Genomic DNA, 230,686 nt, shown 5'->3' with positions numbered 1-230,686 from the left:
GAAACGTGATGCTGACGCGCCGTGAGAAAACGCGCCGCCATGAGCGGTGTATCCAGTACAAAGATACCAAACCATTGAAAAGGCTGACTTCTGCATAAAAGAAAAGCATAATCACGTCATGCCAGGTCAGATCCCGATGATAATCTACGGTTAAGTGAGCCAGGTCGGTGATCATGTAAGGCGCATTGGGGAAGAACGATAACCACACAGTCGTGAGCACAATCAGCGTAAATGGAATGCTGCCAAAGCGTTTGGTGAAATTATCTGCCAGAAAGGCCACGATCAGCGGAATCCAGCTTAAAAACAAATTCCAGTCCATCGAGAAATCGACGGGGGAATTAAAGAAAATGCGGATAAGGTGAAAAAATACGGCAACCAGGCTTAATAGCAAAAGCAGCAAAAGCGAGAACAAACCCTCCATTGATATAATGGGTGGATCTGAGACGCTGAACTTATGGTTCCTTATCCAATCTATGAAACGGTCCAATAGTACAGTATTTAAGTTTATTCATGACGACTTAAAAAGTAAGCAAATGAAAAGCAAAAAAGGCAAATCGTACTTATATCAATGCTATCGTTTAAACAAAAGTTGATATAATCATATTCCTTCGTACTTCCGCTGCGTCATATTCGACAAACTCTGACAGGCTATGCCTGGGTGGGATTATTTGTTTCTTTCTTAGGTTTACGTCTTTTGGGTCTTGTTGATGACTTGTGAGCTGGCTTGACAGCTGCTGAGCCCGGCTTTCGGCCGCCGGCTGCCCTGAAACGCCGCGGCTCAAATAGTGGAGCATCTCCAAGTCCAAGGTCCTGCGTGATCGACCGCTTCTCAAGTTCTTTTTCGAAAAGCCTTTCGATTTTTAAAACATACTTCTGGTCCTGCTCATTGATGAATGTGATAGCCGTGCCTTTTGATTCGGCACGCGCCGTCCGGCCAATACGGTGAACATAATCTTCCGGATCACGCGGAACGTCGTAGTTCACTACATGGCTTAGATTATCAATGTCAATTCCTCGTGACAGCACATCTGTTGCCACCAGAACGGGGAACTGTCTGTTCTTGAATTCCCTCAAAACTATTTCGCGGTCGGCCTGCTCGGAGTCAGATGAAATTCCCCTTGCAGCAAGGCCGAGCTTTCTCAATGCACGTACAATCGGCTCCACAGTGGATTTGCGCGAGGTAAAAAGCACCATACTGGTATTTTCGACCTGGCTTAATAAATGCAGCAGCAACGGTAATTTTTGTTCATCCTTTGCCATGTAAAACTGCTGATCAATGCGATCAACCGGCCTTGAAACCGCAAGCCTGATTTCCTCTGGATTTTGTAAAATGCGTTTTGCAAGCTCACCAATTTTAGGGGGCATTGTTGCCGAAAACATGAGCGTCTGTCTCTTAGCAGGCAAAAAGCTCATGATCTTTAAAATATCGCTGAGAAAACCCATGTCCAGCATCCTGTCGGCCTCATCCAGCACAAGATGCTTTACGTTTCCAAAAGTCACGTAGCCCAGCTGCAAATGGGCAATTAGCCTGCCCGGGGTTGCAATGATAATGTCTGCACCCTGGGTTAATGCTTTTTTCTGCTGGTCCCATTCCGGCCCCTTGTTACCACCATAAACGGCAATGCTGGTTGCGCCGACAAAGTATCCCAAACCCTGGATTTGCTGATCGATCTGCACGGCGAGCTCACGCGTTGGTACAAGGATCAATGCGCCTGTATGCTCCTTTGTTTCGTGAGCGACTTTATCTAAAATAGGGATCAGGTAGGCAGCCGTTTTTCCCGTTCCTGTCTGTGCGCAGGCCAGAAGATCTTTACCGCTAAGAATGAAAGGAATTGCTTGCTCCTGAATAGGTGTCGCCTGCTGGTAGTTCATGGAATCCACGGCGTTGAGCACGTCTTCGTGGAGTTCAAATTCATTGAAATTCAAAATTCAGCTTGTAAGGTCCATAGACTTAAACGACTACGGAAATGTTAAAAAAGGGCTGACTTCAATATTTCCCAGTCAGCAAACCGCTTGATTTGAACAAATATAAAAAATATCCGGCTTAAAATGAAAACAAAGGCCAAGATACACGCGGCAACCTTGCTGCTTTATGCGTCCTGGCCCTTGCTGCATGCATTTATATTACAAATCAACATCCACCAGATTAAGCCCTTCCTCGGTACTATATAATCTGGACTTAGTGATGAAACGAATGCCCATCGGAATTTCCAATGAGAAGCTCGATCCCCTGCCCGGCGTTACATCAATGGTAAGCTGCGTATGCTGCCAGTATTCAAACTGGTCCCGGCTCATGTAAAATTCGCAGCCGGCAATTTCACCCAACAGCACATCGCTATCGGATGTACGGAACTCGCCTTTTGGAAAACACATGGGCTGAGAACCATCGCAGCACCCTCCGCTTTGGTGAAACATTAAGTCCCCGTTTTCCGCTCTAAGCTTTTCGACGATCTTAATAGCTTCGTCTGTAATGAGCACTCTGCTGGTTTTCATAAGTGTTATTTTCAAAAGAAGCCCAACTTGTTCTTATCATAGGAGATAAGCATATTTTTGGTCTGGCGGTAATAGCCCAGCATCATTTTATGATTTTCCCTTCCAAAACCCGATTTTTTATAGCCTCCGAATGGCGCATGAGCCGGATAAGCATGATAATTATTAACCCAAACGCGTCCTGCCTGAATGGCCCGTGGAACCTGGTAAATCTCGTGCGCATCACGTGTCCATACGCCCGCACCCAGCCCATATAACGTATCATTTGCGATCGAAATAGCTTCCTCGGTCGTCTTGAATGTGGTTACACACACGACCGGACCGAAGATTTCTTCCTGGAAGACCCGCATTTTATTATGACCCTTGAAAATTGTAGGCTTAATGTAGTAACCACCCGAAATGCCGTTTTCAAATGTTTGCGCATCGCCGCCGGCAAGCACTTCGGCGCCTTCTTCTTTGCCTATCTTCAAATAAGAAAGTATTTTTTCGTACTGATCATTGGAAGCCTGCGCCCCCATCATGGTGGTGCTGTCGAGTGGATGGCCCATTTTGATTGCATTTGTCCGCTCAATGACACGCGTCATGAATTTGTCATAAATACTTTCGTGCACCAAAATACGTGATGGACATGTGCAGACTTCACCTTGATTGAGTGCAAATAGCACTGCACCTTCGATTGCTTTATCGAAGAACGCATCATCCTCGTCCGCCACAGAGGGGAAGAAAATGTTTGGCGATTTGCCGCCAAGTTCCATGGTAACCGGAATCAGATTATCGGATGCATATTGCATAATGAGCCTGCCAGTAGTAGTTTCCCCGGTAAAGGCAACTTTCGCAACGCGAGGGGACGATGCCAGAGGCTTTCCAGCTTCCACACCAAAACCTGAAACAATATTTAAAACACCAGCAGGCAGAATGTCCCCGATCAGCTCCATAAGTATCATGATTGAAGTCGGCGTTTGCTCTGCCGGCTTCACTACCACGCAGCATCCGGCAGCAAGCGCAGGGGCAATTTTCCAGGTGGCCATCAGCAGCGGGAAGTTCCAGGGAATTATTTGCGCTACAACGCCCAGCGGCTCATGTAAATTGATACAAACCGTATTTTCGTCATGCTCGGAAACACTGCCCTCTTCTGCCCGGATCACGCCGGCAAAATACCGGAAATGGTCCACGCATAGTGGTAGATCGGCCGCGCGCGTTTCGCGGATTGCCTTACCATTGTCGATGGTTTCAACAATAGCCAGGTAATCAAGATTATCTTCAATGACCTGGGCAATCTTCAAAAGCAGGTTGCTGCGCTGACTGGCTGCTGTCTTGCTCCATGAAGGAAATGCATGATGAGCGGCATCCAGAGCCAGTTCAATATCCTCCTTGGTAGAGCGTGCAGCCTTGGTAAAAACCTGACCGTCGATGGGCGAAACGTTTTCAAAATACTCGCCTTTTACCGGCTCTACGAATTTACCATTGATGTAGTTCCCGTATTTTTCCTTGAATTCCGGCCTTTTCGCAAGCGTCTCGCTTGCATAAGACTCAGATTGAGTTCGCGGGTTGTCTGTGGTCGTATCCATAGTTTAAATCTTGATTTAAATTAATTTATAAATACAAACCTAGCGCATAAGGCCGTTCTTGATTGGTACGATCGTTTCAGATTTTAGGATAAATATCTCATTTTATCAAAAAAGAATTATATTTATCAATGTGCAATAGGCAACCTTAATACAGGCAGATCAACATTATGGCAGCGGGATACAAACTTAATGCAGTGGCACTTTCTCCGGAAAAATCACTTAAAACCCTGGTCGAAAACAGAAGGGCTTTTACGCTGGAAAACTGCGAACTGAATCTCTTTGAAACACTGGAAGCATCACAGCTCGTACCATTGACTTTTTCGGATTTTGTGATTACCAGCATGCTCAGAGGCAAGAAAGTGATGCATTTGTTTGAAGAACCCGGTTTTGATTATCTGCCGGGAGAAACTGTGCTGGTGCCTGCTCATGTAACAATGAAGATCGATTTTCCGGAAGCGAATAAAGCTAACCCCACCCAATGCATTGCGCTCGCACTGGATCAGAACAAGATCAACCAGATCGTCGATAGATTAAATGAGACTTATCCCCGGGAAGGCAGGCAGGCATACTGGAATCTGCATCACAGTCAGTATCATTTTCTAAACAATGTCGAGCTGGCCCAGACACTTAACAAACTGATCCACATTTGCTCGGGATCGTCTTTGGGAAAAGACGTTCTGGCTGATCTGACCCTGCAAGAACTGGTCGTCCACATCATTCAGACGCAAAACCTGGCAGCGACCGATGGCGCAGCTTTCACCCGGGAGGACAGTCCGCTAGCATTTGTGATCAACTATATACGCACGCATATCAATGAGAACATCAAGGTGGAGGAGCTTAGCGACAGGGCTTGTATGAGCCGCGCATCGTTTTACAGGGCATTCAAGCGGGAATACAGCCTTAGTCCGCTTGATTTTATTTTAAGGGAGAAGATCAAAAAAGCGAAGCATCTGTTGCTGGACACCAGGGCAAGTGTGACAGATATTTGTTATCAACTCGGTTTTTCGGACCTTAATTATTTCGGAAGGCAATTCAGAAAATCAGAGGGCATCTCGCCCAGCCAGTACCGCGGCGTAAGCGGCAGGGAAGGTTAGCCATTACTTGACCTTCAACCTGTTGATCATCATAATGGCCCGGTCAACGCGCACCTGAACGGATTTTGCACCCGCAACATAATAAATAATGCCCCGCTGGCGGCTTGGTAATGATTCATGGAAAAGGCGTTTGCCTTCCTCATCCATTTCTAACAGTTCATACAACTCTTCGGGCATATCCCGACCGAATTCACTTTCGTCTTTCCGTATTTCGGCGTGTAGTTTTTGCCCAAGTACAAACTTGCCTTCCTGCCTAAGCGGCGTGCCTATATTAATGTAAAATCCACCACCACCTTTGGGCCGAATCGCGCATTGGAAATCAACCTTATCATTCAAAAGGCACCTCACCCGCGCAGGCTTGCGACCCTGAACAAACTGCATGGCAACTTCGTCAGGTACGATCATATAAAATTCGCCTCCCTTTCCTGGGAGGCGATCCAATGTTGATTCGAAACGGACAACATCTTCCATGTTGCGAATGTAATTTCTAAAAGATCTTATTCCGTTAAAGGGCGAACCATAATGTCCTTATATAGCACCACACTTTTAGGATCGTGTGCCTGCAATGCAAATGTGCCGGCTTTCAGGAATTTGTTTTTCATATCACCCTCTCTTTTGTCCACATCCGACTCTTCATAGTCGACAACGACTTTATCATTGATCTTAATGGTGATGTGCTTTCCTTCAACTTTGATGTATTCTGTATACCATTCGTTGTCCTTTACGTAGGTTTCTTTCACATCGACTACATTATACAAGCTTCCTGTGCGCTTGTAATCTGTATGTGACTGATTTACCTGCACCTCATAACCCTGCGAAGGCCATCCATCTTCCTGATAGGCAGTATGGATGAAAATTCCGGAGTTCGCGCCAGGTTTGGTCATTACCGTCGCTTTGAACTCGAAGTTTTTGAACATGTGATTTTTCACCGGACCATCATAAAACAAATGAGCCCTCGGCCCTGCTACCTGAATGTTACCATCCACTATAGTAAATGAGGAAGCATTTGCTCCGATTTTCCAGCCATCAAAATTTTTTCCGTTAAAGAGTGATATCCAGCCATCCTGCGCCACGGCAGAAATTTGTAATCCAGCGCCCAAGAAAAGCGCCATACATAATGTAACCAATGTTCTTTTCATAAAAAAGCAAGACGCGTTTTGTATTTCAGTGATGTGAACTGTTTATTATTTAAATCAGATTTGGGCGAAAACTACTCTTTAAGCTTGATTAAATAGCCCGCACCGAAAGCATTGCGAGAGAACCTTGTTACCTTTGCCGGCGCTAATAAATGCCATGAATAACCCCTACATTTCTCTTCTCGCGACTGCCTGGCGCTACGCGCGGCAGCAGCGAAAACGCTATGTGCTTGTTTACGCGATGTTTATCATGGCAAATCTGGTGCTTGCGGCCAATCCCCTACTTTACGGCTGGTTTGTCGAGTCTATTCAAAAGGACCCGTCAAATGTCCTTGACAATGTGTGGCTGTATGCGGGAGGTTACGTTCTGTTGAGCATTGGCGAGTGGGCATTTCACGGCCCTGCCAGGATTATGGAGCGCAAACTAGCATTTGATATGAGCAAAAATTTCCTGGATGAGATGTACCACCAGGCACTGCATTTGCCCATCCGATGGCATCAGGATCATCACAGCGGCGCCACCATCAACCGGATCCGTAAGGCCTATGAAGCACTCCGTGACTTTTTCCAGAACGGCTTTATGTTTCTGCACGCCTTTGCAAAATTCATATTTTCTTTTGTTGCCATCGTCTGGTTTTCGCCGATTTTCGGGGCGATTGGCGTATTGATCGGAATAATTAATATCTGGGTAATATTCAAGTTTGATAAACCATTTATAAAGGCACTGGAAGAGACCAATGAAAAGGAACATATTGTTTCTTCCACACTTTTTGACAGTCTTTCCAACATCATCACCGTCATCACCCTGCGCCTTGAAAAGCGAATGAAAATCAGTTTGATCTCCAAAGTCGATGATGCGTTTCCGCCGTTTCTGAGATCAATTACAATCAACGAATGGAAGTGGTTTGTAGCCAGTATGTTTATTGTCCTTATCTATGTGGTGGTTACCATTGGATATGTTTATCAAAATTACATTCCCGGGCAAGTGTTCCTGGTGGGTGGCCTGGTTACGCTTTTGAGTTATGTCAATCAGTTTACCAGTGTGTTTCAGGACATTGCATGGCAATACACCGAAATCATTCGGTATAACACGGAAGTGCAGACAGCCCGCCTGATTTCAGAAACTTATAAGAAACAGCATCGCCCGGATGCAGCCGAAAGCCTACCCGATCATTGGCAAGAGATCCAAATCCGGGATCTTAATTTCTCGCATGGCGAGGTTTATGACCGTGGAAACCAAGCACACAGCTTGCATGGACTCAACATTCGCATCAAAAAAGGCCAGCGAATTGCATTTATCGGCGAAAGTGGCAGTGGAAAAAGCACGCTACTCGCATTGCTGAGAGGTTTGTATGAAGCTGAGAAAGGCGTCAATGTGCTGGTTGACGGCAAGCAACCGGCTGACATGCAGACATTAGCGGCTCAAATCACTTTATTTCCTCAAGATCCCGAAATCTTTGAAAATACTATCGCCTATAATATCACGCTCGGACTGCCCTTTGAGGAAGCAGAGATTATGCAGGTCTGCAAAACGGCCCATTTTACAGATGTGATTGCCAAACTGCCCAAAGGGTTGGATTCAAACATTCAGGAAAAAGGCGTCAACCTGTCCGGCGGACAAAAACAGCGGCTGGCATTGGCAAGAGGCATTTTGGCAGCCCGAACCAGCGAAATCATCCTGCTCGATGAGCCCACCAGCAGCGTAGATCCCAAAACAGAATCGCAGATTTACGACAGAATGTTCCAGGAATTCAGGGACAAAGCTGTTATATCGACATTGCATCGACTGCACCTACTGACTAAGTTTGACTACGTTTATATTTTAAGGGACGGGCACTTGGTGGATGAGGGGACATTTGCGGAACTGCGGGTTAGGAGCGCCGTTTTTCAGGATTTGTGGCGGCATCAGGAGGCGATGGCGGGGCAGTGAAGCGCATAACTTTTTGTAATGAACTAACATTAATATAAATATTTTAAGATAAAGCCTTTATCTTTGAGTCAAATTAGGAAGTCTTTTTAAGCTACTCAACATATTTAATGCATGCACGCTCGTATCCTGTTATTAATCTGTTTGCTCACAGGGATAGTATTGTCTGAAACCAAGGGAAGCCCGTATCAAGAATCCACTGGCACTACCGGCCCTTCCAGCGCTGACACCCTGGACGCTTATTCCGATAAACCTATCAGGCTTGGCCTGGCCGCGATGGCCTCAGTTACATCCAATAAGCAAGTGCCGTTCTGGATGCGTTCCAACCAATTTGGCAGTGTTCCACTTGATGGACCTTCCCTTTCTCTAATAGGCAACATTGGTCATAACTACTCACTAAACAGGAAAAACAAGCTTACAGACTGGGGGTTTTATGTAGAACCCCGATTGAATATCGGCAGAAATTCAGAGCTGATCCTTATTGAAGGATATGCGAAAGGAAGATTAGGCATTTTCCAATTGAAAGCAGGTCGCAGCCGCGAGATCATGGGGCTTGTTGATTCTACTCTCTCGTCCGGAGCCTTCTCTGTTTCGGGCAACAGCCTGGGAATTCCCAAAGTGGAGATCTCTATTCCTGAATTTTGGGATTTGCCATTTTTGAAAGGAATTTTGGCGGTGAAGGGGAACTTTGCGCATGGGTGGCTTGGGAATACCGAAGTAAGGAACGGAGCAAGATTCAGCACGGTTAACTCCTACTTTCATCAAAAATCTGCCTATGCCCGTCTTGGGACGGAAAACTGGCCTTTTAGAATTTATGGTGGCTTTAATCACCAGGTTTTCTGGGGAAATGAAAAAGAAATGAATCCGACGCTTTTTAAGCTTTCCGTGCTGGAAACCTATAAGCGGGTGATCTTCGGTCAAAGTTATGGTGGAGATGACATAGGCCTTCCCCGTTCGAAAGTCGGCAACCATCTTGGTTCTATTGACCAGGCAATTGAGTTTGACGCCGGCGCACTTCGGATCATGGCTTATCACCAGTTCTTTTTCGAGGTTGGAGGCTTGTACCATTTGAACAATGTAAAGGATGGCATTTTTGGACTGAGTATTGCGAATAAGAACTTCGACAAGTCGACCACCGGCTTTCGCTTGAAAAAAATCTTGTTTGAGTATGTGGCCACCAAAAGCCAGGGAGGTGAGGCAGATGCAAAGATTACCCCATCAGGCGATGAAGATTATTACAACAACTATATCTACGTAAAAGGTTGGAGCTATCGCGGAGAAAACATTGGTAACCCGTTGATTACAAGCAGGACTTACAGTCGAAGCGACCTGCCGATGGCCAATGAATTTTACATAAATAACCGGATAACCGCGTTTCACACTGCGACAGAACTTGCCGTTTCGAGTTGGAGCGTAATCCTTAGACTGAATTATTCCCTCAACTACGGAACTTACGGAACCAGTCCGTTGGGCCATTCATTAAATGATATCCGTATTCCATCCAAACCACCTTATTTCCAGGAAGAAAAACAATTCTCTTCCATCATTGAGGCGAGTCGCAGAATGAAATATAATACCATGCTGAATGTGGGCTTTGCGTTGGACGAGGGTTCTCTTCTTTATAATTCAACCGGCGCCTGGATAAAACTGTCCAAATCGTGGTAGTTGCAGACTAGTTCCAAGAGCACGTTAATTAATATAAAATCAACTAAAACATTTTCAATATCCGGTGAAAGCTTACGCAGATTATTATCGTAAGTATTGAACCGAAAAATATTATGCTGAATTGGCTATTTGATAAGAAAAAATCTAAAACCATAAGTCTGGAATCCATAGGCATCGATATACACTCTCATGTGCTTCCAGGAATAGACGATGGTGTGCAAACGATCGAAGAAGCGGTAGATATGGTTTCTAAAATGCAGTTGCTTGGGTATTCCAGGATTGTGACAACGCCCCACGTCATGTGGGATTGCTATAAGAACACCCCAGAAATAATCCGTGAAAAACTGCAGGAAGTAAGACAAGCCAGTCGTGATGCAGGGCTGACTATTCAAATTGACGCCGCAGCGGAATATTTCATTGATGAACATTTCAATGAAATGATTGCTCAGGGTCGCGAGCTGTTAACATTGCCCGGGAATCGGCTGCTGGTGGAGTTACCCTATTCAACACCTTTGTTGAACACGACTGAAAATCTGTTTGCCATTGTTCAGAAAGGCTATCAGCCTGTTCTTGCTCACCCCGAAAGATATACTTATTTCTATTCGGACCCCAGCATCTACAAAAAACTAGTGGATCAAGGCTGCGAATTGCAAGTAAACGTCCTCTCACTTAGTGGTTACTACGGAGAAAATATCCTGAAAATGGCTGAATGGTTGCTAAAAAATAATTTAATCACATTTTTAGGCACTGACGCTCACAAAATCCAGCATTTGGATATGATTCAGAAAAGTAACAAAAACAACTGGATATTAAGTTATCCGTTTCAAAACGAAAAACTTATAAATATTTGATGACCGTAATTGAATTTATTCTATATTTGTGATAGAATTTCATAAAGTCTGTAGTTGTACATTACCAAGAACAAACTTTATTACCTTCGGTCACAATGCTTTTCCACTTCATTTTTGATAAGCGTTTCCCTTTGACTAAAAATTACCCTATTTACTTGAAGACGCATAGAACAAGTTGAATAACAATCATTTACATTAAAAATATATTTTACTCATCGCGTATTTATGAAATTGGATCTTACGTATTTAACAAGATTTTGCTGTTTATTGATTGTCGCCGGCATGGCGATGATGGGAGGAATGACTTCTTGCGTCTCCCCAAAAACGATTGTATATTTCCAAGGAGACTCTTCGCGCTACTCTTCTCAAGAAATTACCCAAAAATATATTCCTAAACTTCAATCGAGCGATATCCTTTCCATTATCGTGGGAAGTTTGAATGCCGAGGCTAATGAAGTTTTTAATACGCCTAACTTATTTACCACTTCAAGTACTAACTATTCAAACATTGGCGGCTCAAGATTGCAGCCGCTGGGTTATTTGGTAGATATGGAAGGAGACATTGAAATTCCTCTTATCGGTAAAATGAGGGTTTCCGGACTAACAACTTCTCAGGCAGCAGACTCCATCCGGATTCGCCTGCAAAACTACCTGAAAGAGCCTTCTGTCATTGTACGTAACCTGAACTTCAAAATATCCGTACTGGGCGAAGTAAAGCTTCCCGCGGTCTACGTAATTCCTGACGAAAAAATCACACTTCCCGAAGTGCTAAGTCTTGCAGGTGATTTGACCATATACGGGAACCGTGCCAATGTAATGATCATCAGAGAAGAAAACGGCAAGCGCGAATACGCACGGATTGACCTTACCTCAAGAGATATATTCAGCTCTCCCTACTATTATCTCCATAAAAACGATGTGATCTATGTTGAACCGGTGAAGGCGCGTATGCTGGATACGGACAGCAGGATCAGGACAGTGCCATTGCTCGTAACTATTGTAGGAGGGATAAGCACGCTTGGTATCCTTATACTGAATTTGACCAATTAATTGTTAACCTAGTGAACCAAGAAATCATACTCAACTCATGGAAGATCTGAATTCGAATCGTAAAGGCTTTGAGGAGAACGAGCCGAGCTTTAACCTTAATGAATACATTAGGAGACTGATAAGATATTGGTACATGTTCCCAATCTTTCTGTTTCTTTTCCTGACTGCCGCTTTCTTTTATCTGCAAATCTCCCAGCCTGTTTACAGCACAAAAACAAGCATCCTGATCAAGGAGGAAAAAAGCCTTGGCGGCTCGCAGGGGGACATTCTGACGGAAATGAGTTCGCAGTTCGGCGGAAACAAGACTGTTGAGAATGAAATGGAGATTTTTAAGTCACAGACCCTCATTGAACAGGTAGTTAAAGAGTTGGGCCTGGATGTGACGTATACAACCAAGGATGGTTTGAGAACCGTCGACTTATATAGTAAGACACCAGTTAAAATCAAGCCGGAAGTTATTACAGAATTCGCATACGAAGAGCCAATGACCATTCACATGGTTGATAGCGCGCACTTCAGGTTTAATGACGAAGAGCAGCTATTTACTTTTAACCAAAGGTTTAATAACAGCTGGGGAGCTTTCATTGTAACCAAGGGGCAGGATTCTGAATTCAAGGACATCACAATTAATTTTACGGATGTTAAGAATCTAGCCGAAAGTATTTTGCAAAGGGTAAGTGTGCAACAACCGAATATTAAAAGCACGGTGCTGGAAATTATCTATGAAGATGTTGATGTTCAAAGGTCGAAGGATGTTTTAAACAAGTTACTGGATGTATATATTCAATCGTCTCTGAACGACAAGAATAGTGAAGCTAGTAACACATTAAAGTTTATTGAGAATCGTCTTGGCCTGATAACCGGCGAACTTGGCGATGTGGAGAAAGATGTTGAGTCGTATAAGACAAATCAAGGCATTACAGACATCAGTGCTGAGTCCCAGCTTTTCCTGGAAAATATCAAGGAAAACGATTCCAAACTAAATGAGGTAAATACGAAGATCAGCATCCTGGAAAGTGTAGATAACTATATTCAGAATGCCGGGGAAGGTGCTGTTGCGCCCGCAACCTATATGATAGATGATCCCGTTTTGGTATCACTTTTGACCAAATTTAATGATTTGGAGCTGCAGAGAGAAAGATATGCTCGGACAACTTCTCCAAATAACCCATTATTACAGACCATTAATACGCAATTAGCGGGTACGAGGCAGTCAATTCGCGAGAACGTGCAGAACTTAAAGCGTGGGATGGCTGTAACGAAGAATAACCTGGAAGGAATCAATACAAGGTTCTCTGCCGGTCTTCGCAGCATTCCTAAAAAAGAAAGGGAGTTCGTAGGCATCAAACGTCAGCAAGCTATCAAGGAGGAGTTATATTTGTATCTTTTGCAAAAAAGAGAAGAAACAGCTTTGGCTTATGCATCTACTGTTACAGATAGCCGCTTGATCGATGCGCCGATTTCTACTTTCAAACCAATTAAGCCAAAGAAAATGCTGGTATGGCTTGGTTCAGGTGTTGCAGGACTTATACTTCCTTTGTTGTTGATTAATCTGCTTTTCTTACTAAATAACAGGGTCCAAACAAGAGAGGACATTGAAAATGTTACCCACTCTTCTATTCTTGGAGAAATAGGTCAGATGAAAACAGCTGCAAATGGCCAGCCCGGAGAGGAAAGCATTATCAAAATGACAAGTAGAAGTGCTGTCGCTGAACAGTTTAGGGCATTACGAACGAACCTCCAGTATCTGGGTGACGGCACTTGCCGCGTACTCATGTTCACATCTTCGATCGGTGGTGAAGGGAAAAGCTTTATCAGTATCAACCTGGCGGCAAGTTTGGCATATTCCGACAAACGCGTACTATTAATTGGTCTGGATTTACGGAAGCCGACATTGCATGAACGTCTTTTAGTTTCAAACAAAACTGGTGCATCGAACTGTTTGATTGGCCAGGGCCACTATGAAGATTTTATTCAAAGCTCAGGCGTCCACCCAAAATTTGATGTACTGACCAGCGGTCCGATACCACCTAACCCGTCAGAGCTTTTGAGCAACGGCCGATTACCGGTAATGCTGGCAGAACTTCGTGAAAAGTATGATTATATTTTGATCGATTCTCCACCCTATGGATTGGTAACGGATTCTGCCCTTATTGCAGAGCACGTTGATGCAACTTTGTACCTTGTGCGTTTCAACTACACTATCCTTGATCACTTAAAGCGAATTGGCGAGCTTCAACGCGCCCGTCGTTTCAGCAATCTTGCCGTGATCTTTAATGGTGTTAACTATGGCGCAGGATACGGTTACGGATACGGTTACGGTGGTTATGGATACGGATATTATGCAGAGGAAACCGAAGGTCGTGTACAGAACATGGGTACCCGTCTTAAAAAATTGGTTGGTAGATAATAATGTTTCAAAACATATATCCATATGCGGGTTGCATATGGATATATGTTTTGAAACATTAGCAGAATCTAGCCAATACCATCTATCAAAGCATTAATTGTAAAATAACCAGGATTTGCGCCGCAAATTTGCAGTTTAGTACAAATTGAATTATTTTTAGTTAGCTACAACAGCTGGGGCTACTATCAAAATGAAGATTAGATTATTGTCATTTGATATGTTGCCATTTTAACTCAACGTTATATGAAAAAATACAGATCTAACTTTACAGGATTGCCAGGAAATTACCTGTTGCATTCGCAGACTCTTCCCAACATAACCAGCGGGCTGTATAAACTCGTTGTTGTTCCACAACCACCTCAATCAGGTCTTATTTAGTTGTTCTTACTATAAACTAGGAAAATAGCAGAAGTGAGTCCAGGTCCCATTAGTTTCGGTGCATAAATGTTGCCTTATCAACCAGATGAGCGGGCAACGTATGTGGACAATGCCCTTGACAAGATTACTCAACTTCCAAATAACCAACAATCTTCCCAGGCTATTTTGCTGAAAACAAGCTTTCGAAGAGGCAAGGAAAATAAGTAAAGGATTAACATCTAAAAAAATGTCAAAACTTATTCATGTTATATTATCGGGAGGAGTAGGAAGCCGTTTATGGCCTGTATCCCGGAAATCCATGCCTAAGCAATATATTCCCATGTTCGGGGACAAATCGCTTTTTCAACTTACCGCGGAGAGAAGTATGCTATCCGTTGATAGTACGCTGGTGGTAGGAAACAAAGACAACTACCTCCTCTCCCAGGCTGATATGATGCGTGCAGGTGTGACTGATTTCACAGAGATCGTTGAAGCGGCGCCAAGAAATACTGCAGCTGCTATTGCATTTGCCGCTTTTGCTGTGCAACCGGATGACATTTTACTGGTAACACCGTCGGATCACATTATTACTGATGAACGTGCTTATGCGGATGCCATTGCTGAAGCGGTTACCCTGGCAGAGCAGGATTATCTGGTCACATTTGGGATTACTCCTGCGAAGCCGGAAACAGGATATGGTTATATCGAATACAGCGGCAACACAGTGCTGTCGTTCAGGGAAAAGCCGAACGAACAGACTGCGCAAATGTTCATTGACTCCGGAAATTTCCTGTGGAACAGCGGCATGTTTTGTTTCCGGGCCGGTGTCTATCTTGAAGAATTGAATCGCTACGAACCTGATATCCTTCAAACTGCCTTAACCTGTTATGAAAATCAGACAGAAGGATTGCTTCCCGAAAATGAGACCATGCAGATTCCTTCTAAAAGCATTGACTATGCGGTGATGGAGCGTTCTGAGAAGATCAAGGTTGTTCAGGCAAACTTCGGCTGGTCGGATCTGGGCTCTTTTGAGTCTATCTGGGAGCACTGGGAAGGTCAAGGAGAAATCCACCGCTTTAAGGACAACAATTGCGTGGTTGGCTCTGACAAACACGTCGAATTTTTGGGCGTAAGTAACATTGTTCTTGTAGAGACCAACGATGCCATCTTGGTTTTAGCAAAATCAAGCTCGCAGGATGTGAAGAAGATTTATGAGAGACTCGAACGCGAAAAGCCTGAACTCGTTAACTAATCAGCAAAGAAGACCGACAAATTTCAAGCATTTAAATACGTCGTATTTAAATGGCCATACCCAAATCCAGGAAGCATAATGAAACAATCAGATAAAATATACATAGCCGGCCATCGTGGAATGGTTGGATCCGCTATTCACAGGGCGCTGAGCCAGAAGGGTTACAGTAACATTGTAACAAGGACTTCATCTGAACTGGACTTGCGCAATCAGCAGGATGTTGCCGATTTTTTTGCGGAAGAAAAACCTGACTATGTGTTTCTCGCAGCCGCCAAAGTGGGCGGAATCGTGGCCAACAACACATACAGGGCAGATTTCATTTATGAAAATTTGATGATTGAAGCAAACGTAATTCACCAGGCCTATCTCCATAAAGTGAGCAAGCTCATGTTTTTGGGATCCTCGTGTATATATCCAAAGCTGGCTCCACAACCTTTAAAAGAAGACTATTTGTTGACGGGCTTGTTGGAAGAGACAAACGAACCTTATGCCATCGCAAAAATTGCCGGAATTAAACTCTGCGAAGCATATCATGATCAGTATGGCTGCAACTTTATAAGTGTAATGCCGACGAATTTGTATGGCTACGGCGACAATTATAACCTGAAAAACTCTCATGTTCTGCCCGCTTTGATCCGCAAATTCCACGAAGCAAAAGAAGCAAATAAACCTTTCGTGGAGGCTTGGGGAACGGGATCACCCAAACGTGAATTTCTTTTCGCAGACGATCTGGCGGAAGCATGTTTGTACCTCATGGAAACATACAATGGTCGCGAATTGGTCAATGTCGGAACTGGGGAAGACCTGTCTATCAAAGAATTGACTGAACTGGTTGCTAAAACTACCGGCTATGAAGGTGAAATAAAATGGGACACCTCCAAGCCGGACGGCACTCCAAGGAAACTCATGGATGTCTCGAAACTGCACGCACAGGGATGGAAGCACACCATTGAATTGCCAGAAGGAGTTGCTCTGGCTTACGAAGACTTCTTAGCAAATCAGGAAGTGTATACGGTTTAGTCAACTGAATTTGGCTCTATCAAGCCCTTATACAGCATTCGGAATCAAGCTCTTTGCTCAAAAATATTCTTTTTAAATCAAAATTAGACTTTTACTTAACGATAAATACAATGGCAAACAAGGTAGCATTAATTACAGGGGTAACAGGACAGGATGGAGCTTATCTGTCTGAACTTTTACTAAGCAAGGGTTACACCGTTCACGGTCTGAAACGCAGAAGTTCGCTTTTCAACACGGACCGTATCGATCATCTTTATGAAGACCCGCACGTAGCTAACCCTAAATTCATTCTACATTACGGCGACCTTACCGATTCGATGAACCTTACCCGGATCATTCAGGAAGTTCAACCGGATGAAATTTATAACCTGGCTGCGATGAGCCATGTTCAAGTAAGTTTTGAGATGCCGGAATATACAGCTAACGCCGATGGAATTGGCACACTTCGTATTCTTGAAGCGGTGCGCCTATTGGGTTTAACCAAAAAGACCAAAATCTATCAGGCTTCGACTTCGGAACTATACGGATTGGTACAGCAGGTTCCACAATCGGAAACAACACCGTTTTACCCACGTTCTCCTTATGCAGTTGCAAAAATGTATGCGTACTGGATTACGGTGAATTACAGAGAAGCATATGGAATGTTCGCTTCCAACGGAATTCTATTTAACCACGAATCTCCACTACGCGGAGAAACTTTTGTAACACGAAAAATCACAAGAGCTGCTGCCAAGATTGTTTTGGGGTTACAGGATTGCCTTTATATGGGGAACATTGATTCGCAACGCGACTGGGGACATGCGAAAGATTATGTTGAGGCGATGTATCTGATTTTGCAACAGGAAGTTTCTGAAGACTTTGTTATTGCAACCGGTGTAACAACGCGTGTTCGTGAATTTATCCGTAAAACGTTTGCTTTCCTAGGCGTTGAATTAACGTTCACTGGTACGGAAGAAAATGAAGTAGGCACAATATCTGCGATTGACACAGCTCGCCTTGCAGAACTGGGAATTGCAAATGGTGAACATTTGAAAACAGGAACTACTGTCCTGAAAATCGATCCAAGATATTACCGCCCAACCGAAGTTGATCTGTTAATCGGAAATCCAGGAAAATGTGATGAAAAACTTGGATGGAAACCTAAGCATACACTTGATATGCTAATTGAAGATATGGCAACTTCTGATTTACGTTTGTTCCAAAAAGATCAATTGCTATTGAAAGAAGGATTTGGTGTTTTGAATTATTTTGAATGAAATATTGGGAAGAACGTAACTAGCCAGAATAGCAGTACTAGATATTATTAATTAGGCTAGACATGAGTCGAACTGACAAAGAAGAATATGAGTAAAAAGGGACTGTTTCAGAATATCATTTCATTGGGCGTTGTACAAGTTACAAACTACGCCTTACCTCTGATTACGGTTCCAGTTATCTCTCGTATTTTAGGGCCAGATAAATTTGGAGTAATTAGTTACGCGGCCTCGTTCATGGCCTACTTTACTTTATTGATTGGCTATGGTTTTGACTTAACAGCCACTAGAAAAATTTCAAAAGATCCAGCAAATACTTCGCTTAGAAATCAGGTTTTCAACGAAGTATTTGCCTGCAAACTGCTTTTGTTTCTAATTTCAACATTTATATTTATTATTTGTCTTTTTAGTTTCCCTCCTCTGGCGCTAGAAAAAAAGGTAGCAGTATTTTCATTTATTGCCTGTATTGGCACCGTCTTTACTCAGAATTGGCTGTTTCAAGCAATGCAAGATCTGCCCAAAATTGCATGGTTGAGTTTAATAAGCAAGCTCTTATTCACTTTTACAATTTTGATCGTAGTTCAACAAAGAGAGGACTACGTATGGCAGCCATTGGTTACGAGTCTAATTCAAATTGTGGTTGCCGTTTCTTCATATATTTGGGCGGTAAGAAAATATAACCTACGGTTTCATAAAGTAGGTTTAGGCGAAATATTTAACCTTTTATGGGAAGAAAAGGTTGTCTTTTTTTCACTAATGGTGATAAGTCTTTACACGACCTCGAATATTATAATTCTAGGGTTATTTCAAAGTGAAACCCAGGTTGGATATTATTCAGCGGCGCAGAAATTAATGGAAGTAGCACGCTCCGTGATTACTCTTCCCCTGGCAATGGCACTTTATCCCTACATTGGAAAGGCGTTTGGAGAAGGGAAAGATGTAGGGTTAAGAACGGTTCACAGAATATTGCCTGTCATAGTATTGTTTACCGCTATTAGTGGAGTTGCTATGCTACTTACAGGTCCAATGGTATTAAAAATGTTTTATGGAAATAAATTTGAGCCTTCCATCCCTGTATTTCAGCTACTGACATTCATTCCATTGATTATCGCTCTAAGTAATGTATTTGGAATACAAATAATGATGAATCTAAAAATGGATAAACAATTTTTCCGAATAACCGCTTCCTGCGCAATTATTAGCGTCATACTTAATGTGTTCATGGTTCAAAAAATTGGATACATCGGAACAGCTATAAACTGGCTGGTTACAGAAATTGTGATAACCATAAGCATGTATATTGTTTTAAGGAGAAATGGAATAAACCCTATTGATGCAAGGCAGTTTGCTCCATCCGCAATATACAGTCAACTACAACCGGTAATACTCAAACTCTCAAAACGATATGAAAAAAAATAGATTCCTAATAGTCGGCGCTGGATTTACAGGAGCTGTAATCGCTGAAAGATTAAGTAAAAAGCAGGATTGCGAAATTGTAATAATAGATGAGCGTAATCATATAGGCGGTAATTGCCACACTAAGAGAGATGACGAAACCGGAGTGATGGTACATACTTATGGCCCACACATTTTTAATACTGATAATAGGAAGGTATGGGAATATATTAATCAATTTTGTGAAATGGTGCCTTTCGTTAACAGGGTAAAAACTGTTTATAACGGAAAAGTATATTCAATGCCGATTAATTTGCATACAATCAACCAGTTCTTTTCTAAAACATTTAATCCAAAAGAGGCTCAAAACTTTATAGAAACCCTTGGCGATAAGACTATTACAGAACCCTGTAATTTTGAAGAACAAGCATTGAAATTTATAGGAAAGGAATTATACGAAGCATTTTTCTACGGTTACACAAAAAAGCAGTGGGGATGTGAGCCAAGTGAACTACCTGCTTCAATTTTGAAACGACTTCCCGTCCGATTTAATTATAACGATAATTATTATAACACGCAGCTTCAGGGCATTCCAAGGAATGGTTATACAGATATATTCGAAAAAATGCTGGATAATCCTTGCATTGACGTTCGGTTAAACACACATTTTAGCTATGAAGGGGATACATTGGACTATGATCATATCTTTTATACAGGGCCAATAGATGCGTTTTTTGGATATAAATACGGTCGTCTAAGTTACCGGACCGTTTATTTTGAAAGCAATATAGTTTCCGGAGATTATCAGGGGAACCCAGTCATTAATTATGCTGACGCAACTGTGCCATACACTCGCGTTCATGAGCACAAACACTTCACACCATGGGAGAATCACGACAAAACGATCTACTTTAAAGAGTTCAGTAAGGAAACTTCAGAAGCGGACATCCCCTACTATCCTAAAAGACTTTCAAAAGATTTAGAAATGTTAGAGTTGTATCAAAATGAAGTAAAAAAGCTTACCAATTTCAGTTTTCTTGGTCGCTTAGCAACTTATCGTTATATGGACATGCATCATGTGATTGGAGAGGCTCTTGAACTGATGGAAACGGATAATTATTTACGGAATGAAACAACTTAACTCCATTCAATATCTTCGCGCATTAGCAGCCCTACTAGTAGTATACTGCCATGCTATCGACCAGCAAATGCGTTTAGGCCAATCTTATCAACAAGGCTTTCACCATCTGCAGAATTTTGGTGCAATTGGAGTAGATATATTTTTTGTTATATCAGGCTTCATCATTTCCTATATCTCAAAGAAGGAAGTTGGACCAAAAGCGGCGTTGATATTTCTGAAGAAAAGGTTTATCAGAATTAATCCGGCGTATTATGCAGCTAGTGTAATCGCTTTGGGTTTCATGATGCTGAGCAACAGCTTCTCGTTTTCTACACAGTCAACCCTTAAAACCATATCTATACTTCCTATTTTTGAATCAGGCGAGATATTTCAGAACCCGATACTGCACATCGGCTGGACATTAAGCTTCGAATGGTTGTTTTACCTAGTGGTTTCTTTACTTATGTTATTATCAGTTGTTCAATACAAAGATCACCTTTTGATATTGATCTTGGTTGTTGTAACATTATTAGGAATCTTGTTTCCAAGTAAGGAAATTCACTTTAATTTTGTCACAAATCCAATGATCTTGGAATTTGGCTTTGGTATACTCTTATCAATAATTTACAAAGATTTAAAAGCACAACCAATTATCTATCCAGCACTCTTGTTAGCCATAACCGCTGCTTTTTTCATACACCTTATATATAATGGCTATGGAGAAATATCAGAAGCTTCAAAAATTCTTAAAGGTGAAAATGTTTGGCAAAGAATTGTCATTTGGGGAATTCCAAGTGCAACCCTTGCACTTGGATTGTTATTTCTTGAAAAACAAATGGGATCAAACTTCTTTCATAACAAGAAACTACTGTTATTAGGTGATGCGTCCTACGCCATATATCTAGTGCATCAAACATGCTTCAAAGTCATCATTTCAGTTCTGCAAAAAACTCATTTTGCATCAAAATTAAACTTGGATTTTTTGGTCTTAATATTGGTGTGTATATCGGTTATGACAGGCATCCTGTTTCATATTTATATTGAAAAGAAACTCATATCTTTTTTTAACAAAATATTAGTTAAACATGAAATACTCAATAGCCGTTTTAGTGGTAACGTATAACAGGTTAACACTTCTTAAAGAATGTATTAACGCACTGAGAATGCAAACGTACCGGTTTGACAGTCTTTTTGTCATAAACAACGGTAGCACGGATGGTACTGAGGAATGGTTAAGTAGTCAGAAGGATTTAAAAATCATAACGCAACAAAATTCAGGCGGCGCAGGCGGCTTTCATACAGGTATAAAAGCGGCAATGGAAGAAAACTTTGATTATTTATGGCTTATGGATGATGATGTGATACCTTTATCAGACGCATTGGAACAACTAATTAAGGTGAAAGAGTCAAACACAGATTTTTCATTTTTAGCCAGCCTCGTTAAAGGGAAAAATGGGAATATAATCAATGTTCCGGTTCTGAATTCGGATAAAAGTTTGGACACTAACTACCCTGTATGGGCCGACAAATTCGAAAGTGGGCTAATTAAATTACAGCAAGCGACGTTTGTATCGATTCTAGTAAACACAGCTACTATAAAAAAAGTGGGTTTACCTATCAAAGAATTTTTCATTTGGGGCGATGACTATGAGTATACCGCTAGATTATCAGCCATAACACCAGCGTATTTCGTCGGATCGAGTGTTGTAAGACACATGAGAGCATTAGAAAAAAGTCCGGCTCTCAATGAAGAAGTTGAAGACAATCGAATCAAATTTCATTTCTATGCAGTCAGGAACAATGTATATTTAATTAAGCAAAACAATACACTAATTAAACGAATTTTCAAATGTTTGACATACCCAGTTTTTATGATCAAATCAATAATAGGCTCTAGAAAAACAGTGAAAAAGATAAATGTTATTTTGAAGGGTTTTATTGCAGGGATATTCTTTAATCCAGACATTGAGTATATTGATACTAAAAACATTTAAGCCGTTGTTTATCCTTAATTCTAAGTAATCTAATTGTGGAAAATCCTGCCATTGTAATTGTCACCTTTAACAGGCCTTCTTCCCTGGAAAGGATCTTGTATTCTATACAGTCTGCCAATTATTCTCACAATGATATAGATTTGATTCTAAGTATAGATTATCAAGATTCAGATTTGCATCGCGAAGTAGTAAAGATAGCAAAAAATTTTGAGTGGCAATATGGTACTAAAACCGTGATCGAGCATTCTGTAAACCTAGGCCTCCGCAAACATATACTAGGAATTGGAGAACTGCTCAACAAATATGCTTCCATTATTGTACTAGAGGATGACATTTATTTATCACATAACTATTATCATTTCGCCAGTCAAGCAGTTTCATTTTATCAAGATGACCTCGAAATTGCAGGCATTTCTTTATACAACTTCAATATCAATCAATACGCCAACTTACTTTTCTTTTCTGAAAAATCAGATACTGATGTATACTTTATCAACTGTGCCCAGTCTTGGGGCCAGGTGTGGATGCGCAAGCAGTGGAAAGAGTTTGCCCAGTGGTACACTGCGAATTCGGCGGAATTTGACGAAATGCCAAATTTACCTAAGACAATCTGTAATTGGCCGAAAAGCTCCTGGTTAAAGTATCACAATAGGTACTGTATTGAAAATAACAAGTATTTTGTCTATCCATATACTTCTTTATCAACTAACTTTGGAGATTCTGGCACTCATAATACCTTAAACAACTCACTATTTCAGGTGCCTCTTCAATATGGAAATAAATCTCGTTTTCAATTTATAAAGCGAACGGATTTAACAATATGTTACGATGGATTCTTCGAGCGTAAATTTATGGGCAGATACTTGAAGGTGGATGACAAAGATCTTTGTGTAGATTTTTATGGAGAGAAGAATAATCGAGAAAACAAACAATACTATCTGACACCAAAAAAAATGAACTTTGAAGTAGTTCGTTCGTTCAAAATGGATTTGAAACCTTATGAATTAAATATTATCAATTCATTTTACGGAAATGAGATATTTCTATATAACACACATAATTCTATAAAAATGAACGGTGGCTCAAAATATTCATTAAATCAGGTTCAATTTTTATATCAATTTGTTTCACTTCATTCGCTGGCAAAAAACATTAAATACACCAATATAGTAAAATATTATATAAATAGATTTTTACATAAACTGTTGTGATAAGTTCAATTGACAGTTTAATGGCTATACAACATTAATCATACTTATGTAACATAGTTCGATGTAAAAATTACCTTCTAATATCTAAGTACTCGTCGTTTGTCAATACTAGTATATTCCATTATTTATGCTTGAAACCTACATTGTATACACAATAATTTTGGTCACTATTTTGACTAGTTCTTATTATATATCCATATTGACACAAACAGCCCCGAGCAACCTACCAGGGCATAGCATATCTAATAGGGTAAATGATACTAGGTATGTCATACTTGCGAGTATACCCATCTTGGTATACTCCATTATTGAAGGGTTTCGGTACGACGTAGGCGTGGACTTTATGCAAAATCGCCTGATTTTTGAATACATGCAGCAGGGAAACCTCTACAGAACTGAAATAGATCCATTGTACCTTTGGATAATAAGATTTTTGGCCCTGGTTGGTTTTGAATCTCCGGTTTTGTTTATTATAACTAGCTTTTTATTTATATTTTCTTTATACTTTCTTTTACGGGAAAAAAAGCATCTAGTTTTATTTGCTGCACCGATGTATTTGTTATACAGCTTATATGCGGAAAACCTAATTCGTCAATTTTTTGCCATTGGCTTGCTTGTAATTGGATTATCTTATTTACTAAAAAACAAGTATGCCATATTCTTATTATTTGCTATTCCAGCGTTTTTTATCCATTCTTCATGTATAATCGCTATTTTCACCTATTTAATGATATATATATTTTATAAAAAATTACTAAATATTAAATTAATATTCATACTAATTGCATACCTAATTTCTTGGTATGTAGGAACTGCTGTTATTGAAGGGTTGAAGCCGTTAGTTTTATTCTTTAATTATATGGGCTTAATGCTAAACTATACCGACTATGTCGATTCGCTTCTGGACAATACCAGAGTGGATCTATTTTTCAACGCGTCTATTTTTGGTAATGCCTTTCACTTTGCAAGGAATCTGTTTCTTCTAATTTTTGGTTATAAATTACTAAGAAAGTACCCAAATAGACACTATATATTTTTCTACTTCATTTTTGTCCTATACGCTATTACAAAGCCGATGTTTTCCCGACATGAATTGTTTGACAGGCTGATACATTATCTTGAAATACTGTTACCCGTACTAATTGGATATATGGGTTATGATGTTTTTAAAATGAAGCGTAAAAACCTTCTTGTCAGCATTGCGTTAAGAGGAGCAGTTATAGTTATCATACTTTTCAATATTTATAGCTACTATGGTGGTATTAACAATAATGCTAAAAGAATGAATCATGGCTTCTTATTTGTATGGGATAAAAGATGACAATTTGTTAATTCCTATAATCTTTATAGTCATTAGTTAGACTTGATTATAACTGAGCTTTCAAACGATGATAGTAAATAAAAAAATAGTCATTTGCGATGTTAATATTCAACAAAATGGACATTATATTGGATACAATCAGTTTGTAATCGACAATTACAAAAGGGTTCTTGGCGGCGCTGTTGGCGACGAGCTGATATTCGTATACAATATTGAGGCAAAGGAGCTACTAAGGTTTCCAGAAGATGCTCAGACGATTTTTTTAGACTTTAAGGCGGATCTTGTCGACACTTTGTCAGGACGGACACAGATCTGGAAGATGGTTTTGTCAGCGATAGAAGGCTTGAAGGCCGATATGTTATATTTTCTAGACCTGGACAAATTTCAAATACCTGTGTCGCTGTATAAGGGAACTACAAGTATCTCAACAATCTATTTTCGCCCTCACCACAGAACGGTTCCTTCGAATAACAAACTTAAAACCGTTGTAAATACAAAAATTAAATCCTTAAAAAAGATATTTTCCGAAGTTATAGTGATTGGGCTGAACAAAAATGTTAAGAATATCTTCATTTTAAATGACCCTAGCGGGGTCGCCCATCTTAACAAGTTTTACCGCACGGAGAAATTCAAACATCTTCCTGATCCGATCTTTTCTTATGACACTGAAAGTCAATCAGAAATTTTGGAGAAAGATAAATCTGAGATCTCCCTTTTAGCATTTGGCGCATTGGCTGAAAGAAAAAATACTGAAAATATCATTAGGGCATATTCGGTTGCTAAATTCTCCCAGCCAACGGTGTTAAAAATCATTGGTTCCAGCAAACCTGCGTATTTTAGTACCATATCCAGGCTGGTTGAAGAAGTAAAAAACAACCTTGCCCCTAACAAGCGTATCATTCTAGAAAACAAATTTGTAAGCAATGCGGAGATGGATGAGCTCCATGCCACATCCCACATCTCATTGCTGATTTATAAAGACTTCTTTGGATCCAGCGGTTTGCTGGGAAGATCTGCCAAACATAATATGTATGTTTTGGCTTCATCGGTTGGGCTTATTCAAGAACTGGTTAATAAGTACAACTTAGGGAAAACCACGGACCCGTTCGATGTCAATCAGATCGCACAAGCCATGGAACAAGCTCAAAACGAATATTCACATTTTAATACCGATGGATGTAAAAGATTTTACGAAGAGCATCAACCTGATCAATTTCTGAAATCTCTGTTTCTTCAATAACACGAATCGCTCAATCGGATAAAATGCAAACGCTGTAAAATAATTCAAATGATTGCCCACTCAACGAAAAAGATATTAATTATAGGCCAAACTCCCCCACCCTACGGTGGTCAGAGTATCATGATCGGAAAAATCGTTTCGTTTTTAGACAAAAGCGATTTTGACTATAAGTTGATACGGATGAATTTCAGTGAGGAAATGGACCAAACTGGAAAATGGGGTTTAATGAAAATTTTCAAGCTTTTCAAGATCTTATTTTCCATCATATATACACTGCTTTCATATAAACCGGACTATGTATATTATCCGCCGTCGGGATTTGAAAGAGTTCCAATTTACAGAGATATCATTTTGTTGTTTTTTGTCCGGCTACTCAGATTCAAAGTAATCTTTCATTTCCATGCGGGGGGATTGACTAATATTTATGAATCATTGTCGCCCTTCTTTAAAAAGACCTTTGAGTTTGTATTCTTCTATCCGGATTATTCGATATGCATGAGCGAATCAGGAACAGCAGATCCTCTATTTCTGAAATGTAAAGACATTACAATCATTCCATATGGCGTAGATGACTTGCGAATCGCGGGAGATATTCAAAAACAAAATCAGGATCGATTCAGCGTATTGTTTGTTGGTGTTTGCAGAGAGACGAAAGGAATTTTGGATTATCTGGATGTGATCAGGAGAGCCAATAAAATTGACCCCAGAATCAGGGGACAGGTGGTTGGTAAGGCGTTCGGAACGAAAGAGGCAAATGCACTTGACCTGGCAGTAAAAGAAGGATTAATCACATATCATGGAATAAAGATTGGTCAGGAAAAAATAAATGTTTTCAATGAATCTGATCTGTTCTTGTTTCCAACGTTTTTTGAACACGAGAATTTCCCGACCGTTAATCTTGAAGCCTTTTCGTGCGGCCTGCCCGTCATTTCGACGAAATGGAGAGGAGTAGTGAATCAAATCACGGATGGCTATAATGGTTACATACATGATGTACATGGCGTCGAAAGCATGGCCGCATCGATCGTGAAAATATTAAATGACAAAAGTCTTTATTCCCAGCTTTCACAGGGTGCCAGATCAAGTTACGAGCAGTACTACTCAGTTGGCGTTTTCGAAAAAAACATTATTAACTTTTTTAATTCATTAAAATGAAGTCTATTTTAATAACGGGCGGGTCAGGATTTATTGGCACCAATCTAATTGACCTTTTGATTAAAAAAGGGCATAATAATATAGTCAACTATGATAAAAACCCTCCTATCAATTCGAAGCAGTCGGCTTTCTGGAGGAAAGGAGATATCATGGACGAAAAGCAAATGGAAGCGGCCTTCAAAGACAATCAGCCAGACGTTGTGATCCACCTTGCTGCACGCACGGATACTTTAAGTGATGTTCTGGAAGATTATAATGAGAACCATATTGGGACGCTACATGTCCTGAATGTAATTAAGAAATTCCCATCCGTTAAAAATGCGATTATAACATCCACACAATACGTTTATAAATCAGATGACAAGCCTCTTCCAACAAGAATGGACGAGTTCCAGCCCCATACCATTTATGGACAAAGTAAGGTTTTAACGGAGCAATATACACATCAGGCTAACTTGTCGTGCAATTGGACCATTGTAAGACCAACTAATATCTGGGGGCCATGGCACATGCGTTATCCGAATGAACTTTGGAAAGTTATAGACAAGGGAATGTATTTTCATCCCGTGGAGCATCCCGTTATGCGAACTTATGGTTACGTAAAAAATATTGTACATCAAATCTATCAAATACTTGTCGCTCCTTCGGAAGTGGTAAATCATAAAATGTTTTATGTAGGCGACGCTCCTGTTGATTCGTATCTCTGGCTCAATGAGATTTCAGTCCAGCTTAATGACAAAAAGATAAGAAGGTTACCGAAATTTATTTTTCAGGGAGTTGCGAAGGGGGGAGACCTATTAAGATCCGTAAAGGTCCCATTCCCTCTTTATTCAAAAAGATTCCAGAACATGATCGAGGATTATCCCGCTCCGACAGAGATTACTATTGAACTATTTGGGCAGGCGGATGCTTCTTTGAAGAATAATGTAAGTGAAACAATTGCGTGGTTGCGCGGCGAGGGGAAAGGATTTTTTGAGCATTGGAAAAACAAATGAAAAAACTAACATTATTATTGCTTATAGCCCTTTTGTCCACATATCATTCATATGGGCAAAAGACCGTTAAATACTACCTGGCTACCAAATCTCAAAAGAATGCTGATGGGTCTGTAGGAAAGCCCTATTCGGACATTCGGAAAATTCAGCAATTAATCAGGAGTAGAAAAGATAAGCGTGATAATGTGCAGGTCATTATCAGAAAAGGCATTTACGAGTTCGATACGCCTCTTTCTTTTGGCCCTGATGACGCAGGAGATTCGTTGACTACTGTGGAGTACATGGCTTACCCGGGAGAATCAGTGACTTTTAGCGGTGGAAAGCAACTGAAAGGCCAATGGGTTAAAACTGACAAAAAGAATGTCTGGAAGCTAAAAATTCCTTCATTTAAAAAAAAGGACGTTTTTCGATCACTTTTTGTAAACAACAAACGACTCCAACGCGCTACGTCTGACACTTTATTTACCAAAGGGCCAATACCCAAATTCGCTTCTGCTTTTAAAGCCTGGGAGTGGCCTGCAATAAGAAGAATGGTAAAGGATTCCATTGATGTTTTTTGTGGATTCGCATATGAAGGCAACACTCTGGATTCGGCAAAAAATATATTGGGATCGGAAGTGATTGTTTACAATAGCTGGGAGGCTTCCTGGCAGACTGTCAGAGATATTGATCGTAAGAACCGTGTATTGTATTTTAAAAATCCATCGATGTTTCCTGTTGGCTTTTATAGCCCAAGGGTACGATTTAGAATTGAAAATTCACGGGATTTTCTAGATAAGCCGGGTGAATGGTTATTGGACTACAAAACAGGAGAAGTGTTGTATTATTCACATGCGGCTGAAAACCCAAACCAACTTCGCTTCACCGCTCCTCTATTAGACACGCTTCTTATTGCGAAAGGAGATGCAAAGAATAATATTTTCGTAAACAACTTGAAATTCACCGACATCAATTTCAGTTATACCAACCCGGCATGGGGGTTTAACAATGTTGAGGAAAAAAACAAAGTCACCAATTTAAAGAAGTTCGACTGGCTCGATTTTAGTGAGGGTTTTTCATCGGGACAGGCCGCTATGGAATGCGGTGCCTCCATTCTTCTGGAACGAACAAAGAACAGCACATTTAAGAATTGTTCTTTTACGCATCTAGGTAATTACGCTATTTGGATCAGTGAATTTTCCACCAAAAACAGTATAATCAATGCTACCATTAATGATATCGGCGGTGGTGGAATTTTGATTGGAGTAAATATTTCAGGTGCCAGAAGAATGATTTGGCCAGCTACAAAGTCACCCTCATTTAATCAGGTGATAAACTGTAACATTTCGGATTGCGGACTGTTTTTTGTATCAGGGGTTGGGATCGGTATTATGCAGGCAAATCATAATATAATCAAGTCCAACGAGATATATAATTTGCCATATACGGGAATAAGTGTTGGATGGACTTATACCTTTGAGGATAGTTATACAACGCATAACCTGGTGGAGGATAATTACATTCATGATGTAATGAGGACCTTGTCTGATGGAGGGGGAATTTATACCCTCGGAAAACAAACTGGCTCCGTATACCGTAACAACTACATCAGAACTATCCCTCGTTCCAAAAATGCAATCGGTGCATGGAATAACGGTTTCTTCTTTGATGAAGGCTCATCTGACTTTCTAGTGGTGGGCAATGTAGTATCCAACATTAAAAATGAGGATTATCGTTTTCATAAAAGTGATTCCACGAAAATTCAAATGAAAGATAACCATTTTGATAAGCTCCGGTTCAATCCGGAATTAAAGAAACGGATTTCCGAAAAGTGGGAAAAGCAGCCAAAAGGCAAGTGATATCCCCATTGCAACTTCAACGTTATTACAATATCTGATGAAAAAAGTAAATTTATTAGGAATCGGAATTTCCGTTGGGCGCTATGATTCGTTCCTTGAACAGCTTTTCCAACTTGCCGCGATAAAAGAGAGTTGCTTCATCTGCGTTTCTAATGTACATATGCTTGTGGAAGCATATCTCGACGCGAATTTTTCTAAAATTGTCAACAGTGCTAAAATTTGCACACCAGACGGAATGCCTTTGGTTTGGGGCTTGAAATTGCTGTATGGTATTCACCAGGACCGGGTCGCTGGAATGGACATTTTGCCAGACATTCTCAGAACGGCAGAACAAAAATCAATTCCGATATTCTTTTACGGAGGCTCGCCCGAAATGTTGGCGAAAACATCATCATTTGTAGATGAAAAATACCCTTCACTGAAAATCGGGGGAATGCATAGCCCTCCTTTCCGGCCATTAACAGAACAGGAAGAGCTCAATGACATTGAATTGATCAATGCCAGCGGAGCCAAAATACTTTTTGTTGTACTTGGTTGTCCGAAACAGGAAAAATGGATGGCTAAAATGAATGGAAAGATTCATATGCCAATGATTGGAATAGGAGGTGCGTTGCCGGTCATGGTTGGACTTCAATCCAGGGCTCCTGAATGGATTCAAAATGCGGGTCTGGAGTGGTTGTTCAGATTGATGCAGGAGCCAAGAAGACTATTTAAAAGATATGCAGTGACCAACTCACTTTTTTCCTTTCTCCTGATCAAGGCGTACATCAAAGGTTTATTCAAAAGAAACGACTATTCAACATCTTAGGAAATTTTTATTTATCCTCCTTTTTTAGTCTGTTGAATAGTCGTTTGATATTTTCCCTTTATTGCACCAGCACGACCTGTTTTACTTTCGTTTGCTGACGCGTCTGCAATTTTAACAAGTAAGTGCCGGAAGCTTGTTGTCTCAGATCAAGCATGTGCTCATATGCCGCAGCTTGTCCGACCACTGATTTGTTCCAGATAAGCCTTCCTTTCAAATCGTATAAGGAGAGTTCGGCTTGTTGCTTATCTTGAAGATTGGCTCTTATTGTCAACAGGCCACTGGTCGGGTTAGGAGAAAGCACCAGTTCCAAATCAGTTTCCGAATCCGCGCGCTCCCCGACAGTTGCTATTTCACTCTCTTCATTTGTCCGAAGTGTAGAACTACAGGTCACTGACCTCGGAGAATTTGACAATATTTTGCTTGAACCTTTAACCCTTATACTTAGCTGGTGGGCTTGCCCATCTTTAAGGCTCTGGGGCAAGGCCATGTTAAATGCATACTTCCCAGTACTTCCAGCCCCGGCGTTTATCAAATCTGCGCGGTAAATATTAGCAATGGCTGTTGCATGCACTATGGTGCCTTCTACCAACTCAACAGTCAATACCGAATTAGGGTAATTCTTGTCCCAGACCCAGCCACGCACAAAGTTGCAATCCGCGCTGTCAAATATCCCAAAATAAAGCGACGCAGCGGCACAGCTTAGTGTCTTTGGCGAACCCGACAGGCTGTAACCAGTGCCCTTCACACGCAAACTCAGATTATGGGACTTGCCATCTTTTAGGGAAGCAGGAAGCGCAAAGCTAAAACCATAGTTCCCTGTACTGCCTGTGCCTGCACTCAACAAGTCGGCACGGTAGGTGTTGGCCGTAGCTGTTGCATACACTGTACTGCCTTCTACCAGTTCTACTGTCAAAACCGAATTTGGGTTGTTCTTATCCCAGGCCCAGCCGCGCACCAGATCACAATCTGCTCCTTCAAGCAGACCCGCATAATCAGGCAAGGCCGCACAGGTAACAGTAATTGGAGAACTTGGCAAAACATATGTGCTTCCCTTGATGCGGACGCTTAACTGACGCGCCTGCCCGCTCTTTAATGCGGACGGAAGGGGAATATCGAATCCATAATAACCCGTGCCAGTCCCAGCCGCTTTCAGATCCGCACGGTAAACCTTGGCAACGGCAGTCGCATGAACCGTGCTGCCTTCCATTAGCTCAACAGTGAATGAAGAATCTGGGAAATTGCTCGCCCAGGCCCAGCCTTTAACCGAGTTGCAATCGGCCGTCTCGAATTTACCCGCGTACTGAGGCAGGACTACACAGGTCACCGACCTTGGAGAACTGGACAATATATGGTTTGAACCTTTTACCCGGATACTTAACTGGTGGGTTTGCCCATCTTTAAGGCTTTGGGGCAAAGCCATGCTGAATGCATACTTCCCTGTACTGCCAGCCCCGGCGTTTATCAAATCTGCGCGGTAAATATTAGCAATGGCTGTTGCATGCACTGTGGTGCCTTCTACCAACTCAACAGTCAATACCGAATTAGGGTAATTCTTGTCCCAGACCCAGCCACGCACAAAGTTGCAATCCGCGCTGTCAAATATCCCAAAATAAAGCGACGCAGCGGCACAGCTTAGTGTCTTTGGCGAACCCGACAGGCTGTAACCAGTGCCCTTCACACGCAAACTCAGATTATGGGACTTGCCATCTTTTAGGGAAGCAGGAAGCGCAAAGCTAAAACCATAGTTCCCTGTACTGCCTGTGCCTGCACTCAACAAGTCGGCACGGTAGGTGTTGGCCGTAGCTGTTGCATACACTGTACTGCCTTCTACCAGTTCTACTGTCAAAACCGAATTTGGGTTGTTCTTATCCCAGGCCCAGCCGCGCACCAGATCACAATCTGCTCCTTCAAGCAGACCCGCATAATCAGGCAAGGCCGCACAGGTAACAGTAATTGGAGAACTTGGCAAAACATATGTGCTTCCCTTGATGCGGACGCTTAACTGACGCGCCTGCCCGCTCTTTAATGCGGACGGAAGGGGAATATCGAATCCATAATAACCCGTGCCAGTCCCAGCCGCTTTCAGATCCGCACGGTAAACCTTGGCAACGGCAGTCGCATGAACCGTGCTGCCTTCCATTAGCTCAACAGTGAATGAAGAATCTGGGAAATTGCTCGCCCAGGCCCACCCTTTAACCGAGTTGCAATCGGCCGTCTCAAATTTACCCCCGTATTGAGGCAGAGCTACACAAGTCACCGACCTTGGAGAACTGGACAATATATGGCTGGAACCCTTTACCCGTATACTTAACTGGTGGGTTTGCCCATCTTTAAGGCTCGGGGGCAGGGCCACGCTGAATGCATACTTACCTGTGCTTCCAGCGCCTGCATTCACTAAATCAGCCCGGTAGACATTGGCGATAGCTGTTCCATGCACCGTGGTGCCTTCTACCAACTCAACGGTCAATACCGAATTAGGATAGTTCTTGTCCCAAGCCCACCCACGCACAGAATTACAATCCACCCCGTCAAATATTCCGCCGTAAAGCGACACCGCTGCACAGCTTACTGCTTTGGGTGAACCCGATAGGTTATAACCAGTGCCCTTCACACGCACGCTCAGGTTATGGGACTTGCCATCTTTCAGGGCCACAGGAAGCGCAAAGCTAAAACCATAATTCCCTGTACTACCTGTGCCCGCACTCAACAAGTCGGCACGGTAGGTGTTGGCCGTAGCTGTTGCATACACTGTACTGCCTTCTACCAACTCCACAGTCAATGCCGAATTAGGATAGTTCTTATCCCAGGCCCAGCCACGTACCAGATCACAATCTGCCCCTTCAAGCAAACCCGCATAGTCTGGTAATGCCGCACACGTAACCGTTTTGGGAGAATTAAGAAGCACATAGGTGCTGCCCTTCACACGCACACTTAGCTGACGGGGTTGACCATTTTTCAAGGAAGCAGGAAATGGGATACTGAACCCATACTTGGCCGTGCCAATGTTATAGTCTTTCAGATATTGCCGGTATATATTGGCAACAGCAGTCGCTTGTACAGTACTTCCTTCCATGATCTCTACTGTAAAGGCAGAGTCAGGATAATTACTTGCCCATGCCCAGCCCTGGATCAAATTACAGTCTGCCACCTCAAAGCTACCATAGTACTGAGGGATCGCAGCGCAGGTCACCGACTTGGGTGCAGTTACCGGCAAGACATAAGTGCTCCCCTTGATCCGGACGCTCAACTGACGCGCCTGGCCACTCTTTAATGCGGATGGAAGTGGAATGTCGAATCCATAGTAGCCTGTTCCTGTTCCAGCGGCCTTCAGATCGGCACGGTAAACCTTGGCAACTCCTGTCGCATAGACCGTGCTGCCTTCCATTAGCTCAACGGTGAATGAAGAATCTGGGAAATTGCTCGCCCAGGCCCACCCTTTAACCGAGTTGCAATCGGCAGTCTCGAATTTACCCGCGTACTGAGGCAGAGCTACACAAGTCACCGATCTTGGAGAACTTGATAATATATGGCTTGTACCTTTAACCCGTATACTTAACTGGTGGGTTTGCCCATCTTTAAGGCTCGGGGGCAGGGCCACGCTGAATGCATACTTCCCTGTGCTTCCAGCGCCTGCATTCACTAGATCAGCCCGGTAGACATTGGCGATAGCTGTTCCATGCACCGTGGTGCCTTCTACCAACTCAACGGTCAATACCGAATTAGGATAGTTCTTGTCCCAAGCCCACCCACGCACAGAATTACAATCCACCCCGTCAAATATTCCGCCGTAAAGCGACACCGCTGCACAGCTTACTGCTTTGGGTGAACCCGATAGGTTATAACCAGTGCCCTTCACACGCACGCTCAGGTTATGGGACTTGCCATCTTTCAGGGCCACAGGAAGCGCAAAGCTAAAACCATAATTACCTGTACTGCCTGTGCCCGCACTCAACAAGTCGGCACGGTAGGTGTTGGCTGTAGCTGTTGCATACACTGTACTGCCTTCTACCAACTCCACAGTCAATGCCGAATTAGGATAGTTCTTATCCCAGGCCCAGCCACGTACCAGATCACAATCTGCCCCTTCAAGCAAACCCGCATAGTCTGGTAATGCCGCACACGTAACCGTTTTGGGAGAATTAAGAAGCACATAGGTGCTGCCCTTCACACGCACACTTAGCTGACGCGGCTGGCCACTCTTCAAGGAAGCAGGAAGTGGGATACTAAACCCATACTTGCCGGTTCCAATGTTATAGTCTTTCAGATATTGCCTGTATATGTTAGCGACAACAGTCGCATGGATGGTGGTGCCTTCCATTATTTCTACCGTAAAGGCAGAGTCAGGATAATTACTTGCCCATGCCCAGCCCTGGATCAAATTACAGTCTGCCACCTCAAAGCTACCATAGTACTGAGGGATCGCAGCGCAGGTCACCGACTTGGGTGCAGTTACCGGCAAGACATAAGTGCTTCCCTTGATGCGGACGCTTAACTGACGCGCCTGCCCGCTCTTTAATGCGGACGGAAGGGGAATATCGAATCCATAATAACCCGTGCCAGTCCCAGCCGCTTTCAGATCCGCACGGTAAACCTTGGCAACGGCAGTCGCATGAACCGTGCTGCCTTCCATTAGCTCAACAGTGAATGAAGAATCTGGGAAATTGCTCGCCCAGGCCCACCCTTTAACCGAGTTGCAATCGGCAGTCTCAAACTTACCCCCGTATTGAGGCAGAGCTACACAAGTCACCGACCTTGGAGAACTTGATAATATATGGCTTGTACCTTTAACCCGGATACTTAACTGGTGGGTTTGCCCATCTTTAAGGCTCGGGGGCAGGGCCACGCTGAATGCATACTTCCCTGTGCTTCCAGCGCCTGCATTCACTAGATCAGCACGGTAGACATTGGCGATAGCTGTTCCATGCACCGTGGTGCCTTCTACCAACTCAACGGTCAATACCGAATTAGGATAGTTCTTGTCCCAAGCCCACCCACGCACAGAATTACAATCCACCCCGTCAAATATTCCGCCGTAAAGCGACACCGCTGCACAGCTTACTGCTTTGGGTGAACCCGATAGGTTATAACCAGTGCCCTTCACACGCACGCTCAGGTTATGGGACTTGCCATCTTTCAGGGCCACAGGAAGCGCAAAGCTAAAACCATAATTACCTGTACTGCCTGTGCCCGCACTCAACAAGTCGGCACGGTAGGTGTTGGCTGTAGCTGTTGCATACACTGTACTGCCTTCTACCAACTCCACAGTCAATGCCGAATTAGGATAGTTCTTATCCCAGGCCCAGCCACGTACCAGATCACAATCTGCCCCTTCAAGCAAACCCGCATAGTCTGGTAATGCCGCACACGTAACCGTTTTGGGAGAATTAAGAAGCACATAGGTGCTGCCCTTCACACGCACACTTAGCTGACGCGGCTGGCCACTCTTCAAGGAAGCAGGAAGTGGGATACTAAACCCATACTTGCCGGTTCCAATGTTATAGTCTTTCAGATATTGCCTGTATATGTTAGCGACAACAGTCGCATGGATGGTGGTGCCTTCCATTATTTCTACCGTAAAGGCAGAGTCAGGATAATTACTTGCCCATGCCCAGCCCTGGATCAAATTACAGTCTGCCACCTCAAAGCTACCATAGTACTGAGGGATCGCAGCGCAGGTCACCGACTTGGGTGCAGTTACCGGCAAGACATAAGTGCTCCCCTTGATGCGGACGCTCAACTGACGCGCTTGGCCACTCTTCAATGCGGATGGAAGTGGAATGTCGAATCCATAGTAGCCTGTTCCCGTTCCAGCGGCCTTCAGATCGGCACGGTAAACCTTGGCAACTCCTGTCGCATAGACCGTGCTGCCTTCCATTAGCTCGACCGTGAATGAAGAATCTGGGTAATTGCTCGCCCAGGCCCACCCTTGAACCGAGTTGCAGTCGGCAGTCTCGAATTTACCTGCAAACTGAGGAGGCGCTGCGCAAGTTACTGACCTAGGAGAATTGGGTAAAATATAAGTAGTCCCTTGAACGCGAATACTTAATTGCCTGGCCTGACCATTTTTTAGTGATGTGGGAAGCGGGAAACTAAATCCATACTTGCCATTCCCAATGTTGTAGTCCTTCAGATATTGTCGATATATATTAGCGACTCCTGTAGCATGTACTATATTGCCTTCAACTAACTCCACGGTTAACGGTAAATCTGGATAGTTGCCTGCCCAAGCCCACCCATAAACGGTATTACAATCCACTAGCTCGAAACTGCCGTAATACTGAGGAGCGCCACAAGTTATGGTCTTTATAGATCCTGGTAAAATGTACGTTGTCCCCTTCACCCGAATGCTTAGCTGAACAGGCTTCCCGGTTTTCAATGAATTGGGCACAGGTATTTCGAAACCGTAGTTGCCTGTACCCGTTCCTGCATTCTTCAAATCCTCTCGATAAAGATTCGCCACCACAGTAGCACGTACGGTTGTTCCTTCCAGAAGCTCCAATGTAAATGCACTATCCGGTTTGTTCCTATCCATTGCCCAGCCTTTGAGCGTATTGCAATCAGCAATTTCCAAGCTTCCTTCATAAGCACAATTCACTGTTATTGGCGATCCGGTTAACAGGTAATTGCTACCCCTCACACGAACGCTGATCTGTTTTGCTTGCCCATCTATCAAATCAGCAGGCATTGGAATAGCGAAACCGTACTTTCCAGTTCCTATTCCGGCGCTCTGCAAATCCGCCCTGAAAGTGTTAGCCTGAGCAGTAGCAAATACAGTACTGCCATTCAAAAATTCGACTGTGAGTACAGCATCGGGATAGCTCTTGTCCCAGATATACCCTTTGATTTCATTGCAATTAGCTACTTCAAGAACGCCACTATAATTAACTGGCGTGGAAACAACATTCAATGACGCTAGGGTATAAACGTTGTAAAGTTCGGGCACTATGTTTTGAATAGTCGTTATGGATCCGGAAGTTAATGTGCTTGATCCGCCAAGCACATTAACTTCATCCACTGCTGAGGCGATCTTCTCCCAGCGTGACAAAGTTTGATTCCATCCAACAATACTGAGGTTTGGTAAGGAGTTGCCTGTTAGATTTGCAACATCACTCTGAGCATTCCAAGATAGTGTTAGGCGAGTAGCATTCGTGCCCCAAATGTCCCAAAACTCCTTATTGCTGACAGTACTGATAACGGCATCTTTACTGGAAACGCTAAAAGGTCCGCCTCCGGGGACCGATGCAATATTCGGATCTTCCTGAAAATAGGCGCCTACCGTCCCGTCTGCTTCTGCTGCAAATGGCCGGTAACTACCGTTGTCTCCAACAGGAAACACAAAATGTCCAGCTCCATTTTTTTTAACATATCCATCGACGAATCTTTGATCACTTATGCCAGTCAGCTTCGAGTTAGGTGAAAAACTTACTATCCCACCCGCGCCAGATCGTTCTGTGACAATAATAGCATTTTGGCCATAGGACATCCATGAAATACAAGACAGCAGAAAGATGATGAAATAAAACTTCTTCATGATATGAATTTTTGTCGCTATGGGAATTTTAGCCGTTGATGTTCGCACTGTAATCGCCTAAGAATTTTAATTCTCCTCCTACGTCAACTTTGATGCTCTTGGCAGTAATGTTCTGCCCGACTTCAACAATGTGCCCTGTATTCACTTTCACAATAGATGTGGCATTAGGAACGCGTCCATTAGACCAGATCTCGGGATTGGGCCAGGCCCCCGATGCTATGGTTTGCACCACGTCAGAAAAGAGCGAAGTGGTCTTAAAGTTTTTATAAAGAAGTTGGTCTGTCTTTGAGCCTGCTGTGCCAAACCAGTCATTTAAAATATCTGCATATACCCTTCGGAAATCAATTTGCATCTTAATGTCACGGTTGGTCTCCCACTGTGTAGGAGTAGGTGGCAGTAGTCCATTGATCAAGTCCGGATTGGTTCCGATAAGTTGTCGCTTGATTCCCGTCCCAAAAACAAACATAGGTGCACCGATGCCATGATCTGTCCCATTTGATGCATTCGAAGTAGCTCGCCGGCCAAAATCTGAGAATGTCATGCCAAGCACACGATCCTCAGTACCTTGTAGTTTCAGGTCTTTTTGAAACGCTGCTACACCATCAGATAGCTTTTTCAACAACTCTGCATGAGTTCCTTCAACACTAGTTGATCCTATCTGATTGGCATGTGTATCAAACCCCCCCAACTCGACATAATAAATTTTGGATTTCAATCCTCCATGAATAAGTCTGGCGACTATTTTTAGCTGTTCGGCTAAATTATTTTTAGCGGAGGCATCCGGATATGTGGCCAGGTTCGTTCCTGCGCTTGCCGCCGCCTTTATTTCGGCACCATACCCCACTGCAAGCACCTGTTGTTGCCTGATAAAAGCAACTAACTCGCCTGCATCGCAACATGGCAGACCGTCTCCAGGAGTAACCCGGGGTTCTCCTATTAACTGATAAAAAGTATTAGGGTCTTGAAGCGTTATGCCCATTGACTGATTGGTACCGAGTAATGCCGTGGTACTTATCTGACCGATTTGAATTGCCAATGGATCTTCCATCGTGGCATTGGGGTAGTTTGCCGGATATCCAGCAAACCGATCGCCGAGATAACGCCCCGCCCAACCCGAATTAGAATATTGTGTAGAGTCCACAGCGGTCATCCATATATCAGTAGACCGATAATGTGATTGATCTGGATTTGGATAAGAAACCGAATTAATAATTGCCAGTTTACCTTCGTCATACATTTCACGCATGCCCGTCATAGCAGGGTGAAATCCTGATTCCAAATTTCCAGCCAGACGCAATACCTGATTTTCTGGAATAGCTATGTTGCTTCGTAGTTCATTGTATTTTGAATAGTATTCTAACGGAATAACGGTGTTCAAGCCATCATTGCCTCCACCCAAATAGATGATTACTAGAATGCGGTCATTATTGAGCGCTGAAACGTTTGCTAATGACTGGACTAGGGCTGAGCTTTTCGCTAAAGACTTAACTCCAAAGCCATTTAACATAACCGGAACCATCGCAGTGGATGCGGCGCGAAAGAAATCTCTTCTTTTCATAGTTTTCGGTTAAAACAATTGATATTCAGCCATTCTTAACATATGTTTCATCAGCGCCTTACACCTTACAAGAACCGCAGTTTGCCTTGGGTATTCGGTTGGAGCCGTTCGATAAGCATTCCATTCCCTGACCCAGGTTCCGCGGGCGCTATTATTCATCATCATAATGTTATCTATCAAAAAGTCCTGCTGAGTTTGCGATAGCTCCGTACTGAAGAGGTTTCTGGTCAGTTCTTTCAAAACTTGCTCACAAGTAATTCCAGGAGTATTCGCCACGTCTGAAAAGTTAGGCTGAATGGATCGCAACCTTTTTAGAAGATCAACCCCTAAAAGATAACCAGGTTTGATCTCCAGCCAAGGATCAGTGAATGCGTCAGTTCGAGCGCCACGAAGCCCAAGTGTTGTACCGTTAATCCAGTTTTTGGAATAACCAGTTTGGTAATAAGGAAGAGATCCGAAAACAGATGGCTGGTTCAAGAAATTAAGTTGTAGGACAGTCATGCTGTTATTTAGGTAGTTCATCATGATACGAAATGGCCCGTACTCTGTGGTCAAATCAGGAACTGGCAGATCAAACATCCGCACTGCCCCTATCATAAACTCAGCGGGCGACTTTACAATAGCACCAATGTTCCGGACATCGTAGAAAATTTCGCTTGTTAAAAGCTTTTTCAGGACCGGAGCAATGGCGAAATTATTTTCAGGGCTTGCAAAAAAATTGGCTAGTGGGATAATGACTTGGTCTTCTATCTCTTGTGTAACGTTTGGGTTAACGTACCATCGGTATAGTTTTCTACAAATAAATTTCGGCGTTTCCTGATGCCCTAATAACATATTAACTAAGTCAACTAACTCTTCATCACCAGCCGCTTGTCCAGCTCGTCCCGTAATAGTCTTATTATTATAAAATGAAGAAAAATTCTTTTCTGACGTGTCATGGCGGTCTGGGTTGAAAGTCGAACCAAAAGTCGTTGAACCTTCTTTAAAAGAATTTACCACTTGCCACCCGGTCAGCACTCTAGCTGCCTCCTTCACATCTTGCTCAGTATAGTTGTGATTTCCAGCAAAATCCTTTTGACCTACGGTAAACAATTCTTGCAACTCCCGACCATAATTTTCATTGGGATGCTCCTTTTCGTTCTCATTCCCGTTCTGATACATCAACATGGCCGGATCCTTGGTAACTCCTATCGTCATTTCCCTAAAATTACCCAGCGCATTTAGCCTTAACAACCTCAAATACCGGTCAATTAAGCGATAGTCTTCGACCGCACTAAATGCCACAACAAAATGATTTTGCCAAAACGCAGTCAGTTTGTCAAGAACAGAAGGACGACCTGTTTGTTCGGTCATTAACCCTATCCACCAAAACTGGATATAGCTATTATATGCAGCAACACGCGCAGATGTGAATGGCTTTGTCAAAAACGGTTGCCCCGAATCGCTCCGACCTGCCTCTAATTCGACAGGCGGCGGTGGCGTTGCACGGTAAGAAGCATTGCTTATTAAAAGATCAACCGCCTGAGTAGCAGTCATGCCGGTGAGGCTTGTTATCTCCTGCTGTGTTGGCCCAAAAGTCGCCCTCCTCAGTAAGTGAGAAGCGGTTTTTTCTGTTAACGGTGATGTGTATATGTCTAAATATCCCATTTGATTTACGCATTTCCATTATTTGCTATAACAAACATAACAAGTAGTTGTAGTAATTACTAATTAATTCTACAATCACTCGAGATATATTTATCAATTCTAATACAAATAGTTTAGCTGATAAAGCTCCATATGTTATGGGTAATTCGTGCGTCAGGTGCGTCTAAGACTAATATTTTATCAAGCTTTATGATGACAAAACCTAGTTTTGAATATCTGCCATTTGGAATTGGCTATGGGGCGTTCGGCAAAAACCCTTAAAGAGAATTATATTTAACAATTGCAGACAATCCCGCAGGATTTAGGCTGAATCGGCACATTAGAGGGTTAAGATGGCCGATATTTATCAAACTGGAGTCTCGACTAAGCACTGGTCAAGTTTCCGGTTTCTTGAAATATTTAAAAGAAAAAATCGCCGATGTCATTATTTTTATCCAAATTTGCGTAGTATTGTATTGCTGTGCTAGTTGCATTTTTTTTATACTACGCCTTTGAGGCTGTTGAAATCAACTCACGGTTGTTACTGATTCAACTCAACGTCTATCAATATGAAAAATCACTATCCTGGCTTTCTTCCAAAGGCCCATCTGTGGACCGATGTAATTCTGCTGAATTTGTCGTTTCTTTCAGCATATTTATTGCGTTTTGAGCCCAACTCGGGTATTCTTCCGAACAATTACATCAATTTACTGCTTGTAGCGAACCTTGTCTGGATATTCACTATCCATATTTTAAAAACCTATTTATTTACCCGCCTCTCCTACCATTTTAATACGCAGCTTGCCAATTTTCTGAAAGCAGTGCTTGTACATGGAGCCGTAATGATGGCTTTCTTATATCTAACCAAGCAAGGCGAGGAGTATTCCAGGTATCAGTTTTTAGCAACTTATGTTGTGTTTGTAACCCTATCCACAGCATCAAGAGCAGGAGCCGTTTTATTTCTGAAACTATACCGCAAAGCTGGCTACAATTACAATCGTTACGCCATTGTTGGTAAAGGGGATCTGGCTTCATTAATACGTGAGTTTTACGGTGAGCGCAAAGAGCTGGGTTACCGTTACTATGGAATGTTTGAATTGGATAGCAATCAAAATCACATTGGTAACCTCGAAGCAGCGGTTAAACAAAACCAACTTGACTACCTTTACTGCTGCCTATCAGAAATGAGCGATGATCAGGTTCGGGACGTGATTAAACTTGGTGAGCGCCTAAAAACACAAATTCGGCTTGTTCCGGATTTCAGAGGTTTCATGACCAACATGGCTACTATCGAGTATCACGACATGTATCCGATCATTCAGGTGAATACCAAGCCGTTTTCAAGCTTCAATGAGCAAACGCTTAAACGCAGTTTCGACCTTGTTTTCTCCGTAATTGTGATGATTCTGGGCGCTCCCATATTCTTCCTGGTTTGGGCTGCTATCAAAATTACATCTCCCGGACCAGTGTTCTTTAAACAACAGCGTTCTGGAAGATGGGGCGAAATGTTCTATATCTATAAATTTCGCAGTATGCGTGTAGATGCAGACAAAATGGGTTTGCAACATTCACAGGGAGATAATGACCCGCGCATCACCCCGATCGGGCGCGTTCTCAGGAAATCAAGGCTTGACGAGTTGCCTCAATTTATTAATGTATTGAAAGGTGAAATGTCAGTCGTAGGGCCACGACCTTTATATAAATATGATGTGGATATGCTGATGGAAGCGGCTCCGCATGAATTTCAGCGACTTTTAACAGTTAAGCCTGGCATTACATCCATTGGTCAAATCAATGTTGGATATGCTGATACGGTGGCGAAAAATGTTGAGCGTTTGAAATATGACCTTCAATATTTGAAATCATACAGCGTGTTCGATGATGTTCGTCTTATATTTAGAACTGTGCAGGTGATGGTTCTTGGTCGCGGTCAGTAAGGTTTGGCTTCAATAATTTTATATAGAGAAGGCCTGATAGATAATATTTCTGTCAGGCCTTTTCATTTGATTAAGCATCCGTTTCTATATTTACACAAAACCTAAATTGATCTAATGAAAATAGTAGTTCTCGGCGCGTCGGGCCAACTAGGCAGTTGCCTGAAAAAAGTTGCAGCTGAAAGAAATATCAATGACATTTCGTTCCCCTCTGAACAGGAAGGGAACATACTGGACGAACAGCTTCTTGGTAAGTTATTTTCAACAGAAAAACCTTCGTTTGTAATCAATTGTGCCGCATATACAGCGGTGGATAAAGCGGAAGATGAGCAGGAAATCTGCCGCAAAGTGAACCGGAATGGGGCTGCATATATTGCAAAAGCTTGCGCCGAACATGGCGCTACGCTTGTTCACATTTCTACTGACTTTGTTTTTAAAGGTAATGTTACTGGCCTTTTGAGCGAAACAGACCCTACGGAGCCGGAAAATATCTATGGCCTCACAAAATTAGAGGGTGAAGTTGCTATTGCAGAGGTTTTGCCTGCGCACTTTACATTACGTACAAGCTGGCTCTACTCTGAATACGGCAACAATTTTGTCAAAACCATGCTTCGACTGGGTAAAGAAAGAGACCAGCTTGGCGTGATTGTGGACCAGGTGGGCTCTCCTACGTATGCGATTGATCTGGCCGGCACCATTCTGGATATCATTGCATCTGACAGCAAAGAATATGGCATTTACCATTACAGTAACGAAGGCGTTACGTCATGGTATGATTTTGCAAAAGCCGTGTTTGACATTAGCCAGACTTCGGTAAAGCTAAATCCTGTCAAAACATCAGAATATGTTACCAAAGCAGTTCGCCCGGCTTACTCGGTAATGGATAAGACGAAAATAAAAACCGTTTTTGGAATTCAGATCCCTTACTGGAGAGACAGCCTTGCCGAATGTCTGGAGCGTCTTGCGGCAGAGAGCGTATAATAGCCAGCTCATTGCTTTTCGAGAGCAAAGGATTCTGAGAGTTGATACATTTCCTTATGGAGTTTCTGGTCATAAATGCCTTCATGATTTGAAAGAGACAATTTGGTCATCCAGGTTGTCTCTTTTTATTTTTCCGTGCCAGGAAAGCGTCCCCCGCAGTCACCCCGTTCATCCCAATTTTCATTTTGTATGCTAAAACAATGTAAAAACCGTTCTATTTTTACCGGTGGTACAATGCCCGGTTGATGGCTGCCCTAACTCTGACTGCTCTTAATGAAAATAATTGAAAATAGTCCGCAGGATCGGGTCCCGCAGGACCGCGATGGCTTGCCTCCATTTGTCAGTAGCTGGAAACGGCTCTATCAGCTGCTCATAGGCACCCTTATCCTTTTGATTGTCCTCTTCTATTTATTTATGACCCATTTTCAATGAGCTCTCTGGACTGGATCGTACTCTCACTCACACTTATATTTGTTGTTGCCTACGGGATTTATCGCAGCCGCGAAACACAAACCATGGACTCGTTTTTGCTGGCGGGACAGTCGCTCCCTTGGTATCACGTCACCTTATCATTAATGGCTACCCAGGCCAGCGCGATCACTTTTTTATCGGCCCCGGGTCAGGCTTACACGGACGGGATGCGTTTTGTTCAGTTTTACTTCGGTTTGCCGCTGGCGATGGTGGTATTGTGCATCACGTTTGTTCCCAAATTTGGCCAGCTTAAAATATTTACGGCCTATGAATTTTTAGAGAGGCGCTTTGATCTTCGGACGCGCGCGCTTACCTCGTTCCTTTTTCTTCTGCAGCGCGGGCTCTCCACAGGCCTTTCCATATACGCGCCATCGTTGATCCTATCTGCCATTCTGGGCTGGGACATTACCTGGACCAACATTATCTCGGGCGGAATCGTCATGCTTTACACGATTGCAGGCGGCAGCCGCGCCGTTTCGCACACGCACTTGCAGCAGATGGGAATTATTACCGTCGGGATGGTTGTGGCAGGTGTGATGGTCGTTAAATTTCTGCCCGACGAAGTCTCGTTCGGCGACGCGCTGCATGTGGCTGGCAAGATGGGCAAGATCAATCTGATCGACTTTACTTTTGATCTCAACAACCGATATAATGTATGGTCGGGACTGATCGGCGGTTTTTTCCTGCAACTTTCCTATTTCGGGACGGATCAGTCGCAGGTAGGGCGTTTCCTGACGGGAAGCTCTCAGGGCCAAAGTAAGCTGGGGCTGGCCATGAATGGTCTTTTGAAGATCCCGATGCAGTTTATGATCCTGCTTGTAGGCGTGCTGGTGTTTGCGTTTTATCAATTTACAAACCCGCCGCTGTTCTTCAATGAAACGGCCGTGCAGCAAGTAAGAAAAACGCAGTATGCCAACCAGTACAAAACGCTCGAAGACAAGCACGATGCCATTCAAGCGGCCAAGCGCCCGCATGTTTTGGAGCTTACGCGCGCTTTAAAGAAAGATGACGAGCCGGCGATTGAACAGTCAAGAACTGCGCTTGCTAAAATAGAGAGCCAGGTCCAGGATGTGCGCAAGCAGGCCGGAGCCGTGCTTTCCAAAGCCAATGGAGCCGAAATCAATGATGTCAATTATATCTTTTTAAGGTTTGTGATCGATTATTTACCCGTGGGAATGGTTGGTCTCTTAATCGCGGTGATCCTTCTGGCGTCCATGGGTTCCGTGGCTTCTGCCTATAACTCGCTGGCTTCGTGCAGCATTGTCGACATTTACAAGCGCATGGTGCATAAAGATGATGATTCCATTAATTATTTAGCTGCCTCGCGCTGGGCCACATTCTTTTGGGGGATATTCTGCATTGGTGTTGCCCAGTACGCCTCGCGCCTTGGCAGTATGATCGAGGCGGTTAACATTCTTGGATCATTATTTTACGGTGTAATCCTGGGCATCTTCCTGGTCGCGTTTTATTTTCCCAAAATCGGCAGCAGGGCCGTTTTCTTTGCGAGCATTTTAGGCGAAATATTCGTGGTTCTCAGCTACTGGCTTGACCTGACGGCCTTCTTATGGCTAAACCTTATAGGATGCGTGCTGGTCATTGTTTTTGCCGGGATCATTGAAAAAATCCTGCCGCAGCCCCAGACCAAAACGCTGTAAGTAACCTTCGAGACTGCTATGTAACCGCCCCTGAATACTGCAATCCTGGGCATAAATTAGATGGGATTCAGCTTTCTGTATAATTTCTTTTAAAAGTTTGATTATTAAAAGAATATTGCTCCACAGGCAAAAGTTTTACACAGTACAGTGAAACTATTCCGGCTGTTAAATCCTTAATAAGTACAAATCGGAAGACCCTGATGGCAGAAACCCACCTTCATTATGTCACCGTTTGTATACAAATTATAGCCCCTGAGCCTATTATGCAATCACTGATCCACCCCTTGATTTTCGGCAGTATTCTTGATTTTATTCCCACTGATAGCTGACAAGCCGAAATCAATTTTCAACGGCGCGACCCAAAGCGCAACTAATCACTCTGTTTCATCAAATAAAAATCTACATGAAGTATTGGTCTAAGCCACAAAAAACAATGCGTTTGGCGCTTAGCTCGGCACTGCTTTTACTCACTTCTTTTTGCCCTATATTTTCTCAGGCCATTCAGGAAAGTTCCAAAGAGGCGCCCTTATTACAGCAGGCAACTTTGCAGGCGGTTGTTGACTACGCCATTAAAAACCAGCCCATAGTTCAGCAATCGCTGATCGACGAGCGTATTACAGAAAACCAGATCCGCAGCAGGCTTGCTGACTGGTATCCGCAGATTAATTTTAACTACAATCTGCAACACAACTTCATTGTTCAAACCAGCATTATTGCCGGTAACCCTGTAAAGCTCGGGGTTAGCAACGTTTCTGCGGCCCAGTTCACATTGTCGCAGCAGATCTTTAACCGTGATGTGCTTTTGGCAAACCAAACAAAAAGGGACGTTCTTCTGCAGGCAAGTCAGAATACTTCCTTTAATAAGACCGACATTGCAGTAAATGTTTCCAAAGCATTTTATGATGTGCTGGCCACAACACAGCAGATCGATGTGGCCCAGGAGGACATTCAGCGGCTGGAAAGAAGCTTGAAGGATGCAGAAAATCAGTACAAATCCGGAATTGCCGATAAGATCGATTTCAAGCGGGCGACGATTTCGCTCAACAATACAAAAGCGAGCAAGAAAAGCAACGAAGAGCTTTTGAAAGCCAAACTCGAATCTCTTAAATCTTTGATGGGCTATCCTTCCAATCAAGCTCTGGAGATCAGCTATGACACCTTGCAGATGGAGCGGGAGATCGCTCTGGATACGATGCAAAACCTGGATTTGAATTCACGCATTGAATATCAGCTGCTGAGCACACAAAAGAAGCTTTTGGAGGCAAATCTTCAATATAACAAATGGAGCTACCTGCCCAACATTTCCCTGAACGGGGCTTACAACCTCAATTTCCAAAACAACCAGTTCACTGATCTTTACAGTAGGAACTACCCCAATTCATTTGGTCTTTTGACCCTTTCGCTTCCGCTATACCAGGGTGGCAAAAGAAAGGCGAACGCAAAAGCGGCGGAATGGCAAATCAAACGGCTGGATTGGGACATCAAAGGCCTTCAAATGAATGTAAGCGCCGAATACGCTCAGGCGCTGGCAGGTTATAAAGGGAATTTGACTAATCTTTTGGCCCAAAAAGAGAACATGGACCTGGCCCGCGAGGTCTACGACGTAATCCAGCTTCAATACAAGTCCGGAATTAAAACCTATCTGGAAGTGGTAACCTCAGAAACGGATCTTCGTTTGGCCCGCATTAGTTACTACAACGCGCTTTACCAGACTTTGGCTAGCAAGATTGATGTGCAGAAAGCCCTTGGGCAAATGAATTATTAGCAGGTAAGGCCCCGCCTGCTTGTTTCCTAGTTAAGAGATAAAATTGAAAAAATACCAAGATATGTTCTCAAATAAATTACCATACTTTTCCGCAGCACTTTTTTTGAGCATGCTAAGCTCTTGCGGAGATAAAAACAAGCAGCAGCAGCAACCTACTGCGCCTCCGGCAGTTCCCGTTTCCCTTATAGCAGTGTCCACAGCTGATGCAGCTTACCATGACGAATATCCCGGAACGGTTACGGCACTGAATGAGATTGAGCTTCGCCCGCAAGTAACTGGCTTTATCACCGGCATCCATTTTAAGGACGGCTCCCGCGTGAGAAAAGGACAGCTTCTTTACTCCATCGATGCCCAGCTTTATAATGCTAATTATGACCAGGCAGTGGCTAATTTGAATGTTCAGCAGGCCAATCTTGCACGCGCTCAAAAGGATGCAGACCGCTACCATGAGCTGGAAAAAAATGACGCGGTGGCAAAGCAGCTGGTCGACAATGCGGATGCTGCCCTGGAAGTGGCCAAGCGGCAAGCCGAGGCTGCCAAAGCAAACATTCAGGCCGTTCAGACCAGCGTAAATTATACAAAGGTAACTGCCCCGTTCGATGGCGTGATTGGCATTTCAATGGTGAAAGTAGGTGCCGCGGTAACAGCGGGCCAGACTGTCTTGAACACAGTCTCTACCGATAACCAGCTGGCGGTCGATTTCAACGTAGATCAAAAAGAAATTTACCGGTTTTCGACTTTGATGAAAAATGCAAAGGCTGCTGACTCCACATTTACGTTGAAATTCGGAAATGATATTTATCCTGCCACAGGGAAAATTGCTTTGATAGACCGCGCCGTCGACCCACAGACCGGAACGATCAAAACCAGACTTGTCTTCGCAAACAAGGACAACAGGCTTCGCTCTGGCATGAGCGGAACGGTCCGTGTTCTCAATAATTCTTCGGCTAAATCCGTGGTGATCCCATTCAAAGCGGTTACCGAGCAGTTGGGTGAATATTTTGTCTACGTAGAAGGCGATAGCAGTAAAGTTAGCCAGCGGCGCGTTGTGCTGGGGAATTCTCTGGGCGCTAACGTGATTGTTAAAGAAGGACTTAAAGAGGGGGAAAAGATCGCAGTGGAAGGAGTTCAGAACCTGAGGGAAGGCGCAGTTATTAAAGACGGGAAGTAACCCTTCGTCTCTTACTATTCTAATATAATCCAGTAAAAATGATTGCAGATATTTTTATTAAAAGACCTGTTACAGCGATAGTTACTTCCGTTGTACTGGTCCTGGTAGGTCTGATTGCCTTGACGACATTGCCTGTTGCGCAGTATCCGGATGTAACCCCTCCTACCGTTACGGTGAGTGGCAACTTTACTGGCGCCGACGCTCAGACTGTCGAGCAGACCACGACCACGCCAATTGAAACGCAAATTAATGGTACGCCGGGCATGACCTACATGTCCAGTAACTCGACCAGCAGCGGGCAAAGCAGCATTAACGTTGTTTTTGATGTGGGTACGAATGTGGATATCGCTGCCCTGGACGTTCAAAACAGGGTGAGCGTTGCAGAACCTACCCTGCCGGATGCGGTAAAACGTCTTGGCCTTACGGTTAGAAAACGCCAGCCGAGTATCATGATCGTCCTGGCACTCTACTCGCCAAACGGCACGCATGATGCGCAGTTCATCGGTAACTATGCCAACATTTATTTAAAGGACGCCTTGCAGCGTGTAAAAGGAGTTGGGGATATCATTTCCAGGGCTGATGACTTTGGTATGCGGATCTGGCTAAACCCGGAAAAACTAGCTAACCTGCGCATGACGCCTTCCGACATTTCAGCAGCGCTCGCCGAGCAAAACCTGCAAGTCGCTGCCGGAACCATCGGTGGCAACCCGCAGCCTAATGCCCAGACCTTTGAATATAACGTACTGACCAACAGCCGCCTGAATACCAAGGCGCAGTTTGAAGACATCATTGTCAGAAGCTCGCCGCAGGATGGAAGTGTGGTGTATCTGCGCGATGTGGCTCGGGTTGAGCTGGGAAAATTCGATTATGGCTCAAACGCTTTTGTTGCCGGAAAACCCGCTGCGTTCGTTCTGATCTATCAGGCGCCTGGTGCCAATGCGCTAGCCACCTACGATGGTGTGATGAAAAAGCTTACGGAAATGAAAAAAACATTTCCAAAGGACATCGACTACGTGATTCCTAATGAAACAGCGACTGTGGTTAAAGTTTCTATCGAGGAAGTTTTGAAGACATTTGCCGAAGCCATGATCCTGGTTGTGATCGTTGTGTTCCTATTTCTTCAAAACTGGCGCGCAACGCTGATCCCGATCCTTGCTATCCCCGTTTCGCTGATTGGTACACTGATATTTTTTATTCCCTTCGGTTTTACGATCAATACGCTGACGCTATTTGCATTTGTACTGGCCATTGGTATAGTCGTCGATGATGCTATTGTGGTTGTCGAGGCCGTGCAGCATTATATTGATGAGAAGAAAATGTCGCCTAAGGACGCAACCGTTCAGGCTATGAAGGATATCTCAGGCCCTGTCATTGCGATTGCCCTGATCTTAGCAGCGGTTTTTGTTCCGGTGAGTTTTGTGCCCGGTATCGTGGGCAGGCTTTATCAGCAGTTTGCCATTACCATTGCCGTGTCCGTTTTGCTTTCCGCATTCGTTGCACTCTCGCTTACACCAGCGCTTTGCTCGATTATGCTTAAACCTTCCAAAGGCGAAAATGATAACAAGAACTGGCTGGAAAGATTCTTCGACCGCTTTAACCGCTGGTTTGACAAGGTTTCGCGGGGTTATACGCGTGGTGTTGCCAAATGGATCAAAGCCACGCCCCTTGTGCTTGTGATGATGGTTTGTCTGTTTGTTGGTCTGTTTTTCCTTTTCAAAAACAAACCTTCGGGCTTTATTCCCGTTGAAGATGAAGGGCGTCTTTTTGTAACCTATGAAATGCAGGAAGCAACTTCAACGACGCGTAACATTGCTATGCTCAAAGAGATTATGAAACGTGTTTCTGCTATTCCTGAGGTCCGTGTGGCCGGGGGTTTGGCTGGACTCAATGTTTTGAGCTTTTCTAACAAGTCCAATGTGGGTACATTGTTTTTGAGCTTGCAACCCTGGGCTAACCGCAAAGGCGCCGAGCATCATGTGCAGGCTGTAATTAAGCAGATTCAAAGCCGCACTGCTGACATCAAGGAAGCACGCGTTTTAGCCATTGCGCCGCCCGCAATTCCGGGCTTGGGTGCAACGTCAGGTTTCACTTTCCAACTCCAACAATCTACCAGTACGGACAACATTCAGCAGTTCGAGGCTGTGATGCGCAACTTCCTTGGCGAGGTCAACAAGCGTCCTGAGATTGCCATGGCCTTTACATTCTTTAATGCAAGAACGCCAAGTTATCAGATTGACGTGGACCGTGAGAAAACCAAGAAACTGGGTGTCCAGGTCAATGATGTTTTCAGTTCGCTTTCCACATTGCTGGGAAGCAGCTATGTCAATGACTTCAACCTTTACGGGCGTAACTTCCGCGTAATGGTGCAGGCAGACAGTAGTTTCCGCTCGTCACTGGATAAGATTCAGCAGTTTTACGTCCGTAACCGCGAAGGAAATATGATCCCGCTGGGCTCACTCGTAACAACCAAAGTGGTGGAAAACCCCGCGCTGATTTCTCACTATAACATTTACAGATCAGTCGAGATCAACGGAACGCCTAAGCCGGGTTACAGCAGCGGGCAGGCCATTAATGCGCTGCGTGAAGTGGCCCAGAAGCTTCCGGCCGGTTACAGCTACGAGTTCTCGGGCATGAGTAGTGAAGAGATCAAGGCAGGTGACAGCACAACGCTGATCTTCTCCATTTCAATCGTATTCGTATTTCTTTTCCTGGCTGCATTGTATGAAAGCTGGTCGATTCCATTCTCTGTACTTTTTGCAGTTCCTATTGGCGCATTCGGTTCGATCTTAACATTGACGTTTCTTCCGAGCCTGTCCAACAATATTTACGCGCAGATCGGTTTGATCACCCTGATTGGGCTTGCGGCCAAAAACGCGATCTTGATCGTGGAGTTTGCCAAAGAGCGTGTCGATAGTGGCATGGAGCTCGTTGCCGCGACGCTGGAAGCCGTGCAGCTTCGCCTTCGCCCTATTATTATGACCTCGCTGGCCTTTATTTTAGGCGTGCTTCCGCTTGCCTTCGCTAATGGTGCTGCCGCCGAGTCGCGTAAGACGATTGGCTGGACGGTGTTTGGCGGGATGCTTGCGGCAACGTCACTGGCCATCTTTGTGGTTCCTGTTCTCTTTGTTGCCATTGAGAAAATTGCAATGGGCAAGAAAAAGCATGAAAACAATAAGCCCGATACGCCTGCTGCCGAAATAGCGTAGCGTCTTTTGACACCAATAAAAAAAGCAGCTCATGGAAATAATATTTCTGTGAGCTGCTTTTTTTATTGATTTTTTGTGAAACCTTTCCCAACCAAAACCGCGGGCATTCTTTTTTAGCATGAAGCGTGATGCTTTTTCATAATCTTCTATCATGTACGTAAAGCAAGTATTTTCAATCTGGCGGCTGCTCGCAGGAATCTGGCACGGGCTGCTTGCCGTCACAGCTTATGCCACACTGGTCTTTTACCTTTTCAGCTACCAGCACTGGCATTTTTTATCATTTCCCATATCGATCATTACCATTCTGGGCACAGCGCTTTCGCTGCTGCTGGGTTTCAGGACCAACTCCGCCTATGACCGTTGGTGGGAAGCGCGACGCGTTTGGGGCGAGATCGTCAATGACAGCAGGTCCTTGGTAAGACAATCCATTTCCTTTATTAAAACAGATAAAGAAGAAAAAGACGAAGTCATCTCCAACATTGCACATCTGCAAATCGCCTGGTGTTATGCGCTTACAAATTCGCTAAGAAGGGAACCCGTTTTGGTGTATGCGGACCTTCACTTAAATGCAGCAGAGCATGATTACGCTTCCAGTCAGGACAACATCCCCAATGCCATTTTAAACCTGATACAATCCCGGTTTACGGAGCTGCACGAACAAAACAAGATCGAAACGCTGCTCTACCAGAACATTGACCAGACCTTACAGCGGCTTTGTGATGCAATGGGAAAATGTGAGCGGATCAAAAACACCGTTTTTCCAACCCAGTACAGCTTTTTCGTCGTGCTGGTTATTTTCATTTTTACGCTTGTACTGCCCATGGGCCTGGTGGAAAGCATTGGAAGGATCGCTATTCCAATCACATTTATTATCTCGTTTCTCTTCCTTTATGTGGAATGGATTGCCTACGTCATGCAAAACCCATTTGAGAACGGGCCAAACGACATTCCGATGACCACATTATCGCGGACCATTGAGATCAACCTCTTGGAGCTGATCCAGGCCCCGAAAATCCCGGAGAAAATCCTGCCGAAGAATGGCGTGGTGATGTAAATAAAATGGAGCTGCCCTTTCCAGGACAGCTCCATTTTTATGTATCAATTTTACAATCTAACGCACTTTTACCGTAGTATAATAAAGCTGCAATTTTACGCCCGGATCGCTGTTTCTCTGATCACCGATCACAAGCCGCGCTGCACTTTTGCTGAATTCGGTGTTATACTCAGGACCGCTTTGCGGGTCAGTATTAAATGGTGAAGTCCTAATCAATAAACCGGTTGTGTTCTCACCACTGGTGGCCAAAATTGATGTCAAAAAACTGCTTAGATCAAACTCGTAATAGGCCGTATTATTGATAAGGTCAACTCTTAACGCAGTAGGAATAGCAGAATTATCCCTCGGATCCCTACTTAGTGGCTCAGGACGCCCATCCGCTCCCAAATAGAACTCATTGTTTTTATTCACCAAATATGCATATAACCTCGAGGGCGCAGGATAAAAATTCGTTACCGACGCCTTCAAGGGGGACACGCGCAAAAAAGCTTTATTAACAACCGCATAAGGATTCAATTTCAACTCATCAATCGTGGGTAAATCCACTCGCATGGCAACGGCCAAACCTGCCTGGATGAAAGACATGTTACCCGATTGCGATGATGGTAGCGAGACCCTGCTCGTAGTAGGCAGCTTTGCCAACTGCGTGCCCTTCCTGTCCCCTAAAATCTGATTGTAGCCCGCATTTGATTTAATTAATGAAGAATCTTTTGTAATTCCATCGTCGCCCGTTAAATGGTAATGCAGCTGGATCGAAGTATTGTCATCAATAAGCGTAAAGCCAATGATAGCTCCATTATCCGAAGCGCCGGGAATCAATGCCAAGCCCTTAACAAGGTCAATCCATTCCGTATTGCTGGGAAGCTGGTTTTCTTTGGCCATCTCAAATATCTGTTTCCCTAGTTTGTCAGAAAGTCTGATTTTGAGCGTTCCGCTTGATCTTGGAGTTGGCACCACCCTAACTTTTCCAAGCGGGGTTGCTGCATACGGCGTGCTATTGGAATTATAATAGGCTCCTTTTTTAGTCATATCCTCCAAAAGCTGGTGCACGGTAATATTCATGGCAATAGTTGTATCGCCATGGGCATAATTATCATATTTTAGCGAAAGCGTCAGCGAGTCATAAACGGCTAGTTCGGGAACAGCGATTGCATTGCTTGTGGTAGGCTGAAAAAATGCAGTCGCCTGGTATTTACCGAAATAAGGATCAATGTTTCTACCCACCAAAAGACGGGAAGGCCCTCCTGTCATCACCGAATCCGCAGCCAGCGTAGAAAGTATAACCGTAGATGTATCTGAAAATTGCACGGCAAAATCATCAACATTAGGCTGGACGATGGCTTCAATCTGATCTCCCGAAGGTTCACAACCCGTAAGAGAGGCTGTTACACCCAGTATGACCAGTAATCTAAGAACCGTCGAAGATCTTTTAAGAAAATGCGAATTGAATTTCATTTAATGCAAGAACAGTAAAAAGTGCAAAATTATCATATGTAATCTTAATTACAACATCATTAAGACAAATGCGGCAAATTAAAGCGGCATGAATCCGTTGCAACAAAAACACAGAGCCGAACGTAAGGGTTTTAAACGGCGCTCATCAGCGCTTTGGTGCCACCCATGCATGCCGCTGATCATAGTTACGCCACATGGCAGCTAAAAGTGGCAAACATGGTTGATAAACGTAAAACAAGCCAGGCTATTTTAAACCAAACACAATCAAGCTTATGACAACAATACCAATGCTACCATCGTTGAAAAGCTGCACGGAAGGCTAAACTTTTAGACAAAAAATAACATATAATTTTACTTAGCAGTATCAAGATGTTATGTTTGCAAAAAATTTCAAGTAGCGACTGCTGATTTTGAAGCATTAATCTTAACAAAAGGCATACTCCCGGGCCTCATTATTCACCATTTTTCTATTGTATCAATTAGTCAAACCATATTTTTTACATGTTTAATACCTTAAAAAAGACTTCATTAGCCCTTCTGGTTGCTTCAACCGCATTTATTTCCCTCAGTTGCAATAAAGATGATCCCGAAGCAGACAAAATGGGAAACTGGTATAGAGCAGGCATTCCTAGTTTCGGAGGATCAGCCAGGGCTCGCGCAGTAAGCTTTGTAATTGGTAATAAGGGATATATCGGAACAGGGCTTACGAACGAGACTGTTCAAAGAGTTAAAGATTTCTGGTCCTATGACGCAACGACAAAAATCTGGTCACAAGTTGCTCCGTTTGAGGGATCCGGCAGAAATGATGCAGTTGCTTTTGTACTGGGTGGCAAAGCTTATGTTGGTACCGGTTTTGATGGTGTCACCACTGTGGATGGCGGATACAAGAAGGATTTTTATCAATACGATCCTATTAGCAATAAATGGACCAAAAAAGCTGATTTTGCCGGGGGAACCCGCCAGTATGCAACCGCCTTTGTAACGGATAACAGGGCATATGTCGGCCTTGGATGGAATGGAAGCGGTTACTATCAGGATTTTTACGAATATAATGCAACGACGGATAAGTGGACTGAAAGGGCAACCTTTACAGGTGGAAAACGCAGGGGCGCAGTTTCATTTACAGTTGGTGGTAAAGCATATGTGGGTTTTGGCCAGACCAATTCGGGAACCGGAGAACCCAAAGATCTTTACAGCTTTGATCCTGCCGGAAATAGCGGGACTGGTGCCTGGACAAGGATGGAAGCCAACACGGATGATAAATTGACAGGAAGATCTTATGCATTCTCGTTCGTAATCAATGACAAAGCTTATATAGTGGGTGGAAATGGCAAATCCGACACCTGGGAGTATACACCAGGCACCAATACATGGACTGAAGTTGCACCGTTCGACGGTGTCAGAGCTTTTGCAGCTGGATTTGCAATCGGTAACACGGGCTACCTTGGAACCGGAGGAAGCATCACGGACGATTTCTGGGCATTTGATCCAACTGCACCAGTAAATGACGACGACGACCTGTAATTGTGAGTAGCAAGAAAAAACTCATTGTTATAGTCGGCATACTGGCCTTTGCTGCTGTCACTTATATCATTCTTCCCAAAGGAGATATAGGTGCAGACGGCAAAGGCCTTCGCCGTTTAAAGGTAGAAGCTTTCAAAGTTGATTCTGGCTGGGCTTACAGGATTCTTGATAAGGACACGCCCATCATTGAGCAGCGCAGCATACCGGGCATTGCCGGCAACAGCGGTTTTAAAGACGAGCAGTCTGCTTTAAGAACAGGCAAACTCGTAGAGAGCAAACTCGAAAAAGGCATTTTCCCCCCTTCGGTATCGGCAAGCGAGCTGGATAGTCTTGGAATAGACTTTTAACTGTACTAATCTTTCTTCTCCCCTAGCCCGTCACGTTTGAACTGGTAATGTCCCATCACCGGGTAATGGTCTGAATAGTCAACCTTATCGAATGTAGTAAAGTCTTGGATTTGAAGCTCATCATCGCTGTAAAATTGGTGATCTATACGGATATAATAAGGCAGATGATTAAAAGTAAAGCCAAACCCATCCCCTTTCTCTTCAAAACCGTTTCTGAGTAAGCTACGCATTTTGCTGTAAACGTAACCATAAGGGATCTCATTGAAGTCTCCGCAAACAATGACAGGGTACGGTGAGGCATTGATCCAGGTTTCCAGGGCGCTCATTTCGGCCGATCTTCTTACAAAACCATTCCGCATGCGCTCGAAGGTGATCTTTCCTTCTTTCTTAACCCCATCCATCTGCTTTTGATGAACCAGTGCGCTGAGCTTCAATGTCATCGAATAAAGGTGCACGGCAATGATGCGAACCGTATCGCCTTTGATTTTGATATCAGCCTGCAACATGCCATTCTGCGCTTCGAAAATCGTGTCACGCTGGGCAAGGATAGGATACTTTGATAAAACCGCAAGTCCCCAGGAATGCGTATGGTTTTCAGCTTTATTGCGGCTATAAAATGCGCTGTACACATATCCGGCGCTATCCAGCGCCTTATTGATGTTAAGGAGCTTGCCACGGTCACTGAAATACTCTGACATGCAAAGAATGTCGGCATCCGAAGAGGATATCCAGCTTTTCATATCGCCAATGTTCCCTCTGACCTGGGGATCTTTCAGGTCTTCATTTCGCTGAAAGCTGTGCACATTGTAGTTCATCACAGAGAATGACCTGGCAAGCTCCTGCTCGTCAGCTTTATGACCGAAAGAATACGTCCTGGAAAGAAATATCCCAGCCAACGCAGCCATGACCAAAGGCAATAATGCTTTTTTTCGCTCCACAATAAACCAGATTGGAATGCTGACCAGATGGACAATGACCACCACCGGAAAGGACATCATCATGAATCCGGCCACCCACCCTTTGAGCGGAATCCATAGTATCAGTATGTAAATCAGCAGGGTATAGGCCGCAAAGCACTTGTAGAGGAACCAGAGGAAGTTTTTTAACCCTTTCATTAATTCAAATATCGCATTTTTTCGCAAAAATAGGCGATTGACATCAATTTAGAAGACATCGCTTTAACTTGTACAAATGATAAAATATTTTTACCTTTGCAAATAATTCTATTTTGATCGATTGATTGAGGGGGTCTTAAATCCCCTTTTTTATTTGCAGTAAGCCGTACATGACAATAAAAGAGCAGTTGGAAGCTTTGCTGGAACCATTTTTACAGGATGGCGACTGTTTCCTTGTAGATATCATTATTAAGCCTTCCAAGGTAAGTCAAAAAGTGTCAATTCTTGTCGACAGCGACGAAGGGATTACCATTCAGCAATGTACATCCATCAGCAGGAGATTGGCCAAGCAACTGGAAGAGCTGGAAGTTTTTGCTGACGCCTACACACTTGAAGTTTCATCACCCGGATTAGACCAGCCTTTGCTTTTGCACAGGCAATATCGAAAAAACCTGGGTAGGAATTTAAAGGTTACTTTGAAAACGGGAGAGGTCATTTCGGGGACATTGATCGAGGCGAGTGAAGAAATTGTAAAATTACAGTTACCTGCACCTAAAAAGAAAGCGAAAATACCCATTGACCCAGCTGAGTTGATCCGGGAAATTCCGTTTGACGATATTTCAAAGGCTTTAATAGAAATTTCATTTAAATAAAGTTGCAAGCCAGATCATTATTCTGATTTGTAATCAATTATATAATATGTATAACTTAGTATCAGCAAATATCTATAACATAAGCAATGGATAGCGGAATATTAATTGAGTCATTCGCCGAGTTTGCAAGCTCCAAAAACATCGATCGTCCAACGATGATCAGTGTTTTGGAAGAAGTGTTTCGTACAATGATTCGCAAGAAATACGGCACCGATGATAATTTTGACGTAATCATTAACCCAGAAAGCGGAGACCTTGAAATGTGGCGGACACGAGAGATCGTCGACGACAACTCCGAGGACATATGGGATTATAACAAAATACCACTGGCAGAAGCCCGCAAGATTCAGAGTGACTTTGAAGTAGGTGAAGAGGTTGCAGAGGAAGTTAAGCTCGTTGAATTCGGCCGTAGGCTCGTTCAAACGGCAAGGCAGACTTTGATCCAGAAAATCAAAGACATGGAAAAAGAAATCATGTTCGAGAAATACAAGGATCAGGTGGGTGAAATGATTACCGGCGAGGTGTATCAGACATTGAGGCACGAAGTAATCATTGTCGATTCAGAAGGCAACGAACTTTCGCTTCCACGCACTGAGCAGATTTCAAAAGACCGTTTCAGGAAAGGAGAATCCGTTAAGTCTGTGATCCACAAAGTGGAAATGAACAATGGTTCTCCCCGGATCACGCTATCAAGAACTTCACCGGTTTTTCTGGAAAGGTTGTTCGAAGTTGAGATTCCTGAGATTTATGATGGAATTATTTCTGTAAGACGTGTTGTTCGTGAACCAGGGGAACGTGCAAAAGTAGCCGTTGAATCCTACGACGACAGAATTGACCCGGTTGGTGCCTGTGTAGGAATGAAAGGATCGCGTATCCATTCAATCGTGCGGGAACTTGGTAATGAGAATATAGATGTTATCAATTATACCGACAACCTTGAACTTCTGATCAGCAGGGCGCTGAGTCCGGCCAAGGTAAGTTCAATGCAAATTGACCGCGATGCCAAGCGCGTCTCTGTTTTCCTTAAACCCGACCAGGTTTCGCTGGCAATCGGTAAAGGTGGCCAGAACATTAAATTAGCGGGCAAGCTGGTCGGAATGGAAATTGATGTTTTCAGAGACATAGAAGAACAGAACGACGAAGACGTCGATTTGACCGAATTCTCTGATGAAATTGACGAATGGATTATCAGTGAACTGCACAAAATTGGTCTGGATACGGCCAAAAGTGTGCTGGCACTTAATAAGGAAGAACTTGTCAGAAGAACCGATCTTGAAGAAGCAACGGTTGAAGAAGTTCTTGACATTCTTCGAAAAGAGTTTGAATAATTTACAATAACCGGCAGTTTTAATCCAGGGGTTAGATCTGCCAATGCAAAACTTTTTCTACTAATTGCTAATATGGCAGAAGATAAAATGATGCGCCTTAGCCAAGTGGCACGGATCCTGAACGTAGGAATTACTACGATCGTGGATCACCTGTCTGCCAAAGGGTATAAGGTGGAGAGTAACCCGAATACAAAGATTAATTCTGATCAGATTGATTTCCTTGCAAAGGATTTCAAATCTGATGATCTAAAATCATCCCTTTCCTTTAAACCTGTTCAGACTGAGACTCCGGTAGAAACAAAGGAAGAGAAAGTAAAAAGTGATGTTGATGGAATACTTTACTTCCGTAACAACCCTTCGAAAGCCGAAGAGAATCCTGTTGTTGAAGAAAGCGAATCAAATGTGCAACCCGCTTTCGAAAACCGCCTGCCCGGAATTAAGGTGGTTGGTAAAATAGATTTAGACGCAAGAAGACCTGCGCCGACACCGCCTGTCGAGGCGCCGAAACCGCAAGTTGCTAAGGAAGTCGTTTCGGAAACGAAAGAGACGCAAGCACCGGTGGTTGAGCCTAAGGCCGAACCAAAGCCCGAACCTGTTGCACAGCTTGAACCACAAACTGAGCCAGCACAGACGCAAGCTCCTGAAAAAACACCTGAACCTGTTACCGAGCAGCCGAAAGCTGAACAGCCTCAGCAGCCAAAATCCGAAGAGCCGAAATCAGTAGCTGAATCTGTTCCCGAGCAACAAATTGAGGCTGAAACGCCGAAACCCGCACCGGTTGCAGAAAGCGCACCGGTTCAAGAAAGCGTACTTGTTGCAGAAGCGCCAACGACAGCTGTGGAAAGTGCTGCACCAGCCGCTCCGGTTGAAGAGGCTGCCGAATCGAATTTAATAGAAGCCAAAGGAGAACAGCTGCGCGGACTTCGTGTAATAGGTAAGATTGAGCTTCCTTCTGATAAAAATAAGAAAAAAGACCCCGTTGCTTCCAGCAGCGATACTGCAGCAGATAAGAAACGCCGCAGAAAACGCAAGAGAATCCGCGATGGCGTGGTAGTTGCCGGTGAAAACCGCCCTGCTACTGCACCAGCAGATCCAAATGCACCTGCAAGACCTAAGGAGGCAAATGTTCCGCCAGCTGCAAACCGCACAGGAAACCGTCCGGCTGCTCCGGGAGCACCCGCCGCGCCAGGTACAACGCCGGCAGCAGGCAATGCAGCCGCCAGAAGCGGGCCTAACAACCGCAGCAATGCAGGCAGCAACAACCGCCGTGGCGTTAAAAGAGAGGAAGTTTCAGACAAAGAAGTTTCAGATAACATTAAGGCCACAATGGCCCGCATGGGTGGTGGAAACACCAGGAATGTAGGTCGTGGTGGTAAAGGGACGCGTCGCAGAGACCGCGGAGATCAGAACGATCCCAACGGCTTTGATTCAGACGAAACAAAAGTATTGCGCGTAACAGAATTTGTTTCGGCAAACGATTTGGCTTCACTAATGGATGTAACAGTTCAGGAAGTTATTTCGGTTTGTATGAGCATGGGCATGTTCGTGTCAATCAATCAGCGTCTGGATGCAGAAGCGATCACTTTCATCGCTGACGAATTTGGCTTTGAAGTTGCATTCATCTCGGCCGAAGAAGAAGTGCAGAATGATGTGCAGGAAGAAATTGATGAAGAAGGATCTCTTATAGAAAGAGCGCCGATTGTCACAATCATGGGTCACGTCGATCACGGTAAAACTTCCCTTCTGGATTATATCCGGCAGGAAAACGTTGCCAGTGGTGAAGCGGGCGGAATTACCCAGCACATTGGTGCATATAGTGTGAAGACCAAAACAGGAAAACAAGTAACATTCCTTGATACACCTGGTCACGAAGCATTTACAGCGATGCGTGCTCGTGGTGCCAATGTTACCGACGTTGTCATTATTGTGATTGCAGCAGACGATAGCGTGATGCCTCAAACGCGTGAAGCCATTAACCACGCACAAGTGGCTGGTGCGCCGATCGTATTTGCATTCAGTAAAGTGGATAAGGCGGGTGCTAACACAGAAAAGATCCGTGAAGAACTAGCCAACATGAACCTTCTGGTTGAAGAATGGGGTGGTAAATACCAAACTCAGGAAATTTCGTCCAAATCGGGATTGGGTATAGATGAGCTGCTTGAAAAAGTATTGCTTGAAGCCGAATTGCTGGAATTGAAAGCCAATCCAAATCGCCGTGCCGTAGGAGCAGTTGTAGAGGCTTCTCTTGACAAAGGTCGCGGATATGTAACTACAATCCTTGTACAGACCGGAACGCTGAAAGTGGGAGACGTTATTCTTGCTGGCTCGCATTACGGTAAAGTGAAAGCGATGACTGATTACCTGGGTAAAAAGCTTAAAACAGCCGGACCATCCATGCCAGTTCAGTTGCTGGGTATCAATGGAGCCCCGCAAGCAGGTGATCGCTTTAATGTTTTTGAAAACGAACGGGATGCGCGTGATATCGCCACCAAACGTGAGCAGATCCAACGCGAGCAGTCTATCCGGACGCGTAAGCACATTACGCTTGAAGAGATCGGGCGTCGTAAGGCCATCGGAAGCTTCCGTGAGCTGAACCTGATCGTTAAAGGTGACGTGGATGGATCGGTTGAAGCGCTTTCTGATTCATTATTGCAACTTTCTACGTCAGAAGTTCAGGTGAACATTATCCACAAAGCGGTGGGTCAGATCTCTGAATCGGATGTTAACCTTGCCATTGCCTCTGATGCGATTGTGATCGGGTTCCAGGTTCGTCCTTCTTCAAATGCGAAGAAAATGGCTGAGCAGGATCAAATCGAAATCCGTCATTACTCGGTCATTTATCAGGCCATCGACGAGATCAAAGATGCGATGACGGGTATGCTTGCACCTTCTATCGAGGAGATCATTACCGGAAATATTGAAATTCGCGAAGTATTTAAAATTAGCCGTATCGGAACAATTGCAGGTTGCTATGTTACCGATGGCTATGTGAAACGGAGCAATAAGATTCGCGTTGTTCGTGATGGTATTGTACTGCTGACCGGCGAAATTGACTCGCTGAAACGTTACAAAGATGACGTGCAGGAAGTTAGAAACGGTTACGAGTGCGGTTTGAGCATCAAGAATTACAACGACATAGAAGTGGGTGACATTATCGAAAGCTTCGAGCTTCGGGAGGTGAAAAGAACACTTTAATAATCATGTTTATCAAAAAGCCCTGCATCGAACTTCGATGCAGGGCTTTTGTTTGTATGACTAATCAGATTCAAGACTTTCTAATGTCTGATTCAAGGCGTTGCTACTTCATATATTCCTTATCCAGGAACAAATATCGCTCCCGGTCGCGCTCGGTCTTTTGCTGACTGGTTACATCAATGTCCATGTATTTCACAGGCCCTTTACCCGTGTTAGCATCCCACTGAGGCAAATCCTTTCCATTTGGATTACCAGTCTTGATAAAATTTGCGAAATAATCCACCATAGTAGCAGAGACTTTATGATCATCGGGGGTCCAGTCATAAACCTTATTGCTGGAAAGATTTCCCAAGGCATACTCGATTTCCGAAGCATGGGAAGCTCCTACTGCCGCCGGTTGCACAGGTGCTTTTTTGGTAGCGTCGTCCTTGATTACGCCGCCCGCAAGGCCTGGCTTGGCGTTGCCCATTGCAGCCGTCATGGCCGGGCGGATTCGCGAGAACACATAACGGTACACCGGTCGTCCACCTGTTTTCGCTTGCAGCTCAGCCCATTTCCAGGTGCTATACACAATAAAGCGATCACTTGAAAGTGCTGTGGCGGCCTTCACAACATCATTATCTGAGGCAGCGGGGTATAATTTAAGAACCTGCTCAGCTTTGTCATTGTACAAGCTGCCAACTGCCTTTTTATAATTTTCCAATGTTGGCGCATCTGCCTTCAAAACGACTTGATAAGGGACTTCCGCAGAATTCCAACCTACTAAAATAGGAATGTGTGCTTGTTGCCCGGCTTCAAATATTTCAGGCAGTGTTTTTGGCAAGAAATATCCATCAATGGTCGGCGTAGTAGCTGTGCGCGTTTGTCCAGGTGTGTAGGCTGCGTCCAGAAGATCATTTGCTGACAAGGCCCGCAGCTGCGCAAGCGATCCGCCCGTTTTTACGCCTGAAGCAAAGGCTGCCCCTATTTTTTCGGCTTCTTGAAGTGGAATGGAGGCCAGCGTAGGATTAATGGCTGCACCGCTTTCACCTATAGCGCCCACAATCAAGTCCTTGGATAAAGGTGAAGCCATTTGCACAGAAACCGAAATTGAGCCCGCAGACTCACCTGCAATGGTTATGTGTTTGGGATCTCCGCCAAACTTGTCAATGTTCTTTTGCACCCAAACAAGTGCTGCGTGCTGATCCAGGTAACCGTAATTACCAGATGATTTATTGGGTGATTCATTCGTCAAATCAGGATGTGAGAAAAAACCGAAAATGCCCAGCCGGTAGTTTAATGTAACGACAACAATTCCTTTTTTTGCCAATGCCTCCCCGTCATACCTTGGTTCTGATCCATCACCGGCGGCAAGTCCCCCTCCATAAAAATACACCAGGACGGGCAGTTTCTCCGTCATTGTCTTTGCCGGCGTCCAGACATTGAGGTAAAGGCAATCTTCGCTCATATCCTTGGATCGGAATCCCATGTCGCCAAAAATTGGTTTCTGCATAGGTTTGTTGCCGAATTGATCTGCTTTGCGAACCCCGCTCCAATTCCTGGCGGGTTGCGGCTCTTTCCAGCGAAGCTCGCCAACGGGCGGCGCAGCGAAAGGCACCCCTCTGAAAATAAGCAGCTCAGACTCTCTGATTCCTTCCAGTATCCCGTTTTCCACAGTTACCTGGTTGCTTGTGGTCTGCGCAAAAATCGTGATCGTTGCGCTCATGCAGCAAAAAACCGCTGCTAATAATGGTTTTCGAATTGTAATAAGATTCACAGTTTGTAATATTTAGAGAAATAACAAGGCACAATTCTATTATTGTACCAATATGTTACAATAATAATTTAAATTCTCTCTGTTAGCAAATCTTTTTGTTACTTGCCTGCGTACAGTAGAGAGAACAATGGACCAAGAATTCAGAAAACAGGAAACCAATTCGACAGGAGAAGGATACTTGCCCGGACTGGCCATAGACACCGTGATTTTCGGATTCCACGAAAATGAGTTAAAAGTACTTTTGCTTACCTACATGAATACAGGCTTTTTTGCATTACCAGGCGGCTTCATTTATAAAGACGAAGATATCAACCAGGCCGCCCGGCGCATTCTTTTTCATAGGACCGGACTGAAAGACATTTACCTGGAACAGTTTTACACATTTGGCGACAAAAGCCGGCATGATACCGAGCCCCTGAAAAAAATAATGGCCGCCCGCGGTTTTTTTCCCGAAGACAGCCATTGGCTTTTGCGCCGTTTCGTTTCCGTCGGATACTACGCCCTGGTGGATTTCACAAAAGCGATTCCTTCGCCTGACAGCATCTCCGATAGTTGCGACTGGTTTAATTTATCTGACCTTCCTGGGCTAATGCAGGATCACGAGCACATTATTGCCAGGGCCCTTCAAACAATCCGGCAGGATTTAGACCACAAACTGATCGGCTTTAAGCTGCTGCCCGAACATTTTACTATGAGCGAGCTGCAAAGACTCTATGAGACAATTTTAAACAAAAAATTACTCCGGGCGGCCTTTCAGCGCAAAATGCTGGGCTTAGGCGTGCTGGAAAGAATAGCTAAGAAATGGACCGGAGGCGCACATAAAGCCCCGTACCTTTATAAATTTATTTCTCAAAACACTTCATTTTAGAAAATGCCTGAACATAATCCGGGTTTGACCCCGCAAGATATTGACCGGATCATTGAAATGGCCTGGGAGGACAGAACACCATTTGAGGCCATCCTGGCGCAGTTTGGATTACGTGAGCAAGAAGTGATTGCTTTGATGCGTAAAGGTATGAAGCCCAGTAGCTTTAAGATGTGGCGAAAGCGCGTGCAGGGCCGGGCCACAAAACACCAACAGTTGCCGGCCAATACAGACCACAGATTCAAATCCAGTATGCAAAGACAAACCAGCAACAATAAGATCAGCAAGCGCATTTAAAGGATTCAAACCCAAAAAATCGAAAGCCAGCATTAATACCGTGAGGTGTTGAAGACTGACTGCCTTACATGCCAATAACCCTAAAAAGCCAGTATCCATTGACACTGGCTTTTTAGGGTAGAGTTCCAATGAAGCGCCAAGCTGAATGCGTTGGCGCCTGCTGGCATTATCCTGATGATTTAATTAAAGATTTTTAAAGGATGCCTCGTAAAACTGCGCCAAGACTTTAGGATCTGTAATCTGGCTGTGTGTTGAGGTGGCAAAAACTGCAACCTGCACTTTGCCAAAATCGACAATCATCGCTTCACAATTATCCTCTGCTCCTTTCTTCCAGTAATAAATGCTTTTTTTGCCCGCGATACTGCCATCGAAACCAAGCAGCTTTGCCTTCATTTGATTAAGGTTATCAAAGCTTATCACCCTGAACTGCGCCACCGCCGACTGTAATTTGGCAAACTGCTCTGCGTTCATATACAAGCCCGTAACGCCACAATTTACAAGCTTCGTTTCTTTTCTAGTACCCGGCTCGCTGCCATTCTTGGTTGGGTATCCCATGTTTGCAGCCGAAGAAAGGATCGTACCATTTTCATCCCATCCACGCCAGTCGATCACTGTTGAGTTGGAGAGCCCCGCTGCTTTGAATACGTTGTTTCTCACATAAGCACGATACTGCTCGCCATATTCAATGAAGTTATTATTGGAGGATTCCAGCTTATTTAGTTTGCTGCTATTTCCCTGGGCAGCGAGTTTCTTAGCCTCGAGATAAGGCAGGATAACTCCCAAAAGCAGGTAGTTGACATCGTTGTTTTCAAGACTTTTTTCATCAAACACCTTTTTATTGACTCCCCCGCTTACCGTCGAGGAAAGTTTATGATGATCATGATAATTGATTAAGCCTGTCCGGTGAGCAAGAAGCCTTTCAAAAGTAAGGGTTTTAAACTCTTTGCTTGGCGTCCAGTATTTAGGCAGGTAAGGCCAAACTGCTGATCCAAGTGGCACATTGTACTTTTGAAGTGCATGGATCATCGCTACTGCTGTTACATACTGCGTAACAGTGGAAATCTCCTGTTTTGCAATTGCGCTATGCAGCATTATAGGCGAATCGACGTGTTTGCGGGCAAAGCCGTCGCCTCCGTTTGTTGCATAGTAAGGCACACCGTCATTATAAATTGTGTAGCCAAAACCCGCTACGAGCGGCTCCATGTATGTTTCGATTTTGAGGGCGAACTCATGTTGATCAAACTTGGTAGGGACACCAAATTTGGCCGAACGTGTTGAATCCAGGCTTTTTTCAGTTGTAAGCTCCTCGGACAACAGCTGGTCTTCCCGGCAGCTGCTGGCTAGCATGGATGACAATAAAACAAAGCAGAATGTGACTAATTTCGAGAATTGATTTTTCATTTTTTTTGGATAAATAGTTGAGTAAAAGGATTGTAAATGGGCATGCGTCCTGGGTTGCGCGTCCGCAGAGGACACGCGCATTGCGTTTTTCATTTTGAGTAGATAATGGTGTGGAAAAATTAAGTTAAAGCCTCAAAAGCAGAAGGCTAGTTCATGCAAAGTGTTGACTGCTGGGCGGGTATGGCACTGCGGATTCTGAGGAATAAATTGATGCCCAACGGCTCCTGTTCGACCAGGATATTTTCAGGGCGCACGCCAGCTGCTATTGAAAGGCGTGTGAGCTCCCCTGCGCTTCTGTGAATCAGCACCCATTCACCGAAAATCTCCATGTATCCTCTGGTCGGGTTGTTTTCAGAAAAATTGCCGATCAAAATCTCACCGCCAGGTTTGAGAAAAGTCAGTAACCTTTTGAGCGCCAGGATAAAAATCCTGTCTTCAAAATAATCAAAAAGCCCTGCTGACCAGATCACATCATATTTTTCAGCACCCGAAAAACGCAGCACATTTTGCCGATGAAAATGTATCTGATTTGCAAACGGCCGGCAAAGTTCACTGGCAAACGCCACCGCATTGGAATCGATATCCACGCAGGTTGAGGTGAGCATAACCGGATCGATGATCTGATACAGCTCAAACAAATCCCTGGCAGGGCCGCTGGCAACGTTTAACAAATTCAGGGGAGAATTGCGGCCCTTTAACTTTTCAAGCAATTTGCTTTTAAAGAATGCTTTCCGGTTGCGTACTGCCTGCGTGGCTGCATGATAGTGAAAATAGCGGTCCCAGTTTTTGTAAGCCGGATGCTCAAAGCTATCATAAGTATAAATCATGTCTATGAGTGCGTAGTCGCCGGCATATCCTAACGGCTTCCGGTAAACGTAACCATGAATCGTGTTTCTTAAAAATTCATCGTTAAAGATGCCTTGAAGCAATGCTATGTCTTCTTGACTGATCTGGCCATTCTGCCTGAGGCGATATAAATGCTGCATCATTTCATCGATAGCCGGATAGTCGTGCTCACCGGGACCTCCATTGGCAACCATTTCACGCAGCATCGAAATGGCAACAGACTGGAATTCAAAGTCATTTTCTGTCTGAACAGAGACATAAGTGTTCTGTTGTGCATCCGCAGGGAATGCAAGGCTGAGCTTGTTCATCATTAAAAGTTTTCAGTTGAGTAAATAATGCCTTACTTACCTGTGGCCGGTTTACATAACAGATTCGGCAGCTCTGGTTTTACTAGCCAGGTATTTTCTAGCCTCCTCTGCATCATCAAGCCAGGGGAAAATGGAGGGTGGATGGTTGAAGCCGTTCACAAAGTCAGATGCAATTTCAGGGTTTTGAGTAGCAGCGCCCAGCACTTCAACCACGTGCGGCTGCGCAGGTGCCAGGAATATGTCTGAGAACCGGTTTACATATTTGGAATAATCCCAAAATTCTTCAAAGGTCTCATTCATCCACGCTACGTCGAAAGGCTCTTTACCTCTTGCAATGATCGCTTTGGCATATACATTGGCCATTTTAGATGCATTATTGCCCCCCTGGCCCACGATGGGATCATTTAAAATGACCGTGTCTCCTACCCCAAGCACCGCCGCAGTCGAGTTGAGCTCAACAACGGGTTTGCGCACAACCGGAGTGAATGCTCCCTTTAAAAACGCATTGTCTGCAATCACCTCCGCATTGGCAAAAGCCGGGTAGCGCCAGGGCAAGTAGGTCCGGATCATTTCTTTTGCTTTTACCAGCAGTTCGGACGCCGTTGTTGCCTCATCAAAAACATCCATCGGCCCGCCAGGAATGCATTCAAAAAGTACAAAAGAGCATTGAATGTCATCTTTTTGATAAAACGGAGCTGTAATGATCTCCCCGCCCCCCATCAGTGCGTCCAGGGTTATGGAAGTAAATTTGGTTTTATCGCTGTGCTCAAAATCATTGATATGCAGCTGTACCAGCTTACGGGCGGGCTTTTCATGCGTGGAGCGCTGCTCATCTTTGGTGAACAGCCTTGCTAGCGGGCCTTTGCCCGACGATACGATCACAAGATCAAACTGGGACGCACAGGCAAGCAGATCCGATGGTGTGGTGTCGCTGACCACAAATTTGCCGCCCAACTTCTCAAAAAGTTTGATCCATTGGTAAAATTTCAGGCGCTGGTCGATGGATGCGCCAGGCTTACTGGTGCGGGATTTAATGCCGAAAGCGAAGTTACCGTCGGGTTTGCCAAAATTGATATTAAAGCCTGTGGAATGATAGGCAGTATCGCTCCAAAAATCCAGCCCCAGCTCGCGCTCGAGTTGCAGTGAATCATGGAAAAGATAAGTAGCACCTGTCGGCGGGCCGTTGAAAATTTCCTCAGCAGAACGCTCTGATATAATCGTGACATCGTATCCGCTTTTTACAAGTCTAATCGCCAGGTGCAACCCCGACTGCCCTGCTCCCATGATTGCTATCTTTCTCATTGATCCGTATTTTATGTTCGTTTTGACAGTGGCAAAGGTAATACGGTGCTGCCTGATCAAATCGAAAGAAGTCCTTAAAAAGTATAAAAAAATATAAAAATCGGGCTGGGTGAATTTGATGGTATTAGCTGATTCCTACCTTTACATTACTTTGACAAACAACATTTTAAGCCAACGCTGGCCGCTGCTATGATAACCATTCCAGATTACCGGATCACTGCTGAACTGCACAAGGAATCCAATAAATCACTGGTCCGCGCCGTGGATCACATTACCGGAAAGAACGTCATTTTAAAGATTATTCCGTTTACTGGTATCGTCGATTCGCATTACAGGGACATTGCTGAGGAATTTACTTTTGGCAGCTCATTCACATTCAGCCGGATATTGAATTACCACCGGATGCTCAGGCCCGAGAACTATCTGGTACTGGAAATGGATGATTTCGACGGCTGCCGACTCGAAGACTATCTCTTAGAAAAAAGGCCGCCTATGCACGCAGCACTCAGCATTGCGCTCGCACTTACACAAACCCTCGAAGAGCTGCATTATCACGGAATCTCCCACCCCGACCTAAGGCCGGCACATTTTCTGATCAATCCACAAACCTTTGATGCCAGACTTACCGATCTGACGTGCGCTGTTACCAATGATCGTCAGGATGAGTCTGCCTGCCAGAGCAAGGGCGCTATAACGTTGCAATACATGTCGCCCGAGCAAAGCGGACTGATGGATATCCCCGTTGACTTCCGATCGGATTATTACCATCTGGGAATCATTTTTTATCAGCTTTTCACTGGCCTGTTGCCATTTGAAAATGTGGATCCTAACGAACTGGTGCATGCGCATATGGCGCGTTCGGCTACACCACCCTCAGCAGTTGATGCGGCAGTTCCGGCTATTATTTCTGATATCATATTAAAGCTCTTATCTAAAAAGCCCTCAGAGCGTTACCAGACCACATTCGGGATCCGGTCTGACCTCGTAGCTTGTCAGGCCTTCATGGAAAACAGCAGCCATCCGGCCCAATTCCTGATTGGCAAGCATGATGTCTCAGGCAGGTTTCATTTGGCCGAAAAACTTTACGGAAGAGAAAAGGAAGTGGCGTTGCTGCGTGCAGCTTTCGAAAAAATCAGCGTGCGCAATGAAATGGTCCTGGTCTCAGGCAATTCGGGCATTGGCAAATCATCGCTCATCCGGGAATTACAAAGAAAAATCGACTCGAAAAATGTGCTCTTCATTACTGGTAAGTTTGACCAATATGTTCAAAATATTCCTTTTGAAGCCATTATAAAAGCATTCAATGAGTTGGTTTGTAAAATATCACACACGCAAACGGACTACTGGAAAACGGTGATCCTGGATGCAGTTGGCCAGTTCGGGCGTATCATTATTGATGTGATTCCGGAATTGGAAAAGATCATTGGAGTCCAGCCGGAAGTTGAGGCTTTGACGCCCGTTGAAGCGCAGAACCGCTTTGTGAACGTGTTTACCCGGTTCATCAATGTCTTCACAAAAAAAGAACATCCGCTGGTCGTTTTCCTGGATGATCTTCATTGGGCTGATCCATCCAGTCTTCGGTTTCTAAACCGGGTTACCTACGCCGTCGAAGGTTCTAATCTGCTGATCGTAGGCACCTATCGGGACAATGAACTGGCGGAAGACCATCCGCTGAAAGCGGCTCTCAAAGCCATGGACGCGGTATCTGGTTTCTCGCAGCTCAGACTATATCCGCTAAGATCAGACGACATTACCGAAATGATATCGGAAACCTTTTCCTGCCCCCCGGGGGGCGCGGCACAACTGGCAGAGATCGTGCTCACACGCACGCTGGGCAATCCCCTCTTTGTTACTGAAACCATCAAAGATCTGGTTGCCAAAGGTTTGGTAAATTACAATAGCCAGGCCCGCAAATGGACATGGCAACAGCAGCACGTACTCAGCTATGCGTTGTCAGGTTCTTCGCAACAGTTACTAACATCCAGGATCAATGCATTGAGCGAACCTGCACGCCAGTCATTGATTACTGCCTCATGCATAGGTTCGGATTTTGATTTGATCATGCTTTCGGCCTTAAACGACAAGACGCCGCAGGAAACCGCGGAGGATCTGCGTGAAGCAGTTACGGAAAATCTGCTGCGGCTAACAGCCGAACGGGGCAGTGAAAGTCATTTTTTATCGGCAAACCGCTATCAATTTGTCCATGATCAGGTGCAGCAAGCTGCCTACAATGTACTTTCGCCCGCGTCCAGAGACGAAATGCACGTTAACATCGGCTATTTCTTGCTGGAAAGGCTTTCTGCATCCGAGCGGCACGACCAGTTGTTTGAAATTGTCAACCACCTGAACCACCATCCGAAGGTGTTTGCCCTGGCCCAGGAGCGTTATAAAATTGCAAGGCTAAATCTGGAAGCAGGTAAAAAAGCCCGGTCTTCGGCTGCTTACTCTGTGGCAATGGCCTATTTTCAGATTGGCAAAGAACTGCTGTTGACCGAGGATTGGGCAAATGAATATCCATTAACATTTACCCTGCATCTGCATCTGGCCGAAAGCGCATACCTGGCAGGTTACGCTGCCAAGTGCAAGGAAGTTACCGAAACAGCGCTTGCTTATGCCAACAGCTCAGACCAGATCGAGCTTTATCATATCCAAATTCAAAGCTTAATATTCCATGAACAGCACTTGGATGCTGTTTTACTTTCCTTAAAGGTGTTAAAGAGGCTCCATGTTACCTTTCCTGCAAAGGTGACAAACTTTCATGTCGCTTCTGCTTACCTGAAATCCAAATGGTTGATGCGCGGGATAAAAATCGAGGAGCTCGAAGATTTGCCTAAAATGACTGCTGTGGACAAGTTGACTGCCATGCGTTTTTTACAGAACATAACAGCTGCCTCCTTTTCTGCAATCCCGGAACTGTATCCCTTGATGGTGCTCAAAATGGTCGAGTTATCGCTTAAATACGGCATTGCACCAGAATCGGCGATCACATTTGCAACCTACGGAGCGATCGTGAATGCAATCGAAACCAACCACCTGGCTTGTTACCGTTATGGCAATGTGGCATTGAAACTGGCCGACAGGATGGAAAATTCAGCGGCAAAAGCACGCACATTATTGCTGTATAATATTGTCAACAGGTCATCAGGGGAGCATATCAATGAATCACTCGAGCCACTGCGCGTTTCCTACCAGACCGGCCTTGAAAGAGGCGATGTAGAATACTGCTCGTATGCATCGAGTTCATATAGCTTTCATTTACTGCTTTCGGGGAAAAACCTGCATTGGGCAAAGCACGAAATGATCAGCTATAACCAGCTGCCAAAATCCCTTTCGAAAGGATCCTTATCGCATTATAATGAACCTCTGATCCAGATCGCTTCCAATCTGCTCGGCGAAAGTGACGATCCTGTCTTGCTGACGGGTGATTATTTCAATGAAGGAGAGGCATCCTCGGGCATTTTTGCTTTGAAGAATAACTCAAGGATGTTTGTCGGTTTTACTTATAAGATGATCCTGGCTTATTTTTCCGGTGAGCTGGAAAAAGGGCTGGTCTTGGCACAAACGGCAACAAGGTTTGCCACGAATGTGCGCGGAACTCATTTTGAAGCCCTTTTTGCCTTCTTTTTCGGCCTGCTTAACATTGCGGTTTACAAAAGCGGGCAGCACGATGGGGCTGGTCTGAAAACAGCTATCAAATATTATAAAAAGCTTAGGAAACTTTCCCGGCATATACCCGTCAATCTGGAACACCGGGTATTTTTATTGGAGGCTGAAATTCTTGCTGCCAAAGGAAAAAGCCAGCAGGCCGATGCCTGCTATGATAAGGCTATTAAAACCGGCAATCAGAACCGCCACCCACATGAAGCAGCACTTGCCAATGAACTTTGCGGCAGATATTGGCACGAAAAAGGCCAGCATAAAATGGCGCTTACTTATCTGAGTGCTGCTTTGGAGGGATACAAAGAATGGGGCTGCATGTTAAAAGTGCGCCTTTTGCTGGCTGCCTTCCCCGCACTTTCACAATATAGTACAGACCTTTCATCTCCATTTGCAGCGAAAAATGTAGCCAGCGAAAGCATTGTCTCCACGCTGGACCTGGCAACACTCATGAAAGCGTCCATAGCGATTTCAAGTGAAGTGATTTTCAGCAGGTTAATGGACAAGTTAATGCAGTTTGCCATTGAAAACGCCGGTGCGCAGTCGGGTTATTTTGTTCTCGACTGGGGAGGCGAATTATACATAGAAGCACGGCGGTCCGTAGTCGATGAAGGTAGCGAAATTCGAAAATTACGTCTTGCAGATTCGGACCAGGTTCCTGTAAGCATTATTAAACACGTTTTTGAGACCAAATCCGACGTCATTTTACATGATGCACTTGCCAGCGATACATTTAGAAGCGATCCTGTAGTTATTGAAAAAAAGATCCGTTCCACGCTGTGTATCCCCGCATTAAATCAGGGTAAACTTGTCGGCGTACTTTACCTTGAAAATAATCTTGCTACTGCTGTCTTTACCAATGAACGTACGCAGCTCTTGAAGTTACTGTCCGGCCAAATTGCTGTGTCTATCGAGAATGCTATTCTATATGAGAAGCTGGAACAAAAAGTCGCTGTCAGAACTGCTGAGATCCAGGTGCAAAAAGAAGAAATAGAGCGTCAAAAGCTGCTGGTTGAAGAAAAATCCAGGTTTAAGGAGCAGTTTTTCGCCAATATGAGCCATGAGATCCGCACGCCGATGACGGCAATCCTGGGCATGTCTGAGCTCATTTTTGAGACACCCCTGAATGACAAACAAATTGAATATGCGAAGGGGATCCGGTATTCATCCGAAAACTTGCTGGCCATTATCAACGATATTCTGGACTATTCAAAAATTGAGGCTGGCAAATTCTCATTTGTAAACAAGCCATTTCAGGTTCGGGACAGAATGAACCGCCTGGGTTACATCATAAAGGTAATTGCAGAAGAAAAAGGACTCCAATTAGACCTAACAGTTGACAGTGATGTGAGCCCTCAGCTGATTGGAGACCCCATTCGCCTGCACCAGATCCTGCTGAATCTAGCCGGAAATGCGGTAAAGTTCACCGATAACGGCGCAGTGCGCATCAAGGTTAGTGTAATTAGCCGCAATCACGAGAGTGAGCAGCTGCTTTTTGAGGTGATCGACACGGGCATTGGAATTGCGCAGGATAAGCTGGCCTATATTTTTGAGACTTTTACCCGCATTGACGATGATCTGAATACGAAGCAGTCCGGGACAGGACTGGGTCTTTTTATTGCTAAAAAGCTGGTGGAAGAACAGGGAGGCAGCATGCAAGTTCATAGCGAAATGGGAAAAGGCACCAATTTCAGCTTCAACCTGACTTTCGAAATTTGCAATCCCGGTGAGCAGATCGATGACGAAGACAATGAAAGAGCCCTTTCCGGTGTAAACATTCTTTTGGTCGAAGACAACCTTTTTAATCAGGTAGTGGCCGAGGAAACTTTGAAAAAGATCATCCAGAACGTGCGCGTTACGATTGCAGATCATGGTGAGATCGCGCTAAAAAACTCGACGATGCCAGCTTTGATATTATCTTAATGGATGTAAAAATGCCCGTAATGGATGGCTATAAAGCGACCCAGGCGATCCGGGCCCGTGAAAAAGATAAAAACACCCCGATTCTGGCATTTACTTCCAATGCCAACCCCGCAGAGGCCCAAAAGTGCCGCAATGCAGGCATGGACGACTACATTACCAAACCCATTGAAGCAAAAAAATTAAAGCTTAAAATTAGAAAACTGCTTGAAGCCGCAAAACAAACAGGACAAACGCTTTGAAGTCAAAGTGCGCGTTTTTCAGTGAACTCAGTTTGCCAGAAATAGTCAAACTTCCTGGTGAAGTCAGCTATGCGGACTGCAATAAATGCTGTCTCCCCGTTGTCGACACTTTCCTCCATTTCTCTCATCTGCTCTGCAAATTCGTTCATTAAGACATAATTGAACTGGGTTTTAAGGCTGTGAAAGGCAGAAGAAAGCTCCTCCCAGTCTTTATTTTCACATAAGCCGGCTAAAAGACTGACTTGGGCAGGAACTTGTGTTTCAAAAATGGATATAAAGTGAGAGACGAGCTTTTCATCACCTGACATCAGCTTAGTCAAAAAGGAGCGGTCTATCATACAGGCAGGCTCTGTTTATATATCAGTTTATAGCCCTCGCCATGCAGATTGAGAATTTCTACGGAAGGATCCGGTTTGAGAAATTTGCGCAATTTACCCACATACACATTCAGGCTGTAACCCCGGTAATGCTCCTCGTCGCCCCAAATCCCTACCATGGCCACTTCGCGGGTCAGCACTTTGTTTTGATGATCGCAGAACAGTTTGAGCAGTTTGGATTCAATGGAGGTGAGCTTGATTTTTTCACCTGCAACGGTAAGCTCCCGAAGTTCGGGATCGAATTTTGAAGAGCCCCATTGGAATTGATCCGTCACATTTGTTTTTTGCTGTACTGTCACTCTTTTCAGAATTGCCTTTATCCGTAGATAAAGTTCTTCCATGCTGAACGGTTTTGTAAGATAATCGTCTGCTCCAAGCATCAACCCTTTGATTTTGTCCTCTTTGAGTGACTTGCCAGTAAGAAAAATAATGGGTGTCATTTCATCGATCTGTTTGATTTCCGCAGCCAGCGTGAAGCCGTCCTTCTTGGGCATTTTAATATCGAGCACACACAAATCGAACGAATGGAGCTTAAATGCCTCGAGCCCTGCCTGCCCGTCATGTTTGAGCATGACATTGCAACCTTTCATTTCCAGATACTCCTTGGTCAATTCACTGTACTGGACCTCATCGTCGATTAATAATAAGCTTGGCATATTCATTGTAGAGTTTAGCTATAAACGGCAAAGTTCAAGGATATCAAAAATAGAATAATATAGCCCTTTCCAACCTGCATTTGTAGTAGTTCTTATTTAAAGGTTGACAGCAAATCCCATTTAAATGCAAATGAGAAGGCTGCCAGAGGTGGGCGCTTATGACATTATCGTACTGACTATCAGTCAAATATATCACATTTCCACGCGGGCATTTTTATACTTTTTTAGAGTTTTTACTATTTCTTTCAATTTGCACAATACCACGACCGGTACCTTTGTCGAAGAAAAAAATTAATCAAAACTCAATTATGAAATCGCAACTTTTTGTCAAAAAATCGATCAAGAATGCAGGTATACTAGCGTGCCTTGCTTTAATGTCTGCATGCAATTCAAGCAGCGACGAACCTGAAACGCCAGCGCCATCGGTGAACTTCACCGAAGTAAAAGGCAGCGGAGACATCACTTCACAATTAGCGTCTTTCAGAAGCTTGCTAGGAGACCAACTAAACACAACCCCGGGACAAACTACCGGTCGCCGCGAGATAAACTGGGATGCAGTCCCCGACAATCAGACAAATACAGACACTTTTCCGGGTGACTTTTTCAATAGTACAGATCCAGCTGTGGCAGCCGGAAGAAAGCGTGGAGCCATTTTCTCTACCCCTGGAAATGGCCTGCGGATCAGCGATAAAAATTTCAGTGATCTGGTGTCTGCTTACAAAGAACAGTTCAATGCGTTCAGCCCTGCACGTACTTTCGCCGCCACGGGCAGTAACAAAATGGACGTGACTTTTAAAGTCCCCGGAACAGCAACTGCGGCTTTTGTAAAAGGCTTTGGCGTGGTGTTGTCCGATGTCGACAAGGCAAATTCTACTACGCTGGAATTCTTTGAGGGTGATAAAAGCCTTGGCAAGTTTGCAGCGCCAACCAGGAAAGATGACAAAGGCTTTTCTTTCCTGGGCGCTGTCTTCCCCGATAGTAAGGTCACAAAAGTTACCATTACGTCCGGTTCAGCGGCAATTAGCAATAAATATGCCGATAATGCTGAGAACGATCTGGTTGTGATGGATGACTTCCTTTACAGCGAACCCTCAGCGGTGCAGTAAAATATCGACTGGCATTTCCCATCAACAGTCGATAAGCCATCGTTAATACAAAGCCGCCGGAAGTCACTCCCGGCGGCTTTGTTATGATGCGGTAAATTAGATTGCACTTATACTTATCTATTAATGCATTCTCACTTTACAAAATCTTGGATATCGCTTCAAACGCATGGGTCGAAGATGGTCGCGGGGCATTAACATCTGCCAGTTTACCTTCCTTGTCGACCAAAATGTACTTAGGAATTGATGCCGATTGATAACTTTCCAGGAAACGCTTGAAGGCGCCCTCATCTGATATATTGATATGCAGACCCTTTAAGTCCTTGTTAGCTTCAAGATAGTTTTTCCATCCCTGCTGTTTATTATCTATTGAAACATAAAGAAAAACGACGTTGTCATTGCCTGCAAAGGACTTCTGTAACTGCTTGGATGCCGGAAACTCGGCTATGCAAGGTCCGCACCAGGTTGCCCAAACATCAACGTAGACTACCTTGCCTTTCAGGTCGGCTAATGAGCGTGTCTTCCCATCGGGTGTGACCCCGCTAATTGGGGGAGCCGGGTTGCCAGGTGCCAATTTTTTCAAGATCGCGTATTTTTTTTCAACCTGGGGTTCATAAAGACTGTAAGCTGGCTCCTTTTTTAGCCTGGCAATTAAGGAATCGGTTACATCGTTTTTCCCGGTAAGTATTACATCCATCAAATTGCGTGTACGCAGCAACATGCTTACATGGGCAGGATAATTATGGCTGACAATCAAATCATCGGCACGCATTGCGTATTGGCCCTCCATCTCCCGGATTTCTTCCGGTGTTTTGCCTTTTTGAAGAAAATCGTAAATGCTGACTTGCGAATAAAAAGCCAGGGCCAGTGCATAATCATACAGGCCTGCATCAAGCATTTCATCGCTTAAGGGGAGCTCTTTGTAAGCGTTTTTTATAGAGGGAGCTATGTCTTTTGGCGGATCAGCGAATTGATTTACTGCCGCAAAATTCATTTTAGCACTTATGATGCTCAGCACATTCCGCTGCTCGAGCAGATTCCTGATATTTTTTGCGATTGGATATTTACTAAAAAAATCGGCATTAAGCGTTTCATAAGCTGCACTCATTTTTTCAATCGCCGAGACGAAGCCTTTTTCATCCAGCCCTGAAATATGCTTGCCGTCGGCTGTTTCCAGTCGCTTTCGAACCCCGTCGGATTCGGCCATATAAGTTGAAGCGCCGGCACCTCGCCCGGCAAATCCAAAAGAGGGGGCAACATCTTTGTCAAGTGTAACATGCAGCGCGTCGCCCTCGCTCAACAGCAAAGTACACATTTGCTGACCGATCATTAAATTCACGAAAAGATGCTTATTGACCGGAACCGCAAAGGAAGCCAACCCCTCAGGACTCAATTTTTTCACCGCGATTGTATCGGCTTCAAATGTAAGCAGGTTCGCCCGAAACAAAAGAACGGGTTGGCCAGTCATATTTTTGGCCTTAACTGTAACCCTGACCTCTGAGGCCATTAAGGAAAGATGACTCCCTAAAATGACAAATGCTACTAATAAAAACTTCACTGATCTTTTAGTCATACGCTTGAAGGTAAGGATACTTAATAGGTTTAGCCGTTTTGATAACGAGCCTATTAATCCACTTGTACATATTTATTTACGAAACTCACCCAGTCAACACCATAAGGCACTGTAACATACTTTCCTGTGGGAGTAATGAGGATTTTGGTAGGATATCCTTGAACCTTGAATGATTTCTCGACGCCTTTATCTGCCAGAGCGACCGGAAAATCGTAGTTATTTTTGCTCATATATGCCAAGACCTTTGCCTCCGTATCCTTACAAGCTACGGTTAAAACAGAAAGGTTCTTAGTTTTGTCAGAAACCGTCGATTTATAGAACTTTTGCAAATCCGGGTGTTCTTGCCGGCAGGGGCCACACCATGTTCCCCAAAAATCAACCAGGATCCATTGTCCGGAAAGCGACTCGCTTGAAAACGGTTTGCTACCTAACACGGCAAGGTTAATGGGCGGAGATTTTACCGCACTGGCATCTACTGCGTCTTTCCAGTATTTAGCAAAATTATCACCCGGCATCACTTCCTTATGCGCTGCTACGAGCTTTTCCTTAAAATCAGGGTCAACAAGCGACATGGATAAAAGCGTTGCCAGCATATGCTTTTTATCCTTATTCTGCGTAAGGAATGCCAAGTATTCATCCTGAAAGCCATCCTTTTCGCGGCCTAACAACATGTGCATGTCATAGAAATACCCGCCTTTGTGGTTCTTGTCAACCAGGTCTGGGCTGTATTCAAATGCGGTTTTAAGCAAAGTTTCTTTCTGCTGACGATCGTTGGTCTGCTGTGATTTTAAAAAATTTACATAGGCATTCATAAATCGATACCATGCACGTTTATCCAGGTCGGCACGGCTGGTTGAATCAGTCACAACCACTTGTCCTGCTCTAAGCTGGGTAGCCAGCTTATCGGTTAGTAGTTGCGACAGCAATTTAAGCTCGGCATGTTGGTCCAGGGTGCCCAGGATCAGTAATCCATACCGTCCCGATCGGTATCGGTAAATATCCTTTCCATCAACTTCAGAGTCTATGAATTCCTTTGTCAGTTTAGATAGCTGTCCAGGATCATGGGCAGCTTCCTGCACTTTGGTCAAATAAAATAGCGGCTTAACCTGGCCCCTGACCAAGGCGGAAGAATCAAGAATCATCTTAGAGAGAATCTCGGTTGCCAGGACTCTTCGTTTAGCCTGCATTTGAAGCCGGGCGCTATCCGCTTTGTAGTAGATAAAACTCTGCGCGAAGCTATTGTGGATCAATTCGGTTGCCAGGTTTTCGTATGCCGGATTGGATGCAAGTTTTTGTGCGTTAGTAAATGCTGCGTCCGCGTCGGGGATTTCGTTTGTAAATTTTTGAAAGTTATTAAAATAGTCACCAGGTGATAAATTGGGCAAGTGGGAAGTCTGCGCAAAGCCGGATAGAAAAACAAAATAAGCTATAATTGAAAATACGATCGTTTTCATAGACTTTTTGTTTGAATGCAGGCCTCTTTGGTTTGTGATAAAGAATAACCGTCTTAAAATTTACTTAGATCCGATTGTACAGCCAGCCTGCGCATGGCAAATGAAAATCCGCGTTTGACTTTCGATAGCAGAACTGGGTCTAACAATAATTCAAATGATGGTATTTCCCAAGACGCGCAACTTCTTGTTTCTGTGGCAATGATTTTTCAGAAATCCAATGATCCCGGGTTACGGGTAAACATACTCCATTCTTTCACCATTTCTTAATTAATCCGGTCATATAAAGATCGAACCCACCTTTTCCGCCTGGCCTGTCCGAAGAGAAAATCAGCAGGTGGTAATTGAAATGTCCTTGCGCAGGAAGGATGGGCCGGTATTCATCATGAGCAGTGTTTATTCTTTGACCGGCATTGACAGGGGCGCCCCATTTGTCACCTTCAAGCTTTGAATAATAAATATCGGAGCCTCCAACGCCTCCAGGGCGATCTGACACAAACACCATCATCCCATCCTGGAAGTACGGACATTTATCATTGTATGGACTTGAAAGTTCTTCAACCTTTCGCAGCTTGTAGGATTCAGGATGCAGCAAACTTTCAGGTGTCACCAGCTCACTTTCCTTTCTTGGTATGCTCAGCTCATAAATATCGAAGTCACCATCCCGGTTGGAACTGAAATAAATCTTGTCGCCGGCAAAAGAGAAACTGGGATAACCGTCATCTTTTTCAGAGTTCAAAATATCAAAGCTGAAAGGTCCTGAAATGCCCTTTTTATCATTCAAAAAGTATTTGATCTGCATATTGCCGTCAGAATCGTCAGCATAAAAGAGCAGGAAATTCCTCTCTACAAAATCACCTTGAATGTCCTGTCCGAAGCGCAATGTCTTTGGCCCAAACACATTGAAATTGCCATTGGCCCTATAGATCATGCCTTCCAGGGCACCATTGTCCACAAAGCTGTCGTATTGAATACCATCGGCGATATATCTTTTCAAACCTAACCGTTTGTCATAGGTAAATTGTGCCGGAAAACTGACTAGATTGAGGACATCCTTTTTATCTCTTTTGGAAGAAAATGTCAGATAAGTGTGTCCGGATTTGTTATATGGCAGATCCGAATTATAATCATCATACGCTGAGTTGAATTCGTCCAAGCGAACTACATCATTCAGAAACTCACCATCCTTGCGTTTGCCTAATTCCAGTGGCCAGCAACTTTGCATCAGCAATGCCAGAGCTATATATCGTTTCATACTCAAAGTTTAACAATTTCTTTAAAAGGTGCGAAAAACCCCTAAATGGTTGTAAACGGGAAAATTGATTTTTTAAACTAACTTCTTGCTGATAGCGGTTTGAAGAGACAAGACACCAACTAAAACCAGACGTTTAGCAATGCTGATTTCATTTGATTGGGTATATGCTGCAATTAGCACCCAGTTAACGACGACAAATATTCGGGTAAAGCTGCGTTGGAAAAGTGCATCTTTACCCGAACATTCATCGTCAGCAGAAGCGCGATGCTCCTGTCGATTATTCCTTGATGAATTCCAATATATCCTTGTTAATGGTTTCGGCTTCTGTTGTCGGCATCCCGTGTGGAAAGCCCGGATAAGTAATCAGCTTACCATTTTGCAACAGCTTAATGGCCTTCAGGGCAGTTATCTGATAAGGCACAATCTGATCGTCTTCACCGTGCAGTACCAGCACAGGGACATCGACGCTTTTGAGATCTTCAGTAAAATCCGTTGCAGAAAAGGCCTTTATGCACTCATAATGCGCCAGTATGCTGCCCATCATGCCCTGCCGCCACCAGTTGTCGCGAATACCTTGCTTTTCCAAAGCCCCTTCCCTGTTGTAACCATAAAATGCGCTCGAAAAATCCTTGAAATATTGCGGCCGTTGCGTGGCGGTAAGCAAACGAATTTCGTCAAAAACATTCATGGGCACACCATCAGGATTACTTTCTGTCTGCACCATGATGGGTGTTACGGCACTTACCAGGACGGCTTTGGCTACCTTGCCTTTCCCATGTTTGTTCACATAACGTATCACTTCTCCACCACCCGTAGAATGCCCGATATGTATGGCATCTTTCAGATCAAGATGCGCTACAAGCTCGGCTACATCATCAGCGTATGTCTCCATCTCATGGCCTTGATAGGTTTGTGTAGAACGTCCGTGTCCACGGCGGTCATGGGCAATGACGCGGAAGCCATTTTGGAGAAAAAACATCATTTGAGTGTCCCAGTCATCGCTGGAAAGCGGCCATCCGTGGTGGAAGACGATGGGCTGTCCGGTCCCCCAATCTTTGTAGAACATTGTGGCCCCGTCTCTTAGCTGCAAGGTGCTCATGCTTATATTTTTTTAAGAGTGAATTACTGGCAACAATAACGTAAGATTCGGGTCATTTTTCAAAGATCGAAGATGAATCTTGTATTAAGCCTACACTAATTCAAGCGGGAAATAACCTCAAATAGTAAGATTAGGATTAACTATCTCTCATCATACGGAAACAAATAGCCATCCGCCTTCATTTTCAGGAAGGCGGATTTAAAGCTGCACATATCCGGGTTATCGGTGCGTGCGGGGTTACTATTTTCGAACTTTTGACCTACTATTGTAACAAAAACTAACAGGCGAATCTTTAAGCCTTGTGTATAGCGTATAAAATGAATTGGATTACAAGAGAGCGTCCCAAGATTGACCGGATTGCCTGCCCCTGGCTGATCAAAAGATTCATTGATCCGGATGCACATATCTTTTTTGTTCCATTTGATCAGGTGAAAGCGAAAGCAGTGGAACTCGAGGCCACCCCCTTTGACGTTCCCGACACTGAATTTACCCATTACGAAGACCGTTGCACGTTTGACTTCTTTCTGGAACGATATGACATCCAGGACGCAGCATTAAAAGATATGGCTATCATCATCCGAGGGGCCGATACGGATGACCATTCACTGGCTGCTCAGTCGTCCGGGCTGTGGGCGATCTCCGCCGGTCTTGCCTATAACATTACCGACGATCAGGAGCTGCTTGAAAAAGGGATGGTCATCTACGATGCGCTTTACAGCTGGGCAACGCATCTTCAAAAGCAAAAACACACGCAGAGCCCGGCAGAAAAGTTGCTATTGTCTGTCTTTAATTCCTATTTGGACAAACAGAAAAAGGAGAGCCAGAGAACGCCCAAATGGGCCAAAGAGCTCAAAGACATCATACAAGACCAGATTGACACCAACCTCAGTTTAAGCCTGAAAGAAATTTCAGAAGGACTGCAAATCCATCCCTCGTATGTATCCAGGGAGTTTTCCAAGTATTTCAGCAACTTGTCCTTCGGAGAGTATATCCGAAAACTTCGAATCGAGAAAGCCACAGACCTGCTTGCAAACCCTGAGCATACCCTTTCAGAGATTGCCTACCTGACAGGGTTTTCAGACCAAAGTCACTTTAACAGAATATTTAAAGCCCATACAGGGCAAAACCCATCCGATTTCAGGAAAAATTTACCTAAAAAGTAACCGCTGTACGAATCGATCATAAATATAAATCTTCCTGGATCCCTCCGATGAAGATCGGAAGTATCGCATTGCCAAATCGAAATGTAATTGACGTTGTCATCATATTTCTTTGTCCACCCGATGGGAGGCACTTTTTGACGTGGGGAGATGGAGATTACATAGCTCTATTGAAGCTGAATCAAGAGACAAAGGCTTCAAAATTCATTGTTATTTTACTGCCTTATTCATAGCCTTTTATTTGAGCCAATCCCTTCACAGAAATCCAATAGAGTCCAATACATAGTGGACCTAAAATAAGTAAGCTGCTGGTAACAAACTTAACAATAAGGCTGGCCGATAGAGCAACTATCCAGATACTAAATATGTATTTTGCCCAAGGAAGCTTATTCATGATCGCGCTGTTGAATTATTAGTGACTTCGTGAAAATAGTTAAAAATGAATATTTCTCAAATAGAAAGTTGCTGTTTTTCAAGGAGTCTCTAACAACCAAAGGTACAAGGTCAGTCTTTGACGTTTCCTAAGATGTGCGTCCCCCATTATTGCGGAATATTGCTCGCACGATGGTGCGGACGGCCTACTTTATTGAAATATCGGTGATCTTTATTCTAAAAAGCCCATCCGTAAATCGGGCTGCGGCCGACATTCTATTTCGTAATGGCAGATCTGATTCAGTATCCTGGCTAAACGAAATAACAAAACGACCTTCTACTATCCCCAATTTTTTGTCGAATTTTGTTACCCTGATCCATCCAGGTTTTAACCCTTTGTAGACGTAGTGGTTAAGCAGCCCACCTGCATTTCCTATGTATGACAGGCTGGCAAACTCATTTTTCCGTGTGCTGTGCTGGTTTAATTTCGCGATATTAAAACGGCCCTTTTTCAAAGGAACGTTGTAGACTACCAGACTCTGGGTCCTGGTGCACTCAGGATCCAGGCACCCATTGCTGGTATTTGGATTTGGGCCGCCACCCATACCAGGATAATCTATATCTGTAAGGACGATCAGATTGAATTTCCGAACATTTTCAATATTTTTTCCAGCTTCCTTAATTCTTAGCGCCTTGCCACTTCCAAACCAAACGGAATCATTCAAAACGGCAGTCACATTAAATGTGCTATTACCGGGCAAAGATGGCTGCCTGGTGCAACTGACAAACGCTACAAAAATGATTGCATACATCCAATAAGATTTCATGGTATTTACATTTATAGTGAAAGGCAGCCTATTGTAACATTCGATATGTAGTCTTTCCTTAAATCAATTGACCAGACTTATTGGCTTTTATATCCGCAATTTGCAATGGAATATCGCTGACAGCAATAAACTATAAACGAACCCTACCGCGCTCTGTATGATCAATACATACTTTCCCGGAAAGAAGCTAATGTCTTACGGTCAAGCAGTTTACTGTTGACAGCCTCTACCAAAAAAGGATAAAACAGTCCTTGTCGGTCAGCATGCGCATGCCAGGCGATATACCAGGCTTTTACTGAGCTACCATCCTTTCCCGGCTGCGCAGGCCACTTGTATCGTTTTAGCAATCTTAAAAACAACGCCTGGTTTGATTGATCGTTAACCGCCATCAGTCGCCAATACTTTCCGGTTTCTGAATCCGGCCTGCGGACATGCTGATTGCGTTTTCCAGGCGTTCCATTCATTACTTTGATCCTGTACTTCTGGTCGAGGACAAACATTTTATCGATCAGCTTATTATACCCCATTGGAGTCAGGTTGCTGATGTCCATTGCTGAATCGATCTCCGGAATATCGTTCAACCTGGCAAAGTCATAAACAGGTTGTTTCAGCGACTGACAACTCCCTGCCTGCGCGCAACCAAAAATCAACATCCATAACCAGTAAACTTTCATAATTGTTTAATCAAGATTGTTTGATTGAATAAATCCTAAAATCGATCAGCTTTCGAACGGCCTTGTAGTTATTTGCTAATATATTCAATTCTCATTTCCCAAATCGCGGAGCGATGTAAGATCGGTAGCCACAATGCGTTGCCGATAATGTAAAATCCCGTAGGGATGGAACGGTGAGCATGTTGTTCCATCTCTCCGAGATTTACTACAAAGCGCCATCGTATTCTGTGACGATGAAGCTATTGTATCCCTAAAATTCTCTTCCTTCAAAATAATATGATCCGCCGGGGCGACAACCACATTCGGATTTTTAGCGGCTTTTCAAATACAAAACAAGATAATAAAGTATAATCTAAAATGATTCAAAGAAAGAATAGTATAATAACACTATGCGGTAATACATTATTATTTTATCTTGCTAAGACACATCAACCCATTAATAAACCATGAAACACTTCTCAATTGTTTTTAACTGTGAACTTACAGAAAAAATTGCTCTCCAATGAAGCAGACTTTCTACATCATAATGTCTATGGCCTTTCTTTTCTGGCAGTGTCGCAAAGAAGATGATCCGATAGCAACGCCCGTCGAGATTAAGGAGATTGATGTTCTCGATTTTTCAATACCAGAAATCGACAAGAAAAACATAACTGTAGGAGAGAACCTCATTGTGGTGCATTTGCCAGAGCATTATTCCAAAGGAAATTTCATCAAACCCGACGTTATCTTCGGCTCGGGTTATTCTTCACAATCTGCCCTTCTAAATGGGATCAGTTTCGAAGGGCAGGAAATCAGGCTTGAACTGGAAAGTACCACACGTGAAAGAAGAAATTTTGATGTGATTGTCATACCCTATAAAGCTATCCAGCTTAATAAGCCTGTCCAAAATTACCATCTTAAAATTGGTCCCGACGTTACAATTTCGACGTCGTTTGACCTTAAAGGAACAAAGGCGACGGTCGATGTAAGTGGAAAAATCGTACGTGATCCTTTGATCCGTTTAACTGATAAAACGACAGGACGGACTGCAAAAGAATTGTACGCCGACGAAAGTTATGCCAATTCCGGGAATGAACCGACTTACACATTGCCTCCCTCTGTATTACCCGGGGAATATATTGCGGAGATCGTGTGGGGAGCTAAAACAGAACTGTTGTCTGCTCAGATAAAAGTCAGCCCCGGTGCGATCCAGTTCAAAAGGGGATCCTGGCAAATGCAGGGAGATGACCGGTATTTTGAGATAGTAGCCTACAATTTATCTCCCACAGCCAAATATGAAGCCATTATCCAAAATGATTTTATAGCTCCTCAGCGCGTTTCGCTGAAATACGAGGGACCGGGAACATTATCCGGAAATCTGCCAACGGCCATCGGCTTGGGAAATTACAAGATCACCTATCTGTTGAACGGAAAAGAGCAGAAGCCATTTGAAGAAAGATTCTGGCTTGACAGATATTTAGGCGATGACCATTTTTACGTCCGAAAGCATGGCACTCAGCCGATCCTGAGAATTGTGACACAACCATCCCTCCGCAGTTTTTTCGCTACACCCCTGATAGAAAAGCTACCTTATTACCCTTCTACCAATGAAATTAACCGGAATGAGCCCATACTTGCATACACTCAAGCCTGGGGTCCTTTCCCCGCTCATAACGAACTGATTCTGGTGAACCAGCACACCGGAGCGGAATATGCACTTCCCTATTCCGGTGACATCTATGGCATGTTTGATTACTTTATTACACTGCTTGCTTACCCGATCCCCGACACCGTCCCCGATGGAAGATACACCATTCACGTCATCCGCGGAACAGAGCGTACCGAAAGATATAGCCAGATTATAACATTGAAATAGGCTTGATTTTGAGGGCCAGGCATAATAGCATTTACCGGTTCTGCTGATAAGAAATTAGTCTTTAAACACAACTAAATCGCGTTTAACCATATTTATTACTTGCTGGTCTTTTCCAGAGCTTGAAATATTTTACCGAGGATAAAATATGCCCTTGTATGAGGGTACCAATTGCCGTATGCACCAGAGGTCATGGCGATGACCATATTTTCTTCGGGAACCACTACCAAATGATTTCCGCCATTTCCGGATGCCCAGAGATAGTCTACTTCTCTTGTACCAAATTTTCTTTTGGATCTGTACCAAAGCATTCCATATCCGTCGGCCAAAGGATTATAGTCCCCTATGGCATTAGAATGTTCGTCCAATAAACGATTCATATAATTATAATCGGCTAATTGCTTATCTCCCCATTTTCCTTTATTAGCAACCAATAAACCCAACTTTGCAAAATCCAGCGTGGAAATATAAAGATTGCCGGCAGCACCAGTCTGATTTGCTGCATTGGTATACCAGTAAAATTCTTTGATTCCCAGAGGGTCAAAAACCCTTTGCCTGGCATAATCCCTAAGGCTCATACCGGATTTTGCTTCGATGATAGCTCCAATCAAAACAGCATTGATGTCTGCATAGACCCATTTTTCCCCAGGCTTGCCAGATAATGGAATGCTTAACAAATAGCTCACCCATTCGTCCTTGGCTACCCATTTCCCTTCACTACCTGGCGTTTTAGGGTTATCGGAATCGGCATCTAAACCTGAGACCATATTCAGCAGATGTATTAGCTTGACCTTTTTATAATCTTCGTGCATAGAGGGGTATTTCTCCTTAGAAAAGAAAGAATAAACATTCTGATCTAAATTTTGCACCAATCCGTCTTTAATAGCTACACCCAGGAGCAAAGCCGTAATACTCTTTCCAGCAGACCGGATATCATGTATATGATTCCGCCAGAATGTATTATAATAATTCTCCAGTACAATTTTATTGTCTTTAATAACAATCAATCCACGATAATCTCTTTGCTTGAATTTGGAAAGCGTATCATTAAGAGCACTAATCGAATCTTTGTTGAATCCGGCATCCTCCGGGCTTATAGCAGGAAGATTGGGGATGGCTTTCATTTGTGCATATGTGGCGAACGACAAGCACAAAAACAAGAGTATTAGGAATTTTCGCTTCATACTTCTAATTGATATTGCTTATTGTTTACAGTTTATCATTTTTGCAGCTAACGGCAATCCGTCTTAAAATCATTAGCTACCGTAGAGCGCCATACGAGCCCCAAACCTAAGTACTTCGCTATTATCTCACCAGCTACCTCCTTGACCATTTTAACGGCTTGTGATTCGCTGGCTTTGACCATTAAAATACCAGACATTTACCCGACTTCACCCGGCAGTATCTACCAAAGCTACATCGTCCACCGCATTTATTGCTTCTTTTGTGCTTGCAAAAACCGAAACAATTGGATCCATTGGCGGTGCTGCATTTCATGGAACATTATGGTCCTGGCCAATAAATTTCTAAAGATTTCCCGATCTTAGGGAGTACGACAACCTTATTATGAACCAAGCAACCTGGATTGAAACAATTGGCTGGGCAGGCGCCATCTTTTATGTGCTGGCTTATCTGCTGCTCACAGCTGGGATTCTAAAATCCAGCGGCTACAATTTTCATTTTCTGAATATGCTGGGTGCGGCTGGCCTGATCGTTGATTCCTACTACCATGCCGACAACCCCAACCTTGCGGTTAATTCCATTTGGCTCGTCATCGGGCTATTTGCCGTTATCAAACGATTTTCAAAGCGGTCAAACAGATAGGGTCCTCACTTCCGAAAGACATAGCAGCTCGATCGCCTGCTCCTTGTATTTGCGGAGCTTTTCTTCATACTCGTTTTTATCGCTGACCAGACTCAGGTAGAAATAGGCGCCGTCGACCAGAATAAAAATGTTATCTGCCACAGCTTCCACATTGTCTGCTAGCAAAACACCTTCCTCCCTGCATTGCCTGATATGGTTGCCCAGCGCTTCCCGAAGGGAATCCAACAACTTTTTATACATATTCCTGGCCTTCGATTCCCGGAAAGTGAGGGAATAACAACTGTAAAAAAGCCCGTCATCAAAAAGGGTGTTCCACTTTTTTGAAAAAATGTTATCCATGATTTCAAGCAATGCTGCCCTTGAATCCAGCGGTTTTTTGGTGCTTACCTTGTAGATCAGCTGATATTTATCCAGGATATATTCGATCAGCCCGTATACCAGGTCTTCCCGTGTCTGGAAGTAATGGATGATCAGGCTGGGATTGATGTCCATCTTCTTGGCGATCTTGGCGATCGAGGTATTCTCGATGCCCTCCTTTTTGGCGAGCTTATAAAACTCCTTGATGATTTCCTTCTGCCTGGCTTCTTTGAGGCTTTTTCTTCCCATCGGGTACGCGGTCGTAAAAAAAATATAGGAGCAATATAAGAGATTTTGGGACAAAATCATAAATTCGTTTTTCGTATAAATTGAATGAACGTTCAATTAATTTATGTTTACAGCCTGGTAACCTTTTGTTAATATTCCGGTAATATAAGAAGGTGACATTTGTACCCAGAATAACTCCGAATATTCCTTTTAACTCTAAATAATAAATAATGATGGGAGGTTTACAGAAGTATCAGTACATAAGAAGGTTGCTTTATTCCATTTTCTGCCTTACAATGCTCGCGGGGTACGTGAACGCCGCCAAGGCACAAAGCGTCAGCGTGGCGGGCGAGGTTAGGGATGGCAACGAATTGCTCCCCGGTGTAAACGTGTTGGTGAAAGGCACACAAAGCGGGACCACAACCGACCAGAAAGGAAGGTATTCTCTGTCCTCCGTGCCCGAACATGCGATTCTGGTGTTTTCTTTTATTGGGTACAAAACCCTGGAAGAGCCTATTCGTGGTCGCAGGGAGATCTCAGTAGCCTTGCAGCAGGATGCGGCCAACCTGGAAGAAATGGTGGTAATTGGCTATGGTACCGAAAAGAAAGTTAACATTACCGGTGCGGTGGACCAGATTTCGGGCAAACAATTCGAAGCACGGCCGATTGCCAATGTAATGCAGGGTCTGCAGGGAATCAGCCCGGGACTGAACATTACGTACAGCGGCGGCGCGCCGGGAACGACACCCAAATTCAACATTCGTGGGTTTACTTCCATCAACGGCGGGGAGCCTTTGTTTGTGATCGATGGTATTGCGGCCTCGAGCAGCAGTGACCTACTCCGGCTTAACCCTTCCGACATTGCCAGTTTTTCAGTGCTAAGGGATGCTGCCTCTTCGGCCATTTACGGTGCCAGGGCCGCTTTTGGAGTTGTACTAATTACGACCAAGCAAGGCGGAAAAGGAAAGCAATCGATCAGTTACAACAATTTCTTTTCATGGGGACGCTCCACTGTACTTCCCGAGCCCGTAACCGACCCTTATATCTATTCACGTGTCCTTGAAACCTCGACTGATAATACGCCCTGGGATTATGTCAATTATTCGGATGCACATTATCAATGGGCCAAGCAACGCTCGGAGGACCCGTCAGTGGAAGATACCCGCCTGGATCCCAATGATCCTACGCGCTGGGCTTATATGGGTAATAACAATTGGTACGACTACTTTTTTAATAAACAAAGTCTATCTCAAAACCATAGTGTTTCCCTGACAGGCAGCGCCAAAACAGGGAATGATAAGGTAGTGGGCTATTATGTTTCCGCAGATTACAATAAGGAAAACGGGCTTAACAAAATTGCCGACGATTACTGGAACAGGTATTCGTCCCGCGTGAGGCTTGACTTTTCTCCGCTTAAATGGCTGAAATTCGACAATAACCTCTCAATCTATAAAACCGAAAGGGCGATACCGAGTACAAACATTACTGACCTGTATTACCTGCAGCCTACAGACGTCGCTAAAAACCCCGACGGATCCTGGGCTAATACGAAAGCAGGCCGACTGGCAGCGAAACTGACTGACGGAGGAAAAAACAGGCAGGATATGTTCGGTTTCCAGAATATTTTCAGAGGAATAGTAACTGCGCTCAATGGTGACCTGACGGTAACTGGTTCGGCCAGCTTCAAAAGGGAATCATGGAAGGAACATGTCGACAGCCGGCAATTCCGGATCGGCTTTGGGCCGAATGATATACGGACAGAAGGCGGCAGCGGATCGGTGACGGAAACCAATGGAACGCTGGTCAATAATGTGCTCGATCTTTTTGCAAATTATACCAAGACATTTGGCATAAGTAGGATCAGCATATTAGGCGGATACAACCAGGAAATGTACGATTATGCAACGGTAAAGGCACAGAGAAACACTTTAATTTCATCATCTTTACCCTACCTCGGCCTTACAAGCGGAGATGCATTTGCAAGTGCAACGGATACATCTTACGCAACCAGGAGCTTTTTTGGCCGGATCAATTATACGTTGAAAGACCGCTATATTCTGGAAGTAAACGGACGTTATGACGGCTCGTCGCGCTTCCCGGCCAGTAACCGCTGGGGATTTTTCCCTTCCGTATCCGCAGCCTGGATCGCCAGCTCCGAATCCTTTATCAAGGACGCCCTGCCATTTATCCCAACGCTTAAACTGCGTGCTTCTTACGGAGACTTAGGTAATCAAAATGTTGGTTATTACAGTTTCCGGCAAACACTGCCGACAGGCTTATCGAGTTACCTGATCAATGGGGGACAACAAACCGTGATTGGCAGGGCTCCTTCTCTTTTTATAGACCCTAGAAATTATACCTGGGAAAGGGTATCAACGGTCAACTTCGGAGCTGATTTGGGTGTGCTGAAAGACAGATTAACTTTCGCCTTCGACTATTACATCCGCGATACCAAAGATATGCTCACGGCCGGGCAGGAATTGCCGGGCGTGCTGGGAACACGCGTTCCTGCGCAGAATGCAGCCGACCTGCGTACCAAAGGCTGGGAATTTACGCTGGGCTTTAACGATTCTTACAATGTAGGCGCCAAGCCCCTGTCTTTCAATGCAAAAGTCATTATTTCCGATTCAAAATCCCGCATTACCCGCTTTAAGAATGAGCAGCAATTGTTCTCTTCCTACCGCGTAGGACAGGAAATTGGCGAGATATGGGGATTGACGAATGATGGACTTTTCAAGAATGAGGATGAAATAAGCAAACTGGATGAAACCGACATTATTCCCTGGGGCGCACTTTCAATCGTTCCCGGCTGGCCGAAATACAAAGACCTTGACGGGGACGGAAGGATTACCCAGGGATTGTCACAAAAAGACCCGAAAGATATGTCTGTGATCGGAAATACAACAGCACGCTACCGCATTGGTTTCAACCTGAGTGCTGATTGGAATGGGTTTGACGTCGCAGCATTTCTTCAGGGTGTAGGAAAAGCAGATTACTACCCGCATCATTACCTTTTCTGGGGACCATATCAGCAACCTTACGCCAACATTTATCCGTGGAACCTGGATTATTACCGCGGTGCAGCCGAATCGGAACAGGATAGGGCCAAACATTCGGCATCCTATATCAAAGCCGGGCTGGCCGATGCGAACCTCGATTCTTCCTATCCTGTGCTGCAATCCTGGCTGGCTGATGCGAACTTCGGCTCCGGGCTGGATATTCCACAAACCAAGTATTTGCTCAGCGCCGCCTACCTCCGCATTAAGAATGTAACGGTCGGCTATTCGCTGCCTGCCTCATTGCTGGAAAAACACGGTATCAGCCGCTTCCGGATCTTTGTTTCGGGCGAGAATATGTTTGAGTTTTCCAAAATCAAAAAGTACGTTGATCCTGAATCCATTAACGACGAAAATGGCTGGGCTTATCCATTCCAGAGAAAATTTGCCGTCGGTCTAAATGTAGAATTCTGATCCCTCACTTCCCAAATAACTGATCATGAAAAAGAACCTTATATTATCCGCCTTGTTAATGGTCGCTGCCAGCGCCTGTAACGAGGATTTCCTTGAACGTCTACCGCAAAGCTCCATTGCGCCCGAAGCTTTTTTCAACACAGAGGAAGACCTTGCTTTGTATATCAACGGACTGGTTTCATTACCCGGCACCAGCTCTTACCTCAACGACCAAAGCACGGACAATGCTACTACAACTGGTGCCGTGGAAGTGAAGGTGATCATGACCGGCACGCCCAGCTCGCAGACCATTGAAGGAGGTTGGGATTGGGAACGCCTTCGAAATGTTAACTATTTCCTGGATAACTATAACAAAGCAGCCACATCTTCGCAGGCGAAAGCACATTATGTGGGACTTGCCCGCTATTATCGTGCACAGTTTTATCTGGACAAAGTGGCGCGTTTTTCGGATGTTCCCTGGTATTCCAAAACATTGAATCCGGGCGATAAGGAATTGTACAAGACACAGGATCCGCGCGCACTAGTGATGGATAGCGTAATGGCCGACCTCGCATTTGCCAGCGAGAATGTGCGTGAGAGCGTACCTTCGGGCACACCTGGAAAATGGGCAGTCATGACAGAATATGCGAGGGCGGCTTTGTTTGAAGGCACTTACAGAAAATACCATACGGAACTCAATCTGCGGGGCACGGCAAACCGGTTCCTGGAAGTGGCAGCAACTACATCAGAGGCCATCATCAAGTCCGGGAAGTTCTCTATTTATTCAACGGGGAAACCTCAGCAGGATTATGCTACGCTCTTTGCCAGTCAGGACCTGCTAAGTAATCCGGAAGTTATCGTGACCAATGTTTATGATCAGAACAAAAAGAAAGAAGGCAGCGTGAATAGTTCCGTTTTCGGAGATTACGAACAGGCGCCTTCGCGTGACCTGATACAGAGTTACCTGATGAAGGACGGAACGCCATTTACAAACACTGCAGGTTATCAGGAGTTTGGTTTTGTAAAGGAATTCGCAAACAGGGATCCCCGATTGAGCCAGACCATGGTTTATCCAGGGTGGGTTAGATTACCGGATGCTACGCCTTACATTCAGAGGCTTAACAAGAATTTCACGGGATACCATCAGCTGAAAGGCTACATGAATACCACTGATAATAATATACAGAACAGTGCAGATTTCCCTGCCTACCGCTACGCCGAGGTACTGCTGACTTACGCAGAAGCCAAAGCCGAGTTGGGTACATTGACCCAGGCCGACCTGGATATTTCAGTGAATTTATTAAGAAAAAGGGTTGGTATGCCCGACCTGAACCTCGCTGCGGCCAATGCAAAACCAGATCCTGTTTTGGTTGGAAAATATCCTAATGTAGCTGCTGCCAACAGAGGCGTGCTACTGGAAATCAGAAGAGAAAGAAGGGTGGAATTTGCTTTTGAAAACCTGCGGTTCAATGATCTGATGCGGTGGCATGCCGGTGCGTTGTTGACAAAAATACCGGAAGGGATGTATTTTAAAGGACCGGGAAAATACGATCTGACTGGTGATGGCATCGATGACATTATTCTGATCAATAAAAATACCGCGATCCCGGCGGAAGCCTCCAAAGAGAAAAACAGTCTGGGTGTTGTATTGATCTATTATAAAACAGGTGCAATCGGAGAGGACGTGACGGTTTACCTGAAAAATGGGTTATCTGGTGGTACAATGGTTACTGAAACAGCAGTGAGGAAATTTGAAGAACCAAAATATTACTATCGTCCCATCCCGCAGACACAAATGCTGCTTAACCCTGAATTGAAACAGGTATTCGGCTGGAAATAAGGTATACCCGAACAAAGTAATGAACAGAAGAAACTGGATAAAAAACGCGGGACTTGTGACCGGGGCGGCAACAGCGGCCCCGGTTTCCCAATTGGCTGAATCTTCCAAAAAGAAACCCGTCCTGACGGTCGCCCACATCACCGACGTGCACATACGCGCAGGCGATGATGCACCTGCAAGGTTTAAAAGGTGCCTGGAAGATGTAAAAAAGCACCATGTAGACTTTTTCCTGAATGGTGGCGATTCGATACATGCCGCAGATTATAAGGATGTTACGCGCGAGCAAATGCTTGAATACTGGAAACTCTGGGACGAGTGCACCGTATCGCTGAAAGGCTTTGAGGTACATAGCTGCATTGGAAATCATGATCCCTGGTGGGCGGCCCCCTCGGAACAGGACGAAATGTATGGGAAAGACTATGTGGTTAAAAGACTCGGAACACCGGGCCGGTATTACAGTATCACCAAAAAGGGCTGGCATTTTATCATGCTGGATGGCAATAACGCCAATATTTCGCTGGATGAGGAGCAATTCACCTGGCTGAAAGATGATTTGGAAAAGCTGCCTGCCAACACACCGGTGGTAGTGATGTCCCACTACCCTATTCTCGGCGCCACACCGATGCTGGTCGGTGGCGGACATTCGGATTTCAAGAAGCTCAAAGCGCTTTTCTACAAACATAAAGACAAGGTGAAGATCTGCCTGAGCGGGCACCAGCATTTGCAGGATAGCACTTTTTACAATGGTGTGCAATATTGCTGCAATGGAGCAGTAAGCGGTTTTTGGTGGGGAAAAGGCGATGCCGAATCAGCCGCACCCAATTACTACCAGGAAACGCCGCCCGGCTTTGCTATACTCCGACTGTTTGAGGACGGAACAGTGACCAATACTTACTATCCCCATGCTTACTAGCGCGGATAGCTTTTAAATACAACAATTGAAGTACCAACCCTGATTTCCGAAAGCATGAAAAAACCCTTTTTGCCATTCATCTTTATTGCATTGGGCTGCATGACCCTGCCTTTGAATGTTTTTGCCCAAAACAAAACCAAGAAGACCTTATTTGTGATTGTCGACGGGATTTCGGCAGACGTGATCGAAAAAGTCTCCAAGCCTAATCTGGATGCCATTTCCAAAGCCGGCGGATACAGCCGGGCGCATGTTGGCGGGGAAAAGAGCACCTATTCCCAGTCACCGACCATTTCGGCAGTGGGGTACAATTGTCTGCTCACCGGCACCTGGACCAACAAGCATAATGTTTGGGACAATTATATCAAAGACCCTAATTATAACTATTGGACGATTTTCCGTTTTTTCGAGGAACAATACCCGCAAAAACGAAGCGCTTTATTCTCAACCTGGCTCGATAACCGGACAAAACTCGTGGGCGACGGGCTGCCGCAAACCAATAAGCTGCGCATTGATTACCCTTTCGACGGTTTTGAGCTGGATACCATTCATTTTCCGCATGATAAACAGTCTCAATACATTCATAAAATTGACGAAAAAGTAGTAGACGAGGCTGCTTCTTACATTGCTTCCGATGCGCCTGATTTATCCTGGGTTTACCTCGAATTCACCGACGATATGGGACACAAATATGGTGACAGCGAGCAATTTCACAATGCCATTAAAATGATGGACGACCAAATGGGGCGGTTGTGGAAGGCAATTCAGGTGCGTGAAAAAGACTTTAATGAAGATTGGCTGATCGTAATTACCACAGACCACGGCCGCGACCCGAAATCGGGAAAAGACCACGGCGGCCAGACAGATCGCGAGCGGAGCACATGGATTGTGACCAATGCGAAGGATCTGAACCAGAACTTCAAACCAGCTACCGAAGCCGACGCGCCGGGAATCGTCGATATTATGCCCACCATCGCGCGGCACATGGATATTTCATTCCCGAAAGAGCAAGCATTTGAAGTGGACGGTGTACCGTTTACCGGAAAGCTGTCTGTTACTAATCCAACCGTCAAAAAGGGTGCAGATAAGATTGACATCACCTGGAAATCTGTCAATAAGGAGGGGAAGGTTAAAATATGGTTAACGACCACCAATCATTTCAAAGAAGGAGGCCGCGACATTTACCACTTAATTGACGAAGTTCCGGTGACTAATGAAAAATTAGAAATGGACATTTCTAAATACCGGTCAGGCTTCTTCAAGATTGTATTGGAAGGAAAATACAATACCGTAAACCGTTGGATTGTTCCCTAAGTCAAAAGTTCTTTCAAAGGGAAAGGCGAGCTTTATAAATTTTAATAAGATAACGGGTTTACGGCACCGGCTCTACGAAAAGAGCCGGCTACCGGTCCCGATGGAAATCGCCCTCAGATCAATCGCACAATCCTCTAAGCTTTCCGGTCTATCGCCTTGTCCAAATCTTCCGGATACCGGCCGCCCTTGGCTTCGATGCGATCTGCGCCCTGGGTGATCGTGCTTAGCTCCGTGGAAGAAAGCTCCAATGCCGCAGCGCCGATATTTTCCTTCACGCGTTCCGATTTCGTGGTACCGGGGATCGGAACGATCCACGGCTTCTGTGCCAGGATCCAGGCCAGCGCCACCTGCGCGGTAGAGGCTCCCTTCTCCTTCGCAACGCGGTCAAGAACATCTACAAAGGCTTGATTAGCTTCCATGTTTTCTTTCTGAAAACGTGGGAAGTAACTCCGGCCATCCTCTTTCTCAAAACGCGTGTCGGCATTCATTTTGCCGGTCAGAAAGCCTCTGCCTAGTGGGCTGAACGGAACGAAGCCAATGCCCAATTCTTCAAGCACAGGAAAGACCTTTTCTTCCGGTTCTCGCCACCACAGGGAGTACTCGCTCTGCAGCACCGTCACAGGTTGCTCGGCGTGGGCTTTACGGATGTTTTCGACCCCAGCCTCTGATAGCCCGAAGCGCTTTACCTTACCCGAGGCAATGAGATCCTTCACAGTGCCAGCCACATCCTCCATGGGAACGGTCGGATCCACACGATGCTGGTAAAGGAGATCGATCGTATCGATGCGCAGGCGCTTGAGTGATGCGTCCACCACATTGCGGATGGTCTCCGGGCGACTATCGAGTTCAGCGTTTGATCCATTCTTGAATCCAAATTTGGTGGCGATTACCACCTTGCCCTTGAACGGTTCCAAAGCCTCTCCCACAATGTCCTCGTTGGTGTAAGGGCCATATACCTCTGCAGTATCAAAGAAAGTGATACCCTGTTCTACGGCGTCGCGTAACACGCGAATGGCTTCATTCCGGTCCGGCTGGTTGGCGTAACCATGGCTTAATCCCATGCATCCGAAACCAAGTTCAGACACTTCTAATCCTGAGGTTCCTAATTGTCGAGTTTTCATTTTCTAAGATTTTGTTTCTGCAAAATTGTGGAGGAGGTGCAAGCTGATTTGTATATAGATTACGGGTTTTCCTACCAATATCACTGATTGGGATAGCCGGTATGATAAAGGCTTAACAGAACCTGTAATTTTGTATTGAAAAAAGAATAAGGTATGGAAGAGATAGTACGAATTGACAGCATTACCCAATACAATGCCATGCGGGGCATGACGACCAAACATCCCCTGGTTGCGGTGATTGACATCTCGAAAGCGCAACCAATTCCCGCCAAGTCATTCAATTTTGGTTTGTATGCGGTGGGTCTGAAAGAGCTGAACTCTGCCCAATTACGCTATGGAAGAAGTCACTATGACTACCAGGAAGGAAGTCTGGTATTTGTAGCGCCCGGACAGGTGTTAGGTGTGGAACCCGGTGTGGAACCATTAACCCCGAAAGGCTGGGTATTGCTCTTTCATCCTGACCTGATAAACGGCACTCCCCTGGGCAAACACATTCAGGATTATTCTTTCTTTTCCTATGATGTAAGTGAAGCGCTTCACCTGTCGGATAAAGAAAAGAGTATTGTGATTGATTGCTTCTCAAAAATCGAGTATGAACTCGATCAAAATATAGACAAGCACAGCAAAGGACTGATTGCATCCAACATCGAGTTGCTGCTCAATTACTGCATCCGTTTTTACGACCGCCAGTTCATTACGCGCGATAATGCAAACAAAGGAATTCTGGAACGGTTTGAATACTTATTGAATGGCTATTTTTCGTCCGATAAACCGCAGAACGAAGGCTTACCTTCCGTAGCTTATTGCGCGGAAGCCCTGCATTTATCACCCAACTATTTTGGTGACCTGGTGAAGAAAGAAACCGGCAGATCTGCTCAGGAATACATTCAGTCAAAAGTGATAGATATTGCCAAAGAGAGAGTGTTTGACAAAGGTAAATCCGTGAGTGAAATTGCCTACGAATTGGGCTTTAAATACCCGCAGCATTTCACCCGTTTATTCAAACAAAAAGCAGGCGTTACGCCGAATGATTACCGGATGATGAATTGAATTTCAGGTAGCGCGCTATATGCAGGAACCGTTTTGTCTTTTGGGGGCATTTTCAGCCACCTTCCTGGTGTGACACTTCATATATTTTCTAATTTTAAAGGCAATCGCTGCCATCAGCATCGCCTTATGAGCACCATCGATTCCAAGTACTTGAAATCTTGTTGAGCCTAAAGTATATTGTCAATGCCGAACTGGTGTTCGGCATTGACAATATACTTTATCGCTCTGTATCCCAATCGAGCTAAGCTTGTGAGCATTCTGTGTTCGATACGCCGATTACCACTTTGGTTTTTCAATGCGATAAGAACTGGTCTGGGTGAATGTACGGCCAAATACATCGGTTGCCCTCACTTCGATCTTGTGCTCGCCCAAACCAATATTTTCAGGCAGCGGCGCGTTCCAGAGGTGGGTGCAGTTGCCTGCCTCGGTCGGCCGACGCCCACGCATGAGCGTATCGGCAGTATCCCATTCAGCTCCCTTTGCAACGAATGCAGGATCGGCACCACCAACGAACTTCATAGGTTTCCAGGGCTGGTCATCAATACGATATTCCACCTTGCTGTCTTTGTGGCCCATAAAGAAGTTGGCATAAATGTGTCCACGGCCTTCCCACCAAACATCATTCATGACTTTACGATGATATAAGTTGATCTGATAACTGGCAGGCATCCCGGCGACTTTATAGTCGGCTGTATATTGGTTTCCATTAATATTCAGATAGGAATAACCTTTGGGCGTGCCATCGCTCATATCGGATTCGATGACCCCTTGCTCATTCACTTTGCCCGACCACCAATTGCCACAGGTGGTCCCAACATTGTACTCGTACAACCGTTTTTCATTAGTCCAACCATATTCCTTGCCATATAACTCCTGCCGCTGGTTGTGCGAATGCGCTGACAAAACCAGAACATGCGGGTATTTTTCAAGAATCCGGAACAGGTGATCCCGGTCTTCCTCCCTGTATGAACCGGGGTAGCCGTTTTGAAGCGGCACATGGAAGGCCATCACCACCAGCTTGCTGGTATCAACCAATTTAAGGTCGTTTTCAACAAATTTGAATTGACTTTCTGTCAATCCACCCCGGAAACCTTTATGGCCGGGATCAGGATAAAGATTGTCTTCCAGTATCAGGAAATGGGCCCTCCCATAATTATAGGCATAATTGGCAGGCCCAAAATTGGCCGTGAAAGTTTCGTCAGTGAGGCTATCCGCCTTGGCGTCGCTATTCATATCATGGTTCCCCATGACATTATACCAGGGAACGCCCACTTTACTCACTGATTTTATGTAGGGCTTATGCAAGGCTAAATCGTTACCGGCCAGATCTCCCAGGGTAAGCCCGAATGCAACATCTTTTACATTTAATACCTCCGACACAATTCCTTTTTCGAAATAGCCCACTTCACGCTCATCCAGAACTTGCGGATCGCCAAAAATTAAAGCCCGGAAGCGGTCCTGCTCGCTGCTTGAAACCAATGCGAAGTCCACCGATTTGGGCAGCGGGCCTGTCGGTGCAATCCCTTTGTACTTGGATGAAGGCGAGCCTTTTGGATTATGTACATAAAAAAATTGTGGCTGATTGTATTCATTGAGCGGCACGGCGAAGCCGGATGGCTTTATTACAGAAACAATCGCATCATCCCATATCGGCAGCACGTATTTACCTTTGGCATCGGTCACGGTCACGTTTATACCATTGGTAATGGCGACATTGGGAATTCCTTTTTCCGAAGCTTCCTTTTTGCGGTTTTTGTTTGCATCATTATAGATAAAACCGGTAACTTTATTTTGGGCAAAAGCTGCTCCTGCACTTAACGTAATCGTAAGTAGCAAATTAAAGATTATTCTCATTGTGATTATGGATTGATGGATGGAAAGCATTCTTCACGGTTATACATATACGTAATCGAATGCCGCCTAATATCCAGGATTTTGTTCGAGAAGATCATTATTGTTAAGCGCCGCTTCGGGAATAGGCCACAAATAGTGATGAGGAAGAAAAACCTTATTTTTTCCAAGAACATTCTTTACTTTGGGGACAACATCCTCTATGATTCCCCATCTTTTAAGATCAAAATACCGCTGCCCCTCAAACGCCAGTTCTATTTTCCTTTCGTAGCGAATAGTTTCTCTCATCTGATCTTTGGTTAACCCCTGTTGTATTGGCGGCATATGCGTACTAGGTCTTGATCTAATCGCATTTACAGCGTCATAAACCTCCTTTACTGGTCCGGCAGTTTCGTTCAAAGCTTCGGCATACATGAGCAAGACATCTGCATAGCGGATCTCTACCCAATCCTGTTCACTGGGATTGACGGAGTATTCCTGCGCAGGAAATTTACTTTTGTTCAGGAATTTTTCGATGATCAGACCGTTAGGCGTTCCTGCTCCTGCACTTGGTTGAAATCCATTTGCATAACCGGGCCATGGTTTTCCGGGATAAAGTACCGAAACATCCAATCTGGGGTCACGATTCGCAAATGGTTTCTTCGGGTCATAAAGCGGTGATTGCGAAATGCTTAATCCATCACTACTAGGAAATTCATCTACAAATGATTGCAATGGAATAGCGCGTTCCCCTCTTCCGTACCAGACGTCAACTCCCCAACGCGGATCCTGTAAGTTATTGGGTGCCAAAAAACGGATAGAAAACAGAATCTCTGGCGACTTCTCCTGAGTACCGTCGATAAAAACATCCTTTAAGTTGTTGCTGAGCGAAAAGTGGGTGTTCGACACTCCCTTGAATGCGGTTACGGCACCAGCGTAGTCTTTCATATATAGGAGAACTTTGCCTTTCATGGCGTAAGCAGTTCCCCTCACAGCGTGTCCGTTGTAAGCAATGTCAGGAAGACCTCCGATCGCATCGTCCAGGTCGGCGATCACTGCTGCAAAAATTTCCTCCTTCTTGCTCTTCGGCCGTTTGCCGTTTTCAAGGGCCAGCGGTTCCATGGCAAGTACAGCATCACCAAAATACTGGGTCAGTCGAAAATTTGTCAGGGCACGAATGAATTTCACCTCCGAGACATATCTGGCCCGATCCTGATCAGCCATTGCTACTTGCTCGATGTTGGCCAGAAAATCATTACAACTCGCCAATGTCTGGTACAACGAATTGTATACGGCAGTGACGTCGGCGCTGGTCGGTTCAATGACCCCCTGAGCAAATCCTTCATACTCGCCTCTATCCGCTTCGTCAGATAATGTTGAAAGGGAGGGCGTCATCCATGAGAGCTTATTGAATTGAAGTTGTCCGTAAACACCGGCCAAAGCGCTTTTCACATCCTCCTCACTTTTCCAAAATGTATCCGATGAAAGCTGTGTGAGTGAATTTTTATTCAAAAAGTCTTCGCTGCACCCGATGGACAGGAACGCTAAAATAAGTGCAGGAAAAAATTTACGGCAACAGAATACGATGTTGTTTTTTATATACCGGATCATAGTTTTTTGTGTTTTGTATGACTTGGTTAAAACCTAACTTTCAGCCCTAGTGAATAAACTTTGTTTTGTGGATAGCGAACACCGCCACGGCCCCCGTCGCCGCTGCGTTCAGGATCGAAACCAGTGAATTTTGTCAAAGTAAACATGTTCTGGCCCGACAGATAGACGGTCAGCCCGGAGAGACCCAGAACGGATAACTTGTTCGGCATAAAATCATAGCTGATATCAAGGCTCCTTAACCTTATATATGAGGCATTTTCAAGCCAGAAATCTGAGGGTTCTGAACTAGCTTTATTGCTATCGATGTACAGTTTGGGCACAGTCGTGTTTGGATTTTCCGGCGTCCATCTGTCGCGCCATCTTACCGGCGGCGGAGATCCCTGCCTGAAAGGTTCATAGCCCCATTGGCCTGTGTAATATTTAGCTCCTTGCACCCCGTAGAACATCGTGCTCAGGGAAAAGCCTCTAAACTTCAATCCAAGATTTGCTGCATATTCAAAGTCGGGATGGCGGCCGTCCATGGTAACTTTATCGCTGGTGTTAATCACGCCGTCCCCATTTTGATCTATGTAACGCAGGTCACCCGGTGACGGATTATTTGCTTGCTTGGCAGCCTGGTCGATTTCTTCCCGGCTTTGAAAAATGCCCTGCACTTGCCACAGGTAATAAGTTTGGAAGGGATCCCCTTCGCGGTTTATGAAATTTTGACCATAGGTTACAGAACCATATCTGGCTAGTTTGTTCCTGTACGCGGAGATTGTCCCGCCAATATTATAAGATAGTTCGCGGCCAATTTTATTCCTGAAATCTACGCCAAGTTCCATGCCTCTGTTAATCATCACTCCGTCATTGATCAAAGGTGCGGTGTAACCTATTTCAAGAGGAATGTCGGCCCTTCTTAAAATATTTGATGTTCTCTTATCGAAATAGTCGATGGTAAGTCTAAACTTTCTCTTAAAGAACTCGGCATCGATACCAAAATCCGTTACGGTTGTTTTCTCCCAACTGATCCCGGAATTATTTAATTCTGTTTTTCTCACACCTGATGAAAGTGTGTTATCGAATGGATAGCCGGTTGTTACCGCCAAAAGGGATTGGTAAGGATAGTAACTAATTTCCTGGTTACCCAGACTTCCCCAGGAGCCTCTTAATTTGAGTTCGTTGAGCCAGTCTGATTTGAAGAAATCTTCCTCGGCGACATTCCATCCACCGGAGAATGAAGGAAAAAATCCCCACCGGTTCGCCGCTGAAAAGCGTGATGATCCGTCATATCGGGCATTGACCTCCAAGAGATAACGATTCTTGAAACTGTATGCCAATCGTCCAAAGTATGAAAGCAATGCCCATTCACTTGAATTCCCCCTGTTACTTTGACCTGCTGCCGGGCCGGCATCCAGCTCTGTAAGCGCACTTGTAATGTAGTTTATACGGGTACCGCCCAAGGTGCTCACTTTGAAGGTTTCATAGCTCGTTCCGAGTGTAGCATTAAGGTTGTGGTCTCCAAGGTCTTTTGTATAATTTCCGTAGAGATTGGCTGTGGTCAGGTTATTCTTGGCCTGGGTCTGTTCATAATTGTTGTTTCCGAAGCTACCTGATGGTGCTCCCGTGACAAAATTATAGGTCGATATTTTGGTGGCCATGTACCTGCTTTCAGCCATCGTTCCCGCAGCCGCGACACTCCCCGTAATATCGAGCGACTTAATCGGCGTTAATTTAAGATAGGCCTGCAACCGATAATCCTGACTTTTGATTTTATTTAAAGCCTCATTGGCAACCAACCATGGATTCTTATTCCCGATCGTCTCATTAGGATATCCCCGAGATGCATAACGCCCGCTGCCATCTGCAAGCACTGCACCAAATGTAGGTCTCTGGGCCATGGTGGATAATAACGGGTCTACGCCATCGCCACCGCTGTCACCGGAAGGAGAAGTTCGGTTTTTAAGGACGAGCCCCAGCTTGGTTCCGAAGAGGAGTACTTTGCTCAACCTGGTATCCATATTAAATTGCATGGACGTCCGTTTCATACTGTAACCTTTGAAGGTCCCCGGCTGATCCAGGTAGGCGGCTTGTCCGAAGAAATTGGTTGCCCCCCGATTTCCAGTAAACGAAAGCGTCTGGTTGGTGACCACTTTCGTATCGAACATTTTATCCAGCCAATTGTAATTAGGAAACTGGTCCGGGTTTGCAGGGTTTCTGTATGCATCGATTTGCTCTTTCGTATATGGGGAGCCACCAGTTCCGAAGTTGGCAATCGCTTCATTCCACAACTCCATGTATTCCACTGAGTTCCAGATTAAATCCGGGTATTTTGTCGGCGAATGTAGCGCAGTGTTAATGTGGTAATCAAAGGTAGTTTTATCCGTTTTTGTTCCTGTCTTGGTTGTGACCAGTATCACGCCATTTGCAGCCCTTGCGCCATATATCGCAGCGGATGCGGCATCTTTGAGCACGGATATGCTCTCAATACTTTCTGGATTTACGCTATTGATATCGCCCCCGGCAACCCCGTCGATGATGACGAGCGGATTAACACCGGCACCACTAAATGTGCCCACTCCCCGGATCTGCAAATTGATTCCCTCTGCACCCGGTGCACCGGAGTTTTGAGTGACTTTCAGGCCGGGAAGTCTTCCTTGCATGAGCGATGCCGTATTGAGAAACTGACCTTCCTGTATATCGTCTGAGGTAATGGACGCTACTGCGCCGGTCATGTTTATTCTTTTTTGAGCACCATAACCTACTACAACCTGTTCGTTTAATGCATTTGCCGATTGTTCCAGCGTGACATCAAAATAGGTTCTTCCTGCAATGGCAACCTCTTTTGAAACAAAACCCACAAAGCTGAACACCAGTGTTCCCACTGTTTCCGAAGTCTCGAAGGTGAATTCACCATCCGCGTCGGTGAGAGTCCCCCTGGTCGTACCCTGAAGCAGAATGCTAACCCCGGCAAGCGCAACTCCTTTTTCATCGACAACCTTACCTTTTAAAGGAATAAAGTTGAGCGCGGGCGATTCCTGCACTTCCACCTTTACCGGTGAAGCGCCTGGGGTATCACGCGAGAGGATGACATGCTTGCCGCTGACCTCGTAGCGTATATTCATGGGCGTAAAAAGCTTTTCCAGCACTTGTCCAAGCATCGCATTGGTCGCTTTTAACGTAATAGCCTGTTGTGACTGACCAATTTGTGGCGTGTAGGAAAAACGCACATTAGCAACCTTTTCCAGTTCTTTTAGAGCTGGTTTTAGTTTCACGTCTGTCAGGTCAAGGCTAATGCGGCGATTCAAAAGCTCCTGAGCGGATAGATTATTGGCCCAGGAAGCACCCATAAATGTCAACGCCAGTACAACCTGAACCAACGATAATTTCATATAGTGGATTAGTATATGTCTAAGTTGTTTCATACTTTTAATTCAGTTATTCGTTTGGAAAATTCGGATAATAGATCTCCTTACAACCTCTCCGGGATGTCAGGGATTAACAAGGGCCAATGATGGAGCAAGCATCATTGGCCATGTTGCTTTAGAAGGCGGGAATGTGGCTAAGTTTTCATAGAAGTAGGAATGGTGATGAAAGATGAAGCAGGAAAATTGGTAGGGTTTAGGATTATTGTTTACATCCGGTGGTGCTGATAATGACCTGGGCATCGATAATTTCGTAGGACGCTCCAATAGTCTTACATACAACATCCAGCATTTCCCGAAGGCTTTGATTGGAGAAAGCAGCTGAAAACTGGCATTTCTTTAATGTTTCATGATCGTAGACGACATTTACCCCATAGGCATTTGTTATGTCATCGAAAAATTGGACTGCAAAATCATCTTCATATTCGAATTTGGGCAAAGACTTTACATTGGGCAGCGAAACAGGATATTCTACCAGCCCTTTACTGTCGAACAGCTCTGCCTTCCTGTCAAACACGACGAATTGATTGGGGAGCAATAAAACAGTTGATTTTTTTGGTGCGTCCGTTGATTCTTTTGTTTTATGACTGCTTTGATATACGGTAACTTTTCCGCTTAATACCCGCACAGTCACATCTGAACCGTCGTGGAAAGCGATTACTTCGAATTTTGTACCCAATACTTTGGTAACAACCTCATTCGCATATACATAAAATGGCTTGCTTGCGTCAGGAACCACATCAAGGATGGCTTTCCCTGACAGATACACACAACGATTTTCACGATTATATTCCGAGGCGAAACTGATCTCGCTCTGGGGATCCAGCAATACCGACGAGCTATCCGGTAATTGATAAAGCTCCGGTTTCGATGACCTATTACGGTGCCTGGTAACCTTTGAATTATTCTCAAGTAGAGCAATAGTGTCGTCGTAAGTTGATTTACTAAAACCTTTCGGTTGCCAGAACAGATAACCGGTAGCAACAATAGCCAGGGCAACAACGGCGGCAGCAAGTAAGTACCATCTGGTGTATTGTCGCAAGGGTTTTACCTGATTAGCCGCATCGTATTGCTCAGTGCTTTTCAGTATCTTATCCAGCAGCCTTGCCTCTTCTTGTTCGGAAAGATATGTTCTTGAATAGCTCGTCAGCCCCAGCAACACTGCATTTAGCAGCTCCCGGGCTTGCTGCCATTCAGGGTTCTTATGAGGATTACTCCGGAGATACTCTTCCCAAAACGCCACGGACTCCACTGTTGGAGAAAGCTGATGTTTCAGAAAACGATCGTCGGTAACGAAGTCTACCGGCCCAAAATCTTCATATGTGCTACCCACTGTATGCTTGTTTTACACAGGGATAACCGATACGCTGTTTTCATACTCAGTAGAAAGAAGAAATTTTGGAAAATTTAGATCAGCTTGTTCAAGAACGAGACAATCTATTTAAAAAAGCCCTTCTTGAAAAACCAAAAATGCCAGCATTATCCAACCTCGAAGTTTTTCAATGGCCCGGAAAACCAGATTGTTCGCTGATTGGGTATTTACGTCGAGCACCTGGCCGATCTCCTGGTAACCCATATTCTCAACGAAACGGAGCCGGATAGCCTCTTGCTGACGCGGGGGAAGTTGCAAGACAAGGCGGTTTAACATGGCCTCATTATTCACAGACTCTTCCTTCTGGATTTGAATGTCTTCTGCGGATGGATCGGACCAAAGATCCTCGAAATTGTCCTGAACCACGAACATTTGAGGGCGTTCTTGCCGCTTCAATAAATGCAGGACCCTATTTTTAAGGGCAACGAACAGGTATAAGCGGATGTTATCGGGCACGGCAAGCCGATCTCTTTTGACCCAGACCTCCAAAAATACATCATGAATGCAATCCAGCACAAAATCCTCGGAAATCGAAACCAAGCTCATCCCATAGCGGTACATCGCCTTCACATGCAATCCGTAGATTGCCGTATAAGCATCCTTATCTCCCGCCAGTAGCTCTTTCCAGAGCGTTACCTCATCCTTTGATTCACTTGCCATCAACAAGACATTTTGCCTGAGGCAAAGTTTATGACTAAAAATCGTAGGGGCAAAGTAACGCTTTTGTGCTGTATTGGAAGTTGCTGATTGGGTGAAGGAATTGTTAAGGTTTTCTGGACATATGTAAGTGTGCCATGCGCCTTTACCTTTAGTATTTATAGTGTGGGTGTTAATCCTAATGGAGTTAGCCCGGTTGCGATCCACATTGTTTTTCGAGCCACGATATCCCGGTCGGTGACCTTGCCGACTACATCAGTGGCACCATCATGCGGATTGACGGTGCCACAATCTAAATGCTTTAAATATCATTTACCACCTTATCAGCCGCGTGAATTTCGCCTGTTACCTTATCCTGAAGAAAACCAATTACTTCCCATTCAGCTGCCGTAAAGTCTTTCGGCAGGGTGATATTGACTTGGCCATTTGCTGGCTTTTCCAATTTAAATGATTGTAACCTTCTCACAATCTGAACATGACGCAGTGTACGGCCACCATTTTCGCCGCGTTTGATTTGACGCTCTGCATTTTTTTGAACCGCTGCTATCATCAGCTCGACATTCTTGCTTCCTGACGTCTGGTAAGTAATGGCCATTTTTCCTGCTTCTGGTTTTCCGGTTAATTTTAATGTGCTGGCTGAGGAACCTTGCAGCGTATTTCGCAGGGCATTAGTCAAAGCCGCCTCATCGGATCCGACAAATTCGGTTTTGCCGTTGACAATCACCTGCGGCGTGTAAACCTGCGCATTCAGCTTATCTGCGTACCAATATTGGCGTTTGGTATTTTCAGGGCTGCTAAAAATATCCCTCCAACCCTGGTGATCCCAATAATCAATGTGGTAAGCCAGGATGTAGATCGGTTTGTCACCAGCTTGCTTCTGTACATTGCCGAGCAACTCGTCGGCGCGTGGGCAACTCGAACAGCCTTCGGAGGTGAATAATTCCAGGACCACGAATCCGTCGCCTTTTGTTGTTTTGTCATCGGCTGGTTGTTGGTTTACGGCTCCGTTGGTAAAGTTTGCCATGAACAATAAGCCTGCTGCTAAGGCCAAAATGTTTTTCGTTTTCATAAATTTTGATTTTAAATATGAACCAAACTTATGGCTGCACACGGCAGAAAGCGAGAAGATCTGGGTTGAACAGGGCGATTGGAGCCGCCAACCGGACACAGCAATCCTGAAAACTTTATCGCTAGCGGTTCTCCATCCACGCAAGAAACGACGGCGCTTTTTCCTTATTGATCAGCAATTGCTCAGGTGTTTCTATGACCAGTTTGACATACAGTTTCCGCATGAAATAATGCTCGATTTCCTTAATGGCCGAAAAGTTGACCAGATACTGCCGGTTCACCCGGAAAAACTGCTTTTGGCTCACAGATGCCGCAATCTGCTCGATGGATTGGCTCAGTGAAAATTCTTGTCCATCGAAACACATGATCATCGAAGTTTCATTCCGAATGTAGAAAAAGGCAATTTGCTCGGTTCGGACGGTTGTATATTTTTGATGTTTAAATACCAGAAAACTGGTTTTCTCGGCTTGTGGAGCCATTCTGTTCAATAACTCGCTCAGGTCGGGAATTGCTTTTTGCTGGAAAAAATTTTTGAGGTCTTCTACTTTGCTGAGCGCGCCTGCAATGTCCTCTTTCGAGAATGGTTTCAGCACATAATCTACGCCGTTTCGCTTGAAAGCTTCCAGAGAATATTCGTCGAAGGCTGTACAAAAAACGACCGGACAAACAATCTCCACAGACTTAAAGATCTCAAAACTTAGCCCGTCGGCCAGCTGAATGTCCATAAAAATCAGGTCTGGCTGCGGCCCAGCCGAAAGCGCTTCAACCGCTTCTTCGACACTCTGATATGGACCGGTGATTTTGGCGAGCGGACGTAGCTGCCGGAGGATGTTTTCAAGGGATCTGGCTGTTTTTAGCTCATCCTCAATGATTACGATGTTCATAAATGATGGGAAGTCTAACCTGAAATAGATTTTGGCCGTCGATTACCTCAACCTTTTTGTTCAATAAATGACTGTATTTGAGCTCAATATTTTTCAATCCCACGCCCAGCGAATCTTCCTGGTTCTTTCTCAGCTGAACCTGGTTTTCGACAACAATGCTGTCACCTTCCGAGAGAATGCGGATGTGCAATGGGCGGCTGAGTGATACAATGTTGTGTTTGAGACAGTTTTCGACCAATAATTGTAATGTAAATGGAGGGATTAATGTATCTAAAAAGGCATCCCCGACCTTGTTTTGAAAAATAAAGCCGTCTTCAAACCTGGCCTTTTGCAAAAAAAGATATGCATTTAAAATCTCCATTTCCTCTTTCAAAGGAATCAGGTCCAGCTTGCGGCTTTCCAGCGTATAGCGGTAGAAGTTAGCCAGTTTTAGTATGAAGTCCACCGACTGCTGATCACCTGTTTCCACCATTGCTTTAAGTGTATTCAGGCTATTAAACAGGAAATGCGGATTCACCTGCTGTTTCAAAAGATCATATTGCGCGCTAAGATTATCGTTCCGAAATCGTTCCAATTCCATGCTCACATGTTGGTTTTCATAGTTCTGTTGCAACATATTGAGGAACATATAAAATACCAGGTTGATCAGAATACCCCGTACTTCTACCATCAGCATGGTAGGCCCGAAGTCAATATGAGCAAGGATAAGCTGCTGAATGTAAGCCAATCCAAACATTATAACGAGACCAAACGCCAGTGAGTTTAACAATTTAGCATAGGATATCTGCTGACCCTGCGGGCGGTTGCTTTTCCGTGAAAGCATGTAAATATTGAAATACCACATTATCACCGCAAACGCAGCCGTAATGCCCGCATTGACGGCCGCTTCCAAAGGCACAAACCGGTGCGAAGCAAGCTGCGGCACCGAGGAAAGCACTCCAATCACAATGGAACTCGTCCAGATGATTGTATTAGAAACTTTCAATGTTGATGGTGTTACCATTTTAGAATCGGTAGGATCGAATGTGTGATTTCGGGTTTACTAGGGGAAAATGGCCGCGCGCTGACTGGTTATAAAGCTAATCCGCTGGCTTTTTTCAGATTGCCAGTCAGCAGGCTTATAGCCTTTCCCAATCTGGAATTCATAGTCAAAAGTAAGTTCTGTCTTATTTCTTTTTACAATCTTCAATGTTTCGATGGAATAAATCTCGCCATTCATATTTGTTCCATACCATTGCGGCATTGGTTTTTGCTTCCAAGTGACCAGTGTATAATGTGCGCCAATATTTGGCTTGGGCAGCGAATCATGAGCGCTTTGGAGCGCAAGGTCATTACCGTAAAGCATCGCAATGGTGCCTTTCTTGTTATTAAGGATGGATTTGATCACCTTCTGATTTCCGGCATCGTACAGATATTCCGGCGCAAGATTGGCGGTGTTGTGATCGTCGCAGGACATTATAAAAAGTGCCAGCGCAATAATATATAGTGAAATTATCGCCTTCATTTTCGAGATTTATTTGGTCGGAATGTTGAATACAAAGTCATTTTCAGGGGCCAGCAGCCGATGGCAGTTGGCGCAGGTCTGCTCAAACAGGACGGTTTTGCCTGCCGGTTTTAGATCAAGTCCATCGAACTTGGCAAATCCCCAGCCTTCGGTTGCGCTATATTTTTTGCTGTCTTTGATCATGAATTGAGCATTTTGGAAGTTGCCGGGCCGCACATTTCCGTCCTTATCCTCTGCCTGTTTGCCCCAAACAACCTTTACAATCCTCGCGCCGTCGGGAAAAGGAAGCTGGCGTTTTTCAATGGCCTTCACCATAATGTCGTTTCCGTAAACGATCCGCATGCTGCCACCGTCGAATTTGTCCGTTACGCTGATAATCTTCCAGTTTTTGTAGTCCGAAGAATAGGGAATGTTATTCAATGAAACTGGCGTTTTTTGAGTTGAGGCTTTTTGATTCACCGAAGTTCGCGCAACGATCCGGGCCGTATCGACTTTATGCCTTCCAGGAAGTGTGTTCACGTATTGTTTCAAAACTGCCAGTTCAGATGCGGTTACTTTACCACCCGAATGTGCCAGCGTGTAACGTTTCAAAGGCATCTTCTCCTGCTCGATCGCATTCACCATTTCCCAAAGCAGCAGCTCCTGCACAGCCGTCGGATTCTTGTCCCATTCCGAAAAATTAAACCGCGAACGTGCTTCATCAATATCATGCGCCACCAGGAAGGACGCCGGCGCGATCTTGTCAAACCATTCCACTTTCGCTTCATTGGAATGACAATCATAACACGCCCGTTCCAATATCTGCTTCACCTCGGCTGGAACTGCAATCTCACTGGTCACAGGCGGATTTTCAATGTTAGGGGAAATCATTTGCAGTCCCACAAAGATCACAATGACCATGATCGCCGCACCTCTGTAAAATGTTAACCCAGGCTTTTTCATTTTCATATATAATTATCTGATTACCAAAGCTCAAATGTATACCGGGACACTTCTTTCTCTTAGTTGCAAAACCCTGTATCAGACAAACTCTATCGTAAAACAGACATTAGCGAAGGTGAATCAGACAGATCAAAACCGCAAACATTACTCACGCATTCATTCACTCTCACTCCTCATTACCTTTTCCCGGTGCTGTTTGCCCCAGCTGATCATTTCCAGAATGATCCCGCCAAAGGACATGCAATAATCCGTTTCAGTATATTCAACCAGCACCGGAGAGTCCGGGGTGACCGTGCGTTTGATCAGCTGATTAGCTTCCATATCCTTTAATTCCCTGGACAACATCCGCGTTGTAATACCGGGAATGCTTCTCTGGATATCGCGAAAACGCCTGTTCCCGTTGCATATTGAATTGATTATCAGAAGTCGCCATTTGCCGCCAATAACATACATGGTATCCTGCAATGCCTGAACTTCCTGCTTCTGGTTTCTCGGATCTGACAGAATTTCTCCCGCTTTCCTGATCTGTTCTTCATTCATTATGCTGCTTCTATTGGTGCCAATCATTCCCTGAACGTGCAAAAAGCACAGGTGGTTCGCACCTGCGCTTGCTCCAAAGTTGCGCTAAATTAAGCCAAACGGTCAAAGACTCATTCCACCATCCATTACGATTTCTGCGCCTGTGATAAAGCTCGAAGCGTCTCCCGAGAAATAGGCTACCATTTTAGCAACATCGTCGGCACTTCCGATTCTTTTCAGCGGAATGCGCTCGATCATCCAGTCGTCTAATGCCAGGCGGGCTGCTGGCTCCAAGCCCATTTTATTTAAAATCTCAGTTTGCGTCGGGCCGGGACTGATCGCATTCACCCGGATCTTCCGCGGCGCCAGTTCAATCGCCGCAATTTTCATGACTGCATTCAATGCCGCCTTACTAGAAGTATAAATCGAAGAATTCGCTCCGTTCATGCTGGCAACATTCGATGACAAAAACACAACCGCAGCGCCGTCATTCAGGATGGGAATGAATCTGCTAAGCGTAAAATAGGCACCTTTAAAATTTACATCGATCACATAATCAAAGTCGACTTCTGTCGCCGTTTCAATTCCTGCACCGCCCAGCACACCTGCATTGATGAACAAAATGTCAAGTTTGCCAAACTGCTCACTAACTTGTTTTACCAGCGCTTCAATGTCTGCAACTTTGCCTTGGTCACTTACTAAACCAGTCACGCCAAGCTCGCTCGCAGCCTCCCGGATAACATTTTCGCGCCTGCCCGTAATGATTACATCTGCTCCCTGGGCTTTCAATTCTTTTGCAGCAGCATAACCGATACCGCTATTTCCGCCTGTTACCAGGGCCTTTTTCCCCTTTAAAGTTTCCATTGTCTTTTGAATTTATTTCTGACAAATGTAAACAGCGATTGGTATCACTATTATACCAGTATAATGCGTGATACCAACTTGCTATTTACCTTATAATATTTTTACGCCGGAACAGCTGACGTTAAATCGCTACTGTGATCTCCACATTAATGTTCCCTTTGGTCGCCTTCGAATACGGGCACGTCTGGTGCGCGGCCTGCACAACGCTGGCGGCGTCATCTTGCGACAGACCTGGAAGATTAACCTGCAACCTTGCCTGTAATGCGTAACCTTCGTCGCCGGTTGCCAGGTCCACTTCGGTATCTACGGACGTTTCCACAGGAAGCTTTATCTTTAAAGTCGACGCATTGATTTGAATCGCTCCGAGAAAACAGGCAGACCAGCCTGCAGCAAACAATTGTTCTGGATTCGTGCCTTGGCCGGAAGTTCCCGGCGAGGAAAGATTAATATCCAAACGTCCGTCCGAACTTTTGGCAGCGCCCTCACGGCCACCGGTCACGTGTACTTTACCGGTATATAAAACTTTACTAACTGACGCAGCAGCTTTGGCTGCAAAAACGATTTGATTTTCCATTGTAATTGATATTTAAAGTTGTTTTTAAATTATTTATTGATCGACTCGGCCACTTCCAGAATTGCGTCGGCAAACGCTTCCGGAGCTTCCTGAGGCAAATTATGGCCGATGCCAGTGATGGTATGATGGGCGTACTGGCCTTTGAAACGGGCCGCGTATGCGCTGGGGTCAGGATGTGGCGCGCCGTTTGCATCGCCTTCCAGTGTTACGGTTGGCACTGTGATCGACGGTGCTTTTGCCAGTTTCGTTTCCAATTCATCGTATTTCTCCTCACCTTTCGACAGTCCAAGTCGCCAACGGTAATTGTCGATGACAATCTTGACATGGTCTGGATTTTTAAATGACGCAGCCGAACGGTCAAATGGATACTTACTGAATTTCCATGTCGGAGAAGCTGTCTCCCAGATCAGTTTGTTAAATTCATAAGTGTTGGATTCATAACCAGCAGCGCCGCGCGCGGTGGCGAAATAATATTGGTACCACCAAGACTGTTCAACCTTTGGTTTCAAAGGAGCCATGTTACCTTCCTGGCTCCCTATAAGATAACCACTTACAGACACAAGCCCCCTTACCCGCTCTGGCCATAAGGCTGCCATGATATTTGCTGTTCGTGCTCCCCAGTCGAAGCCACCTACAATTGCGTTTTTAATATTTAATGCATCCAAAAATGCAATCATATCTACGGCAAAGGCTGATTGCTGCCCGTTTCGCGGAGTCATGGAAGACAGGAACTGCGTAGTGCCATAACCTCGCAGGTATGGTATGAGTATCCTGTACCCTTTTGCGGCCAGTATTTTGGAAACCTGCTCGTAACTATATACGTCGTAGGGCCATCCATGAATGAGTAGTACAGCCTGCCCATTTGCCGGTCCCGCTTCTATATAACCAACATCCAGTACTCCCGCTCTGATTTGCTTAATATGCTGGAACGGATCTTCGAACCTGGTAATTTGACCGTTACTGATGCCTGCTGATTCATGAGATTGGCCTTTTGCTGGCACCAGACAGGCGGACAGTAACAACATCAGTATTGCTTGCCGGCTTACGAAGAACCGGCGTTTAAGGTTTGAAATGTGATTTACAATGTCCATCGTTCTATTAATGTTAAGATTGTCTTCATGATTCTGATGTTTTTTTGATTTGATAGCTCAAACCTACAATCAGAAAGATGTGTAAAACAGGAGTTATTCCTTCAAGTAGACAAACATGAAGTTGGCTTAGACAGGTTAATGGCCGAGACTTTTTTTAGAGACCAATAACCTGAGAATTCTGTGATACTGTGCTTGATACAAAGCCGGCTTGCCGCCGATTTTGATGAACACGTTGAAAACAACGCAGAGAAAAGTACTTCTAAATCAAAGGTGTCAATTTCTAGTAGATCTAATGTTCATAACTTTGGAAAGAATCAACCGAGCCACAAGTATTGACGATATTTGCCTTTGAAGGCGATTCGACTACTTTATCATTTTGAGGCATGCGAAATATAAATTTGTTCCCGGAAACATTCAGTCAGAATAAGCAACTGCCTATAAGGATTGTTACCCCGGACTTTGGACATTTATCTATGGAGACCGCTGGTAAACTCGGATTCAAACGCCGCTTGCAATATTACTTTTTCCTCTTTGTTTTGGATGGTCGCTGCCAGCATGCTGTGGATCTGGATACAATTGAGGTTGGAAAACATGAATTGCTTTTTGCCCTGCCCCATCAAATTCAACAGTATCCGGCCACCACGCATGGCTCTGATTATTACAAATTGGGCTTTGATGAAGAATGCTTTTCACGATTGCCCAGACAGTTTCCTTTCCTGCTAAACCCGCTTAATCAACAAAAGATCAGTTTTTTACCCGCAGCGGCTATCAGGCTTAAGGCCATTTTTGAAATTCTCCTGGGTTTATTGAGCACTGCCGATACTGACCCTGAACTGATCCTCGCCCATCTGAATAGCCTTTTGACAGAGATTAATACAGCTTATTTTGCAGCTGATAGAAAGCCGGCGGATAACAGAATCGAAAAGTTTATCGGCTTCAAGTTGTTTGTAGAAAACAACCTGACGGATCACCCGACTATTCGAAACATTGCGGAAGAACTCGCGGTAAGTAAAGACAGTTTATATCACATTGTTAAACATTTCTCGGGGCTTTCGCCGAAAGAATTTATTACGAACCGCTTGATACTGGAAGCCAGAAGACGCCTGTATTATAATGAACGGACTTCCGTAAAAGAGCTGGCTTTCGATCTGGGATTTAACGACCCGGATTATTTTTCCCGCTTGTTCAAGAAGGTGACCGGCAAAACCGTTGCCGGTTTTTTCCAGGATTTGTCCTGAGCTGACCGGCATTCGTCCAGCTTTGCCGCCAACATTCTCCCGAGCTTTGTTCATCAAAAAACATTGAAATATGAACAAAGAATCGAAGACCATATTAATAACTGGCGTGACTGGGCTTGTTGGCGCCCGCCTTGTGCCGCGTCTTGTGGACGCAGGCTTTGACTGCCGGGCATTAATGCGTGGTGGGAAGGATGTTCCGGCCGGGGCCACAGCCGTGGAAGCGGATTTACTGGATGCTGCGTCACTGGCAGCGGTGGTGAAAGATGTTTCAGCAATCGTCCATCTTGCAGCGGTGTTCCGCACAAAAGACATTGAGCTGATCTGGAAAAGTAATCTCGAAGGCACCCGCAACCTGATCGATGCAGCGAAGGCTCATGCACCGGGTGCCCGCTTCCTTTTGGCAAGCACTACCCATGTTTACAATAAAAACAACCCGCATCCGGGCCGGGAGGATGATCCTGTAGATCCGGAACATGCGTACCCTGCCAGTAAGGTCGCCGCTGAAAAGGAGCTGCGTGAAAGCGGACTTAACTGGTCGATCCTGCGGTTTCCCTTCGTGTATGGAGATGGCGACAAGCATCTGGAAACGCTACCAGAACACTTGATTGCAGCCAAATGGCATCCCGCTATGAGAATGAGCACCATTCACCACCTTGACATAGCTACCGCTATAAAGATCGCGCTGGCAGGAACCATGGATGGTCGCATTGTGAATATTTCAGATGAAGCCCCGACTTCACTTTACGAATTGTGCAAGCTTGTCGGCGTTACGATGGAATCATCATCCGAGCCTCTCACAGATCCCTGGTATCTGCATTCGGACAGTTCACTCGCACGCAGCCTGGGTTTTCAGCCAGCAGTCAGGACAGTCTATCAGGCGGTGCAGGAAAAGCTACTTTGATTCAGTTGTTTGGAAATTCATCTGGCCATGAATTCTGTCGAAGTGGACATTTCACGGCCAGATGATATTGCAGCCAGTTCTGCAATAACCAAGTACCAAACTTACCCGGACCGGTGGGTTCATTGGTAGGGTGTTTTTAAAATTTAAATGGATATTTCAACCAGATCAGTATCAATGGTAAGGCCAGGAAGGGGATTTCTATCAAAGCCGTTTTTGTATCTCCTGCCCTCAATGACAAAGCCATGATCAGAACAATGGTAATGGCCGAGCATACATTGCTCAGGAAAAAGGTTTGCGGGAAAAACAATGTCAATCCCAAAATGATTGAAAACATGCTGAAATAGGGCATCATGTTTTGGGTGATGCCTAAGGTTGCCATCATCTTCGCCTGCTCAGGGCCGGGCGGGCGAAACCCATCCCACCCGTGTTTAATGCTAAGAGCTGCTGAAACTAAAATAAGTATTATGCTAATGATTTTCATTTGAAATAGTTGTTAAAGTGTTATTGTTCGAAATTTTCAATTCTTAATACCAATTCGTTTGCAATCCAGCCAGTGAAGGGTTTAGGAATTGGAGATCATTACAGCTCTACCCGGACACCAAACGTGGGAAATACGCCTAAGCCACTGTTAAATACCTTACCCGTTTGCGGTAAAAAAATCTCTGCGTTGACGTTGAATTGGTTGTTGATGTTTGCCAGATCCACAAACGCGGAGAACATGCCTTTTCTCATCGGGACATTATAGTCAACCCGGATATCCAGGCTGACATAATCTGCCAGGCGTCTGCCATTTATGGCTGTAATTTCTTGTGAGTAACGTATCTTACTGGGATCGTTCAGTACATTTTCATGAACAATATACGCATAGATAGGCCGGCCTGTGCTGTATCGGAATTTACCGGAGAATATCCATTTTTCATTGGGTTTGAAGCTGCCCAATAGAGAAAAATTGTGCGGTATATTAAAGGTGTAGTCGTATTCGCCCAAACCGTTGTTGTCGTCCCTTTTGCTTTGCATGTAAGAATAGCTGACCTGTCCATACCATTTTTGCGAAAGCCTTTTTATTACACTGACATCGCCTCCATAAGCATAGCCTGTACCGTTGTTGTTCAGGTAACTCTGGACACGGTTTGGCTGCACAATCAAATCATCAAACTGCTTGTGCCAGCCTTCTACAACCAATTTCAGGTCGCCTGAAAATTGATATTTATAGCCAATGATGTTTTGAAAAGTGCGGTCGTTTTTCAGTGTATTGCCTCCGCTTTGGCCTGCAACATCGGAGTAGGCTGCATCCTGATAATAGATACCTGAGGAAAAATTGATGCTTTGTTTATCACCCAGCAAAACGCTACCACTCAATCGGGGCGATATGGTATGCTGCTCTGTAAAGCCCGTATAATCGTAACGGATACTAGGATTTAGCGTAAAGCCGTTGGCAACCTTCCACGATGCAGCTATATAACCCGAACCGTTGAAAGCGGTTTTCTCAAATGTTGAATTATAAAGCGACGGATCCAAAATCTGGTAGTACTGGCCAGGGCCCGGCCGTGGGTCGGTGCTGCGGAAAGTGTATACTGTATCGGTACGTGTAATGTTTCTTTCGTGATCCAGATTGATCGCCATCGCATCTATACCTGCGGTAACTGTCAGCTTGTCAAAGCGTTTTGTATAAATGGAACGATAGCCTATTTCAGCCTGATTGTTTTTTATCCGACGTAAATCATCCTCATATCTTCCAAATCTCGGGTCGAGTATTACACCTTCTTCATCCAATGATGGGGTGAAATTTCCAAAAGTATTATCAACTGTTGAGGAGCGGAAATAAAGTACATTTTTGATATAACTCTTGCTATCAATCAAAGTCCGCAAATTCAGTCCTACCAAAGTTTTAGTGCTTCTATGATCAAAAAGTATTGTACCCAAGCTGTTATCATCGTTTATATTATAGCCAGATCCAACATCCTCAATGCCCCTGCGTGGCGTTTCAGGATTATACATAGCTATCAATGAGAGCTTATTTTTAGCATTGATTTGTGTTGTCGTTTTAACAAGATAATCGCCAAAACCAACACTTGTAGGGTTTTCCATACTTAACACTCTTTGCAGCAAGCCAAAATTCTGATACCTCGCCGATGCGAAAACACTCGTTTTTTTAGAAATAGGACCATCAGCAAATACAGTTCCTCCCAAGAGATCAAACTGCCCCACAAACGACCAGGTTTCTTTGTTGCCTTCTTTAATGCCAAGACCGAGATAAGACGATGATTTTCTCCCGTATACCGCATCGAAGCCTCCATTTTGAAATTGTACATTATCGATAATTCTAGGAGCAAAAATGCTAAACCTGCCCCCATTGGGGTCATTGAAACCGGAAGAAAACCCTTCGGCTTCCATGTGGGATAAATTAAACATAGGGATATCATCTACCATATACACATTGTCTTGGGTCCCCTGCCCCCTTGCTGCAATAGCAGAATACTGGGCTCCGCTGCTCACCACACCGGGCAAACTTGCCAAAGCCCTCATGATGTCGCCCTGTGCGCCGGGGTTCCGGAAAATTTCTTCTCTTGAAAGAGAAAAAGCCGAAACGGGTGTTAATGGGTTGTTTTCGCCTTTGAATGCTTTAACCGTGGCTTCATTCAAGCTGGCTATTTCTTCCAAAACCTCTATCTCGGTATAGTAAGTTTTACCGGATGTAATGACAATTTCACTAATATGTTTTGTTTGAAAACCTACACATGAGATATTGACTGCATAAGTGCCGGCAGGAATATGATTGATGGCAAATAATCCCGTTGTATCCGTATTGGTCCCCAATTGTGTTTGATCGATTTGGATTGTTGCACCGACAATAGGTTGTTTGGTGGACTGATCTAAAATTTTCCCTTTAAAACTTCCTGCCGTTTGTGCGAAGGATAGTACACTGACCATGCTAAGAAACACGGTTATAACCTGGGTCTTCACCCTACTTTTTGTTTTCATTTGATTCTGATTTGTTGTTAATCCAAAAATTGCAAAGGCACTGATCGACGGGTGTATAAACGCCCTCTATTGGAGTGAAAAGGAAGATTGGTTATTCAAACAATGTTAGGGCTTTATGACGATCAAAATGCCTCCCCGAATGGTACGGGGAGTTATTCTCAAACAACTGTACACTATATTGACATTTTCCTATTACATGCGACCCACTGGGGACGAATGTCACGAGCATTAACTGTTAGACATATACGTCGCCATTATATTCCGGCCATCACAGCATGCTATCCATGCAACCCGACCGACGAAGTCAGTTAAAGGATTGCCTGAATTCCAGCGGGCTTTGTTTTGTCTTTGCCTTAAAGAGCTTATTGAACGATTGCGAATGTTCAAAGCCCAGTTCATAGGCAACTTCGCTCACCGTCAATTCTGTCGTGGATAATTTCTCCTTGGCCTTTTCTACCAGCTTTTCGTGGATATGTTGCTGGGTAGTCTGGCCGGTTAATTGCTTGAGCAAACTGGCTAAGTATTTAGCTGAAACATTAAGTTTCTCCGCAACGTGTTTGACCGTTGGTAATCCCTTTGACACCAGGTCATCGTCATTAAAATATTCGGTCAAAACCGCTTCCATTCGCTCCAAAGTTCTGCTGCTGGTTATTTTTCTGGTAATGAACTGGCGTTCATAAAAACGTTGCGCATAGGTAAGCAGCAGTTCCAGTTGCGCAATGATTACATCCTGACTGAATTTATCAATGTTGGATTTGTATTCGTTTTTGATGTTGGCAATAATGCCGTTGACCAGGGCTTCCTCGTGGTCTGAAAGGAATAACGCCTCATTCGTTGTATATCCAAAATACTCGTACTGCTTAATTTTTTTTGCAAGCGTGGTATTCCATAAAAAATCCGGATGGATAAAGAGCATCCAGCCTTCGAGCTTGTGCGGCACACCATTCTCTTCACCGCGCAAAACCTGCCCGGGAGACATGAAGGCCATCAATCCTTCGTCGAAATCATATTTCTGCTGTCCATAGAATAGTTTGTCACATCCCCTTTTCATTGAGATGACATACAAGTCAAATACGACTGCATCCAGCCCTGTATCATTTTTTAGTCCGGCCAAATCAATGAGGCCTATTAGTGGATGGTATGGTTTTTCCAGGCCCATCAGGCGATGGATTTCCGTAATGGATTGTATCCGGTAGGGTTTCGTATTTTCCATATTACAATGTCATCAATTCAAAGGTCTTGCAGATTACTGATAAAAAACGATCAATTCATTTTAAACTACGGTTTTGTAGCGCTTTGATTTTCTTAAATTCCTGATGTCCATATTTTATCAAAGTCTTTGGAACAAGCCGGCTTGCAAATTTGATCACGCTGATCATCGTTGGTTTAAGCTCTGGCTGATCTTTTAAAAAACCCTTGATTGCAACCCCTACCATCTTGTCAACGTCCATCATCATGCCGGGACTAGGTTTTAACACCCAATCGTTTTGAAGGTTCGTTTTGACACCGGGCGGAATCATTTCAAATACTTTTACATTGGTGTCCTCCAACTGCAAACGCAATGCTTGCGTATAGGCATGAACTCCGGCTTTTGCGGCGCTATATATCGGTGCAGCAGAGTAGGCCATAAATGCGATACCCGATGAGACATTGACAATCGCGGCCGACTTCTTTGTGAGCAGGTGCGGCAAAAACTGGTGCACCATCTGGATGGTCCCGGAAAGATTGGTTGCTATTTCACTGTTGATATTTGCCAGGTCCAATGTCGCGTCCCGGAGGTCAATCAAACGCATAATGCCCGCGTTGTTGATAATGATATTCAGCTCAGGAAATTGCTCGGTGACGTCCTCGTAAAGCTGTTCTATTTCGCGCGGGTTACTAACATCGTTTTGGAATGTATGGATTTTTGGAAATTTGGTCTTCGCTTCTCTGAGGGCATTAAGGTTGCGCCCCGTAACAATGATATTTGCCCCTTGCTGGGTCAGTTGTTTTACTAGTTCCAAACCGATCCCGCTCGTGCCGCCTGTAATCAGTACAGTGCTATTTTTTAATTCCATTTGTCTGATATTTTGTTATTGCAAAGTTCACCAGTCCTCGCAAAACGTCTTTAGCCGAAAGGCTCTATCTTGTAGTCGAAAGGGCGGGTGTTGCGCTACTTTGCTTTTTTAGTATTATCCGGGCTTCTTACCGGCGAAGCAAAAGCGCTGCTCAAACATACCGACTGGACAATATCTGAAATCAGCTATGTTCCTGGCTTTGAAGACCATCACAGGTGCCTCCCAACGAATGGGCTTATCCATGATTTTGCCGGACTTTTGCCAATAAAATTCAAAACAAAAAAGGCCGAATTTAACTTAGGTGAAAAAACAGGCGATCTTTTGAAGGGAACTTTGGGGTAACAAAACCAAAAACAATTAGAAAATGAAAAGATCCGCAAAAGCGCATTGGACGGGCGATTTGAATACCGGTCATGGCCAGTTATCATCAGACAGTGGTGTTCTGGATAAAACACATTATTCATTCAACACCCGTTTTGCAGAGGGCATTGGGACAAACCCAGAGGAGCTTTTGGCAGCTGCACATGCGGGCTGCTTTACTATGGCGCTGGCTTATGCACTGTCTCAAAAAGGAACACCTGCCAATGAGCTGGAAACCAAAGCATCTGTAAGTGTTGACCTGGCCAAAGGTGGTATAACCGGCATAGAACTTACGCTGAATGCCACAGCAATTGATGGTGTGCCGGCCGAGTCATTCCTGGAAATTGCAAATGAATCTAAACAAAACTGCCTTATTTCAAAGGCATTGACCGGTGTAGCAATCAGTCTGAATGTAAATTACGGTGCCTTACAATCGAGCATTTAATTAAATCTAAATGCAGAGTCTGGTCGTATGCCGGGCTCTGTATTTAACTTGCATATATCATGTCCATTGAAACTGGACATAGCCCAAGTGGAACCCTAAAATCATAGAGTAAAAAAGTTATCGGAATATTAACTCTTTGACTTTGAACTTTACTTCTGGACCCGAAGAAAAGAAGTGCTTTAATTGACCTAATTGGTGGTTTCACTGTTTTTTATCCGCTTTCTTATCCGGCTCAATGAGGGATTTGTGATACCTAGAAAAGAAGAAATGTGATAGGCGGGTATCCGCTCTACAATGTTCGGGTGTTCTTCCAGCAGCCTCAGATACCGTTCCTCGTGCGAAAAAAAGACAAATTCCTCTGTCCGCGTCTGGGCATAGGAGAAGAACAATTCCGCCAGCAGCCTTCCGAATTTTGCCCAGTTGGAATTCGTTTCGTATAAACTATTGAGGTCCTTGTAGGAAATAAAAACGATTTCAGAATCTTCCATCGCTTCTATAAAATACCAGCAGGCTTTTCGAGAAATAAAGCTCCTGAAAGAAACGACAAACTGATTTTCTGAAAAGAAAAACAGGTTTTTATCTGTGTCCGTTTTCGGATCATGGTAGTATATACGAAAGATTCCTTTTAAAACTAATCCCAGATCATTGCAGACCATGCTCTGCATATTGAAAAAATCCCCTTTTTTAATTGTCCTAGGTTTCCAGAACGGCCGCCCCTGTTCAATATCCTTGTCTGTAAGCGAAGCGAAACTTCGCAGATGCTGGGCTATAATTTCATTTTTATCACTCATGGCACTTCATTAATGGATACAAAACTGCGGTAGCTAAAAAGCAAAACAGACTATTTTTTTGGCAAAACAAATTTACAAATGCCCTACGGTTTAGGAACTATGTGTACCTGAATAAGTCCGAAATTCAGTGGACAAATGCCATAAAACTGCCGGTATGGGTTGAGGCTTACCGGCAATTGGCTGTTTCAAAGATGTTCTAAAGTCTCAGACAGTGACTGTCGCATGTTTGATTGTTTTACTTAAACGATAGGCGGCCAGCAAGAAGTAAAACGCGCCAAAAGCGGCATAACCAGCCAGGGTATTCACACCTGTACCAGGCGTATGTGCTTTTAGAAAGATGGAGACGCCCGCCAGCATGGATTGACCGCCGCTAATAATCATTGGCCACTGACCGTCCAGTTGTTTGCGTCTGTGCAAGCCTAATATTAGCTGGATCAGCCCGGTCAGGATTGCCCAGGCGCTAAATACGACTAACGCCTCAGCAATACCTTTTTGTAAGGCAATGTACACCGCAATCGTGGTGATGACGCCGATGGCAATGTTCACATATTGCGGTGTCTTGTTGGCAGATGGCGGGTTCGATTTGATATCAAAAAAGGTTGCGATTACATCCCAAGCCGGATAGATGATAAACAGGACCATAGCAACCACAGCATTTGTACCGGCTAAGGTCGTCACCAGCAATATCCATACAATGGAGAATGCAGCGCGTGTAAAATAAAGCGTCCGTAGCGATTTGGCAGTTTCAACAGCCTCATTGGAGAAGGCTATGGCGGATGTGTTGGATGATTTCATGATGTAATATTTTTGCTTTTTGTTAGATCAAAGGTCAATGATAATCACACGCCCGTTTTTCACCTAAGTTAAAAACGCGACTAAAAAACCGGAATTTTTATCAAGACCTGATCAGGTTAAAAGCCGACCTGAATTTCACGGGCGATATCTGGGTTTTTATTTTGAAAGGCCTGCTTAAAGACATATCCGTTTGCTGCAAGCGCTTTTGCGATCTGGAAACTCACGCCCTGATTAGCTGCTGACATACGGTTGTCATTGCCGTTACATAATTTTGAAAAAATGACTAAAACGAAACTTCAATCTCATGAAATTTGCATCCATTCGAATTATCACAGCAGACATTAAACCTCTGATTGCTTTTTATGAAAAGATTACGGGCTTGCCGGTCGTTCAGTACACGGACGATTTTGCAGAATTGCGTACTCCATCCTTCGTATTAGCCATAGGCAGCACGCGCACCCTACAACTTTTTGGAGGAGCGCATCTGGCAGCACCGGCATCCAATCGCTCCGTGATATTGGAGTTTCAAGTAGATGACGTTGACGCAGAATACGATAATCTTAAAGAATACCTAAACGATGATATTGTTCAGACACCAACGACAATGCCCTGGGGAAACCGCTCCATGTTGTTCCGTGATACGGACGGAAACCTCGTGAATTTCTTTACGCCTGCTAACATAGGAGGTTAGCTCCGCATTACATTTATAAATTCACCTGTCCATTCAGGAAACAATATTTTGTTATCGCTTATCCCCAGGTGTTTGTTCGCTACTTCGCTGAATACACTCCTGAAATCGGTGGTAACCATTAAATCTCTTCCGTCTTCCAGATTTTCTATTGCCAGCGGCGCGACTTTGCCATGCACCAATCCACCTTTTACATGATTTCCCAAAATAAAATTGCAGGATGCCCGTCCATGATCAGTTCCACCGGTGCCGTTTTGATGAACGGTGCGCCCGAATTCGGTCATAGTCATAATGATTACATTGTCCTGCATGGCCTCCAAATCTGTCCACAATGCCATCATGCTCCCACTTAAATCGCTGAGATTCCTGGCGAAAATGCCAGTCTGGGTTCCCTGGTTGAAATGCGTATCCCAGCCGCCTGATTCTGCAAAGGCTACTTCTAAACCTACATCCATCTTGATCAGTTGGGCAATTTGTTTTAGAGAGTTTCCCAGGGAAGAAGCAGGATACACCGCGTTATTGGCTGGCTTATAGCTCTTTGAAGCAGTTGTTTGAAGCATCTTCACAGCTTCAAAGCTCTCTTTCCCGGTCTGCTGCAACAAATCCAGCGAAGTTTCGTCATAAAGACTTTCAAAACTTTTTGCCGCCATGTTGGCTCCGGCCTGGTTACCGCGAAGCTGAATATTAAAGTCCCTCAGATTATTTATTGCTACGGCCAGGCTATCACCATATAAAGATCTTGGTAAAGAGGAGGTTAGGCTTACTGCCTGGAATGGAGTTGCTGCCTCGTGGCCAAGCAAACCAGCGGCCCGGTTTAACCATCCGCTGGGTGTGCCCTTCTTAAACGGAGTCCCCGATTCCATATAATCCTGCGCGTCAAAATGCGAACGGGTTGTATTCGGAGACCCTATTCCGTGGACAATGGCCAGTCTGTTATCCCGGAACATGGGTTCAAAACTTCCTAGCGCAGGATGCAGACCAAATCTTCCGTCAAGATCTATCAACGGATTGTTGCTGGTTTTGGCAGCAGACATAAATAATGTTGGCCTGGCAGCTTGAAGATATGGGTCTGTGAAGGGTGTAACTGCCATTAATCCATCCATGGCGCCTCTTTGGAATATGCATATCAAAACCTTTTTACGCTGAAAAATCTTTGGAGATCTAATGTCCGCAGCAGCTTTTGCCAGAAATGGAGGAATGCCACCACTTCCGATGCCAAAGAGCGCAAGCCCTCCGGCCTTTATAAAACCCCTTCTGGTTGTCATGGTGATGTTATTTACGTTGAAACTCGGGAGAACCTATAATGACGCCTACAACCTGAGCCAGCATCGCATCGTTTTTTGCCAAAGGCTTTTCGTTGTTCATCATCATTTCGGGCTGTTCTGTGGAGACCGATTTTTGGGCGGCTTGCTCCACTTTTGTCGCCAGATCGGGTTCATTCAGCATAGGCTTTAATCGCGTGATAGTGTGAGTCAAATCACGCTCGGGCATGATCATTTTCCCATAAGTGACCAAAGCCGCCTCTGCACTTTCAGGTTCGTGATTTTGATTCAGACTTGCCAGATCAATGCTGATTCCCGGGATACGCTGCGAGGCCAATGCCAGCCCAAAATTCATGCGATTCAGTAACGCTCCTGTATTGATCCAGTATTCCGCTTTATCGGGGAAGCCAGTTGGCGCTTGATAATAATACAGCTTTTGGCCCATTTTAGCGATCCAGTTGAACAATTGATATGGTTGACTTATGTCCGCATTCAGTCCTCTAACTGCACTGATTGCCAGTTCAAAAGGAGATTTTGTCTTTTCCCTCAATGCTTCTTTGGACCAGAATTCATCAGAAGAAACCATTGTGATCAAGACTTGGCCAATGTCGCCGTTTTTCGTTTCAAAGGTCTTAACCATTTTATCAACAAGGTTTTGAGAAGGATGGTCATTTACAAAACGAACCGCTATTTTCCGGCAAATGAATTTTGCTGTTGACGGATGATTTGCAAACATTTTCAGGAGTTCAACACCTTCTTCGTATCCGCCGCCAGCAGGAAAATGCCTTCCTAATACTGTCTTTTCCTTGGTGTCGTGGCGATTGGCTGCAAACAAGAAATCGCCTTGATGAACAAATCCGCGCCGTTTAAGCTTGCTTTTGTCTAAATTGTTCAATGATTTTCTTGCAGTCGCGTTATAACCGTTATTATTCATCGGATAAATAGTCCAGCCGGTGAGAACCCGCGCTGCCTGCGTAACATCCTGCTGGGTATATCCGCCATCGACGCCCAGCGTATGCAGCTCCATGACTTCACGCGCATAATTTTCATTTAACCCACGTTTCCTGGGTTTCTTCACCTTTCCATTGGATGTGGTATCATTCTTATCCTCCATCTGCTTGTCAGCGATTCGCCTGGTCCGGTTATCTTTGGCATTATTTATATCTTCTTTAACACCGGTGCTGCTGGAATTATCCAGGTACATCAGCATAGCCGGAGATTGCGCGGTTGCCAGTAACAAATCTTCGAATTTGCCCATCACATTGGGCCGGATCACATCACGTTCATAAGCCGGAATGAATTCTGCGCATTGATTTTTATCAAGCGATACATTGAAATGGTTAAACCAGAAATCGGTCAGTAATTCCTGCAATTGATTACTGGAATAAGCTGCCCGCAGGATTTTTTGATTGATAAACTGTCTGTATAACTCCTTTTGCGGCTTGAAGCCTTTTTCCTGCATGTAGGTGGCCAGCTCACTTTTGTAAGCTTTTTTATTTGTCTTATCTCGCGCAGCCTGATCTATCACGCCCTCTGCAATGGCCATCCGTAAGACCTTGTTTTTCTTGGGATATGTGTTCACAACTTCGGTGTTGCTGAGTTCTAGCGCATTGTAAGCACTAAGCTTCTTGTTCAGCGAATCGTCCGGGAGTCTTGCATACAATTGCCCTGAAAACCATTTTTCCAGACCCATTTCAAGAACAGCTTCCACGTCAGTAGTGCGAGGTCCGAAAGTGAACCGGTTCAAAAGGTGGGCAGCCGCCTGACGCTGGGTTAAGCCGGCTTTTTTGTATGGAAATTTGAAAGGCGGCTGGGCGGTATTTTTATCTGAAAAAGAAGACAACAGCATTGTTCCCAATAAAATAATCAGCGACCCGAACGTGATTTTGCAAACGGTTTTCATACTGCGGACATGATTGTTGATTCACAGAGCTATGACTCACCAGCTGACTGATAGTTTAAGCCGCCTGATGTTTTTATTTGCAAAAAGCGGCCCTGCGTTGTTGCAGAACCGCTTTGCAATCTTTAATAAATCGCGAAAACCTATTTCGTCAGCTTTTTATCCTGCTTCAAGGTTTTTTCTTCGTCTTTTTTGACATCCTTCATCATCGTAAAGTGATCGCCGATCTTTCCATCCGAGCAAATCCATTTCAGATCGAGCCTGTTTCCTTCCACTTCGAGCATCACCGCTCCGCCCACTTCATTGTTTGAATAATACATGGCATTGTGCGGCCAGGTTTCTTTATGTCCGCCCAGTGCGCCCGCCGAACCACTGACAACATATACAGTACCATCGGTTTTGGTTTTGCTTTTCAAATACGGCGCTGAATTTTTGCTGCCATCATACAATGCAGTTGACGAACTGATTTCATACTTTTTAGCATCATAATCCGCTTCTTTTCCGTAGTAGCCTTTGATCAGCTTGGTGCGTTCGTAAACGTGGCTGTGTCCGCAAAGGATCAGGTCTACGCCGCCGTCTTCAAGGGTTTTGATAAAATTTTCCCTGATTTTCACCAACAAAGATTCCTTATCCGAATCGTGTGAGCCCATGGTGTAGGGAGGATGGTGCCAGTAAGCCACAACCCATTGTTTGTTTTGATTCGCTGCCAGATCCTTTTTCACCCATTCCACCTGCTCACCCATTTGGTCATAAATGTGCGTTCCTTTTTTATCAGGACCATAAGAATCCAGAGCCAGGAAGTGAATGTTCGCAATGTCGTACGAATAATAAGATTCCGTGTTGGAAGCAACTCCCCCGGCCTCTCCCTGCGTCGGAAGTGAGAAGTTCTGATAGTAGGCGATCTTGTTCTGATCGTTAGCCGGAGACGAGTTAAAATCGTGGTAATCGTGGTTTCCCGGCACCGGATACAATGGATATTTTTTCAGCAAATTGTCTTTGTAAAGATTAAAGAACTTGGCTTGAAATTCTGCGTCGGTTCCATCGGAGTAGGCATTATCCCCCATTAAAATCCAGGCATTCAAATATTTATCACCTAAATAATTCACAACCTGATCCCTCACAGATCGCTGGTTGATCGAATTATTTCCGCAGTCGCCAAATCCGGCTATGCGCACCAATTGCTCACTGCCTGTCTCAGGGAATGTATAAAAGTAGTTTTCCTCGTCACCTTGCAACGTCGTGTCCGCCAGGTTACCCACTGTATAAAAATACTTTGTGGAAGGTTTGAGGTCTTTCAAGGTTATAATGTGCTCGTTTACCAACGAGGAATCGTCTGTACGCATATTTAGACTATCGCTTGACAAGCCGTATTTCACGCGGCTGCGGTCGTACACATTGGTTCTCCAACGAACGGTCATGCTGGTGGGTGTGGCCATTTGCAGATACGGGCCGCGCAATAAATCGGCCTGAATTCCCATTAATGGACCTTTTTTCTTGGCAACAGGTTTTTTTACGGGCTGCGTTTCCTGCGCAATAGCCAGAATGGGGAGAAGTAATGTGAGCAATAAAAGTTTAACTTTTTTCATGTTTGATTAATTTGGGAAATTCTGATTTTCTGGTTTTGAATCGGTTAAGGATTCCAGGAATAGGATAATGTCTTCGGTTTCAGGTTCTGAGAGATTCAATGGTTTGGAAGATAATGTCTGTTCTTCCACTTCCAGCGCCAAACTTCTGCCGCCACCTTTGTTGTAAAAATCCATGACTTTGGCCAAAGATTGGAACGAACCATTGTGCATGTAAGGCGCCGTTTTGGCCGAATTCCGGACGGTCGGCGTTTTGAATGCGCCTTTGTAGTAACGCATCTTGTACAAATCAAAACGGCCCAGATCTATGTCTAATTCCGGTTTTTCGAAATCATCGGTAGCCGTAACGCCCAGTACTTCCACTTCCGAAATGTCAAAAAGCGGCGGAAGCAGCGAATTAAAAAACGGTGGAAAATGGCAGGTGCCACATTGCGCTTTGCCCATAAAAAGGTTGAAGCCGTTCACCTGCCGGTCTGTTAATGCAGTCTGATCGCCCGCGATATACTGGTCAAATGGTGAATCCATCGGGCCGAGTTGCTTTATAAAAGCCGCCAGCGCCTCAGAAGCTTCATTGATTCCCAATTCTTGGACATTTTTGCCCGGGAATGAAGCGTTGATCAGCTTTTTATACTTGTCTTTTTGCAACACATTTCCACTCAATGCTTCTGCATTCCCATTCATTTCCAATGGGTTAAGAAACACATTGTGGATCTGATCTTGCAGGTTCGCAACGCGACCGTCCCAGAATTGCGAATGCTGCCAGCCTGCATACATTAATGTTGGCGTGTTCCGCCTCAGCACGGAATCGCGAACCATCGATGGGCTTTTTTGTAACTGGTCTGCAAAATAATTTCCAGGTTGGTGGCAAGTTGCACAGCTCGTAGATGCGTCCCCAGAGAGTGATTTATCAAAAAATAATGTTCTCCCGAGGTCCACCAGTGCCATTTTTTGCATGGAATCGCCTCTATGATCATCCCAGCTTTTGAGCGCATTTTTACTATAAATGTGTGGTGCTTCATAATTCAGGTGTGATGTTGTATTGATCACCAAGTCTAGCCTGGAAACAAACGCACCAAATTCCTTTTGCATAGGCAGGGCAAACTGAGTCAGATACTCCATTCTGTTAAAGGAATCGAAATCCTGGTGGGCTTTTAAATAGTTTTGAGAGTTACTGATTAAAAGTGCCAGTGACTTGCTATGATCGGGATTTGCTTCAAAATACGGTTTCAGAGCATTCTGTAAAGCATTAGTCGCTTCCAATGTTTCAGTAATTCCGGTTTTTAACATTGGCGCATCATAACCTGAAATATACAATGTCGTGATGCGTATCAGCTCAATCCGCACACTTTCCAGAATTTGCGCATCATTGATTTTGATACCAAAAAGCAACGAATGCATGTCCCTGGCGGAAGTTAGCATTGCCTCTGATTGTATAAGCAGATCGCTTTTACCGGCAAGCACATCGTCCTCAAAAAGTAACGCCTCGATCTGCTGCAAACCCATCGGCTCCACCAATTCCAATGTCGGTTCTTCTACCTCAAACTTCGGCGCACCATTATAAAAGCGTGTCTCACTCGCAAAAAAGTAGGACGTAAAAAACGCAATGCGCTTGTAGCTGCGACGACAATCTTTCAAAGCATTTCGAGCACTAATAATGGAAGCAGAATCTGCATTCAGGCCCTCAATAGCCTCATATAATTGTTCATTTGCAATAACAAAATCATCCACTCCCATCTCAAAATTGCGCAATGCATCGTCAACCCCAATTGAAGAATCCCCCGGCGTACTGACTTTCAGAGAAAGGAATACGAAGCTCAAAAAGGCGATGATAATTGCGATTGTTTTCTTCATGCTTTAATTTAAATAATGAGCCAACCTTGTCACACTGAACTAACCTTGTCACACTGAGCCGCCCGGAACTAACTTTGTCACACTGAGCGGAGTCGAAGTGCATGCACAATGTCGCTCACCGTGCGAGTAACGACCTTCGGCTCCGCTCAGGCTGACAATGAGAGCGGCCGTGTCTCACTGAGCGGACGGGGCCGCCCGGCGGTCGAAGTGCATGCACAATGCCGCTCAATGTGACAACGTCAACTCCTCCCTTCAATAAACATTAAACTTCAAACCAATCGTAGCCGTGGCACCTGTGTAAAGCGATGAATACGTGTACTCGGGCTTGTACTGATAGCGACGCTGATCCTGGTTTAAGAGGTTGTTTGCTGTTACGTAAAGCGACAATTTTGGTGTAAAGAAGTAGTTTACACTGGCATCCAGGTAATGTGCTTTATCATAATATACATCTCCTTTGCTATCGGTTCCCAGAATGGTGACGAAGTCGGAAGTGTTGTTATATGAAAGCCGCACATTGAATTTCTTTACCTCATAAGCCAGCGACAGGTTCAGGATATCCTTCGCCGTTCCCGGCAACTTTGGCTCTCCTTTTTTCACAAAAATGAAATTGTGGGTGTAATTGGAGTACAAAGTCAGGTTATTAAGCGGCCTTGGCAAGAACGACAGACCTTGTTGAAACGAGAACTCCATACCAAGAATGTTCGCAGTTCCGCCATTCCCCGGACGCGTCCGTTCCAGATTTCCATTGCTCGCTTTCAGCTTGTCGTAATCCGTTTTGTAAGACGCAACTGTCGCTGGGTTAGCACCTTGTTCCAGGAGCGATTCGGGCGATTCTGCAATGTCAATTACTTCACTAAACGGAACCAGGTCTCTGGATAAAATCCGGTAATTGGTAATGTTTTTGAAATAAACACCTGCTGAAATAAGTCCGGTATTACCGGTGTACACCTCTCCTAAAAGATCAAAGTTATTAGAAAGCGTCGGCTTAATGTCCGGGTTACCCTGGTTGATCACTTTATCCCGAACATTTACACTCACATAAGGAGAAATGTCTTTGTAATTGGGACGCGATATGGTGCTGGTGTAGGCAAACCTGTAAACCTGGTTTTTAGTCGGCGCATATCTCGCAAGGAATGCAGGCATGAAGTTCAAAAACTCCGATTTGGTAGACTGCCTGGCTGGAATAAAATCGGCTCTAACATTGTAGTTATAACCCTCATATTTCACCGAGCTATGCTCCAAACGACCGCCCAGAATAAGCGAAAGTTTGTCTCCGAAATTCTGGGTAGACATGATATAGCCCGCCGTAATGGCCTCGTCACCATAATAATTGTTCCCCAAAACGTCCTGATAAACCCTGTTCAGCATGAAGTCTTCCGTATCTCCGTAATAGCTTTTGTTCAAATTCGAGATCCACTCGGATGAGCCTGCATTGCCTACATTGTAGTCAGATTCAATGTTCAGGGTTTTACTAATGTTGGTCGAATTGTTAGCAAAGCCAGACCAGAATGGTGCCCAGCCTACATAATCAGCCACTTTTGGATTTTTGCCAGCCGCCACCTCGGCGTCATATTGAGCGCGCAATGCAGGATCAATCTGCGGCGTCCATCTTACTCTTCTTGTGGTTTCATTTTTCAGGGTCAGGCCGCGATATTTTCCACCGAATTTGAGAATGTTACTGAATTTGCCTTCAACCAATGGAACAGAGATGTCAATTTGCGCAAGATATTGCTGGGTATTGGCCCGCTTGTCGGTTCCGGTGAAATTGTCCATGTACCAGGTGTCCGCTGAATCAGCCCGGTATGATGGCTTGTCTTTGAGGTTTTCAAGAATGTTTTCAACTTCAAATCCATTATTTGCTTTGATAAACCTCGAATCCGTATAATCCATCTGCACGCTTTTTTCATTCTCGCTTTCCAATTCCAATTCAATCACATCGGGACGATCGGTCACATTTTTCAGGTAAGAGCCTTTCCAGTTCACCTTCACTTTTCCCAAAATATGCTCGCCTTCCAATCCGAAATTGATGATCTTCTGAATAATCTGACTTCCGTTCCGGTTGTTCAAACCACCTTCAATGTGGCGTTCCAGTTCTGGCTGGTACACCGGATGCTTCGGGTCATTATTCATATTGAGATAAGGCACGCCGGCAACGTCATCAATGTAATCGTTGTTCGCATCAGTGATTTTTCTGTTACCCTCCCAGCCCGCAGCTCGCTGCCAGTTTTTCGGATATCCGGCGCCAATGTCATCCACTTTCAAAGTTGATATTTTACGCCAGTCGTTGTATTTGTTATAAATTCCGGTGAAGGTCAATGTGTTTTTCGCATTAAGCTTATAGTCGATCCCAACCGTATAACTCTGTCTGATCCGTTCCAGATTGTTTTGGACCATATTCAAAAACCGCGGCATAAAGTAAGTTTGCTGATCCACCCATTTCACATCTTCCCACGTAGTTTGATGGTCGTCTGAACCTAAAAACTGCTGATAGTAAGACACCGAGGCCATCACACCCAATTTTTTGTCTTTCAAAAACCGGTCTCCAAAAACCACATTGGCATTGTAAGCAGGTTTTTGCACGATATCACTGTAACCGGTTCCCGCCGTGATCGATAATAACCTAGCAAAAGGCGCTTTTCTGGTGACCAAATTGACCACACCGCCAATCGCATCGCCGTCCATATCCGGCGTAATAGCTTTGGTAACTTCAACAGACTGAACCATATCCGCTGGAATAGCGCTGATTCCTACAGCACGGTTTTCACCCGTTCCCGCAATGCTCGATCCGTTAATGTTGATGGTACTTTTAGAAGGATCTGTTCCCCTGATACTCACCAGCGAAGCTTCGCCCTGATCCAGCTGAACGTAAATTCCCGGAACGCGTTTCAGCGCGTCACCTATGTTCGGGTCCGGAAAACGGCCAACCTGGTCAGCAGAAATTACATTCACGATCCGGTCGGAATTCTTTTGCTGGTTCAATGCTTTCAAAGTTGCGCTCCGGTTACCGGTGACAACAACAGCTTGCAAGTCATTGTCCGCAAGGTTCAATTTGAAGTTGGTCTTTACGTTTTGGCTACCAACAGTTACAGATTGCCTTGAAACACCATATCCTATATACGTAACTGTCAGATTGTAAACACCGGTGGGAACATCGATCAATGTATAGTTTCCGTTTTGGTCTGAAACCGTTCCCCGTGATAATTCCTCGATTTTGACGGTGGCACCGGGTAAGCTCAGATTGTTGTCGTCAATGATCCGTCCGGTGATCAGGCTTTGCGAGAAGCTGATGTACGGGACCGCAAATAATAAAAGGAGTAGTAAGATTCTTTTCATAGGTTTTTTTTCCTGGGTCAATTCAATGGTGAGATACTGTTTTTTTGCCTGGCGATGTAAAGGTCATTATGAAATCGCAGGAAGCTAATTTTTGCAGGTTACCAAACGTCTACACAGGTCACCAAAGCGTTATCAAATCGTCTACATTCAAATAATAGCAAATTTAATTACCTCACTATCAATAATTTGCAAATATCAACGCTGCCATTATCATTGTGTTAACAGATTCAAAACCTGTTAACAAGAAGACAAATCACCGGGCGGATGTCAGAGATTATGAATGAAATTTTGAAGGCTGGCCTCCTCAGGTAGTTGAAGCTTTTTGCGTAAGCGATACCTGGTCGTGCGCAAACTGGTCTGGGAAACAGCGAGCATTGTAGCTATGTCGGCGGAGTTCAGGTTCATTTTAAGGAGCGCAAGGAAACGAAGGTCCGTTGTGGTAAGCAAGCCTGAATGCTTCATTAGTTTTTCAAAAAAGTCTTTATGCACATACTCAAAAACGACCCGGAAATCCTCCCAGTTTTTATCCTGATTGCTGTTTATATCGATTTGTTCCAGGAGCTGCTTCAATTCCTTTCGCTGGTCGCGTTTGTCATCCTTGACAATGGAAGCGAGTTTACTTTTGAGCTCTTCAAGCACCTCGTTCTTTTTAATCATATGCAGGGTAATGCTGGTAAGTTCTTTGCTTCTCAGCTCCAATTCCGCTTTTAAACCCTCCTGGTGCAAATGCTTGTTGTGCAGTTCCAGCTCCATGGATTTCTGGCGGGTTTCATACAAGTCTTTGCTATTCCTGATCTTCAACCGTTGGCGACTAAGCAAACTGACACCCAGAAATGTAGCCAGAATGCTGATGACAAATACGGAAATAGTCATGATCTGACTTACCCGGTTTTTATTTTCCAGTTGGAGAATTTCATTATCCTTGCGCTGGACGTCAAAGAGAGTCTGAATCAGGTTCAGTCGTTTTTCGCTATCCGTATTATAGCTTTTCGAATAGGCAAGCCTTGATTTTTCACTGTAATAATATGCACTATCAAAGCTGCCTAGCTGTTCGAATGTCTTCGCCAGATCGCGGTGCGCGCTGCTAAGTTGCCGGTTATCATGAAGCCGGGCTGACAACAACTCGGCTTTTTTGCTGTAAAACAATGCCTGGTGATAGTTGCCCATTTTACGGTAAGTATCGCCAATGTTATTAAGCACCGCGGCAAGTTCCACTTTTGCAGGGCCTTCATTGTATATTCTGTAAGCTGCTAAGAAGTACTTTAAGGCTGGCTGGAATTTACCCTGATCTTCATAAATGCTGCCAATACGTGAATATGTATAAGCGATCTGACTCTTATCATTCAGGCTTTTAAACTCGGACAATGCAAGTTCCTGGTAGATGTGCGAGCTGTCGTAAGCTCCTTTTTGTTCATATACCTGACCGATATACCCATAACTTTCTGCAATTCCTCTATGATTACCTTCAATCTGATACATGCGGAGTGCTTCGCGGAAATTAGTTAGCGCGGTCGCACTGCGGCTATTTTTAAAATAAATCCTGCCTATCCTGTTCAGGTTGCTGCCAAGATTTAAAAGGCTCGTATCTTTTTTGAAATAACCATCCGCTTTGTGGTAATAAGAAAGCGCCTGGGACATGGCTCCTTCCTCAAACAATAGATCGCCGATTTGCTGATAGCAGATAGCCGCCCTGGTCACATCATCATTTTTCAATGACAGGTCAAGCTGTTTACGGATTTTAATGTAGGACGAATCAGGAGATAACGCGTTTTTACCTGACCTGAATGGTGAGTCCGCACGTACATCGGAGCAAGTACTAAGAAAAAGTATTTGAATAAGTATTATCAACAAGTAATACTTCATTTGGTGCATACCATTAAACTTATATAACTCGCTAAGATAGACGCCCAATATTATCTCATTTTTATGAGTGGCTTATTTGCTACCGCCCTGATCTGATGCTGTAAACAACGGATTCACCCTGAAATATTTCTTCCCGTCAAAACTCACCGAATAGTCGGATTTGAAGTGGGTGCTTTTAAGGTAATAGTCGGTGGTGATGATCTGCGCTCCCGAGTTGCAGGCAGCCTCAAAACTGCTTTTGTCGTTGATCCTGGCTTCCCGCGTGTCGGAGTCGGCGCGGGTACGGATGATATACCCTTTTTTAACAAGTTCTTTGATCTGAGGGTCTTTTGGATTATTGCGGATCGTCATCGCAGCCTCAGGGGTGCCGGGGTCCGCGCAGGCAAACATCGCACGGCCTTTCAAAGAAGGGTGCCCTGCCATGTACATATCTCTTTTCGCAGCCTTATCGTCCAATAAGAACAGAAATTTGCCTTTTGCATTTTTCAGCAGCGGCCAGTTGCCCGCCAGTACTGCGCTTTCCAAAGTTTCATATTTCCCCCGAACATCATCAGGTGTAATGATGTGATTTTTACCCAGCTTTTCAAAAAGTACATTATCAAGTTCGTCGAAATGCTTTTCTGTAAAACTTTCATTTGCTGCGGCTTCCCCAGCCTTGGGAACGCGACCTTTGGCTTCCAGCGTGATGAAGACCGGGGTATGGTCCGGATGCGCCTCTGACCATTTTTTCAGATCTTCCAGACATTCGTTTAATGTAAAATAATGGCTGCGGAAATCCAGGTCGGGCACGTGCAAAATTTTAAAACCCGGCTGTTTCATTTTGCCTTCGGGATCGTATGCTTTTTGGCCAGGCGCCAGTTCAAGTCCTTTGGGCTGCGCATACCTGCCGCCTTTTTCGTCGGGATAAATATCGATTTCCAAATTGCGGAGACCCATATTGAGCTGCTCGGTGATGGCAATATGTTCGTAGTCGATCTTACTGGATGAAACGGAATCCTTTTTTTGAAAAACTTTAAACAATGCGGGGTCGATCGCCTCTTTGTAACTATTGTGAGAACCGATCACCTGAATTTTGTTGATCGGCAGGTTGTCGGCGTCTTCGGACTTCAAAACAGGAAGCGCCAGGGCTAGCATTAAACTTACAATTGTTTTCATAGGAAAAATTGGGGACCAGCGATAGAATTGGAAAGCGGGCTCTGGAATCCAAAGCCCGCTTTCATCACTTATTTCAGATACGCAATTATATTAATATCCTTGATTCTGCACTAAAAACCCTTCTTCGCTGGAAGCGCCATCCACTGCACGCTGAGGAATCGGGAACAATCTTTTGTTAACATCGGTATCGGTCTTGCCTGTCCAGCTGCCTTCGTATTTGCCAAACCGTATTTGATAATTCCTTCTAAATGCTTCCCAGTAAAGCTCAAAACCCGACTCGCGGAACAATATATCAAGGTTAATACTTTTCAAGGCATCAGGAGTCTGATCAGGTCGTGCTTTTCTGGAAGTTCTCAAAGTATTGACATCGGCCAAAGCCCCGGCATTGTCACCATTTCTCAACTTGGCCTCGGCACGCATTAAGTAAATCTCTCCCAGACGGATCAAAACCAGGTCAACACTACTATAACTGCAGCAATTGGTAGCGGTATGGCTAAACTGGTACTTTGAAAAGCGGTAACCTGTATTGTGTAAACTCCCCGGAGCGGTAAAATCAACTTTGAGTGTATGGTCAACATAAGTGAGGTTTGCACCGCTGGTTCTTCTATTGATAACGGGATATATCCTTACTTTTCCATCACCGCAAGTCAAGATATTACCTCCTCCATCTTTTCTCGGGCCCCATATTCTACCGCGTATTATACCCCTGTCCATTTCAAACTTCGTTGGCTCCACACAATAGTAATGTTCAGCATCATTCAACGGAGTTACCCCGGTAAGATCTTTAAGTTCTTCAGGCACAATTGTATTCTTTTTGAAGAAACGTGCATCGGCGTCGGCAGGATCAACCTTGCCGTAGGCATCTACCCAAGTCTGATAAAATTCAGGCGTAGCAGCTACCGCGTCGGTTCCCCGTGTACTTGGAAATTCAGGTCTTGGGATCTGGTCACCGGATATAGACCAGTAGGCCCAGCGCTGGTGTTCAGTTTCAAGTACTCCTCTTTGGTCAAGTGCAAATATGAGTTCAGGATTGACATGATTATTATCACTGAATAAGTCAAAATATTCAGAACTTAATGAATAAGGTCCAGAGATTATATCGCTCGTATATTGTATAACCTTATCCATGTCCCCTTTGCTAAAATTAGGTGTACCATAAGGATCGCGATAAACGGCGGCATTCAGATACAAACGTGCCAGCAAAGCCCTCACGGCATTTTGGTTTAACCTGCCCGGCTCTTTATCTTTACTAATTACGTCAACAACCGACAAAAGCTCGCTTTCGATATAATCAAGCGCTTCTTGTTTCCTCAAAATTTCAGATCTTTCACTGGAAAGCTCTTTTTTGAAAACAATACCCCAGTTATCAAGGGCCATCATATTAAGGTAGGCCTTCATGGCTACCATTTCGTGATAAGCTGCTTGTGCGCCTGTATTACCTTTTTCCGCTTCCAGTTTTAATCTTTCCGAAGCGATTACGGCTCTGGATAAAGTTAAAGTAATATTGGTCCAGGTGTCCCCCACCAAACTATTACTTGGGGTCATCAAATGCTGATGGATTGCAATGAACTTACCTCCATCATACCAGTCTGTTCCACCGCGATAAGGAAGGATTCCTTCATCAGAAGCAACTTCCTGCAGTCCAAAATTGGCCGTATGCAACCATACACCTTGTCGGAGAAGTCCATATACCGGTGCTATCGAACCACTTACAATTTCTGCCTGGCCGGTTCCTGTCAGAGATTCATCAAGAATATCTTCCTCCAAATCGGTACACCCAAGAAATCCCAGTAAAAGGACAGCAATCGGTAGGATTTTGTAAAATTTTATATTTTTCATTTTAACTAAATTATCAGCGTGATTGTAATGAATCGTTTGTTTTTAGAATGTTACGTTAAGACCTAGCAGGAATGTTCTGGCCCTAGGATACGTAAACCGGTCAATGCCAAAGGTTTGGATACCACCAGAAGCCGATCCCGTATTAACTTCCGGGTCAAATCCTGAATAATCTGTAATCACAAACAGGTTTTGACCCGTCAAGTTTACACTGATACGATTAAAAACGTCCCCCAATTTGCTCCCGGCTAAGGGTAAGTTGTAGGCCAGTGTAGCATTATTCAATCTCAGAAAAGAACCATTCTCCAAATAGCGTGTCGAAACGATATTGGCATTAGTCAACGCCTCATTAGGATACTCCACCGCAAAATCCGTTGTGTTATTCGACTTCGCCAATTGCGACCTGTTGAACAGGGTCATGGTGGTATGATTGAAAATCTTGTTTCCTGTCACGCCGTTGAAATTCAAACCCAGGTCAAATGCTTTGTATTTCAAGTTCAAATTATATCCGTAGATAATTTTAGGAATGGCGCTGCCCACTACAAGGCGGTCATTGTCCAATACCTGACCATCTCCATTGGTGTCTCTGAATAAGTTCTGGCCATTGTCAGGATTAATTCCATCGAACTGATACATGTAAAATGCTCCTAACGACTCATTGTTGATATAGCCATTAATGGTCGCGCCAGATTGGCCGGAACCCTGAGCTGCCCCGGTTGCCAGGACGGAATAAGGGGAATTTTTTACTTTGTTTTGAATGTAGGTCAGGTTACCTCCGATACTATACGAGAAGTCACGTTTTGCGTCGCTACTGTAATTCAGCGTCAATTCAACACCATTGTTCTGGATAATCATGTTCGGAATATTGTTCCAGTACGTAGAGGTCGGCTCAACAGGATCGGAAGGAACAACTTCTAAAAGTATGTTGGAAGATTTTTTGTTGAAATAATCCAATGTACCACTCACGCGGGATTTAAAGAATGCAAAATCAAGTCCCAAATCAAATTGTGTTGATACTTCCCATTGTAAATCAGGGTTTGCCAATCTTGTATAAATAATCCCGTATGGATAACCTTCCAATGCAGTGGCATCTGTATCAACTGGATATGTGCTGACACTTCCGGCGCCTGTTTGTAGTCGCTGCTCCAAATAACTGGCTTTTGTGATCTTGGATGGAATTTCCTGGTTACCTGTCCGGCCCCAACTTGCCCGTAACTTCAAGTTGTTGAAAAACGATTTGTCCATAAAATCTTCATTGCTAATGTTCCAGCCCAATGCAAACGAAGGGAAATAGCCGTACTTATTATTCTCTCCAAACTTGGAAGATCCATCGGCACGAAACGTACCGGTAAACATGTACTTATTGTCATACACGTAGTTCACTCTTCCAAAGAAAGACTGCAGCTCGTTTTTAAGGGCTTCCGCATTTACCGCAGTAGGAAACTGAGTTGTACTGGTATGGTCCTGATAAATAGGTTCAATATTGTTATTTGCAAAACCGCGGTAAGTCGTGATTCGGGTTTCATCCAAAAACTTTTGGAAAGAATGTCCTGCCAACACGGTCACATTGTGAACATCCTGGTTCCAATTGTAGGTAAGCGTATTTTCAACAAGTTGATTGGTATTCGCGCTTATGCCATTATCCAATACCCCGTTAGCAATATCGGATTCATTAATAACTGCCGTAAAAGGTTTATACTGCTGGTTCCTATTCGTTGCGGAATAATCAATACCGAAGTTCAACTTATAAGTAAGGCCGTCAAATATTTCAATGGATGGTGAAATGTTTGCCAAAATACGGTTATTGATGGCCTTGTCACTAAATAAATTATACCTGGCCAGTGGATTTAAAGCGTTTGTGTTTAGTAGCGTAGGCTGACCATCTGTGTATGGAGCAATCGTCGGGTTTAAACTAAGCATATCGCTCATGGTCGATATGATGTCCGGGCGCAGGTTCTCTGTATGGGAAGCCGTAAGGTTATAATCGATGTTCAACCTGCCGTTGAATGCCTTTTGATTCATATTCAGCTTGCCTGAATAACGTTTCAGTCTGCTATTCTTCAAAATTCCTTCCTGATCCTGATAGCCTACTGATGCGAAGTAGGAAAAATTCTCAGTGCTGGCTCCGCTCATAGACAAATTGAGCGTGTTGGATACACCCCTTTGGGTCAATGCATCCTGCCAATTTGTGTTTGCACCGAAGTCTTGCAAAGTCCCCCCCACAGCCGTCACTTGCCTGCGAAAATCGTCCGCACTAAATACATCCATTGGATTGGCCATAGATGACACAGCGGTGGATGCTGCAAAATTAATCTGCGGTTTTCCCTTTCCTTTTTTTGTGGTAATCACTACAACCCCATTTGCTGCTCTGGATCCATAAACCGATGTCGCACTGGCATCTTTCAGCACATCGATACTTTCGATATCGTTAGGGTTGATAAAGTTCAGCGGATTGGTGGGAACACCGGTAGAGGAGTTATCTAACAAAAATCCATCGACCACGTAAAGCGGCTGTGTTCCGGAACGCAAACTGCCGATACCCCTGATAATGATATCTTGCGCAGCCCCAGGTTCACCACTATTTGCGGCAATGGAAACACCGGCCAATTTTCCCTGCAAAAGCTCCCCTGGGTTCGTTACAACGCCCCTGTTAAAACTTTCACTACTAATAGAAGAAATGGCACCCGTAATGTCTGACCTTTTTTGGGTACCGTAACCAACTACAACCACTTCATTCAATTGCGAAAGATCCTGGTCTAACTGGATCACTATGGATGATTGCCCATTTACCGGAACTTCCTTCGAAGCATATCCAATAAAAGAAATCTCAAGCGTCGCATTGGCATCTGCATCAATAACAAATTTCCCGTCAGTATCTGTTGTGGTGCCTTTTGTTGTTCCTTTTACAACAACCGTCGCACCAGGTAGCGGCGCTCCCGTTCCATCTGTAACCTTACCCGAGATGGATTGGGCAACAGGCACATCGTTAAAATCAGGGTCTTTTATATTCAAAGACACCTCCATACCAGCGTATTTAGCGAACGCTTGGGACGGGACAACACATAATCCAGCCCAGGATATCAGGCATGCGGAGGCACAAATGAGCTTTGATAGATGTAATTTTGAATTCATAGACTTTTAATGTTGCATGACCGAAATTCCTCAGTCATTTTTTTAATTATTAAACCCCAAAAGTAGCCCGTAGGCAACAAAATCCAGGTTTACAGGCGTTAAGCTTGTATTAACAAAAAATTGCAGAAATTCACTAAGCTTAATTAGCTATTGCGGAAACCCTTTTTCTCTCAACGCTGCGATCAGCAATTACTCAACCGGATCGGCAGGGCTGGCCGGCCCTATTTCGAAGCACTTGTCTTCACCCGGTCTGTTTTGGTAAAGTTGACATATTTGTATTTTCCCAAAACCGACAATTCAAGACTCAGATTATATGTGCCCCAGGGGTAGCTGGCTTTGGTCTCTATTGTCACTTTCCCGGACTTTTCGGAGGGGGATTTCTGATCGTCTATGAATTCCGAGAGCGCGCGGCCATCCATTTGCGAAGGTATCGGCAAGCTGTAAAGCGCGAGTACTGTCGGTGCAATGTCCACATTGGAGGTAGGCAGCTCGCTTTTGACCGCATCCCTGAAATCGGGGCCGTCGGTGAATAATGCAATGTTGATTTCATACGGACTTGAACCTCCGTGTCCGGCTACTCCGCCCGATAAATCAGTACCCGCATAACCCTTATCATTCTTATCGTCATTCCAATTCGGGGCAACGAGGATGTCACCTGCGCGGGTCGGGTGGTTGTAGTGGATCGCGTCAAAAGACAATGTGCCTTTTACTGAGCCCGTCATATTGCCCTTCTTTTTAGGTTTTGTAAAAACAGCGCCAATCCAGTCAGTTTTGTGCAAAGTCTCTACGATCTTTCTGATCACGGTTTGATCATGGTTTTTGACGTAAATCGCACCTTCCGCAATCACCACGTCGTCGGATTCTTTGTCCTTTTTCAGACCTTCCGATATCAGCAAATCACTCAAATTTTGCTTGCCGGTGTGGGTTACAAAACCGTGGTCCGTTGAGATCAGAATGTTGTATTTTTCTCGCAAACCTCTGGAAGAAAGTGAATCGAGGATCCGGCCGAATTGCGCGTCCACATATTTAATGGCCGCCACAGCCTGGTCCGAACCGATTCCGTAGCGGTGCGCCGCGCCGTCGGGGTCCGACATCCAGATCGCGCTCACCAGCGGCCCATCGTTTTTCAGGCCATAATGCAGCAATGCGTCGGTTACCCATTTGTGTTTGATAAATACGTCGCCGGTACCTTTGGGCATCGGGCCGATTTCCGAGAAAACCTGCTCTTTGAATGATTCAGGCAATATCAGCTCGTGGTTAATGATCGCGCCTTTGCCAATTTTATGATTTTGCAAAAAAGCCTGTCCGGTTGTCCCCGAGCTGAAAACCATCATTTTCTCGCCGGCATTTTCCAAAGCTTCACCGAGGGAGATGCCCGTGAGCAGCTTGCCCGATTCCGATTCCTGTACTTTGATCAGGTCCTCGTAAGTAGTCCCGATCGCTTTGTTGGGGCTTACTTTGGGAAAATAAATGGAGTTACCCAGTAGCCCGTGCGTGCCGGGGTAAGAGCCGGTTGCATAAGAAGATGAGTTTACCCGCGTCACGGTCGGGAATACGCTATGGTGCTGCTTTCCATGAGATGCTTTTTGTGAAAATGCGAAGAGGTTCGGCATTTGTTCAGCTGTAATGTAATCCGGTCGGAGGCCGTCGAAAAAGACGATCAGCGTTTTATTTCTTTCATTTGCAGCATTGGCCCCGGCCTGTTTTTGTGCCGGATTTTTTGCCTTTGAATAAGTTGGAACAACCGGCTCAATGCCTGCTTTTTTAGCTGCCGGAAGAAAATCAGCTACATTGTTGACCAGCACAAAATCAACACCTTCGGCATAAAGTTTTTCCAGCTCGCCGGGTGTTTTTGCATAGAAATAGTTGATTTTGATTTTGTTATCCTTCAATAACTTCATCGAAGCGGTTCTATCCTCTCCCGGTTCGTGACGCAGCAGCTGAATAAAGTTGGCTTTGTTACCGATTGTTGCCTGCACGTATTTCGGCGTATTCTTCCGGTAGCTGTTCTCTCCGTTGCAGATCAGGATCTCGGGCACGGTTTGTCTGGCAGCACTAGCCGCTTTTTCCGAGCACGTCAGAAACGCCTGGTGCAGCCGGTTACTTTTCGCAAGCAAGGCAGCCGATTTGGCACCCACTTCTTCATCGCCTTTCAAATGGCAGTTCAGCCATACATTTTCAGGCATCATTGCCAGTGTTTCTTCAAACGTCGGCACTTGCGTTCCCTTGAATTTTGCTGACTTTTTGATTCCCGCGTCCAGTGCGCGGATCTGCGCGAAGGTCAGGTCGGACACTTTGCCGCTTCCATTGGTGGTGCGGTCTACGCCGTCATCGTGCATGATCACCATCTCGCCGTCTTTGGTGAGCTGAATGTCAAACTCGATCATTTGCGCGCCAAGGCGAACCGCCTCTTTAAATGCGGGCAATGTGTTTTCAGGATGCGTGTCCATACAGCCACGGTGCGCGCACAAGCCTCGCTCGGGCATTTCGATCTTCGGTTTCTGTGCGAAACCCGTACTTGCAGCCAGGGCAGTCCATATCAAAAGGACCGCCCGGAGTGCGATTTTTGTTTGTAATATCATTTCAATAAATCAAAAAGAAAAAATCTATTTATCCCACCAAACTTTAATGTTGCTGTCATCCCCGCCCATGGAAGCAACCGCGCCGGCCAGTGCTTCCGGGTTCAGCGATTGCAGGTATGTAGGATAAGGCACGCGGGAAGGGAATGTGTTTTCGGCTGGAATGCCCGCGCCGCGCGGCAGCACCGGATAGCCAGTCCTGCGTTTTTCAAACCACGATTGATAATCTACGAAAAAGTAGGCGTAGTACTTCTGAAGCATGATCTGCTCCAATTGTTTCTCGGCTGAGGCTTTGGCGTCGTAGGCAATGCCTTGCTGCTTTACAAACCCTTCCGGCAGGGTCGCGCCCCACTGCGCTATGGAAGCCGCAATGCCCGATTCATAATGCTTTTCGGCAGTAGACCCCGTCGTATAGCCTTTCAATGCAAGCTCGGCTTTGATGAATTCGACTTCTGCGAGTGTCATCATAACGCCCAGCTGCGGCAGGGTCTTCAATGCATCGGCGTAGCTGGAATTGCTTCCTACTGCATATTCCGTGGTGGTCGGATAGCCGCTTTCGATGCCACGGAAAATATTATCATTCCCGGATTTCACCTGCGTAGCCCAGGCCGCGCGGCGGGGGTCTGCCAGCTCATTCATACGGTCCATGAAAAACTTGGTGTAGTAATTTCCATCGCGCCAGTCGACCTGACGGGCATTATAAAATGGATTGAAAAACGGAAATGTGCCCGGATATCGGAAAATTGCTTCGTCTGCATTGGTGGTAAAAACCGGATTGGCAGCCGGGTTGGCCAGGATAGCGGTGATCTGCTCTTTCACATTCACTTCTCCTTCTCTTTTTGAAATACGCAGCAGTAATCTCAAACGCAAAGAGTTACAAAACTTTTTCCATTTCTGGATGCCCGGATTTGTGGAACCCGACAATGCATTGGAATTGTAAAGCATATCGCCGCCGTAAGTGAGCGCTTTTTTATCGTCCAGCAGTGAATTGGCGGTTTCCAGGTTTTTAAGAAGCTGAATGTAAATGTCCTTTTGTTTGTCAAAACCAGGTTTAAAGTTTCCTTCGATTGCTTTGGTCGCCTGTGAATAAGGAACATCGCCGTAAAGGTCCGTTAGGATTGAGTAAGCCCACGTTTTGTAGATCAGCGAAATCGCTTTGTAATTGTTTTCATTAAGCCGGTCGGCGATGAGGTAAATATCCTCGATATCATTGAGATACGTATAAAAGTTACTCCACACGCCCGCACCCGGGTTGACAATGTAACGGTGCAGCCCGCCGCCGCCCGCGCTTGCCCGCGGCGCGTCCACCTGCATCAGCTCGTGCGTAAAGTTACGGCTCGCATTCACCGTGCTGTTCACGATCTGGTATTGCAGCTGGCCCAGCATTACGCCCGGTGTGATCTCTTTCGGGCGGTTAGGATCGGTATTCAGCTCTTCAAAATTGTTGGTACACGACACCAGCAGAGTCAGGACCAGCAGAAACGGGATATATGCTTTTCTAAACATGATTTCTTTGAATTAAAATTTCAGGGTAAGGTTCATTCCCATGGTTCGGGTGGAAGGGAACTGCGCCAGCTCAACACCCGGCGTGAGCGTACCATTGTTCAGGTTTCCTCCTTCGGGGTCAAATCCCGGAAATTTGGTGAAATTGAAAAGGTCTCTACCAAAGAAGGCTAGGCTCGTCTGGCGCACTCCGATCCGGGACAGCACCGCCTGCGGCAGGTTGAACTCTATGCGCAATTCACGGATTTTCAAAAAAGAAGCGTCAAAAATGTTGGTCTCGGCATTCGCGATCTGATAGTAGTTGTCATAGTAGGAGCTGGCCGGCACTTTCACGGTGTTCGGCGTAAAGCTTCCATCCGGCTGTTTAACCACACCCTGGCCAATGATACCTTCGTCGCGGCCCGGCAATGTTACCTTTGTTTTGCCCAAAGTATTGTTCTTGTGGTTGGTTTGCGAATACATTTCGCCTCCTTTTTGTCCGTCCAAAAGCAAGCTTACGCGCACATTCCTGATCGTAAATTCATTGGATAGGCTCGCTTTCCAGTCTGCAAACGCATTCCCCCACTTCTTGTTGGTCGGGTCGAGTGCGGCCGGAAGTCCCACTGAAGAATAAATGATCTGACCATCCGGAGCGCGCTGGAACCCGCGTCCGTACATATCGCCCATCAGCCCGCCTACACGTGCTTCAATGCTCACATTTGTATTATGCGCGTAGATCACCTGATTGGTAATGCCCGAAGCCAGCTCGCGTACATAACTGCGGTTTCTTGACCAGAGTAAGGTGGTATTCCAGCTGAAATTTTTGGTCGTCACCGGCTTGCCTGTCAGTTTGAGCTCTACCCCACGGCTGTTGATCAAACCTGCATTGATCAATGCATTGTTATATCCTGAAACCGGGTCCAAAGGAATTGCCAGAATCTGGTTGCGGCTGTTGTTATTATAATAAGCCACGTCCAAACCAACCAAATTTCGCAGCAACCGAACATCGAGCCCAAACTCGTAGCTGGCCGTAATTTCCGGTTTCAGATCTGCATTGAAAAGGGTATTGGAATTGGTAAAGCTGTTCCCGTAAACCCGGTCGTAGTAGCGGGCTGTCTGGTAAGGCCTGGTATCATTACCAACCTGTGCCCACGATGCACGGAACTTGGCAAAGGAAATCGCCTTTGGTAATGTGAAAAGCTCGTTCAGCAGGAAACTGGAACTTAACGAAGGATAAAAGAAGGAATTGTTGCCATAAGGCAGCGTGCTCGACCAGTCGTTACGACCGGTTACGTCAAGGAAGATCTTTTCATCCCACGAAAACTGCGAGGCGGCATATACACTGTTGATTGCCTTTTTGGTTTTCAAAGGATCGGCTACTGCCTGGTCAAGGCTGTTAGATATCTGGTAAATGCCTGGCTGCGCAAGCTGATCGGCATACATTCCTGCAAAATCGTAAGACTGGCGCATCGCGTTTCCTCCGACAGAGGCAGTGAAATCGATCAGGTTGGCGATCTTGTCTTTGTAGTTCAATAAAAAGTCGGTGTTGGACTCGTAAGTAAATACATTCTGCTCCCTGTAACTCCCACGCGGAAAGCGTGTCATGCTGAATGGGCGCTGTTGCGAACGGAATTCGAATGCCATATCCAAACCGGTACGTACAAGCACGTCGAGTTTCGGAGAAATTTCATAGTTCGCGGATACATTTCCGATAAACCCGTGCTTGTTCATTTTGTTGAGCATTTCGTACATGCCCAAATAAGGGTTGTCCGGCGTTGGGTTAAATGGCGCTCTTTGCTTCACATTTTCCAGTCCTGGCTCCCAGTAAGGCTTAAACCACTCGGGCTTGATGTTAGGTGTTGTTCCCAGGATCAGAAAATACATCAACGACTGGTTGTTGTAACCTGCGAGTGGCAGGTTGTCGCTTTTCTTGTTGGTATAGTTGGCTTTTCCGTTGATTTTTAATCTTTTTGAAACGCGCTGGTTTACGGAAAGGGCTGCATTCAAACGCTCAAAACCTGTATTGGGAATGATCCATTTGTTTTTCAAATGAGTCACCGACAAACGCGCCGAGCCATTTTCACCTCCGCCTTCCACGGAAACGCTATTGGAGAATGTGGTTCCTGTCTGGAAAAAGCCTGAAATGTAATCTTTATTGGCAACCCAGGGTGTGCGTACTGTTGGCCGACCGTCTGCTGCGTCAGGATTAAACTGGTAATACATTTGTCCGTCGAACTTAGGTCCCCAGGCTCTTCCGGCTGCTACGGTAGTGGCTGTGTTAGGGCCGTCTTCGCTGTCGAGGTAGGAAAAATAAGCGCCGCTTCTTCCCTCGCCGTATTCAAACTGATAGTCTGGGTAACGGTTAATACGCTCGAAACTAAAATTGGAATTGACTGTTACACCGATTCCCTTATCCTGGCGAACGCCCGATTTAGTGGTGATAATGATCGCCCCGCCTGCCGCCCTGCTTCCATATAATGCAGTCGCGCCCGGACCTTTTAACACCGTCACTTTCTCAATATCATCGGGGTTAATGTCCGACAAGCTGGAACCATAATCGACCGGACTGTCTGCCGAAAGATGAGAGTTAAACCCCGTTCCGGTAATGCGGCTGCTCACCGGCACACCATCCACGACGATCAGCGCCTGGTTGTTATCCAGGTTCAGCGAAGACTCGCCCCGCAATGTAATCCGCGCAGAACCCATAGGTCCTGCGCCAGCGCCCTGAATGTTAAGGCCTGCAACTTTGCCCGAAAGTGTATTGACCCAGTTGTTGGATTTTGCGTCTTTTACCGCATTTTCATTGATCGTTTGCGCGGCATAACCCAGCGATTTTTCTTCCCGCTTGATACCCAGGGCGGTTACGATCACTTCGTTGAGCATCTTGTTATCTTCTTTTAAAAAAACATCAATCACACTCCGATTGCCCACGGTAATCTCCTCGGACAGAAAGCCGATCGCAGAGAAAATCAGTGTCGCATTTCGAGTAGTAGTAGTAAGGCTGTAAGCGCCGGTCGCGTCGGTGGTGGTTCCTGAACTGGTTCCTTTAATGAGAATGCTGACACCGGGAATAGCCTCCCCGGCCTGGGAGGTTACCTTACCGCTAATGACGGCAGATTGGGCGGAAAGTTGCAGAGACATGCTGCATCCCACCAACAAGGCAAATAATGCCTGAAGTAAACGTATTTTCATTAGTAATAGGGGTTTAACGGAGTGTAACGAACCGGAAAAGCTCCGACCATTTTTTAAGCCGCAAAAGTATCCGCCCTACGTGGAAGTGATGTTAAGCCGGGATTACGCATTTGTTATGATATGGTCACAATGCATTTGGCAATCTCTTTGGTGTGACACTTTATTTCCCGCAAAGAGATATGACAAGGAAAGACAAATTAGGCAGCTTGGCAGGCAACCGGGTCATGGCACGAGCCCTTTATCAGCCAGACATTGGACCTTGCAAATGCATTGCGGACGCTTGCGAGGTGAGTTGGGTTGTAACAACTCACAATGCTTTTCCGACGATCCGTTGGTAAAAAACCACACTCCGATATAGTACGTCTCCGGGCAGCCTTTCCTATCTATTAACTTCGACGAAGAATTTTAATAAATCATTTTCTAGTCATGATGCTTACAACCATTCTTAAAGTTTTCATTTTAAACCTAATAATTCATGCCGCACCTTTCGGAAAAATCGATCAGCAACTGGCCTTCCAGTTCATGGGAGAACAATCCATAAACAAAGGGGACTGCGAGGTGACCGGTTGCATCCGGTTGGAAACAGACAAGCTGCTGATCCGTGGGAACCAGACAGGCAACCGCTACATTGAAATCTACCTCGACGGACCGGCTGCGCCTGGTGATTACAAGATCACATCCCAAAACCGTATCGAATTGGGACGGGGAAGAAGCAAGGGGAACCAGATTTTTGAATCTGTGTATTACAAATGTTCCGGGTGTGACGCCACCTATCCGGCTGGCAGCATTACCATCACCCGGGCCGAGGGTCCCGGCGGTTATGTGGAAGGCACATTCAAGACCTTGCTTTCCGAAAAAGGTGTCTGGAAGGACCAGGTTCCGATAGAAGGCAGCTTCAAAGTATACAGAGAGCGTTGAAATCAGCCGGAAAGCTGCCGTCACAGCTATCTGCAAAGTTCAACGCCACGAGCCCGTACTAGCAGATCTTACAGGTTTTCTGACACTTTACATTGTCGCCTTACCATTCAAAATTTCTTCCAATAAAATTTGATGCAAAAACAAATCATCTTCATTCTCCTGTTGACCATGATATATATCAATTCAACCGCACAGCAAGCAGTTGGCCGCAAAGATCTATTATCCGTCACACTTGGGATTCAGTCGGTTGACAAGGTTCAAATAAAGGAAATTACGTTGAGCGCGGGTCAGCATGCGCCACTCCATCAGCACCCGTGCCCTGTGGTCGGTTATGTAGCCGAAGGCAGTCTTATCTATCAAATTCAAGGGCAGCCGGCCCAAACACTCAATCAAGGTGACGCTTTTTATGAACCTGCAAATACGGCCATTGCGCGTTTTGACAATGCATTGGCTGACAAACCATTAAAATTTATTGCTTTCTATCTGACCAACGGAGAACAATCGCTGATACAGATACTGCCAGCATCGAACGACTAATCGTACCGTTGGCTAGCAGGCTATTCAGCACCGGCAGAGATTAAATCAAATCTTGTTCGTGCACGTGTTTTAGTTACCAATTTTCATGACCGTAACCGGCCGGATGGCCGGACGTACAGGATGTTTAGACGGCTCCTTCAACTCGGGGAGCATGTTTTATCAGGACAATTAGTATCACAACCATATGAAGACAGACAAAACACCTCTAATCCTGATACTTTCGCTGATAATGTGTTTACCATTATCAGCACAGCAAAAACCCAGTGAACCTAATCAGGTACTAACCGACCAGATTAAGGGAGATTTGATTTCACAGCTTGCGGGCGCTCTCCGAACGAAGTATGTGTTCGAAGGGAAAGCCGACACCATTGCTAACGTCATTGTATCGAAGTTTGAATCGGGAGCATACAATAACATTTTACAGGGAACAGAGCTTGCTTCGGCAGTAACGGCAGACCTGCTGCTACTCAGTGGCGACAAGCACCTCAGGCTACGTTATTCGGAGAAAGTAATACCTGAAACTGCTGACAATGACCCGATGAAAATCCCAACTGATCAAAAGCTTGCTTACGCAACCGAGTTGAAAAACAGCAACTACGGCATAGGTAAAATCGAGGTACTTGCAGGCAATGTTGGCCTGATCAGTTTCAACTTTTTTTGTGCGCCTGAGTTTTCCGGCGACACCTACGCATCTGCTATGAATTACCTTGCACACACCGATGCATTGATCATTGATTTAAGAAAGTGCCGTGGCAGCGCTTCGATTGACGCGACCCCGTTTCTTAGCAGCTATTTATTTGAAACGCCGGTGCACCTGTATGACCTCTGGTGGAGACAGGATAGCCGCACAATGCAGGTGTGGACATATGCGCATGTGCCCGGAACGAAGTATGTTAAAAAGCCAGTGTATGTGCTGACGAGTTTTGCTACATTTTCAGGCGCTGAGCAATTAGCCTACGATCTGCAAGCGCTTAAAAGGGCTAAAATCGTAGGCGCGGCAACTTCCGGCGGAGCAAACCCTGGCGGGGACATCAGACTTACGGACCATTTTAGCGCTTTTATGCCAATAGGAAGACCCATTAATCCGCTAACAAAAACCAACTGGGAGGGTAAAGGTGTAATGCCTGACGTAGCAGTAGCGCCTGCGCGCGCATTAAGTACGGCCCATGGGATAGTTCTGTCCGAACTTGAAAAGCAGACAACCGACGATTCCAGGCAGCAGCAAATTAAAAAAATCCGTCAGAATCTTGAACAATCTACGATGCCGTTGAAAATGGTGAACTTTCACCTGGATGGGTATCAATCTGCCCGCGAAGTGTTTGTTGTCGGTTCCTTTAACGACTGGACTCCGAAAGCCAATCCAATGCGACGAACCAACAATGGCTGGGAGCTTCAAACAGAAGCAGATTCCGGAAAGACTGTTTATCAGTTCATTATAGACGGAAAATGGATTTTTGATCCAAAGAACCCGCGACAAGCATTTGATGGATTAAACTCAGGATCTCTGCGAGAAATACAGTGATTTATCCGTCAGGTCGCCTTTTATGGGTAGATAAACGCAATCTTCAATCTCAGACCTGATGCCTATATGCCTAAAATCCATTTACGCGCCGCCGAACTTGCAGACAAAAGTGCATTGCAAATGTTGTACAAGCGAACCATTGACAACACTTGTGTACACGACTATGACCAACAACAGCGCGACGCTTGGAAACGTGGCACAGAAAATGAATCCCGATGGAATCAAGCGATTTGCGAACAATTTTTTATCATCGCAGAGATAGACGGTGAAATTGTTGGCTTCGGCTCCCTGAAAAATGGGTACTACATCGACTTTATGTATGCTGACCCGGGCCACCTGCGGCAGGGCGTGGGTCTGGCCATTTATAAGCTGCTTGAAGGAGAAGCCAAAGACAGGGGAACCCTGGTATTGACCTCTGATGTAAGCAAAACAGCTACTCCTTTTTTCGAAAAGCAGGGTTTCTCTATTATTCGAGAAAATCACAATCTGATTCGAGGTGTACTGGTAACAAACTACCATATGCGAAAGACCCTTATTGGTGAAATCTAAGGCCGCGCTTCGCCCATACCTGTGTCGAAAACTTCTCATCTAGACCTCACATCCACAATTATTATCAAGGAATGTGAACGTTTTGGTCAAATCATAATTTATAACTATTCTAAGTTTATTACCTGATGGTCATTTATAGCAGCCGCTACAAAATAAAATTCATATGAAAAATAAGATTAGTGATGTGAATGCGGCTTATGTAACCATATAGCTATTTAAAAGGGGTTTTTTCTTCATCTTGTCCTCAAATCCTGGCACAAAAATTGATAGATAACTCTTGTCCACAAGGGGCCGCACTATCCGCATACTTATGAAACACAAAAGTACTTTACTAATAGCCACCCTCTTACTTGCGCTTTGCGTTTGGTTGAAAGAGGCACGTTACCAGGCCGCAGAGAATAAAATTATTAACAATACCCTGCGTCCGGTTCACCCACCTGGCGATTCTGTGTCAAGCGAAAGTTCTTCACGATAAGCGTTCCACCAACTTGGTGGAATGCTTACCAGATTTTGCGATTCCGAGCTTATATAACATACTCAACGCGGTAAATTCTACCGGGTCTATCATAGTCTTCCTGTTTACAGCCTTCTTTCATCCTAATACTTGGATCCCTATGTTTCTGTTCACACTATTTATAACGATGAGTATCAATGTAATGATGTCCAATATCGGAGTGGATACACAAGACCACTTGAAGCTCTCAGTTATTAACGAGAAGCCATTTAAAGGAGAGGCAGGATACTATTTCAGCCTTGCGTCGGTCCCCCTATCACATAAAGAGTATATTTTTGTGGCCACACCACTCAAGAGAGGTTATTTTCTTGTAGGTGGCCGGCAGATGTTGGTTGGCCATACCCTAACTGTTAGAGACCGAAAAGGCTTCTCAAATTATTTCTCCGGAGAGAAGTACAACGCTATACTGACGATAAGAGAAGAAGACAAAACAGAAAGCGGTATTACCAATTACCGTGGCACCCTTGAAATACAATACGGGTCCGAAAAGCGCAAATTTAAGGTTCATGGTCGCCAATACCATTAATTTCTCTAAGCCCTTTTCATTCGTAGATTACCAAAGCGTGCGGAGGGATCGTCAACCGGATGGACTTCCCGTTTCTTACTTCAATATTTAGCTCAGCCGGGCTTATTTCAGATGCATAAAGGCACCGCATCCTGGAATTGATTTCATGCAAGGCGTTGTCAATTGTGACGTAAAGTACTGCATGGTGCTGCTCTCCTATATTTACCGCACATAGGACTTCTTTCCCATCCAAAATGCGTGACCAAGCTATCACATTGTGTTCTGCCAGCGTGTCTGTTTCTGGAATCACAAAATCCACCCCGTTTAGGGAAGTCGCCCGTATATAAAATTCACCATGAGTTAAGATAGGACGCGCTTGCACAAGAGCGTTCAGACGTTCCATTTCCGCAGGCCGGAGCTTTACAAAGCAACCGTCGCCAATGCCGAAGATGTCTGCAAAAGAATGGGTATCAGATAGGCTTTCCATAATCTATAAGGCGTGCAAATGTTAAACGTGAGACAGTATTCATCTGTAATGGATCGATACCTGAGTTTTCAAAAATTATGCCATGCCTGATTTAATATTGATAACACATCCTTAACCTGCAAATGGCGCCTGTGGAACGATTTTAGTCAAAGGCTGACAATTCATATTTTATCAACCAATTCATTTTACCATGTCTGATTTAACAAATGCCGCTTACACTGCTGGCCCAATTACCGGTGCTTTTAAAACAAGAGAAGATGCAGACCGTGCCTACGACTCTTTGATTAGTCGCGGATACAGTTCAGATGAGATAACCGTAATTATGTCTGATGAGACTAAAAAGACGCACTTCATCGACAGCGATCACGACAGCGACCTTGGAAATAAATCTTTGGAGAAAGCGGGTGTTGGCTCGGCCATTGGCGGTACAGCTGGCGCTATCATTGGTGCCATTGCAGCTATTGGCACTGTCGTTGCGCTTCCAGGCCTGGGCCTTGTTGTTGCGGGGCCGCTATTGGCAGCACTGACTGGCGCTGGTGCTGGCGGACTGACGGGTGGTATCATTGGGGCACTTGTAGGCTCAGGTATACCTAAGGAACATGCTGAGCACTATGAAAACAGTGTCAAAGAAGGTGGCATTATTATCGGTGTTACACCGAAATCAATTTCTGACCGCAATGCAATCACCTCAGAATGGAGGACCTATCAGGTTCAGCAGTTACATGGTGGTGAAACCGAGCTAATGTAACAACAATTCACAAAGGCTATGACCGTCCACTTAACCGGGCAGTCATAGCCTTTAATACATTTTGGATATCGTTTAGTCGTCTTACCCCGTTGTTGTATGCCAATATTACTACTTGCCTTACTTCTTACCAACCTCTCCACCCTTGCATTCTTGGGCCTTGAAATTTATTTAGGCCGTCAGTGGTATATACATAAGGATATCATCGGGGATCATGATTATGCCCAGCGCTGTTTGATTGGTGCAATTGCATTACTCATTTTTATGATATTCGGTAAGGGACTGATCCGCCTCCTGTTGAGCAAAAGCAGCAAGGGTATCGAAGAACCAAAGGCAGAACGTCTTAAAGACCAAATGAAAATCCAAAGGCCGGATGGGAGTATAATTAACATTGAGCAGGGAGGGGTTAAAGGCAAACAGACCATTGTCTTTATCCATGGCTGGAATTCAAACAGCATGCAGTGGTATTATCAAAAAAAGTATTTTGCCGGTAATTATCACCTTGTGCTGATGGATCACCCCGGTTTGGGCAGGTCCAAACGTGCAGATAACAAAGATTTCAGTTTGAAAAAGCTGGCTGCCGACCTGGATGCAGTGATAGACAAGTCTGGTGCCAAAGATCCGATTTTGTGGGGTCATAGCATGGGCGGGATGACTATCTTGACGTTTTGCAAGATCTACAAACATAAATTGCCCACCATCAAAGGGATCATTCTGGAACACACCACATTTACCAACCCTACCAGAACATCGATCCTGAGCAAATTATTGACAACCATCCAAAATCCGGTTTTAAAGCCAATTTGCTGGCTTATGGTGGCACTTTCTCCCCTACTATGGATAAGCAGATGGATGAGCTACTTCAATGGCAATATGTTGATCATGACCCGGTTCCTCACCTTTGCAGGGACCCAGACAGGGAAACAGCTCGATTTTGCCAGTCGGCTTGCCGCTATGGCACCTCCGGCAGTTACAGGCAGGGGCGTTCTGGCCATGTTTGAATATGATGCTACTGACACGCTTGCCCAGATTCAAATTCCAACACTCGTCATTGGGGCAAATAAAGACCGTTTGACCAAGCCCGAAGCAAGCATCAAGATGAACCAAAGCATCCCTGGCTCACAGCTTTTAATCCTGCAACCGGCAGGGCACATGGGGTTTGTCGAACGGCACCAGGAAGTTAATGAAGCTGTAAGCCAGTTCATTTCCTCCCAAACAACCTCGCCAATAGATCTTCGGTCCCTTTAGAATCTTTTGCATCAATGCCAAATGACAGTTATATTTATGACAAAATGTTATAGATATGGATTTATTCTTAGATACCAGTTTTTCTTGTGAGAGCTTTGCAGTTATTGAGCGAGTCCGTGCCGGGATTCTCCGAGGGAAAGCGGATGAAGTTGCCGGGAAAATAGGATTGACAGATAAAGAAATGGCTCCCATTCTTAATATGTCCGAGCGTACTTTGCACCGGCTTCGCCCTGACGCATTATTAGACACTAATTCCTCCGAACGGCTATTGTTGCTGGAACAACTCCTTGCACATGGCCTTGATGTCTTCGATGGTAGACTAGATGTACTGGGACGGTGGTTAAGGACGCCATTATCAGAGTTACATCAACAAACTCCGCTTACCATTCTGGATACTACCACAGGTTTTGGTATGGTGCACAATGTGCTGGGGCGTATCGAACATGGCATTTATGCCTGAGCGTAGTATTTCAAATCCCAGTTCAAATAGTCAAATCTTGGCTTATCGCTTGGTGAAAGAGCGATTTTCGGACACGCCGTTGTCAACTGAAGGTGCTCGCAAGTATGGTGGCCGGTGGAATCCTGCTGGCATTGGTATTCTCTATACTTCCGCAAGTCCAGAACTGGCATTACTGGAACAGCTGGTACATTTACCTTCTTTACCCTACCCGGATCTTCCTAAATTATTTTTAATCACCATAGCTTTGCCAACAGAACCAAAAATTTTTGAAAAGCTCCCGTTCGATTGGCAGAAGAATGACAACTATGATGTAAATCATCAATTACTTGCAAATTGGCTGACAGATCCAGATGTGATGGCGTTAAAAATCCCGTCAGCGGTGGTTGCGGAGTCATACAATTTCCTCCTTCACCCACTTCATCCCGACTATCAGAAAATTGAAGTTATTAGTACACATCCCTTTAATATAGATTCTCGCCTATGGAGAAGTTAATATTTAATTAATGAGGTGTTAACCAAATGGTCTATTTTCTGCTATAACCTAAACGCGCGCGGTCAGAATGGATTTCTACCAGGCCAGCCAATATTGATACCCGCGAAAGTTTTGTTTCAGCTCCTGTTTTGAACAGCCTTCGCGCCTAGCCGATTCCAAGCCGTTCAATGCATAGCCGCATTGTTGCAAGCATGATTCACTTGCTTCTGGCATTAATGCAGGATAGCACTTGATTTGGTCGTGCCATGGTCAACCACAACCTTATAGCTATAATCGCCTGGGAGTAAGACTTTTTGTTGCTTGATGTTTGATAAAGGAAATTGTAGAATTGGGACTGCCTGCTTTTCATGAGCTTCTGCCTCATTTTTAATGTAAATCTGTAATAAGTCTCCCGGCGTAAAATTGACTTTGGAAAGCTCTATTATAAACTCCTTTTGATATCCGTCTGATAGCCAGTCAGCGTATCCTGTTGTATACTTTGTTCTTGGGAAAACAACCTGTAAGTCTATTTGTTCTGGACGATAGTTAGATAGAAATACTTGCCTGGTTGTTCTGTCTGAAATGATGGATGGGACCTTAATGTCATATTTCTTATGCGCAGCACTGTAAAATTTGTTTTCATGCGCTGCTGAAGACCGTTCGGCCATGCCTACGAGGTCAATAGACAGCGGATCGATTCCAGAAATACTTTTGAACTGTTCTGCCATTTTTATCCACCCATCATCGGATTTTTTTATAATGTGGGCATAGCCTGCTGCCACCAACACTTTCGCCTTGGGATTGGCCTTTAAAAAGGAGACAATATTTTCTGCGGCAACCTTTTCTCTTTGATTATTACAAACAAAGGGCTCCGTTGAATTACATGTAACAGTGTCATTATCATAAGATGCAATCGTAAAGCCAAGTTTTTTTGCCTCTCGCAACATATCTCCAAAAACAGGTTCTTTTGTATAAGTGCCGGTATTCTGCAATGGATATCCTCTATCGTTCAATAGCGAGTCCTGGTTCTCAAAATAGGCTTCGACAAACAGTGTGCGAAACCCTAAGCTGTAAAAATCACGCAACAAACTCCGGATAAACGCGCGGTGTTGCGGGCGGTGGTGGGCTTCATTAAACATAACCACCTGTTTATCTGCACTTTTCTGAATGATGAACGCATTCGCAGGCGTCGTTATAAAATTTTCGGAGAACTCGTAGACTTCCTGTGTCCTGCCCGGACTTAGCTGTGCTTCATAGTTCAAGGCCGCCTTGGTGTCCCCACAGAATGATTGATAAGTCATCATGACCTGATTAAACATACCCCTCTCCATTGGGTCGCTATAATGCTTCTCATACTTCCTTAGGAAATCCAGAGCCGCTTTATATCCGTGCATTGCAATTATCGAGTCTGCAAGGTTAAATAGCTCATATGCCTTTGGCACAATCAATGAATCTTGTACCATATGATTAAAAGGCACCTTACTTTCAAGAGGGACAACGTGGGTTGCCGACCCAGGAAAAGCAAACAGATGACATAAAGTTGTATAAATAATAATAAAAATCATATAGCGGTTATTTATATATTTAAGTAACATTTAAATATAGGCAAAAATTTAATAACCAAGCATACCAATCAAGGAGCATGACAGCAAACACGCATTGCAAATGCTGGCTAGACAAAGTTTCAGGGAAGCTGAACTTAAAAAAGTATCGCTAAACTGGTCCCGTTTGATACATTGTTCCTTGCAAATTCCGATTTGTCAAAACGGTTTGAAAAAGATGCAGCACTTAACCAGCCGGACAGGGCGACCATGTTTGATGGCGGAGAGCACAATTATACAGATTATCCAGCCCTGAATGGCTCCTGGCACCTGAAAAATAGTTTCCGACAGCAAACAAAAGGCGCTTTATAAGCGTAAGGATAATTAGTTAAACATTGCTGGCAAACGAATTCAACTTACGCCGGGATCTTTGCCCTGAATCTGGAATTTTACTAAAACAAACCATTATATTATGATTACTTATTTCAAAAACCGTTTCAGACAGAAACTTTTCACAGGCAACCGCACAAAAGCTATCCTTGCTTCTCTGCTGATTCTGAACATAACTACGACGTTTGTTGCTTGCAAGGATGATGATAAGAAGGAAGTCAGACCGAACTATTCCGGAACATATATTGGAACAATAGAAGGAACATTTTATCCAGATTACCAAATACCAACCGGCACCCCTTATTCCGAAGCGGCTGAATTTACCATCACAGATGATGGAAAAGAGGCCTTGATCGCCGGATTCGACAGTGTCCCCGACAAACTGGAATTTAGCAATACAGATATTGCGGGGTTCGGTATTGATGACGTCAGGAGCAGCGGAGATCGCCGGTTGAATGGATCAGGGAGTTTCAGCGGCGATACGTTAAAGATGACTGGAAGCTACTTTTTTTTAGACCGGTCACGTCGTCAGTACCGATTTGTCGGCGTTAGAAGATAGGCCGACCCTTATGTCCAACCATGGACAGCGGGTACTGGCGGCTTGTTCGCCATCGAACAAACTGAGCGATAATGCACGCTATTTCCGTTTTCAAAATCGCGTAAATACTTATAAAACAACAACTTGATTGCTGGCATAATTTTAAATATTACAGAACAATCTCCGTGTCAGACTGCAATCACCTATACCAGCCCCTGTGTGTTATGAGCCATTTACGAAGCCTATTTATCGCATTACTGATTTTGCCCAATTTACTGCTTGCGCAAAAGACTGCCTTGCAGAGCTCGATGTATTTAAACCAGAAACTCCCCGGTATAACGCCCGCTGTGTTTGCCCCAAATTTGATCTCTTCGAAGGATCACTATGAATACGGGTCCGTGTTTTCGAAAGACGGCAAGGAATTCTATTACGCCGTCATCATCAATGATAAGCCTCAGATCCGCTACAGCAGGTTTGTAGACAACACCTGGACAACGCCTGAAACAGTCATTAGTAGCGATAAATACGAGTATAATGATCCCTTCCTTTCATCTGATGAAAAGCGTTTATTCTTTATTTCCGATCAGGCAAAAGATGGAAAGGGTGAAAAGAAAGACTTTGATATCTGGTATTTAGAACGTGAAAAAGACGGTTGGTCACAAATCCCCGTTAATGCCGGCCCGTACATTAATACCGTGAAAAATGAATATTATATGTCCTTTACACAAACGGGCACAATGTATTTTTCATCGAACGGCGGCACCGACCAGACAACTGATAAGAACTATGACATCCGCTCATCCCGTTTTTCCAAAGGCGTATTTAGTCCTTCCGTTAAAGTGACAGATGCTGTTAACAGCGAGCATTACGAGGCGGATGTTTTTGTTTCGCCTGATGAACAGTATATGATTTTTTGCTCCGAACGTCCGGGCGGCATAGGGAAAGGTGATCTGTATATTAGTTTCAAAGGTAAAAGTGGGAATTGGGAAAAAGCTAGAAACATGGGCAAGACAATTAATACGGAAGGATATGAATTTTGCCCTTTTGTCACCGGCGATGGGAAATATCTGTTCTTTTCACGAGATGGAGATATTTTCTGGATGTCAGCTGAGCTTATTGATTCCCTGAGATAAACAGATAAGCTCCATTTGCTGACCTTGAAATGACTTCCCTTTTTTCCATCTTGGTCAGTAGTCTTTCCTTGAATATTTCCAGAGAAATATCACCATTACAGTTATCAATGTTACTGCAAAATTGATCCCGAGTTGCGAAACTTCACCTCTGGACACGTGAAAAATAATGGCTACGACCATCAGCAAAATGATGCCGTAGCTGGTATATAACGTCAAGACCGGCCATATGCGAAGTATCCGCGGAAGCAGTATGCCGATACCGGCAAGCGTGTCGGCCAGGCCCGCAATTGTTACAAGTAAAGGATTTCCCGTAGTCCAGGGCCACATCCTGGAAAGCTGATCAGCCGGTGTAAAAAGTTTAATAAACCCGCCCGATAAAAACGTTGCTGCCAAAATGATCTGCAACGACCATAGCAGTGTGTTGATTCTCCTGAATTTTATCTGTTTCTTTTCCATCTTATTTTGTTGTAAATCCGTGGGCAAAACTACCTATCTTTACTTTCCATACGATAGCGCTTCCTGATTGGATAGCGCTATCCGATTAGGAAGTAACTGGAAGCAAACTAAAAAGCCAGATGTTAACCAAGGGTGGTTGTCCCAAAACGGCACTTTCGATAAAAGATGCGCTAGAAGCCCTGGAAGGGCGTTGGAAGTTGCTGATTCTATTCTCCTTATCTGGTTCAAGCAAGCGATTTAAGCAGCTTTCAAAGGAAGTGCCTGGCATTACAGATAAGACATTATCAAAAGAGCTTAAAAACCTGGAAGCCAACAAGCTGATCACCAGAAGCGTTTACGACACTTTTCCGCCGACCGTTGAATATGCAATTACAGAGCACGGCAGATCGCTGGAGAATGTACTTGAAGCATTGCATTACTGGGGTCTGGCGCACCGCGCGGTGGTGATTGAAGAAAAGGATGTCGTGGGTTAGCCCGAGTTAAGATCAAACCATAACCCGCGCTCATTTTAACATTTCTTCTGCGACTGCCGTGTCTAAGTAGGCGGACCTGAGCGGGCCGGCATGGTAAAGGCAGAAAACACATTCATTAACACATTCTTCACGTTCGCCCCCGCATCTTAACATACAGTTAAAACATGCTCCCGTAGTTTTGTCGGCAGTCAAAACAGTTTGATTGCGGATTGAGCAAACATGAATAGAAGGGACTTTTTTACCAATGGTTCTGCCGGGCTTCTTGCCGGGCATATGTCGGTCTTCGGCGGGCGAAATGATGTTAAAGCCTTTGCCAAAGGCAAGCAGAGCGCCAAGAACATCATTTTTATGGTCAGTGACGGGATGAGTACCGGCACATTAAATATGGCGGACCTGCTTTTAAAACGCAAGCAAGGACAGGAAAGCGCCTGGATGAAGTTATATAGCGAGCAAGCTGGTCGCCGCGCATTCATGGAAACTTCTTCTTCGAGCGCGCTGGTAACCGACTCGGCAGCCGGGAGTTCGGCCTGGGGTGGCGGGCGAAAAGTGCCAAACGGTAACCTGAATGTGAATGCGGATGGCAGCTTCAACAAACCCATTTTACAGAAATTCAAAGAAGCCGGAAAATCGGTGGGCTGTGTAACTTCGGTCACCATTACACATGCGACACCGGCAGGTTTTTGCATCAATAACAAGTCCCGCGGCGATGAATCCGAGATTGCTGCCCAATACCTGGACCTGAAATTCGATGTGATGATGGGCGGCGGCGCTGAGTTTTTTCTCGGCGAAAAACGAAAGGACAAAGTGGATCTGTTTACAGCCTATGAGAAAGCAGGCTATGTGGTAGCCCGAAACCGTGACGCAATGTTAGGGCTCAACAGTGCCCAGAAACCAATTATGGGCATATTCTGCGAAGGTGCACTCCCCTACTCGCTGGATACATTTGAGAATCCTGACTTGCAAAAAACAGTCCCTACTCTGGCAGAGATGACCCGCAAAACGCTTGATCTCTTGTCCAAAAACCAAAAAGGATTCGCCGTTCAGATCGAAGGCGGAAAAGTGGATTGGGCGGCGCATTCCAACGATGCGGGCGGTCTGTTATACGACCAGATTGCGTTCGATCAGGCCATACAAGTTGCCTTGGATTTTGCCACAAAAGATAAGGAGACCCTGGTAATAATCACAACCGACCACGGTAACGCCAATCCCGGGCTATTTGGAGGCGATAAGCAATTTGATCTGCTGCAAAAATTCAGGCATACCAACAACTGGATACTGGGCGATCTTAGTGAAATGCCTACCACGTCAAAGCTCATCGAGCGCATCGAATTCGCGCAAGGTTATGCGATCAAAAAAGCAGAAGCGGAAAAGCTTTTGGGATTGTTTGGAGCAAAAAACGAAAGCGGCCTCTACATTGCCAACAAACCTGTTTTCCGCGAATTAGCCTTAATCCAAAGTCACTATACAGGAATTGGCTGGGCAGGTATGGACCACTCCGCCGATTATGTGGAACTGGCTATGTTCGGGCCAGGAAGTGAGAAACTCAGCCCATTTGTAAAAAATACAGATCTTCACAATTTCATGCTCGATCTGACAGGTATAGCCCGCGTTTGATACTCAGGCGTGGGCAACATTATACTGGTTTTCCAGCCTGGCAAACAAGCTCATGAGCGTCAAGACTGCCAGTTCCAGGCTGATGAGTAAATGCATAACAAGCTGGCGGCCAGGATAGTGACCGCCAGCCCTGAAAGCTTATTTAGTTTTATCAAGCGTTTTTACGTGTTCAGCATGTGCTTTGATCACCGGCAAGGTTTTGTCGATGAAAGCTTTTAGCTCTGCGTCTTTCACTTCTTTCTGCGCGTCCTCAAAAAGCTTCACAGTTTGCTCGTGATCTTTCTTCATCTGTGATATGTACGCTTTGTCAAAATCGCTTCCGCTCTTCGCCCCAAGATCAGCAGCTGCTTTTTGCTTTTCTTCATTGGGTGCCGAAGGCAAGGTGATATTTTTGCTGGCGGCAAGCGCTTTCAGCTCATCATTTGCTTTCGAATGATCTGTTATCATTTGTTTTGCAAATTCTTTTACTTTCGGATCGGTCGCTTTGTCACCTGCAATTTTACTTAATGCAACTTCGGCCATTCCGCCGTTGGCTGCCGCTACGGCAAACTCTGTGTCATCTTCGGCAAGCGCAGATGCAGAGTCTGTGCCAGCGCTGTCGGCGCTGGCCTCGTTGGTACTGTCGGCTAACTCTGTTGTGTCCGTTGTTTCGGTCGTTTTGGACCCGCAGCCCCATAACATTGCTATGGTTGCCAGTCCCATGAAGGTTGATGCAATTTTCATTGTATATAGATTGTTTTAGTGGTGATAAAATTCACTATGCCGGAAAACGCCGACATTCTGCGCCTGGCCATCAAAAAGCATGCCTAACAGCATCACCACAAGAGAGTCGGGCTAGGAATAAGGCTTTTCAGTTAAGATATATAAAGAAGCAATGATCAGACCGGCCTGCTTAATACAGTTAAAAGAATTGAATTACGCTATCTCTTGTTACTTCTCTTTATTATTCGCAGTTTTAACCGAATCCGGTTTGCAGAAGCCGAAGTAAGTACACATTCAATATTTGCCCGGACATTGCAATCCATAAATAAATCATTTTAAATAAACCGCCTACAACAAAACCAACCCCGTAAAAACCCTGTTGAAGACAGGTAACCGGAGTAAAATAACATGGAATCAAACAAAGACAACAAGACAATTGAGAATATAGAGCTGGTTTTTCTAAAACCGGAGGATTACCAGGAGATCAAAGAGATGATGATTGAAACCTATTCCAGTATGCCCGATGCATATTGGAAAGAACATCATATCAAGACACTGATCAACATTTTTCATGAGGGGCAGGTGGGCATACGAGTCGATAATGAGCTGGCCGGGTGTGCATTATCCATTATTGTTGACTACGAAAAGATCGACTCCAAACATACCTATAAGGCGATAACGGGAAATTATAGTTTCAATACCCACACAGACAAAGGCGATGTTTTATATGGAATCGATGTATTCATTCGCCCCAAGTTTCGCGGGCTGCGGTTAGGCCGGCGTCTGTATGATTACAGGAAAGAGCTGTGTGAGAAACTAAATCTGAAAGGGATTGTATTTGGTGGCCGGATCCCGAATTTTCATCAATATTCCCATTCCATGTCCCCAAAGGAGTACATTGAAAAGGTGCGCAACAAGGACATTCACGATCCTGTATTAAATTTTCAGTTGTCCAACGATTTTCACCCTGCCAGGATATTGCAAGGCTATCTGGAGGGTGATAAGGATTCTAACGAATATGCCGTACTGCTGGAATGGGATAATGTTTATTATGAGAAAATCTCCGATCAGGCTGCCTTTAAAAAGACCATTATCAGGTTAGGCTTGATACAATGGCAAATGAGGTTGTACAGTGACTTCGACGAGCTGATGCAGCAGGTTGAATATTTTGTGGATGCAGTATCGGGTTACCGTTGTGATTTTGCACTGTTTCCCGAGTTTTTCAATGCCCCGTTGATGTCGGATTATAACCATCTTTCGGAACCGGACGCTATAAGAAAGCTCGCAGAATTTACCGAAAAAATCGTTACCCGCTTCTCTGAGCTTGCTATCTCCTACAATATTAACATCATTACCGGCAGCATGCCCGAGGTCGTTGACAACAGTCTCTATAATGTAGGCTACTTATGCAAAAGGGATGGCGGAGTCGAACGGTTCGAAAAATTACATGTAACCCCCGATGAAGCAAAAGTATGGGGCATGCAGGGTGGTGACACCCTGAAAACATTCAATACGGACTGCGGAAAAATAGGCATCCTGATTTGCTATGATGTAGAATTTCCTGAATTAAGCCGCATTCTGGCCGATGAAGGAATGAACATTTTATTTGTGCCCTTTCTGACCGACACTCAAAATGGCTATTCAAGGGTAAGGAACTGCGCCCAGGCAAGGGCGATTGAAAATGAATGTTATGTGGCCATCGCCGGCAGCGTCGGCAACTTGCCGAAAGTTCATAATATGGATATTCAATATGCCCAATCCATGGTTTTTACCCCCTGCGATTTTTCATTCCCTACTAACGGAATAAAAGCCGAAGCAACACCCAATACGGAAATGATTCTGATTGCAGACGTGGACATTGATATGCTGCGGGAATTGAATCAATTTGGAAGTGTTCGAAATTTAAAAGACAGAAGAACTGATATCTATTCCATAATACGCAAAAACGAGACCCAGAATCAATAGTACCGGTTCTGGCTCGCTATGAGCAAAGGAGGACTCGCTTTAAGGTTAATCAGGGTGGATACTGGCACCCGGCAAAACCAAGGCCTGTCCTCTTTCTGCTTAGTTTTGCATCAGCTCCGGACCTACCATGTTATATACCTGGGTAACAAACGCGTTATAATCTGTAAACACATCAGGTTTAATAAGGAATTCACGTGCCCCCAGGCGCAGGCACTTTTCCCGGGTGGCAGCCATATGGGAGGTCGAAGTGGCAATGACCCTTACCTGGGGCCGCGTTACGCGCATTTCAGCTATAATATCATAGCCGTTTTTCCCCGGCATGTTCAGGTCCGTTACAATCAGTTGCGGTTGCTGCTGGGGCATATCTTCCAGCCATTCCATCAGCTGGTCACCATTCCCAAATTCTCCTACGATTTCAAAACCGTCGCAAGCCCCGAATGCTTCTGCCATAAAGAAACGCTCATCCTCATCATTTTCTACAATGGCCAGCTTTATCATGTTCACTCTATTCATATTTTGGTAGGCTCGTTAGTTGGTATCATTATATGGAAGCTCGTCCCTTGTCCCGGCGATGATTCTGCCCATATTTTCCCATTATGGCGCTCAACCACTTTTTTGCAAATCGCCAGGCCCATACCAGTCCCTGGATACTTGCTGGCAAAATGCAACTTCTTGAAAACGCCAAATACCTTTTCAAGGTGCTGCTCGGCGATCCCTATCCCGTTATCCGTAACGACGATACGCAGCACATCGCTTTCTGGCCATGACCGGATCGACACTTCGGGCGTTTTCCCATCCGTGAATTTAAGTGCGTTTGCCAGTAGGTTTTGGAACATTTGAGCGAGTTGTACCCGGTCACCAAACAAACCCTGAGTTGTCATATCTTTACTGATTTGAGCTCCGCTTTTTCTTATCGCATCGTCCAGGTTTAGCAGCGCCTCTGCTACAACATCATCCAGGTCCAGCTTTTCCCGCTTTAAATCTGTCTTGCTAACCTGCGAATACTGCAAAAGGTTATCGATCAGGTCCTGCATCCGCTGTGTGCCTTTGATGCTTTTTAAAACGCTGCTACCGATCGCCTCATATTTTTGCTGGGCGATTTGCTGTTCGATCAGGTATAAATAACTTTTTACAGACCTGACGGGCTCTTTCAAATCATGGGAAACGATGGCTGTGAACTCTTCCAGCTCATGGTTGACAGCCGATAATGCGTTGTTGGTCGTCATCAATTCCTGCACAAGCTGACGATATTCATTGGATCGCTCCTGCAGACCCTGCTCAGCTAATTTGCGTTCGGTCAGATCCCTGGTGACCTTTGAAAAGCCTGTCAGCAAGCGTTCTGTGTCGTAGACGGCAGTAATGACTATATTGGCCCAAAAGCGGCTGCCGTCCTTTCTCAGACGCCAGCCTTCCTCTTCGTATTTGCCTGTTGCCCGGGCAATACGCAGCTCTCGGGCAGGCTTGCCGCTTAGAATGTCTTCCTCGGGGTAAAAAATTGAAAAATATTTGCCTATCACCTCCTGGGCAGTGTAGCCTTTAATACGCTTTGCCCCTTCATTCCAACTGCATATCCTGCCTTTGGTATCGAGCATGAAAATACCATAATCGCCCACCTGTTCAACCAATGACCGATAGCGGGCCTCGCTTTGCCTCAGGCTTTCCTCATTTTGCAAGCGGCGGGTCAGATCCATTGTTACTTTCGAGTACCCAATAAGCTTATTTTGATTATTAAACAGGGCCGTCAGCACCACGCTGGCCCAAAACAGCGAGCCGCCTTTTTTAACCCGCCAGCCTTCCTCACGGTATGCGCCCGTTTGCCTGGCAATTTCAAGTTCCCGATCCGGCTTCTTGTCAATGAGGTCGGTGGCCGTATAGAATATTGAAAAGTGTTTTCCCAATACTTCGCTCTCGGCATATCCCTGGATCAGTCCCCCGCCGTCACTCCAGGTAATGATGTGCCCCTGCGGGTCTAACATAAAGATTGAATAATCCTTGACCGCTTCTACCATCAGCCGGTAGCGCTCTTCGCTTTCCAGCAGCTCGATCTGGATTTGTTTTCGTTCCGAAATATCTCGGAGCACCACGCAAAAGCCCGTATGCTCTTCCTGGGTAAAGATCGGAGCATAGGAGGTTTCGCACCAGAAACGAGTGCCATTCTGGTGAACCTTCCAGCTTTCAACCACCAATTTTTTATGCTGTAAAGCCTGATCGCGCTCATATTGATACTGGAACAAATCCCCCTCCCCGTTTCCTAATGCGTGAAATGGCTTTCCCATCAGGTCCCCTTCCCTGTAGCCCGTGATATCGCAGGCGGCAGGGTTACAGGAGACGATTTTTCCAGACATATCCAGTACAACCACTCCCTCGCTCAGGTATTCAAAAATAATATCATTGGTTATTTGCATGGGGGAAATATACTATATCGGAGCGCAAAATAAAATCTTGACTATTCCATTTTGAGAGCAAGACGGTAACCCTCCCAGAAAACCTGAATACAAACCGATTCGCCTCCTAGGTTCCAGAACGAGCTTTCTTTGAGTAAAAAGAGCAACGACAAGACCAGCGTCTGATCAATGATATGGGTTTTAAGGTAACGAAAACATGCTTGTGATGATATTGCGATATATCCACTATAGTGCTCAGTGATCTGAAAAAACCAGTTGGTTGCAACTTCTTCTTCCAGATCACTGCACTTGATGTATAAATCACTGAAACGTAAAGTCGGGTTCGCGGATCTGTACTACCTAAAATTAAACGCATATTTCGTTTTTCTAAATTATTAAAATCAAAGGCTAATTGCTTCTTGCTTAATGCGTTGCATCATGAGTAATATGGATTGGGATCAGAACCATGCCTGTGGCTTCCAGGAAATTAATTACCTTGTTGAACATTGATAATCAGGTTATTCATAACTACGAGATTGTTAAAAGCATTAGACTTTGGCTACCCATGAAAAAATTAAAACGTTTATGGTTCGTAGTTTTACTGTTGTCATCCTCGGGCAGGATTTTGGCTCAGCAGCATCCCTTTCACTTTGAGCACCTGTCTACCCGGGAGGGGCTTTCTAACAACTTGATCAGCGCAATTTGTCAGGATCAGCAAGGCTTTATGTGGTTTGGCACGGCCGACGGCCTTAATAAATTTGATGGCTATCAGTTCACCGCTTTCCATTTTGACCCCAATGCCGGTAACAGCACATTACAACATACCATTGTTACCGATGTTCACGAAGACCGGAAGGGCCGCATCTGGGTGGCAACGATGGGTGGCGGGCTGCACCAGGTGGACAAGCGTACCGGAAAAGTAACCGCATACAATCAGCTTCCGGGACTCTCCTATTACTGGAACGTCATTTTCAACCTATTCGAAGACCAGCAGGGCATTTTATGGCTCGGCACTCCGTTAGGACTGCTGCGATTTGATCCTGAAACAAAAAGTTTCAAACAGTATCCAATGGAACGCGTCAACCACATTATCGGTCAGGATGCCCGCGGGAATCTGCTTGTTGAAGTCAAGTCTAGGGGAAAGCTATTTTGGTTTAACAGGCCAACTGGCGTTTTTACCCCCATCCACATTCAGCTGCCTAAACTTACCCATAATCCGAATGTATGGCGAAGAGCTGCCAGCGGGCGACAATTTGCATTGCCATATCAGGCCGATAAGCCCGTGAGCCCCTATGCATTTATGCTGGACAGATCCGGTGAACTCTGGATAGGAACAGAAGGCAACGGGCTTTTTCGGGTGAAAGTTACCGGTGATACGCTTACGCCTATCGCTTATAATCCTAAGGGACTGGTCTACCAAACGATTTATGAAAGTGGAATCTTTGAAGACAGCGCCGGGACGGTTTGGCTATCTTCGCCCGAAGGTCTGCAACAGATCAACCCTAAAACAAATGAGCTGGTTACCCATCAATCCGACCCTAAGCAGCCTGGAAGTTTGAGCAGCAATGATGTGCGGGCTGTTTTCCGGGACCGGACTGGCATGGTCTGGATTGGCACTGACAATGGGATTGACCAACTTCCGGCAAAACCCAAAGCATTCCATACATATCCCGCCTACCTTCCGCCCACTCCGATCAGGTTGTCAGAATATAATTTTCAGGCAGTGTTGCAAGATCACACCGGGGCAATTTGGCTGGGAAGCCTTCAAAAGGGGCTTTATCGCTGGGAGGCCGCAACGGGACAGCTGGAACATATTAGGGCAAACCCAAAAGACTCTAAAAGTTTGTCAAGTGAAGGTGTTTCAACACTTTTCGAAGACCATGCCGGCCAGGTGTGGGTCAGCACCAAGGAAGCGTTGCACCGACTCGATCGGGCAAGCGGCACATTCACCCGCTACGCCACGCAGGTTCCTGCCATGTGCATGGATGAAGACAAGGACGGCAAACTTTGGATCGGTGGATCGGTTGGTCTGAAAGGAGCAGTTGGTCGCCTGGACCCGTTGACAGGACAATGGAAATATTATACCCGTGATGTATTGCAACCAAAAAGTGAAGCAACGCTGCCCCCAAACCGTACATTAAGCCACTTTCTAATACTCGACATATTAGTGAGTCGAACGGGAAATATCTGGATTGCCACGGCTCAGGGGCTTAACAAGTTAGATCCGGCAACCGGAAAGTTTACGTATTATCAGGCCAGCCGAGCACATTCGCCAGGCACATTGACCGACAACTGGACCCGCGCACTTTATGAGGACGAAAAGGGCATGCTGTGGATTGGCACCAATCACGGCGGACTGAACAGGTTTGATCCGAGATCCGAACAGTTTTCGTTCTTTACCATGAAAGATGGGCTGCCTTCTAACCAGGTAGTTAGCATTGCTCCCGACAGCCTGGGAAACCTTTGGCTGGGTACAGGTCATGGCATCAGCCGGTTCAATCCTTCTCAGCGCAAATTCAGAAATTTTGATGTGCGTGACGGGCTTCCCCGACAATGAATGCAATCTGGGGAGTGTGCACAGCAGGCAGGGGAAATTACTTTTTGGCACAATCAATGGTGCGGTTGGCTTTGACGCCATGCAAATAAAGCAGAACACTATCATTCCACCGGTGCACCTGACAGGCCTGACGGTCCCAGGAAAAAAGGCGGCCGATTCCGGCGGGTGGGTTGGAGCTTCCATATAATGAAAACTTCCTTTCCTTCGAATTTGTGTCCCTCAATTATGATGCACCTGAAAAAAACCAGTACGCATTTCAGTTAGTGGGGCTGGATAAGGAGTGGATTTATACAGGTAACCGTCGCTTTGCCCGGTACACGGACCTGCGACCAGGGTCTTATACATTCCGTGTTAAAGCTTCCAACAACGATGGTGTCTGGAACCAGACCGGCACCTCGCTGCAAGTGATCATTCGCCCGCCCTGGTGGGAAACGCGCTGGGCTTATGCGCTCTACGCAGCGCTTGCTCTTGCTCTAATCTGGCTGGCCCGGCAGCAGCTGATCAAAAGGGAACGACTTAGCAGCGAATTGAGATTTGAACGGCTTACTGCCGAAAAGTTGCAGGAAATCGATACACTTAAATCCCATTTTTTTGCCAATCTGTCCCACGAGTTCCGGACGCCTCTCGCATTGATTAAAGGAACCATTGACAAATTACAATCAAAGAAAACAGGCGAGCCCATAGCAGATTATGCACTTATCGACCGCCAGGCCGGGCAGTTGCTTGAAATGATCAACCAACTTCTTGACCTATCTAAATTGGAAGCGGGCAAACTGGCGCTTAGCCCTCAGGCTATTGATCTAAACAGTTTTTTAAAAGAACTGGCCGGATCATTTATCGCTTTGTTTGAGAGTCGACAGATAACCTATCGGTTCACAGTTCCTATGCAGCCGGTTTGGGTGAATGCAGATCCGGACAAACTTACCAGGATCCTGTCGAACCTGCTGAGCAACGCAGCAAAGTTTACGCCAGCCGGGGGCCAGGTGCAGTTTTCTGCTTTTTTGGAAGATGTGCAGATTAAAACACTCGGTTTACGCATCATTATTCAGGATACAGGAATTGGCATTCCCAGCCACCAGTTACCATATCTTTTTGACCGCTTTTTCCAGGCTGACAGCTCCATAACCCGCAGCTACGACGGCACGGGAATCGGTTTGGCACTGGTGAAGGAACTCGTAGAACTTCATGGAGGTACGATAAGCGTGGACAGCGCAGAGCGACAGGGAGCCACTTTTACATTAACTCTGCCACTTTCCATGGCTGACCAGGAACAAGGATTTGGTCAAAAAGCTCTTCACACATTGACTGATTTTGCATTCTTACCGACACAAGAAACAAAACCTGAACTAGCAGGACAAAAAGCGCAGCTGCTAATCATTGAAGACAACATCGACCTACGTAATTATTTAGTGGATTGCTTCGCTTCAATGTACCGCACGCTGGCAACCGATAATGGCAATGATGGATATAATTTGGCTGTGACGCATTTTCCTGATTTAATTATCAGCGACATTATGATGCCCGGGATCAATGGGGTTGAACTTTGCCGCCGCCTGAAAACGGACGAGCGTACCAGTCATATTCCTGTCGTTTTATTGACTGCCAAAACCGGCACAGCAAGCAAACTGGCTGGGTTGGAAACCGGGGCCGATGAGTATTTAACCAAACCATTTGACCGTCAGGAGCTCGTAATGCGGGTTAAAAATCTTTTGGAGGGCAGAAAGAAATTGAGGGAAAAATTCAGTAAGCAACTTGTCGTGCAGCCGGCGGAGGTAACGGTTACGTCAATAGACGAGAAATTCCTGCAAAGCGTTTTTGCTTCGCTTGAAAAAAACTTGTCCAATGCTGACTTTGATGTGCGCACATTTTGTCAGGAAATCGGCGTGAGCCAGACGCACCTGCACCGCAAGTTAACGGCATTGCTGGGACAATCAGCCAATGAGCTGATCCGGTCATTCCGGTTGAAACGGGCGGCCAGTTTGCTAAGTCAGCAGCATGGCAATGTCAGCGAAATTGCATTCATGGTGGGATTTACAAACCCGAATTATTTTACAAAATGCTTCCGCGACCAGTTTGGTCAAACCCCAACCGAGTACGTCCGCCTTCACGCGCTAGCAAAATAATGCCTTTTATCTACAAAATTCGACCATGGTTGATCCTTGCTGAACTGCGGTCTGTTTGCGCCAAGACTTAATGCAGGGCGTGTATATGTTTGGCCATTGAATCAATTTTCACAACCAAGCAAATCTCACAGGCCATGTGTACACGCAAGTTTAACCGCCTCGATAACATTACAAATGACGACATTCCGGTTAACCGCCGGACTGCACTAACCCAGCTATCTGCATTTGCAGGTGTCGCAGCCTGGCCTTCGCAAGCATTAACTGTGCAGGACCAGCGAAACAATGTCAGGCCGCCGACTGCGCCGAAGCGGGTTAGAAAAATTGCGACCGAGGAAGCTTTTATGATACCCGAGGTTGCCAATGCAATCCGCGACCTGGTGCGAAAGGGCGGGTCGAATCTGGATATCAAACTGCTTACTACGGTGTTCGACAGTCCCGCCGCGACTGCGCAAGACCCAACAAAGGCACCGCCTCCGATATCGAACCGCGATGCCGGCGCGCGGTTACTGCTCCCCAACTTGTTGGATTTGGATAAAGGTCGACTTGCCAATATGGATGCATCCGGCGTAGACATGCACGTGCTTTCCCTAAGCTTACCCGGTGTGCAGCTGTTCGAGGCGGATCAGGCAGTTGCACTTGCTCGCCTTTCCAATGACCAGTTAAGTGAGGCCATTCGCCGCCATCCAACACGTTTTGCAGGACTGGCTTGTTTTGCACCTCAGGATCCGCAGCAAGCCGCCAAGGAAATGGAGCGCGCTATCAATTCGCTAAAACTGAATGGCTTTCTTGTCAATTCGCATACAGGTAATGGATATCTGGATGAACAACGATTCTGGCCGATCCTGGAAGCGGCCGAAGCTTTGGGCGCTCCGCTTTACATTCATCCGCGTGCTCCATCTGACGGTATGGCAGCGCCATTTCAGGATTACCGGCTGGAAGGGGCGATATGGGGATACGGCATTGAAGCGGGCACGCATGCATTGCGTTTAATGCTCAGCGGCGTGCTTGACCGTTTTCCAAAATTACAAATTGTGCTGGGTCACATGGGCGAGGCCCTACCCTTCTGGCTTTGGCGACTGGATTTTATGGGTGCGCCGGGTGCGCGCGCCGGGCGGGGTAACCAGCTTAAACCCAGCGAATATTTTAAACGTAATTTTTCAATAACCACCAGCGGGGTTGAAGATCCCCTCGCCCTCCGTTTCTGCATCGACAAGCTTGGCATTGACTCCATCATGTGGGCCATTGATTATCCTTTTCAACCCACAGCCCCAGCCGTCGCATTTATAGAATCTGCGCCACTGTCCGAGCAGGAGCGGGCAAAAGTAGCGCATGGCAATGCAGAGCGGATTTTTCGGATTCAAATCTGACCTCAGGCATGAAGTACTGAAAGAAACTCTAATCTATATAGTATTTCGCCAGGTCAAATGCTTTTGGCAACCCATTCAACGAGCGAATTGAACATGCGATCAAGGGTTTAGGCACATGGGCGAGAACACTAATTAGGGCTTTGCCATGTTAAATTAAGGTCGGGGAAAAGAACGATTGGAAGTAAAGCAAGCATCCAATCAAAATACCAGTCAATACAACCTAATTGAAAATTATAGGTATTTAGCCACGAAAAAATACAATACACAAGCTTCCCATTTCCACAAACAAGGTAAGGTGATCAATTTTGCATTGCTCAGCGGCAGCATCTAGTCTGCACCGCAACGGCCCCGTGCCATACATTCGGGCTGCAAACATTTATCAATTTTAGCCATTGCCATGAAAAAATTTGCCTTCGTTTTTATTGCTTTTTACTGGTCAGTCTCCTGGTCGTCAGCACAGGATTCTTCCCACTACCAGCTTCGCCTTTCGGTTCCCGTAATTGATCTCCCTCAGAACAAGGACCTTCCCTACCGATATCCATCCATGAACCAAGCTCTGGAATTCGCTGCTGACTTTTACGAGCTTGGATATCTGGGCATTGATAAGCTGGGAAACACGCTTTTTAAGCCAAAAAGTAAAAACTATACATTTGGAAAGAAGTTGCTGAATGGTGGGTTTAAGTATTTACTCAGTGCTGCTTTTGTTAAATATGGAAGTGAATTGCCCATCCCGCTTGGCGTATGGGCCCATGAAGAATTTCACCGGTCTGTTCTTGGAGTCAAAAATATTGCTTCAAAGAATGGCAACTGGTTTCCACATCGGTGGGACGGGACGGTATATGGTATTAGTGATGAGGATCTTACAACACTCAAAAGCAAAGATCCTAACCAGCTTCTTTATGCTTACATTGCCGGTGTCCAGTCGGAGGTCTTAATGAACCGGAAGATTTCTGTTCAGGATTTTTACAACAAACGCACCTTGCCTAAAAATGCGCTTATCCTTTATAATGCGTGGTATGTTTGGGATTATTTCAAATTTTCATCCAGCTCGGTAACGGATTCCGTGAAAGTATGGGGTGCAAAAAGTGAAAACCCGGATCCAAAACAACGGGATTTTGCAGGCGCGGACTTAACAGCCTGGGCTTATGACATGTTCAGTCCCGAAAAACCTTACACCGACCGGGACAAATTTCCTAATGGAGAAGGCGTAAATCGCCGGATCGGCTACTCCGATTTGTCCGTTGAAGCGCAAGAGTATTTGTTAAAGCAAAAGAAGTTGTCGCTGCTGAATTTTGTAAACCCTGCCATATTTTTCATTAACCGGATTCCGCTCAGCAGGCATACATCATTCAACTTCTTCATGCAATATGCCCCTACATACTTTGGAAATGACATTTCTCTAACACTTCCGGTGCAACACCACAATACCAATTTTCTTTTAGGCGTGCACAAGTTTAGTAATCTCAAATCCGAAGGCTATGGGCTTGATCTGGGCCTTTACAACAGAAAACTGAACCGACGCATGGAAACTGACCTGGTCATGCGCATATGGAACCAGCCAAAGAGCTTTTACAATGATGCCAAAGAAACCGGCGGAGCATTGCAACTGGACGCACGCTACCGGATCACAAAGAACATAGCCTTTGCCCTGGCGCTTAACGGCAAAACCAAAGGCTGGCAGATCGGCTCTCCTTACCTTAAATCCAATTTCTCATCCAGTCTAGGGTTGAGCTATGCTTTGAGATAAAAATCTGCTGATATCCAGGAACGCATATACTCCCGTTTTTTCCTAAATAAAGTTCAAGTTCTTTCAATCGCCACAAAATCGGAAGGGATCAAAGTGGTTGTTATCCGACAATCGTGCAATGAGCCAGGAGGCTATCAAAAAACTTTTGTCAACACAAAATTGGCGATCAATACCCGGAACGAATGCATCAAGGTTTAATGCCCAGCCGGCAGGTTATGGATTCCGAAATCAGCCTCCACAGAGCGGAGATATAGCCGAATTCTGGACAAGGGAAGGCAATACAATCAGCATCCAGGAAACCGCTGGCGGTAAAACCCATAAGATAAGCTTTTACAACAATAGCAATAGCCCTGACTACCGGTTCAATCTTCGTATTGTGCGAAGTAAATAATGATGCAGGGAACCAACTTTACTACCAAAGAATGAAACAATTTCAACTGGCACAAATTAATGTGGCTAAAATGAAGGGCGTAAATATCAATGACCCGATGATGAAGGAATTTGTAGACAATCTGGATGCTGTCAACGCACTTGCCGAAATGAGTGAAGGATTTGTGTGGCGTTTGAAGGAAGATAATAATAATGCAACTGACCTCGATCCTTATCAGGATCCCACTATTATTACGAATATCTCGGTCTGGCGTGACGTATCCACTTTGCAGCAATTCACTTATCGCTCTTTCCATTCTGATTTTCTGAAAAGAAGGCGCGAATGGTTTTCAGTTTATGGAAAAGTGTACATGGCCATGTGGTGGGTACCATCAGGTGAATATCCCACAATGGAGCAGGCAATGGAGCGAGTAGAGTATCTGGCAAAAAACGGTCCATCGCAATATGCATTCAGCTTTAAAAACAGTTTCTCAATGCCATAATCGCGCACCGTGGCTTAGACTGAAAGGTCACTTCAATTGAGCTGCAATTAGTTGGGTAAGGTATTGTCCATATTCGGCACGGTTCTTTCCTAATTGATGTAAACTATGTACCAAAACCTTCAAAAAGAAAAGCTGGCTGATTGCAGTCAACGCAGCAGTTTCAGGCTGTAAGCTTTGCCCGACCCCGACTCAGATTTGTCCCGGGGGGAGATGCGCGGGAACTACGTTAGGCACAGGTTTCAGCGATTTCAGATAAACAAAAATGGCTTTCATGTCCGCAGATGACATCTTGGTGTAGTTCTGCCAGGGCATGGGCGGCAGCAGCGGGCGGTTCGCTTGAATCCCTTTAAACTTACCTTTTCGCATCGCCAGATTGAACTGCTCAAATGTCCATGTGCCGATCCCCGTATCATCTGGTGTGAGGTTAGCAGCAAAGGAAACACCCCAAGGCCCGGCGAAAGCTGTGTTCTGGGCATTGAAAATGACCCATTGGCCCGTTTTAACGACATTTTTGTCATAGGCGCCTAGTGGCTGGGCGCTATCAAATCCTGACAGGAACCGCTCCATATCCGGAACTGGACCTTGTGGGCCCAGCTTCTTCGGAGAGTGACAATCAGCGCAGCCCATGATCGTAACCAGATATTCCCCACGCTTCACGAGATCCGCCTGTGGCGATTCGTGGCGAAGCACTTCTGTTGTTTTCAGGCCTTTTCTTGCTTGTTTTTGTGTGTTAGCAGCACAGGTTAGCCAAATAGCGGCAGCTATAACGATGTATATGGTTCTCATAAGTTTTTTTTGATATGTATTGGTAAAATCCTACCAGGGAATAGGCGAAAGCAACAGCTATCTGGCATTTGCAATCGCGCTGAAGGATGCCCGCACTTTCACAGTAGTGGTCATCTTGCCCTCCTTTGTGGTCAAACTCCCACCTTCCGGCCCGATCGTTTTAATTGTTGCCGGTCCGATCGGCTTCCCGAACGCGGTCACCGTTCCTGGTCGATAAACCGGATTTTTGGACGGTTCTTTGGTATCCGGCAGCCTGGTTTCGCATGCCCATAGAAATAGTAGCGAAATAATAAGTAAAGAAGAAAATACATGATTCATGGCTTGGTTGTATTGGGATTGATTATTGGTCAGATAGTAGGAGCTTTTTTTTAAACGGCGTTCGTTCTCAGGACGACTTTGCCTTCGCAGGCGTAAATCGCGGAACCTGGTTTTTGACCGGTTCAAGGGATTGGAAAAAGTAGTACAGTGCTTTTAGATCGTTTTGGGTAAACGACTGAAAAGATTTCCACGGCATTGGGGAGTTGGAGAAGGCAGCCCCGGTTTCAAATCTTTGAATGAAATCGTTGACGGTCCAGGAGGTCAAAACGCCGGTTTCTTTGTCGGGCGTGAGATTCGGTGTGCCGAAAACACCATTCTCCACCGGCATTTGATACCCTCCTGAAAATTCCTTTCCGATAAACTCACCGGTTTTGCCCCGCTGCGTGTGGCAGCCGACACAATTTGCAACAGAGACCGCCAGATATTTCCCATATGCAGCCGTCGTGTCGGGTGCGACATAGCTGGGCGATGTCGGCTGGCTTGGCTTCAGTACGAACCTAGCCACGATCTTACCAAGTATATTCAGGTCATTTTCCTGAACTGCATGGTTGATGGGCTGAATGCTTCTCAGATACGAGATGATGGCCGAAATATCCTGATCACTCATGGTATTAAACGTCATGAAAGGCACCATGGCTGTGTTGTCATGTTTGACCGAATTCCGGATGGCTCGTGCCAGCATCTCGTCTGAATAACTCCCGATTCCGGTAGCGCTGTCCGGGGTAATGTTCGGTGTGTAAAGTGTTCCGAAAGGGAGTTTGATTTCAAGCCCGCCGGACAATCCTGACTTTGTCCCTTTCTGCACATTGGTTACACCGTCCGCAGCATGGCATGTCCAACAGTGAGACGGGCCCGTCACCAAATACCGGCCCCTGGCAATCACGGCTGCATCACGACTCGATTTTATCCCGGTTGCCGGGATTTGAAACTCTTTTTTGTAGCTGAACTGAATGTACAACAAGAACAGGCCCAGCACAGCCGCAATGGCCAGCACGAACCGCACCAACCCCTTAACAATTTTCTTTTTCATGGCTATAAATAATTAATGACTGATTTGTCTTTGGTGAGCCCTGGTTAAGGTCGCATAGCAGGTGCTCAACGGTGCAAAAGTATCTTGGCAAACAATCAAGAAAAGATGTACTTTACGACAATTTTTAAGCCTTCTCAGAATATGAAGTTTCAATTGTCTATCATAAGGGACATGATTTATGAGGCTGTTGCTCACGGGGTCAAATTAGATGAGCTATGCAGGCGGACAGGCGTAACGGCGGCCGATCTTAACGACACTGACCGACTGGTTGACTGGGAATTTGCCCCGCATTTGTGGGACGATATCGTGGAGCTAACAGGCGACGAACTGATCGGCCTGCAAATGGGACGACGCATGCGGCCAACGGCATACGGGATGATTGGCTTTCTTTTGCAAACCTGCAAAGATGTAAGAGAGGTGCTCCATTCCATATCTCAATACAATGAGACGTTTTCTTCTATTTACACTTACACGCTCGAATTACAGCCCGACCGGGCAGTGCTGTATATGGAACCGGATGCATTGTGGGCTGCAAAATATCCAACGAGCGCCCGACAAGCCTCGGACATCGGAAAATCTTCTGCTGTTTACATTTTGAGGACTTTAACAGGTAAGAAGCTCACACCCGTTCATGCTTTTTTTTCGCATAGGAGAATGCATGCGGATGGGTACCGGAAAGTACTTGAATGTGAGCTTACATTCAACGCGCCAAGAGACGGCCTTGTTTTCCGGCGCAGTGATATGGACCTGGCTGTGCTCGGGCACGATGTTTCGCTGTTTGCTTTGTTTGAAAATCTGCTTCGGGAGAAGCAAAAACAACTTTCAGCAGACAAAAGCTTCTCAGAAATAATCAGAACGTCAATTTTGTCCAGCTTCAAAGGGCAAATACCACCGATTGACATTATCGCCGCCCACCTTAAAATGCACACCCGAACTTTTCAACGCAGGCTTTCTGCCGAGAAAATGAGTTACCGTTCGGTGTGCAATAATCTTCGCAGAGAACTTGCTTTGGCTATCATTGCACAATCTGACAAAAGCATTAGTGAAATTGCCGAACTGCTTGGTTATGCAGACCATACCAGCTTTCGGCGGGCCTTCAAAAACTGGACGAAATCGTTGCCAAAAACCGCACGCGTAAAGGATGCAGTCAGGACTTAATCTGAATATATTTTTGTAAGTATATCAAAAACACCAACATTTCGGAATCCGCGCTAACACGTTTAAAAAAAGGAAAATTTGCCGAGAAATTCCAAGCGCAACGCGTTGCTAATGGACTCTCATTTTCATTAGGTACGGCTGTCCATTTTGGTACGCCCGCGTTCAAAAACGGACATTGTACAATCTGATTTTTTACAAAAAACTCGCCAAAATCTTCTAATAAGGCATTCGCCCAAACTGGCACAGCATTTGATCGACATTACCATAGGAAATCGCTGAAACCATGAAACGAGCATTTTTAGGAGAGTTTGAAGAATTGGTCCTACTTACGGTGGCCATCCTCGAAGAGGATGCATATGGCGTTTCTGTGACTCAGGAGCTCGAAGACAAGACAGGCCGGACCGTCGGGTTCAGCACGGTGCATTCCACTCTTCAGCGTCTCGAAGAAAAGGGTTACGTCTCTTCCCGTATGGGTGGCGCGACGGCCGAGCGCGGTGGTCGCCGCAAGCGCTTTTTTACCGTTACGCCCTTTGGGCGGAAGGCATTGCGTGAGGTAAAACAAGTGCGTGAGGACCTGTGGAGCGCATTGCCCCCTGCCGCCCTGCAGTTGATGGGAAGCTGAATGAAGCATTTGAACAAAACAACAAATCCATGGGTGACATCCGGCAACCGACTTCCGACAAACCTCCACGATGGAGTGCGAAACTGCTGTCCTGGCTGGGACATCCCGACACGCTGGAAGAAGTAACCGGCGATATGCTGGAATTATACCGGTACAGACTCAAAAAAGCCGGCAAGCGCAAGGCCGACTGGCTTTATCTCGCCGACACCATAAAGCTGCTACGACCTTTCGCGCGGCAAAAAAAGCAGATAATATATTCATCAGGTAATGCATTAGACTTAGTCATGATACAAAACTATTTCAAGATCGCACTCCGTAACCTTCTGAAAAACAAAGGCTATTCGGCTATTAACATTACCGGTCTTGCTGTGGGCATGGCTGTGGCGCTGCTGATCGGACTGTGGGTTTTCGATGAGTTGTCATTTGACAAAAATCACGAGAATTACGATAAAATCGCCAAGGTGATGCAAAGCCAGAACTTCGCAGGTACAATCCAGACGGGCGACGGCCTGCCCAAGCAGCTCGAACAGGAGTTGCGAAGCAAGTATGGCAGCCATTTCAAATACATTGCCATCACTGGTGGTGGTGGCGAACATTTGTTAAGTGTCGGAGATAAAAAGGTGACACAGATCGGACGTTATATGGGTCCCGACATCGCAGAAATGCTTTCCCTGAAAATGCTGAAAGGGACCCGCTCGGGGCTCACGGACATGAATTCAGTCCTGCTTTCCGAGTCTGCCGCGAAAGCCACATTCGGCGACACGGATCCGATGGATAAGATTGTCAAGATCGATAACAAAAATGCCGTGAGGGTAACGGGCGTCTACGCCGATCTGCCCGCCAATTCATCCTTCGCGGGTTTGGCATTCATTGCGCCCTGGAAACTGCTCGAAAAAGACCTGCCTGAATGGCTCGGCTGGGGAAACAACTGGTTTGATATGTATGTGCAGATCGGCGATCACTCCGAGATGGATCGGGTTTCGGCTGCTATTGCCAAAGCGAAACTCGACAACATTGACCAGGCAGAATCTAAATATGAGCCGCTGATCTTTTTGCAGCCGATGCGCAAATGGAATTTGTACTCCGAATTTAAAAACGGCGTCAATACCGGCGGGCGCATCAGCGTGGTATGGTTGTTCGGAATCACGGGGTTGTCTGTGCTGATACTGGCCTGCATCAACTTCATGAACCTCAATACTGCCCGCAGCGAGAAGCGCGCCAAGGAAATTGGAGTTCGCAAAGCGGTGGGTTCGGCCAAAACCCAACTTGCCGTCCAGTTTTTAGGCGAGTCGCTGATGGTGGTGATCTTGGCATTCATGGTTTCACTGCTGATCGTGCTGGTTTCGCTACCGGCCTTCAACCAGCTGGTCAACAAGCAGATCGCATTACCATTTGCATTGCCTTACTTCTGGCTTGCATGCATTGCGTTCATTCTGCTAACCGGCTTGGTGGCGGGCGCTTATCCTGCACTTTACCTGTCGTCGTTCAAGCCGATCACTGCATTAAAGGGCATTTCCTTAAAGCCAAAGGGCGGTCAGCTGGCGGGGACACCACGCAAGATGCTGGTCGTGTTGCAGTTCACGGTGTCGGTGACGCTCATCATCGGGACGATCATCGTGTACCGGCAGGTGCAGCATGCGAAAAACCGGCCCATTGGGTACAGTCGCCAGCAATTGCTGAGCAGCCCGCTCAAGTCCGACCAGATCATCAAGCATTTTACGGCATTCCGGAACGACCTGCTCAATACCGGCGCGGTCGAGGAAGTGACGGCCACCGACTCGCCCGTGACCAACACCTATGTGACTAACGGTGGTTTTACCTGGAAAGGGAAAAACCCGGCCATGACCGACGAATTTGTGACGCTCCGCATTACACATGAATTCGGCAAGACCGTAGGCTGGAAGATCAAGGACGGGCGGGATTTTTCCAGGGAATTCGCCACGGATTCGCTGGGTTTTGTGCTCAATGAAGCTGCGGTGAAATATATGGGCCTGAAAAACCCGGTCGGCGAGATGATCCAGTGGGGCGATAATGAAAAGTACAAAGTGATCGGCGTGGTAAAGGACCTGGTGACGCAATCGCCTTACGAACCGGCCAAGCAGACCATTTTCTTTCTTAATTATAAGCGACTCAACACTGTAAATATCAAGATAAAACCCTCGGCCAGCGCTTCAACGGCCGTCGCCGGGATACAATCCGTTTTCAAGAAATATGATCCTGAAAATTTGTTCCAATACGCTTTTGCAGATCAGGAATATGCGCGGAAGTTCAGCGACGAGGAACGCATTGCCAAACTTACCACCCTATTCGCCGTTCTCGCAGTCCTGATTTCCTGTCTGGGACTTTTCGGACTGGCGTCTTTCGTGGCTGAACAACGGACCAAGGAAATCGGCATCCGCAAAGTGCTGGGCGCTTCCATAGCCGGGCTTTGGGTACTGCTTTCCCGCGAATTCCTACTGCTGGTATTGATTTCCTGCCTGATCGCCGGCCCGCTTGCCTGGTATTTCATGAATGGCTGGTTGGAAAAATATACCTACCGGACCGAAATTAGCTGGTGGATCTTCGCCGTGTCGGTACTCGGCGCCGTGCTGGTGACCTTGGTTACGGTGAGTTTTCAGGCCATCAGGGCCGCATTGCTAAATCCTGTGACCTCGCTCAGGTCAGAATGATGTAAAATGGCGACCACTGGAAGCAGCGGAGCAAATAGCATTACTGCTGCTGTTGGGTGCACCGGTAAAAATTGACTTGCTAAAATCATGGGTTGGGCCACCTTATCCATAAGGTTTTTGCCCCCAATAGTTGGTCCACCAATTCCAGACGGAAAAGATGTCACCGGTGGCATAGTCAATAAGATTATTCATTCTGCATCAACATTTATTTCCGACTGATTTCCACGCGATTGAAATGCCGATTTATCATAAGCGATGTAAAATAGAATTATCGGGCCAAGGCTTGGTAGTTAGTAGATATGTAACCTTTATTCGCTTTACGGTAGTCTACTCATTCATTTCAGCCTTACATACAATGACTAAATGGTTTTCATTTATCCTCGCTTTCCTGATTGTAAGTCACGTCAATGGACAAACTTCGCCGAAAAAAGCAATGTTGATTCGAGCGGGATTTGTTTACAATAGTGAAAAAAACTTGTTTGAAAAAAACCAGGAAATACTAATTGTCGATGGAAAAATCGCGGACATTGGTCCGAAAGTTTCTGCCGCCGCCGGTACAAAGATAATCGATATGAGTAAGCATACGGTCACGCCCGGTTTAGTTGATGCCCATACCCATTTGTTGCTTTCCATACCTAATTCCGTAGGTCCGGATCCAATGGTTGTGGATCCGCTGGTAAATTCCGGAACTGAGCGGATTCTGCGTGGAGCTGCTATTGCTAAAACTTACCTTAATGCTGGTTTTACAACCGTTCGCGACTTAGGTAACTCAGGTATGTTCCTGGATGTGACCTTGAAGAACGCAATTGAGAGAGGTTACGTTGAAGGACCAAGAATGTTTGTATCTGGGCCAATACTGAGTGCTGTGGGTGGACAATTTGAGAAGCTGCCACATCATTTAAGCGACCTGCCAGCTAAGGAATACAGGATCATCAAAGGTGTGGATGATGCCAGACAAGCTGTAATGGAACATCTCAATGCGGGTGTAGATGTCATTAAAATCTGTTCAGACAATTCTCCCAACACTTTTCTTCTGACCATTGAAGAGATGAAGGCGATTGTTGAAACGGCGCATCAATATGGTAAAAAGGTTACAGCCCATGCAACATTTGACAAATCTATCCAGAATGCAATCTTGGCGGGCGTTGACGGGATTGAGCACGGCTACGGAATTTCAGACTCTTCACTAACCCTCATGGCGCAAAGAAACGTTTACTGGGTGCCGACATCTGTTTCATTTCAAGAAGGAATGATACGTGTAAAACGCCGAAGCGGGATAACAGGCAAGGATGCAGAAGCTATCGTCAATAGCTTCGTTGCACCTAATAAGTCAGCAATCCAGAGCGCAATAAAAAAAGGTATTAAAGTTATCGCGGGTTCCGATAATTATATCGATAGTGGTCAACCTACGGGAGATCAGGCAAAAGACGTCTTGGTCGCTCTGAGAGAAACAGGAGCAAGTGTGGCAGATGTCATTCGGTTTGCAACTTACAATTCCTCTCAAATATTGAATAGGCAGGGAACGATTGGTACACTGAAAAAGGGAGCGCAGGCTGATATCAGTGTATTTGACGGTAATTTGGAGCAAGACTTTGTAAAATCCCTATTTCAAGTGCGGCTAGTGTTAAAGGGCGGAGATATTGTGTTTAGAACTGAAAATGAATAATCACATCCTGATTCAATACGCTTTATCAAAGAGCAAATCTAAGTGCAATGCATCCAACAAATGACATACTTAATGGGCATGGAGGAAATGATGCTACTACATGGAATAATCTTTACAACAACCATTTCAGCACAAATGAGCATCTATTGCAATTCCTAGAACTTGAATGGTTGACATGTGGACCATTAGGCATGAAATGGAGCCTACTGTGACGTCGCCCATGCACCTGAATGTGTAACAGCCATCAAGGTTATATGAGGCAACTCAATTTATTTCCAAGAATACCCGAATGTTTGAGAGGGATCAATAAATTTGCTTTTAAAACATTGTTACTTGAATGTATAATCAGTTACTTGCAGTATCAAGCTAAGCAATTGAAATTTAAACTGTTAGGACTACACAAATATAACGATCGGTTCCACATGAAATCAATCCTACTTTCACTATCCTTGGCGTTCTTATTTATCTCTTGTAAAAAAAAGGATAACATTGAGCCTGACGTGATAATCGATCCGACAAATGAACTTGTGGGCACAACTTGGCAAAGAACTCTTAATCCGGATCTATACAATTATTTAGAATTCAAAACCGGTAGGGAAGTTGAATTCTCATCAAAATTTAACGGCAAGCTCTCAATCGCTATTACACGTCCTTATACTTTGGACGAAAAGAAAGTAGTATATACCAGCGATGGCTTCAACTACACCGGCACCATTATCAATGATACTTTGGCAGTAATGGGTACTGCGGGTTTGTTGATGATCTACGTCAAAATAAAATAGATGGTGGACAAGAATGCCGCTTGTCGCATCACCTTGCAATTTTCTCAGCAATTGGAACAATTGTTCCAATAATCTCTGCAAGCATGCATAACGGAGTATTTCATATTTTTGTCAAAAATCCTCTGCTCATACCCATTCCTCAACCGATATGTACGCGACGATTCGTGTCCTGAGAAACATCATGTACGCTGCGCGCGAAAACGGTGGAAATCTCATCCGGCTGTGCGGGTCCCTGGGCATTGTGCCTGCGGACCTTAGTAATGGAGAAAAGCGGATTGAAGGAGTCAGGCCCGTGATTGATTTATGGACCGAAGTTATTTCCTCTACGAAGGATCCCGCATTTGGCTTGCACCTGGGATTAAAAAGTAATCCCTCAACGTTTGGAGTGCTCGGTTACCTGATGCAGAGCTGCGAAACCTTTGGGGATGCCATGAAAGAAATTGACCGGTATCAAAAGACCGTTTCCGGCTGGATCACCTACGAGTTTGTGTCCGGAAAAGAATGTGAGCTTATCTTCTCTGTCAATCCATTGTGGTGGCACGCCTCACCCCACACCGCCAGACAAGCGATTGATTCTGCGATGTCGGGGGCACTGAGCTATATCCGCATTCTCACCGGGCAGCGCATTTACCCCGTTTCGGCTGAATTAACTTCTGATAAGGTTTTTTCAAAAGCCGTCTACGAAAACGTATTTCAATGCGCCCTTAAGCTGGGAAGTGATAAAAACCGGTTGACTTTCAGCAAAGCGCTTTTCGGAATGCCGCTGGTCGGCCACGATGAGTCACTTTATGCTACTTTCGCCCAAACCCTGCAGCAGCAGTATGCGGGCCTGGCCCAGCCGGAAAAGTTTACAGACCGGGTCAGAAGTACAATTATTCAGGATTTTTATGGCAAAATTCCATCTCTTGAAATCATCGCCGCACAAATGAATGTGAGCGAACGGTCATTTCAAAGGAAGTTGCAGCAGGAGCATGAAACGTACCGTTCGCTGGGGATGAAGATCAAACACGAACTGGCTTTGAATCTGCTTCGCAACACCAATGCAACTGTCCATGCCATTTCCGAAGTACTGGGTTATACGGAGCCCAGTGCATTCCACCGCGCATTCAAAAACTGGACAAATACCAGCCCCGTTCAAAAAAAGCTCAGCCTCGAATAGCAATCTGTGCTTTGCTGTTCACACATCTTTCTACTGCTTTTACCTTCATGCTGCATTGGCGTGAAGTGCGATATGAATGGCGTAAAGTGTTAGCCTTCTCCAACTGCCGTTGCGCTTGTTTTGCATTCAGGAAAGTAGCCGGTTTTGCGTTGCTTTTCCTGCTCCAAATCCTGCAAACAAGTTTTAGCCATGAAAAAAAGATGGAAGGTGACCGGCAGAGCGTTGCTGGTGTTATCTCTGATAGTCGGCGTGTTTCTGATTTACATTCAATTCAGTTACAGGCAAAAATACGATGTACCCCAAACCGGCATTGTTGCCAGCCGGGACTCTGCTGTGATCGCCAGGGGCGAGTACCTGGTAATGGGCGTTGGCCACTGCTGGAACTGCCATGCACCCGACGGGGAAACCAATCTGCAAACCGGCTCGCGCATCGGTATGTCCGGCGGACTGCCCTTCAAGCTTCCATTCGGCACAGTTTACTCTGCTAATATCACATCCGATACGCTTACGGGCATTGGCGGCTATTCGGATGAAATGCTGGCTCGAACATTACGCTACTCTGTCAGGCACGACAATACCGCGCTCATACCCTTCATGGCCTATAATGGCATGAGCGATGCAGATATCCGGGCGGTGATTTCGTATCTACGAACCATCAAACCCATCCGTAACCAGGTGCCAAAAACGCATTTAAATATGGCTGGAAAGATTGTCGCGCGATTCGTTTTGAAACCGGTAGTGGCAGACCCGCCTGCTCCCAAGGCCATTACCCGCGACACCTCGATCGCTTACGGGAAATACCTGGCCACGGCAGTCGGTAACTGCGTAAGCTGCCATACAAATCGGGACAAAAACACGGGTGCCTTTGTGGGAAGTAAGTTTGCGGGTGGTTATCAAATGAAGTCCAAAACCGGGGTCTTTGTCACGCCCAACCTCACGCCTGACCCGAAAACCGGGGTTATTGCATCCTGGAAACCATCTGATTTCGTACGACGCTTCCGCGCAGGCGCCGTCCGGCCCCACACACCTATGCCCTGGAAATCGTTCCAATCCCTCAGTGAAAACGACCTGAAAGCCCTCTACTATTTTCTCCATTCTCTTGAACCTGTAAACAATAATCAAGTCAATCCATAGCCATGAAAAATCTAATCACAAAAGCAATTTGCAACATCCTGTTTAGCTGCATTTTAGCATTATCGCTGCTCAGCTGCAAAGACAAAGGCAGTTCTTCCATTGATCCCGTTTCAGAACAATCCGTTACGGAAGCAGGAGAACCCGCAGGCCAGCCAACCAGCAAAAGTATCGGCGCGGAAGGAGGCATCATGTCCTCTTCCGACGGCAATGTGCAACTAACGATCCCTGCCGGGGCACTGGCAAAAGCAACGACCATCACAATTCAGCCAGTCACCAACCAGCTTCCGGGCGGAATCGGGCATGCTTACCGGTTTTCGCCGGACGGCACCCAGTTTGCAAAGCCTGCTACACTGACATTTTCGTATGATAAAGCAAGTATCGTAAGCAATGATCCCGAGGTAATCCAGGTTGCGTTTCAGGATCACGAGAGAAAATGGTACCTGGCGGCGGGAGCCAAAGCAGATACCCTTGCCGGCAAAGTCACTGTACCTATGCCCCATTTCAGCGACTGGACAGCTTTTCAGATGAATCAACTTGCTGCCATTGACTTCGAGGGCGGATCCCAGGGGCCAAGCTACGTAGAGCTGGGCGGCTCCATGAAGCTCGCTGTTGAAAATCCGATATTCATTGTCCCCATCGGCGTGGGTGACCAGCAAAAAGAGCAACTGGAAATTCAGGCAGTGAAGTGGTCAGTACTTGGCGGAAGCGGCAATGGGCAGGTGACGCCGGGAGTAAAAGACGAAATTAAAGAAGCTGATTATTACCGGTCAACTTTCACGGCGCCTGCCAGCTATCCGCCTAATAATCCCGTGACCATTGTCGCAGAAGTTTCATTCAAATCATCTCCAAAGAAGTTGATACTCCTCAAAAAGATCCTGATTGGAAAGGATTATTTTACGGGAGATTTTGATGGCGTTGCTTTTAAATGGCAAAACCTGACCTGTACCCGTGCTAACAATACATTGCACGTTGGCGGTTTCAATGAAAATCCGGACCAATCCCTGCACATCATACTGAGTGGCGTCGATTTTGACAATCCGGCCCGCAGCTACACCTTCGGGACGAATGCAGGTAAGGGCGCCTGGTCGGAGTTTTCAGACGATTATAAAGGAGTTGGTGGTTGGATATCTGCCCACAATGAATGCAAGCCCGGAGGAATCCGCGTTTCGGACGGGGCGGTCAGGATCGCCAATATTGATGAGGTAAATGGCGTGAAATATGTTCGCGGAAGTCTCACTGGAACATTTCACAACCGGCAGGGAGCATGTCCGGCACCATTGAGAAGCAGGAAAATCAAGGCAGAGTTCAGAATTAAGTTGACCGAAGTGACGATTCCGCAGGGAGGTTAAAATGTGGGCTATCCGATGTTGCTCATGATGATATTTAGAAAGCAAAATATGATCTGTTGCAAGAGTAAAGCATTCACTGTAAGCGCTTCTTGATGCAAAAACCCTATTGTAAGTGGAGTATGGTTCAAACTGATGGCTGCATGAAACAAGAATTCTACACCAGTGTTTTCTTTGGCTTAGGGCTCACGCTGGTAGCTGGTTTATTCCAAAGCTGGCTTCATTTCCAGGCTGGCATCAACATGTATACGTTGCCATCATTTCAAAACTGGTTTTTGGCAATGAGCTTTATCTCCCTGATTACATCCGCCCTGCTTCTTACATACTATCATCACAAAAATTATCATGCTGCTTTCTGGACCGGACTGATTGCCGGGTTAACCACATTTGTAAGCCTTTTTTATCTGTTTTTACCAACGCTGTATCCCATTTTCCGAAAGCATCCCGATGTGTTCGTATTCATTGGCGTCAGCATCAACCTGATTTATGCCGTAAGTCTGCTTGTTTCCGGATCAGGAATCAGACCTTGGTTGAAACGAGCCGGTATTGTCTCATTGATGCTTTGCCTTGCTCACTTAATGGCCCTGGGCTGGTTCATGTATGTACCAGCCTATCCAGTCAATGCTGCGATAGATTCGGTCCGGCAATGGCTCTTGCTGGCAGAGCGAATTGTCCCGGTCTTGTTTATTTTGAACTTCTTAGGTGAGTACCCCAATGCTGTTAAGGATCAGGCAGACACAGCCTCATTTAACCGATTCCATACTGCAAAAGTCATGCTGGTCCTTGCCGGCATGTATTCGCTTTTTTTGAGTCTGTATTTAGCAAGCGAAAACTACGACCTATCGCATATTTCCCCAAAGCAAAATGCGTTAGCACAACCTTTTGAAAAGGGAAGCTATATCAGCAGCCGGGGTGATACCTTACTATACCGGCTCTTAAAACCAGTCAATTACGATCCTGGAAAAAGATACCCATTGGTTGTGGCCCTGCCTTATTCATGCTGGCCCGACAACACCCGGCAGATCGATGCCTGCCCAATGGCCAAATGGTTAAGTACCGATGAAAACAAAAAGAAATATCCTGCCTTTGTCTTTGTGCCCCGGTGTCCTCCGCAGACAGGTTGGGGTGGTGTTGCCAATACGCCTTCCGTAGCCGGGCTGGCAATCGAGGCAATTGTCGCCTTAAATAAGACGTACTCTATTGATTATCAGAGACGTTACATTTCCGGTGTGTCACGTGGTGGCTACGGTTCATGGCATATGGTGGGCATGCAGCCCCAGTTATTTGCCGCCGCTATTCCTGTCTGTGGAGAAGGGAATCCTGATCAGGCCAAAAACATGGTTGCCGTTTCCATTTGGGCTTTTCATGGGGCCAAAGACGTGAATGTCCCTGTCAGCGGTTCACGCGACATAATTACTGCCATCAAGAAAGCCGGTGGAAGCCCGCGATATACGGAATACCCCAATGCAGGTCATGGCATTTGGGAAAATGTGATTAAAACCCCGGGATTATTAGATTGGCTATTTGCCCAAAAACAACTGGATTCGGCAAAATCAACCAAAATCTGACCCTGGAAATATTCCTATTTGTGGCAGTTCAAATCACTGATCTACGCATATTTGTTGCGCAGGAAAGCTACCAAATCTGCTTCAAGCTTTTTAAGGGGAGATTGAAACAAAGATCCAATGAGATTTATACCTATTAAAGGATCCAGCATTTTATATGCAAACCGATGTAGTTTTCTGCTGAGAATAGTCTAAAATGCGCGGTGCACCGGCCTTGACAAAGCCGGTGCACCGCGCATTAACCTAAAACCTGTTGCCAGCAGTCCAATCAGCCTTGCCACTAAAGGGCGGAGTAGGCATAGGTCGCCCAGGCGCAAACTCGTCCACCCACGCAATGGCCGCTGGCATGAGCTATATTGTTTTTTTTATTCAAAGCCCGGATTTTGAACGAGCAATTTGTTGTTGTCGATTTCTGACTGCGGAAGCGGGTAAAGCCTGTGTTTGTCGGCAGCGTTGGTTTTGCCGACCTTATGCAGATTGGCCACAAATGTGGATTTGCCGCTTCCATCTTTCTGACGTATCAGATCAAACCATCTTTGATATTCGTAAGCCACTTCCAGACGGCGGTCCAGATACAGCGAGTCGCGGAACTGGTCTTTGCTAAGCCCTGCCCTCAGATTGGGCAGACCGGCTCTTGTGCGCACCCTGTTGAGCGATTTGTAAGCCTTTGCAGTAGGTCCGTTGGCTTCATTTTCTGCTTCGGCATGGATCAGCAGGAGCTCTGCGTAACGGATAATGGGCACATTGGCAGCCGATTGGTTCGTAACCGCAGTAGAAGCCGGGTCCCACCATTTGCCCCAGAACGGCGTAGAGTCATTGGCCACGGCAGGGTTAGCGATTGGCAGCGCATATACGCGTCCATTAGCAGGACTCGTAAAGCTTCTTACAAAAGTGACGGCTCTGCGCTTATCCTGGGGCGTGTACAGCTTGTAAATACTGAATGATTTATCATTACCATGGGTGTAAAACCGGACCATATGCGCATAGTTGCCATTCAACCCGGGAATCCCGGAAAGTATAGCGCGGGGATTCTCATTGTTGCCCTGGTTGAGCGAATTGGACTTGAACTGTGCTGAAAAAATATGCTCTTTATTGTTTTTAAAGGCAGGCAAGAAAACCTCAGCATAGTTTGGCACCAGATCATATCCGTAAGCCCCCGTGCCCCCATCTGCGGACGAAAGCGCTTGTTCTGCCGTAGCAATGGCCTGGCCGTAGTTCGCTGTAAGATTGAGCGGTAAAGAGGCTTTGGTAAGATACACTTTGGCAAGAATGGCCTTGGCAGCCCCGGAAGTGGCCCTGCCTACATTGGGAGACGAATAAGATGCGGGAAGAACCGCAGCAGCTTCGATCAGATCCTTTTCGATGCTGGAGTAAACCTCCACAGAGGGTGATTTGGCTATCTGATATCCTGCCGGATCTACCGATTTCTGATATTCCTTGATCAGCGGCACATCACCATAAAGCCTTACCAGGTTAAAATAATAAAGCGCCCTTAAAAATTTTGCCTCGGCCAAAAGACGTTCTTTCAACGCATTATCAAATTCAATGGCAGGTATTTTTTCCAAAACCACATTGGCTTTTTTGATAGCCGCATAATGTTGCTGCCAGATTTCGTAAATGCGCAGGTTTGTTGCCGAATGCGCCAGCACCGACAGCGAGCGCACATCCGGGTTTGTAGCGCCGGGTCCGGGGTCCTCATCATCGCCGGCCATGTTCATACCCGTATTGAAAAGGGTGTTATATGGCGTCTGAACAGAACTTCCTCCCGAATTCAGAAAGAAATAAACGGCATTGACCGCGTTGATCGCATCGGTCTGGGTTTTGTAATACTGGTCCTCAGAAAGAAAGGCTTCCGGCTCCTCTTTGAGAAACTCCGAGCACGAAGACAAACCCAGCAAAATGAGTGCTACCGGTATATATTTTAAAATATTCATCTGAAATCTTTTTTTAAACACTTAATATTGAATGCATGGATGTTCATCCAGCTTAAAATGACAAAGACAGACCAACCTGGTAGGATTTGTTGTTTGGATACACACCTTGATCCACGCCCTTGTTGATCAGCGACTGACCGTTAAGACTTACCTCCGGGTCGTATCCCGTGTAATCGGTCCAGGTAACCAGGTTTTGCGCAGAAAAGTAGATGCGCAAGCCATCGATGCCCGCTTTCGAAAGCAAGAATTTGGGCAGGTTATAGCCAAAAGACAGGTTTTTAAGCCGGTAATAAGTGGCATCTTCAATGAATCGGTCAGAGATTGTAATGGCTGGATCCTGAAATGCTGCCTTCACATCGGTGTTGGTATTGGCCGGCGTCCAGCGGTCGAGCATGACCTGGGAGGCATTCACATAACCTGTTCCCAGTTCCAGGTTAGCGCGGTTGGCATTATAAAGCTTACCTCCGATGGAGGCCTGGAAAAATACGGTCAGATCAAAGCCTTTGTAATTAAATGTGTTGGTAAGGCCCGTGGTAAAACCGGGCTGATTGTCAATAACAACCCTGTCGCCGGCTTGCGTGATGACGCCGTCGCCGTTGATATCCTTGTATTTTTGGCCGCCCGGACTTTTGTTCTGCTGCGGGGTCAGGGCCGCGTCACCCTGCTGAATGATGCCATCAGTTTTGTAGACAATAAAAGAACCCAGCGGAGAGCCTACTTTTGCAATGGAAGGCGCCGATATAACAGGGATGATCTGATTTACATTTTCACCCAGGTTCAGGATCTTGTTAGTGTTTTTAGCAAAAATAAAAATGGTGTTCCACTTGAAAGCGCCCGTGGTGTTTTGCGAATTGATATACAACTCAATACCCTGGTTACTCACTTCACCAATGTTCTGATATACCACAGAAGCCTGGCCGTTATAGAAATCCGAAAGCCCCGAGGTTCCTGCCACGGTCCTGGTCAGCAGCAGGTCCGTTGTTCTTTTGTAGTAATAATCGGCAATAATGCTGATGCGGTTTTTAAAGAGGCCCAGGTCAATCCCGGCATCAACCTGAAACGTTTTTTCCCAGCCCAGGTTGGGGTTAGGCACCGTATTGGGCGCATAACCCGAAATGGTGGTGTTGGAAAAGTTGTAACGGAAGTAAGCCAGCTGCGATAAGGATTGATAAGGGGGAATGCTTTGGTTACCCGTCGAGCCGGCGCTGACCCTAAGTTTGAGCAGGCTGATTTTTTTGAATTGCTGAAAGAATTTTTCATTATTCAAATTCCACCCAAAGGCTGCCGATGGGAAATATCCCCATTTGTTTCCCTCACCAAAACGCGAGGACCCGTCGGCACGAAGCGTGAAAGTGAACAGGTAACGGTCGTCGAAAATATAGTTGATGCGGCCCAGGTAAGAGGCCAGTGACCAGGCGCTGGCCAGTGAGCGCGGGGCAATGTTGGTGATCCCGGTTGCAAGGTTATTGTATTCAAATGCATCGGTTGCAAACCCGGCAGCCTCTGCGATGGCTCCTTTCGACTGCGATTTTTGCGCCGTAAAACCCACCACGGCATTGATCCTGTTTTTATCATTAATGTCCTTATCATAGCTCAGCGTGTTTTCATTGAGCCAGTTATTCGTAAAAATCGAACCCACCAGCGCGTTGCCGCTTAATGCCTGCCCCTCGGCTGTGGTGCTTGGCAGATAGCGGTTTTGCTTGTTGCCAACCACGTCGGCGCCAATGAGCACCTTGGCCTTCAAACCGTCGGCAATGGTGTATTCCCCTGAAATGTTACCCAAAAACCGGTTGGTAATGGTCTCGTTGAGCTGATTATAAAGGGAGTTGATCGGGTTTTGAAGCGCCGATTCAAAAGGGCTGTTTACGACAAAGCTGCCATTATCCTGATAGATAGGCAATGCAGGCGGGGTTTGCAGCAAATTGCCCACAATGGCATTGGGAGCCACATTAGCCTTGGTGTTGCTGGCATTCAAGCTGGCAAAAATCCGGAAACGGTCATTATAGTTGTGATCCAGATTTACCCTGGCCGAATACCTTCTGAAATCCGTGTTTTGCAGGATACCATTTTGTTTGAAATAGTTTCCTGAAACGGCAAGCCTGGTTTTTTCCGAGCCTGAAAGAATCGACAGGTTATGACTTTGCTGAGAGGCTTTTCTGAATGCAGCATCCTGCCAGTCGGTTCCCACCCCGGTTGTATCCAGGGAGTATCCGCTGATATTGGGAATAGAAACGGTTTTACCCGAATTGGCGGCAGCATCCTTGCGTAGCGCCCACCATTGTCCGGCATTTAAAAGCGGGATCGTGCGGATAACTTCCTGGGTGCCGTAAAAAGCATCGTAATGAATGGATGATTTGTCTTTCGAGCCGCTTTTGGTGGTGATAATGACTACGCCGTTTGCCCCGCGCGAACCGTAAATGGCCGTTGCCGAAGCATCCTTAAGCACATCGATACTTTCAACGTCCGCCGTGCTCAGCGACGATAAGGGATTGATCTTTGAGCCATCGGTTACGCCCGCGTCGGCAAGGCTGTAATCGTTGTTGATCGGAAAACCATCGATCACATACAACGGGTCGCTTCCGGCCGTAATGGAGTTGTTTCCCCTGATCTGCACGCTGACGCCCCCGCCGGGTTGCCCCGAAGTCTGGGTAACGACTGCGCCGGCAACAGAGCCTTGAAGCAGCCGCTCGACAGAGGCCACCGGCTGGCTTTTTATTTCAAGTGGAACAGAGGCAATCGAACCCGTAATGTCCTTACGCTTTTGCTCGCCATAGCCAATCACCACCACTTCATCCAGCAGGTTGGCCGTTTTAAGTACAATTTCAACCAGCTCCGTGGGCAGCTCGTAAATCTCGATTTCCTGCTGCTGAAACCCTGTAATGTTGACCTGAATGGTAAATGGAAATTCCTTTGCCGCAGGGATGCTGAACTTTCCATCCAGGTCGGTTTGCACATATTTGGAACTTCCTTTTTCAACAACAGTCGCGCCGGGCAGTCCTTGTCCGGTCTCATCCTTGACAATACCGCTGATAACGTCTTGCCCTTGGACCCACGTGCCGGTAAAGGCCAGGGCGCCCAATAACAGGATCAGGCGTAAATTTTTAATGATCATTTTTTGGTGTAGATAATGGATAAATACTGGGTGCGATTTGGATTTATATAAAATTTCGGGCATAATTTTCCTGCTGCACCTATAACGTTCAATGCTATACGTGCAGCAAATTTATTGGGTTCAAAAGGCTAGCTGGCCAGTTTGGTTTCAAAGACCGGCTCTGGGTTGACCGGCGTCAACACAATCTCATCGCCCACCATTGGGCCATCGGCTGCAAGCTCGCTTCCCTGTTTTTTGGATTTGAAGATGGGCCACAAAAACTGTGCATACCATTCCTCTTCCTTATAATGCTTGATGCCGAAAGAGCTCGGATAGCGGCGCGTAATTATGCCTGTGCCAAAAATGATGTCCCAAAGAAAAAACATATTACCGAAGTTACCCTTGTAATGTCCTACCCCATCATCAGTCGTGTCTGCATGGTGTGCATAGTGCGTGGCGGGCGTCGAAATGAACCGTTCCAGCACCCAGGCAATGGGATTGAGCCATTTGATCTGGTAAAAAGGCTTGTCCCAAGGAATGCTCGAATGCGCCCCGGTCACGATCAGCGACTTAATGACTTTGACAAACAATGCCGCATAACCCAGGCCCATATAGGTGAGCGCTACGGTCAGGTAGGTTTGGGAAAAGAAGATCGTGTAGATAACATTTTGTCTTCCGGCCATGGCCATGCCCATGTAAGGTGCGCTGTGGTGGGTGCGGTGAAAGCGCCATAACCAGGGCACCTGATGGTGCAGGCGGTGATACCAGTATTGCGTAAGGTCATCGGCAACGGCAATAATGGCAAAAGCCCACCAAAACGGAACCCACGAAAAGCTGCCCTTGGCAGCCGGAAGCCACTGTGGCAGCAGTTGCAGACTATAATAAGCTACGAGAGGGCGTATGATGATTTTGGGTACAACAAAGCAGACAATGTCCAGGATACGCTCATTTTTAGTCCATTTGGTCTCGTAAAGGCCCGCTGCAAATTCAATGATGCCAATGGCCAGAATAATGACAGGCAACCCCCAGGAGCTCAGGTTTTGAAAAACAGCCTCAATAAAACCGGGCACTTTAAAAGGCAAGCCATTGCTGCCCGCCCAGGGTTTGTGATCGGTCAGGTAAAAAGTAGCGAGCATCAGCGCAATCGGTGCCAAATACAGCAGGATACTGACGAATGCATCACGCCATATTTTTTGGGTAACGTGCTGTTCAATTTTCATAAATGCAGTGATTAAATATGGTTACGGATTAATGGAGAAGCGTTTGCGCCAGCCAGATCCCGCCAGCGATCAAGGCAAGCGGCGCCAGGGTCAGAAAGATGCCGACTGCAATTTTTTTTACCAACAGGACTACATCAGAAAGCGTCATAGCAATACATGATTTTGAATAAGAAAATTTTCGATAAGGACATAAATCCAGGCTGGCATGCCCGAGATTTACCAGGCCGGAAATGAGAAATCATTGCGCTGAACCAGTCAGCAACAACAAGGCTGGCTACATCCAGCACGAGAAGAAAAAGTGTGGGGAAAGTTCCACCTGAATGCCATAGCTGACAATTTTGTTAAAATCAGAAATACTTCACAACGATTGTGTTGATGCCTTAACGCCTATCTTTCGGGTGGTTCAATTGATAAGCCTACTAAAATGATAGACAAAGTAAAGTAGATTAATTTAATTAAGCAAGAATCGTGAAAATTTAATTCTCACTATCCTGCATCTGATAATGATAAGCTTTTTTGGAAGGGATGCGGTAGAGCAGAATCAGGCCGAAAACAAAGATCACCAGGAGTGCCAGAATGCTGTTTCGCATGCTGCCGGTAAGATATTCGACGGTTCCGTAAATGAAAGTGCCGATGACGATGGCAAGCTTTTCGGTCACGTCGTAAAAACTAAAATAGGATGCCGTGTCGGAAGTGTTTTCCGGGATGAGCTTCGAATAGGTTGAGCGGGAAAGGGACTGTATGCCTCCCATAACCATGCCCACAGCGCAGGCCACAAAATAGAATTCCATGGCTTCGGTTGTGTAATATGCGCCCGTGCAAATGCCAATCCAGATAGCAACACCCACCATTAAGGCAAAAATATTGCCGATTTTACCGGACAGCCAGGCGAATGCAAAGGAGCCGATAATGCCGACAATCTGGATCAACAGAACAGTGACGATCAGGCTTTGCGAAGGCAGTTTCAGCTCGGTTGCCCCAAATATGGTCGCTACATACATGACCGTTCTCAGGCCCATGGTGTAAATGAAAAAGGCGCTTAGAAACTTGGCCAGAAAGGGTTGCTGCCTTAAATTAAAATAAACCTTTTTCAGTGAGGCAAACCCAGTGAAAATCCAGTTTCCTGTCTTCGGCTTGGCAGCTCTATGGGCGGGCAGATATTTGAACGGGATTTGTGCAAACAGGATCCACCAGAGACCGACAGTAAAAAACGAAATGCGGGCAGGAAGCGCCTTATCGGTAATGCCGTAGAACGCAGGCGCTAAAACCATGCTTAAATTGAAAACCAAAAGCAGCACGCTGCCCAGATAACCCAGGGAAAAGCCTCTGGCGCTGTAAGCGTCGAACTTGTCTTCTGTGGCAATTTCTGGCAGATAAGAATCGTAAAACACAATGCTGCCGCTCCACCCGATCAAGCTCAATCCAAAGAGCAGAACCGATGGCACAAGCGTGTCCTTGGTAAAAAAGTAAAGTAGCATGCAGCTCAGAGCGCCCAGATAGCAGAAAAATTTCATAAATCTTTTCTTTTTACCACTATAATCGGCAACGGCCGTGCATAAGGGGATCAAAAGCGCCGTAATCAGAAAGGAAGCCGAGACCGTATAGGTGAACAGCACAGAGCTTTTGATCTGAAAACCCAGGAAATCCGTGTAGAGCGTGCCAGAGGCTTTGAATGCGGTAGCGCTGAAATAAACGGGAAAAATACTCGATACAATAACAAGTGCGTGGACTGAATTGGCCCAGTCATACATACACCAGGCATTTATTATTTTGGGGTCGTTCTTTCTCATTCCATTGAATTTGCCACAAAATAAGAAAAGCGGCAGATTTAATCCGCCGCTTTTTTGAATTATACCAAAAATAGAAATGCTTATTTGATTACAGGCTCGAAAACCATAATGGTTTCCTGCTCTACCCCGCTGACGGGCATTTTACTTTTCAATCTTAATTTACTGTTGGAAATCTCCTCGACGCCGAATTCGCCGGAAAATCCCGAAATCTTGATATCCAGGGTCTTATTTTCATTTTTCAAATACCAGGTCCCCCCATTGATGACTTGTTTGGAGCCCTGATCGATGGCCTTGGTCACGTTATTTTGAAGAAATTGAATATCCATCACTTCCTTGATAGCCTGCGTCTGCGCATTAAGCTGGTTGAAAGGGATCGCTTTACCGCTCAGATCCGTTACCGAAGACATGCGCCACGGATAATTGATCAAAATTTTATCCTTTTCTGATGGCTCAGGATTTGGGTTGGGGTTCTCTTTGTTGTCTTTATCGCAGGCCACTAAAAACAGGGCCAGAATAAAAGGGCCAATCAGCAGTAATCGTCTCATATGCGTTTATATTTTATGTTCCAGGCAATTTCTTTTCTTACTTTGTCATTAATATCATTGAAGTGTCTGTTCTTCCCCAAAGCGTTTCGCGGAAATCGTTTCCCGGAAAAATGAAATTACCGACACTGCAAAAGTAACGAAAATGTCCGGTCAATTCTTATGGTTCACCTTACCAATATATATGTGAAAGCTTTTTACACCGCTTTATTTTATCTTATGGTTCAATCCATGCACGCCCTTGCCCAGGATTGCCAGCCAGATTATGTACTAAACCCGGTTACGGTAAACAATACGATCGAATGGGGCAAATTCCCCGAATTCAGCCTGCCATTCAAGATCGTCTACAATGCTACGCGCTTTGGCGATACGCAGTCTGAGCCCCTCAAACACGGTTTCAGCCACCTTGCCAACTTCTCGGGGTCCGAGCCCGGATCATTGACCAACGCCAACCGGGCTTTGATCTGGTACGGCGTTGCCACATCCAGCGGTAACCAGCCCTGGGCGGATAATGCATTGCGCAGCCCCTTGGGAAATGATACAGCCGCTTACCGAAGCTTTTGGGACAGTTATGCGGAGATCGCAAGGGGTTATGATTTAATCTGCATGGATATTGAGCGCATGCAGCGCGAAGACCGTGATATTCTGGCATTAAAATCCAATAGCAAGATCCCGCAAAATTACCGCAGCTTACCGGATGCCGACTTTCTGGCAGCCTATAAAAGAGACATGCGCTGGTGGTATACCGAAGCGGCCAACAGGTTAAGATTAAAAGGGGTCACAGCGCCACTGAGCAGTTACAGCGATGTTCCTGTGCGCAACACGTGGCTGAACATTACCGCAAACAGCTGGCAGGACTGGACTACCAACGCGGGCCGCACGCACTACCTGGTCCAGGACAATGCCGGAAAGATCGGCGGAAGCTTCTATAACGCCCAGCAATTTCTGACGCCGTCTCCTTACTACTATTATGGCTACGATAATCCGATCGGAAAGGATTACTTGTCCTACCTGCTTTTTAACATTGAAGCCAACCGCGCTTGGAGTGATAAGCCCATCATCCCTTTTGTGTGGATGCGCATCCATGATAGTTATGATCCCAACACGCCGCTGATCGCTGGATTTGTGGCCGAAGCAACAGCTATTTTTCCTTTTTTTTCCGGCGCGAAAGGACTCTGGCTTTGGGAAAATCCGGGTTTTCCGGGCAACCGGCAGGAAAACTATGCGCCTTATGAGCGTTTTATTTACGGACTTTACCGGCTTTCGGCCTTCAAGGATATGTTTGAGGGAAATTACGAGCTGGTCATTGCCCAATCTGCCCGCGATCTGATGGAGCAGCAAAGCCCGATCTGGCGCGGCGTTGTGAAAGGAAACAACATTCTGATCGCTGCGCAAAACCCCTATGCGGCAGATAATGATGAAACGCAGATCCTTGTCTCGCATCAGAAGTGGTCCAGAAGCATCAAGCTGAAAGGTAAGGAAGTTTTTCTTTGCAAGTTTGACCTCAACGATACGGTTAACGCAACTGAGCCGCACCTTTCCGATGCCTATGTTTATGCCAACCCCGTTGCTTTTGAGATGAATGTGGTCTTAAATGGTGTCAACGGCGTTACGGATGTGGCTTTTTCACTTTTAAATACAAAGGGACAGCTTGTATTGGAAAAACAGCTCAAAGCCATCGCCGGTCAGACGCGCGAGCGGATTGATCTGCCCCGTTTAGCTGCTGGCACATATTTTGCGCGCTTTAAAACCCAAAACAGGACCATTACCAAAAAAGTGGTCATTCATCAATAGCATCTGTAACTATGAACCGCCTGAGCCAGCAAACCAGCCCTTATTTACTTCAACATGCCCACAACCCCGTTGACTGGTATCCCTGGGGACAGGAGGCCCTTCAAAAAGCAAAAACGGAAAATAAGCCTATTCTGGTCAGCATTGGCTACTCGGCTTGTCACTGGTGCCATGTCATGGAGCACGAATGTTTTGAAAAAGAGGACATTGCCCAGGTGATGAATGCACATTTTGTGTGCATCAAGGTCGACCGCGAGGAGCGCCCCGACGTGGATGCTGTCTATATGGATGCCGTGCAGGCCATGGGCGTGCGGGGCGGATGGCCGCTGAATGTATTTCTGCTTCCCGACAGCCGGCCTTTTTACGGGGTTACCTATCTGCCGCCGCAAAACTGGGTGCAGCTTTTAAAGAGCATTGATAATGCTTTTCAAAAACATTACGATGAGCTGGCAGGATCCGCCGAAGGATTTGTACAGAATATGCTGGTTTCGGACACGGAAAAATATGGTCTTACCATGGGAAGCGGACACTACGCTGCATCTGAACTGGACGCCATGTTTGAACAGTTGCAGCGTAATTTTGACGGGGAAAAAGGAGGAATGAACCGCGCCCCCAAGTTTCCAATGCCTTCGATCTACAAATTTTTGCTGCGTTATTTTGATATAAGTCAAAACCCCGAGGCGCTTTCCCATCTGCAACTGTCCCTGGACCGCATTGCTTTGGGCGGCATCTATGATCACGTGGGCGGCGGCTGGGCAAGGTACTCTGTTGATGACGAGTGGTTTATACCGCATTTCGAAAAAATGCTTTATGATAATGCGCAGCTGCTCAGCATCTACGCCGAAGCCTACTCATTAACGAAAAATCCGCTGTATGCCGATCGCCTTTTAAACACCATTCAATGGCTGCAAAATGAAATGCGTAGCGAGCAGGGCGGTTTTTATTCCGCGCTAGATGCAGATAGCCAGGGCGTGGAAGGCAAATTTTACATCTGGACGAAAGCCGAACTGGAAGAAGTCCTGGGCGCAGATTTCGAATGGTTTGCCAAACTGTATAACATTTCCCAGCAAGGTAACTGGGAAGACGGCCATAATCATTTGCATTTGACTGGCACGCTGCTGCAAACGGCCAGCGCCTTGAAGCTTGATATGGCCGGTCTTGAAACAAGATACGCGGGAGCCCTTAAAAAGTTAGCCGAAAAGCGCGCAGAACGCATCCGGCCAGGGCTCGATGATAAAATCCTTACATCCTGGAACGGGCTGCTGATCAAAGCACTAGCCGATTCCTACCGGGCCCTGGGCGAAGAATACATTCGGGAGCTGGCTGTTTCGGCAGGCGTCTTTATTCGCGACAACATGTTTGAGGCTGGCAAGCTCATGCACAGCTATAAAAACGGGCATGCAACTGTCACGGGTTTTCTGGAAGATTACGCGGCAATCATAGAGGCTTACCTGGCCCTTTACCAGATTACTTTTGATGAGCAGTGGATCAGGCTGGCCCAAGAACTGGCCGATTACACTATCCATCATTTCTATGATGAAAAAGAAGGATTCTTTTATTTTACCGACATGTACGGGGAAAGGCTCATTGCCCGCAAAAAAGAGCTTTTCGATAATGTAATCCCTTCTTCAAACTCGATGATGGCCCACAACCTTTACTTGCTGGGCATGATGCTCGATGAAGATCAATACGCCAAAATATCGGATAACATGCTTTCAAAAATGACCAAGGTCCTGCTCTCAGACGTGCAGTGGGTCACCAACTGGGCCGCATTATACTGCATGAGAGCGTCTCCAACGGCTGAAATCATCATTGTGGGACCCGAGGCAGATCAAATGCGAAAGGATTTTGACCGCTTCTTTGTGCCCAACAAGCTTGTCATGGGAACCACAAGCCGCTCAAATCTTCCCCTGCTCGAAAACCGGACCGAGGTCAATGGCAAAACGGCTATTTACGTTTGTTATGATAAGACATGCCAGCTGCCAGTGACGCAGGTGGAGCATGCGCTGGATCAGCTGGCGGGGCTTTAAGGCTTAAAGCAGCGGAAAATAACGCTCCCGGATCACCCGCATATGATGAACCGGATGCCCGATGATGACAAATCCCAAAGCCAGGGCCGATATGTCTGATTTGTAAGCAAAACCTGAGCGCAGCATCATTTCGCCGCTCATGCTTTTAAAGAGCGATATTGTGCTTTGCCTAACCTGGTTGAACTCCTGCAACAGATCCTGGATGCTGCGCTGACTGGCCATGGTGTTGGCGGCCAAAATCTCCTCATCATAGCCTGGCAGTATGGTTTTGTCGTTTCTGGAAAAACGCATGGCGCGGTAGGCCATAATGCGCTCATTGTCGATGACGTGCTGTAAGATGTCCTTGACGGTCCACTTTCCCTGGGCGTAGGCGCGGTCCCCAAGCTCAGTTAGTTTGGTGGTCTCAGCGTAAATATTGTCTGGCGCGTGTTGGTCGAATGCTTCAAAAATGTCAATATCCTCGACCAGGTTAATGTAACGGTCGAAAAACTGGGGCATGGGGTTGATCGCAGATTTGTTCATAAAGGGCAAGCGCTTATTTGAGTTTTGAATATTTATAATCTATATGTCTGGGTTTTGAATCGATGGTTCCTTCAATGTAGGCATGAAGCGAGTCTGCCGAATGAAAAGCATAGCCGATGCGCTGGGGAAAATCGTGCTTGGGATTCTCAAAAATAAACTTTTCCCCTTGAATTGATTTCAAATTGAAGAGTACTTCCTTTTCATCATTTTGTCCGAAAGCAACTGGTGCGTATATAATCCTTCGGTTACTTAAATACAACCGGACTGTTTCGAGCTTAATGGTATCACCATTTTGAATTTTGTAGCTGACCCCTGCAAATGCATTGGGTGAGACCCTGCGCCAGGTTTCATACATATGACCTGCTGCACGCTGCATTTTCCATGAACCCACGATGGCGCTGAGCTTTTCAAAATCGCTTTCAGAAAACCCTTCGCTCTGGATCATAGCCGCAGATCCAAGAAACAAAGCCATTAAACTTTTAGTCACTACATTGGAGAGAAAACGAGCATGTTTCATCATTGGAAAACATTTTTATTTTGTGTGGTAATTTAAACAAAATCCCCAGCATGTCTTCTAAGAGGGCATTACCAGGCAGTATTTTAGAGAACGTTTGCAGAATTGGACTAATCTTGATTACATTTGGATATAAATCCTCTTGAAATTGAAAAGACTGTTACCGATAGGATTGTTGGTTCTTTTGCTCTACAACACGTTTGGGCTGACTTTCGCTGTACTTTTCTTTGATAACCATCATCAGCAATCGTCGGTTTCTTCGCCTGACGATCAGTATAAGGTGGTTAAAATGCATTTGCCATCCCTGCCTTACTCGGGCGAGTTGCATATCACACAGGCTCCGCAGGGACTGATTCGTGAAAACGACCAGTTTTATAACCCTACCGAGGTCCTGCACCAAAACGATACACTTTATGTGACGCTCAAATCCAATCAGGCCGCCAGGGATGAATTTTTTGCCTTGGCCAATGCCATGCAGATCATCAGTGATCCCGGCGCGAAACTTCCGCAGGATCCCTTCGGCAAGGCCCTTAAATTGATGGATAACCTGCTAAAAAATTATGTTTCCAATGTCAATACAATAAGCTTTCCACCCATCTCATTGACTGACCCATTGCCTATGCTAACAGGCAGATGCTCCAAGGATATCTATTCGGCCATCTTCATTCAGCTAACAAGCCCGCCTCCCGAGCTCAGCTGAATCGCTCGGCTACCGGCCGCAAGCCTGTCTTTTATTTCATTACAAAAAATTGCCTGCAAAGCGCAGTATCCCTCTGGATATTGCCAACGCGCGGCATCATCCCTCAGTAAAACAATGCAATATTCTTTACGAAAAATAAAGCAAACAATCATTTTGCTTCCAATGATTGTGCTGTGCGCGACAGCAAGCGTTTTTGCACAAATGCCCAACGACGCTATTTATATGTCGAAAAACACAGCATGTCTTGCCCTTTCATACGGGCATAGCTCCTGGGACAAATATTGGGAAAATAGTCTCAAACGTGAAAATCTCAACATTGGCACGCACACAACCCAAAGCGCTATGGCCATGCTGGCGGTAGGCGTGACCAGAAACCTGAATGTCATTGTGGGCGTTCCTTACGTCTGGACACAAGCGAGCGCAGGTAACCTGAAATGGCAAAAGGGATTTCAGGACGCTTCGCTTTGGCTTAAATATCGCTTTATCAATAAATCGGGCTTCTCTCTGCACGCCATTGGTGGCGCATCGATTCCCATGGGCGATTACATTCCCGATTTTTTGCCCATGTCCATTGGCATACAATGCAGAACGGCAACCGCCAGACTGCTTGCCAATTATCGTCATCCGCAAACAGGCCTTTATATGACTGCTTCTGCAAGCTACATTTTCCGAAGCAACATTAAGATCGATCGCGATTCTTATCTTGCCGACGGTAAGCTTCACAACACCAATAAAGTCAGCGTTCCAAATGCTTATGATGCATCTGCGAGGCTGGGCTATTTAAAAAAGGGGATCCAAGCAGAAGTTTTTGCCGAGTATGGCGCTTGTGATGGCGGCGACAACATTCGCCGCAATGATATGCCTTTTCCTACCAATAACATGAAAAGCACTGTGGGCGGTGTGTATGCCAAATTCCAGCCAAAAAATATCGGCGTTAATGCCCGGGCGGCATACGTGTTAGACGGGACCAATGTTGGTCAGAGTACATCTTTTTCAGTTGGCGTGCTCTACCAGTTCCGGTATATTAAGGCTGACAAAAACCCAAACATGCATCAATAACAATGAAAAAATATATATCAAAAAGCAATCTACTGATTGCGTGCGGACTGCTTCTCACATTAGGGATCTCTTCCTGCACCAAAACGATCGACGAGCCAACAGCCTCTGTTAACAATCCCTCCAGCATGGATGCCGACGCAGGCAACTGGAAAACTTACGTGCTTGCTTCATCGGGCGAAATAACAGTCGCTGAGCCAAAAGCAGCAACCTCGGCCGAATACGCTGCAGAAATTGTAAAGCTAAAAGAGGCGACCTCCAAAATCACGCCTCAGCAAAGGGAAATCGTAAATTATTGGGGAGCAGGAGCGGCTTTCCGCTGGAACGAGATCGGTCGTGAGCTTGCAGCCCGGTATAACACGCCTCCCGCATCGAACCAGGACGGGAAATATCCCCTTCCTGATGCTGCAAATCCATTAGCTGATCCTAAATTCCCTTTTGCAAACCCACCTTACACGGCGCGCGCGCTGGCATATCTGAGCGTGGCCCAGTATGATGCATTAGTAAGTGCATGGAATTATAAGTTCAAATTCAACCGCAAAGCACCTTCAAAGACAGATCAATCCATTCAAACGATCCTGCCGGTAACCGACCTCCCTTCCTATCCTTCTGAGGATGCAGTGGTGGCCGAAGCTTCGTTTTTGGTATTGAAAGCCATGTTTCCCGGCGAAGTGCCTTTCTTGGAGCAGAAACTCACAGAGCACAAAAATAGCCGTTTATGGGCTGGAATGAATGTGGAAAGTGATATTACGGCCGGCGCAGAACTCGGTAAAGCAGTGGGTGCAAAAGTAATGGCACGGGCCAAGACAGATGGCATGGGAACGGCCAATAACCAGGCTGCCACCGCTGAAATGATCGCGAACGCAAAAACAATCGGCACCTCGGAACCATGGGTAAGCCAGGAGTCGCCTGCCCGCCCGCCTATGCTGCCAACTTATGGACTGGTTACGCCCTGGAATTTTGATAAGGCAGCTGTAAAAACAATGCGCCCGGGCCCACCGCCGGCAATCGGAAGCGCTGAATATCAGCAAAACATCGATGAGCTTTTAGCTATTGCCAAAAAACAAACCCGCGATCAGGCGCGCATTGCCAGCTTCTGGTCGGATGGTGTGGGCAGTTACACGGCTCCGGGCCACTGGCACAGAAGGGCTGCTGACCTTTGTCACAAAAATGCTTTCAGCGAAGTGAGGACAGCCAGAACGCTGGCGCTTTTGGGCACCACATTACAGGATGCCGGCATCTGCTGCTGGGACGCCAAATACTATTACTATTACCCGCGCCCCAACCAAATGAACAGGAAAATCAAAACGTCTGTGGGTTTACCTAACTTCCCTTCATACACATCGGGACATTCTACCTTCTCAGGGGCGGCGGCTGAACTGCTGGCTTATATCTTTCCTGACGAAAAAGAGAAGATCGACGATATGGCACAGGAAGCTTCTGTATCAAGGATCTACGGACTGATCCATTACCGTTTCGACTGTGAAGCTGGTTTGGAATCCGGCCACAAGATCGGCGCGTTTGCAGTAGCAAGAGCGAAGTCTGACGGTGCTAAATAATGATTTGAACAATAAGAAAAATGGCTTCCCTGTCACGGGGAAGCCATTTTTTTGTACTAATCCATTCAAAAAGACGTATTAACCCAGATTAGCTATATCAAAAGGAAGCTTGCGAAGGCGCTTGCCGGTGGCAGCAAAGACGGCATTGCCCAGCGCCGGAGCAATCGGCGGCAAACCGGGCTCTCCTACTCCGCCGGGCGCAGCACCGCTGTCAATGATATGGATTTCCATCGCCGGCGTTTCATTCAGGCGCATAATGTTGTATTGGTGAAAATTGCTTTGATCGCTGACACCATTGGTAAATGTGATGCCGTCTTTAATCGCTGCGGTCAGTCCCATGACTATGTTTCCTTCGGTCTGGGCTTTAACATTATCTGGGTTTACATAGTGGCCGCAGTCGATGACGGAGACTACCTTATCGATTTTTACGCCCTGATCTTTTCTGGACACGGTAATGCAACATGCCGAAATGCTGTTAAATGAGCTAAAAATAGCAAGGCCCTTACCCGAGCCTTCCGGAAGTTTCTCATCCCAGTTAGCTTTTTCGGCCAGCGTTTGAAGCACTTTTTTAAAACGGTCATCCGTGAGTATTTCCATTCTGGCTTTCAATGGATCTTTTTTGGCCAGATGCGCGAGCTCATCTACGAAGCATTCCTGTCCCCATCCGAAGTTCGACGCATAAACCGACCGCCACCAAACCACCGGAATATCTGTCTTAACATGGGTCCAGCTTACTTTTGAGGCACCGTCGAATCGGTATTTATTGTTTTCAGTCGCTAGTTCACCGCTTAACCATGGGTCTGCCTCCGTATCTTTCAATTGACCAAAAACCTGACCAGCAATGGATTCACCAATGGCGTGGTGATGAAAGCCTGTGATCTTACCATTTTCCACAAACCCCTGCATGTGACTGAGCATCCCCGGGCGGTATGGTCCCTGCGCAATGTCGTCCTCCCGCGTCCAGATCACTTTCACAGGCTTTTTTACGACTTTTGAAAGGTGGCAGGCCTCCAAAACGAAGTCATGATAAGCCTTGCGGCCAAAAGCGCCTCCCAGCAAAGTAACATTGATTTTGACCTGCTCGGGTTTTACTTTCATATAACTGCACACATCGCGCAACGCCCAGTCCGGCCCCTGCACAGGCGCCCAGATCTCCACAGTTCCGTCCTCCTTTACATGGGCAACCGCGTTTTCAGGCTCTATGGGCGCATGAGCTAAAAACGGCGTTTCGTAATTAGACTCGATCTTTTCCTTGGCGGCAGCAAATTTTGCCGGAAAATCCCCTTTCTCTTCTGCATTAATCCCTTCTTTCTTTGCCGCATCGTAGGTTTTAGCATAATAAGCATCCGTGCTGAGTGTTTTCTCAAGCTCACCATTGTCCCATTTGACCACCAATGCTTTTTTGCCTTTCAGAGCCGCCCAGTAATTGGTCGCTACCACAGCGACAGCCTCCGAAGTTCTGTGCGGCATCGTCCTTTCGGTTTTAATAACCTGTAAAACACCTTTGATCTTTTTAGCTTCGGTATCATCAATGGAAGCTACCTTTCCGTGGATCATAGGCGAATGCAGTATGCTGGCGTACACCATTTGCGGCACCTCCACATCAATCCCATAAACCGCCTTGCCGTTTACACGCTCGGGCACATCGAGCCTTTTATTGTATTTACCGATTATCTTAAAATCCTTTGCTTCTTTGAGCCTGGGATCTTTTGGAATTTCGAGTTTGGAAGCCTCATCGGCCAGCTCGCCATACGTCAGGCTTTTTCCACTGGCCTTATGCACGATTTTGGCATCTTCGGCATGACATTCCGAAATCGGTACATTCCAGCGTTTGGCGGCCGTAGCCGTGAGCATTTCCCTGGCGGCGGCCCCGGCTTTACGGATCGGGAACCACAGCTCACGAACGGAACTGCTGCCTCCCGAAGTCTGGCTTCCGTATTTGCCCATGCCGTCACTTTGAATGATCAGCACTTTTTCCAGGCTTACTTCCAGCTCTTCTGCCAGAAGCGAGGGCACGGCCTGCGTGGAACCCTGGCCCATATCCGGCCTCGGGTTGACAAGCGTAATATTGCCGTTGGTGTCAATGATGATAAATGGGTTGATCTCCAGGCGTAGCACGGCGGGCGTGATCTTTTTCAAGGATGCCTCCCTGGTAAAACCCGAAATGCCCAACGCAAGCCCGAAGGTGGTGATCCCCGAAGCTTTCAGGAAATCGCGGCGTGATGTTTGTATCTTTTCCAATGTTTTTTGTTCTAATGTTTAGGACCTTTTACCGCTTTCCAATGCCTGGCTCAGAAACTTTCATTTCCGCTGCTGCCCTGTGAATCGCCTTCCTTATTCTGTCATAGGTTCCGCAACGGCAAAGGTTTCCGCTCATGGCCGAGTCAATGTCCGCATCCGTTGGGTTTGGATTGGATTTAAGCAGCGCCGCAGCCGACATGATCTGGCCCGACTGACAGTAACCACATTGCGGGACCTGCTCTTCTATCCAGGCTTTCTGGATCGTATTCATTTTTCCCTCGCCAATGCCTTCAATGGTTGTAATCTTGTCGTTTTTACCCACGCCTGAAACCGGCAGCTGGCACGAGCGCGTGGGTTCGCCATTCAAATGCACCGTGCAAGCGCCACACAGGGCCATGCCACAGCCAAACTTGGTGCCTTTTAGTCCGGCAAAATCACGGACGACCCATAGCAAAGGCATGTCTGGCTCGACATCGACTTTAACTTTTTTGCCATTTAATGATAAAGTGTATATCGCCATAGTAAAACATTATTAATGTTATCGCTTAAAATCAGGATGTAAATTACAAAAAATAGGAATTTTATAAATTTAAATTTCGTTGGATCAAGCTTTTACATGATGAGCGGGCAAACGCCTTTCGTCGAAACAAAAAACAAAGCTATTTTTACCTGATTCTCACCCTGCAAATCAATGATCACAAACGACGCGGTTGTTCTGGGCCTATTAATGCTGATTCTCGCTGCTATTTTTTACACAGCTGCAAGTACGCAGGCTGGCTGGAAACGCTTCTACGCCGTAGTTCCCCCTTTGTTGCTTTGCTATTTTATTCCGGGCCTGCTGAATTCTTTCGGCGTTGTAAACGGGGCCACCTCACAACTTTACCCGGTGGTCTCCAAATATTTTCTTCCCGCCTGCCTGGTTTTTTTCACCATAGGAATGGATTGGCGCTCACTGAGCCGACTGGGCCCAAAAGCCCTGATAGCAATGCTGGTGGGGACGATAGGAATCATGATCGGTGGGCCATTTGCTTTGTGGATCGTAGGGGCAATTAGTCCGCAAACCGTTGCCGGTGAAGGCGCAGACGCCGTCTGGCGAGGGCTGGCCACCATTGCAGGAAGCTGGATCGGCGGCGGGGCAAACCAAACTGCATTAAGGGAAGTTTTCAAGCCCAGCGACGCGCTGTTCTCTCAAATGGTGGCTGTTGACGTGCTGATTGCAGAACTGTGGATGGCCTTTCTGATCTACGGCGCCGGAATGGCTTCCCGGCTTGACAACTGGCTTGGTGCAGACAGCTCTCAGATCGAGCATATTAAGCAGCAGCTTGACAGTCAACACAATGCAAATGAGCGGGTGCCAGCCATGCGCGACTATATCTTTCTGGGCGCAGTAGGTTTCGGCGCTACGGGTGCAGCCCATTTTCTGGCCGACATCATCACGCCTTACCTGTCAAAGAACTACCCTTTTTTGGACAAATACAGTCTTACCTCCACCTTTTTCTGGGTAGTGACGATCGCAACATTTATCGGCATTGCCCTTTCTGTAACTCCAGTGCGCAAGCTTGAACACGCAGGCGCCTCCAAGCTCGGCTCGGTTTTCCTGTACGTGCTGATAGCAACAATCGGCATGCAGATGGATTTAGGGGCAGTGGCAGGCAATCCAGGACTTTTCGCGATTGGCCTGATCTGGATCCTGACGCATGCAATCATTTTAATCCTGGTCTGTAAGTGGCTTAAAATCCCATTCTTTTTTCTGGCCGTAGGCAGCCAGGCCAATGTTGGCGGATCGGCATCAGCTTCCGTGGTTGCGGCAGCATTTCACCCCTCTCTGGCGCCGGTTGGCGTTTTACTTGCTATCTTAGGGTATGCAATCGGCACATATGGCGGGTATCTGACTGCGCTGGCTATGCAGTGGGTTAGTAAAAACTGACCAGACTTGCCGGACTTGGAAGGCCTGCTCTTTAAATTAAAAACAAAATGGAAGAAAACAGCAAACTCGATAAAATCATAGAAGCCAGAATGAAGCTGAAAGCACGTTTTGAGCATCAAATGGCCGACACCCCCTCTGTTTCTGACCCAAGTCCGATGGGAGCGGGTCAAATAAACCGTCACGGCATGCCCAAGCTGCCGGTTGGCCAAATCAAAACCGTTAAATGGCCTGTGCTGGACCTGGGTTTTAAGCCTGATATTTCACAACAGAAATGGAAACTGGTTATCGACGGTGAGGTCGAGTCGCCTGTGTCGCTGAATTGGGAGGATTTTATGGCTTTACCGCAGACCGAAGATATCAGCGATTTTCACTGCGTTACCACCTGGTCGAGAATGGATGTGCCCTGGACCGGCGTTCGGCTGGCTGATCTTGCGGCCCTCGTTCAACCCAAAGCCAGCGCTACACACATTCTTTGCCATGGCTACGATAAATACACGACCAATCTCTCGCTTGAAGAAGCATTAAAAGATGATGTGTTACTAGTCCATACGGCGGATTACAAACCTTTGGAGCGTGATCACGGTGGGCCTGTGCGCATGATAACTCCGCAGCTTTATGCCTGGAAAGGAAGCAAATGGATCAGCAGGATCGAGTTCTTGTCTGCCAACAAACTTGGTTTCTGGGAATTAAGGGGTTATTCCAATACGGCTTATCCATGGCGGAATGACCGGTATAGTTGAGGGTTGAGGGTTTAGGCTAGACTTGCTAAGTCTTAAAGACTTAGCAAGTCTAGCACAAGGCCATCGTAAGCCAGATGTACATTAGGCGGCAGCTCTTTTTCAATATCGGCGTGCCTGCCCAGCTTATGGCTCATATGCACCAGATAGGCCATGGGCACTTGCAGTTTTTCGATCAGCGCCAAAGATTGCGATAAGGTAAAATGGGAAAGGTGCGGCTCTTTTTGCAATGTGTCCAAAACCAGCACTTTGGAGCCTTTTATTTTTTGCTGCTCCTTTTCAGAAATGTAGTTGGCATCGGTAATGTAGGTAAAGTCTTCAACCCGATAACCATAAACCGGCAGCTGATGATGCATCGCCTCTATGGGCGTAAATGTGACGCCTTGGACGTCAAATGGCTTATTATCAATATTATGCAACTCGAAATGAGGCACGCCCGGATACCTTTTTTCTGAAAAAGCGTAAGCGAACTCGTTTTGGATCTGATTTAAAACAGACGCTCTTCCGTAAAGTGGAATGTCGCGCTGGCTGCGGTGGTTGAAGGCGCGGATATCGTCGAGCCCGGCCGTGTGGTCCTTGTGTTGATGCGTAAAAATGGCAGCGTCCAGGTCCTTTACATGAGCCCTAAGCATCTGCTGGCGAAAATCAGGGCCCGTATCGATAACAATGGATTTTCCTTTGGCCTGGATCCAGACGGAAGTCCTTAAACGCTTGTCGCGCGGGTCATCGGATTGGCAAACGGCACATTCACAGGCAATAACCGGTATTCCCTGTGATGTGCCGGTCCCTAAAAATGTAATCCTCATCAGGTCTATTCTGTCAAATGCGCGACCACTTCAACCAGACGGTCGAAATTCAAAGGTTTCATCAGCGCATCATCAAATCCTGCTTGCTTGAAGTCTTCTTCCGAATAGTTTTTGGCATTTCCGGTAATGGCAACGATCGGGGTTTTGGCCTTTTTCTCGTTAGGCAATTTGCGGATGCTTCTTGCGCACTCCATTCCATCCATCACAGGCATATTGATATCCAGCAAAATAATATCGAAATCCTCTTTTTCAAGGAGCTGCAAAACCTGCTCTCCGTTTTTTACAGAAGTGATCTCGTAATGTTGAAATTCCAGAATCTTCCTTGCCAGATTTTGAATAACTGAGCTGTCTTCGGCAATGAGTACTCGCTTGGTGTATGACATATGATGGATCAGGTATTGTGTTTAATAATTTGCCAGGTCAATTTAGGGATAATTCATCCAAAGTCGCAACCTGGCCCGGTGCGAAGATTCAAAATTATCATAAAAAAGTAAATAAACATCTTATACTTTTTCAAAGCACGCTTTCGGGTGTAAGTTTGTGATCCGTTCCTAATTTATGCAGCCATATGTTTAAAAATAAAGTGATCCGGTACAGCACAATCGCAATGGTTATAGCGATTCTGGCCTATTTTATCATTGAAAATTTCTCGGGAGCAGCCCTTAACGGCGCCAGCGAAGATCAGATCGCAAGCAACCCGGAGCAATACAAAACCACAATCCTTAACGAGCGCGCAGCCAAAGACGAGCAGTTTCGCACTACTGAGGACTCTCCTATCGCCGATAAGGAAAGCTTCCACGGCCTGCATTATTTCCAGCCCGATCTGACTTACCGCATTAAGGCCAATATTTCGCCTTATATGAAGGATGATAAGGAAGTTGTAGTCAAATACACCGACGGGACTTCGGAAAAATATGAGAAGTATGGTTATGCCAATTTCAAGATCGGCGATCAGGAGGAGAAATTGCTATTACTTAAAAATGAGAGTGTTATCTCTGTTCTTTTCAAAGATGCCACCAGCGGAAAGCAAACCTATGGCGGCGGCCGTTATCTGGATTATCCTGTGTCTGAGATTAAAAACAATGTGATTATTCTGGATTTCAATAAGGCCTATAATCCTTACTGCGTGTATCAGGAAAGCTACGCTTGCCCGGTTCCGCCTGCCGAAAATACGCTTTCCGTGCCCATACTAGCCGGTGAGCAGCTGGAATCGGCTGTTCATAATTAAACGGCCTTCGCTTTTTTTATTTTGTTAAAAAACCCCTTACTATTTCAAGTCGGACGGCGCTGTTCGACTTAAATCCTTAATTTTGTAATCCGGCTTCATTGCCGGTTGAAACATATTTTTGAAAGCATTCGCATGAAGATCTCCTATAAGTGGCTTAAAGAATTAATAGAAATAACAGAATCTCCGGAAGAAATCGGCAAAATACTGACTGCAACGGGATTGGAAGTTGAAAGCATTGAAGAGATTGAATCCATAAAAGGAGGTCTGCAAGGCGTGGTAATCGGCGAGGTGCTTACCCGCGAAAAACATCCGGAAGCAGATCGTTTAAGCCTGACAACAGTTGATGTGGGTGGTGAGAATCCGCTGTCCATTGTTTGTGGCGCTACCAATGTGGCTGCGGGTCAAAAAGTGGTTGTAGCCACCGTGGGAGCAACATTATATCCGACAGGAAGCGATCAGCCATTGGTTTTGAAAAAATCAAAAATCAGGGGCGCACTTTCGGAAGGAATGATCTGCGCAGAAGATGAACTGGGCGTTGGTTCGTCCCACGATGGGATTTTAGTGCTGGATACTGATCTTCCCAATGGCACACCAGCCAGCGAATACTTCGGCATTTCCTCTGATTACTTAATAGAAATCGGCCTCACGCCCAACCGCGCCGACGCGGCATCGCATTATGGCGTGGCGCGTGATCTGAAAGCCTATTTTAACCGTGAGATCAATCTTCCGTCTGTGGAAGCTTTTGCTGTAAATAGTGAAAGCTTGCCATTTGAAGCCGAAGTAAGAAACGCAGAGGCTGCACCCAGATATACCGGCCTGACCATTTCCGGGTTGAAAGTTGCTGAGTCACCCGAGTGGCTTAAACAACGATTGGCAACGATCGGAATCCGCTCGATTAACAACATTGTGGACATTACCAATTATGTATGCCACGAGCTGGGCCAGCCCATGCATGCTTTCGATGCAAATAAGGTCATAGGCAACAAAGTAATTGTGACCACTGTGCCTGCCGGGACAACATTTGTGACGCTGGATGGCGTGGAAAGAAAACTTTCGGATTCTGATCTGATGATCTGCAATGCGGGAACGAATGGAAATCCGGAGCCTATGTGCATTGCCGGGGTCTTTGGTGGACTCACTTCCGGTGTTACCAATGAAACCACTTCTATTTTCCTTGAATCAGCTTATTTCTCGCCGATCTGGGTTCGTAAAACGGCTCAGCGCTTTGCATTAAAAACGGATTCTTCTTTCCGGTTTGAACGCGGCACAGATCCGAATATGCCATTGTATGCGCTGAAAAGGGCAGCCTTGCTTATTCAGGAGATCGCGGGCGGGACTGTTTCTTCCAATATTACCGACATTTATCCCGAACCGGCTGCTGATTTTCAGGTAAAAATGACTTACCGCAACATTGACCGTCTTATCGGCAAGTCGTTGGAAAAGGATTTGATCAAAAACATTTTGGCTGGCCTTGACATTCAGGTTGCGGAGGAAAATGAAACCGGCTTTACAGCCATTGTGCCACCTTACCGTGTGGATGTGCAGCGGGAAGCGGATGTGATCGAAGAAATCCTGCGCATTTACGGTTTCGGGCAAGTTGAACTTTCTGATGCGCTTAGCTCGGATTATTTGTCTGATTTCCCGGTTAATGATCCGGAAAAACTGAAACTGCGCGTTGCTGAATTGCTTGTTGCAAACGGTTTCAACGAAATGATCAACAATTCGCTGACAAAGCCTGATTATCATGCTTCATTAGCCGAAAACATTCAGGGTAACCCGGTAAAAATCCTGAATTATCTGAGCGAAGATCTGTCCGTAATGCGCCAAACGCTGATTTTCTCGGGTCTGGAAGTGATTGCTTACAACAGCAACCGCCGTCAGAAGGATTTGAAGCTTTTTGAATTTGGCAAAACCTATAACGAGATCGGCGAAAAATATGTCGAAAAAGAAAGGCTGGCTGTTTTCCTGACGGGCAACATTGGACAGGAAAGCTGGTTTGAGAAGTCGCGTGAAGTGGTTTTTCATGATCTGGCTGGTTTTGTCATGCAGGTTTTGTCTTCGGTTAAGATCAAAGACGTCGAAAGAACCGAGGCCGATGCGGCGATTTTTAAATTTGGAACAACCCTTACATTAAACCGCAAGCCGGTTGTAACATTTGGTCAGCTCAATGCGGTCATTGCTAAAAAGCTCGACATTAAAGCGCCTGTTTTTTACGCGGATTTTGATTGGGATTATATGCTCAAACAATACGACGCATTTGTCCAGTATAAAGAAGTAGCCAAGTTTCCCGAAGTGCGCAGGGATCTTTCGGTTGTGGTTAACAAAAAAATCACCTTCGAAGAGCTGCGCCAGATCGCCTATAAGACCGAAAGGCAGCTTCTGCGCGCTGTGAATGTGTTTGACGTGTATGAAGGCGCGAACCTGGAAGGGAAAAAATCCTATTCGGTGAGCTTCATTTTGCAGGACGATCAGCAAACATTGACGGATAAAGTGATTGACAAAACCATGCAGCGCTTGATCTCAGCTTATGAACGCGAGTTTGAGGCCGTGATCAGGAAATGATAAAAGGAGTTTTGGTTTGACAGCATTATAAGGCCAAAAAAATGGAAAGGAGCATCGAGCGCATCATTGAACACAAGTTGTCCGACCTTGAGAAAAAACTCGAGTTCCTGATCAACATTAAGGAGAAACTAAACTGGTCAATATCAGAGCTGCAACGCGAAAATGCAGAGCTGCGTGCCTCGAATACCAAACTCAAGGAAGAAGCAAAAGAAATAAAGAAAAAATACACTAGTTTGGAAAAAGACTTTAATAAGTCTAAAAGTTTCGCTAAAATTGTCACTAGTAAACTGACACCAACAAGCGGAATAGCCGAACTGAAAGACTCAGTTGAAAGATATATACAAGAGATCGATAAGTGCATTGAATTGCTTGAAGATACCTTATGAAAAAAAATAGCATACCCAATCCGGACGTTTCTGTCTTTATAAAACTGCTGGACAGGGGTTTCAAACTGAGCGTTCCGGCGGATCAGGAGAAATTCTACAGGGATGGGTATGAGGTGTTCATGCAACGCGTGCAGCAGCATAAATTAAAAGGAAAAGTATACGGTGACATTGAAGCAATTGCACTTACTTCTATTGAATGCCTTGTAGCATTACAACGGAACCAGGAGCAAATGGATAACTTGGTGATGGCTTTTAAAAACAGGGTAGAAAAGCTTGATGAAACCATTACCAGCGCAATAGAAAGCTAAACGCTCAACACCACAAAACCTTTATTTTATACGGATTCCTCTTTATCTTCTTTCAATACTTCCACCTTCGGCATTTTCACGCGGTTTAGTCGGTAAAACCAACTATATATAACCATTACTGAAATGTCAAATTCATTAGTTTTCATCTTTCTCCTGTCCGATATAATCGCCATTGGTGTGGGGATTTTCGCAGGCAAGTACATCTTTCAGAAGTCATTCGACCAGAAAGAAAAAGAGGCGCAGGAACGAGCTGCCGAAATTCTCCGTAATGCTGAAAGCGCTGCTGAAAACATAAAGAAAGACCGTATTCTTGAAGCGAAAGAAAAGTATCTCAGACTAAAAAGCGAATTTGAAGAGGATGCCAATAAGAAACGCGTGATTCTTCAAACCAACGAACAGAAATTAAAACAGCGCGAGCAAAGCTTAAACCAGACCATTGAGTCAAATAAGCGCCGTGAAAATGAGCTGGAAACGCTTAAAACCAATTTAAACCAGCAGCTCGAAACGGCCACAAAACGCCGGGAGGAGGCAGAAAAATCATTGCATCAGCAAGTTGCGCAACTCGAAAAAATCGCTAATCTTACGGCCGATCAGGCACGGGAGCAATTAATCGACGCATTAAAAGCAGAAGCGGATACAAGGGCCGGATCGTATGTAAAAAGTGCGATGGAAGAAGCCCGCCTTACGGCCACCAAAGAAGCCAAAAAGATCGTTATCGAAACCATTCAGCGCACCGCAGCTGAACACGCGATCGAAAACTGCGTGTCTGTTTTCAACATTGAAAATGACGATATCAAAGGAAAAATCATTGGCCGCGAAGGGCGGAACATTCGTGCTTTGGAGGCTGCGACGGGCGTTGAGATCATTGTGGATGACACCCCGGAAGCAATCGTTATCTCCGGTTTTGATCCGGTAAGAAGGGAAATTGCAAGACTTTCGTTGCACCGGCTGGTTCAGGACGGAAGGATTCACCCTGCCCGAATTGAGGAAGTCGTTGCCAAAACACGCAAGAACATTGACGATGAGATAGTTGAGATCGGGGAAAGAACCGTAATCGACATGGGTATACACGGGCTTCACCCCGAGCTTGTAAAGATGATCGGCCGCATGCGTTTCCGATCTTCTTATGGACAAAACCTGCTGCAACATTCACGTGAAGTAGCTAAGCTTTGCGCTACGATGGCCTCAGAACTTGGCTTAAACACGAAACTGGCGAAAAGAGCCGGTCTTTTGCACGATATCGGGAAAGTCTGGCCGGAAGAATCCGATCTTCCGCACGCGATATTGGGTATGGAGCTTGCCAAGAAATACAAGGAAAATCCTGAGGTGTGCAACGCAATCGGCGCCCACCACGATGAGATCGAAATGACAAGCATTCTATCCCCGATCATTCAGGTGTGTGATGCGATTTCAGGATCTCGTCCGGGAGCTCGCAGGGAAATGATGGAGTCTTATATTCAAAGGCTTCGTGATCTTGAAAACATGGCCCTATCATTTGAAGGTGTTGAAAAATGTTACGCGATCCAGGCCGGTCGCGAGTTGCGCGTGATCATTGACGCAGATAATGTTTCGGATGAAAAGGCAGGGATGCTTTCTTTTGATATTTCTCAAAAAATAGAAAAAGAAATGCAGTATCCCGGACAGATAAAAATTACAGTAATCCGTGAAATGCGTTCAGTAGCGTATGCGCGTTAATCAGCCTAAAATACATGAGTTATTCACTTCTTAGTGGTTCAGAGCTATTGGAAATCCAAACGCTTGGTGGACTGAAAAAAGCAGGTTACCAATCCCGTTCCATTAAACAGGAACTACGTGATAACCTGATCGTTAAGATTAAAAACAAAGAAAATATCTTCCCCGGCATCTGGGGATATGAGGAAACCGTTATTCCAGATGTGGAGCGCGCGATCCTTTCCATGCACAACATCAACTTCCTGGGTTTGCGCGGACAGGCCAAAACACGGATAGCACGAATGATGACCAGTCTGCTGGACGAATACATTCCTTATGTGAAGGATTCGGAATTGCATGACGATCCATTGGAACCGTTGTCCCGTTTTGCAAAAGACGTTGTGGAAGAATATGGCGACGCCACAGAAATAGCCTGGTTGCATCGCGATGAGCGCTATACCGAGAAATTAGCAACGCCTGATGTTTCCGTGGCTGACCTTATTGGTGACGTAGATCCGATCAAGGCCGCAACATTGAAACTGCCTTACTCGGATGAACGGGTGATCCATTTTGGTCTTATCCCCCGCTCGCATCGCGGTATTTTCGTCATCAACGAGCTGCCCGACTTGCAGGCCAGGATCCAGGTTGCGCTTTTCAATATTTTGCAGGAGGGCGACATTCAGATCCGTGGGTTCAAATTGCGATTACCGCTTGACATTCAGTTTGTTTTCACGGCTAACCCGGAAGATTATACCAACCGCGGAAGCATTGTAACACCACTGAAAGACCGCATTGAAAGCCAGATCGTGACGCATTATCCGAAAACAATTGAAACGGGTAAGAAAATCACAGAGCAGGAAGCGATAGTTAAAACCGAGCAGGTTGGAATGATTAAAGTCAATGAGCTTGCCAAAACATTGATCGAGCAGATTGCATTTGAAGCTAGGGAAAGCGAATATGTAGACAGCAAAAGCGGCGTTTCTGCTCGTTTGACAATTTCAGCATATGAAAGTCTTTTGAGCACTGCCGAGAGACGTGCGCTGATCAATGGTGAAGCTAGCACCTACGTTCGGATTTCTGACCTTTACGGTGTTGTTTCAGCGATTTGCGGTAAGGTAGAGCTGGTTTATGAAGGTGAAGTAGAAGGGCCTGTTATCGTAGCGCAAAATCTTATTGGTAAGGCAATTCGCACCCAGTTCCTTAACTTCTTTCCTGATCCCGAAAAGAGCAAAAAGAGCAAGATCAATCCATATGCAAAAGTGATTGAATGGTTCGGTTCAGGCAATGAGATGGAGATGCCGGGCGATATGACCGATCGCGAATACATGGCGCGCCTGAAAACCATTGACGGACTCGATGATTTTGTAGATATGCTGAGTGCTTATTCGAGTGCTGAGGAAAAGCTTTTTATGATGGAATTCGCATTGCATGGCATGGCGGAGTTTTCGCTTATCGGTAAAATGTCTTTGGATCAGGGAATGAAATTCCAGGATCTGGTCAGCAGCATGTTTTCCGGCCCAGGTGAAGACGATTATGATTTTGACGAGGATGATGACGATCGAAAACCATTTTGATATACAACAAAAATGCCCGGCATACACCGGGCATTTTTATTATAAGCTATTTCAAGATCAAAGCGGAGCGCCTTCGTCTACAACATTCGGCTCACTCGTATCGATCAGAGCATCCGGCTCGTTGTTCACTTTTGCACGAACTTTTCCTTCCAGTTCATCCATCAATTCCGGATTATCCTTGATAAGTGCTTTTACGGCGTCACGGCCTTGTCCAAGACGGTTACCGTCATAGCTGAACCATGAACCTGCTTTCTTAACGATATCCAGTTCCACAGCCAGGTCAATGATCTCTCCTACTTTGGAAATTCCTTCACCATACATAATATCAAATTCCACAACTTTGAAAGGTGGTGCCACTTTATTCTTAACGACTTTCACGCGTGTGCGGTTACCCAAGATCTGGTCAGCGCTTTCTTTGATCTGACCAACGCGACGGATATCCAGACGCACAGAAGCATAGTATTTCAATGCATTACCACCCGTAGTTGTTTCAGGGTTACCGAACATAACGCCGATTTTCTCACGCAACTGGTTGATGAAAATACAGCAGCACCCGGTTTTATTAATTACACCGGTAAGCTTACGCAATGCCTGCGACATCAAACGAGCCTGTAAACCCATTTTGCTGTCACCCATTTCACCTTCAAGCTCGGCGCGAGGCACCAAGGCTGCAACAGAGTCAATAACGATAATATCCACCGCGCCACTGCTAATCAAATGTTCAGCAATTTCCAATGCCTGCTCGCCGTTATCTGGCTGTGAAATCAATAAATTGCTTGTGTCTATACCCAATTTCTCGGCATAGGACCGGTCAAATGCATGCTCTGCGTCAATAAATGCAGCAAGCCCGCCTTTCTTTTGAGCCTCGGCTATGCAATGCATCGATAATGTCGTCTTACCCGATGATTCAGGCCCGTAAATTTCAACAACACGGCCACGCGGAACGCCTCCTACCCCCAGCGCTAAGTCCAGCCCAAGAGATCCTGTTGAGATAACCGGAATATCCAAAACCTTGCTGTCGCTTAGGCGCATTACTGTGCCTTTGCCGTAAGTCTTGTCCAGCTTTTCGAGCGTGGTTTGAAGTGCTTTAAGTTTGTTGTCTTTATCAGTGGTTGGTTGTGCCATAAAATGGTTTCAGTAATTTAGTTTGTTCATAAAAAAGCGGCCTTTGGTTGCAAAACCGCCTGATAATTGGTCTTTTCTAATGTGTAAAAATACCGAATTCCAAGCAAAAATCCAACGGCTTTTTCTTTTAAAAATATAATTTCAGACTAAATAAATACAGATAATATCAAGAGGAATTTACAACTTACAGCATCCGATTATTAGCCGTTATCAACAACTTACCCACCGGTTTGCAGGCTTGATAAACGGTAAATAATTCCCAACCATTTTTCTATAATTTCGCAACGGAAATATCTGTTTTACAGATTAGTCGTAGCCACTTGACTTAATTACCGCATTTGTGTTTAAAAAAATTCTGCTTGCCGTTTTAGTGCTTTGTGTGATTTCAGGGATCTATTACAGGAATCTGCTCAGTTACGGCTGGATGCAGGCTTCCGGACAGGTGAAAATCCTGATGAATGTGGAAGATGTAACAGATGTGTTGAATGATCCCACATTCCCCGATTCGCTGAAAGCCCGGATTAAGCTCATTGAGGAAATCAAGCAATTCGGCGTTGATTCACTGGGATTGGCCCCTTCCAAAAACTACACAACGTTTTATAACCAGCACGGGAAACCACTGATATGGCTCATTACAGCTTCGGAAAAATATAAAATCGAATCTCATAAATGGAAATTTCCTATCATCGGTAGTTTTCCTTACAAAGGTTTTTTTGATTCCACCCGCGCAGTAACCGAAGAGCGGCAATTGATACAGGAGGGCCTGGATACGGACATTGGAGAGGTTTCGGCATGGTCTACTTTGGGTTACTTGAAAGACCCTATTCTATCAAGCATGCTGAAACGAAGGGTGGGAAGCCTCACAAACCTGATTCTTCACGAGCTTACCCATGGAACGCTTTTTGTGAAAAATAACCTGGAACTGAACGAAAACCTCGCCAGCTTTATCGGCGATCAGGGAGCGATCCGGTTTTTGAAATTCAAATATGGTCTGGACTCTCCCGAATTGCGTACATACGAATATTCAAAAAAGTATAATGATGCCTATTCAGGGCATATGTTAAGGGGAATTGACCGTTTGGACAGTCTCTATAAAACATTCGGGGAAAATCCGGTCGTAAATGCGCACCGCGATTCGTTGAAAAACAAGCTGATCCTGACGATCCTGGATGACGCCGACACACTTCTTTCCGGGAAGCGGACGTTAACAAACAAAAGCCGATGGCCGGACGGGAAAATGCCTAACAATGCGTATTTCATCAGTTACCAGACTTATAAGTCAAAGCAAGACATATTTAAAATTGAGTTTGAACAAAAATTTGGAGGAAATATTAAGAAGTATCTGGCCTGGTTGAAAGAAAAATATCCCTCTCTATAATCATAGTTTTTTAGCATGAAGAGATCGTACATCATTGTAATTGCTTTCATAACTTTTTCGTTTTTTTTCTCCTTCCGGCAGTTTGAAGAACAGGCGACGGAGAAAAGAGTTATATCCAACAAGAGCTTCGGCCCGGGTGAAAGAGTTGAATACAGAGTGCATTACGGCTTTATTAACGCTGCTGAGGCTAAGGTGGAAGTTGGCAAATCGGTGTCCATTATTAACAACCGGCCTTGCTACCGGGTCAACGTGTCTGGCCGTACGGTAGGCGCATTTGACCTTATTTCCCGCGTCAGAGACACCTGGCGCTCGTACATTGACACCACGGCCATTTTGCCGCATATGTTTGAGCGTCAGATACAAGAGAACAAATATCGCAAGGAGGAGCGTGTGATGTTCAACCATAACCGGGACCAGGCTGTATCGAGCATAAAAGATGAAACGAAGACTTTCAATGTTCCCAACAACATTCACGACATTATCAGCGGCTATTTCTATCTGAGAACAATCAATTTTGAGAAAGTCTCCGAAGGCGAGGTCATTGAGGTTCCGACATTTTTTGACGGCGAAGTTTACAAATTGCGCGTACGTTATGTGGGGAAAGATGTAATTAAGACCAAATTCGGCAAAACAAAGGTGCTCAGGATCAATCCATTAATTCCAGACAATAAATTTTTCAAAGGCGAAGGTGCAATGAAACTCTGGGTGTCGGACGACTCCAATAAAATCCCTTTAAAAGTGGAGGTTGAGCTAAAAATCGGTTCGCTTGAAATGGACCTCAAATCTTACAAAGGACTTAAAAAAGACCTTGTATGGTTTTGAAAAATCTCTTTCGCCAGTTCTGAATGTGTCTTAGCGGAAACCATAATTCATTTTTTCTGATCGCATAAAACGAAACCGGCGTGCTTCCAAAACTACTGTAAAAGCTTGCTATTGAGCCGACTTCCGGGCTTTCGAAATCGAAAATCAGCATCTTGCCGTTGCAATCCCTGAAATACTGATCCAGCATTAAAGTTCTTGCATTGCCGCTCCTTCCGACCCGATCCGCCGCATTGAAGAGATAAATCGCTCGTCCCGCAAACTCCACAATGAGTATACCCGCGTCAATTTGTCCATTGAATATGGCATAGTAAACTTCCGCATGTCCACCTGCATTCAAAACACCTAAAAGTGTCTTTAAACGGACAAAAGCATTCGGATCAACCCCACCCGGAATGCGTTCGGTCTGATTTTCTGCAAATAATGCAATCAGAGGATTAATGTCTGCACTCTTTTGAATGCACCAATTTAAAGCCTTACTACGCTTCAAATTACGCTTTCTGTCCTTAGAATAACCTGAATGGACTTGCCCATAATTTCCCCGGATATGAAGCCAGTGCGTATGGTTTTTTGCAAATTGAAAATCAGAAAAAGCGGATGCTATTGCTGACATTCTAACCGAGTTTTCCGGATTAAAATGGTAGGCCGATATGTAAGAAAATTCCTTTGATAAAAAACGAATAAAGGACTCTAATTCAAATTCGGCAAGAGGCTTTAAAGTAAACAAACCGAGATATTGGCAAAACAGCGGCTGGTAAATGGTCGTAAAACCAAATTTCCGGCGCATAGGAAGCGGCATAACGATTTCGGGATGTTGGATATTCGGCCAGACAAGCGCTTTCCAATTTTCACAAACGATATCCAGGTAAAAAGTCTGCGCGTAGATCACGCATTGAAGGGATTTGCGAATGTGATCATTCCAGGATGCGTCACAGATCTGTGTGCGTTCAACTAGTACAGGCGTCATTGGGCTGTTTTGGTTTGAATGTTTATCAAACCATTAGACGCCAAATGCTATTTAAAGTAACTGCGAAGTTTCTGCAAAGTTTCCTCCACATCGGGCGTTTCGCCCATCAGCAGGTTAATGCTTTGAATAGAATGGATTACAGTGCTGTGGTCACGGCCACCGAAATGGTAGCCGATGGATTTTAAGGGAAGGTCTGTATATTCTTTGGCCAGAAACATAGCCAGTTGGCGCGGATAAACCACTTCCTTCTTACGGCTTTTGCTTTTGAGATCGGCAATGGTAACCTGGAAAAAATCAGCGATAACTTCCTGAATGGTGTCAATGGTTACTTCCTTATCCTCATTCATTACAATGTTCCGCAATGTATTTTTTGCCAGCTCCACGTCAATTTCGCGACGGGTCAGCGAAGCCTGCGCCATCAGCGAAACGATCACGCCTTCCAGCTCACGTACATTGGAATTCACACTGTGTGCAATGTATTCAATTACATCATAATCAATGGAGATACCCTCGGATTGGATTTTTTTCTGAATAATAGCAATCCGCGTCTCAAAATCAGGCGTCTGTAAATCGGCAGTTAATCCCCATTTAAATCTGGATAATAACCTGTCCTGCAAGCCTTGCAGTTCACGCGGCGGGCGGTCACTGGTCATAATGATCTGCTTGCCCAGCTGGTGCAGATGATTGAAGATATGGAAGAATGTATCCTGCGTTTTTTCCTTTCCCGATAAAAACTGAACGTCGTCAATTGCCAGCACGTCCACCTTCATGTAAAAATCGGTAAAATCCTGTAACGTGTTGTTTTTAATCGAGTTGATAAACTGGTTGGTAAACTTTTCAGAAGAAACATAAAGCACCAGCTTATTTTCAAAGTGGTTCATAATGTAGTTCCCGATGGCCTGCACAAGGTGCGTTTTGCCCAGCCCTACCCCGCCATACATCATCAGTGGGTTGAACGACGTGAGCCCCGGACGCTGTGCCACCGCAAAGCCTGCGGAACGCGCCAGACGGTTGCAATCGCCCTCAATAAAATTATCAAATGAGTAATTTGGATTCAGGTAAGTGTCCAGGTTCATCGAATCGTGGTCCTTATCTCTATGATTAGAACCTAATCTCGGGTCTGTAACGAAGTTATCCGGCTTGGAAAAGTTTGGGGATTTTGGGGTTGACACATTCATCGTAAGCGGCTGATGCTTATCATTGCCTTTGTCTACGATAATGGAATATTCCAATAAACCGTCTCGCCCTATCGCATAATCCAGTGCCTTTCTTAAAAGATTAACATAATTATCTTCCAGCCATTCATAGAAGAACTGGCTCGGAACCTGGATTGTAAGCACTTTACCGTAAAGTTTTAAGGGCCGTATCGGTTCAAACCATGTCTTAAAACTTTGATCCGGAATGTGCTGCTGAATAACTCTCAGGCAGGCATCCCAAATCTGGTCTACTTCTCTATGTGTGCTAACTCTTTCCAATGTATAATGTTCCGAATTCAGAATGTCAAAATTTAAAAGGACGGCAAAGATATAAAAATACCTGATCTCTGCGGATTAAAACCAACGTTCAATTTAATACCAACACGGGCTATCTGCAAACCCCCAAAA

176 protein-coding genes (1 of these 176 cut by a window edge) are annotated in these 230,686 nt (G+C 45.3%); 94 read left to right on the top strand and 82 right to left on the bottom strand.

Annotated features, from left to right (window positions below; genetic code table 11):
* From MUK70_RS00875 to MUK70_RS00860, 4 genes are all read right to left on the bottom strand, one after another.
* Positions 1-421 carry the 5' portion of a DUF1361 domain-containing protein gene (locus tag MUK70_RS00875; RefSeq protein WP_234655788.1) on the bottom strand. The gene continues 245 nt to the left of window position 1, outside the view, so the window shows 421 of its 666 coding nt (coding positions 1-421); its start codon is at positions 419-421; its stop codon lies beyond the left edge, outside the window.
* A 227-nt stretch (positions 422-648) separates the two neighbouring features.
* Positions 649-1,926 (bottom strand): DEAD/DEAH box helicase, encoded by a 1,278-nt coding sequence (locus MUK70_RS00870; protein ID WP_234655789.1) that lies wholly within the window; start codon positions 1,924-1,926, stop codon positions 649-651.
* 198 nt (positions 1,927-2,124) lie between these two features.
* Complete coding sequence (locus MUK70_RS00865; protein ID WP_234601620.1) at positions 2,125-2,493, bottom strand: DUF779 domain-containing protein; 369 nt, start codon at positions 2,491-2,493, stop codon at positions 2,125-2,127.
* Between the two features lie 11 nt (positions 2,494-2,504).
* On the bottom strand, positions 2,505-4,058 hold the full coding sequence (locus tag MUK70_RS00860) for an aldehyde dehydrogenase family protein (RefSeq protein ID WP_234655790.1): 1,554 nt from the start codon (positions 4,056-4,058) through the stop codon (positions 2,505-2,507).
* Between the two features lie 167 nt (positions 4,059-4,225).
* On the opposite strand from MUK70_RS00860, the gene MUK70_RS00855 reads away from it, so the two are divergent.
* On the top strand, positions 4,226-5,152 hold the full coding sequence (locus tag MUK70_RS00855) for an AraC family transcriptional regulator (protein ID WP_234655791.1): 927 nt from the start codon (positions 4,226-4,228) through the stop codon (positions 5,150-5,152).
* A 3-nt stretch (positions 5,153-5,155) separates the two neighbouring features.
* On the opposite strand, the gene MUK70_RS00850 is transcribed toward MUK70_RS00855, so the two are convergent.
* Positions 5,156-5,623, bottom strand: coding sequence for a YdeI/OmpD-associated family protein (locus MUK70_RS00850; RefSeq protein WP_234655792.1), 468 nt, complete (start codon positions 5,621-5,623; stop codon positions 5,156-5,158).
* A 26-nt stretch (positions 5,624-5,649) separates the two neighbouring features.
* Positions 5,650-6,291, bottom strand: coding sequence for a 3-keto-disaccharide hydrolase (locus tag MUK70_RS00845; RefSeq protein ID WP_234655793.1), 642 nt, complete (start codon positions 6,289-6,291; stop codon positions 5,650-5,652).
* 154 nt (positions 6,292-6,445) lie between these two features.
* Between MUK70_RS00845 and MUK70_RS00840 the strand changes: the two genes are divergently transcribed.
* From MUK70_RS00840 to MUK70_RS00750, 19 genes are all read left to right on the top strand, one after another.
* Positions 6,446-8,218 (top strand): ABC transporter ATP-binding protein, encoded by a 1,773-nt coding sequence (locus MUK70_RS00840; RefSeq protein ID WP_234655794.1) that lies wholly within the window; start codon positions 6,446-6,448, stop codon positions 8,216-8,218.
* 111 nt (positions 8,219-8,329) lie between these two features.
* Positions 8,330-9,880: a capsule assembly Wzi family protein gene (locus tag MUK70_RS00835; RefSeq protein WP_234655795.1), complete on the top strand. Its 1,551-nt coding sequence runs from the start codon at positions 8,330-8,332 to the stop codon at positions 9,878-9,880.
* Positions 9,881-9,993: 113 nt separating this feature from the next.
* Complete coding sequence (locus tag MUK70_RS00830) at positions 9,994-10,731, top strand: tyrosine-protein phosphatase (protein ID WP_234655796.1); 738 nt, start codon at positions 9,994-9,996, stop codon at positions 10,729-10,731.
* Positions 10,732-10,956: 225 nt separating this feature from the next.
* Positions 10,957-11,781 (top strand): polysaccharide biosynthesis/export family protein, encoded by an 825-nt coding sequence (locus MUK70_RS00825; RefSeq protein ID WP_234655797.1) that lies wholly within the window; start codon positions 10,957-10,959, stop codon positions 11,779-11,781.
* Positions 11,782-11,818: 37 nt separating this feature from the next.
* Positions 11,819-14,191 (top strand): GumC family protein, encoded by a 2,373-nt coding sequence (locus tag MUK70_RS00820; RefSeq protein WP_234655798.1) that lies wholly within the window; start codon positions 11,819-11,821, stop codon positions 14,189-14,191.
* Positions 14,192-14,795: 604 nt separating this feature from the next.
* A complete protein-coding gene (locus MUK70_RS00815) occupies positions 14,796-15,800 on the top strand; it encodes a mannose-1-phosphate guanylyltransferase (RefSeq protein ID WP_234655799.1) in 1,005 nt (334 codons plus the stop codon).
* Positions 15,801-15,878: 78 nt separating this feature from the next.
* A complete protein-coding gene (gene fcl, locus MUK70_RS00810) occupies positions 15,879-16,820 on the top strand; it encodes a GDP-L-fucose synthase (protein WP_234655800.1) in 942 nt (313 codons plus the stop codon).
* A 110-nt stretch (positions 16,821-16,930) separates the two neighbouring features.
* Entirely contained in the window at positions 16,931-18,076 is a 1,146-nt protein-coding gene (gmd, locus tag MUK70_RS00805; protein ID WP_234655801.1) for a GDP-mannose 4,6-dehydratase, read from the top strand.
* Positions 18,077-18,163: 87 nt separating this feature from the next.
* A complete protein-coding gene (locus MUK70_RS00800; protein ID WP_234655802.1) occupies positions 18,164-19,492 on the top strand; it encodes a flippase in 1,329 nt (442 codons plus the stop codon).
* The gene (gene glf, locus MUK70_RS00795; protein ID WP_234655803.1) at positions 19,479-20,609 is read left to right on the top strand and encodes a UDP-galactopyranose mutase; all 1,131 of its coding nucleotides are present in this window, start codon (positions 19,479-19,481) and stop codon (positions 20,607-20,609) included. The genes MUK70_RS00800 and glf overlap by 14 nt, the downstream gene beginning before the upstream one ends.
* Positions 20,596-21,711 (top strand): acyltransferase family protein, encoded by a 1,116-nt coding sequence (locus tag MUK70_RS00790; RefSeq protein ID WP_234655804.1) that lies wholly within the window; start codon positions 20,596-20,598, stop codon positions 21,709-21,711. The genes glf and MUK70_RS00790 overlap by 14 nt, the downstream gene beginning before the upstream one ends.
* Entirely contained in the window at positions 21,674-22,582 is a 909-nt protein-coding gene (locus tag MUK70_RS00785; RefSeq protein ID WP_234655805.1) for a glycosyltransferase family 2 protein, read from the top strand. Before MUK70_RS00790 ends, MUK70_RS00785 begins: the two co-directional genes overlap by 38 nt.
* A 35-nt stretch (positions 22,583-22,617) precedes the next feature.
* On the top strand, positions 22,618-23,793 hold the full coding sequence (locus tag MUK70_RS00780) for a glycosyltransferase family protein (protein WP_234655806.1): 1,176 nt from the start codon (positions 22,618-22,620) through the stop codon (positions 23,791-23,793).
* Positions 23,794-23,920: 127 nt separating this feature from the next.
* Positions 23,921-25,114 carry an EpsG family protein gene (locus MUK70_RS00775; RefSeq protein ID WP_234655807.1) on the top strand — a complete coding sequence of 398 codons (1,194 nt, stop codon included), beginning with the start codon at positions 23,921-23,923 and terminating at the stop codon, positions 25,112-25,114.
* A gap of 67 nt (positions 25,115-25,181) precedes the next feature.
* Complete coding sequence (locus MUK70_RS00770; RefSeq protein ID WP_234655808.1) at positions 25,182-26,354, top strand: glycosyltransferase family protein; 1,173 nt, start codon at positions 25,182-25,184, stop codon at positions 26,352-26,354.
* A gap of 48 nt (positions 26,355-26,402) precedes the next feature.
* On the top strand, positions 26,403-27,509 hold the full coding sequence (locus MUK70_RS00765; protein WP_234655809.1) for a glycosyltransferase family 4 protein: 1,107 nt from the start codon (positions 26,403-26,405) through the stop codon (positions 27,507-27,509).
* Positions 27,506-28,504 (top strand): NAD-dependent epimerase/dehydratase family protein, encoded by a 999-nt coding sequence (locus tag MUK70_RS00760; protein ID WP_234655810.1) that lies wholly within the window; start codon positions 27,506-27,508, stop codon positions 28,502-28,504. The genes MUK70_RS00765 and MUK70_RS00760 overlap by 4 nt, the downstream gene beginning before the upstream one ends.
* On the top strand, positions 28,501-30,342 hold the full coding sequence (locus tag MUK70_RS00755; RefSeq protein ID WP_234655811.1) for a right-handed parallel beta-helix repeat-containing protein: 1,842 nt from the start codon (positions 28,501-28,503) through the stop codon (positions 30,340-30,342). Before MUK70_RS00760 ends, MUK70_RS00755 begins: the two co-directional genes overlap by 4 nt.
* A gap of 37 nt (positions 30,343-30,379) precedes the next feature.
* The gene (locus MUK70_RS00750) at positions 30,380-31,150 is read left to right on the top strand and encodes a WecB/TagA/CpsF family glycosyltransferase (protein WP_234655812.1); all 771 of its coding nucleotides are present in this window, start codon (positions 30,380-30,382) and stop codon (positions 31,148-31,150) included.
* Positions 31,151-31,208: 58 nt separating this feature from the next.
* Here the strand turns inward: MUK70_RS00750 and MUK70_RS00745 are convergent, their stop codons facing one another.
* Genes MUK70_RS00745 through MUK70_RS00735 form a run of 3 tightly spaced genes read right to left on the bottom strand, consistent with a single transcriptional unit; the run spans position 31,209 to position 41,886 of the window.
* The gene (locus MUK70_RS00745; RefSeq protein ID WP_244784609.1) at positions 31,209-38,681 is read right to left on the bottom strand and encodes a T9SS type A sorting domain-containing protein; all 7,473 of its coding nucleotides are present in this window, start codon (positions 38,679-38,681) and stop codon (positions 31,209-31,211) included.
* Between the two features lie 28 nt (positions 38,682-38,709).
* A complete protein-coding gene (locus MUK70_RS00740) occupies positions 38,710-40,239 on the bottom strand; it encodes a DUF1501 domain-containing protein (protein ID WP_234656768.1) in 1,530 nt (509 codons plus the stop codon).
* A gap of 9 nt (positions 40,240-40,248) precedes the next feature.
* A complete protein-coding gene (locus tag MUK70_RS00735; RefSeq protein WP_234656767.1) occupies positions 40,249-41,886 on the bottom strand; it encodes a DUF1800 domain-containing protein in 1,638 nt (545 codons plus the stop codon).
* A 548-nt stretch (positions 41,887-42,434) separates the two neighbouring features.
* On the opposite strand from MUK70_RS00735, the gene MUK70_RS00730 reads away from it, so the two are divergent.
* The 8 genes from MUK70_RS00730 to MUK70_RS00695 all read left to right on the top strand — a co-directional run bounded on the left by MUK70_RS00730 (position 42,435) and on the right by MUK70_RS00695 (position 54,102).
* Positions 42,435-43,802: a sugar transferase gene (locus MUK70_RS00730; protein WP_234656766.1), complete on the top strand. Its 1,368-nt coding sequence runs from the start codon at positions 42,435-42,437 to the stop codon at positions 43,800-43,802.
* A gap of 114 nt (positions 43,803-43,916) precedes the next feature.
* The gene (gene rfbD, locus MUK70_RS00725; protein ID WP_234656765.1) at positions 43,917-44,780 is read left to right on the top strand and encodes a dTDP-4-dehydrorhamnose reductase; all 864 of its coding nucleotides are present in this window, start codon (positions 43,917-43,919) and stop codon (positions 44,778-44,780) included.
* 273 nt (positions 44,781-45,053) lie between these two features.
* Positions 45,054-45,212, top strand: a complete 159-nt coding sequence (locus MUK70_RS00720; RefSeq protein ID WP_234656764.1) for a hypothetical protein — start codon at positions 45,054-45,056, stop codon at positions 45,210-45,212.
* A complete protein-coding gene (locus tag MUK70_RS00715) occupies positions 45,209-46,906 on the top strand; it encodes a sodium:solute symporter family protein (RefSeq protein WP_234607263.1) in 1,698 nt (565 codons plus the stop codon). Before MUK70_RS00720 ends, MUK70_RS00715 begins: the two co-directional genes overlap by 4 nt.
* 403 nt (positions 46,907-47,309) lie before the next feature.
* Positions 47,310-48,671, top strand: coding sequence for a TolC family protein (locus tag MUK70_RS00710; RefSeq protein ID WP_234656763.1), 1,362 nt, complete (start codon positions 47,310-47,312; stop codon positions 48,669-48,671).
* 61 nt (positions 48,672-48,732) lie between these two features.
* Positions 48,733-49,842, top strand: a complete 1,110-nt coding sequence (locus MUK70_RS00705) for an efflux RND transporter periplasmic adaptor subunit (RefSeq protein ID WP_234656762.1) — start codon at positions 48,733-48,735, stop codon at positions 49,840-49,842.
* 38 nt (positions 49,843-49,880) lie between these two features.
* Positions 49,881-53,048: an efflux RND transporter permease subunit gene (locus MUK70_RS00700; protein ID WP_234607260.1), complete on the top strand. Its 3,168-nt coding sequence runs from the start codon at positions 49,881-49,883 to the stop codon at positions 53,046-53,048.
* Between the two features lie 151 nt (positions 53,049-53,199).
* Entirely contained in the window at positions 53,200-54,102 is a 903-nt protein-coding gene (locus tag MUK70_RS00695; protein ID WP_234607259.1) for a bestrophin family protein, read from the top strand.
* Between the two features lie 57 nt (positions 54,103-54,159).
* Here the strand turns inward: MUK70_RS00695 and MUK70_RS00690 are convergent, their stop codons facing one another.
* Entirely contained in the window at positions 54,160-55,557 is a 1,398-nt protein-coding gene (locus MUK70_RS00690) for a DUF4270 family protein (RefSeq protein ID WP_234656761.1), read from the bottom strand.
* Positions 55,558-56,058: 501 nt separating this feature from the next.
* Here MUK70_RS00690 and MUK70_RS00685 point away from each other — a divergent pair.
* Together MUK70_RS00685 and MUK70_RS00680 are read left to right on the top strand one after the other, a co-directional pair.
* A complete protein-coding gene (locus MUK70_RS00685) occupies positions 56,059-57,081 on the top strand; it encodes a Kelch repeat-containing protein (RefSeq protein WP_234607257.1) in 1,023 nt (340 codons plus the stop codon).
* Positions 57,082-57,083: 2 nt separating this feature from the next.
* Positions 57,084-57,428, top strand: coding sequence for a DUF4907 domain-containing protein (locus tag MUK70_RS00680; protein WP_234607256.1), 345 nt, complete (start codon positions 57,084-57,086; stop codon positions 57,426-57,428).
* 5 nt (positions 57,429-57,433) lie between these two features.
* Here MUK70_RS00680 and MUK70_RS00675 read toward each other — a convergent pair whose 3' ends face one another.
* Complete coding sequence (locus MUK70_RS00675) at positions 57,434-58,543, bottom strand: endonuclease/exonuclease/phosphatase family protein (RefSeq protein ID WP_234656760.1); 1,110 nt, start codon at positions 58,541-58,543, stop codon at positions 57,434-57,436.
* Positions 58,544-58,713: 170 nt separating this feature from the next.
* On the opposite strand from MUK70_RS00675, the gene rimP reads away from it, so the two are divergent.
* The 3 genes from rimP to infB all read left to right on the top strand — a co-directional run bounded on the left by rimP (position 58,714) and on the right by infB (position 63,719).
* On the top strand, positions 58,714-59,196 hold the full coding sequence (rimP, locus tag MUK70_RS00670) for a ribosome maturation factor RimP (protein ID WP_234656759.1): 483 nt from the start codon (positions 58,714-58,716) through the stop codon (positions 59,194-59,196).
* Between the two features lie 86 nt (positions 59,197-59,282).
* Positions 59,283-60,524, top strand: a complete 1,242-nt coding sequence (nusA, locus tag MUK70_RS00665) for a transcription termination factor NusA (RefSeq protein ID WP_234607253.1) — start codon at positions 59,283-59,285, stop codon at positions 60,522-60,524.
* A gap of 72 nt (positions 60,525-60,596) precedes the next feature.
* On the top strand, positions 60,597-63,719 hold the full coding sequence (gene infB / locus MUK70_RS00660) for a translation initiation factor IF-2 (RefSeq protein ID WP_234656758.1): 3,123 nt from the start codon (positions 60,597-60,599) through the stop codon (positions 63,717-63,719).
* 103 nt (positions 63,720-63,822) lie between these two features.
* On the opposite strand, the gene MUK70_RS00655 is transcribed toward infB, so the two are convergent.
* Positions 63,823-65,424 (bottom strand): carboxylesterase/lipase family protein, encoded by a 1,602-nt coding sequence (locus MUK70_RS00655; RefSeq protein ID WP_234656771.1) that lies wholly within the window; start codon positions 65,422-65,424, stop codon positions 63,823-63,825.
* A 178-nt stretch (positions 65,425-65,602) separates the two neighbouring features.
* Here MUK70_RS00655 and MUK70_RS00650 point away from each other — a divergent pair, with 178 nt between their 5' ends.
* Together MUK70_RS00650 and MUK70_RS00645 are read left to right on the top strand one after the other, a co-directional pair.
* On the top strand, positions 65,603-66,343 hold the full coding sequence (locus tag MUK70_RS00650; RefSeq protein ID WP_234656757.1) for an NUDIX hydrolase: 741 nt from the start codon (positions 65,603-65,605) through the stop codon (positions 66,341-66,343).
* Between the two features lie 3 nt (positions 66,344-66,346).
* On the top strand, positions 66,347-66,637 hold the full coding sequence (locus MUK70_RS00645; RefSeq protein ID WP_234607250.1) for a TIGR03643 family protein: 291 nt from the start codon (positions 66,347-66,349) through the stop codon (positions 66,635-66,637).
* Positions 66,638-66,820: 183 nt separating this feature from the next.
* Here the strand turns inward: MUK70_RS00645 and MUK70_RS00640 are convergent, their stop codons facing one another.
* The 3 genes from MUK70_RS00640 to MUK70_RS00630 all read right to left on the bottom strand — a co-directional run bounded on the left by MUK70_RS00640 (position 66,821) and on the right by MUK70_RS00630 (position 70,494).
* A complete protein-coding gene (locus tag MUK70_RS00640) occupies positions 66,821-68,038 on the bottom strand; it encodes a serine hydrolase domain-containing protein (RefSeq protein WP_234656756.1) in 1,218 nt (405 codons plus the stop codon).
* Positions 68,039-68,184: 146 nt separating this feature from the next.
* Positions 68,185-69,195: a class I SAM-dependent methyltransferase gene (locus tag MUK70_RS00635; protein ID WP_234656755.1), complete on the bottom strand. Its 1,011-nt coding sequence runs from the start codon at positions 69,193-69,195 to the stop codon at positions 68,185-68,187.
* Between the two features lie 48 nt (positions 69,196-69,243).
* Positions 69,244-70,494: a styrene monooxygenase/indole monooxygenase family protein gene (locus tag MUK70_RS00630; RefSeq protein WP_234656754.1), complete on the bottom strand. Its 1,251-nt coding sequence runs from the start codon at positions 70,492-70,494 to the stop codon at positions 69,244-69,246.
* Between the two features lie 189 nt (positions 70,495-70,683).
* Between MUK70_RS00630 and MUK70_RS00625 the strand changes: the two genes are divergently transcribed.
* Positions 70,684-76,074 (top strand): AAA family ATPase, encoded by a 5,391-nt coding sequence (locus MUK70_RS00625; RefSeq protein ID WP_244784607.1) that lies wholly within the window; start codon positions 70,684-70,686, stop codon positions 76,072-76,074.
* 20 nt (positions 76,075-76,094) lie between these two features.
* Positions 76,095-76,313 carry a response regulator gene (locus MUK70_RS00620; RefSeq protein WP_244784605.1) on the top strand — a complete coding sequence of 73 codons (219 nt, stop codon included), beginning with the start codon at positions 76,095-76,097 and terminating at the stop codon, positions 76,311-76,313.
* A 2-nt stretch (positions 76,314-76,315) separates the two neighbouring features.
* On the opposite strand, the gene MUK70_RS00615 is transcribed toward MUK70_RS00620, so the two are convergent.
* Positions 76,316-76,651 carry an Hpt domain-containing protein gene (locus MUK70_RS00615; RefSeq protein ID WP_234656752.1) on the bottom strand — a complete coding sequence of 112 codons (336 nt, stop codon included), beginning with the start codon at positions 76,649-76,651 and terminating at the stop codon, positions 76,316-76,318.
* Entirely contained in the window at positions 76,648-77,346 is a 699-nt protein-coding gene (locus MUK70_RS00610) for a response regulator transcription factor (protein WP_234656751.1), read from the bottom strand. The genes MUK70_RS00615 and MUK70_RS00610 overlap by 4 nt, the downstream gene beginning before the upstream one ends.
* A gap of 308 nt (positions 77,347-77,654) precedes the next feature.
* On the opposite strand from MUK70_RS00610, the gene MUK70_RS00605 reads away from it, so the two are divergent.
* On the top strand, positions 77,655-78,452 hold the full coding sequence (locus tag MUK70_RS00605) for a hypothetical protein (protein ID WP_234656750.1): 798 nt from the start codon (positions 77,655-77,657) through the stop codon (positions 78,450-78,452).
* A gap of 136 nt (positions 78,453-78,588) precedes the next feature.
* Here the strand turns inward: MUK70_RS00605 and MUK70_RS00600 are convergent, their stop codons facing one another.
* The 4 genes from MUK70_RS00600 to MUK70_RS00585 all read right to left on the bottom strand — a co-directional run bounded on the left by MUK70_RS00600 (position 78,589) and on the right by MUK70_RS00585 (position 83,827).
* Positions 78,589-80,022 carry a TlpA family protein disulfide reductase gene (locus MUK70_RS00600; RefSeq protein ID WP_234656749.1) on the bottom strand — a complete coding sequence of 478 codons (1,434 nt, stop codon included), beginning with the start codon at positions 80,020-80,022 and terminating at the stop codon, positions 78,589-78,591.
* A gap of 53 nt (positions 80,023-80,075) precedes the next feature.
* Positions 80,076-81,476 (bottom strand): TlpA family protein disulfide reductase, encoded by a 1,401-nt coding sequence (locus tag MUK70_RS00595; protein WP_234656748.1) that lies wholly within the window; start codon positions 81,474-81,476, stop codon positions 80,076-80,078.
* A 253-nt stretch (positions 81,477-81,729) separates the two neighbouring features.
* On the bottom strand, positions 81,730-82,728 hold the full coding sequence (locus MUK70_RS00590) for a TolB family protein (protein WP_234656747.1): 999 nt from the start codon (positions 82,726-82,728) through the stop codon (positions 81,730-81,732).
* Positions 82,729-83,005: 277 nt separating this feature from the next.
* Entirely contained in the window at positions 83,006-83,827 is an 822-nt protein-coding gene (locus tag MUK70_RS00585; RefSeq protein ID WP_234656746.1) for an alpha/beta fold hydrolase, read from the bottom strand.
* Positions 83,828-84,144: 317 nt separating this feature from the next.
* Here MUK70_RS00585 and MUK70_RS00580 point away from each other — a divergent pair, with 317 nt between their 5' ends.
* Positions 84,145-84,990 (top strand): chromate resistance protein ChrB domain-containing protein, encoded by an 846-nt coding sequence (locus MUK70_RS00580; protein ID WP_234607237.1) that lies wholly within the window; start codon positions 84,145-84,147, stop codon positions 84,988-84,990.
* Between the two features lie 575 nt (positions 84,991-85,565).
* On the opposite strand, the gene MUK70_RS00575 is transcribed toward MUK70_RS00580, so the two are convergent.
* Together MUK70_RS00575 and MUK70_RS00570 are read right to left on the bottom strand one after the other, a co-directional pair.
* A complete protein-coding gene (locus tag MUK70_RS00575; RefSeq protein ID WP_234656745.1) occupies positions 85,566-86,186 on the bottom strand; it encodes a hypothetical protein in 621 nt (206 codons plus the stop codon).
* Between the two features lie 161 nt (positions 86,187-86,347).
* The gene (locus tag MUK70_RS00570; protein ID WP_234656744.1) at positions 86,348-86,860 is read right to left on the bottom strand and encodes a hypothetical protein; all 513 of its coding nucleotides are present in this window, start codon (positions 86,858-86,860) and stop codon (positions 86,348-86,350) included.
* A gap of 502 nt (positions 86,861-87,362) precedes the next feature.
* Between MUK70_RS00570 and MUK70_RS00565 the strand changes: the two genes are divergently transcribed.
* A complete protein-coding gene (locus MUK70_RS00565; RefSeq protein ID WP_234656743.1) occupies positions 87,363-88,715 on the top strand; it encodes a hypothetical protein in 1,353 nt (450 codons plus the stop codon).
* Between the two features lie 95 nt (positions 88,716-88,810).
* Here MUK70_RS00565 and MUK70_RS00560 read toward each other — a convergent pair whose 3' ends face one another.
* The gene (locus MUK70_RS00560) at positions 88,811-89,836 is read right to left on the bottom strand and encodes a serine hydrolase domain-containing protein (RefSeq protein ID WP_234656742.1); all 1,026 of its coding nucleotides are present in this window, start codon (positions 89,834-89,836) and stop codon (positions 88,811-88,813) included.
* A 442-nt stretch (positions 89,837-90,278) separates the two neighbouring features.
* Here MUK70_RS00560 and MUK70_RS00555 point away from each other — a divergent pair, with 442 nt between their 5' ends.
* On the top strand, positions 90,279-90,536 hold the full coding sequence (locus MUK70_RS00555; RefSeq protein WP_234656741.1) for a CBU_0592 family membrane protein: 258 nt from the start codon (positions 90,279-90,281) through the stop codon (positions 90,534-90,536).
* Here MUK70_RS00555 and MUK70_RS00550 read toward each other — a convergent pair.
* A complete protein-coding gene (locus MUK70_RS00550; protein WP_234656740.1) occupies positions 90,525-91,142 on the bottom strand; it encodes a TetR family transcriptional regulator in 618 nt (205 codons plus the stop codon). The genes MUK70_RS00555 and MUK70_RS00550 overlap by 12 nt on opposite strands.
* Positions 91,143-91,351: 209 nt before the next feature.
* Between MUK70_RS00550 and MUK70_RS00545 the strand changes: the two genes are divergently transcribed.
* From MUK70_RS00545 to MUK70_RS00530, 4 genes are read left to right on the top strand one after another with little or no spacing between them, the layout of a single operon-like run.
* Positions 91,352-94,591, top strand: coding sequence for a SusC/RagA family TonB-linked outer membrane protein (locus MUK70_RS00545; protein ID WP_234656739.1), 3,240 nt, complete (start codon positions 91,352-91,354; stop codon positions 94,589-94,591).
* A 25-nt stretch (positions 94,592-94,616) separates the two neighbouring features.
* The gene (locus MUK70_RS00540; RefSeq protein ID WP_234656738.1) at positions 94,617-96,410 is read left to right on the top strand and encodes a RagB/SusD family nutrient uptake outer membrane protein; all 1,794 of its coding nucleotides are present in this window, start codon (positions 94,617-94,619) and stop codon (positions 96,408-96,410) included.
* 19 nt (positions 96,411-96,429) lie between these two features.
* Positions 96,430-97,323, top strand: coding sequence for a metallophosphoesterase family protein (locus tag MUK70_RS00535; RefSeq protein ID WP_234656737.1), 894 nt, complete (start codon positions 96,430-96,432; stop codon positions 97,321-97,323).
* A gap of 54 nt (positions 97,324-97,377) precedes the next feature.
* On the top strand, positions 97,378-98,634 hold the full coding sequence (locus MUK70_RS00530) for an alkaline phosphatase family protein (protein ID WP_234656736.1): 1,257 nt from the start codon (positions 97,378-97,380) through the stop codon (positions 98,632-98,634).
* Between the two features lie 134 nt (positions 98,635-98,768).
* Here the strand turns inward: MUK70_RS00530 and MUK70_RS00525 are convergent, their stop codons facing one another.
* Positions 98,769-99,755, bottom strand: coding sequence for an aldo/keto reductase (locus MUK70_RS00525; RefSeq protein ID WP_234656735.1), 987 nt, complete (start codon positions 99,753-99,755; stop codon positions 98,769-98,771).
* Between the two features lie 153 nt (positions 99,756-99,908).
* Between MUK70_RS00525 and MUK70_RS00520 the strand changes: the two genes are divergently transcribed.
* Positions 99,909-100,805, top strand: a complete 897-nt coding sequence (locus tag MUK70_RS00520; RefSeq protein WP_234656734.1) for a helix-turn-helix domain-containing protein — start codon at positions 99,909-99,911, stop codon at positions 100,803-100,805.
* A gap of 276 nt (positions 100,806-101,081) precedes the next feature.
* Here the strand turns inward: MUK70_RS00520 and MUK70_RS00515 are convergent, their stop codons facing one another.
* The 14 genes from MUK70_RS00515 to MUK70_RS00450 form a co-directional block, all read right to left on the bottom strand.
* A complete protein-coding gene (locus tag MUK70_RS00515) occupies positions 101,082-102,659 on the bottom strand; it encodes a calcineurin-like phosphoesterase C-terminal domain-containing protein (protein ID WP_234656733.1) in 1,578 nt (525 codons plus the stop codon).
* Positions 102,660-102,725: 66 nt separating this feature from the next.
* Entirely contained in the window at positions 102,726-104,246 is a 1,521-nt protein-coding gene (locus MUK70_RS00510; RefSeq protein ID WP_234656732.1) for a RagB/SusD family nutrient uptake outer membrane protein, read from the bottom strand.
* A gap of 26 nt (positions 104,247-104,272) precedes the next feature.
* Positions 104,273-107,617 (bottom strand): TonB-dependent receptor, encoded by a 3,345-nt coding sequence (locus MUK70_RS00505; RefSeq protein WP_234656731.1) that lies wholly within the window; start codon positions 107,615-107,617, stop codon positions 104,273-104,275.
* A 235-nt stretch (positions 107,618-107,852) separates the two neighbouring features.
* Complete coding sequence (locus tag MUK70_RS00500; protein WP_234656730.1) at positions 107,853-108,983, bottom strand: FecR family protein; 1,131 nt, start codon at positions 108,981-108,983, stop codon at positions 107,853-107,855.
* 108 nt (positions 108,984-109,091) lie between these two features.
* A complete protein-coding gene (locus MUK70_RS00495; RefSeq protein WP_234656729.1) occupies positions 109,092-109,682 on the bottom strand; it encodes an RNA polymerase sigma factor in 591 nt (196 codons plus the stop codon).
* Positions 109,683-109,980: 298 nt separating this feature from the next.
* Entirely contained in the window at positions 109,981-110,748 is a 768-nt protein-coding gene (locus tag MUK70_RS00490; RefSeq protein WP_234656728.1) for a DUF1223 domain-containing protein, read from the bottom strand.
* A gap of 121 nt (positions 110,749-110,869) precedes the next feature.
* Positions 110,870-111,631, bottom strand: a complete 762-nt coding sequence (locus tag MUK70_RS00485) for a LytR/AlgR family response regulator transcription factor (RefSeq protein ID WP_234607218.1) — start codon at positions 111,629-111,631, stop codon at positions 110,870-110,872.
* A complete protein-coding gene (locus MUK70_RS00480) occupies positions 111,612-112,634 on the bottom strand; it encodes a sensor histidine kinase (RefSeq protein WP_234656727.1) in 1,023 nt (340 codons plus the stop codon). Before MUK70_RS00480 ends, MUK70_RS00485 begins: the two co-directional genes overlap by 20 nt.
* 39 nt (positions 112,635-112,673) lie before the next feature.
* A complete protein-coding gene (locus MUK70_RS00475) occupies positions 112,674-113,135 on the bottom strand; it encodes a hypothetical protein (RefSeq protein WP_234656726.1) in 462 nt (153 codons plus the stop codon).
* A gap of 9 nt (positions 113,136-113,144) precedes the next feature.
* Positions 113,145-114,077: a heme-binding domain-containing protein gene (locus tag MUK70_RS00470; RefSeq protein ID WP_244784603.1), complete on the bottom strand. Its 933-nt coding sequence runs from the start codon at positions 114,075-114,077 to the stop codon at positions 113,145-113,147.
* Positions 114,078-114,233: 156 nt separating this feature from the next.
* Positions 114,234-114,617, bottom strand: a complete 384-nt coding sequence (locus MUK70_RS00465) for a winged helix-turn-helix transcriptional regulator (RefSeq protein ID WP_234607214.1) — start codon at positions 114,615-114,617, stop codon at positions 114,234-114,236.
* A 102-nt stretch (positions 114,618-114,719) separates the two neighbouring features.
* Positions 114,720-115,460 (bottom strand): SDR family oxidoreductase, encoded by a 741-nt coding sequence (locus tag MUK70_RS00460; RefSeq protein ID WP_234656724.1) that lies wholly within the window; start codon positions 115,458-115,460, stop codon positions 114,720-114,722.
* A gap of 121 nt (positions 115,461-115,581) precedes the next feature.
* Positions 115,582-116,034, bottom strand: a complete 453-nt coding sequence (locus MUK70_RS00455) for an organic hydroperoxide resistance protein (protein WP_234656723.1) — start codon at positions 116,032-116,034, stop codon at positions 115,582-115,584.
* A 29-nt stretch (positions 116,035-116,063) separates the two neighbouring features.
* Positions 116,064-117,125, bottom strand: a complete 1,062-nt coding sequence (locus MUK70_RS00450) for an alpha/beta fold hydrolase (RefSeq protein ID WP_234656722.1) — start codon at positions 117,123-117,125, stop codon at positions 116,064-116,066.
* A 383-nt stretch (positions 117,126-117,508) separates the two neighbouring features.
* Here MUK70_RS00450 and MUK70_RS00445 point away from each other — a divergent pair, with 383 nt between their 5' ends.
* Positions 117,509-118,363, top strand: a complete 855-nt coding sequence (locus MUK70_RS00445; RefSeq protein WP_234656721.1) for an AraC family transcriptional regulator — start codon at positions 117,509-117,511, stop codon at positions 118,361-118,363.
* Between the two features lie 70 nt (positions 118,364-118,433).
* Complete coding sequence (locus MUK70_RS00440; RefSeq protein ID WP_234656720.1) at positions 118,434-119,264, top strand: NAD-dependent epimerase/dehydratase family protein; 831 nt, start codon at positions 118,434-118,436, stop codon at positions 119,262-119,264.
* A 136-nt stretch (positions 119,265-119,400) separates the two neighbouring features.
* Here MUK70_RS00440 and MUK70_RS00435 read toward each other — a convergent pair whose 3' ends face one another.
* The 4 genes from MUK70_RS00435 to MUK70_RS00420 all read right to left on the bottom strand — a co-directional run bounded on the left by MUK70_RS00435 (position 119,401) and on the right by MUK70_RS00420 (position 124,303).
* Positions 119,401-119,745, bottom strand: a complete 345-nt coding sequence (locus MUK70_RS00435; protein WP_234656719.1) for a hypothetical protein — start codon at positions 119,743-119,745, stop codon at positions 119,401-119,403.
* Positions 119,746-119,843: 98 nt separating this feature from the next.
* Entirely contained in the window at positions 119,844-122,246 is a 2,403-nt protein-coding gene (locus MUK70_RS00430) for a TonB-dependent receptor (protein WP_234656718.1), read from the bottom strand.
* A gap of 304 nt (positions 122,247-122,550) precedes the next feature.
* Positions 122,551-123,459 carry a helix-turn-helix domain-containing protein gene (locus MUK70_RS00425; RefSeq protein ID WP_234656717.1) on the bottom strand — a complete coding sequence of 303 codons (909 nt, stop codon included), beginning with the start codon at positions 123,457-123,459 and terminating at the stop codon, positions 122,551-122,553.
* A 55-nt stretch (positions 123,460-123,514) separates the two neighbouring features.
* Positions 123,515-124,303 (bottom strand): SDR family oxidoreductase, encoded by a 789-nt coding sequence (locus MUK70_RS00420; RefSeq protein ID WP_234656716.1) that lies wholly within the window; start codon positions 124,301-124,303, stop codon positions 123,515-123,517.
* A gap of 364 nt (positions 124,304-124,667) precedes the next feature.
* Between MUK70_RS00420 and MUK70_RS00415 the strand changes: the two genes are divergently transcribed.
* Entirely contained in the window at positions 124,668-125,108 is a 441-nt protein-coding gene (locus MUK70_RS00415; protein WP_234656715.1) for an OsmC family peroxiredoxin, read from the top strand.
* A 188-nt stretch (positions 125,109-125,296) separates the two neighbouring features.
* Here MUK70_RS00415 and MUK70_RS00410 read toward each other — a convergent pair whose 3' ends face one another.
* The 3 genes from MUK70_RS00410 to MUK70_RS30770 form a co-directional block, all read right to left on the bottom strand.
* Entirely contained in the window at positions 125,297-125,899 is a 603-nt protein-coding gene (locus tag MUK70_RS00410; RefSeq protein ID WP_234656714.1) for a Crp/Fnr family transcriptional regulator, read from the bottom strand.
* 204 nt (positions 125,900-126,103) lie between these two features.
* Positions 126,104-126,694 (bottom strand): hypothetical protein, encoded by a 591-nt coding sequence (locus MUK70_RS00405; protein ID WP_234656713.1) that lies wholly within the window; start codon positions 126,692-126,694, stop codon positions 126,104-126,106.
* Positions 126,695-126,810: 116 nt separating this feature from the next.
* Complete coding sequence (locus MUK70_RS30770; RefSeq protein WP_255716669.1) at positions 126,811-126,939, bottom strand: hypothetical protein; 129 nt, start codon at positions 126,937-126,939, stop codon at positions 126,811-126,813.
* A gap of 59 nt (positions 126,940-126,998) precedes the next feature.
* Here MUK70_RS30770 and MUK70_RS00400 point away from each other — a divergent pair, with 59 nt between their 5' ends.
* Complete coding sequence (locus MUK70_RS00400) at positions 126,999-127,385, top strand: VOC family protein (RefSeq protein ID WP_234607201.1); 387 nt, start codon at positions 126,999-127,001, stop codon at positions 127,383-127,385.
* Here the strand turns inward: MUK70_RS00400 and MUK70_RS00395 are convergent.
* The 12 genes from MUK70_RS00395 to MUK70_RS00340 all read right to left on the bottom strand — a co-directional run bounded on the left by MUK70_RS00395 (position 127,382) and on the right by MUK70_RS00340 (position 152,550).
* Positions 127,382-128,647 carry a DUF1501 domain-containing protein gene (locus tag MUK70_RS00395; protein WP_234656712.1) on the bottom strand — a complete coding sequence of 422 codons (1,266 nt, stop codon included), beginning with the start codon at positions 128,645-128,647 and terminating at the stop codon, positions 127,382-127,384. The genes MUK70_RS00400 and MUK70_RS00395 overlap by 4 nt on opposite strands.
* A 7-nt stretch (positions 128,648-128,654) precedes the next feature.
* Entirely contained in the window at positions 128,655-130,547 is a 1,893-nt protein-coding gene (locus MUK70_RS00390; RefSeq protein WP_244784601.1) for a DUF1800 domain-containing protein, read from the bottom strand.
* A gap of 140 nt (positions 130,548-130,687) precedes the next feature.
* Complete coding sequence (locus MUK70_RS00385; protein ID WP_234656710.1) at positions 130,688-132,130, bottom strand: purple acid phosphatase family protein; 1,443 nt, start codon at positions 132,128-132,130, stop codon at positions 130,688-130,690.
* 6 nt (positions 132,131-132,136) lie between these two features.
* Positions 132,137-133,978, bottom strand: coding sequence for a cytochrome-c peroxidase (locus MUK70_RS00380; RefSeq protein ID WP_234656709.1), 1,842 nt, complete (start codon positions 133,976-133,978; stop codon positions 132,137-132,139).
* 252 nt (positions 133,979-134,230) lie between these two features.
* Entirely contained in the window at positions 134,231-137,311 is a 3,081-nt protein-coding gene (locus MUK70_RS00375; RefSeq protein ID WP_234656708.1) for a TonB-dependent receptor, read from the bottom strand.
* Between the two features lie 267 nt (positions 137,312-137,578).
* A complete protein-coding gene (locus tag MUK70_RS00370) occupies positions 137,579-139,162 on the bottom strand; it encodes a tetratricopeptide repeat protein (RefSeq protein ID WP_234607195.1) in 1,584 nt (527 codons plus the stop codon).
* Between the two features lie 84 nt (positions 139,163-139,246).
* The gene (locus MUK70_RS00365) at positions 139,247-140,329 is read right to left on the bottom strand and encodes a phosphatidylinositol-specific phospholipase C1-like protein (RefSeq protein ID WP_234656707.1); all 1,083 of its coding nucleotides are present in this window, start codon (positions 140,327-140,329) and stop codon (positions 139,247-139,249) included.
* Between the two features lie 90 nt (positions 140,330-140,419).
* The gene (locus MUK70_RS00360; RefSeq protein WP_244784599.1) at positions 140,420-142,168 is read right to left on the bottom strand and encodes a RagB/SusD family nutrient uptake outer membrane protein; all 1,749 of its coding nucleotides are present in this window, start codon (positions 142,166-142,168) and stop codon (positions 140,420-140,422) included.
* Between the two features lie 42 nt (positions 142,169-142,210).
* Entirely contained in the window at positions 142,211-145,297 is a 3,087-nt protein-coding gene (locus MUK70_RS00355; RefSeq protein ID WP_234656705.1) for a SusC/RagA family TonB-linked outer membrane protein, read from the bottom strand.
* A gap of 221 nt (positions 145,298-145,518) precedes the next feature.
* Complete coding sequence (locus tag MUK70_RS00350; RefSeq protein WP_234656704.1) at positions 145,519-147,879, bottom strand: alkaline phosphatase family protein; 2,361 nt, start codon at positions 147,877-147,879, stop codon at positions 145,519-145,521.
* Positions 147,880-147,903: 24 nt separating this feature from the next.
* Positions 147,904-149,382, bottom strand: coding sequence for a SusD/RagB family nutrient-binding outer membrane lipoprotein (locus MUK70_RS00345; RefSeq protein WP_234656703.1), 1,479 nt, complete (start codon positions 149,380-149,382; stop codon positions 147,904-147,906).
* Between the two features lie 12 nt (positions 149,383-149,394).
* On the bottom strand, positions 149,395-152,550 hold the full coding sequence (locus tag MUK70_RS00340) for a SusC/RagA family TonB-linked outer membrane protein (RefSeq protein ID WP_234656702.1): 3,156 nt from the start codon (positions 152,548-152,550) through the stop codon (positions 149,395-149,397).
* A gap of 426 nt (positions 152,551-152,976) precedes the next feature.
* Between MUK70_RS00340 and MUK70_RS00335 the strand changes: the two genes are divergently transcribed.
* The 5 genes from MUK70_RS00335 (at position 152,977) to MUK70_RS00315 (ending at position 157,116) form a co-directional block, all read left to right on the top strand.
* Positions 152,977-153,468 carry a hypothetical protein gene (locus MUK70_RS00335; protein ID WP_234656701.1) on the top strand — a complete coding sequence of 164 codons (492 nt, stop codon included), beginning with the start codon at positions 152,977-152,979 and terminating at the stop codon, positions 153,466-153,468.
* Between the two features lie 132 nt (positions 153,469-153,600).
* On the top strand, positions 153,601-154,005 hold the full coding sequence (locus tag MUK70_RS00330; protein WP_234656700.1) for a cupin domain-containing protein: 405 nt from the start codon (positions 153,601-153,603) through the stop codon (positions 154,003-154,005).
* A 184-nt stretch (positions 154,006-154,189) separates the two neighbouring features.
* Positions 154,190-155,527 (top strand): S41 family peptidase, encoded by a 1,338-nt coding sequence (locus tag MUK70_RS00325; RefSeq protein ID WP_234656699.1) that lies wholly within the window; start codon positions 154,190-154,192, stop codon positions 155,525-155,527.
* Positions 155,528-155,593: 66 nt separating this feature from the next.
* On the top strand, positions 155,594-156,076 hold the full coding sequence (locus MUK70_RS00320; RefSeq protein ID WP_234656698.1) for a GNAT family N-acetyltransferase: 483 nt from the start codon (positions 155,594-155,596) through the stop codon (positions 156,074-156,076).
* 641 nt (positions 156,077-156,717) lie between these two features.
* The gene (locus tag MUK70_RS00315) at positions 156,718-157,116 is read left to right on the top strand and encodes a hypothetical protein (RefSeq protein ID WP_234656697.1); all 399 of its coding nucleotides are present in this window, start codon (positions 156,718-156,720) and stop codon (positions 157,114-157,116) included.
* Between the two features lie 16 nt (positions 157,117-157,132).
* On the opposite strand, the gene MUK70_RS00310 is transcribed toward MUK70_RS00315, so the two are convergent.
* Positions 157,133-157,582: a hypothetical protein gene (locus tag MUK70_RS00310; RefSeq protein WP_234656696.1), complete on the bottom strand. Its 450-nt coding sequence runs from the start codon at positions 157,580-157,582 to the stop codon at positions 157,133-157,135.
* Between the two features lie 190 nt (positions 157,583-157,772).
* On the opposite strand from MUK70_RS00310, the gene MUK70_RS00305 reads away from it, so the two are divergent.
* The 4 genes from MUK70_RS00305 (at position 157,773) to MUK70_RS00290 (ending at position 160,528) form a co-directional block, all read left to right on the top strand.
* On the top strand, positions 157,773-158,330 hold the full coding sequence (locus MUK70_RS00305) for a hypothetical protein (RefSeq protein ID WP_234656695.1): 558 nt from the start codon (positions 157,773-157,775) through the stop codon (positions 158,328-158,330).
* 96 nt (positions 158,331-158,426) lie between these two features.
* The gene (locus tag MUK70_RS00300; protein WP_234656694.1) at positions 158,427-159,575 is read left to right on the top strand and encodes an alpha/beta fold hydrolase; all 1,149 of its coding nucleotides are present in this window, start codon (positions 158,427-158,429) and stop codon (positions 159,573-159,575) included.
* A 55-nt stretch (positions 159,576-159,630) separates the two neighbouring features.
* A complete protein-coding gene (locus MUK70_RS00295; RefSeq protein ID WP_234656693.1) occupies positions 159,631-160,035 on the top strand; it encodes an Xre family toxin-antitoxin system antitoxin in 405 nt (134 codons plus the stop codon).
* A complete protein-coding gene (locus MUK70_RS00290) occupies positions 160,028-160,528 on the top strand; it encodes an RES family NAD+ phosphorylase (protein WP_234656692.1) in 501 nt (166 codons plus the stop codon). The genes MUK70_RS00295 and MUK70_RS00290 overlap by 8 nt, the downstream gene beginning before the upstream one ends.
* Positions 160,529-160,740: 212 nt before the next feature.
* Here the strand turns inward: MUK70_RS00290 and MUK70_RS00285 are convergent, their stop codons facing one another.
* Complete coding sequence (locus MUK70_RS00285; RefSeq protein WP_234656691.1) at positions 160,741-162,072, bottom strand: hypothetical protein; 1,332 nt, start codon at positions 162,070-162,072, stop codon at positions 160,741-160,743.
* A 192-nt stretch (positions 162,073-162,264) separates the two neighbouring features.
* Between MUK70_RS00285 and MUK70_RS00280 the strand changes: the two genes are divergently transcribed.
* The 3 genes from MUK70_RS00280 to MUK70_RS00270 all read left to right on the top strand — a co-directional run bounded on the left by MUK70_RS00280 (position 162,265) and on the right by MUK70_RS00270 (position 164,109).
* Positions 162,265-162,420, top strand: a complete 156-nt coding sequence (locus MUK70_RS00280; RefSeq protein WP_234656690.1) for a hypothetical protein — start codon at positions 162,265-162,267, stop codon at positions 162,418-162,420.
* A gap of 100 nt (positions 162,421-162,520) precedes the next feature.
* The gene (locus MUK70_RS00275) at positions 162,521-162,997 is read left to right on the top strand and encodes a hypothetical protein (protein ID WP_234656689.1); all 477 of its coding nucleotides are present in this window, start codon (positions 162,521-162,523) and stop codon (positions 162,995-162,997) included.
* Between the two features lie 203 nt (positions 162,998-163,200).
* Positions 163,201-164,109 (top strand): TolB-like translocation protein, encoded by a 909-nt coding sequence (locus MUK70_RS00270; RefSeq protein WP_234656688.1) that lies wholly within the window; start codon positions 163,201-163,203, stop codon positions 164,107-164,109.
* A 54-nt stretch (positions 164,110-164,163) separates the two neighbouring features.
* Here the strand turns inward: MUK70_RS00270 and MUK70_RS00265 are convergent, their stop codons facing one another.
* Positions 164,164-164,565, bottom strand: coding sequence for a DoxX family protein (locus MUK70_RS00265; protein ID WP_234656687.1), 402 nt, complete (start codon positions 164,563-164,565; stop codon positions 164,164-164,166).
* A gap of 119 nt (positions 164,566-164,684) precedes the next feature.
* Here MUK70_RS00265 and MUK70_RS00260 point away from each other — a divergent pair, with 119 nt between their 5' ends.
* Positions 164,685-165,038, top strand: a complete 354-nt coding sequence (locus MUK70_RS00260) for a winged helix-turn-helix transcriptional regulator (RefSeq protein WP_234607175.1) — start codon at positions 164,685-164,687, stop codon at positions 165,036-165,038.
* Positions 165,039-165,257: 219 nt separating this feature from the next.
* Positions 165,258-166,652, top strand: coding sequence for an alkaline phosphatase (locus MUK70_RS00255; protein WP_234656686.1), 1,395 nt, complete (start codon positions 165,258-165,260; stop codon positions 166,650-166,652).
* Positions 166,653-166,790: 138 nt separating this feature from the next.
* On the opposite strand, the gene MUK70_RS00250 is transcribed toward MUK70_RS00255, so the two are convergent.
* On the bottom strand, positions 166,791-167,375 hold the full coding sequence (locus tag MUK70_RS00250; RefSeq protein WP_234607173.1) for a DUF4142 domain-containing protein: 585 nt from the start codon (positions 167,373-167,375) through the stop codon (positions 166,791-166,793).
* 387 nt (positions 167,376-167,762) lie between these two features.
* Here MUK70_RS00250 and MUK70_RS00245 point away from each other — a divergent pair, with 387 nt between their 5' ends.
* Positions 167,763-169,319, top strand: coding sequence for a carbon-nitrogen hydrolase family protein (locus MUK70_RS00245; RefSeq protein ID WP_234656685.1), 1,557 nt, complete (start codon positions 167,763-167,765; stop codon positions 169,317-169,319).
* Positions 169,320-169,418: 99 nt separating this feature from the next.
* Here the strand turns inward: MUK70_RS00245 and MUK70_RS00240 are convergent, their stop codons facing one another.
* The gene (locus tag MUK70_RS00240; protein WP_234656684.1) at positions 169,419-169,832 is read right to left on the bottom strand and encodes a response regulator; all 414 of its coding nucleotides are present in this window, start codon (positions 169,830-169,832) and stop codon (positions 169,419-169,421) included.
* Positions 169,829-171,724: a PAS domain-containing sensor histidine kinase gene (locus MUK70_RS00235; RefSeq protein WP_234656683.1), complete on the bottom strand. Its 1,896-nt coding sequence runs from the start codon at positions 171,722-171,724 to the stop codon at positions 169,829-169,831. The genes MUK70_RS00240 and MUK70_RS00235 overlap by 4 nt, the downstream gene beginning before the upstream one ends.
* Before the next feature lie 544 nt (positions 171,725-172,268).
* On the opposite strand from MUK70_RS00235, the gene MUK70_RS00230 reads away from it, so the two are divergent.
* From MUK70_RS00230 to MUK70_RS00210, 5 genes are all read left to right on the top strand, one after another.
* Positions 172,269-174,260, top strand: a complete 1,992-nt coding sequence (locus MUK70_RS00230) for a ligand-binding sensor domain-containing protein (RefSeq protein ID WP_244784597.1) — start codon at positions 172,269-172,271, stop codon at positions 174,258-174,260.
* A gap of 212 nt (positions 174,261-174,472) precedes the next feature.
* Entirely contained in the window at positions 174,473-176,383 is a 1,911-nt protein-coding gene (locus tag MUK70_RS00225; protein WP_244784595.1) for an ATP-binding protein, read from the top strand.
* Between the two features lie 134 nt (positions 176,384-176,517).
* A complete protein-coding gene (locus MUK70_RS00220) occupies positions 176,518-177,750 on the top strand; it encodes an amidohydrolase family protein (RefSeq protein WP_234656681.1) in 1,233 nt (410 codons plus the stop codon).
* 397 nt (positions 177,751-178,147) lie between these two features.
* On the top strand, positions 178,148-179,497 hold the full coding sequence (locus tag MUK70_RS00215; RefSeq protein ID WP_234656680.1) for a hypothetical protein: 1,350 nt from the start codon (positions 178,148-178,150) through the stop codon (positions 179,495-179,497).
* A gap of 422 nt (positions 179,498-179,919) precedes the next feature.
* Entirely contained in the window at positions 179,920-180,369 is a 450-nt protein-coding gene (locus tag MUK70_RS00210; RefSeq protein ID WP_234656679.1) for a DUF3291 domain-containing protein, read from the top strand.
* Positions 180,370-180,558: 189 nt separating this feature from the next.
* Here the strand turns inward: MUK70_RS00210 and MUK70_RS00205 are convergent, their stop codons facing one another.
* From MUK70_RS00205 to MUK70_RS00195, 3 genes are all read right to left on the bottom strand, one after another.
* Complete coding sequence (locus tag MUK70_RS00205) at positions 180,559-181,155, bottom strand: c-type cytochrome (protein ID WP_234656678.1); 597 nt, start codon at positions 181,153-181,155, stop codon at positions 180,559-180,561.
* Between the two features lie 57 nt (positions 181,156-181,212).
* Positions 181,213-181,473 (bottom strand): hypothetical protein, encoded by a 261-nt coding sequence (locus tag MUK70_RS00200; RefSeq protein WP_234656677.1) that lies wholly within the window; start codon positions 181,471-181,473, stop codon positions 181,213-181,215.
* Positions 181,474-181,540: 67 nt separating this feature from the next.
* On the bottom strand, positions 181,541-182,503 hold the full coding sequence (locus MUK70_RS00195; RefSeq protein WP_234656676.1) for a c-type cytochrome: 963 nt from the start codon (positions 182,501-182,503) through the stop codon (positions 181,541-181,543).
* 141 nt (positions 182,504-182,644) lie between these two features.
* Here MUK70_RS00195 and MUK70_RS00190 point away from each other — a divergent pair, with 141 nt between their 5' ends.
* The 9 genes from MUK70_RS00190 (at position 182,645) to MUK70_RS00150 (ending at position 194,607) form a co-directional block, all read left to right on the top strand.
* Complete coding sequence (locus MUK70_RS00190; protein ID WP_234656675.1) at positions 182,645-183,661, top strand: AraC family transcriptional regulator; 1,017 nt, start codon at positions 182,645-182,647, stop codon at positions 183,659-183,661.
* A 283-nt stretch (positions 183,662-183,944) separates the two neighbouring features.
* Positions 183,945-184,283: a PadR family transcriptional regulator gene (locus MUK70_RS00185; RefSeq protein ID WP_234656674.1), complete on the top strand. Its 339-nt coding sequence runs from the start codon at positions 183,945-183,947 to the stop codon at positions 184,281-184,283.
* A gap of 29 nt (positions 184,284-184,312) precedes the next feature.
* On the top strand, positions 184,313-186,952 hold the full coding sequence (locus MUK70_RS00180; RefSeq protein WP_234656673.1) for an ABC transporter permease: 2,640 nt from the start codon (positions 184,313-184,315) through the stop codon (positions 186,950-186,952).
* Positions 186,953-187,307: 355 nt separating this feature from the next.
* On the top strand, positions 187,308-188,618 hold the full coding sequence (locus MUK70_RS00175; RefSeq protein WP_234656672.1) for a metal-dependent hydrolase family protein: 1,311 nt from the start codon (positions 187,308-187,310) through the stop codon (positions 188,616-188,618).
* Positions 188,619-189,040: 422 nt separating this feature from the next.
* A complete protein-coding gene (locus MUK70_RS00170; RefSeq protein ID WP_234656671.1) occupies positions 189,041-189,400 on the top strand; it encodes a hypothetical protein in 360 nt (119 codons plus the stop codon).
* Between the two features lie 148 nt (positions 189,401-189,548).
* Positions 189,549-190,559, top strand: coding sequence for an AraC family transcriptional regulator (locus tag MUK70_RS00165; protein ID WP_234656670.1), 1,011 nt, complete (start codon positions 189,549-189,551; stop codon positions 190,557-190,559).
* Between the two features lie 189 nt (positions 190,560-190,748).
* On the top strand, positions 190,749-191,693 hold the full coding sequence (locus tag MUK70_RS00160; protein WP_234656669.1) for a c-type cytochrome: 945 nt from the start codon (positions 190,749-190,751) through the stop codon (positions 191,691-191,693).
* A 2-nt stretch (positions 191,694-191,695) separates the two neighbouring features.
* The gene (locus MUK70_RS00155; protein ID WP_234656668.1) at positions 191,696-193,042 is read left to right on the top strand and encodes a hypothetical protein; all 1,347 of its coding nucleotides are present in this window, start codon (positions 191,696-191,698) and stop codon (positions 193,040-193,042) included.
* A 140-nt stretch (positions 193,043-193,182) separates the two neighbouring features.
* Complete coding sequence (locus MUK70_RS00150) at positions 193,183-194,607, top strand: carboxylesterase family protein (RefSeq protein WP_234656667.1); 1,425 nt, start codon at positions 193,183-193,185, stop codon at positions 194,605-194,607.
* Between the two features lie 362 nt (positions 194,608-194,969).
* Here MUK70_RS00150 and MUK70_RS00145 read toward each other — a convergent pair whose 3' ends face one another.
* The 5 genes from MUK70_RS00145 to MUK70_RS00125 all read right to left on the bottom strand — a co-directional run bounded on the left by MUK70_RS00145 (position 194,970) and on the right by MUK70_RS00125 (position 203,184).
* Complete coding sequence (locus MUK70_RS00145) at positions 194,970-196,538, bottom strand: RagB/SusD family nutrient uptake outer membrane protein (RefSeq protein WP_234656666.1); 1,569 nt, start codon at positions 196,536-196,538, stop codon at positions 194,970-194,972.
* Positions 196,539-196,590: 52 nt separating this feature from the next.
* Positions 196,591-199,650, bottom strand: coding sequence for a SusC/RagA family TonB-linked outer membrane protein (locus MUK70_RS00140; protein ID WP_234656665.1), 3,060 nt, complete (start codon positions 199,648-199,650; stop codon positions 196,591-196,593).
* 128 nt (positions 199,651-199,778) lie between these two features.
* Positions 199,779-200,849, bottom strand: a complete 1,071-nt coding sequence (locus MUK70_RS00135) for a sterol desaturase family protein (RefSeq protein WP_234607131.1) — start codon at positions 200,847-200,849, stop codon at positions 199,779-199,781.
* Positions 200,850-201,325: 476 nt separating this feature from the next.
* On the bottom strand, positions 201,326-202,639 hold the full coding sequence (locus MUK70_RS00130; protein ID WP_234656664.1) for an MFS transporter: 1,314 nt from the start codon (positions 202,637-202,639) through the stop codon (positions 201,326-201,328).
* Between the two features lie 80 nt (positions 202,640-202,719).
* Entirely contained in the window at positions 202,720-203,184 is a 465-nt protein-coding gene (locus MUK70_RS00125) for a hypothetical protein (RefSeq protein WP_234656663.1), read from the bottom strand.
* A 183-nt stretch (positions 203,185-203,367) separates the two neighbouring features.
* On the opposite strand from MUK70_RS00125, the gene MUK70_RS00120 reads away from it, so the two are divergent.
* Positions 203,368-204,975, top strand: a complete 1,608-nt coding sequence (locus tag MUK70_RS00120) for a T9SS type A sorting domain-containing protein (RefSeq protein WP_244784593.1) — start codon at positions 203,368-203,370, stop codon at positions 204,973-204,975.
* A gap of 11 nt (positions 204,976-204,986) precedes the next feature.
* Positions 204,987-207,002, top strand: a complete 2,016-nt coding sequence (locus MUK70_RS00115; RefSeq protein WP_234656661.1) for a thioredoxin domain-containing protein — start codon at positions 204,987-204,989, stop codon at positions 207,000-207,002.
* A 3-nt stretch (positions 207,003-207,005) separates the two neighbouring features.
* Here the strand turns inward: MUK70_RS00115 and MUK70_RS00110 are convergent, their stop codons facing one another.
* Together MUK70_RS00110 and MUK70_RS00105 are read right to left on the bottom strand one after the other, a co-directional pair.
* The gene (locus MUK70_RS00110) at positions 207,006-207,524 is read right to left on the bottom strand and encodes a DinB family protein (RefSeq protein ID WP_234656660.1); all 519 of its coding nucleotides are present in this window, start codon (positions 207,522-207,524) and stop codon (positions 207,006-207,008) included.
* 13 nt (positions 207,525-207,537) lie between these two features.
* The gene (locus tag MUK70_RS00105; RefSeq protein ID WP_234656659.1) at positions 207,538-208,044 is read right to left on the bottom strand and encodes a DUF6265 family protein; all 507 of its coding nucleotides are present in this window, start codon (positions 208,042-208,044) and stop codon (positions 207,538-207,540) included.
* Between the two features lie 142 nt (positions 208,045-208,186).
* On the opposite strand from MUK70_RS00105, the gene MUK70_RS00100 reads away from it, so the two are divergent.
* The 3 genes from MUK70_RS00100 to MUK70_RS00090 all read left to right on the top strand — a co-directional run bounded on the left by MUK70_RS00100 (position 208,187) and on the right by MUK70_RS00090 (position 211,353).
* Entirely contained in the window at positions 208,187-208,738 is a 552-nt protein-coding gene (locus MUK70_RS00100; RefSeq protein ID WP_234656658.1) for a hypothetical protein, read from the top strand.
* A gap of 162 nt (positions 208,739-208,900) precedes the next feature.
* Positions 208,901-209,797, top strand: coding sequence for a hypothetical protein (locus tag MUK70_RS00095; RefSeq protein ID WP_374759055.1), 897 nt, complete (start codon positions 208,901-208,903; stop codon positions 209,795-209,797).
* Between the two features lie 2 nt (positions 209,798-209,799).
* A complete protein-coding gene (locus tag MUK70_RS00090) occupies positions 209,800-211,353 on the top strand; it encodes a phosphatase PAP2 family protein (RefSeq protein ID WP_244784591.1) in 1,554 nt (517 codons plus the stop codon).
* 78 nt (positions 211,354-211,431) lie between these two features.
* On the opposite strand, the gene MUK70_RS00085 is transcribed toward MUK70_RS00090, so the two are convergent.
* Complete coding sequence (locus MUK70_RS00085; RefSeq protein ID WP_234656656.1) at positions 211,432-213,594, bottom strand: xanthine dehydrogenase family protein molybdopterin-binding subunit; 2,163 nt, start codon at positions 213,592-213,594, stop codon at positions 211,432-211,434.
* Between the two features lie 28 nt (positions 213,595-213,622).
* Positions 213,623-214,114: a (2Fe-2S)-binding protein gene (locus tag MUK70_RS00080; protein ID WP_255716667.1), complete on the bottom strand. Its 492-nt coding sequence runs from the start codon at positions 214,112-214,114 to the stop codon at positions 213,623-213,625.
* Positions 214,115-214,285: 171 nt separating this feature from the next.
* Here MUK70_RS00080 and MUK70_RS00075 point away from each other — a divergent pair, with 171 nt between their 5' ends.
* Together MUK70_RS00075 and MUK70_RS00070 are read left to right on the top strand one after the other, a co-directional pair.
* The gene (locus MUK70_RS00075; protein WP_234656655.1) at positions 214,286-215,521 is read left to right on the top strand and encodes a DUF819 family protein; all 1,236 of its coding nucleotides are present in this window, start codon (positions 214,286-214,288) and stop codon (positions 215,519-215,521) included.
* 47 nt (positions 215,522-215,568) lie between these two features.
* On the top strand, positions 215,569-216,261 hold the full coding sequence (locus MUK70_RS00070) for a molybdopterin-dependent oxidoreductase (RefSeq protein ID WP_234656654.1): 693 nt from the start codon (positions 215,569-215,571) through the stop codon (positions 216,259-216,261).
* A 32-nt stretch (positions 216,262-216,293) separates the two neighbouring features.
* Here MUK70_RS00070 and MUK70_RS00065 read toward each other — a convergent pair whose 3' ends face one another.
* Positions 216,294-217,064 carry an MBL fold metallo-hydrolase gene (locus tag MUK70_RS00065; RefSeq protein WP_234656653.1) on the bottom strand — a complete coding sequence of 257 codons (771 nt, stop codon included), beginning with the start codon at positions 217,062-217,064 and terminating at the stop codon, positions 216,294-216,296.
* A 5-nt stretch (positions 217,065-217,069) separates the two neighbouring features.
* Positions 217,070-217,447 (bottom strand): response regulator, encoded by a 378-nt coding sequence (locus tag MUK70_RS00060; RefSeq protein ID WP_082215385.1) that lies wholly within the window; start codon positions 217,445-217,447, stop codon positions 217,070-217,072.
* Positions 217,448-217,632: 185 nt separating this feature from the next.
* On the opposite strand from MUK70_RS00060, the gene MUK70_RS00055 reads away from it, so the two are divergent.
* The 6 genes from MUK70_RS00055 (at position 217,633) to MUK70_RS00030 (ending at position 224,793) form a co-directional block, all read left to right on the top strand.
* A complete protein-coding gene (locus MUK70_RS00055) occupies positions 217,633-218,292 on the top strand; it encodes a DUF1684 domain-containing protein (protein ID WP_234656652.1) in 660 nt (219 codons plus the stop codon).
* Between the two features lie 132 nt (positions 218,293-218,424).
* A complete protein-coding gene (pheT, locus tag MUK70_RS00050; RefSeq protein ID WP_244784589.1) occupies positions 218,425-220,854 on the top strand; it encodes a phenylalanine--tRNA ligase subunit beta in 2,430 nt (809 codons plus the stop codon).
* Between the two features lie 41 nt (positions 220,855-220,895).
* Complete coding sequence (locus MUK70_RS00045) at positions 220,896-221,240, top strand: hypothetical protein (protein WP_234607115.1); 345 nt, start codon at positions 220,896-220,898, stop codon at positions 221,238-221,240.
* Positions 221,237-221,548 carry a cell division protein ZapA gene (gene zapA / locus MUK70_RS00040; protein ID WP_082215388.1) on the top strand — a complete coding sequence of 104 codons (312 nt, stop codon included), beginning with the start codon at positions 221,237-221,239 and terminating at the stop codon, positions 221,546-221,548. The genes MUK70_RS00045 and zapA overlap by 4 nt, the downstream gene beginning before the upstream one ends.
* Positions 221,549-221,671: 123 nt before the next feature.
* Positions 221,672-223,243 (top strand): ribonuclease Y, encoded by a 1,572-nt coding sequence (gene rny, locus MUK70_RS00035; protein WP_234656650.1) that lies wholly within the window; start codon positions 221,672-221,674, stop codon positions 223,241-223,243.
* Between the two features lie 14 nt (positions 223,244-223,257).
* Complete coding sequence (locus tag MUK70_RS00030) at positions 223,258-224,793, top strand: P-loop NTPase family protein (RefSeq protein WP_234607113.1); 1,536 nt, start codon at positions 223,258-223,260, stop codon at positions 224,791-224,793.
* Positions 224,794-224,850: 57 nt separating this feature from the next.
* On the opposite strand, the gene recA is transcribed toward MUK70_RS00030, so the two are convergent.
* Positions 224,851-225,918, bottom strand: a complete 1,068-nt coding sequence (gene recA / locus MUK70_RS00025) for a recombinase RecA (protein WP_234607112.1) — start codon at positions 225,916-225,918, stop codon at positions 224,851-224,853.
* A 340-nt stretch (positions 225,919-226,258) separates the two neighbouring features.
* Between recA and MUK70_RS00020 the strand changes: the two genes are divergently transcribed.
* Both MUK70_RS00020 and MUK70_RS00015 read left to right on the top strand, forming a co-directional pair.
* A complete protein-coding gene (locus MUK70_RS00020; protein ID WP_234656649.1) occupies positions 226,259-227,296 on the top strand; it encodes an aminopeptidase in 1,038 nt (345 codons plus the stop codon).
* Positions 227,297-227,311: 15 nt separating this feature from the next.
* Positions 227,312-228,118 (top strand): DUF3108 domain-containing protein, encoded by an 807-nt coding sequence (locus MUK70_RS00015; protein ID WP_234656648.1) that lies wholly within the window; start codon positions 227,312-227,314, stop codon positions 228,116-228,118.
* On the opposite strand, the gene MUK70_RS00010 is transcribed toward MUK70_RS00015, so the two are convergent.
* A complete protein-coding gene (locus MUK70_RS00010; RefSeq protein ID WP_234656647.1) occupies positions 228,093-229,082 on the bottom strand; it encodes a GNAT family N-acetyltransferase in 990 nt (329 codons plus the stop codon). The two genes, MUK70_RS00015 and MUK70_RS00010, sit on opposite strands and share 26 nt — an antisense overlap.
* Before the next feature lie 47 nt (positions 229,083-229,129).
* Positions 229,130-230,557 carry a chromosomal replication initiator protein DnaA gene (dnaA, locus tag MUK70_RS00005; RefSeq protein ID WP_234607108.1) on the bottom strand — a complete coding sequence of 476 codons (1,428 nt, stop codon included), beginning with the start codon at positions 230,555-230,557 and terminating at the stop codon, positions 229,130-229,132.
* Between the last annotated feature and the right edge of the window lie 129 nt (positions 230,558-230,686).

Source organism: Dyadobacter chenwenxiniae, assembly GCF_022869785.1.
In the GTDB taxonomy this organism is placed as follows: Bacteria; Bacteroidota; Bacteroidia; order Cytophagales; family Spirosomataceae; genus Dyadobacter; species Dyadobacter chenwenxiniae.
This window is presented reverse-complemented; position numbering and strand designations above follow the sequence as displayed.

Coding starts and splice junctions, on each gene's coding strand:
- MUK70_RS00730 (WP_234656766.1), top strand. CDS start 42,435: ATGAAAAATCACTATCCTGGCTTTCTTCCAAAGGCCCATCTGTGGACC.
- MUK70_RS00860 (WP_234655790.1), bottom strand. CDS start 4,058: ATGGATACGACCACAGACAACCCGCGAACTCAATCTGAGTCTTATGCA.
- MUK70_RS00305 (WP_234656695.1), top strand. CDS start 157,773: ATGTCTGATTTAACAAATGCCGCTTACACTGCTGGCCCAATTACCGGT.
- MUK70_RS00520 (WP_234656734.1), top strand. CDS start 99,909: ATGGAAGAGATAGTACGAATTGACAGCATTACCCAATACAATGCCATG.
- MUK70_RS00605 (WP_234656750.1), top strand. CDS start 77,655: ATGAAATCGCAACTTTTTGTCAAAAAATCGATCAAGAATGCAGGTATA.
- MUK70_RS00800 (WP_234655802.1), top strand. CDS start 18,164: ATGAGTAAAAAGGGACTGTTTCAGAATATCATTTCATTGGGCGTTGTA.
- MUK70_RS00405 (WP_234656713.1), bottom strand. CDS start 126,694: ATGAAATCATCCAACACATCCGCCATAGCCTTCTCCAATGAGGCTGTT.
- MUK70_RS00580 (WP_234607237.1), top strand. CDS start 84,145: ATGAATTGGATTACAAGAGAGCGTCCCAAGATTGACCGGATTGCCTGC.
- MUK70_RS00270 (WP_234656688.1), top strand. CDS start 163,201: ATGAGCCATTTACGAAGCCTATTTATCGCATTACTGATTTTGCCCAAT.
- MUK70_RS00695 (WP_234607259.1), top strand. CDS start 53,200: ATGTACGTAAAGCAAGTATTTTCAATCTGGCGGCTGCTCGCAGGAATC.
- MUK70_RS00855 (WP_234655791.1), top strand. CDS start 4,226: ATGGCAGCGGGATACAAACTTAATGCAGTGGCACTTTCTCCGGAAAAA.
- MUK70_RS00380 (WP_234656709.1), bottom strand. CDS start 133,978: ATGAAGAAAACAATCGCAATTATCATCGCCTTTTTGAGCTTCGTATTC.
- MUK70_RS00195 (WP_234656676.1), bottom strand. CDS start 182,503: ATGAAAAAGAAAATTGTTAAGGGGTTGGTGCGGTTCGTGCTGGCCATT.
- MUK70_RS00720 (WP_234656764.1), top strand. CDS start 45,054: ATGAAAATAATTGAAAATAGTCCGCAGGATCGGGTCCCGCAGGACCGC.
- MUK70_RS00395 (WP_234656712.1), bottom strand. CDS start 128,647: ATGACAACCAGAAGGGGTTTTATAAAGGCCGGAGGGCTTGCGCTCTTT.
- MUK70_RS00625 (WP_244784607.1), top strand. CDS start 70,684: ATGATAACCATTCCAGATTACCGGATCACTGCTGAACTGCACAAGGAA.
- MUK70_RS00310 (WP_234656696.1), bottom strand. CDS start 157,582: ATGGAAAGCCTATCTGATACCCATTCTTTTGCAGACATCTTCGGCATT.
- MUK70_RS00555 (WP_234656741.1), top strand. CDS start 90,279: ATGAACCAAGCAACCTGGATTGAAACAATTGGCTGGGCAGGCGCCATC.
- MUK70_RS00165 (WP_234656670.1), top strand. CDS start 189,549: ATGTACGCGACGATTCGTGTCCTGAGAAACATCATGTACGCTGCGCGC.
- MUK70_RS00010 (WP_234656647.1), bottom strand. CDS start 229,082: ATGACGCCTGTACTAGTTGAACGCACACAGATCTGTGACGCATCCTGG.
- MUK70_RS00645 (WP_234607250.1), top strand. CDS start 66,347: ATGCCTGAACATAATCCGGGTTTGACCCCGCAAGATATTGACCGGATC.
- MUK70_RS00170 (WP_234656671.1), top strand. CDS start 189,041: ATGAAATCAATCCTACTTTCACTATCCTTGGCGTTCTTATTTATCTCT.
- gmd (WP_234655801.1), top strand. CDS start 16,931: ATGGCAAACAAGGTAGCATTAATTACAGGGGTAACAGGACAGGATGGA.
- MUK70_RS00065 (WP_234656653.1), bottom strand. CDS start 217,064: ATGAGGATTACATTTTTAGGGACCGGCACATCACAGGGAATACCGGTT.
- MUK70_RS00570 (WP_234656744.1), bottom strand. CDS start 86,860: ATGAAAGTTTACTGGTTATGGATGTTGATTTTTGGTTGCGCGCAGGCA.
- MUK70_RS00075 (WP_234656655.1), top strand. CDS start 214,286: ATGATCACAAACGACGCGGTTGTTCTGGGCCTATTAATGCTGATTCTC.
- MUK70_RS00775 (WP_234655807.1), top strand. CDS start 23,921: ATGCTTGAAACCTACATTGTATACACAATAATTTTGGTCACTATTTTG.
- MUK70_RS00055 (WP_234656652.1), top strand. CDS start 217,633: ATGTTTAAAAATAAAGTGATCCGGTACAGCACAATCGCAATGGTTATA.
- MUK70_RS00160 (WP_234656669.1), top strand. CDS start 190,749: ATGAAAAAAAGATGGAAGGTGACCGGCAGAGCGTTGCTGGTGTTATCT.
- MUK70_RS00325 (WP_234656699.1), top strand. CDS start 154,190: ATGAAGACAGACAAAACACCTCTAATCCTGATACTTTCGCTGATAATG.
- MUK70_RS00635 (WP_234656755.1), bottom strand. CDS start 69,195: ATGATGAACAAGCTCAGCCTTGCATTCCCTGCGGATGCACAACAGAAC.
- MUK70_RS00740 (WP_234656768.1), bottom strand. CDS start 40,239: ATGAAAAGAAGAGATTTCTTTCGCGCCGCATCCACTGCGATGGTTCCG.
- MUK70_RS00735 (WP_234656767.1), bottom strand. CDS start 41,886: ATGGGATATTTAGACATATACACATCACCGTTAACAGAAAAAACCGCT.
- MUK70_RS00710 (WP_234656763.1), top strand. CDS start 47,310: ATGAAGTATTGGTCTAAGCCACAAAAAACAATGCGTTTGGCGCTTAGC.
- MUK70_RS00630 (WP_234656754.1), bottom strand. CDS start 70,494: ATGAGAAAGATAGCAATCATGGGAGCAGGGCAGTCGGGGTTGCACCTG.
- MUK70_RS00715 (WP_234607263.1), top strand. CDS start 45,209: ATGAGCTCTCTGGACTGGATCGTACTCTCACTCACACTTATATTTGTT.
- MUK70_RS00590 (WP_234656747.1), bottom strand. CDS start 82,728: ATGAAACGATATATAGCTCTGGCATTGCTGATGCAAAGTTGCTGGCCA.
- MUK70_RS00545 (WP_234656739.1), top strand. CDS start 91,352: ATGATGGGAGGTTTACAGAAGTATCAGTACATAAGAAGGTTGCTTTAT.
- MUK70_RS00615 (WP_234656752.1), bottom strand. CDS start 76,651: ATGATAGACCGCTCCTTTTTGACTAAGCTGATGTCAGGTGATGAAAAG.
- MUK70_RS00825 (WP_234655797.1), top strand. CDS start 10,957: ATGAAATTGGATCTTACGTATTTAACAAGATTTTGCTGTTTATTGATT.
- MUK70_RS00435 (WP_234656719.1), bottom strand. CDS start 119,745: ATGAAAATCATTAGCATAATACTTATTTTAGTTTCAGCAGCTCTTAGC.
- MUK70_RS00275 (WP_234656689.1), top strand. CDS start 162,521: ATGATTACTTATTTCAAAAACCGTTTCAGACAGAAACTTTTCACAGGC.
- MUK70_RS00430 (WP_234656718.1), bottom strand. CDS start 122,246: ATGAAAACAAAAAGTAGGGTGAAGACCCAGGTTATAACCGTGTTTCTT.
- MUK70_RS00360 (WP_244784599.1), bottom strand. CDS start 142,168: ATGAAAAATATAAAATTTTACAAAATCCTACCGATTGCTGTCCTTTTA.
- MUK70_RS00150 (WP_234656667.1), top strand. CDS start 193,183: ATGAAACAAGAATTCTACACCAGTGTTTTCTTTGGCTTAGGGCTCACG.
- MUK70_RS00510 (WP_234656732.1), bottom strand. CDS start 104,246: ATGATCCGGTATATAAAAAACAACATCGTATTCTGTTGCCGTAAATTT.
- MUK70_RS00450 (WP_234656722.1), bottom strand. CDS start 117,125: ATGGACATTGTAAATCACATTTCAAACCTTAAACGCCGGTTCTTCGTA.
- MUK70_RS00045 (WP_234607115.1), top strand. CDS start 220,896: ATGGAAAGGAGCATCGAGCGCATCATTGAACACAAGTTGTCCGACCTT.
- MUK70_RS00135 (WP_234607131.1), bottom strand. CDS start 200,849: ATGAAAATTGAACAGCACGTTACCCAAAAAATATGGCGTGATGCATTC.
- MUK70_RS00070 (WP_234656654.1), top strand. CDS start 215,569: ATGGAAGAAAACAGCAAACTCGATAAAATCATAGAAGCCAGAATGAAG.
- MUK70_RS00455 (WP_234656723.1), bottom strand. CDS start 116,034: ATGGAAAATCAAATCGTTTTTGCAGCCAAAGCTGCTGCGTCAGTTAGT.
- MUK70_RS00240 (WP_234656684.1), bottom strand. CDS start 169,832: ATGAATAGAGTGAACATGATAAAGCTGGCCATTGTAGAAAATGATGAG.
- MUK70_RS00865 (WP_234601620.1), bottom strand. CDS start 2,493: ATGAAAACCAGCAGAGTGCTCATTACAGACGAAGCTATTAAGATCGTC.
- pheT (WP_244784589.1), top strand. CDS start 218,425: ATGAAGATCTCCTATAAGTGGCTTAAAGAATTAATAGAAATAACAGAA.
- MUK70_RS00285 (WP_234656691.1), bottom strand. CDS start 162,072: ATGATTTTTATTATTATTTATACAACTTTATGTCATCTGTTTGCTTTT.
- MUK70_RS00745 (WP_244784609.1), bottom strand. CDS start 38,681: ATGAAGAAGTTTTATTTCATCATCTTTCTGCTGTCTTGTATTTCATGG.
- MUK70_RS00220 (WP_234656681.1), top strand. CDS start 176,518: ATGTGTACACGCAAGTTTAACCGCCTCGATAACATTACAAATGACGAC.
- MUK70_RS00470 (WP_244784603.1), bottom strand. CDS start 114,077: ATGAAAAAGCCTGGGTTAACATTTTACAGAGGTGCGGCGATCATGGTC.
- MUK70_RS00700 (WP_234607260.1), top strand. CDS start 49,881: ATGATTGCAGATATTTTTATTAAAAGACCTGTTACAGCGATAGTTACT.
- MUK70_RS00650 (WP_234656757.1), top strand. CDS start 65,603: ATGGACCAAGAATTCAGAAAACAGGAAACCAATTCGACAGGAGAAGGA.
- MUK70_RS00515 (WP_234656733.1), bottom strand. CDS start 102,659: ATGAGAATAATCTTTAATTTGCTACTTACGATTACGTTAAGTGCAGGA.
- MUK70_RS00560 (WP_234656742.1), bottom strand. CDS start 89,836: ATGAAAGCCATCCCCAATCTTCCTGCTATAAGCCCGGAGGATGCCGGA.
- MUK70_RS00250 (WP_234607173.1), bottom strand. CDS start 167,375: ATGAAAATTGCATCAACCTTCATGGGACTGGCAACCATAGCAATGTTA.
- MUK70_RS30770 (WP_255716669.1), bottom strand. CDS start 126,939: ATGTCAGCAGCTAATCAGGGCGTGAGTTTCCAGATCGCAAAAGCGCTT.
- MUK70_RS00550 (WP_234656740.1), bottom strand. CDS start 91,142: ATGGGAAGAAAAAGCCTCAAAGAAGCCAGGCAGAAGGAAATCATCAAG.
- MUK70_RS00215 (WP_234656680.1), top strand. CDS start 178,148: ATGAAAAAATTTGCCTTCGTTTTTATTGCTTTTTACTGGTCAGTCTCC.
- MUK70_RS00675 (WP_234656760.1), bottom strand. CDS start 58,543: ATGAAAGGGTTAAAAAACTTCCTCTGGTTCCTCTACAAGTGCTTTGCG.
- MUK70_RS00300 (WP_234656694.1), top strand. CDS start 158,427: ATGCCAATATTACTACTTGCCTTACTTCTTACCAACCTCTCCACCCTT.
- MUK70_RS00595 (WP_234656748.1), bottom strand. CDS start 81,476: ATGAAAACGATCGTATTTTCAATTATAGCTTATTTTGTTTTTCTATCC.
- MUK70_RS00315 (WP_234656697.1), top strand. CDS start 156,718: ATGAGTATCAATGTAATGATGTCCAATATCGGAGTGGATACACAAGAC.
- rny (WP_234656650.1), top strand. CDS start 221,672: ATGTCAAATTCATTAGTTTTCATCTTTCTCCTGTCCGATATAATCGCC.
- MUK70_RS00690 (WP_234656761.1), bottom strand. CDS start 55,557: ATGAAATTCAATTCGCATTTTCTTAAAAGATCTTCGACGGTTCTTAGA.
- MUK70_RS00540 (WP_234656738.1), top strand. CDS start 94,617: ATGAAAAAGAACCTTATATTATCCGCCTTGTTAATGGTCGCTGCCAGC.
- MUK70_RS00015 (WP_234656648.1), top strand. CDS start 227,312: ATGAAGAGATCGTACATCATTGTAATTGCTTTCATAACTTTTTCGTTT.
- MUK70_RS00355 (WP_234656705.1), bottom strand. CDS start 145,297: ATGAATTCAAAATTACATCTATCAAAGCTCATTTGTGCCTCCGCATGC.
- MUK70_RS00340 (WP_234656702.1), bottom strand. CDS start 152,550: ATGAAAATACGTTTACTTCAGGCATTATTTGCCTTGTTGGTGGGATGC.
- MUK70_RS00330 (WP_234656700.1), top strand. CDS start 153,601: ATGCAAAAACAAATCATCTTCATTCTCCTGTTGACCATGATATATATC.
- recA (WP_234607112.1), bottom strand. CDS start 225,918: ATGGCACAACCAACCACTGATAAAGACAACAAACTTAAAGCACTTCAA.
- nusA (WP_234607253.1), top strand. CDS start 59,283: ATGGATAGCGGAATATTAATTGAGTCATTCGCCGAGTTTGCAAGCTCC.
- MUK70_RS00460 (WP_234656724.1), bottom strand. CDS start 115,460: ATGGAAACTTTAAAGGGGAAAAAGGCCCTGGTAACAGGCGGAAATAGC.
- MUK70_RS00095 (WP_374759055.1), top strand. CDS start 208,901: ATGATTGTGCTGTGCGCGACAGCAAGCGTTTTTGCACAAATGCCCAAC.
- MUK70_RS00400 (WP_234607201.1), top strand. CDS start 126,999: ATGAAATTTGCATCCATTCGAATTATCACAGCAGACATTAAACCTCTG.
- MUK70_RS00105 (WP_234656659.1), bottom strand. CDS start 208,044: ATGATGAAACATGCTCGTTTTCTCTCCAATGTAGTGACTAAAAGTTTA.
- MUK70_RS00465 (WP_234607214.1), bottom strand. CDS start 114,617: ATGAATGAAGAACAGATCAGGAAAGCGGGAGAAATTCTGTCAGATCCG.
- MUK70_RS00750 (WP_234655812.1), top strand. CDS start 30,380: ATGAAAAAAGTAAATTTATTAGGAATCGGAATTTCCGTTGGGCGCTAT.
- MUK70_RS00345 (WP_234656703.1), bottom strand. CDS start 149,382: ATGTTTAGAAAAGCATATATCCCGTTTCTGCTGGTCCTGACTCTGCTG.
- MUK70_RS00200 (WP_234656677.1), bottom strand. CDS start 181,473: ATGAATCATGTATTTTCTTCTTTACTTATTATTTCGCTACTATTTCTA.
- MUK70_RS00565 (WP_234656743.1), top strand. CDS start 87,363: ATGAAGCAGACTTTCTACATCATAATGTCTATGGCCTTTCTTTTCTGG.
- MUK70_RS00210 (WP_234656679.1), top strand. CDS start 179,920: ATGAAACAATTTCAACTGGCACAAATTAATGTGGCTAAAATGAAGGGC.
- MUK70_RS00155 (WP_234656668.1), top strand. CDS start 191,696: ATGAAAAATCTAATCACAAAAGCAATTTGCAACATCCTGTTTAGCTGC.
- MUK70_RS00255 (WP_234656686.1), top strand. CDS start 165,258: ATGAATAGAAGGGACTTTTTTACCAATGGTTCTGCCGGGCTTCTTGCC.
- MUK70_RS00180 (WP_234656673.1), top strand. CDS start 184,313: ATGGGTGACATCCGGCAACCGACTTCCGACAAACCTCCACGATGGAGT.
- rfbD (WP_234656765.1), top strand. CDS start 43,917: ATGAAAATAGTAGTTCTCGGCGCGTCGGGCCAACTAGGCAGTTGCCTG.
- MUK70_RS00030 (WP_234607113.1), top strand. CDS start 223,258: ATGAGTTATTCACTTCTTAGTGGTTCAGAGCTATTGGAAATCCAAACG.
- MUK70_RS00760 (WP_234655810.1), top strand. CDS start 27,506: ATGAAGTCTATTTTAATAACGGGCGGGTCAGGATTTATTGGCACCAAT.
- MUK70_RS00835 (WP_234655795.1), top strand. CDS start 8,330: ATGCACGCTCGTATCCTGTTATTAATCTGTTTGCTCACAGGGATAGTA.
- MUK70_RS00230 (WP_244784597.1), top strand. CDS start 172,269: ATGAAAAAATTAAAACGTTTATGGTTCGTAGTTTTACTGTTGTCATCC.
- MUK70_RS00535 (WP_234656737.1), top strand. CDS start 96,430: ATGAACAGAAGAAACTGGATAAAAAACGCGGGACTTGTGACCGGGGCG.
- MUK70_RS00415 (WP_234656715.1), top strand. CDS start 124,668: ATGAAAAGATCCGCAAAAGCGCATTGGACGGGCGATTTGAATACCGGT.
- MUK70_RS00480 (WP_234656727.1), bottom strand. CDS start 112,634: ATGGTAACACCATCAACATTGAAAGTTTCTAATACAATCATCTGGACG.
- MUK70_RS00530 (WP_234656736.1), top strand. CDS start 97,378: ATGAAAAAACCCTTTTTGCCATTCATCTTTATTGCATTGGGCTGCATG.
- MUK70_RS00205 (WP_234656678.1), bottom strand. CDS start 181,155: ATGAGAACCATATACATCGTTATAGCTGCCGCTATTTGGCTAACCTGT.
- MUK70_RS00475 (WP_234656726.1), bottom strand. CDS start 113,135: ATGAAGGCGATAATTTCACTATATATTATTGCGCTGGCACTTTTTATA.
- MUK70_RS00125 (WP_234656663.1), bottom strand. CDS start 203,184: ATGAGACGATTACTGCTGATTGGCCCTTTTATTCTGGCCCTGTTTTTA.
- MUK70_RS00705 (WP_234656762.1), top strand. CDS start 48,733: ATGTTCTCAAATAAATTACCATACTTTTCCGCAGCACTTTTTTTGAGC.
- MUK70_RS00445 (WP_234656721.1), top strand. CDS start 117,509: ATGCGAAATATAAATTTGTTCCCGGAAACATTCAGTCAGAATAAGCAA.
- MUK70_RS00830 (WP_234655796.1), top strand. CDS start 9,994: ATGCTGAATTGGCTATTTGATAAGAAAAAATCTAAAACCATAAGTCTG.
- rimP (WP_234656759.1), top strand. CDS start 58,714: ATGACAATAAAAGAGCAGTTGGAAGCTTTGCTGGAACCATTTTTACAG.
- glf (WP_234655803.1), top strand. CDS start 19,479: ATGAAAAAAAATAGATTCCTAATAGTCGGCGCTGGATTTACAGGAGCT.
- MUK70_RS00190 (WP_234656675.1), top strand. CDS start 182,645: ATGAAGTTTCAATTGTCTATCATAAGGGACATGATTTATGAGGCTGTT.
- MUK70_RS00440 (WP_234656720.1), top strand. CDS start 118,434: ATGAACAAAGAATCGAAGACCATATTAATAACTGGCGTGACTGGGCTT.
- MUK70_RS00790 (WP_234655804.1), top strand. CDS start 20,596: ATGAAACAACTTAACTCCATTCAATATCTTCGCGCATTAGCAGCCCTA.
- MUK70_RS00335 (WP_234656701.1), top strand. CDS start 152,977: ATGATGCTTACAACCATTCTTAAAGTTTTCATTTTAAACCTAATAATT.
- MUK70_RS00495 (WP_234656729.1), bottom strand. CDS start 109,682: ATGGCAAGTGAATCAAAGGATGAGGTAACGCTCTGGAAAGAGCTACTG.
- MUK70_RS00235 (WP_234656683.1), bottom strand. CDS start 171,724: ATGCAAATAACCAATGATATTATTTTTGAATACCTGAGCGAGGGAGTG.
- MUK70_RS00505 (WP_234656731.1), bottom strand. CDS start 107,617: ATGAAATTATCGTTGGTTCAGGTTGTACTGGCGTTGACATTTATGGGT.
- MUK70_RS00425 (WP_234656717.1), bottom strand. CDS start 123,459: ATGGAAAATACGAAACCCTACCGGATACAATCCATTACGGAAATCCAT.
- MUK70_RS00785 (WP_234655805.1), top strand. CDS start 21,674: ATGAAATACTCAATAGCCGTTTTAGTGGTAACGTATAACAGGTTAACA.
- MUK70_RS00575 (WP_234656745.1), bottom strand. CDS start 86,186: ATGAAATCTTATTGGATGTATGCAATCATTTTTGTAGCGTTTGTCAGT.
- MUK70_RS00390 (WP_244784601.1), bottom strand. CDS start 130,547: ATGAAAACCGTTTGCAAAATCACGTTCGGGTCGCTGATTATTTTATTG.
- MUK70_RS00060 (WP_082215385.1), bottom strand. CDS start 217,447: ATGTCATACACCAAGCGAGTACTCATTGCCGAAGACAGCTCAGTTATT.
- MUK70_RS00245 (WP_234656685.1), top strand. CDS start 167,763: ATGGAATCAAACAAAGACAACAAGACAATTGAGAATATAGAGCTGGTT.
- MUK70_RS00115 (WP_234656661.1), top strand. CDS start 204,987: ATGAACCGCCTGAGCCAGCAAACCAGCCCTTATTTACTTCAACATGCC.
- MUK70_RS00350 (WP_234656704.1), bottom strand. CDS start 147,879: ATGATATTACAAACAAAAATCGCACTCCGGGCGGTCCTTTTGATATGG.
- MUK70_RS00110 (WP_234656660.1), bottom strand. CDS start 207,524: ATGAACAAATCTGCGATCAACCCCATGCCCCAGTTTTTCGACCGTTAC.
- MUK70_RS00145 (WP_234656666.1), bottom strand. CDS start 196,538: ATGAATATTTTAAAATATATACCGGTAGCACTCATTTTGCTGGGTTTG.
- MUK70_RS00770 (WP_234655808.1), top strand. CDS start 25,182: ATGATAGTAAATAAAAAAATAGTCATTTGCGATGTTAATATTCAACAA.
- MUK70_RS00365 (WP_234656707.1), bottom strand. CDS start 140,329: ATGAAAACAATTGTAAGTTTAATGCTAGCCCTGGCGCTTCCTGTTTTG.
- MUK70_RS00090 (WP_244784591.1), top strand. CDS start 209,800: ATGAAAAAATATATATCAAAAAGCAATCTACTGATTGCGTGCGGACTG.
- MUK70_RS00485 (WP_234607218.1), bottom strand. CDS start 111,631: ATGAACATCGTAATCATTGAGGATGAGCTAAAAACAGCCAGATCCCTT.
- MUK70_RS00655 (WP_234656771.1), bottom strand. CDS start 65,424: ATGAGCGCAACGATCACGATTTTTGCGCAGACCACAAGCAACCAGGTA.
- MUK70_RS00410 (WP_234656714.1), bottom strand. CDS start 125,899: ATGAGTGATAAAAATGAAATTATAGCCCAGCATCTGCGAAGTTTCGCT.
- MUK70_RS00320 (WP_234656698.1), top strand. CDS start 155,594: ATGCCTAAAATCCATTTACGCGCCGCCGAACTTGCAGACAAAAGTGCA.
- MUK70_RS00260 (WP_234607175.1), top strand. CDS start 164,685: ATGTTAACCAAGGGTGGTTGTCCCAAAACGGCACTTTCGATAAAAGAT.
- MUK70_RS00585 (WP_234656746.1), bottom strand. CDS start 83,827: ATGAGCACCTTGCAGCTAAGAGACGGGGCCACAATGTTCTACAAAGAT.
- MUK70_RS00175 (WP_234656672.1), top strand. CDS start 187,308: ATGACTAAATGGTTTTCATTTATCCTCGCTTTCCTGATTGTAAGTCAC.
- fcl (WP_234655800.1), top strand. CDS start 15,879: ATGAAACAATCAGATAAAATATACATAGCCGGCCATCGTGGAATGGTT.
- MUK70_RS00420 (WP_234656716.1), bottom strand. CDS start 124,303: ATGGAATTAAAAAATAGCACTGTACTGATTACAGGCGGCACGAGCGGG.
- MUK70_RS00375 (WP_234656708.1), bottom strand. CDS start 137,311: ATGAAAAGAATCTTACTACTCCTTTTATTATTTGCGGTCCCGTACATC.
- MUK70_RS00685 (WP_234607257.1), top strand. CDS start 56,059: ATGTTTAATACCTTAAAAAAGACTTCATTAGCCCTTCTGGTTGCTTCA.
- MUK70_RS00265 (WP_234656687.1), bottom strand. CDS start 164,565: ATGGAAAAGAAACAGATAAAATTCAGGAGAATCAACACACTGCTATGG.
- zapA (WP_082215388.1), top strand. CDS start 221,237: ATGAAAAAAAATAGCATACCCAATCCGGACGTTTCTGTCTTTATAAAA.
- MUK70_RS00640 (WP_234656756.1), bottom strand. CDS start 68,038: ATGAAAAATCAATTCTCGAAATTAGTCACATTCTGCTTTGTTTTATTG.
- MUK70_RS00385 (WP_234656710.1), bottom strand. CDS start 132,130: ATGAAAAAAGTTAAACTTTTATTGCTCACATTACTTCTCCCCATTCTG.
- infB (WP_234656758.1), top strand. CDS start 60,597: ATGGCAGAAGATAAAATGATGCGCCTTAGCCAAGTGGCACGGATCCTG.
- MUK70_RS00295 (WP_234656693.1), top strand. CDS start 159,631: ATGGATTTATTCTTAGATACCAGTTTTTCTTGTGAGAGCTTTGCAGTT.
- MUK70_RS00840 (WP_234655794.1), top strand. CDS start 6,446: ATGAATAACCCCTACATTTCTCTTCTCGCGACTGCCTGGCGCTACGCG.
- MUK70_RS00755 (WP_234655811.1), top strand. CDS start 28,501: ATGAAAAAACTAACATTATTATTGCTTATAGCCCTTTTGTCCACATAT.
- MUK70_RS00185 (WP_234656674.1), top strand. CDS start 183,945: ATGAAACGAGCATTTTTAGGAGAGTTTGAAGAATTGGTCCTACTTACG.
- MUK70_RS00815 (WP_234655799.1), top strand. CDS start 14,796: ATGTCAAAACTTATTCATGTTATATTATCGGGAGGAGTAGGAAGCCGT.
- MUK70_RS00765 (WP_234655809.1), top strand. CDS start 26,403: ATGATTGCCCACTCAACGAAAAAGATATTAATTATAGGCCAAACTCCC.
- MUK70_RS00290 (WP_234656692.1), top strand. CDS start 160,028: ATGCCTGAGCGTAGTATTTCAAATCCCAGTTCAAATAGTCAAATCTTG.
- MUK70_RS00080 (WP_255716667.1), bottom strand. CDS start 214,114: ATGGCGATATACACTTTATCATTAAATGGCAAAAAAGTTAAAGTCGAT.
- MUK70_RS00610 (WP_234656751.1), bottom strand. CDS start 77,346: ATGCCAAGCTTATTATTAATCGACGATGAGGTCCAGTACAGTGAATTG.
- MUK70_RS00525 (WP_234656735.1), bottom strand. CDS start 99,755: ATGAAAACTCGACAATTAGGAACCTCAGGATTAGAAGTGTCTGAACTT.
- MUK70_RS00600 (WP_234656749.1), bottom strand. CDS start 80,022: ATGACTAAAAGATCAGTGAAGTTTTTATTAGTAGCATTTGTCATTTTA.
- MUK70_RS00820 (WP_234655798.1), top strand. CDS start 11,819: ATGGAAGATCTGAATTCGAATCGTAAAGGCTTTGAGGAGAACGAGCCG.
- MUK70_RS00850 (WP_234655792.1), bottom strand. CDS start 5,623: ATGGAAGATGTTGTCCGTTTCGAATCAACATTGGATCGCCTCCCAGGA.
- MUK70_RS00620 (WP_244784605.1), top strand. CDS start 76,095: ATGGATGGCTATAAAGCGACCCAGGCGATCCGGGCCCGTGAAAAAGAT.
- MUK70_RS00845 (WP_234655793.1), bottom strand. CDS start 6,291: ATGAAAAGAACATTGGTTACATTATGTATGGCGCTTTTCTTGGGCGCT.
- MUK70_RS00130 (WP_234656664.1), bottom strand. CDS start 202,639: ATGAGAAAGAACGACCCCAAAATAATAAATGCCTGGTGTATGTATGAC.
- MUK70_RS00140 (WP_234656665.1), bottom strand. CDS start 199,650: ATGATCATTAAAAATTTACGCCTGATCCTGTTATTGGGCGCCCTGGCC.
- MUK70_RS00490 (WP_234656728.1), bottom strand. CDS start 110,748: ATGAAAACGAAAAACATTTTGGCCTTAGCAGCAGGCTTATTGTTCATG.